This window comes from Nostoc sp. 'Peltigera membranacea cyanobiont' 210A (genome assembly GCF_002246015.1).
GTDB lineage: Bacteria > Cyanobacteriota > Cyanobacteriia > Cyanobacteriales > Nostocaceae > Nostoc.
Genome location: NZ_NOLJ01000004.1, coordinates 269,010 through 499,695 on the forward strand (window position 1 = coordinate 269,010; position 230,686 = coordinate 499,695).

Consider the following 230,686-nt stretch of genomic DNA (forward strand, 5'->3'; position numbering starts at 1 on the left):
GGACTGGGGATTGGGGACTGGGGAGTTAGAAGTTATAAGAATTCTTCCCATTCTCTTTCAACCAGCACTAATACCTTTGAGCAAAAGATTCATAGTGCGCCGCATGTATGCTTCTACTGGCTCGGTTGTGGGTTTGAAGATCAGTGCATAATATAGTGAACCGCTTACAAGGTCGATAATTAAGTCTACGTCTGCATCCTTGTGAATTTCGCCTCTAGACTTGGCACGCTCAAGTATTTTAGAAAAGGCTTCACGTCTGAGTTTCGTATATTTTGTCCAATAAACCTCGGCAAATTGAGGATTGCTAGACGCTGTACTAACAATCAGCGCAAGTGTCTGACGACCAAGGGGACTATCTATTTTTTTGGCGGCATTCTTAATCAGGATATCCATGTCTCCCCAAAAGCTATCGGTATCGGGGATCGCTAAATCATCTCTGAGACTTTCTATCGCGTCTGCAACTAGTTCTTCTTTGGAAGTGTAACGCCGATAGATGGTTGTTTTACCAACTCCAGCACGAGAAGCGATCGCTTCTATACTCATGCTTTCATATCCTACCTCTGCAAGCAGATCCAAAGTTGCTTGCAGAATAGCTTGGTCGGCGTGGATGCTGCGTGGGCGTCCAGAGGTGCTGTTGATTTGCTTACTCATAAAAATATCATCCCCAAGCAATATCTTCTTGGCCATTTGCTTCTACTTTTGGGCATAGAACATAGCTTCTGGAAAAGGAAATAAGCCTCATAACCCAATTCTCATGCCCTAAAACAGCAGCAATGACCATCCATCTTTAGCATAGGTATTTCTGCCACTTTTCAGGAAAAACTCTCTTGACCGTTTTTATATGATACGCTACCGTAGCGTATATATACAATACTTAATTTTAGCTTTGGCGTTGCTTGACATCTCCCAAATATTATTTGTGCTAAATAATGGCTACCAACATTAAAAGTTCTAGTTTTGACGAATTTGGTTATGTCCACGGCCCATTGAAGTGGGCGATCGCTTTTACGGCTTCTCTGGGTGCGATACTAGAAGTAATTGATACTAGTATTGTTAACGTTGCCCTGACAGATATACAGGCTAGTTTGGGTGCAACTGTTAGTGAAGTCGGCTGGGTGGTAACTGGATATGCGATCGCAAATGTCGTCTTAATTCCCTTATCTGCATGGCTGGGAGATTACTTTGGACGCAAAACCTACTTTATTTTCTCGCTGATTGGCTTCACCCTGGCCTCGGTTTTATGCGGTTTGGCATTTAATCTGCCGATGCTAGTTTTTTCTCGAATTCTTCAAGGTTTATGTGGTGGCGGGTTGCTAGCTAAAGCCCAAGCGATTTTGTTCGAGACTTTTCCACCTGCTGAACAGGGTTTAGCACAAGCAGTTTTTGGGGTAGGTGTAATTGCTGGCCCAGCCATCGGCCCGACTTTAGGAGGATTTTTGGTAGATGGTTTAGGCTGGCGGTGGATTTTCTTTGTTAATATTCCCTTCGGGATCGTTGCAGTGGCGATGTCAGTGGTATTTTTGCCCAAAGACAAAGACAAAAGTGAGACACAAAGCCAAGCCGTCGATTGGTTCGGGATTGGGTTTTTAATTATCGCTATTGGCTGTATGCAAACTTTGTTAGAGGAAGGGGAGAAAGAGGACTGGTTTTCCTCCAGTTTCATTACCACGTTAGCGATCGCCAGTATTATCGGTTTGGGATTGTTTATTTGGTACGAGTTGAAAATAGCCCATCCTGCCGTTGACTTGAGAGTTTTACGTCACCGCTCTTTAGCTGCTGGAAGTGTGTTATCAGCCGTGGTAGGAATGGGGCTTTATGGCACACTCTTTGCTGTGCCGATATTTGCTCAGAGTGTCCTGCACTTTACGGCGACGCAGACAGGACTATTGTTAGCGCCTGGTGCTTTAGCGTCTGCGATCGTGATGGTTTTATTAGGCAAACTGTCTAGTAAAATTGATGCCCGATTTTTAATTGCAATGGGCGCTGTCGGGTCGTCTGGAGTCATGTTTCAACTAGCAGCAATTACCCCACAAACTGGCATAGATGATTTATTTTGGCCATTGGTATGGCGTGGGGCTTTTACTGTGTTGATGTTTCTGCCTTTGAGTTTGGCAGTTTTAGGCCCGCTACCTAAGCAAGATATTTCTGCCGGTTCTGGTTTCTACAATCTCACCCGACAACTGGGTGGTAGCATTGGCATTGCTCTACTCACCACTTTGCTTGACCGACGAGAAGCTTTTCATCGAGCCATCTTATTAGCAAAACTTAGTCCTTATGACCCAGAAACCAGTCAGCGCCTCGATTTACTCAACGGGGCACTCCAAGGTCAAGGCATGGATGCGACAACAGCTCAACAACAAGCACTAGCTTTATTAAGTCAAACAGTAGATATTCAAGCTGCGGTTTTGTCTTACGCAGATTGCTTTCGAGTGGTAGGGGTAGGGTTCCTTTGCTCGTTACCTCTGTTGCTATTTCTGGGTAAAGGCGGTGCAGGAGCGAAAGCACCAGTCGGTCACTAGGAGTAAGGTAAATAGCGATCGCATCCCTATTCTAAATTCTCTGAGTGCAAAACTACGTAATAACACGGCTTCAGGATTATTATCTGCTGAAAGTGATAGCAGAAAATTAATACACACTGATTGATCTAGATGAAAAAAGTAAAAGTCCCACTCAGTTTTGAGCGGGACTATATAAAGTCTTATTGCTAAAATGAGAAATCTTATTCTTAGAAAAAGTTCATTATTGTAATAACCCCAACGCTGGTTAACATCATTAAAGCGCCCATAATTATAGACTGGCCTAATGGATTGCTGAATTTTGCGTTGTTCATTTAAGTAAAATCCCTTTTATTAATAGTTTCTTAACCATATCAAAATCAGTATAATTATCTATAAAAATAATGTAAAACTTAAATTACCTTAAATTTTCTTAATAAATACTTCATTTATGCTCATGTAAGGATTTTTACTGGGTGTTAGGAGTGCTGAGTGGTGAGTGCTGAGTTAGGAGTTAGGAGTTAAGAGTTAGGAGTTTTGTTTACCCCCTTTTCCCCTTGTCTCCCCCATTCCCCATTCTCAAAATGTAGTAATTTCCACACAAAATAATTACCTTATCTCCGAGCGGAATACGTGTCTTGATGGGGTAAGATCGATCTTAATCAAGGTAAAAATATTTGAATAGAAGATTATCATGACAGTCTCCACGGCATCTAGAAACCAAGCGATCGCTTTTGACTTAGACAAATTAAATGAGCAATTTGAAACTGCCACTCCCAAAGACATACTGGCATGGTCTATAGAAAATATCCCAACGGGACTGGTGCAAACAAGCGCCTTTAACGTGGATGACATGATAATTACTCATATTCTTTACACCGAACTGAAGCATCCCGTTCCTGTAATTTTTCTTGACACCTTGCACCACTTCCCTGAAAGCCTAGAATTGGTAGCCAAAGCCATACAAATCTATAACCTTGATCTGCAAACTTTCAAAACTCCAGATGTAGACACCCGCGAAGCCTTTGAAGCCAAGTACGGCGCCAAACTCTGGGACAAGGATATTGCCAAATTCCACCACATTACAAAAATTGAACCACTGCTACGGGGTCTAGACGAACTTAACAGCGTCGCTTGGATTACCGGACGCCGCCGGGACCAAGCAGTAACCCGTGCGAATATGCCCATATTTGAATTTGATGGTAAAGGTCGGCTGAAAGTAAATCCCATAGCTACTTGGACACGTCAAGACAGCTGGGTTTACGTAGCTGAACATGGAGTGATCTACAACCCCCTCCACGACCAAGGTTATCCCAGCATCGGCGACCAACCCATCACCACCAAAGTAGGTGAAGGTGAAGACGAACGCGCCGGACGTTGGCGGGGAAGTGATAAAACAGAATGCGGAATTCATATTTAGTCATTGGTCATTGGTCATTTGTCATTTGTCATTAGTATTAGACAAAGGACAAATGACTAAGAACAAAGGACAAATATGATTAAAATCCTCCATCTCTCCGATATCCACATGGGAAGCGGTTTTTCCCACGGACGAATTAATCCGACGACGGGAGTAAATACACGATTGGAGGATTTTGTCAATACTCTCTCTATATGTATCGACCGAGCGCTGACAGATGCCGTCGATATGGTGATATTTGGTGGTGACGCTTTCCCGGATGCTACACCACCGCCTTATGTGCAACAAGCTTTTGCCAGCCAGTTTCGCCGTCTCATGGATGCCAATATTCCAACAGTGCTGTTGGTAGGCAACCACGACCAACATTCCCAAGGACAGGGAGGGGCGAGTTTAAATATTTACCGCACTTTGGGAGTGCCAGGATTTGTTGTTGGTGATACATTAACTACGCACTGTATTGAAACCCGTAATGGCAAAGTGCAAGTAATTACTCTGCCTTGGCTGACTCGTTCCACCCTGATGACTCGCCAAGATACTGAAGGTTTGTCTTTGGCGGAAGTTAACCAACTATTAACGGAACGTCTGCGAGTTGTGCTAGAAGGGGAAGTTCGCCGTCTTGACCCCAATGTGCCAACTATTCTTTTAGCTCACTTGATGGCTGACAATGCAACCTTGGGTGCAGAACGCTTTTTGGCAGTAGGTAAAGGCTTTACTCTACCCCTATCTTTGCTGACGCGACCTTGTTTTGATTATGTAGCGTTGGGACACGTCCACCGCCATCAAAATCTGAATAAATCCAACAATCCGCCGGTGATTTATCCAGGGAGTATTGAGCGGGTAGATTTTAGCGAAGAAAAAGAAGACAAAGGCTATGTAATGCTGGAACTGGAGCGGGGAAGCGCTGAGTGGGAATTTTGTCCCTTAACAGTTCGGACTTTCCAAACCATTGAGGTGGATATCTCGAAAGCAGATGAGCCGCAAGCGTTGTTAATGAAAGCGATCGCTAAATATAATATTGAAGATGCTGTAGTGCGGCTAATTTACAAACTCCGCTCTGAACAGATGGATTTAATTGACAGTTCCTCTCTACATACTGCTTTAAGTCCCGCTCATACCTACACCATTCAAGCAGAATTAGTGAGTCAATTAGCCAGACCCCGGATTCCTGAATTGAGCGCAAGTAGCAGCATCGACCCAATGGAAGCGTTAAAAACTTACTTAAATAATCGCGAAGACCTGAAAGACATCGCAACCTCAATGATGGATGCAGCGCAGAAGTTGCTAGCAGATGAAGTGGAAGTTTGGCTGGAAGCAGCAACTAATGAGTAGAATCTGACAAAGGTATTCAGGGTTAGCGCATCTCAAACCCTATTTACAGGTGGATTGTAAGCGGGTAAGTAATCTAAAATAACATTGGGTGAAAAAGTACTTAAGTTCTGTGCTAAATCTATCTTTGTCTGTAGAGGAATTTGGGTATGCCAAGACGCAAGCGCGGAGTTATACTCACTTCTGTTGGTTTACAGAAGTTTGAGGAAGCAAGGCACAAGTTTGAGTTTCGAGATAATTTTGGCAAGAGATTCACTCTTGAAGAGTTAAGCTACCGCACTAACCTAGACCCTCTAACAATTAGAAAAGTTTTGAACCGTAGAAAGGGAGTTGACAAGCGAACACTTGAGGCTCTCTTTCTTGGTTTTGATAGCCGCCTATGCGAAGGCTACTATTCGACCTCAGACCCCAACTGCCGTCAAGATTGGGGGGAAGCTGTTTCTGTCTTAGCATTTTACGGACGTACAGAAGAACTCAGTACTCTGGATGAGTGGTTGCTGAAGGATAGCTGTCGATTAGTGACCATTCTCGGAATGGGTGGAGTCGGGAAAACTAGTCTGTCGATCAAATTGGCAGAACTAATGCAGGACAAATTTGATTGTATTGTCTGGCGATCGCTCTATGATGCTCCACCCATTGATACATTCTTGGGTAGCATCATTCAGTTTCTGTCTGACGAGCAAGAAACTGAGGCAGAATTGCCGGAAAGCCTTAATGATAAGATTTCCCTGCTGCTTAACTACTTTAAGGAGATGCGCTGCTTGGTCGTATTCGATAATGTAGATGCTGTGTTACGTGGTGGAAGTCGAGCAGGACAATATAACCTTGGATATGAGCAGTATGGCGAACTCCTCAAACGAGTAGGTAAATCAGACCACCAGAGTTGCTTGCTACTCACAACGCGAGAAAAACCTAAAGAGGTTGCCTCTCTAGAAGGAGAAGCCTTGCCAGTGCGAACTTTGAGATTGGGTGGACTTAAAGAAGGAGAGGGAGAGGAAATTCTTAAGAGTAAGAGGCTCAAGGGTTCAGAAACTCAATTTAACGCACTGGTCAAACGCTATGGAGGCAATGCCTTAGCCTTAAAAATTGTGGCAACTACGATTCAAGATTTATTTGATGGTTATATTTCTGAGTTTTTAAAGGAGGAAACCACCGTATTTGGCGATCTTCGTGACCTATTAGAGCAGCAATTTGAGCGTTTATCTGATGAGGGAAAAGATGTAATGTACTGGCTAGCGATTAATCGGGAGCCAGTAACCCTCTCCAAGTTACGAGAAGATTTAGTATCGCCTTTTCCCCAACTCAATTTAGTTGAAACCCTGGAATCTTTGGGACGGCGATCGCTCATCGAACGAGATACAGCCTACTTCACCCTACAGCCAGTCGTGATGGAGTATGTGACAAGTCGCTTGATTGAGCAAGTTTGTGAGGAAATTGTTAAGCAGGAGTTTTCGCTTTTTAGAAGCCATGCTCTGATCAAAGCTACTGCAAAAGACTATATCAGAGAGACTCAAATTCGTCTCATTCTCTATCCCGTGATTAACCGATTAATTCCACTGTTGCAAGGCAAAAAAAACTTGGAATATGAACTGACTCAAATCTTACTCAAACAACGGGAGAAATCCCCCTTGGAGCCGGGATATGTAGCAGGTAATATTCTTAACTTACTCAATCAGCTAGGAACTAATTTAACGGGCTATGATTTCTCTGGTCTAAGCATTTGGCAGGCTGACCTACGAGATGTAAATTTGCAAAATACGAATTTTGCTTACGCCAATCTCGCGAAGTGTACGTTTACTGAAACCTTTGGTGCTATTCATGCGGTAGCCTTTAGTCCTGATGGAGAACTTCTGGCGGTAGGTGACAGTAATGGAGAAATTCATCTGTACCAAGTTAGCGATGTGCAACCAGTCTTCATCTGCACGCGACACAAGAGTTGGGTAACATCACTGACATTCAGCCCTGATGGTAAGATTCTCGCTAGCGGTAGCACCGATTACACAATAAAGCTATGGGATGTTAGTACTGGTCAGTGCCTTCGCACTCTAGAAGGGCATACAAATGAGGTTTGGTCGGTTGCATTTAGCCAAGATAATTGCACATTAGCAAGTGGCAGCGATGACTGCACCGTGAAGCTATGGAATAGCAGCACTGGAGAATGCTTCAAAACACTCCAGGGACATCTTAGTTGGGTACTCTCTGTTGTCTTTAAGGGAGATACTCAACTGTTGAGTGGTAGTGACGATCGCACTGTTAAATTGTGGGATATCAACACTGGAAAGTGTATGCAAACGTTTGAAAAACATCATAATAGTGGAATACGGTCAATAATCCTCAGTCCAGATGGTCAGATACTGGCAAGTGGCAGCGAGGATCAAACTATTAGGCTATGGAAAACTCAAACAGGTGAATGTCTCAAAACACTTCTAGGGCATTCAAATCGAGTTTTTTCAGTGGACTTCAGCCCGCAAGGCGACCTTTTGGCTAGCGGTGGGCACGATCATAGCGTGAAGTTATGGGGTGTCGATACGGGTGAATGTTTCAAAACGCTTCAAGGACATTTCAGTTGGGTCTTTGCAGTTGCCTTCAGTCCCCAAGGCAAGCTTTTGGCTAGCGGTGGACACGATCAAACCGTGAAGCTATGGAGTGTCGATACAGGTGAATGCCTCAAGACCCTACAAGGATATACCAATCAAATACTCTCTGTTACCTTTAGTCCTCTTAGTGCTAGCTTGCCAAGCATTGGTCAAATTTTTGCTAGTAGCAGCCGCGATCGCACTGTGAGGTTATGGGATGCCGCAACTGGTGAATGCCTCAAAGTGTTAAAAGGACATTCCAACTCGGTTCATTCAGTTATCTTTAATCATGAAGGAAATATCCTAGTCAGCAGTAGTGTAGATAAAACACTAAAAATATGGGATGTTCGTTCAGGTAAAACCTTAAGAACCTTACAAGGACATCGCGCAGCAGTTTTGTCGATTGCCTTTAGTCCAGATAGCCAGACGATCGCAAGTGGCAGTGAGGACTGTACTATAAAATTATGGGACGTTCGTTCAGGTCAAATCTTAAAAACCTTACAGGGACATCACGCTGCGGTTTGGTCAGTTGCCTTCATCTCTCAAGGAGAAATATTGGCAAGTGGCTCCTGGGATCAAACGATCAAGTTATGGGATATTACCACGGGTGACTGCCTCAGAACGTTGGCAGGACACACGAGTTGGATTTGGGCAATTGCGATCGCCCCTGATGGTAATACCCTGGCAAGTGCTAGTCCAGATCGAACAATCAGGCTGTGGAATCCGCACACGGGTGACTGCCTCAACGTTTTGCAAGCAGACACAAACTGGTTGCAATCGATCGCCTTTAGCCCTGATGGCAGGATACTGGCTAGCACGAGTCACGATCTGACAATCAAGTTGTGGGACGTTTGCACGGGTGAGTGTCTGAAAGTTTTGCACGGACATACAGGCTTGGTTTGGTCAGTTGCCTTTAGTTCAGATAACCAAACCTTGGTTAGTGGCGGTGACGATGAAACAATTAAACTTTGGGATATCGTAGCAGGCAAATGCTTAAAAACCATGAGAGCGAGTAAGCCCTATGAGCAAATGAATATTGTCGGAGTTAAAGGTTTAACTGAGGCGGCAACTGCCACATTAACCTCTTTAGGAGCAGTTATCTAAGCTCAAACCATTAGCCTAGTAGTCTGTCCCATTAATTTTGCGGGGCTGCGAGATCCCCGACTTCTTCAAGAAGTCGGGGATCTGAACACCACGAACCTCTGAAAACTTTTGGGACAGAACACTAGCTCACTGAGACATGACTCTTCGGGCTGCTTCGAGGGTGCGATCGATGTCTGCTTCGGTATGAGCTAAAGAAGTAAATCCGGCTTCAAATTGAGATGGAGCTAAATAAACTCCATGTTCTAACATACCGCGATGGAAGCGAGCAAATTTACTTAAGTCAGACTTCTTAGCATCCTCATAATTGCGAACCGGGCCTTCGTTAAAGAAGAAACCAAACATCCCGCTAATCTGACCACCGCAGGCAGCATGACCTGTTTCTCTAGCAATCTCCAGCATTCCCTCTGTGAGTCGCTTCGTAATGCGATCGAGATACTCGTAAGTTCCAGGTTGTTGCAACAACTCTAGCGTCTTAATCCCTGCCGTCATTGCCAGTGGATTGCCCGAAAGCGTTCCGGCTTGATACACGCTTCCGGCTGGAGCAACCATCGACATAATTTCTTGGCGACCACCATAAGCGCCTACGGGCAGACCACCGCCGATGACCTTACCTAAGGTAGTTAAGTCAGGAATAACACCAAATTTCTCCTGCGCTCCACCGTAAGCGATCCGAAAGCCTGTCATCACTTCATCAAATACCAGCAGCGCTCTATGCTCTTGCGTGAGTTTTCGCAAACCTTCAAGAAAACCCGCATCAGGTGGAATAAAACCTGCATTTCCAACCACTGGTTCAAGAATTACACCAGCAATTTCATCGGGATTTTGCTCGAACAATACTTTTACTGCTTCTAAATCGTTGAAAGGAGCGGTCAGCGTATTTCTAGTAACGGATTTGGGCACACCAGGAGAATCGGGCAAGCCGAGAGTGGCAATACCAGAGCCAGCCTTAACGAGAAACATATCGGCGTGTCCGTGGTAGCAGCCTTCAAACTTAATTGCTTTCTCCCGCCCCGTAAAAGCTCGCATTAGACGAAGAACAGCCATACAAGCTTCCGTGCCGGAGTTGACAAAACGCACCATCTCGATACTGGGAACAGCATCGATTACCATCTGTGCCAGTACATTTTCTAAATAGCAGGGCGCACCGAAGCTAGTTCCTTTATGCAGGGCATCGTGCAGAGCAGCAATGACTTCAGGATGAGTGTGACCGCAGATAGCTGGCCCCCAACTGCCGACATAATCGATATATTGATTGCCATCCACATCCCAGATGTAAGCGCCAAGGACGCGATCGAATACGATTGGCTGTCCGCCAACAGATTTGAAAGCCCGCACGGGGGAACTAACTCCTCCTGGCATTAATTTTTGGGCAGCAGCAAAGATTTCTTCCGATTGGGTGGTTTTTAAGCGAGTCGTTGCAATCATGATTTTTTCTCCTGAGATATTTTGATCTGATGCGATCGCAAAGAGCGAGAATCTAGTTATTAAGAGTGACAAGCAAAACGTGCAAATATTATTTCAATTCGAGCATGACTTCATTGTGTCTAAATGCGGGCAAAATGAATGGAGAGTCATAAAAAGCATAAATCGCTTTACCTTTTGTCTCGATACCTTGCCGAGCCAGAAAAGCAGATAATTTGGCTTCGTTTTCCTGCAATTGTTCATCCTCAGCTAGACCGGAGAAACGGATTGCCGCTACTTTGTTGCTGGGAATTTCTTTGATAGTAATGCGAGAGTCTTTTGGTTTTGGCAGCGTTGCTAGCGTATATTGTGAGGGCATCACAAACTGTACCGCCCAAGCGCTTGTGGTGATATTTTCTCCCGCTTCTTGTTGAATGACAGGCGCAGTCATGGCGATTTTTTCACTTGGCTGGGATTGCGTGACAGGCGCAGTCATGGCAATTTTGGTTACAGAGGTGTTTTCACCAAATATGTAAGCGGCAAGAATAGAAAATGCAGCCTTGTTTGCTCGATCTCTTTCAGTTTGAATGACTGTTTCAGCAACAATTTTTGGCTCGTATTGCCGGATTTCAATATCATCATAAGATTGCAATACGGAATATTTTGGTTCTTCGGTTTGACTCATAAGACTTTCACAAATAGCTAAAATTAATGCCATTAAAAGAATCAAAAATCACGATCTCACTAGCACAATCAGATAGTTTCTTACTTTCCCACTTCTTGTACTAACCGTCCATCTTCCATGTGGATAATGCGATCGGCAATATCGAGAATTCGATTATCGTGAGTGACGAGTAAAATAGTGCAACCCTGCTCTTTAGCTAGACGCTGCATGATATCTACAACATCGCGACCTGACTTTTTATCGAGAGCAGCCGTCGGTTCGTCGGCAAGAACAATTTTAGGACGACTGACTAGGGCACGAGCGATCGCAACTCGCTGCTTTTGCCCTCCAGAAAGACTGTCTGGATAATAATCGATGCGATCGCCCAAACCAACACTTTTCAGAGTATCCGTTGCCAGCCGATCTATATCTTGCTTTAGGTACTCATCGTGTAATTCCAAAGACATTCGGACATTCTGCTTTGCAGTTAAGAAAGTTAACAAATTGTGTGCTTGAAAAATATAACCAATCTGCCGCCGCACTTGCATCAGTTGCCGCTTACTAGCCCCAGACATTTCCTGTCCTAAAACTTTCAGGTTGCCTTCCCTAGCGGATCTCAATCCACCTATTAGTGTTAGTAAGGTGGTTTTACCAGAACCGGATGGCCCAGTCATAATCACAATCTCTCCAGAATAAATGTCGAGATTAATATCAAACAAGACTTGCTTGCAAAGTTCTCCCCGACCGAAGTAGTAATCGAGATGGCAAACTGAAATAACGGGTTGTTGGGAAGTGTTTTGAACTTTGAGTTTTGAACTTTGATCGAGACTAATTTCTTGCAACATGAGAGTTAAACCGTAAGTTTGGGCTTGGTTCTAGAAAACTATGAGTTTTGAAATGCGATATTTTTCTAAACTTCAACTCAAAATTCATCACTCGAACGCTCAAAACTTAGAAGATATCAGCCGGATCGGCTGCTCGTAACTTTTGTATAGCGATCGCTCCGGCTCCAATACACATGACGAAAGTCAAAACTAGCACAGTTACCGCACGAGCTAGTTTCATCGCAGTCGGTAAAAACGTTACCGACTGAAAAAAGATGTAAAATCCACTTGAGAGCAAAAAACCTGGAAGAAAGCCCAAAACCGCTAAAATAAAAGCTTCTTGAGCGATAACTCCAATCAGATATATATCGCTGTAACCCATTGCTTTTAACGTTGCGTATTCTGGCAAATGATCGGAGACATCAGTATAGAGAATTTGATAAACGATAACTGCTCCGACTAAAAAACCAATTGCAACACCGAGGTTAAAAGTCGGGCCAATGGAGGAGCCTGTAGACCAATATGCACTTTCACGAGCAGTGAATTCAGCAAGGTTTAGTACCAGTAAATCATCCGGTAGCTTGGCTCGCAAATCAGCCTGGATCTGCTCGATCGAGGCATTTGGTTCTACCTCAACAATACCCAGATCGATTTCGCTTGCTTGGCGTTGGGGAAAAAGCCGTAAAAAGGTAGAATCGCTGACGATTAGATTGCCGTCAGCAGAAAAAGAAGAACCGAGCTTAAATAATCCAACTATTTGAATTTGATAATCGTTAGCTTGAACAGAAAGCGGGTTCTGTTTTTTCAGTAAACTAGGAACGTCCCCAAGCTGAGGAACCAATCCAGCTCTGTCAAACAGCGCTCGATTCAATAACTTCAGTTTATTCAATTGTTGATCGAGTTCTGGTAAGTCAAATGCTGGCTGATTCGGATCGATTCCGTAAACGAAAATTTTACGGCTAGCTCGATTTTCAGGATTTCGCCACGATGCTTGACCCACATATAGCGTCGCCAGGGATTTTACACCGTTAACACCTGCTATTTTATAGAGCTTATTTCTGGAAAAACTTTTGATAGATTGCAAGTTATCAGACAGTTTATTGACTAAAAATAAATCTCCTTTAAGGGTGGTATAGGGGGTAACTTGCGAATCAAAGAGTGCATCCCTAACTCCTAGTTGAAAAAACATCAGAAAATCAGCAAAGGCAATTCCTGCTATGGCAACGAACAAACGAGTCTTTTGACGGCTCATTTGCCGCCAAGCAAGTGGGGTTTTGCGGAATAATTTACCGTATATAAATGCTTTGATAGTCAAATTGCTTCGCTCCAATTCAAAATTCAAGTTGAACCTGCCACGCGATTCAAAATTCAAGAAACAAATCTTAATTTTCCTTATTCCCCAGTCCCCAGTCCCCTCTTAATTGTTATTCGGCTGAATGGCAACCTGTACTTGCAAGTTAGTTAAGTTCGCAACTCGTTTGCTATCTTGGGGATCGAGTGCAATTCTCACTTCAATGACTTTGCGATCGAGGTTTTCTCCAGGTTCGCCGCTAGTTACTTCTTGTTGGATCACCTGTAGTCCAATCAGCCGAACGGTTCCGCGCAACTCTGGGGAGAACGACTCACTCGAAATCGTTACCTGTTGACCTTCACGAACTTTGCCAATATCAGTTTGATATACCTCTGCGATCGCTTCCATCGAGCTGGTTTGTCCGAGTTCGGCAATGCCTTTCTCACCAACAACTTCTCCGGGTTTGGCCTTAATATCGAGAATGCGACCTGCTATGGGGGCGCGAATATAAACTTCAGCGAGATCGGCTTCAGCTTTTTTGACTGCGGCGATCGCTTTGTTAACCTCGGCATCAGCTGCTTGCACGTCTACCGGACGTACCTCAGCAATCTTATTTAGGGTTGCCTTAGCTTGCTCGATCTGCTGCCGTAGAGTATCTACACTCTTATTTTGGTTAGCTCTCGCTTCGGTAAGCTGTGCTTGCGCTGTTTCCAGAGCAAGTTGTTTTCGATCTACTTCCACAGCAGAAATCGCGCCGTTTTGGTAAAGCGAGGAATAGCGATTGTACTCACTATTGGCAGTTTTGACTTCGGCTTGCCAGCGAGAGATGGTGGCCTCTCTAGTAGCTATTTCGCCCTTTAACTCTTCTTCAAGGCGATCGATTTCAGCTTTTTGGGCGGCAATCTCTCCAGATTTTGCGCCGGCTTGCACCTTGGCTAACTCTGCCTGGGATACTTTGACTTGTGCTTGTGCTTCCAGTAGAGCATTTTGCAAACGATCGCGTGAATCCATAATGGCGATCGTCTGATTTGCTTTAACGCTACCGCCCCGCTGTACGAGTAGTTGGGCGACGCGATCGTTGCTTAAGGTAGCAGGTACGGATACTTTGATGACTTCCGTTGCTGGTTCTATCCGTCCTAAAGCGGTAATTTCCTCAATCTTTGGTCTGGTTTGCACGACTTCAACAGGTTTGCTGGTTGATTTTGATTGAGAAATACCGTAGAAAGCGATAATTCCTGTAAGGGCGGTACCACCGACAACTACAGCCAGTGTCCATTGCTTTGAAGGTTTCGAGAGCAATTGTAAATTCATGTCAATCCTTCAAATTTCAGTGAGGACTTTAGTAACGCAAAGCAGGCAAGCAACGGTTTGACGGCAAAAGTTAAACCAGAAGCGATGTCAGGCTTGCCCAATCTTGAGGCTTTAAGAATACTTGGTATAACTCGGCTTCTGGGGTATTTGGTTCGGGTTGATAGCCGTACTCCCAACGCACTAATGGAGGTAAAGACATCAAAATTGACTCCGTGCGCCCGTTAGTTTGCAGTCCGAAAATTGTGCCGCGATCGTAAACTAAATTAAATTCAACGTAGCGTCCGCGCCGATATAATTGAAAATTACGTTCGCGATCGCCATACTCTATTAACTGCCGCCGCTTGACAATTGGCGCGTAAGCAGGTAAAAAAGCTTTACCGCAATCCTGTACGAATGCAAATAATTCTTCCCAATTGCGGGATGCTGGTATGCCAACGCGATCGCTGGTAATTGCTGCTGCTCCTTTGGGATCGGGGCCTCGATAAAGCTGACCTTGACCATCTTGATAGTCAAAAAAGATCCCGCCAATGCCCCGCATTTCTTGACGATGTTTGAGATAAAAATACTCGTCGCACCAAGGTTTAAACACTGAATAATATTCGGGATCGTGCGCGTCACAAGCCTGCTTTAATGTGTAATGAAAATGGGCTGCATCTTCAGCAAACGGATAGTAAGGCGTTAGATCGATGCCGCCGCCAAACCACCAAACCGGGCCAGCTTCAAAGTAGCGGTAGTTGAGATGAACAGTTGGCACGTAAGGATTGCGCGGATGCAATACCATTGAAGTTCCGGTGGCATAAAACTGATGTCCCTCCGCCTCAGGACGTTGTGCCAAGATTGAAGGCGGCAGGTGAGAACCCCAGACTTCAGAGAAATTAACTCCACCTTGCTCGAATACTGCACCGTCGCGGATGACGCGGGATCTGCCGCCGCCCCCTTCAGGTCGTTCCCATGTATCTTCTTGAAACGTGCCTCCGCCATCTAGCTGTTGCAAACCCTGACAGATTTCGTCTTGCAACTGTCGCATCAATTGACTGACTCTAGTCTTGGCATCAACTGGGGGTAGAGATTTGGATTGAGTTGCTTGAGGAGTTAAAGTAGTCTTCATGAGATCAACCTATTTTTCCTAATAACGAACATTTGAAGAAATTCCATAAATTTTGAAAGTTTGTAGGTGTACACACAAGTCTTTTAGAGTTGTTGCGCAACATAGGGAAGGTTAATTTTTGCAGGTCGATGCATTAAAGGTGCAGGTCGATGCATTAAAGGTACAGGTCAAGAAACTTGTGTGTACACCGTAGCCTTATAAAGGGGGGAACTTCTAAAGCCAGGTCATTTGCTACAAGTCTCTTAATCCGCCCGACGCAGTGACTCCCCTTTTTAAGAGGATTCGGGGATCTGAGTGCGTAAGTCTTACAGTTGAAGCACGTTGATACAATTAATATACGCAGCCTTTAAAAACAGTGAAGTTTCTCAAAAACTTACTGCGCTAACACAGGCAAATACTTCCGAATTAATCCGATTATTACTTCCGGCACTTCCAGTTCTGGATTCAACCCTACATCTTCTAGTTCTATAAATGCTTGGATTGCTTGTGGATTTAGATTGGCAAGGCGACGCCCTACTTCCGGCCCTGTAAACTTCGCTTGGCTTCCCCAAATAAAGATGGTAGGCGTTGTCAATTTTGGAATGTATTCTGATAGATCGAAGGATGAGCTACCTTGTAAAAATGACAGGGCAGCATATTCGGCATTTGGCTGCTGTGCCGATTGCACAAAAGCTTCTACAATTTCGGGAGAAAGACGATTGGGTTGAGCAAACACTCGCTCAAAAAAGTCACGAATGCCAAAGCTGCTGACTTGTCCTGCGTAAAGAACGCGATCGAGAATGGGAATACTAGCAATTTGAGCGAAAAAGCTATTGCTGTAGTATTGTCTGAAGTCTTTGATACCTGAGGGAAGCGTGAGAATAAGTGACTTAAACAGGTCGGGACGTTCGATTGCCGCTCGGATTGCAAATGCTCCAGTTAGGGAAGAAGCAATTATTGTTACAGGGCCTTGGCACGTCTTCTCGATGAACTCAATTAGCATCGCGATGTAGTCCTTCGGGAGATAATTTTGTTCGGGATGATCCGATCGGCCCCAGCCAATTAAGTCGGGTGCTAACACTCTATACTCCGCTGCAAATGCTGGATACACTTTCGACCACCCGTAGGCAGATGCTCCACCTCCAATACCGTGGAAGAATATTAAAGTTTCGCGTTCAGGCAGCGTGTCCGATGGCGTATCGCCCATTCCATCGGTTGCCCAAAGTTCACCTTGGTTAGTGTAATAGGCTATTTTTCCCAAGCTGATTAAAACGGAGCGTTGAACAAAACCGAGTGGAATGAACATGAGAAATTCCTCCTCTACATCGACAAGATGAAATCAAAACTAGAAAGTTTAATTGCCAAGTTTTGCTAACCAACGAGCAGCATCTTTGGCATGATAAGTCAAAATCAAGTCAGCGCCAGCCCGTTTAAAGCCAGTCAATGTTTCTATTACTACCCGTTCTTCGTCAATCCAACCGTTGAGGGCAGCGGCTTTAACCATCGAGTATTCGCCAGAAACGTTGTAAGCAGCAACGGGTAAGTTGCTTGCTTCCTTAACGCGCCAGATAATATCCATGTAGGCCAAGGCTGGCTTGACCATTAACATATCTGCACCTTCGGTAATGTCTAGTTCGATTTCTTTTAAGGCTTCACGACCGTTACCGGAGTCCATTTGGTAGGTTCTGCGATCGCCAAATTGCGGTGTTGAGTCGGCGGCATCGCGGAAAGGCCCGTAATAAGCCGAGGCATACTTGGCGGCGTAAGATAATATCGGCGTATCTTGGTAGCCTGCTTCATCTAAACCCGAACGAATGGCTTGCACGAAACCATCCATCATTCCAGATGGCGCGATGATATCTGCACCCGCTTTGACTTGTGAAACTGCCGTTTTTTTCAGCAATTCCAGCGTTGGGTCGTTGAGAACTCGATCCGTTAAATCTCCTACTTCTAAATAGCCGCAGTGACCGTGACTAGTGTATTCGCACAAGCAAGTATCGACGATCACGATTAAGTCAGGTACGGCTTCTTTAACGGCAGTAGCAGCTTTTTGAACGATCCCGCAATCGTGCCAAGCGCCCGTTGCATCTGAATCCTTATCTTCAGGAATGCCAAATAAAATAATAGCTGGAATGCCGAGGTCGTAGACTTCCTTCGCTTCTTCCACGATTTTGTCTACAGAAAGCTGGTAAACTCCAGGCATGGATTTGACTTCGTTGGCGATCGCCTCACCCGGTACGGCAAAAAGAGGGTAGATTAAATCGCTGGTTGTCAGGACGTTTTCGCGCACCATCCGCCGCAATTGGGGATGGCTTCTCAGCCGACGCGGGCGATGAATTGGAAACATAGTATTAAAATGAACGATGAAAGGCTTTACTTAGCCAATAGACTTCTTGCAGAAATGGGTAAAGGGTAAGGGGTAAAGGGGAAACTTTCCCTTTAATCGTATTTTTCTGTCTCCCCCTGCTCCCTGCCCCCTGCCCCCTGCCTACACAGCGACAGGATATTTTTTGAGTTGCAACTCCCTAGCTACGCTGGACTGTCTGGAAAATTTCAGCCAAAATCTCTGTAGCTCCCTGTTGCCGCAATTTATGAGCTAATTGAATACCTAAATTTTCTGCCGAGCTAGGAGTGCCCGTAACAGAATCTTTGACTAGACGTTTGCCATCGACGCTGGCGACTAATCCTGTTAATGTCAGTGTATTTTCGTCTAGCTGCGTATCAACACCGATTGGTACTTGGCAGCCACCTTCTAGTTCTCGCAAGAAGGCACGTTCGGCTAAAACGCGATCGCGGGTAGGGACGTGTTCGATTGCTTTGAGTAATGACAGCACTTGCAAATCGTCAGCGCGGCATTCAATCCCTAACGCTCCCTGTCCGACGGCATAGAGAGAGAGTTCGGTTGGCAGAATTTGATGAATGCGATCGCTCATTCCCAATCGCTGCAACCCTGCTGCTGCCAAAATCAGCACATCGTACTCTCCATCATCTAACTTTGCCAAGCGCGTATTTAAGTTGCCGCGCACATCCTTAAAAGCAAAGTGGGGGAAGTGATAACGCAATTGTGCAAGGCGGCGCAGGGAAGAAGTACCGATAACTGTGCCTTCTGGCAGCGTATCGATTTGCTTATCTTTGTGCTTTTGATGCACAACTAAAGCATCTGCTGGGTTTTCCCGTTCTGTTACGGCTGCTAGCGCTAACCCCTCTGGTAAGCAAGTTGGCAGATCCTTGAGAGAGTGAACCGCAAAGTCAATCTCCTGATTGAGCATTCCCAATTCGAGTTCTTTGGTGAATAATCCCTTATCGCCAATCTTGGCTAACGCCACATCCAAGATGTTGTCGCCTTGGGTGGACATGGTGTGGACTTCAAAGGAAATATCGGGAAAATGCTTTTGGAGTTGTTCTCGAACCCAGTAAGTTTGCACGAGTGCGAGTTGGCTTTTACGAGAACCGATGCGGATGGTGCGAACGGGGCTGGAAATCTTAGATGAAGCGGGTTGCACTGAAGTCATAGCTTTTAGTTGAGATTGTTTGACGAGTAGTTGAGCTGTTTGACTGTCTCGAAAAAGAAAGCAACATTCTCTTCTGGAGTGTTCGGTAAAATCCCGTGACCGAGATTGAGGATGTGCTTCTGATTCCCCGCTTTGCGGATCGTGTCCAGAATGCGATCGCGGATTAGTTCTTTAGTACCGAACAACACGCACGGATCGATATTTCCTTGCACTCCAATATTTGCGCCGAGTCGCTGCCGCGCTACTGCCATATCTACAGTCCAGTCTACGCTAATGATATCGACACCCGATTGCGCCATTAACTCTAGGATTCCAGCACTGTTGTTGATATACAAAATCAGTGGCGTGTCCGGGTGCGTTGCTTTCACCTGTTGCACGACTCGTTGCAGGTAAGGTAGAGAAAACGTTTGGAAATCTTCAGGGCTGAGTTGTCCCGCCCAAGAGTCAAACAGTTGCACGATTTGCGCACCGGCATCAATTTGGTAACGAGCGTAAACTGCGATCGCATCTGCCAGTTTCCCTAAAAATTGATGCAGCATGGCAGGTTGGCAGAAAGCCATCCTTTTGATAATGGCGTAGTCTTTCGAGCTTTTACCTTCAATTGCATAGGCAGCTAGCGTCCAAGGAGCGCCCACAAAGCCCAAGACGGTAGCTTGACCGTTAACTTCTTGGCGTAGCGTCTTCAGAATTTGCTGCACGAAGGGTAAAGAAGCTTCGGGATCGAGGTCAGTCAGCGCTTCAATTTGTGCTTGTGTGCGGATTGGCTGCTCGAATATTGGCCCTTTACTTTCGATAATGTCAAACGAGATACCCATACCAGGCAACGGCGTGAGGATATCTGAGAACATGATCACCCCATCGGGTTGGAAGGCACGGAAAGGTTGCAGCGAGATTTCCACGGCTAGATCGGGGTTCTCGGAGCGATCGCGGAACGAAGGATACTTCTGACGCAAATCTCGATAAACTTTCATGTAGCGACCTGCTTGGCGCATCACCCATACCGGAGGGCGATCGAGTACCTCACCTCGCGCCGCTTGCAGTAACGTATAATTCCCCATACATTTCTCCCTGGATTTAATAATTGTCATTTCAAGAATTTGGGATTTGCAACAATCCAATCTTGTGGGGTGGGCATCTTGCTCATTGGTGTCAAGTTAAGCCGAAAACTATATCGGACAGGCGTTTTGCAAATCCCTCACGCCCTCATCCCCTAACCCCTTCTCCCTTGGGAGAAGGGGAACTTGAATGTCTAGTGTCTAGCTCCCCTCTCCCCAAGGGAGAGGGGCTGGGGGTGAGGGCAAAACATTTTCACCAAGCGGGTTTAGCGTTAAGTTGACACCTATGGCATCTTGCCCGCCCTAGTTATGCGAACTCTAAATTTAGTTCTTCAATAAGACAGAAGCTGTTCATGAGCGATCGCCCACTATGGCTGAAACAAACCATTCTGTTTTCTCAGGAGAAGGTGGCATTAAATTTCCGTTCGAGTTGTCTGATTGATTCTGATAAGGTTTCATACCCCATCCCATAGCCAAACATTTTTGCCGAAGTTTGCGATAAGCAACAGATAAGTTATCGCAAGGAACGTGAACTTCGTCTGACAACTTATCCGGGACTGCCATCGGATATTCGGACTCAACCACTCCCTTATCTTCCATCACAACTTTGTAAGCTGCCCGCTGAAATATGCCATCGGCCCAAGGGAAAGTTAAAAAACTGCGAAACTGAATTCGCTTGGTAATAGTGGTGCGATCGTCAACAGGAACATGGACAGTAAAATTAACCAGCTTGCCACGACCGAAGTCAACCACTAACCGAGTGATATTGGGCATATAAAAGCCTAGAGTCACCTTCACATTGGCTTTCAATGGGCGAAACACAAAGGCGAAAAGGTCTTTTGCTTTGGTGTAATCTCTGACATTAACTTTGGCGTGGCCCTCCCACTCCCCTACATTCAGCTCGTAATCTTCCATTTTTTGCTCTAATGCAAACCCATTGCCGAAGGACTTGGAATGAATAATAGATACGTGAGACATATCCATATCATTCTCTAGGGTGCGGGTGTAGTGAGCATTCAGTTCGTATTCAAAGAAAATTTTCTGTAGGCTTGGGTCTTCAAATTCTGGTAAGGGTGGGATTGGCGGACGCTCTTCTTCTGGTAAGTCTCCATAAAATAGCCAGATAAAACCGTATTTTTCCTGTATTGGATAGCTATCTACGCGAGCATTCTTGGGAATAGGAATTCCGGGTTGATTAGCAGGAATATTAATACATTTTCCATCTGCTTGAAACTTCCAGGCATGATAGGGGCAATGGATACAATCATCTTTTACCCAACCGAGAGATAAGGCAGCACCACGATGGGGACACCGATCTTGGAGAGCTATCAGTTGTCCTTTAGCGTTACGGTAGAAGACAAATTTCTGATTTAATATCCGAACTTGCTTGGGCTTTGTAGTAACGGCGGTGCTGAACTCACAAGCGTACCAGAAGTTTTTTAACATACTTACTTCCTGCTATTGCTATTAAGAATCATGGATTTTCTTAAGTTACGCTTTGAGCAATAACTTCTTCAACTTTTGCATGGACTTCAATACTTTCAATTCTCATTTGAGCAACTTTGAAATGTTCCCGGTTCACTTGAGCAACATTGATGTTTTTTGCTGCTATCTCTACGGTGCTTATTGATAGGGAGGATGTTTGGGCAACAAAACTAGATTGCACCTCTGGCGTATCTAGATTAAACAACTCTTGCAGAACTTGGAGGACAAGGCGTTGAGCTTCTACATCTCGCTGTGTCCGCAGTTGCACCATCGGTTCGTGGAGAATTTTGTTGATAATCCTTTGAGTTAAGGCTTCGACGGCTTCTTGATGTTTTTTAGCAAAATCAGATCCCATACGGGACAAAGCTTTTTCTAACTCTTGTTCGCGAATTTTTTCGAGTTTGTCCCGTAAACAGCTAATAATGGAAACGGTTTCTCGCGATCGCAACCAAGTTTGAAATGCGTCTAAATCCTCTTGGATTAATGCTTGCGCTTCTATTGCCATTTGCCGACGACTTTCTTGATTCTGGGCAACGACGGTTTTTAAATCATCAACATTAAACACTCGCACGTGAGGTAACTCATTAACGTCCGCATCAACGTTACGAGGCACTGAAATATCGACCAGCATCAAAGGCTGTTCGGGTTGCAATGCAGCTTTGAGTTTGGCTTTATCGAGTAAGGGTTCAACTGAAGCAGTGCTAGTAAAGACCAAATCCGCAGCTGCCACTAATGACATCAATTCAGCGAGGGGATAATATTGTACTCCAGCATCACTAAATTGATTCGCCAATTCCTCAGCTCGTTCGATGGAACGATTGACAATTGAAATTTGAGTTGCGCCTTTAGAGATTAGATGTTGCACCAGTCGCCGAGCCATGTTGCCAGCGCCGACAATTGTCACTCGGCAAGCCGATAACTTCTCTACTTTGATTTGGGCTAATTCGACTGCCGCAGAGCTAACCGAAACTGCACCCGTACCGATTGATGTCTGCGTTCTCACCCGCTTTGCAGTGGTAACGGCTTGCTTGAACAACTGATTGAGGATGCGTTCGCCCTGATTGTATTGCTGAACCAGTTGGAAGGCGTGTTTGACTTGAGCCAGAATTTGTCCTTCTCCCAACACCAAGCTATCCAAACCGGAAGCAACTTGCATCAAATGTTTAACAGCATCTTGCTGTAACAGAGTAAACAAGTATTGATGCAAGTCTGAAAAAGGCAGTTTACTGTACTCGCAAAGAAACTCTGTCACCTCTTGAGCTGCCCGATCTATCTTGTTTACAACTACGTAAATTTCTAAACGATTACAAGTGCTAAGAATGGCAGCTTCTTCAATGTGAGAGTATTTACACAGCTGGGCGATCGCGTTTTCAATTCGTTCTTCTGGAATACTCAGTTTTTCCCGAATTTCAACCGGAGCTGTTTTGTGACTAAGACCTACAAGTGCGATATTCATGTTTCCTCCTCTGAAGTTTGTCTTCTTCTAGAGCCTCGGTCAAGTAATATGGATGGTTCTAAACAAGATAATTGAGAAGTCACTTATACTGCGATCGCAGACTTAGTAGCAACATTCTCAACGAGCTGGTTTTCCTGTGGTGCGATCTGTTCGTAATCAAAAAAGCCAGAGTTAAATATTCCTTTGGGATCGTACTTCCTTTTCATTTGATTAACTTTTGGCCAGTAATCCCCAAATTGGCTTTGCCACTGTTGAATAGTAAAATCTATCCAGCAAGTTAGATATCTTTTTCCGCCCATCTCTAAACTCAGGTTACTGAGCTTTTTCAATTCAGCTAAGATGGGTTGAACTTGCGATTTCGGAATGCTGGGATAAATTCCAAACCCAATAATCAGTTCTTCCTCTTGCGGTAAACGAAACATCGGCATCGTGTTATTCCGGTTTACCAAGCAAAAGCAGCCCATTTGCGCTTTACTAATATCGAGAAAAGCAGGCAACTGTTTGAGAGCCGTTTCAATGTAATTTTTAGCCGATGAAGCAGGAAGAAAAACATCCATCCAAGGGTGAGCGATATCCTTGCTATCTACTTGAATCATCGGTTCGATGAATTGTGCAAATCCCAAGTCTTCAGTATGGATATGACGGTAAAAATTTAAGCCAGTAAGGATTTCTTTGTCATCAATAGCCTCAAGAGAATTTGCTTCAACAGTAATCCGCAACGTGTAAAACCATTGAATCAAAGGTTGCATTATTCCTGTTGCTCTGGATACTCCTTGCAAACAGGGAACTGGGAAAGATACGAGATGATCGACCCTTTGTTCGGTTACTAAAACCCGTTTGTCATCCAAAAGAGCATCTAGGTTGTCATAGAACAGCAAATACGTGCGGGTTTGGGAAGGGTAAACTTTGAGTTTGTGCTGAACTTGGGTAATAATTCCAAACTGACCGTAACCGCAAAGTACGTGATTAAAAAGTTCGCTGTTTTCTTCAGGCGAACACCAGAGAATATCACCTTCTGCGGTTACGACTTCTACACCAAGACAATTATCAGCTTGATTTCCGTAACGAAAAGAGGCTGCACCTATACCACCCGCAGAATGAGTTCCTCCTACAGAAACACCAAAATAATTGGTTAATACGGGAGGAACTAAACCATCAGGAATACAAGCATCGATTACTTGATTCCAAGAAGTCCCCGTATCAGCTTTAAACCAGAGTTGGTCTTTTTGGATATCTCGAATTTTATCGAGATTCCTCATATTTAAAACGATTCCATCTTGGTTTAAAGATTGACCGCCTAACGAATGTCCCGCAGCGCGTGAAGAAACTACTAATTCTTTTTGAGCGGCATATTTGACAGTTTGGGCAATATCGTTAGCGTTTTGAGGAGTGACAACAACTTGAGGAGACTTTTGAAATATACCACCAAAATCTTGGGAAACTTCTGTCAAAATTTCTGAAGCGTTGCTGACTTCACCTGCAATCAAATGCTTGAGGTCTTGAACAATGCCATTCATAAAAGTTACGATCCTTTAGAAAGAGACGTTTTTAAAAGATTCATCCCAATCTGCAAGATTTTAGGAGTCAAGCGAATCAAATCGAGAATATGAGAGAACAAGCTCGGTGTTTTTTGTGGCTTTACTTCTACCCCTTTGGCAGGTCTTTCATACTTAAACATACAAACGCAGTCACCATCTGCCTGCTTGCTAATAATTGCGGCTTTCATCCCAGGAAATGCTCTCCTGGTTGCTTCTTGTTCCATCTCGCAAATAACTCGGCAAGGGCTTTCAAGTCCATATTCTTTAGCAATTGAAAGAACCGGGCAAACTCGTTGAATTTCTAGTGCAGCATCTTTTCCTTCTTGGGAAATATCTACGACTTGCATTTTGAAGCCCATGATCCGAAAGATCGGAATTGCATCGGTAAAGCCTTTGGCTATGGTGGTATTGTCAATGAAAGCACCCATGAACGCTTTTTGATGACCAGGGTAGGCTAACATCATTTGTTCAAAAGCTGCATCTTCTCCAATTTCATCTGACAGTTTCTTGTAGGCTGCAAATCGATTCCTAAACATACTCACTGCTTTGGAGGAATCCATTTGCATCACATCGTTCATGGTAATGTCGCCAATACCTATAACGTTATCCATTGCCAGTTCTCCGTGTTTGTTATTCATTTAAATGACCTAAAAAAACGAGCTAATCAATGGCTGATTACTGCTAAATTTCAGACAGTGATCGCCATAAACTTTTTTGCTACTAGAATCCTACGATTGACAATATAAACAGCAATTTGTCAATCAATTCTTTGGTATCCTGCTCAATCACTTTCTCTTATCCCTACTAATTCAGGGATAGCATGTCCTTGGTGATTCAGGACTAGTATGAATTGAACTCCATAAGTATAGTAAAATGATCGTCAACGTTAGGTATCTGCTAGCAAACATACACAGGAATACAATGTCAACTTCTTGCATCTGCTTGATGGAGAGATGACTCAACCATTTAACTTGGAAAAACTTGCTAATTTCAGTTTTGAAGTTGGCGAATTCAGTTGAGTTAGACCAGCGAAATAATTGGTTAATTTTTAGCAAAATACTTGTCGGCAATTTTTCCATAAACACCTTGTTACTTCCTATTTAGAGGCTATCTCTAAAGAAATGTAAAGAGTAAAAATTAGGCGATTATTATACCATTTCACTCAATTCTTGATACAAATTACTTTTCTTACTTTCCCTAGCTCAAGAGCCTGCCCTGCTCAAGAACAGGCTGCCATCTGTATCAATCTTCAGGTGAAACGGTATTAGCCCTCTTTTTATCACTTTGGGAGAACCCAATCAATGAAAGCCTTTCAGAGCTTTAATCTCCAGGTTTTGGTTACAAATTTTAGTTCCTGTTAGAAAATAAACACTCAAAGCTTGACTCGATGAAAGTTTCGGAATCTTGCTTCGATTATTGTTTTCCGAGAGTAACAAAACAGGGTTAGGATTTGGGTAGCCAACATTTTTGATCGGCTGCTGTTTTCAAATCTGTTCTTGACCGTCTTTACACCCATTCCTGGGGATTTCTCAGTACCTCTAGAAGCTTTGCTTCTTGGCTATCAGCCGTGGGTTGATCATTATAGTTCCAAAAAGCTTCTCCAGGCATACAATTAAGAACACTTTGTGTACTCACGATGCCGCTTTCCAATCCGAATCGAACACCTCTGTCATGCAGTAGAATAAATTCGGCATAACGTCCGCGTCTGATGCGCTGCCAATATTTCTCCTGTTCCGTAAACTCCATATCCTTACGTTGTTTGACAATCGGAAAATAAGCAGGGATGAAAGCTTCAGAACAAGTTTTTACGAAGGAAAGTAGAGTTTCGACATCGGAATGTTGTAAATTGTCAAAGAAGATTCCACCTACACCTCTACACTCACTGCGATGAGGAAGATAAAAGTATTCATCACACCACTTTTTCAAGCGTGGATAGAGTTCTAAATCGTGCCGATCGCAAGCTGCTTTATGTACTTGATGAAAATGAACTGCATCTTCTTCAAATAAGTAAATTGGTGTTAAATCACCTCCACCGCCAAACCACCAAGAACCAGGTTCAGTGCCATCACCCAATTGGAAGTAGCGATAGTTAACGTGTGCTGTCGGTATCATTGGATTAGATCCATTAATGACAACACTGGTACTCGTAGCGAAAAAAGAAGTACCTTTTTGATCTGGCGTTATAGTTGTTGGGTCTGCCATCACAACATCCGATCCTCGGAAAGTCACACCAGGAGGTAACTCACCCTGCATCGATACGTAGTTGATACCTACTTTTTCAAATACATTGCCGTTCCGCAGCGACTTGTCGATATATATAGCACCATTACTGTTTTCACCTTGTACCCATTGGCCTCTTTCATCTCTTGTCCAGCGTTGTTCGTCAAGTTTACTTCCATCTATTTCCTCAATAGTTTGGCAAACATTATCGAACATATCTAGCAAAAAACTTTCAACTCTATTACTAATTGGTGGTTGCTTGACTGCTGGGTTTTCAAGAATTTGAACCATGACAACTGACCTCGTTGTGACTAAATAGTTATTTGCAAAAAAGGAATTTTGGAATCTAGAAAAATTGGAAGTTGCTTCTCAACCTTTCATCTTGAGGTTTCATTGATTAAGTATGTTTGCTTTGTAGCAAAAGTCTGGGAAGGAAAGAGCTAGCATTTCGCGTTAATTACTTTTGGTTTTCGCGTTACCTAAGTCCTTTCGCTATCTATCTTTTTACTTTAGTCAGGTTTTTACTAGTGAAGATATAGAATTTTAGGAAAATTATAAATAAAATATTAAAAACGTCACTGCCTAGTTAAGAGAAGAAAAATAGGATCACTTCAATAACTACAGCAGTTTGCAGCTAAATGAGGTACAGAACCAAGGAAGGATTCACAAATCAAATTATTCTTCTCCCTCCTGCCTCCTGCCTCCTGCCTCAAAACCAGTGACTTTGTACCTCATGCAAAAGAAAACTGCTGTATAACCAGTCACACTTCAAATCAGTGTTTGATATTATTTTGACTTAACTAAAAAATAAGTTATTTTTAGCTAATATTTAACTTAAGCATAATCAATATCTCAGTCTTTAGATAGAAGACAGACTATTCTTGTAAATTATTGGTGTTTGTACTATTTTTTTAGCTTTTTCAAGATTCGAGACTTCCAGAAAATAAAATATACAATTTATTGAAATTATAATCATTTTAACAAGCGAAAAATATGCAAGATAAATATCTGCACTCAAGAGCAACCGCACAGGTAGCGCACCACCCGCTACGAATGAAATAAACACTTTCTTTCCCTACTCCCCATATTTCTTGAAAGTGCAGTAGGACATTGTTTTTTTAGTTAAATGTATCCATAAAGTAAGTTTGACTGACTAACTTAACAACTGGATGCTTATCATTACCAGTCATAGTTTTAGCAAAATATAATGCTGTTTAAACCCCATCAAAAATATTTTTATTCTAAGAATTCTCTAAAATTCAGTTTCGGGTATTTTTTTGAGGTTTAATCTTGGCAATTGGCTTGAGGCAATACCCTAAATCATTTAACTTGACACGAATTGTTTCCGAAGTTGGTAATTCTTCATTATTATAACCAAATTTATCAATTAATTGCTGTCTCACTTCAGCAGCAGAAAGACGTGTATACAGTCTTTGGCTTTTACAACTTGGGTCTATTTGGCTTTGTAGATCGACAATTTTTTTGATATCTTCTAAAAGATTTGGCAGTTTTACTTCTGCTTTATAACGCCCTCTACTTCGATAATTATCCACGCAAGTGATATTAGTAGTTAGTTCTTTAATTCCTTTACTAATAGTTACACGATTCCATCCTAACTCTCGCTCCGCTAGAGACTGTCCCCCATGTCCTAATGCCACAACTGTTTGTGCTATAAATTTACGTTTGTCCGCACCTTTTAATTGCTGTGCGGTTTCCTTCAACAACTTTTTCAATGAATCCGTTAATTGTATTGACACCTCTATCTACCCAAAAATCAAATCATCATTAAATTTACTACAAAAAGGCGAGTATCAACGGCAATCTCTCCCACCTTAGTATAATGATTATCATTATTGTATTGGTATATTTTATTTTCTGGAAATTTCTTAAAATGCGTGCAGTGTTGTCACTACTAAATAACTTTTTTCTTAACTTCACTAGTCTTTACTGGTGAAAATTTTTAGAAAACTTACCCTAGATCACAAAGGACTTTTGAACTTTCGTTTTTGTAACCTGGATGTATAAGGAGGAGCAAGAGGCATATACGGTGATTAAAGGTAGTATGCCGAAAGCGCTTAAGTTTCGGTTTAAAGCGCTCTGTGCACAATATGGATTAAAGATGAGTGAAGTCTTGGAAGTATTAATCAGCGAATGGGTAAAGGCTGATGGCCCAACTTCTTCTTTCATGACTAACACCTTAGATGAAGACCGAGACAATATCACGCATATCAAGGCATACATTCCCTCCTCCCTGAAGATACAATTTAAAGTTCTTTGTGCCCAAAGAGAGGTTATGCAACGCTTTATCCTCCACAACCTTATTCGTGAATGGGTAGAAAGAACCCATGAAAGAAACTTGCCATGAATCTATTATTCCGTTCAACTAACATCGACAAACCTAACAAAAGTAGCCAATTAAGTCTAAAGAGTAGTAATCCCTTTATCCAACTGATATTTAACAGGGACACTATATCTGAGACTCGCAAGCTTCTGGATAGAGCTATAGTATCTGCTGCCAAAGATACATTACCAAACTGCAAGCCACCTGCCTTAACTCCCTCCCATTGGATCTGGCAACTTGCCGCTTCCTACCATTTAACTCACCATACTGCGCTATTAATGGAAGAAGCATCTGGGCGCTTTGCTGGATTGGGACGCTGGAGTTTAGCACAGTGGGCAGCACAGAAAGCTCGTGAAGAACAAGGTCACGATCGCCTCGCTTTGCTTGATATTCAGTCGATGGGATATGAGGCGGAAGCTGTAGTCAAAGCACTCCTCCCTCCGACTGCTATGGCTTTGCTGAGTTACTTCACTCAGAGCGTACAAGCAGCAGATCCAATTGGTTGCGTTGGGTATTGCTATACAATGGAACGTCTAGCAATGAATATCAAAGCAGAGCATATCCAACAGGTGGAAGCGATACTACCACCTAATACCTATGCTACTCGCTGCCTGCGAATGCACAGTTGTTTAGGTAGTGACGTAAAGCATGTGGATGAGACAGTTAAAATAGTGGCAGCACTAAGTTCAGAGGAGCGCACTAACATAACTGTCGCCTGCTATGAAACTGCACTGTTGTACTTCAGCTCGCTTAAGGAGAAGTATATATCAGAAGTGGAATTACAGCAGGTCTTGAATCAGTTGAAGTTAGATCCTTGTAGTACGAATAATTCTCTTCCTCAATACATTTGCTAGTGCAGAGAGCGCTGAACAATGATTAATTTGTTGGCGTTGCAGAGAAAGCGGGATGGTTTAGCAAATTATAAAATCTCTCCGTCTGCTTCCCCTGTACAAGAACTGCCTAAGAACAGCTTGCTACAATTCATCCACTTGTTGTGGAACGCCAATTTGTTTAACCAATTCTTAATCACATACTTGAAACAACCTGAGGAAAATACAATGAACGTCGCAATCACAAACATTGGGCAGCAACTTTTTGGTTGGAAATCTTTTAGATACTTCTTGAAGCACAACTTCGAGACTTGGTTTCAAGTTTTTAATGACGACGAAATTGAACTAGAAGACTTTTTGAAAGATCAATTCGACCAAGGACTATTTTTTAATATTCCTTCCTCTTTCTAAGCTCTCGTGAGAGGTTAAGATAAAGCGCATTTTGTCAATCAGTCAAAATACTCTCTAAGCCTCAGTAGCGCGAAAATAGCGATCGCTTTGGCGCGGGCACTCCGCGCCATCACTCAATTATTGAAGCAAATAATATATAAGTTTTTCATCTTATTTGGGACTTTATCTAATTTAAGATAATCACCTAAATAATTACTAGATGTTAACGTAATATTTACAGCTTTTTAACCTCTCTTTATACAACCATAGCTATATTGCGATTGGTAAGTTTTACTGAATTTCTGTAACTTTAACAGAAACAATTGTAGTTTGTTTAAACAAATAAATAGTAACAAATGAAGAAGTCTGATTTTCTCAGGGCTATTCTAACTATTGCTGTACCAACAGCAATATCTTTCACTCTGCTTAATTATCTACAAAAGCCACTAACAGCCCAAACCTCAAGCGTTCATCTAAGAATGGGCAATCCTAGTAATGCTGACAGTAGTTACAGTAATCTTTTGTTGAGCAAATCTCAATACGCAGTTTCTTACAATTGCTATAGAGGGACACCAAATTGGGTAAGTTGGCAGCTAAACACATCATGGCTAGGAAGCGCACCTCGCCAAGATGATTTTCGTGCAGATACTACATTACCTTCAAGCTGCTACCGAGTCACTTCTTCCGATTACACTGGTAGCGGTTTTGATAGGGGACACATGACTGCTTCAGCAGATAGGACAAATACAGTTACCAATAACTCTGCTACTTTTTTAATGACGAATATAATTCCTCAATCACCTGATAATAATCAGGGGCCTTGGGCTGCACTAGAAAACTATTCTAGAGACTTAGTAAACCAGGGGAAAGAACTCTATATTATTTCGGGTTCCTATGGCACTGGTGGAACTGGGTCGAATGGAACAAAAAACACAATTGCTAATGGTAACGTTACAGTTCCGACCAGAACATGGAAGGTTATTGTAGTATTAAATTCACCAAATTCTGATGCTAGCAGCGTTACTACTAACACAAGAGTAATTGCAGTGAATATGCCTAATTCGCAGGGAATTAGAAATAATAGCTGGACAAACTACAGAGTTAGTGTTGATTCCATTGAAACAAACACTGGTTACAATTTGCTCTCTAATGTTTCTTCGTCTGTTCAAAGTGTAATTGAGTCTAGAGTTGACAATTTGTAAGGATACTTACTTCACTTAAAACTTAAAGCCTGTCTGTAAATTATAGACAGGCTGGTGTTTGATTACTTAGAGGATGTTTGAAAAGTCATGATTGATGTGCCAAATATTTTTTACCCCACCCTAACCCTCCCCTTATAAAGGGGAGGGAACCGGATTTTTCTTGTTTCCCCCCTTTATAAGGGGGGACTAAGGGGGGTAACAACGTAATTAAAATCACAGCCAACCACTTTTCAAACATCCTCTTAGGTTTCTACAACTTTTGTCGAAATTCCGCCTAAATCTTTATCTGGAGTCTGACCAACAATATAGACATCAATACTTATCGTACCTATGCGATAAACCTTGATATTAGTGAGGCGATCTCTTAGTGTTTTGACAAGTGATTTAAACTTTAGCACGTTTTGTTGTTGTATTTCATCGTGCCATTCTTTTTCTTGGGCACAGTTCCGAAAAAAATAATCTAGTTCTACTTCTTCAACTGATGTTTCTTGAGGATGTCCTGTTAACTGGAGAAGTTTTTGAGCGGTCATTGGTTCTTGCGCTTGATTAGACCACAAAAAAGCTTCAAAAGGATATTCTGATTCACTTATCATTAACAAACCATCGGAGGCTTGTTTAAGTTTTTCCGTAATCTCGTTAGTCATAAAATTTATTTATGGTTATGAGCATTGATTTTTGAGTTTGCCAATCAGAGAATTAAGATTAATTTGGGTAGGCCAACCTTGAGGAAGATTTGCAGAATTATATCCTCTGTCTTTCAATCCTTATTTGCAATTAGATAACTGGTTAAAGTAGCAAAATAAAAGCATACCTTGATTTAGTAATGAGTGCGATCGCTAGATATGATTTTCAAAATGCTTTAATGCGACTACTTTGTTTTACAAACAGCTTGACGGCTAAAAAAAGTCGAGTTTTCACTCCTGTTTTGTATTACTAATCACATATTTTTTAGCAAATATTATGTATGCAATCGGATTGTTTCGCTTGCCAGCAGAAAAACCCGTCTTCTGAAATGCCTTGGTAAATCAGATTTATTTGCTACTTTTGATGATACATTGCTCACTTAGTCAAAAAAAATTAATCCAGATGATAAATATTATTCTATATACCCTATAATTCTCATAATCACGGTATCCATGTAGAAATACCGTAGATTTAGGGGTGATTCTGATGAGCAAGTCGCAACAACTGACACAATTAAGTAAATTCCTGAGTGAGGAGATGCAGGCTTATGCCATGAAAGCCTTGCGGACTATACAACTATCGTATCAACACGCAATTAGAAGTTGGTTGAATGGCCGCAGTATCCAAAGCTTTGTAAGTCTGTTTTTAATAAGTATTTTTTTGAGTATAGCAGTTGCCTCCTGTTCTGGAAGCAGTTCAGCTAGCAAAAATGATGTTAAGTTAAAACTCGTTTCATTCTCTGTCACCAAAGCTGCACATGATCAGATAATTCCCAAATTTATCGAAAAGTGGAAGCAAGAACACAACCAAAATGTCACATTTGAGCAAAGTTATGGTGGTTCTGGCGCTCAAGCAGCTGCTGTGATTGACGGTTCGCAAGAAGCAGATATAGTACACTTGGCGCTTCCCCTTGATGTCAGCAAAATTCAGCAAGCAGGTTTGATCAAATCAGGTTGGGAAACCAAAGCACCGAGAAGTGGTATCGTTAGTAGATCGGTTGCTGCGATCGTTACTCGCGAAGGCAACCCGAAAGGCATTCAGACTTGGGCAGACTTGGCAAAAGATGGCGTGAAAGTGATTGCCGCTAACCCAAAAACTTCTGGTATTGCTATCTGGGAATTCTTGGCTTTCTGGGGTTCGGTAACTCTAACAGGTGGTGATGAAGCAACAGCGCTAGATTATGTCACCAAAGTTTATAAGAATACCCCGACTCTAACGAAAGATGCCCGTGAGGCTAGCGATTTATTCTTCCAAAAAGGTGAGGGAGATGTCTTAATCAACTACGAAAATGAGGTGATTTTGGCGGGGAAAAATGGGACTAAGTTACCTTATGTTGTCCCCCAAGTCAATATTTCTATTGACAATCCTGTAGCGATAGTTGATAAAAACGTCGATAAACACGCTACAAGAGAAGTTGCACAAGCATTTGTTGATTTTCTTTACTCCACAGAAGCTCAACGGGAATTTGCTAAATTACAATATCGTCCTGTTAACCCCAGCGTTACCCAAGAAGTAGCATCACAACATCCGCCAATTAAAACTTTATTCACATCTCAAGATTTAGGTGGTTGGGATATTATTCAGAGCAAGTTTTTTGGAGATGGGGCAATCTTTGACAAAATTCAAGCTGCGAACAAAGCATGATAAAAGAGATATCATGCTGGATTCTCTACATTTTGCCGCTAGCCAAGCATAAGTAATTCTCAGCCACTTTATCTCAATGGATAATTTATGAGCTTTTGTAACCGATTTCAAAATAGCTTTTTCTTAACATCTTTAATGCTTCTTGCAAGCAGTATCACTGCTTGTAACAGCGGACAAGAATTGAAAAGTCAAGTAAGTATTGATGGTGCTGCTGTAGGTTTTCCTGTTTCTTTAGCAGTTGCAGAAGAATACGGTAGAGGAAAACCTGAAGCTAAAGTTAGTGTTGCCTCAAGCGGTACTGGTGGTGGTTTCAGTAAATTTTGTAATGGCGATATTGATATAGCTGGTGCTTCTCGTACCATTAGAGATGAAGAAATCAAAAAATGTAAAAGTAAGAATATTGAATTTATCGAGTTACCTGTAGCTTTAGATGGTATAGCTGTAATTGCTAACCGTAAAAATAACTTTGCCAAATGTCTAACTATTAAGGAACTGGGCAAAATTTGGGGCGCGAAATCAGACGGCAAAATCCTGACTTGGAATCAAGTTAATCCCAAATTCCCTAACGAAAAACTGAAGCTGTATGCTCCAGCTTCTGATACTGGAACCTTTGATTATATGACTCAAGCTGTTACTGGTAAAGCCAAGAATGGCCGTACAGATTACACCCCTAGTCACAATCAAAATCTCCTAGTACAAGGTGTGTCAGGTGATGTATCAGCCTTGGGTTATGTTGGGATATCTTACTACATTCAAAATCAAGATAAACTCAATCTAGTTGCTGTAGAAAGTCCTACAGGAAAGTGTGAAAAGCCAGTTCCTGTAGATAATGTCATCAAAAATATCTACACACCTTTGTCTCGTCCTCTGTTCCTCTATGTCAGTAAAAAATCCTTAGATACCAAGCCAGCAGTTAAAGAATTTGTAGATTTTTATCTAGAAAATTCTTGGAAGTGGGTAGATAGCGTTGGTTATGTGGCACTACCTGATAAAGCTTATGTCAAAGTCAAGCAAAAATTTGCTACTGGTGAAACGGGGACAAAATTCAAAAAAGCAAAACCAGGTGAACCAATCACTAACTTTATTTAAATAAAGTTTCGGCTCTTGTAGTCTGGATGTAGTTAAAAAATTAACTGTTTATGCAAAATCTCAATTCTCAAGACGATCCTTATCTACTATCCAGACAGTCACTGGATAAAAATCCATCGGAAGATATATCTGAAAAGATTGTTGCAGTAATTTTATTCGCTTGTGCTTTAGTTTCGGTTTTAACTACTTTTGGGATTGTCGTAATTATCTTTCAAGAGACATTTGGTTTTTTCCAAGAAGTTTCCTTTGCTCAATTCTTTCTTGATACTAAATGGACTCCTTTATTTGCAGATAGACATTTTGGCGTTTGGCCCTTGATCAATGGCACTTTTTTAACAACAGCTATTGCGATGGCAGTTGCTATTCCTTTGGGGTTATCTTCTGCTATTTATTTAAGTGAGTATGCTCAACCCAAAGTAGCAGCAGTTTTACGTCCAGCAGTGGAACTTTTAGCGGGAATACCAACAGTAGTATATGGTTACTTTGCGCTATTGTTTGTCACACCGTTGCTACGAAATTTTATCCCTCTGGAAATATTCAACGCTTTGAGTGCAGGATTAATGATGGGAGTAATGATTACTCCTACTGTTGGTTCTATCAGCTTAGATGCTATTAAAGCAGTTCCCCGCTCTTTACGAGAAGGATCTTATGCTTTAGGTATCACGAAACTGGAAACCATTTTTAAAGTAGTTCTACCAGCCGCGCTTTCAGGAATCATCGCCTCAATTATATTGGGTATTTCTCGCGCTGTGGGTGAAACAATGACTGTTCTAATCGCCGCCGGACTACAGCCAAAGCTGACTGTTAATTTTGCGGAATCAATAGAAACAATGACAGCTTACATGGCACAAATTTCTGGAGGAGATAGTCCACGTGGTAGTCTCAATTTCAAAACCTTATATGCTGTAGGTGCTGTTCTGTTTATCATCACCCTAGCTTTGAATATTGTGAGTTACTGGATTGCAAATCGCTTTAAAGAAAAATACGATTAATAAGTATGGCTACAAGTTATCAACCAGATAGTTCTCTAGATTCTACGGTAGAATTTACCGATAATGTTGAAAGTAGAGAGACATTAGGAAAAGTATTTGAAGTAATTTTTTTGTTAGGATTACTGATTGGTTTATTTATCCTAGCATTGCTACTTTTTGATATTTTTAAAGACGGATTAGGTAGATTTTTATCACCTGGCTTTTTGACCGAAACTCCTTCTCGTTTTGCTGACCAAGGTGGGATTCGACCTGCAATTATCAGCAGCGTTCTTTTGGGAACTGTTGTGATTTTGGTTACTGTTCCTATTGGTGTCGGAGCAGCTTTATATCTAGAAGAGTATGCACCGAAAGCTTGGTGGACAGCTATTATTGAGATTAATATCAGTAATCTCGCGGGTGTACCTTCTATTGTTTATGGATTGCTGGGTTTAGGAGTTTTCAATTATCTGCTTGGGTTTGGCCCCGCTTTGATTTCTGGTGCATTGACTTTATCTTTGTTGTCTTTGCCAGTGATTATTGTCACCTCTAGAGAAGCAATTCGCGCCGTCCCAGATTCCCTGAGAAATGCCTCTTATGGATTAGGTGTAACCAAATGGCGAACTATCAGTAGTCATGTCATACCTTATGCTATTCCTGGTATTTTGACAGGAGTGATTATCTCTGTATCCCGTGCCATTGGTGATGCAGCCTCTCTAATTGTTGTCGGTGCTGTGGGTTTTCTCACCTTTGACCCTGGTTTGTTCCAGAGATTTATGGCATTACCCATTCAAATTTACAGTTACATCACTCGTCCTGAACCGGGTTTTGCTGGTGCAGCAGCAGCGACAATTATTGCGTTGTTGCTCTTGATTTTAGCTTTAAATGGTGTTGCAATTTATATCCGACAACGCTTCTCAATACGTTAGGTAATTAAATATCTAATTAGATACATTCACAGATATTTGGAGATACGCTTTCATGACTTATAGCAATAGTAGAAGACAATCAGATAGTGCCACAATCGACCAAGGTAGTAGCGTTTTCAATGTTGAAGGTGTGAAGGTTTTTTATGGAGGATCTCTAGCACTTTTAGATGTTTATCTAAAGATTCCTGATAAACAAATTATTGCTTTTATTGGGCCTTCAGGATGCGGTAAAAGTACCTTACTACGTTGCTTCAACCGGATGAATGATTTAATTCCTGGTGCTAAGGTTGAGGGGAGACTGAATTATCGCGATCGCAATATTTACGATCCTAAGATAAATTCTGTCAAATTACGCCGCCAAGTCGGAATGGTTTTTCAAAGACCGAATCCTTTCCCCAAGTCAATATACGAAAATATTTCCTTTGGGCCCCGTGCTAACGGTTATAAAGGTAACATCGACGAATTGGTGGAAGATTCCCTCAGACGCGCTGCTATTTGGGATGAAGTCAAAGACAAACTCAAAGAGAAGGGAACTGCATTATCTGGCGGACAACAGCAACGACTTTGCATTGCGCGTGCGATCGCAATGAAGCCAGATGTATTATTGATGGATGAACCATGTTCTGCTCTCGACCCAATTTCTAGCCGCCAAGTAGAAGAACTCTGCTTACAACTCAAGGAGCAATACACCATCATTATGGTGACACACAATATGCAGCAAGCTTCGAGAGTGGCAGATTTCACGGCTTTCTTCAATACAGAAACTGACGAGTATGGTAAACGTCGTGGAAAATTAGTTGAGTTTAATCCGACAGCCCAGATGTTCAGTTCTCCTCAAACTAAAGAAGCTGAGGATTATATCAGCGGACGCTTCGGTTAAAGAGCTTGTCCTAAGTATTTAGGATAATAGACAACCTTGTACAATAAGGTCTTTGTACAGGGTTTTGTTTTGTGATACCAGACTCACTAAAATAGCGGCACTACAGACTCAATCTATAATGCGTAGGAGAGTCACCCTATGCTGCATAACACTCAAAAAATTTTGTTTGAGTTTTATCTGAATCTTCGACTAGTCTATTTCTCCGACATCCCGTAGCACTGCATCAATGAGGCTAGGTCGGATATAAATTCCATTGGTGCGTAACTGCTCAATATATACTTTAAGCTCAACAATCAAGCCTGCTTTTTTCGCCTTACGCAAAATGCCAAGAGTACCTATCCGGCGAATTCCTAAGCGTTCTGCAACCCTTCGTGCTTGAGCATCATCCAAAAGTACCGTACTATCTGGAGTGGACTGAGCCAAGGCAATAGCTTCAGCTTCTCCACGATCAACTAAGATTGATAATGGTTCTAATATCAGGGCTTCAGGGGCTTGAATTTCCAACCAAGTTAACTGACTGACGGCTTGTGCGCCAGGTAAACCTACACCTTGGATTGTTACTTCATCCCATACGGCTGTGGGAAGTAATATTCGCTGATAAAGTTGGGGTAAAAGTTCCAGTTGCGCGATAATTGCCAAGGAAATGAGGGGGCTGCTATCGGCAACGATGACAGAGTTAATCATCGCGCAATTCGTCGGCGATTTGGTCATCATCTAAGTTGATAACAGGGATTTGCAAACGTCCTAGTTCGTACATGAACTGCGGTTTATTCATGCTGCAAAAGGCGGCGGCTTTACCAAGCGATAGTCGGCGTAGCTCAAATAGTTTGACTGCGAGCAAAAATGTGAGTTCTGCTTCTAACGCTTGGGGTGATTTACCGGAGGTAATAAGTAAGTCATCGGGATAATGAAGGGATAGGATGTGCATGATTCACTTCTGTGTTTCTGATTCCTAATTCTGTCTTGATTATGGCTTACACTAGTCCAACTAGCATAGCGAAGCGATCGCACCCAGTAGTGACTCAACAACAACTCGACGACTGGCTAAATCATGATTAAATCGCTTATCGAAGAATGATGATCTGATGTTGCTTTGCATTAGCTTAATTCTGGAAAATATGCTGAGGCTTAATAGTCCGAAATTGAAGTACTATTTTAGATTAGTACTTATACTGTGTATTATGTTTAAGCCTTTGTCATTTGCTTTAGTTGCAGCAACCATTGTAGTTGCATCAATCAATAATCCCAGTAATACTTTAGCTCGAACTTGTGCATCTAAGTGTGGGTCGCACCCAATTCAGTTTACACCTGGGCAACATATCCGGGTTGAAGTTATAAATAGCACACCTAATCTAATCAAAATCCAAAAACCCTCTGGGACTGATGCAATATCCTTGAGTCCAGGGCAGAAATTAAATTTAGGACAAATAGAGGGTACTGAGCCAAATACATCTCTGATATTTTGGAGTGAAACAGGTTTATCACTACAAGCAATTGTCTCTAAACTTAACTTTGGCACATTGCGGCTAGAACTCCGTCCGACTTGGCGCTCTCCGGGCGATCGCTCGTTATATATTATGGATGATGGTAGGATCAACGTGTTTTAGATAGCAAATAATGTTATTAGTTATGAGTTAAGAAATAACTTTCAATTCAACACTCATAACTGAAAACTCCTAACTTTTATTGTGTTAGACCGACCTGTAGCTGAACTATCAAAGCCTCGCAGGCGCTTACCTGATCAGCGCTGGCAGATTTATCCACAAAAACCAGAATTTGCCCAAAATCTGGCGGTTTTGGCAAATATTTCACCGATTGTCAGCCAGTTGTTGATTAATCGGGGTATGGAAACACCAGAACAGGTACAAGCATTTTTAAATCCAGAGTCTTTAGTCTTACCTTCGCCGTTGGAAGATTTCCCCGATTTGGCGATTAGTTTGGAGTTGTTGCAAAATGCGATCGCTTCTCAAACCAAAATTGCTATCTGTGGCGATTATGATGCTGATGGGATGACCAGCACTGCTCTACTTTTACGTAGTCTCCGCACTTTAGGCGCACAAGTAGATTATGCTATTCCCAGCCGGATGCATGAAGGCTACGGTATTAATAAACGCATAGTTGAAGAATTTCACAGTGAAGGTGTAGGGCTAGTTCTGACTGTAGATAATGGCATCTCTGCGTTTGAACCAGTTGCTAGAGCTAGAGAACTTGGTCTTGCAGTTATTATCACCGATCACCACGACATCCCCCAAAAATTACCACCAGCTAACGCTATCCTCAACCCTAAACTAATTGCAGAATCTTCACCTTATCGGGGTGTTGCTGGTGTTGGTGTTGCCTACATTTTGGCAGTGTCTCTAGCACAACAGCTAGGGGAGACTAAGGGCTTGATCCAGCCGATGCTAGCACTGTTTACGCTGGGAACGATCGCAGATTTAGCCCCCTTAACTGGTGTAAATCGCCGTTGGGTGAAACGTGGTTTACAACATTTACCCAAATCCAACTTACCTGGTATACAGGCGTTAATTCAGGTAGGTGGCGTGCAGGCGAGGGGAGATGAGAAAGCAGGGGGAGCAGGGGGAGCAGGGGGAGCAGGGGGAGCAGGGGGAGTAGGGGGAGTAGAGGAGAAAATTCCTAATACTTCGACTTCGCTCAGTACAAGTCCAAAATCCAAAATCCAAAATCCAAAATCGCTCAAGCCTGAAGATATTGGTTTTCGCCTGGGGCCACGGATTAATGCTATTGGTCGGATTGGTAATCCCCAGACTGTGATTGAATTGCTGACTACAGATGATATGGGGGTGGCGCTGGAAAGAGCAATGCAGTGCGAACAAGTCAACGCTTCTCGCCAGGAGATGTGTCAGCAAATTGAACAAGAAGCGATCGCTTATGTAGAGACAGAATTTGTTGGATCTCTACAGCAAGATCGTGTATTAATTGTTGTTCAACCTAATTGGCATCACGGCGTTATTGGCATCGTCGCCTCCCGCTTGGTGGAACGCTACGGAGTCCCTGTGTTTATCGGGACTTATGAGGATGAGGAACATATACGCGGTTCAGCACGCTCAATTCCAGAGTTTCATGTATTTGAAGCTTTGGAATACTGTCATGATTTACTAGGCAAATTTGGCGGACACAAAGCAGCCGGGGGATTCTCTCTACCAGCAGAAAATTTACAGGCGTTGCGATCGCGTTTGATTAAGTTTGCTAACCAGTGTCTTGAACCCCAGCATCTCAAGCCTCTGCTGAAAATTGATGCTGAAGTCAACCTCAATCATCTCAATCAGCAGCTTTATCAACAGCTTAATGCTCTACATCCCTGCGGTATGGACAACCCCGATCCAGTTTTCTGGACACCTAATGTCCAAGTGGTTGAGCAAAAAATCGTTGGGAAGGGTCACATCAAACTGACAATTGCCCAAACTATCGATAATCAGGAATACAAAATTAAAGCGATCGCTTGGCGTTGGGGCGACTATTTCCGTTTACCACCGCGAGTAGATGTTGCTTACAAACTGCGAGAAAATTACTTTAACGGTAACACTAGTATCGAACTAGAGTTAATCGGTGTCAGGTTGCCAATTAAGCTTCAACAATTTTTTGCTTCGTCACCTATCCAGTCAAGCACAACCTTTGAGTACAACCAGCGACAATATACTTGTGGTTTCTATAAAAATGGTATTGAAGCAGAATTAAGAATTAAAAACTCTGAAGGCAAAGTCTTAGCCATGCAGCCAGGACATATAATTGGTTTGCTGGGTACTAATCGTCAAAACGCCAAAGAAGTCGATCTCTCTCAACCACAGTATGACAATATTATCCAAGCTGCCCTTCAGGCGTTATCAGTATTGAGTGCTGAGTTATGAGTTTTAAATTCCAAAATTTTCTTCTACTCAACACTCAGCACTCAGCACTGTTAAAGGTTGCCGTTGCGAAATGCCAGCACAAAGATTACAGCTGGACCAGCAATCACAATTAGCGCCACGGACAGCAATTGGAAAATAACTTCCCAATTGATACTGGTAAAAGCGTTAAACAATCCAGATAAAGCGTCAAACATTTTTCTTTTTCTCCTCTCAATTGTCTTAAAAAATTCAATAACTTAATTAGAAAACCCGAAATCGATCATATCTGGCTATGGGTTGTTAGATTTAATTTACTTAACAAAATTATAAGAAAAGACATAAAAACGTAAAATAGGGGCATTGGGTATTGGGCATTGTTTATTCTCCCCATCCCCCAATCCCCAATCCCCAATCCCCAATCCCCAATCCCCAATCCCCAATCCAAAATGTCAACTTGGCAATGTGTAAAGCAATGTGGAGCCTGCTGTAATCTCGATCCAGCAGAGCGTCCAGATTTAGATGAGTATCTCTCACCACCCGAACTAGAACTCTACCTCAGCATGGTAGGCGAAGGGGGATGGTGCGTTAATTTCGACCACACCACGCGAGAATGTCGCATCTACGCCAATCGTCCTCGCTTCTGTCGTGTGGAATCAGAAGTGTTTCAAGATATGTATGGGGTTGAACCAGAAGAAGTCAACGATTTTGCTATTGACTGCTGTCGCCAGCAAATAGAAGGAGTTTATGGCGATCGCAGTTTAGAAATACTACGCTTCGACAAAGCTGTTGGCCTTTGACACTTCCACCCTCCTTTTTTGTATGTAGTTGCAATTTATGACAAAAATATGAGAAAATGATAGAAATATGAAAAGACTCTAGCAACCAAAACTACTGCCTAATGAAACTTGACTCTGTACCTTTGGAGATTTCTGGCATATCTCAGACTGAGGTTGAGCTAGAACTGGAAGACAGCAATGATTTTAACTTAACTCCTGCGATCGCTCTGTCAGTTCAGCCTGTAATTGCCGATAGTCCTCAAAAGCAGCAATCAGTGTTGGTAGTTTTTGGTACGACTTTTGTAACCATTTTCCTAGCAGAAATTGGAGATAAGACTCAGCTATCGACTCTGTTAATGAGCGCACAATCTCATTCGCCGTGGGTGGTATTTATCGGCTCGGCGGCGGCGCTAATAACTACCAGCCTATTAGGCGTACTTTTAGGTAGTTGGATAGCCAATCGACTCAGCCCGAAAACTGTAGAAAAATCAGCCGGCGTGATGTTGTTAGTAATTTCTATAATGCTGTTTTGGGATGTATTCCAAGGTTAGTTAAAAGTTAGGAGTTAGGAGGTAGAAGTTACTAGTTAAGAATTAGGAATTAAAAGTTAGTAGTTATTCTCCCTCATCTCCCCCTGCTCCCCATTCCCCATTCCCCCTAAATATATGGATTGGCATTTATTAGGACTGAGCTTTATTACAGTTTTTTTATCAGAATTGGGTGACAAAAGTCAGCTAGCAGCGATCGCACTTTCAGGACGTTCTAATTCTCCACGTGCAGTATTTTTCGGTGCAGCAGGCGCATTGCTGTTGACAAGCCTATTGGGATCGTTAGCAGGGGGTGCAGTAGCCGAATTACTACCTACACGCGTTTTAAAAGCGATCGCGGCTGTAGGATTTGCCATTCTTGCTGTACGCCTGCTGTTATTTAACAATGAACCATCAGCAGATTCTGAACAAACACCTTAGAGAAGAATTCAGAATTCAGAATCCAGAAATCAGAATTACTCTTCGTGGAGGATTAGAATTATCTAATGACTCGAATTAATACTGAATTCTGACCGGAGGCGGAGCGTCTCCGGCTCCGCTCCTGAGTTCTGAATTCTCATTTACAAAAGTTCCCAAGCAGTTCCTTTGTAGCCGTATTGAAAAATTTCTGGATGCAAAATTTCTGCCAAAATTTCTAGAGAATCTACCAGTCGCGGCCCTGGACGATTGAAGTAAGAATTGCCATCAGTAATGTAGACTCTACCAGCTGCGGTAGCGTGTAGTTTTTCCCACTCTGGACGTTGAGTTAATAAATTGGCTTCTTTGCGAGTGCGGTTTAAATCAAAGCCACAAGGCATAAAAACAATTACATCGGGATTAGTTGTTACTAGTGTTTCCCACGGCAGGATCGGAGAAGGCTGACCTGTAGCGCAAAATAGAGACTGTCCTCCTGCTAAGTTAACTAATTCAGGAATCCAATTCGCAGCGATCATCAAAGGATCAGTCCACTCGATACAGGCGACAGTAGGTAGTTCATCTAAAGAAAGTCCTTGGATTTTTTGCTGGCAGATTTTGACGCGAGCTTCTAAATTTTCTAAGACTTTTACCGAGTCTACGCCAAAGATGTTGCCGACTCGCTCAATGTCTGCCCAAACATCCCGGAGAATATTGGGTTGTAAAGAAATAATCTGAGGTTTACTATCAACGAGTGTAGCAACTGCCTTTTCAACATCATGTAAGCTAACAGCACAAACATCGCACTGGTCTTGAGTGAGAATGTGGGTAGGCTGCAACTGCTCTAAAACATCTATTTTGATTTCATAGATACTAAGAGCAGATTGCAATAATTTGTTCACTTCATCGTTAATCTGGCTGCTGGAGGCATCACTGTTTAAACGTGCTTGGGTACAAATGGGGCGATTGAGGATTTCTGGAGGGTAATCACATTCGTGCGATCGCCCCACAATAGCATTAACCAACCCTAGTGTCGCTAAAATCTCCGTTCCACCGGGAATCAGGGAAACAATTCTTACATCACTATCTGTCATCGCTCCACCTCCGCAAAAGCTTGCCGTTACCTTAAGTTTGGCAGAATTTGAGCCATTAGGTATCTTTCTCTAGGAGAATCAAGGGTATTTTGCTAGTCATTACTAAGCAAGAAATTGTACTAGGGATTGGCTATTGAGAAGAATCTTTACCACTCCCCAGTTCCAAATTAAAAATACTATACTACTTGTACTACTTGATAGTAGAATTACTTAATAGTGAAATTACTTTAAATGCTAATTATCCCCTGGCAAAAATTAATCGTATGAAGTAACAGAAGTAATCAGCAAAATCTAGCTTATAACTAATTAGCCAGAATCATAAAATTTAATTAGAAAAATTATACTTTCCGGTTATGAAAAACCATCTCAAGTAATTGTAGTTATACAAAGACAGTTCTACTTTTTCCGTAGAACTGCAAGTCCAAATTATTTCTTCTTGAGGGCAACTAATGCAAGTGGTGTCAGCTAGAGATATTACAGAGCAGAACCAGGCCCAAGAGGCTTTACGAATCAGAGAAAATAGTCGGCGAAAACAAAGCCAAACGCTGGTGCAACTGGCAAGAAGCAAAACGTTTCAGCAAGGTAATCTCAATGCCGTGTTGAGGGAAATCACAGAAACTGCTGCTCAGACGCTGTTAGTAGAGCGAGTTGGGGTATGGTTATATAATGAAGAACGTTCAAAAATTGAATGCATTAATTTGTATGATATCAGGACTAAGGAGCATACCCTTGGTAACTCTCTTTTAAAAACAAATTTTCCTGCTTATTTCCAGGCTTTAGAAGAGGAGCGTACTATTGCTGCGGAGAATGCCAGAAACGATCCCAGAACCCAAGAATTATCCGAGTCTTATTTTTCAGTTTTGGGCATCACATCTATACTAGACGCACCAATTTGGCTAGAGGGTCATTTGGTGGGCGTAGTATGCCACGAACACATAGGTGAAGGTCGCCAATGGACTTTAGAAGAAGAGAGTTTTGCTGGCTCAATTGCAGATTTTGTGACGCTGGCTATAGAAGCGAATGAGCGAAACGTCGTAGAGGAAGCACTGCGACAGAGTGAGGCACAATTTCGGGCGATTTTTGAGCGTTCCTCTATCGGCATTGGCCTGATAGATATGAAAGGGCAGATAGTCGATACTAATCTGGCACTGTGCGAGATTTTAGGATACAGCCGAGAAGATTTATACGGCAAGCGCTTTACAGATTACATTTCCATAGAAAGGGAGGATTTAAAACTTTACAAACGACTGATGTCAGGAATTCGCACAGACTTAAAGAGAACTTCGAGAGACGGTTTACAACCCTCCAACCATCAGAAACAGCTTGTCGAAAGACATCGTATTGAGATAGAAAGACGCTGCCAGCATCAAAATGGTAGCTTAGTTTGGACTCATATCTCTGTTTCTGTTATACCAGGCACCAATGGTGAACCTGAGTTTTTTCTAGCGATGATTGAGGATATTACTGAACGTAAGCAAACAGAGTTGAAACTACGCGCTTCTCAAGAAGCAGCAGAAGCTGCCAGTCGAGCAAAAACTGAATTTTTAGCAACCATGAGCCATGAGTTGCGGACACCTCTCAATGCGATTATGGGTTTGTCACAGTTATTGCAACAAGAAATAGTTGGCTCTCTGAATGAAAAGCAGAACGAATATGTAAGTTGTATATATAGTAGTGGTGAACACCTGCTGGCAGTGATTAACGATATCCTTGACTTATCTAAGGTAGAAGCAGGTAAAGAAGAACTGTTACTATCATCGTTGTCAGTGGCAGATATATGTAATTATGCCATCTGGACAGTGCGCGATCGCGCCTCAGAGAAGGGATTGCAACTCACACATGAAATTGACCTAGAAGCGGATATTTGTATTGCTGATGAGCGGCGCATCAAGCAAATGCTACTCAACTTGCTGACCAACGCCATTAAATTCACCCCAGCAGGTATTGTATCGCTGGTAGTCAAAAAAGTGCCACAAGGGATAACGTTTACAGTTTCAGATACTGGCATTGGTATAGATTCAAGTCAGTTTCAATTTCTATTTGAACCGTTTAAACAGCTTGACAGTCGGTTAAATCGGCAGTATGAAGGCACTGGTTTGGGTTTAGCATTGACGCGGAAATTAGCGCGTTTACATGGTGGAGATGTTACTGTGACATCAACTTTAGGAAAGGGCAGTCAGTTCAATCTGTTTCTACCAAATTCAGAGCATCCGGGAAATGGGGAAAATGAGACAAATGACATACATAAGATAGATGAGATAGAAGAGGAAGCAAATTTTACCTCGTCCTCCTCTTCTTCAGTCATCCCCACAAATAAAACTATTTTGCTTGTAGAAGAAGAGGAAAATACAGCAACAGTGTTGCAAGATTATCTCCACACAATTGGCTACCAAGTCAAGTGGATAGATAATAGTAACGACTTTTTGAAACAGGTACAAAGCTTCCAACCAGATTTAGTTTTTTTTGATTTGCAGTTAGTAAAGGATGTTCATATCTTGAATTTGTTGAATATCCTTAGAAAAGAGCCTTATCGGGAACATTTACCGATTGTGATGATGACCTTTAGCGAACCTTTAGAGGAGGAAATTGTCATGCCGCTAGGTAGTGTTAATGATTACCTTGTCAAGCCAATTCGCATAGTCCAGCTAGAGTCAGTTCTAATGAAATATTTTAGTTAATTGCTTATAAAAATACATTTTTATCTGAAGACTTAGTAAGAAAATACTAAATATTTTTACTTGGATGTGAAAATATTTTTCTCATTTTCACATGGAGAGTACTAGCTTCTTCAAATATTTCTCCTTCTTCTATAAAATCCAGCTTTTTGTATAAATCTTTCACATATTCTTGAGCATGAATCACTACTTCTGGAATATTTTTGTTAGCTATCACCTGTAGGGCATTTTCCATAATTTTCTTACCAATACCTTGCCCTCTAACTGTCGATAAAACAGCTAACCTTTCTATTTTGGCAGTTTTATCATCTAAATATCTGATTCTAGCAGTACCCACAACTTCCATATTTAAATAAGCAATTAGATGATCGGATATTTCATCTTTGCCATCAAATTCTAAAGCGGGATCTACCCCTTGTTCTTCTTGAAAAATTGATTTTCTAATTGCTTGAATTGCTGGAAAATCTTTAGGTAATTCAGCAACTTTTATAACTAAATTACTCATTAAACTCTCTTGGATGTTACTACATAATTGTAGTTTAACGTGAGTTTGATGCACCTCTCCCTGCTTTGAACGAAAGTGCAAGCCTGTCCCTCTACGCCTGGATTTCTCACTTGTGAGAAATCCAAGGGGTGTGGGAGGTGTGGGAGGTGTGGGAGGTGTGGGAGGATGGGGAAGAAGTCTTACCCCCCACACTCCCCACACTCCCCACACTCCTCTTCCCCTGAAGCCTACACTATGCGTGACAAATCCGGGTACGGTGTACACACAAGTCCTTCTGACCCCCCCTCTAACTCCCCCGATGCCTTGGGGGAGAACCGGATATTTCCCCCCTTTACAAGGGGGGATTAAAGGGGGTAAATCCAGGATTGGGGCTTCATTACCAAGATGTGTGTACACTGTAGGACTCGGAGAGGGAGGGTTTTACGCAGTAAAATCAGGGAGAGGTGTTTTTGATTGTGCAAATTAGACGGATACTATATGAGCCGTGGAATTCACGTTAGTTTAATCTGCTCCTTCAATTGGTGCAAAACCTTGACGCTGAATATTTTCTGTAACCGCGCGTGGTTCCAAAAATTGCAGTAAGTAATCAGGGCCGCCTGCTTTAGAACCAACTCCAGAAAGTTTGAATCCACCAAAGGGTTGCCGTCCAACGATCGCTCCGGTAATATTGCGGTTGATATACAAATTACCGACTTCAAACTCTGTCTGCGCCTGCTGAATGTGAGAAGGCGTTCTAGAATAAAGGCCGCCAGTTAAAGCGAAGTTTGTACCGTTGGCGACTGCTAACGCTTCCTGGAAATCTTTCACCCGAATTACCGCCAGCACAGGGCCAAAAATCTCTTCCTGGGAAATTACCGCATTTGGCGATACTTCACTAAAGATGACTGGCCCGATAAAATATCCTTGCTCGGGTGCTGGTAATTCCAAAGCTAATTGTGATTCTGCCTTACCCTTCTCAATATACTCGCGGATGCGATCGCGGGCATTAGCATCAATTACTGGCCCAACTTGGGTACTTGGTAACTCTGCTTCCCCAATATTTAAGGATTTTGTCGCTTCCACCAACCGCTGCACAAAGGCATCATAAATCGGTTGCAATACAATCACCCTGGAAGCAGCAGAACATTTTTGACCACTGTAACCAAATGCCGACTGTACTACCCCCACAACAGCCTGGTCTAAATCAGCACTTTCATCGACAATAATGGCATTCTTGCCGCCCATTTCCGCAATCACCCGTTTCATGTGCTTTTGTCCGGGTTTCAATGTTGCCGCTTCTGCGTAAATTCTACAGCCTACCTCTTGGGAACCTGTAAAAGCAATTACATGAGTATCTGGATGATTTACCAAATAAGCACCAACTTGCGAACCCTTACCAGGTACGTATTGAAATACACCTTTAGGAAAACCAGCGTCTACCAAGATTTCTGTAAATTTCGCTGCAATTACAGAAGATGTTTCCGCAGGTTTGAGGAGAGTGCAATTGCCTGAAACTAAAGCTGCGACTGTCATTCCACAAGCGATCGCTAGCGGAAAATTCCAAGGAGAAATCACGACAGCAATACCGCGTGGTTGGTAAATATAATGATTAGTTTCGCCAGGTATGTCGTAATTCACACCTTTATCTAACCGTTCAATCTCATCAGCGTAGTAACGACAAAAGTCTATCGCTTCCGAAACCTCTCCATCAGCTTCCTTAACTGGTTTCCCAACTTCCAAAACTATCCAAACTGAAAGTTCAGCGCGGCGGAGTTCCATCAAATCACCCGCTTTCCGCAAAATATCAGCGCGTTGTTTGGCTGGTGTTTTCTTCCATTCAGGAAACGCCGCTTTCGCAGCTTGCATCGCCTGTTCCGCTTGTTCAACGCTAATCAACCCAACTTTACCAATTACCTCACTGAACTTAGAAGGATTGAGAGAATCAACAAATTCCGGCGGATTAACATATTCGCCATTAATCAGTGGTAAATAAGTTTTACCCAACTGTTGACGAACGCTTTGGAAAGCTTGCGCCGCCTTCGTTCTCACCTCTTCCTCAGCGTAATCGGTATCAGCAGCACCGAGGAAATGAGAGTTAGAAATTAAAGATTTCTTCTCATCTTTGACAATCGGCGGCGCTAATAACTCTTCAATCGGTCGATTTTCGAGATTTTGCCGTAAAAAAGAACTATTAGCTGTATTTTCCAACAACCGGCGAATTAAATACGCCATCCCAGGTAATAATTCACCGTAGGGACAGTAAACTCTGACTCGATAACCTTTATCAACCAGCGCCTTGGCAACTTTATCACCCATACCGTAGAGGACTTGCAACTCAAAGCGACGGCGGGGGACATTTAAACTTTCAGCTATGGCAATGGCGCGAGAATGCGATCGCACATTATGGCTACCAATGGCAGAATAGACATATTGATGATTTTCTAACAACAGCTGAGTGATGGTTTCAAAGTTAGCATCAGTTGCGGCTTTGTCGTTGTAAACTGGCTGTTTCCAATGCTTTTGGGCTGCTTTGATAGTTTCTTGATCCCAATATGCACCTTTCACCAAGCGAATTGTCAGAGGATAACCACGTTCTTTCAACCAGGAAATTACGTCTTCGGTATCTTGTTCGCTATCACGCAGATATGCTTGAATTGTCATGCCAATATCTGTGCGTTCCCGAAACTCTTCTTCTAGTAACAGTTTTTTCAGAATGCTGAGAGTTATGTCCTTATAGGCATACTGTTCCATATCAAAATGCACAGCTGCACCTAATTCTTTAGCACGACGTAAGAGAATCCGAATGCGATCGCTAACTCTCTCTTCACTACCTTTAGCATCTAATGGGTCAAATTGAGAATAAAACGCTGTTAATTTAACAGAAACCTGAACTTTTGGTATGGGTTCGCCATCAGCCTCATCAATCGCCGGAATAGCTGACCAATTCTTCGATGCTTCCACCAATTGTTGCATTAATTCTAGATAGCGTTCTAGATAAGACTGCGCTTCCGCTTCGGTAATTACGGCTTCACCAAGTAAGTCGATGGTGAAAGCCATTTTTTCTTTTCGCAGTCGTTCAACTGTTTTGATGACTTGTTTAATATTTTCCCCAGAAATATATTTATGGGCAAGAGTCTCAACCGCTGTACCAACAGTTGTAGCAGCAACTTGTCCTGGCATGGAGTCGGGGTTAGCAAAGTTTAGCATTCCCTTCAAAGCTGCCGGTAATTCTACAGATTCATCGCCTAAATATTCTTGTAAATGTGAGGCAATTTCTGATTTACTGTGTAAAGCAGGTAACGTATCTATAAAGCGAAATAGTTGCACCCGCAGGCCAGGATTACTCATCGCCCAAGCTAGTAATTTATCATCCCAGCGCATTTGATCCCGTAGGGAAGAAAAAAACGAACGATTTTCCTGCGTTGCGGCTAGAAGTTGTTTAGCAATTTCTTGGGTTTTAGCTTCGTAGGTGCTTGTTTGTACTTGTAATACCACTGATAATAACTCCTTAATTAAGGCAAGGCTTTTTGTACAAAGCCTGTGTCTTCTATTTTGACGCTTTCATTTAGCTGTCACCATTATGCGGAATTCGTAATCGACGACAGATGTGGATTAAATAGATAAAAACTGCTATAAACTCTACCATGACAACGCACTTAACAATGCCCGCTTAAATTCAGCTGCACTTTTAAAGTGAATTTCTGGCTTATCAACCAACGCCAAATCAATCACCTGCGCTAGGGGTTGCATAATTGTTGCATCTCGTTGGCGAATTGGTATGGGATTATTCTGTAAAACTGCCAGAAAGGGATCGCCTGTGAAGTTGCGGGGGAAACAACCTGTTAGCATATTGTAGAGACAAGCCGCAACTGCCCAAATATCTACCTCCGGTTGGGCATATTTAAAGTTAAGCACTTGTTGTCGTGGCATGAAAACAGGAGTACCCGCTTGAGTACCAGTCAAAGTTTGACCACTTAAACCAGCTAAGTCAAAGGCCTTAGATAAGCCGTAATCACCGATTTTAGCCACCAGTTTTCCATCAATATTAGTCAAGAAAATGTTACTCGGTTTGAGGTCGCGGTGAACTATACCTTTACCTTTGCCAAACTTCCCATCAGCCAGTTTGACATAAGGCAGTTCAACATTGTGGGCATATTCTAAAGCGTCTAAAATTTGCAGAATAATCGGTACAGCAATATCAACAGACAAGCGCCCACCCAGTTGTTGCATGAAATCCCATACAGTACCGCCCTCACAATATTCCATTGTAAAAAAGAAGATAATTTCCGAGAAGCCACAATCCATCAGTTGCACTACATGAGGATGTTGCAAAGCCTTAGTGTTTTCCGTCTCCCGGAGAAACATCTGCACAGCGAAGTCATTCGCCGCCACTGCTGGTAACATGACCTTTAAGGCTATGAACTTGCCAGACTGATTATGCTGTGCTAAATAAACTTCCCCGAATTCACTAGTGCTGAGAAGTTTGACAAGATTATAACCGCTAATTGCTTTGAGGTTGCGATCGCCACTCTCAGCCAAATTCAGAAAGTATTTGATGATGTCTAAGAAATAAGCCTGTTGTACTGGGTTATTTTTGACAGTAACATCATCAGGGATGAAGGTTGGTAGATTTACTTGATATTGATGTATTTCTATACTAACTTTAAAGACAGTGTGACCTAAGTTGATTTCGTCGCCTGTTCGTAAGTCATACTCTGGAAACTGTAATTTTACAGCTTCTTCAGCCGTTTGATTTCGTTGGCGTTGTCCGATGTTTTTACCGTTAATGTAAGTGCCATTTTTACTACCAAAGTCCCGCACCCGAATATCAGGAGGATTAATATCCAGTAGACAGTGATAGCGGGAGATGCCCCGATGATTGTCATCATCTGGTAACTGGGGATTACAATCTGGACTTCTACCGATTATGCAGCTAGTGCGGCAATCAAAAATATATTGCTGTCCTAATAATTGTCCTTGGATAACGGTAAGGATGATTTTAGCTGGCATCTTAACAATAAAAAATTAATGACCACGATCATAACTTACCTGTATCAGATATCACAGTGGTTAACCACTCATATCCCGCAAAGTTTCTGAGATTAAATCCGGTTGAATACTGATTACAAATCTTGATGGGAAACAAAACACATTGATTTATAACTAGATTTATAACTTGTAAATATATTCGCGTGAACTCACTCCTAACCCTTTGCTGCAAGTAAGGGGAGGAAAATTTTTCCCTCTTTCTCCTGGCGGAGTTAGAAGGTGAGGTTCTACTTGAAGTCTTCTACTGCTGTTTTAACAGTATGTACTTGTTTTTTCCAATACTCAGAATGGGTATACTGCCTCTATGCCTACAGAAAACTTTATGGATATTTTATTTTATAACTGGCAACACACACTCCAACCCTTTGGTGTTGACCAGGTAGCGGCTGAGAAAGCCTTTAATCTCTTGGTTGAAGCTTATTCTACCCCTGGTCGCTACTACCATACACTGAAACATATCGATCGCGTCCTCAGCACAATTGAGATTTTGCAAGGCTACACCAACAACCTAGCTGCTGTTCAACTAGCTGCTTGGTTTCACGACGTAGTGTATGACACTGAAGCTAAAGATAACGAAGAACGAAGTGCAGACTATGCTTTTGAGTTGCTGAGTAATTTGGGTATTCCAGAAAGTATCATAACTACTGTCACCCGTCTGATTCTGAATACTAAAGATCACCAAGCTGCGGTAAATGACTATGATAGCCAAGTCCTACTTGATGCAGATTTAGCGATTTTGGCTAATAACTCAGTTGATTATCAAGAATACGCCTATGCTATTCGTCAGGAATATGGCTGGGTGGCAGAGGCAGATTATATCACAGGTCGTCAGAAAATTTTAGAAAGATTTTTACAGCGATCGCGTATTTATTTTACGCCTTTAATGTCAGAGTTTGCCGAACCATCCGCTCGTGGCAATATCCAGGCAGAAATTCAGTCTTTGTTGTCTCGTTAGCTTTATCACTGTTAGTAGCATAAAATTTTTTCTATATGAATTAGGGGAGAGCGATTTCCCTCCAATTCCGGGAACTATAAAAATGGCGGTTACTGACAAATATTACTACAATTTTGATGAGAACTCTTCAACAATCACCCTCACTTAGGGCAGTATTCCAACAAAAAATCGACACCAAAAAATCTACCAAACACCAAGAAATTCATGAAAGATTAGGTGATGGCTTTTTAGGTGGGTTGGGTTCATTCATGTTTGAATTTAACCAAGCAACAAATAAATTCAAAGGCAATATGGGGGAATGGGGAGTATCACTACTTTTGCAATCTTTCCCCGATACATGGGTGATATTTAATAATGCTTTAATCCCTACTAACTCAGGCTCTCTAACGGAAATAGACCATTTAATTATCGGTGAGAGTGGTGTTTTTTTAGTAGAGGTCAAAACCTGGAAAGGCTCATTTAGCGCTTATAAAGATAAATGGAAACGGCGTGAAGGTAACAATTGGGTAGCAGTTGACAATAGTCCGACTTCTCAAAGTATTTACCATCAAAAAATGTTTAGTCAGTGGATTACTTCATTAATGCCTAACCTTCCTAATGGGTTTGTTGCAGCTCCAGTAGTCTTCCCAATTGCTAAATGGATAGGAGCAAATGATTGCTCAGTTCCAGTTTTACAAGGTATCCCTGCACTGCTACAGATGATAAATAGTTCTCCTGATTGTTTAGCACCAATACAAGTACAGGCAATTGCCCAAGCCGTTGAAAACTTGATACTTCCTACAAACACTAAACCGATTCCTAAGCCCAAACCTGTTAAGCGCCAGAATCCTATAATTTGAGTTTATTAAATGCGCCAGGGTTAGGCAGAAGGCTTGACCATTGATGTGTACGGTGGCAATATGCCAATAGTCGCTGCCTTCTCCCTCTGGTATCACTTATAAATTTGTTGGAAATCCCTTAGTTAACGTCTGCCACCACCACGATGAGGTATTTCAGACACGTCAGCATCTTCTAGCTTTCTTTTCGGTGCAAACATTTCTTGATGTTGTTGCTGTTGAATTTTTTGCTGTGCAAATTTTACGCGGGTGTGAACTCCCACATCGGCATCAGTATCAAGTATTTGCTGAAGTTGATTTGTAATCCGCGATGCTTGCTCTGGTAAAGTGACTGCTATAGCGATCGCTAGTGTTTCTAAACTCGTCACTGCTGCATAGCGCACTATCCATTCTGGATCTTGAGAAATTAGTAATAGCGCCTCTAATACTTGAGTCTGAACAGATTCCACTTTCTCAGCAGGTAGTTGATGCAAGCGCAAAGTGCCTAATCCTCTAGCAGCTGCCCGCCGCACACTTAAGGAAAAATCAGTTTTTGCTGCCTCTAACAAGGTATCTAGCGCCCGAACATCGCCAATTCCCGCTAAGGCACGGATAGCCCAAGCTCTAGCACTGTAGTTGTAGTCATCAATTAGTTCCAATAGTGACGGTACTGCGGCTTCTCCGATCGCAATTAGTCCATCTACTGCCGCCACTGCTGCCCCTGGATTGTTGTAGCCCAAAGCTGCAATCAGAGTGGGAACAGATTCCTCAATACCAGCTGCCGCTAACTCCTGAACTGCGTCTAATAAGCGATCCGAGGAGTCTGCTTCTTCCACAGCACGAATTAATATTTGGGCAAGGTCACTGTTATTCATAATAATTTGCCATCAGTCATTAGGGATCTGCCAATTGTAGCTTAAGTTCTCCGTAGTTGACATCAGACATAAACCCCCTAGCCCTTATCTCGCAGTTGGGTTGGAGGTTTATGTGTGGTAAACATTTGTTTTAAACGTATTAATAACAACTAATGCCTGGGAAATTATGACTACAAAAGCGAGTCCATCAAATTTATTACTTTAATCGCACCATCAGACAAAGTGTTTGTTGCTGTGTGGTTAACTTGATGTTCTAGTAATCCTTTAAGGGAAATTAACTTCAGGCTATTTTCGGCAAGAGTTTCGGCGATCGCATCTGCTGCGGGTAGATAGCCAATTGCTCCCAAGTCTGCTAACACTGCTCGACGCAATTGCAATTTTTCTCCTGCCAGAGCTTTTATTAACCGTTCTCCATAAACTGGTTCTTGGGTTAATTGATACATGGCTCGTGCGGCAGCATATTGCACTAATTCTATTGGATGCTCTAAAAATGGTTTTACCAAAGGGACGCACTCAGTCGCCCTCAAGGCTCCCAAGGCTTCTAAAATGGCTTCGTAGGGTTGAGATAAATCAGGCTGTGATATCAGCTGCTCTCCTTGCAAACCTACTTGTAATAACTCAATCAGGGCGGGAATGCAAACCGGATCGCCCAGCATTTCTAAGGATTGTGCCGCTGCTTCCCGGACATAAAAATCTGAGCAGTCTAAACACGCAATTAAAGGTGAGAGTGCTTGGCGATCGCCTAGTTTCCCTAAAGCCCTAGCTGCGTTCCGTCGTAGAGGATATCCGCCTTCTGGTGTTCTGTCGGCTTCATCCTCTAACGCTTTAATCAATCCTGTAACCGCAGCTGCTTCACAGATCCGAAACCTACCCAACCACCAAGCAGCATAAAAGCGCAGACCTAAATCTGCACTTTCAAGATTAGCGATCGCCTGCTCTACAGTTAAAGATCCACCGTCGGCATTGTTACCTGTCGGTGATAAATCTTCAATTTTCTCCGGACTGGGATTCATGGCTGTGTTCGCTATGTGTTGTCTCACCATTCAATGGCTGAATGCTGACTATTTTGCCACCCAAGCGAGTAATCCGCTGCATTTCCTGATTCATCCGGTTCTCAGGCACTGTGATAAACACACTGGCACTAGAACGAATGGGATAGCCGACTTTTTCTGTTTCTTCGCTTTGGCGCAGACCGACTACTTCATAGCGGAAGGAGCGGTTACTATTTCTACCATTAATTTGTCCAAGCATAAATCAATTCCAAATTTATAAATCGAAGTTCTCATTAGTCCTTGGTCTGAAACTAATGACCAATGACTAATGACCAATGACACTAAAGTGGCTTCACACTAGCGATTTTACCACCTTGTTTTACCACTCTCTGGAAGTAAGCAGATAGTCCTTCATATGGTATAATCACAGCTTGATTGACCCGGCGTGTGCTAGGATACCCGGCTCCAAAAACGCCTGCCACTTCAATGCGGTAAAGTCTGCCTTCTTGGCCGAAAGTTCCTGCACCACCGAAAGTACTGTTGGGGGTAACGCCTTTTTCAGGAGCGACGTAGGAAAAGCCGGAAGGACCACCAGATGGAGGAACAACAACAGATGCACTGTTGCGACCTAGTTCACCGGCAAGGCGGGAGGAATTACCTCTAAGCTGAGAGGTATCGCTATTGGCATAGCCACGATAAAGTTGGAATATCCGGCTAAATCCGACAGTTTTCTGACCTGTTTGAGTTTTGAAACCGCGATAGAAAGGCACAATATTGTCACCAAAGCTACTTTGATACTCTGGCGAATCAATATAGGAATCAATGTCGGCTTCATATCCCTTGGTTTGATATAAGTCTAAGTGATAAATCACCTCAGACTCATCATAGGGAGCACGACCCAACAAATGTTTATAGTTCAGTTCAATGACGCGAGTTTGAAAACTGTTGTAGAAAAACTTGGATTTGTACAGTTCTGATTTGGCTACTTGACGCACAAATTCTTGTACTGTGCTTTTCCCATCGCGCAGAATAGATTCAGCACTTGTGAGACGCTCAGATTTCATTAAGTAATCGTTGCCCAACAGCTGACGATAGACGGCAGAAATTACCTGCTCTATGTCTTCTTTAGTTGCATTTGGGCGCAATTCTAGAGGAGCGTTATCACTAAAAGCTTCTGTTCCCAGACGGGACGCTGCTGTTGTAATAGCCATTGGTAATTTTCCTTATGTAATTGGTAATTGGGAAAAGTTAGAAGTTAAGAGTAGGGGTAGAGTTAAGAATTCCAAACTCCTCATTCCTCACTTAATTCCCGATTTCCTATTTATACAGATGTGATGCTAATAACCTTGCTGCCCTTACGATTAAGCTGCTGCAATTTACTAGACAGTTGCTCGTAGGGTACGAGCAATTCCGCAGTACCCCGTCGCACTACAGTTGAGTTTGGAGAAGCTGCTTGTAGTACCCTAATCCGGTATGTTTCTCCTCGACCACCTGTTGAGAGACCTGTTAAGGCTCCTGTAGAGACTGGGTAGATGGGTGAAGCGAGATTCTTAGCTATTTCCCAAGTTAGGCGTCCTTGTTTTTGCCCTTGAGCGCGATCGCTATTGGCATAACCCCGATACAGTTGGAACAGTCGGCTATAGCCAACGTTTTTCAGCCCTACTGGGCTATTAAAGCCACGATAGTATGGTACAATATTTTCGCCAAAGCTTTCTTGATATTCTTGCGAGTCAATGTATGAGTTAATCTCAGCTTCGTAACCTTGTGAGTTGTAAAGCTCAACGTGGTATGAAATCTCTGACTCATCTTCTGGGGCGCGACCCAATAAATGCTTATAATTCAACTCGATAAAGCGAATTTGCGAGTTTGAATAGAAAAACTTCTCCCGATAGAGTTCCGACTGAGCAATGGCTAGAACAAAACCCCTAACTGAAATCGCACCTTGCTGCAACAGTGATTCAGCACTGACAAGACGCTCTCCTTCCATTAGGTATTCATTACCCAAAACCTGACGGTAAGCTGCCCGGATGATCACTTGCACATCCGTTTCTGTTCTATCGAGACGTAGTTCTGCCAGTCCTGAGTTTTCAAAGGCTCCAATACCTAGCCTTGCTGCTTGCCCCAAAGCTGCCATCTTTAAACCTCCTCAGTTTTTAATGGAAACCTGAAAATTTTTTAGAAAATTTTTTTCTAGTTTTTAAACAGTCTTTTGAAAATAAAACTGCCCAGAAAGGTAAACCAACTCCTAGCTATTTGCCAACAGAGCTTGTTTTCCTTTCCGGGCTAAATACACTCTATTAGCTTAGAGCGTTAATTGCGTAGTCGATGTAGGAATTAGCTTCTACAGCAGGGTCGCCACTTAGACCGTGATTAGCCTTGATGTACTTGAGAGCTTCAACGTACCAGCTAGGAGATAGATCAAAGGTGCGGTTGATTTCAGCCAAGCCAGAAATCAAGAAGTCATCCAATGGTCCTGTACCACCTACAACTAAGGAATAGGTAACAATCCGCAGGTAGTAGCCGATGTCACGCGCACACTTTTCTTTACCAGTGTTGGTAGAAGCAAAGTTAGGACCTTGTTGTTGAGTGGTGTAAGGGAACTTGTTGTATACAGCTTGAGCTGCGCCTTCTGTCAAACGTTGGGCATTGGCGCTCAAAGCTTTTGCTGCTTCTAAGCTAGCTGGAGCTTGACGGAAACGACCAAAAGCGGTTTGAATTTCGGTGCTGGAGAGAAAGCGACCTTGAGAATCTGCGGCTGCAACTGCTTCGGTAAGAGGTGTCTTCATCGGTTTAGTATCTCCCTATTTACAATCTTGTTGAAATTTGTTTTGTCTAACTGACAGTTGTCAGTCAATAGTCTTGAGCGGGTTTAGCTTACTGCTGCGGCTGCACGATCAAAGTAGCTAGCAACTTCAGATGATATAGCGCTGCAATCGCCTCTAGTGATACCATTGGTGTCGTTAACAAGAGCCAAAGCTGCGTCCTTCATTTTTTGTACGCCAACTGCTACAGAAGCACCAGGAGTTCCTAGAGCCAAGTAGGTTTCGCGCAGACCGTTCAAACAACGGTCATCTAATACACTTGCATCACCAGCAAAGATTGCATAGGTGACATAGCGTAAGATGATTTCCATGTCACGCAAGCAAGCAGCATTTCTACGGTTGGTGTAAGCATTACCACCAGGAGCAATCAACTGAGGTTGTTCTGCGAACAGAGCGCGAGCTGCGTTGGCAACAATTGCTGAGGAGTTGCTGGTAATCCGGTTTACGGTATCTGCACGCTTGTTGCCATCTTTAACTAGGGCAGCTAGAGCGTCCAACTGAGCAGCGCTGAGATATTCACCGCGGGCATCAGCTTGGGTGATTACTTTTGCAAATGCATCTAAAACCATTGCCTTAAATCTCCTAATTTGCTTGCTTAAGAATAATTGGACTCAAAACTGAATGGTCCAGCTTTTTTGATGTCAGCACTGCCTGACGAGTTACGAAAGGTTTAAAACAGACATCCACCGAAATAAGTTTACGATCTCCAGGCTTTCAGATTAAAACTTTTGTTAAAAAACTTCAAACTTCTATGAACGACTGGAAAACCTGATTAAGATGTTGTTTTTTACTTCCAAGTTCTCTTTATACAATGCTGCCGCATCATAATTTATTACAAATTATTATTATGTTTGTGAAAAATAGTTACATAACTTCATATTTTTGTCTCTGTTTAGTTTATGAGCCGAGCGCTGCTCTCGTGGGAGGACAATAGGTATCGCAGTTACTGTCACTTTGTAGTTATGTCTTATATGTCTTATGTAGAATTACTCGAATTTATTTTGGAGAAAGGTAATAACGCGCTTGAATGCTTGGGGGTCTTGGTAGAGAAAGCCATGACCGCCCTTAAAGAACTCTAAATACGAACCTGGTATCTGTTTGTGCATTGCCTCAAGATTGGCAGGAGGAGATATGCCATCGTGATGACCGCCGCAGATATAGACAGGAATATACAGTTGAGAAAGTCGATTATATGTATCGTGAGCAGCACGAGCCTCAAGCTGGCGACGACGCCCAACTTCACGACTTGGTTCGTCTATACCCGCTTGAGAAACTGCTAGTGTCAGCTTCACTAATTCCTGAAATTGTGTAGTTCGGCTAGAGAGCCAAGCTTCCTCTTGCCAACGAGTATCAGCAATTGTGATTTGCCGATGAGCTAGTTCTTCAGCAGCAAGGTTCGCGAGTTCATGTAGTGGATATGACGATCCACCAGCACCGCCACTACTAGTACAGGCCAAAACAAGACGTTTAACGCGGTGCGGATAGCGCAGTGCCAACTCTTGGGCTACCATACCCCCAAAGGAAATTCCGATGACATGAGCGTTCTCCCACCCGACTGCATTTAACAAAGAGTCTGCATCAGCGGCGTAATCTGCTATGGTGTAAGGAATATCAGGTTTTGAGGTTTGACCCAGACCGCGCTGATCGTAGCCTAGTATTTGAAATTGTGGGGCTAGCGGTGAGTCAAAAATAGTCGGCGATCGCTGCAAATCTCCTCCAGTAACACTGATACTAAGTAGGCGTTGACCAGTGCCACGAATCTCATAATACATTTGCAGGTCACGAAGAGATACAAATGGCATGAGTATTTTCCCTGATGAATTTCGTAGAAGTTTATCCCAATATCTCTAAAAAAGCATCCTCTTTTTATTCTCACTGGATGTTGTTGCATTGAGGGGCTGCTAGATCCCCTACTTCTTAAACAAGTCGGGGATCTGAACACCACTAACCTCTCAAAACTTTTGGGACAGACTACTAGTTCCTACCAAACACACTGCCAAGGGCACGCGCCATATTTTGCGGCTGCATTGCATCCATTGCGGCGGTTGGTTCGTAGCCACAATGAACCATACAATCAGCACACTTAGGATTACCACTCTTCTGGCCGTATTGACTCCAGTCAGTTTGTGCGAGTAATTCCTTAAAGGTAGAGTAATAGCCTTCGTTCAGCAGATAGCAAGGTTTTTGCCAACCGAGAACGCTATAACTAGGGCTACCCCAAGGTGTGCATTCGTAGTCCTTCTCACCCGTGAGAAAATCTAGGAATAAGGGATTGTGATTAAAATTCCAGTTTTTTTCACCACTTTTGTATGGAGCTAGAATTTCTCGGAAGAGGGCGCGGGTTTGTTCGCGATGGAGAAAATGATCTTGATCTGGTGCCCACTCGTAACTGTAGCCGGGAGAAATCATCATCCCGTCAGTATTTAGTGTTTCCAGAAAGTTGAAGAACTCTTGCATATCTTTAGGTTCAGTACCTTCAAAGATAGTGGTGTTAGTGGTGACACGAAAGCCTTTAGCTTTAGCGGCGCGAATGGCTTTGACAGCAATATCAAAAACACCTTTACGATCTACGCATTGATCGTGTAATTCCCGCATTCCATCTAAATGCACGCTGAAAGTTAGATAAGGGGAAGGTTGAAACTTATCCAGGCTCTTTTCTAACAACAAACCATTGGTACACAAGTAAATATATTTCTTGCGCTCAATTAATCCCTGGACAATCTCATCAATCTGGGGGTGTAGAAGAGGTTCTCCCCCAGGAATGGAGACAACTGGTGCGCCGCACTCTTCCACAGCGGCAAAACACTGTTCTGGGGTGAGATTTTGCTTTAATATTTCCTTTGGATGTTGGATTTTACCACAACCAGTACAAGCGAGATTACACCGAAAAAGAGGTTCCAACATCAACACTAAGGGGAAGCGTTTGCGTCCTTTCAAACGCTGAGTAACAAGATACTTCCCAATATCCATAGCTTGTTGTAGATTAACTGCCATTGTTGCGATCGCTCCTCTTTTAAAGATAAATGCACCACTTTCTCAACCCCAAGATTTATCTATGGGGTCTTAAATTTTGAATTTTGAATTTTGAATTTCCCAGAGGGGTTGACATATCCCTGAGCAACAAACCAATCCACAGCATCTTTGAGTGCGGCGTTCAGAGAAGATTGGGGTAGACCCAATTCTTGTACAGCCTTTGAAGCATTGTAATACATCGGTTGTTTCGCCATCCGAACGCCATCCAATGGCACTGAGGGCGATTTTCCTAATGGTGCGAGAATCTTTTCATCAACCCAGGCAACACTCAGGGGCAACCAAGCGGGTACAGTTTGTTGAGGTGCGCTAAGACCTGTGATATCGGCAAGTTGTTCGAGTAGTTGCTTGAGACTAAGGTTTTGATGACCTAAGATATAGCGATCGCCAGATTTACCCCGTTGCAAAGCCAGTAAATGCCCCCATGCCACATCCCGCACGTCGATAAAATTTAGACCAGTATTCAAGTAAAAGGGCATTTGCCGTCGCAAAAACCGCAAGATTATATCACCCGTCGGGGTAGGTTTGATATCCAACGAGCCAATGGGGCTGCTGGGATTGACAATAACTACCTCCTGACCTGTAGCAACGGCTTGCATAGCTTCTTGTTCAGCCAGAAACTTAGACTTTTTGTAGTCACCCACCAACTTTTCTAAGGGACTCTGATGTGTTTCATCCACAACTTCTCCTGACGATCCTACCCCAATCGCTGCCACTGAACTCGTGTAGACGGTGCGCTCAATGTTAGCTTTGCGAGCTGCTGCCAACACATTGCGCGTACCCAGGACATTGTGACGGTGCAGTAATTCCCGGTCTGTTTGCCAGAGGGAATAATGGGCTGCCACATGAAATAGGTATTGACAACCAAGCATCTGTTGCCAGAGATTTGGATCGTTCAAATCGCCTTTGACAATTTCCACATCCAGACCGCGTAGATTCTCCAAATTGCTGGTTGAGCGTACCAGCGCTTTGACTGTGTAACCCTCTTGCTGCAACAACCGTACCAAGTGGGCACCAATAAAGCCCGTACCCCCCGTGACAAAAACCTGCATTAAGTTGCCCCCCTCTTCTTAAATCGAGGAAACCAATCATCCAAAATGGTGTAGACTACTGGCACAACAATCAAACTGAGAATAGTTGAAGTTACCAGTCCACCTGCGATCGCTACAGCCATAGGCGATCGCAATTCCGAACCAGCACCCAAACCTAATGCGATCGGTAACATCCCTAAAATAGTGGAGGCCGTGGTCATCATAATTGGTCTGAGGCGCACTAGTCCGGTATTGAGGATCGCCTCGGTACGGTCTAAGCCAGCATTGCGTAACTGGTTGATATAATCTACAAGCAAAATGGCATTTTTATTTGCTAGCCCTAGCAAAAAGACGAAACCGATCAATGAGATCATACCAAAATCGCTCTTAGTAATCAGTAGCGCCAACATCGCTCCCACTAGTGCTAAAGGTAAAGATACACCAATCACCAGAGGGTCTACCCAACTTTTGAATAGTAAAATTAGTACTATGACAATGCATAAGGCAGATAAAGCCAGAGTAGTGCCGAAACTGCTAAACACTTCACCTTGACGGGCAGAGTCTCCCCCTAAATTTAAAGAAACATTAGAGGGTAACACCGCGTTTGCTTCAGCTACCACTTTGTCAGTGGCATCACCCAAAGACAGATTTTTGCCAAGATTAGCACTGATGTAGGCCACCCGCTGATTGTTCAGACGCTCGATCTGAAAAACCGTCCCCTGTGGATTCGTTTCACCTGTAACTGTAACATCAGCGAATCCCGGTAGCCTTTGAATCCTTTCTTTAATGGCTTTGACTGCTTTGCTCAAAGCTTGGAGATTATCACCTTGTAATGCTATCTGGAGGGGTTTTTGACCGCCAGAATCGACAAATTGAATATCTTCAACACTAGTAGTTACCCCAGAAAGAACAGGTAAGGAGGAGCGCAACTGATCCTGTAGTTCGGCAGTTGTGATTGTGCGGTTTTCCTTTAACTTTACATATAGTGTCCCTTTATTTGGTTCACCCTCACGAGAACCAACAGTGGTAAATACCGTTTCAACTGCCGGTGATTTTCTGACTACATTTTCTAATTTCTTCGCAATCTCAAGAGAATCGTTCAAGGGGTTAGGAATTGGGGACTGGAGACTAGCATTTCTCCCCTGCTCCCCTGCCCCCCCGGTTACTGAGCGCAGTCGAAGTATGCTCCCCTGCCCCTCTCCTCCACTCGGAATACTCGGCAAAGGAGCCGTATAAGCAATATTAAATTCGCCGCGATCGAGTTTGGGAATAAATCCTTTAGGAATTAGTGGAATCAGCACTATACCTGCGATGAAGCTGAGGACAGCTAACCCGATAACTATCTTCCGGTGATTTAAAGACCAACTCAATAAATTTCCGTAATATTGAGTAAAAGCTACCCAGATTTTTGCTTCTCGACGCGGGGAAAGCGAGGATTTAGGTTTCAGCCAGTAGATAGCCAAAACTGGAGATAAAGTCCGAGCAACTAGCATAGAAGCAAGCATCGCCGCTGAAACAGTGATACCAAAAGGCTTGAAGAACTGACCGATTACCCCACCCATTAAACCTATGGGTAGAAAAACTGCTACTGCTGTTAAAGTGGCGGCGGTAACTGTCAACCCAATCTCATTTGTCGCTAAAAGCGCTGCTTGGCGAGGAGTTTCTCCATCTTCAACGTGTCGCATGATGTTTTCCACATCCACGATCGCATCATCAACAATACTACCAATCACCAAAGCTAAAGCCAGCAGGGTGATTGTTTCCAGGTTGAAGCCAAAAATCGCCATGACGATAAATGTCGCCAGCAAAGATGTGGGAATCGCCAAGGCAGAGATCAGAGTTGCCCGCCAATTCCATAAGAAAGGAAAAATCACTACGATAGACAACAACACTGCCTCCAGCAAAGCATCAATTGTTGACTGGGTGGCTTGGCGGATATATTCTGCTTGGGTGGCAGCTAAGGTGAGTTTGACATCTTTAAGGGTTGAGCGTAGCCTTTGAACTTCTTTCTCAACATGACTCACGACTTCCAAAGTATTAGCACTACCGCGTTTGATTACCTGAAATGCGAGTGCATCTTCACCGTTAAACCGGACTAATGTCGCCCCACCTTGGGGGACCGTGGCACTCGCATTCGCTGGATTTAACGGAGCAGTTGCAGTCGCAGTGCCTAGTAGTGAGACTTTTAATACTCCTGGTAATTTAGCGATCGCACTGACAATCTCATCTTGCGCCAACTTCGTCAAATCTTTGAGATTCCGTGTAGAACTCTCTATGGCATAGCTAATGGCGGCTGACTCGTTTAAATTCAGAGGAATAATCTTAGAAGTTCCTCCTTCAGGTAGAGTCAACTGCTTGAGAGCAGTTTCAACCTTTTTGGTCGATGTTTCTAAATTTGTCCCAACGGCAAAAGAAAGGGCAACAGCTGTTTGACTAGGATAGGTGGATGAGCGAATATTCTCCAGTCCTTCTAGAGAGCGGAGGCGTTCTTCTAGGGGTTTAGTGAGCTTCGCCTCAGTATCCAGGGCAGTTGTCAGGGGAGCTGTAGCATTCACAACCACCACTGGAAAGGTAATATCTGGAAACAAAGCATACTTAAGGGAACTGAAAGCCAGAACACCAGCTACCGTTACGGCAATCCAAAAACTCACCGTCAGCCACGAAAATTGAATCGCCAATTTGGAAATATTGAAGAGTTCTCGTGCGGATTTGGAGTTATGAAGCTTTACCATCTTGGAAATTTATCGTGTGGATAACACAATTATTTAGTCATGCTACAGCAATCATCTTCGGTTTGCTAATTTTGGTTACTACTAAACGGCAATATAGCAGTCCTAAATCATTGGTGAAAATTATATATCTCTTTCTTCTTTCTTCCCTTTGCGCCCAAAGCCAATACTTTGCGGTTCGTTTTCTTATAATATTGACCGTTAAAACTTAAAATTATCGAGACAGCTAGTGCCTAATTTTTTGCCCATCAACACAATTCTGGTGCCTCAAGGAGCAGAATATAAAGCTGTGTGTCGCGGATTAAGCGGCATTACTGCCTCCATCCCAAAAGTAGTAGCCATACCTGTTGGGATGAAGCCTTTACTCAAATACCTGCAACAAGGACAATTTCTGACTCCAAAATCCAGGGTGCTGATTATGGGTATATGTGGCAGCTTGAGCGATCGTTACACAGTCGGCGATATTGTGCTGTATCAAGATTGTGTTTATCAGGGGAAACAGCAAGAATGCGATCGCACTTTTACAGCACAATTGCACTCTTCATTATCAGAAAAAGTATCCTTAGTCAAGTCACTGACAAGCGATCGCCTAATTTGGTCTGCATCCGAAAAACGTCATTTAGGTGAGACTTTGGCGGCTGATGTTGTTGATATGGAAGGATTTACCGCTTTAGAATTTTTCAATGCGGCTGGAGTGTCCGTGGCAATGCTGCGAGTAGTCAGCGACGATTGTCAGCATAATATCCCCGATCTCACACCAGCAATTAACTCTGATGGCTCTCTAAACCCTTTTCCGTTAGCGATCGCCATGCTTCGACAACCCTTTGCCGCTACTCGGTTGATTCGAGGTTCATTAACAGCATTAAAGGTGTTAGAGCAAGTTACAAATCTGCTTTTTTCAGGCTCTAGAAATAAATAATCTGTTACGTCTTTACAGCAATTTTTAGGTAAATAACCATGCGATAGGGACACAGTTTTGCTATACCCTGACAAGATATAGCAATCCTAAATTATTTGTGAAAATATCTCTTTACTCTCTTTGCATTCTCTGCGTCTCTGCCGTTAGTTAGAAAAATAATATTTCACTAATAAAATCGAATTTATATATTTTTTTACTTTGACATCATCTAAAGACAAACTAATAAAAATCAACACGATCTAGGTATTTATTGTGAGATTGTTTATGGATAAGTTTTACATAAACTTTATAGTCAAACATATCAAATAAAAACCTAGATTGGGAACGATAATATATAACCTTATCAGGGTTGGGTTCCATGAGAGCTAACTGCACTGAATTGTAAATCAAAAATACCCTTTTGCCAGAATATCTCGGAACTAATTTACCAACTATCGAACAGAATTTATGAAGCTCAATCTATACTCGTTCCTAGCTAGTTTTCCATTACTCAAAAAAAGTTATACCGCTAAGATCATGTTGGTGGCATTTTTGGGTACTCACATACCACTTCTAAGCTTACTCTTGAGTTTCGTTATCTCAAACTCCTATTCCTTAGAGATGACGATCCGAGTTATGCTTATTGCTCTGTTGGCTACTTTAGCGGGTACAGCCGTTACCCTCTACGCAATACACCACCTCCTCAAACCGGTTATTTTGACATCTGCGGCATTGCAAAATTATCTAAACACCAAAACCTTGCCTGAATTGCCCACAGAATTTGCTGATGAAGTCGGTACATTGATGGCAGATACCTCACAAACTCTTCACAAATTAGATGAGTTAATTCACTACATCAGTAATTATGACGATCTAACTGGATTACCCAATCGTGATTTATTTCGCGATCGCCTCCATCAGACTCTATCTCAACCTGAAAATAACCAGCGCTTTGTAGCCGTCTTTTTACTGGGTATTGATGATTTCACTGCTATGAGTCATGGTTTGGAGCATGAAACAACAAATTTGTTGTTAAGAGCAGTTGCTCAGAGGTTATCACTCTGTATGACACAAACAGATATTCTTGCCCATTTGAGTGGAGATGAATTTACCATTGCCCGCATAGATATTGTTTCTTTTGAAAGTGTGATTAAGCTATCTCAGATGGTGTTAAATACCCTGAGCAAACCCTTTTCCATAGAGGGTAATTTGATTCATATCACCGCCAGCATCGGTATCACAATTAATGGAATAAATGAGCCTAATAGCGTAGATCAACTTTTGCAGCAGGCTCATATAGCACTGTACCAAGCAAAGCAACAAGGGCGTAGCAAATACCAATTCTATTCACCGGAAATTAATGCTCAGTTGCAGGAGCGAATAACTTTAGAAAATGAATTACATAGAGCGCTTGATCGCAACGAAATGCTGGTTTATTATCAACCTCTGATTGATTTACACAGCGGACAAATTACAGCTATGGAAGCGTTGGTTCGCTGGCAGCATCCGACATTAGGTTTGGTTTCTCCAGCCAAGTTTATTCCCATTGCAGAAGCCAATGGTCTGATCCTACCAATTGGTGAATGGGTCTTGCGAACTGCTTGTGCCCAAAACCGTGCTTGGCAGCTTGCTGGATTTAACCCAATTCGGATATCTGTAAATCTATCAGCTCGACAGTTTGAACAACCGTATCTGGTTGAGGTCATCAGCCAAATTCTTGAGGAGACTGGACTCCAAGTATCTTACCTGGAATTGGAAGTGACAGAAAGCTTCTTGATGGCTGATATGGAGCGATCGGTTAAAATCTTAAAACAATTACGAGAATTGGGTATATGGTTGGCTCTAGATGACTTCGGTACTGGTTATTCCTCCCTCAACTATTTGAAGCGCTTTCCCGTGAACATGCTCAAGATCGATCGCTCATTTGTACAGGATGTCACATCTAATCCTGATAGTGCCGCCGTCACTAATGCGATTATTGCCCTGGCAAAAAGCCTGCGGTTGAACATCACGGCAGAGGGTGTGGAAACCCAAGAACAGCTTGACTACCTGAAAATGCAAGGATGTGATGAAGGTCAGGGTTACTACTTCAGTTGTCCTGTGCCTGCCGATGTAATTACCCCGATGTTGCAGAAAACTTCTCAGCAGATGGAGAAAATTCCAGCACAAGTGGATGTCTAAGCCAGAAGATCCCCCCTGATCGCGTTTCACTTTATATTTTCATAGAAATGCTTATCAGGGGGAGATAAGCAGAGAAATCCAGGATTAATCAGGCAATAAAAGGTCATTTGTTTTGAAACTGTGGAAAGCTTTGCAACCATGTGAGCGCGAGATGAAACCTCAAGCTTGCGAAACATCCTTTTTAAGGCTTGCTTGACAGAGTTTTCAGTAATCCAAAGTTCAGCACTAATTTCTGCATTGGTTTGTCCTTGAGCCACCAAGGAAGCAATTTGCATTTCACGAGGCGTTAAACGCTTTGTCTGTAATAGTGGTTGTTGCAATTGCGCCATTGCCACCCAAGTAGAAATATGCAGACAAAGCGCACTCAAATCTGTAAGATTTTGTGAATCAAATGCAGGCATTCCTTGCTGACGCGTCAAACCTACCACACACACTAACTCACCATTGCTGACAATTGGCCCTGCCATGACGTGCCAGTGATCGGCACGAGGACAAATCAATTTCCATGTTTTAGGTTCTACTACCAAAGCTTCATGAACAGGGGCATGGCGTTCTGGATATACCTGGTTTGTCTTAAAGTATTTATTGGGCTATCCAAATGTTCGGAATTACGATGGCTCTTGGAATGAGTGGAGTCGCTTGCCTGATGTAGCGATCGAGAGGTAAAGAAAGGCAGGAGGCAGGAGGCAGGAGGAAAAAAGTAAAAAACTTTCCTTCTCTACAAGAGGCTGCGCAACGACAAGTCTCACAGGTAGCTCTGTCGAAGTTCTTGTGGGTTCCTCCTGGCTCCTGAATTAGGATGCTGACAATATTACCAATAACCGCACCTTTACAGACGGACACCACTACTGCCATCAAGATTAAAATCTCTTAACCTTTCGTTACACTAGAGACATCGAGAAGGACGAAAACAAACCTCTCGAAGCTGAAATCAAAGGTGAACGACATGAATGGCACAATTCGCGTTGGTAATCTCTTCGGAATTCCCTTCTATATCCATCCGTCATGGTTTTTAGTTCTGGGTTTGGTAACTTGGAGCTATAGCAGTGGACTGGCGGCGCAATTTCCCCAATTGTCTGCGGGATTAGCTTTGCTACTAGGATTGATGACAGCGCTGATGTTATTTGCCTCTGTCGTCGCCCATGAATTAGGCCACAGTTTTGTTGCGATTGGTCAGGGAATTGATGTCAAATCCATCACACTGTTTATATTTGGCGGTTTGGCTAGCTTAGAAAAAGAATCGAAAACCCCAGGTGAAGCTTTCTGGGTAGCGATCGCCGGGCCAATGGTAAGCTTACTACTATGCGGTATCGTTACAGCAATTGGTGTTACTACTGCTGCATCAGGGCCGTTAGCTGCAATTCTTGGTGTTCTAGCTTCTGTTAACTTGGCATTAGCCCTGTTTAACCTGATTCCTGGCTTGCCCTTAGATGGCGGAAATATACTGAAAGCTATCGTTTGGAAAATTACAGGTAATCCTTATAAAGGTGTAACCTTTGCGAGTCGAGTTGGACAAATATTTGGTTGGGTAGCAATTCTTTCCGGTGTACTTCCCCTAGTATTATTTGGCAGCGCCGGTAACTTCTGGAATTTGTTAGTTGGCTTCTTCTTATTGCAAAATGCTGGTAATTCGGCTCAATTTGCCAGAGTGCAAGAGAAACTCACAGGTTTGACAGCAGAGGATGCTGTAACTCATGACAGCCCGATTGTCTCTGCTAATCTTACCTTGAGAGAGTTTGCCGATGAGCGAGTCATAAGTGGACAAAACTGGCATCGGTTTTTAGTGACTGATGATGATGGACAATTAGTAGGTGCGATCGCAGTTGATAATTTAAGAACCATCCCCACAGCACTGTGGTCAGAAACTCAAGTTAAAGAAGTGATGCGACCAATTACCGAATCTACCACAGTCCAATCAGATCAACCTCTACTGGAAGTCATGCAGTTACTCGAACAACAAAAGCTATCTGTGCTTCCCGTGATTCGTGAGAATGGCGTCCTAGTTGGAATCTTAGAAAAAGCTGCAATTATCCAGCTACTTCAAAGCCGAACCCAACCTAACCCTGCATAAAGACGCAATTCATCGCGTCTATCAAAAAAAACGGTAAACCTTTGTAGAGACGTGACAAATCACGTCTCTACATTTTTTTATCACCCAAATTTTTGATTGCATGAAAAACTCCGTACAATTGAAAGAGCCTTCTTGACCTTTGCCTCTAATCTGTCCCCGTAAATAAGTTCAAAAATCAAATCGGATTGTTATGTAGCACTCCTATTTAATTTTTGAACAAAACTCAGTATATATCTATTCCCTATTCCCTGTATTTATTTTCCAAGGATTTTTACGAGATATCAGGTATATCCCTAGCAAGGATAGACCCAACACTGACGCAGGTTCAGGTATAGTTTTGATTTTGGCATAAATAGCTGTTGTAGTTGTAGCTTCTTCAAGAGCCTTAATACTTATCTGGCGGCCGTCTAGATTAAAACCGATTAACTCAAGGGTATATTTATTACTTCCAAAGGTGAAACTGCGATTACTCAAATTTGTGTCTAAAAATACTAAGTCTGCACTCTTTTCAGGATCTTTTGGGTCGTTAAGTGTATTTACTAAACGCAAATTGAAGTCAAAAACTTGGCTGGTTCCCATAGATGGGTTGAAAGATACATTAAGATTTAAAGGTACAAATCCAACGCCTGAATCAGTGCGTATCTTTCCATTAAAGTAAGTTAAATCAGCTATTTGGAATACAGAGTTAATGTCCGCAGAAAATGAAGTTCCATTAGAGGTTAGTTTATTTGGAAGTCCTGGCGGCAAATTAGCTTTACCCCAAGTAAATGTGTTACTTCCCACACCTGTATATATGGGATTAGTATCGCTGATTCCTGGCGTAGGATTTCCCCATGTCGCACTAGAGATGCCAGAAAAAGTTAGAGCTTGTGCTTGACCAGAGAAACTAAATCCTGTAGTCAAACTCACAAAAAAACTAGATATAGCAGTAGCCAAAACAAAACTTAGTTTCATAATTCTAGGTTTTAACGTTCATTCTGGAGCTTCTTTCAAGTAGGTATTCAGTCTACCTTAGTAAATTTACGGAAAATACGCCAATGTCTTCTTGTATTTTTTGTAAAATCTTTATGTTTCTTTCAAAATAATTTAATGAATAATTTATATTTATTAAGTTACAATTATGGATTGTGAAAATATATTTCACTACTTTGTAATTAGTAAAACAGTAAACCTCTTGCAAGATTTCCCTAACACGCTACCTCTCGGCAAGAGTGGAGACTTTGACGTAAGTCAAAGGCGGAGTAGGGTTATTTTTTTGATTTATGCAAGAAGTCTAGTAATTACGTAGGTGTAGCCCGTCGTAAACATCGCTACCTTACTTGACTTACCTATAAATTGTCAAGCTGATATGAAGTTACAGTTTTTTGACATTCTCCACATTAGGGACTTCCAGAGAATAAATTACCCAATTTATTTAGATGATATTTTTCTTTTCCCCCTGCCTCCTGCCTCCTGCCCCCTGCCCCCTGCTCCCCTGCCTACACAGCGATTGATTATTTTTTTAATTGGAAGTCCCTTATGGGGAGGAATGGGATTCACAATTTTGACAAAATCTCTGGCAATAACTGGCTAGGAACTTTAGATAAAGCCAGGTTTTGTCCCTGTATCCCTAACTCATTATGAAAAGCACGAATAGTTTTCACCACATAAGCGAAGGTTGTTTGATAAGCCTCTGGTTGTTTACTTAATCCCTTTAAGGCTTGCAAATGGTTATCTAATGCTACTTCTAAGTGTTGAGAGCATGTCGCTTTGTCACCATTAAAAGACTTGTCTATTACTAGCTGATAATGTGCTAGTCCCAGGTTATTGTGAGAGGCAAGCAAATCAAAACTTAAAGAAGTACCGCTAAGTGAGTTAGCCAAAGCTATACCTTCTTCGTAAGCGCTGATACATAGTTGCAGATACTTTTGCCGTGCCTCTTTAGTAGTCTCAGATAGGTTTGCTAGATGCCAGTAAGCAGTACCCAGATTATTTTGTGTAGCGGCGCAGGCACTGGGAACATTAGCTGGAGTGCGATACTTGAGAGCTTCGCTATAAACATCTATGGCTAACTGGAGATTTTTGGCAGGTTGTTCGTATTGTGCCAGATTCCAACACGCAGTACCGATATTGTTTTGAATCATCCCATACTTCAGCGGTTCCTCTTCAGGGTTGTAGTGTGCAAGTGCTTCATTGTAAGCTGCGATCGCTTTCTTTAAATGTACAATCGGTTGATTATATTGCCCTAAATGCCAGTAGGCAGTACCCAAATTATTTTGGCAAGCCGCATACTTTAATGAATCCATATCCGCTGTACGGTAGCTGAGTGCTGCACTGTAAGCGAAAATTGCTTGCTGCCAATTTTCCGATGGGTGAGAGAAACGAGCTAAATCACCATAGGCTGTCCCCAAATTATTTTGTACACGAGCGTAAGTTTCCGAATGTGTCTGGGGCGAAATTATTTTTAACGCCAACTGATAAAATTCTATTGCCTGCTCTATATAAGTTTGTCCCTCTTCAGAATTGGGTGGTGTGCGGTATAGCATCCAGTAAAGTGTACCCAAATCATTCAAGATATCTGGGAGTTGCGGTGAGCTTTCGTCATAGCTAATTGCCTCCTGATAGGCAATAATTGCCACCATCAGGTTTTCTAGAGTTGCCTCTCCTTGCTCAATGCGAAGACGGTATAAAGTACCCAAGCGATGATAAGCCTCTGCCAGTATCTCTTCTGAAACAAGATTTTCGTGTAATTCTTCAATCTCCAATAAAATCTGCTGTGGTTGTAAGGAATCCTCTGTATTTTGAGCAATACTTGTATTTATTGTTGCTATTACTAGCTCCGTTAACTCACTGCTAATATAAGATAAAGATGACAGCGATTGATTATTACTCCCACTACCAGACCGATTTGTAGATTCCTGTTGTTGTGGCGTAGCCTTCAATAAATCCGCTGTTGATGGTGAAACTTCCTCAGTTTTGTGTACGCGCTTCCCTTGTATCTCTACTGGGAAATCAGAATTATTCTCAAACTTGAACTCAGTGGTTGCGGTTCTGAGGTCTGCTTGGTTAGCTGATTCATCTAGAATCGACTGCTCAATATTCCCTAAATCCAAGCTTCTGGAAGTAGAAAAACGTTCTGGATAGGCCAAATTCTGAGTTGCTGGTGTGGGTTCTCCAGCAAACACAAATACGCCAGTACGACAACGCCAAAACTGTGGCGCTGATTGCTTGATAGCCGATAACCAAGGACGCGGTATCCACAACAGTAAGTTAGATTCTAGGAATCGGCTGGATTCTTGTGTAGAGAAATATTGTTCGCTTAAGCGGAGATAGTGCAAAAATAACCGCTGTGTCGCCACTGGTTGCTTAGTGAGATGCTCCACCCCGACAATCTGAAATGCTGGTACTGGAAAAGGTCTTCCAGGAGTATCTTTTGATGCCCCAACACTTGGCGGTGGGTAATTAGTCAACCATTGATTAATCTGGATTATGGGATTCGGATCGTTTAAATTCAAACGCAACGTGACTAATCGCGGATAAGCTGGAGTGCTATTTTCCTGAGCGTTTGATGATTGATATAGCACCTGTCCAACAGGATAAGCTAATGTAGAATGCAAACGGGCTGCTACCTGATTGCGTAAGTATAAATCGTCACATACTGCTAAAAGAATTTGTCGTCGTAAGCCAAGACTTAAGGCAAGTTTCAGGCGGTGGTATACTTGCCGATTCCAAGTAGAATTATTGTTGTGTGCAGTATCATTCACGCTCATAGCGGCTAAAGAGCCAAAACACAGGACATATCACCTTTCTGGGTGCATTCAAGTGGGCTAAAGTCATAATAAAAATGATTTTTAATAATGTAGATGTTGTGCTGCTCAGGATATATTGAGCCTTCAATTATAGTAGGAACAATAAAGTATAATTATATACTTTCATTCCTAGTTCAATTTTAACAAAAAATAAAAAAGCAGGCCCCTCTTAAAATCGGAACCTGAAAAACTATAAAGAAAATGAAGTTTTCTTAAAATGTTTTACGATCAACTGCTCTTAGAAACAAAGAAGGCGACTACAATCAAGCCGACAACCAAAGCTGTAGCGACAATTCCTAGTAGGAGATAAGTTCGCTTTTGCCCTTCTGTGGGAGGTTCTGCTTGATAAATCTTTGGTTCCCGGGCAAAATTATTCAGAAGACCGCCTTCTTCATTGGTATAGGGCATGAATGAATTCCTTTATCTTTATCGTTAATTTAATGTTACATAAATGCTAAATCTGGTCTTAAACTGCTAGATAAATCGTTACATTGGGGATTGGGGATTGGGTATCAATACTGTTCGGTTAAGGCAAGAGACGCGATGAATCGCCGTCTCTACAAAAGGAATGATTATTGTAGAGACGGCGATTTATCGCGTCTTTGTGATGATTTATCGCATCTTTAAGCGATCTAGAATTTTCATCAAAAAACCTTAACCGAACCCTATTGGATTGGGCATTGGTTATTCCCCATGCCCCATGCCCCATGCCCTACTCCCCATTTCCTAACTAGTAATCGTCCCAGTTAGAGGTGAACTAGGACTGGCGTAATCTTTAATAGGCATTCTGCCAGCAATGTATGCTAGACGACCGGCAACTGCTGCTAAATTCATCGCACGAGCCATTGCTGCTGGGTTTGGAGAAAGAGCGATCGCACTATTAATCAACAAAGCATCTGCTCCCAATTCCATTGCCTGGGCGGCTTCTGAGGGTGAACCAATACCAGCATCTACCACCACTGGCACACCCGCATTTTCGATGATTATTTGGATATTGGCAGTTGTTTTCAGTCCTTGTCCAGAACCAATTGGTGATGCCAAAGGCATGACTGTAGCACAGCCTACTTCTTCTAAACGCTTGGCTAACATCGGGTCAGCATTGATATAGGGCAATACTGCAAAGCCTTCTTTAACTAGTTGTTCTGCTGCTTGCAATGTCCCAATCGGGTCTGGGAGTAAATACTTAAGGTCTGGTATTACTTCTAACTTTATAAAGTTATTATCTTCTTGCCCCAACAATTTCGCCATTTCTCGCCCCAAACGCGCCACTCGAATCGCCTCTTCGGCAGTTTGACAACCTGCGGTATTGGGTAACATCCAGATTTTCGTCCAATCCAAGGCTTCCGCTAAACCTTCATGTCCCGGAGCCTTGGTTTGTACCCGTCGTACTGCTACGGTGACAATCTGGCAATCGCTGGCGGCGACGCTTTGCTGCATTTCCTCAATGCTGCGATACTTACCAGTTCCCGTCATCAATCGGGATTGGAAGGTTTTGCCAGCGATAATCAGTGGGGAATCGGTAGAGACGCGATTAATCGCGTCTGTGGGGAGTGGGGATATAGCAGAGTGATGTCCGTTAGAGAAATTGGCAGAGTGAGTCAGCATTGGGGTGGAGGTAGATGACTGGGACTGGAAGCGCGAATAGTGAAAATCAGCAAGTAGGGGGTCAGATTTTTGTTCTAAGATTAAATCGGCAATCAAAGCGGCTGTTACGGGCGCAAGTAGAATTCCGTTGCGGTAATGACCCGTAGCAAAGGTTAAATTTTGACAGTGGCTAGTGCCAAGAATGGGTAATTCATCAGGGGTGGTTGGGCGAAATCCCCACCAAAATTCCTGGATGGGATAATGCTTTAATTGCGGATACAGCCGGATAGCAGCTTGTAGTAATTTTTGAATACCTTCTGGGGTGTTGTTGGGGATAAAGCCAACATCTTCACTTGTTGCGCCAATAACTAGGCGATCGCGTCTTGGTACGATGTAAATATCCTGCCCAAACAAAACCCGCTTTAAGGGCAATTCCGGCGAAACTTCTGGTATCCGCACACTCAGCATTTGTCCTTTTCTGGGTAGCACAGGTAGCGGTAACAATTCATTTGACCAAGCACCTGAAGCTAAAACATAGTGCGCGGCGCGAATTATTCCAGCATTGGTTTGCACGCCAACTACTTGTCCCTGCTGCTGTAAAAATCCTTCTACTGTAATGCCGTCTCTGAGTTCAACACCAACAGACTCAGCTGCCGTCCGCAATACGTGAGCTAGAGCCTTATTATCAACTTGTGCATCTTCAGGATACCACCAGCCACCAACTACCTCGGCTCCCAATCCTGGCTGATATTGATGAATTGCCTCTTTGTTTAACCAGTAAGCCGGAGAAGAGGCAGGGGGGCAGGGGGAAGGGTGCAGAGGAGAAGAATTTTCCCCCTGCTCCCTGCTCCCTGCTCCCTGCTCCCCTGCTCTCTCCCCCCCTGCCTCTTCAAAGACGGGTGCAAGGATACCACAGGCACGGTAGCCAGTATTTAAACCGGTCAGTTCTTCTAATTTGCGCGTCCAATCGGGATATAAAGCACGCGATCGCCAACACAAGGAACGCATTGCCTCATTAGCAATGTTTTCCGCATCTGGTGCCAACATCCCGGCGGCGGCGTGGGTAGCGGCAGCCTGGAAGTCACGACAAAGCACGGTGACGTTTGTCCCGCGCAATTTTAGTTCAATGGCGATCGCTAAACCAATAACGCCGCCACCAATAATCACAGTCTCACTAATCATTAGTCATTAGTCATTAGTCATCTGTCATTAGCCATTTATCATTAGTACATAACTAATAACTCATAACTCATAACTCATAACTTATAACTTATAACTTGTAACTAAAGACGGGTCTGAAGACGGATCTGATCGTTACCACAAGGCGCGAATTGGTTCGTTGCTTTGATTTGTATCGCTAGATGGTGTGCTTGTTTCTGAAGAATCTGTATTGCCGTCTGTTGTACTGTCAGTTGAGTCATCGCCAGAATTCTGGGCAACGTTACTCCTGTTGTCAGGTCTTGGGGCTACAATACCGCGTCTATTTTCGTTGGTTTCAGTTGTTTCGTTTCCTTCTGTTGCAGTTTCTTCATTCTTGCTGCCAGCACTGCTATTAACATTGATATTAGCTGGCAGGACTTCTGATTTCTTGTCACTGGGAGCGTTAGCAGTTTGTACGCCCATCGGAAAGTTGATGCCTAGTAATGTACCAAGCAGAATGGCTAAACCGCCAGCCATTAAAATTAAGGGTGTCCATCTACCCATGTTGTCTTAACTCCTTTTTAACCTTTTGGTGTCCACACTATTCGAGAACCTTGTCCCCAAAATCCATCAAACTTTGTCACTTTCACATCGCCTAAAACCTGAGTTTGACAGGCTAAACGCAAGTCTGTTGTAGGAGAATGGGGAGGAAGCGAACGCCGCGCTCGATCGCGCCAGTTCGCTGCCGATACTTTGCCCTCTACCTTAACCGTACAGGTACCGCAACTGCCAATGCCCCGACAGTTTATGACCTTAGCACCGTCATTGTAGAGGTTAATACCATTTTGCAGCAAAATCTTGCGGAGATTACTACCATGCTCGCAATCAATTGTTTTACCTTCAGCTATTACTTTAGGCATTTTTAAATTGCCAAACTGGCTTTTTGTTGTATATTGACACATTGCCTCGAAAGTTGTCTCCTCGGTCCCAGTTTTATGACCACAAATTCTTCACCTCAACTTTGGCTCTATGACACTACATTACGGGATGGCACTCAGCGCGAGGGGCTATCTGTATCGATAGAAGATAAGTTACGCATTGCCCGTAGACTCGATCAACTGGGAATTCCCTTCATTGAAGGTGGTTGGCCTGGTGCCAATCCCAAGGATGTACAATTTTTCTGGCAACTCCAAGAAGATCCGCTCAAACAAGCTGAAATTGTCGCTTTTTGTTCGACTCGACGCCCCAACTCTACTGCCGCCACCGAACCGATGCTACAGGATATTTTGGCGGCGGGAACTCGCTGGGTAACGATTTTTGGCAAGTCTTGGGATTTACACGTGACAACAGGACTCAAGACGACATTAGAAGAAAATTTGGCGATGATTCGCGACACAATTGAGTACCTCCGTTCTCAAGGTCGTCGCATTATCTACGATGCCGAACATTGGTTTGATGGCTATAAGCACAATCGAGATTATGCTTTACAGACATTAGAGGCTGCGATCGCATCTGGTGCGGAATGGCTAGTCCTCTGTGATACCAATGGTGGCACTTTACCCCACGAAATTAGCCAAATTGTTCAAGATGTGGTGCAGGTGACTGGGGACTGGGGACTAGGGGCTAGGAAAGAATCTTCCCAATCCCCAATCCCTCAAATTGGAATTCATACTCATAACGATTCGGAAATGGCGGTTGCTAACGCAATAGCCGCCGTGATGGCAGGGGCAAAGATGGTACAGGGCACAATTAATGGTTACGGTGAACGTTGCGGTAATGCTAACCTCTGTTCGTTAATTCCCAATTTACAACTGAAGGCGGGTTACAGTTGTATCACAGAAGACCAGCTCACACAACTTACAGAAGCTAGTCGTTTTGTGAGTGAGGTCGTCAACCTTGCGCCAGATGAACACGCTCCCTTTGTGGGACGTTCGGCTTTTGCCCATAAGGGCGGTATTCATGTATCAGCAGTGGAACGTAATCCCCTGACTTACGAACACATTCAGCCGGAACAAGTCGGGAATCGTCGGCGCATTGTGATTTCGGAACAGTCTGGACTGAGCAATGTTTTAGCCAAAGCCCGCAGTTTTGGCATTGAATTGGATCAACAAAAAGCAGAGGCTAGGGAAATTCTCCAGCGCCTCAAAGATTTGGAGAGTGAAGGATTTCAATTTGAAGCAGCAGAGGCCAGTTTTGTGCTGTTGATGCACGAAGCTTTAGGAGACCGCCAGAAGTTTTTTGAAGTCAAAGGTTTTCAAGTCCACTGCGACTTGATTGAGGGGAAAGAAGCTAGCAATGCCCTAGCTACAGTCAAAGTCGCTGTTGACGGGAAAAATATTTTGGAGGCGGCGGAAGGTAACGGGCCAGTTGCAGCTTTGGATGCAGCTTTACGCAAGGCTTTGGTGAACTTTTATCCCCAAATTGCAACTTTTGATTTGACAGATTACAAAGTGCGAATTCTCAACGGACATACGGGCACTGCGGCGAAAACCCGTGTGTTGGTTGAATCAGGCAATGGTCGTCAACGCTGGACGACGGTAGGGGTTTCCACCAATATTTTGGCGGCTTCCTATCAAGCGGTGGTAGAGGGCTTGGAATACGGTTTGTTGTTACATTCCCAAGCAGAAGCAGCTGTGAAAGCTTCTAGTTGACAAAAGGGATATGTAGTGTAATGAAAGTTTGCATTTTTGGATGAAAAGGGGAAGCGATCGCCAAAGTGCGATCGCTTCTTACCATCTATTCAAAATTTTTCTGCTTAATATAGCGAAAAAACGTTTGTAAATAGAAGCTCTACCAATTGCGCCATCCACCTTTGGGTGCAACTTCATTATTAGTAGACTTCAGTCCGTGACTGTGCAACAGAGTTTGATATTCTGTGCTGCTGGCCCAACGGTCAATTTCTCGCGCCCGCAGTACTGGCACTGGATGGGTTAATTGGGCTGTACGGGCAGCTTTGACCATTTCACCCAATTCTGTCTTGCTTATATCATCGTAAGCGCGGGCTTGGGCAACAAAGGCATCGAGATTCAGTTGGGGCGCTAAGGTGGGAGAACCACCTGCTAACTTCATCAACACGGACATGACCACTTTCGGGTCTTGGGTTGCTAGTAATGCGGCGCGATCGCAGGTAAACTCAGCACAACGTACCCATTCCAAAAGTTGCGCCTGTATGGCTTGGGCAACGAAGGTGCCAACATTGGGCACAATCGCCGCAGCTAATATTAGTAAATTTACAGGAGTCAAGTAAACGCTATGGTCACACTTGAGATGCCCCAACTCATGAGCGATTACTGCCTGTATTTCCTCTGGTGTGAGCATATCAATCAGGGAAGTGTGTAACACAACAAAAGGCTGCTTACCCCGCACAGCAAAAGTATAGGCATTGGGAGCGGGATGTTGCCGGACATACAACTGGGGAGGATCTATATCCAGGATTTTACAGGCGTCTAACAACAGCTTGTATAAATCGGGTAGTTGCTTTTCACCCACCAAAATACTAGAGGCAATATTTTCCACATAGAAAACCTGCTCTGCCATTGGCCCAAGCCAATTTCGCACCAACATATCTATGCCTGGTATCTGCTTGAGCGCTCTGGTAGCTTCCAGGTCTAATGGATGACGAAATGAGTCAGCTTTTAAACCAATCAGCGGGGTTTTGAAGAAGGACATAGTGCAACAAGCTATAAAAAACACAACTATGGAATCTGGCTGGATAGATAAACAGCCTCCCACAGTTAGTATAACGATTTCAGTTGGGGGTTTCCTTTCTTGCATACTCGTAACTTTCAGTATCACTGCTCATTTCACCCCTTCGCTGCATACGCCTACTGGGCAAACTCTGTCCTTTAATGCCCGTTGCAGTTAATCTTGATTGGACACACCAATTCATGCTCGGAATATTCAATGCGCTTTGGTTTTTTTACTTTATGTGTTCTCGCACTAGCAACAACAAGTGGGCACGCCGCTCAGTCTCCCAAGATTCCAGCACTGGTGATGACCAGCCCGGATTCAGCTTTTGCCAACTACGAAGATAAATGCAGCAACGGCGGCAACCTTGACAACGTAAATCGCGATAAGTTTCTTAAACTTATGCTTGCTAATAAAAAATCAAAGCTATCTCAACTCAAAGTAGCTCTCCTCAATGAAATTAAACAAAGTGGTGATGAGCCACGAGGCGAGGGTGTCCATATTGGTGAATGGAATCAAACCTTCCATGACCGAAGTGGTTGTGGCACAAACACTAACAGTTACTCAGCATTTGTTGTCACCGTGACTGGTGGAAATGCAAACCATACGGTAGTGAAATACTTAGTAACAATTGATGACGACGATAACGCAGGCAAAAGAACCCTCAAGATCCGCGACATCCGCCCAATCAAACTACGAAATGATAACTGACCAAGCCACTTCTCCTCGCTTCCTAGTTCACCTGTATCTTCAAACTGTGTACCGTATCCCCGAACAGTAGAAGGAGGGGTGAAATGAGCAGATGTGCAGAAAGTTACGCGCTTTGACTTGATGAGCCACTTTGTCCGCCTTGTTAATGCGTCAGCTTGCATTGTTAATGCAATGGCCGCCTTGTTAATGCGTCAGTTTGTATTGTTAATGCAATGGCCGCCTTGTTAATGCGTCAGCTGGCATTAAAAACGCTACGCTTTTACGCAAAACTGTACTAAGCATGAAGCTAGAATTAGTGACACGATCAAAGGAGATCGTTTTTTTCTGTTGTCACTATGAAGATATTAGTACTGAATGCTGGATCGAGCAGCCAAAAGAGTTGTCTGTATGAAATTTCAGATGAAGCTTTACCCACCCAAGCACCCCAACCCCTTTGGGAAGGTAAAATCACCTGGACTCAAGATCGAGGTGTGGCCGAAATTGAGGTGAAAACTGCTACAGGTGGAACGCTGCAAAAATCAATTTCTGGTGATTCTCCACAGGCGCACCTCACCTATATGCTCAATACACTTAATCGTGATGCTACCAAGGTAATCGATCACTTGTCAGAAATTGATGTGGTGGGGCATCGGATAGTACATGGTGGAGAAGATTATCGAGATAGTGTGGTAATTACGGAGGATGTCAAAAAGGCGATCGCAAATCTGTCTAACCTTGCTCCAGAACATAATCCAGTGGGTTTGGAAGGCATAGAAGCAATTGAACAAATCTTAGGAGATGTCACCCAAGTAGCAGCCTTTGATACCGGATTTCATGGTACTTTACCCGATGCAGCAGCAATATATCCCGGCCCATATCAGTGGGTAGAGCAAGGTATTCGTCGCTATGGGTTTCATGGTATCAGTCACCAATACTGTTCTCAACGTGCTGTTCAAATTCTCGGTCGAGATGTTGCATCTGAGCGGTTAATTATCTGCCATTTGGGTAATGGTTGCTCTTTAGCGGCGATTAAAAACGGTTGCAGTATTGATACCACTATGGGATTCACGCCCGTAGAAGGATTGATGATGGGTAGTCGTTCTGGTTCAGTCGATCCGGGGATTCTGATTTACCTGTTGCGGCACTGCAATTACTCTGTAGAAAAGTTGGATGAGTTATTAAATAAAGCTTCTGGGTTAAAGGGAATTTCGGGTGTCTCTAGCGATATGCGTGAAGTGAGAGAAGCGATTGCTCAAGGTAATTCCCGCGCTCAACTGGCATGGGATATCTATGTGCATCGCTTGCGTTCTGGTATTGGCGCAATGCTCACTAGTTTGGGGGGATTAGATGCTTTGGTATTCACAGCAGGTGTGGGCGAACACTCTCCACAAATTCGCCAAGCCACCTGTGAAGCCTTTGGATTTATCGGACTAAAACTTGACCTTGAGAAAAATCAACAGCAGCCTGTGGATGAGGATATTGCTACACCCGATTCGGTAGTACGGGTATTAGTTATTCATACTCAAGAAGATTGGGCGATCGCCGGGCAGTGTTGGCAGTTGTTGAAACGTAATTAGAAAGTCTGATTTAATTTAGGTAACATTGTTTGAATATTTCAGCTACCCTAATCTTTTTCTGAAAATAGTCTTGCACGAAAAAACATCTTTTTCAATGCCTCACACCGATTTTCAAGCTAATAACCAACGCATAAAGCCTTTACCAATTTGCCCTACTATAAAACTCAAAACCCATTGTAATAATGGCCCAATTATTGACAAAAATAGCAAAAAAAAGAAATCATTGGGAGTAAAAATAAAAATACTAGAAGTGACACAAGTTAGTCCCCATGCCAGCCAATTTCGATATTGAGAACTAATATAAGTCCATCTTGGAAGCTGATTAACCAGCCAATAGCGAATAGTAGCAAATACAAAAGATGTTACTAACCCAGCAAGTATTGATAATGAAAATGCTAAGTTTAATCTCCATACAAAAAAAGTAGCAGGGAATAACGAAGCTAGTTCCCAAGAGAATAAATTTAATTTAGTCCGAAGACAGCTTAGTATTTGTTCAATAAGCCAATAATGCAAATAAACAATATTTAAGCACTCAGGATTTTTGACAAAATCACTCTTGATTTTGTGAATTATGTCACCATAAAATAAAACATTACTTTGTAAAACAATATCTTGTTCTTTCCAAAGATATAAATCTGATGTATCTTCTCTATAATAAGAATTAAAAGTAAGTCCATACTGTAACGTTGACTTTTTTTGTAATGATTTACTCCAGAATAATTTGATAAAACTTACTATAAAAGTATTGTTAAATATTTTAAACTTTTTTTTAGTAATTACTAATTTCTGGTATGGCGTAGTGTTCTTATTAAAGCAAATCTGCTCGCTAAAACAGCTGTAGTACCAAATATAAGCTAGTAATTTTGGCGGAATGTATAAAGAGCAGCCTATTTCTCGCGCTTCCTCAATTTCTTTTAAAACGGTCTTATTTAGATAAAAAGTATACTGTCCTGATTCAACCTTAATTTGAAGCTCAATAGGAGTGCCTTGAGGTATTTGTACAAAGAAAGAGAGTTGAACATCAGCTTCATTATCTGTGTGTGTTTTCTCAGCGTTCATTGTCGGGATAATTTTGCGATATTTTGTACAATACCAATCAGAAAATTTAGCGTTCCACGCCACTGTTTCTCCCCCGCAACTACCCCTTCATGATGTATTTTGAGGATTAAATCTCTATCCACTTCAGGTAATTGAAATAGGTTTTTATGGTAACGACTAATAATATCTCCATCTAGCTGCATAACAGTTTGAGCATAAATAATATCGATATCTACGCTGGTAATATTCCCACTATTAAGTGCAGCTTTAAGCTCAGACATTTTCCGCAGTGTACGAATAAATTTGTCATTATTCAAAAGTTCTTCAATCTCTTTCCACCTTTGCTGCAAACTTTTTATACTATTTTCTTCTCGAGCTGCAACAGGAGTTGGAGCCGGTAATATTGGTTGAGCTAACTTTATGTATATCTCGTCAGTTGGAACAATATTTGCTTTATGTTCCACCTGATATTTAAGACGCTCTTGATAGTGTATTATTCTGGAATCTGGCTCACTAGTCTCATTACTTTGTTCAAGAAGAATGTAAAAATATTCTCTTTCAAGTTGTGAAAATAGACTTGTATAACGCTTACGTAGCTCTTGAGCTTGAGTTTTTTCTGGTTCTGGTAAATCGTCTGGATTTGGAATTCCTTTGACATCAAAGTAGTCTTTGTCATTTATTGAATAAATCTCTTCATACGCTTGCCAAGCATTAAACTTTGCGCCAGTAATTTGATCCACAACCATTGTATTGACTTCTAAAGCTGTAATATCATCAACTAATTCATGTACAGATGAGACTACTTTCTCAAGCAAATCTTTGGCTTGTTCTTGAATTTTATTAGGCATAGTCATAATTTCCTTGATTTCTCTAAATCAAATTAACCTACAGGTTTGAATAAGCTCATATCCTGTAGGTATTTTTGGGTTAATATCAATTAATAAATATCAATTACTGGGGACGGGATAGCGATTGTTGTGAAGTTTTACGAGATTTCATAATTTCTATAAAAAATCCATACAACTTCTGCAAACTTTCTATGTTTTTTTGCATAATCTCCCGACTTTCTTTGATTTGAGTTAGATGAAATTCGCGAAGTTCTGTATATGGGCCACTACCAACAAATTGACTACCAACTTCATTAGTTATATCACCATCAATTAAATTGATTATGGTGTGCATTCGATTACCTGTTTGAGCAATTTGCTGCCCTTGTGGTTGTTCTAACTGAGTAGATGAGTCTGGAACCCAAGTAGTAATTTCTAGCTCGACAACTTCCACTATTGCTGTTTGAATAGCATCAATAATTCCATCAATATTGAATCCTTCTCCCTGACTATTCAGCTTCTTAACTTTTCTTTTAAATTCACTACTTGGTTTGCTAAATTGACTATTGTTTTCCATGTTTTCGATGGCTTGATCGTGAATGTTTGTGTTTTCGTTAAGAGTATTATTCACCATGAAATTTTAGAGGTTACAGACATATTCAAATATAAACAAAATACAATTTTATGTTATGTCAAATTTTGGAAGGCTTTTACTACAAAAAAGTAACTAAAGTCAAAATAACTTAATATTTTAAGAAATTTTTACTAAAAAAAAGTTATGATTTCCAAGAGCCAAATTTATCTTAGAAAAAGAATAATATCATTTTAGATTTTTGAGATACTGTATTGCAGTGAATCCAGCACTGTGATAGCGGTTTCGCCGTTGTCCTAAGTGACGTGATTCTGAAAGAATTATTTAATTAATTAGCTTTTGGGTATTTCGTTCCAGTCGCTATAAATCCTGACTTTTCACGGGATGTGGAAAAGAGGAATTGGTTCGCGAATGATATACGCGAACTAACTTTTATGGTTGGCGATATTTAGAAGTTTCTTCGATTAAATCTTTCAGTCCAAGGTTTAGGGACTCAATGGATCGATCTAAAGCTTCAATTTTGGCACGGCGGGTAATTTGTTCCAGAGCATGTATGTAAGGTTGACTACCAGCTTTACCTAAATGCTGATATCGGGGTGTGAGTAGCAACGGAACAGAAAACCGGGATAAGAAAATAAAATCAAAAATATTGGCAAAATTCAAATCACACTTCAATTGGTACAGGTTTCTCCGTGGCGATAGCGTTCGCGTAAGCGTCCGCTCTGCGGAAGCGCTGCCGCCTACGGCAGATCGCTTGGGTTACAAGCGGCTCATCAAATCCAAGCGCGTAACTTTCTGTACGGATGCTTACTTCACCCCGGATACAGAAGAAGTCCGCCCGCCGATGCCTGTTCGATAGGAGCGCGTGGTTAGGCCTTTGGGGTGGACGATGGAAGTGGACAGACTTCCATAGCTTGAATCAAGCCGTGTTCAAGGGTGAATCGATGTCCCACGTGCTCATCGGCAAGAACTGCGTAAGCCTTGTCACGCACGACCTGATGCACATCGACCAAAATGCGCCCGTCCTCCTCCGAGTAAAAGGAAATCGGCTCGACGTGCGGATTGATCTCGCTCCATTGCTCCGTCCAGTAAGCGCGAACTTCTTCAGACCCACGGACAAAACCGCCTTTGAACGCTTTCGGCCAAGCCACGTCTGGAGTCATGAGGGCAAGGGCAGCGTCAATGTCTCGCGCGTTGAAGGCTGCGTATGCCGCACGGAGCAGGTCGATTTCTGGTGCAGGTTGATCTGACATTTATTGGTATGGTGAACCAGATGCAGTAAGGACTAATAATTTATTGTACAGAGTTTAGCTGAAGCTTTTTTTATCGACACTATCATGCTTGATGGAAGGTTTATTTCGAGGATTTCCCGTTTTTAATTCTTCTATTGTAAGGAAGGTTGTTTTATATTATAGTCTCCACCTTTGTATCTTTGAAGCGGTAGGTGTTCGATACCGATACGAACAAATATACTAATGGCGTGGATTTCAGCTATTTAGTTTGTTTGGATCAACTGTTTTATCTTACTTAGCAAAGCATAAGACCTCTTGCAAAAGTCCCTAACACCCCATCCGCAACCCCTCCCCGCTCTTCGGGAGGGGAGACAAAGCGTAGCTTTGGCGGGGTGGGGTTCTTTCTTATTTTTGATTTATGCAAGAGGTCTATAGACTCACAAATAGCCTGACTTTTCTTATACCATGATGTATACAATGATATGGCTATGAGAATAAAGCCAAGGAAAATATGTTGTTATCTCGTCAAGCTTTTGCTACACCTTTTGTAATTTCTATGTGTATTTTAGGAGTTGGCTTGATTCAATTCCCCCAATTGCAAAAACTAATAAATAGAAAACAATCTGCTTCTTTAGAAACTTTAAAAAAAGAAATAAAATCTGAAAATGTTCGTCTGAATTTTCTCGAAAAAACGCCTACTTTTGGTTATGATAACTTTATTGCAGATTTGGTATATCTCAATTTTCTCCAATATTTTGGAGATGATGAAATTCGGGATAAAACAGGCTACAGTTTAAGTCCAGAATATTTTGAAGTTATTCTAGAACGCGATCCGCGATTTTTAGCAGCATATCGCAGTCTTTCGATCAGTACTTCATTATATGCTGGTATGCCGGAACGTGCGATCGCACTATCAGAGAAAGGCTTAAAATCACTATCTCCCTCAGTTCCCGAAAAGTCTTATTATATATGGCGTTTTAAAGGAGTTGATGAGTTATTATTTTTAGGCAACGCTCAAGCTGCCCAACAGTCTTTTGCAACGGCGGCAAACTGGGCTAGTAAATTTTCAGATCGAGAAAGTCAACTTGTAGCTAATACTTCCCAAAGAACTGCTGAATTTCTGAGTCGAAATCCTAATAGTAAGTACGCCCAAATTTCTACATGGTCAATGGTTTTAAATAATCATGCTGATGAAAGAACTCAGAAACGCGCAATTAAGGAAATCGAAGCTTTGGGGGGAAAAATAGTTACAACTCCTGAAGGGACTAATAAAATTATATTTCCAACCAAAGATTAAATTATTATTCATAATAAGTTGATGAAAGTGTAGTGGGAAATTCTCTTTATACAATAAGTTACAAATTTCTCCCGCATGATTGAGTAGGGCAATACTAATGTCAATACAGTTGGCAGAATCTGACTTTCAAATATTAGGGTGTTTTCCTGTTATTTCTCAGCTGCGCCCTCACCTTGAGCAAGCTAAATTTGTAGAACAAGTTCGATATCAAATGAAAGAAGGATATCAACTTGCATTCTTGGAGGTAGAGGAGCAAGCTGTAGCGATCGCTGGATTTCGCATTTCTAATTGTTTAGCGTTGGGAAAGTTTTTATACATTGATGATTTAGTTGTTGATGAGTCGAAGCGATCGCATAGCTATGGTAAACAGTTATTTCAGTGGCTAATTGAATATGCCAGAAATCATGACTGTAAACATCTGAGTCTGGATTCTGGCGTTCAGCGATTTGCAGCCCACAGATTTTATCTCATGCAGCGTATGAAGATTACAAGTCATCACTTTTCAATGGAGTTGTAACGATAAGCAATTTGGTTGTGACAAATAATATTTTTTGGTATGACGGTAAATTAATTCACTCTCAAACCCTAGAATTAAACATTAACGATCCGGGTTTACTTTATGGGGCAACTGTTTTTACAACATTGCGGGTTTATGAGAACTCGCTAGATAGTAATTTAACTAATTGGCAAGCACACTGCGATCGCTTACTCTTCTCACTACAAACTTTTGGCTGGCAGCAACCCGATTGGAACCGTCTGCGTCAAGGCGCTAAAATTCTTCTCCCACACTTCCCCGTTCTCAGAATTACCCTTTTTCCCGATGGACGGGAATGGATAACTGGTAGATCATTACCACAAAAATTGACAGAAAAACAAAAGAATGGTATTTTGTGCGCTATTGCCAGTTCAGAATTTTCTCGCTCTCTCCCTTCTCATAAAACTGGAAACTATTTGAGTGCTTGGTTGGCAAAAACTAGCTCAGATGCTCAAGAAGCAATATTAGTCGACACTCAAGGAAATTGGCTAGAAACCAGTACAGGCAACCTTTGGGGATGGTGCGATCGCAGTTGGTATACGCCACCAATAAAGGCCGGAATTTTGCCGGGAATTGTGCGATCGCAACTTGTAAACTGGTTGCAAAGCCACCAACAGCCAGTGCGAGAAGAAACTTGGAGCGTCGAGTTAGTCCAGAGATTTGAAGCGATCGCCTACACTAATAGTGTGGTAGAAGTTATTCCCATTCATACAGTTCATCTGCCTTCAGGATCGCTACAATGTAATCCCTACCATCAAAGTTTTCAGCTAATAAGGGAGCTTTTTTTAGTATGACAGCCACACCAAATTTGTTATATCTTAAGATAAGTTAACATAAATCTTAATAATCACCTTTCCGAGCAGAGAAGCTAGGCGATTGCGCGAAAAATACCGGAGGATAGACCTTAGTGAATAAAAGATGGAGAAATGCAGGGCTGTACGCGCTGCTGTTTATTGTCGTCATTGCGCTGGGAACAGCATTTTTTGACAAACAACCCCAAAGCAGAGAGACATGGCGATATAGCCAGTTTATTCAAGAAGTTCAGCAGGGCAGAGTAGAAAAAGTCAGTTTGAGTGCAGATCGCTCTACAGCACTGGTTACAGCCAAATATGACGGAAATAAACGGATTGTGACCTTAGTCAACGATCCAGACTTAATCAATACTCTGACTTCTAAAGGCGTTGATATTTCTGTTTTGCCCCAAACCGACGAAGGATTTTGGTTTAAGGCACTAAGCAGCTTATTTTTCCCTGTATTGCTTTTGGTTGGCTTATTCTTCTTGCTACGTCGCGCTCAAAGTGGCCCAGGCAGCCAAGCGATGAACTTTGGCAAATCCAAAGCCAGAGTGCAAATGGAACCACAAACTCAGGTGACATTTGGCGATGTCGCTGGTATTGACCAAGCCAAGTTGGAATTAAACGAAGTCGTAGACTTCCTGAAAAACGCCGATCGCTTTACTGCCGTTGGTGCAAAAATTCCTAAAGGTGTACTGTTAGTTGGTCCTCCTGGTACAGGTAAAACCCTCCTAGCTCGTGCTGTAGCTGGTGAAGCAGGTGTACCCTTCTTCTCAATCTCCGGTTCGGAATTTGTGGAAATGTTCGTAGGTGTGGGTGCATCCCGCGTCCGCGATTTGTTTGAACAAGCTAAGACCAATGCTCCTTGTATCGTCTTCATCGATGAAATTGACGCCGTAGGTCGTCAACGGGGTGCAGGTTTAGGTGGTGGTAACGATGAGCGGGAACAAACCCTCAACCAGTTGCTCACAGAAATGGACGGCTTTGAAGGCAACACTGGCATCATCATTATTGCTGCTACCAACCGTCCCGATGTCCTAGATGCAGCACTGTTGCGTCCTGGTCGCTTTGACCGTCAAGTTGTGGTAGACCGTCCCGACTATGCCGGACGCAGCGAAATCCTCAAGGTACACGCCCGTGGCAAAACCTTGGCGAAAGATGTGGATTTGGATAAAATTGCCCGTCGTACCCCTGGATTTACTGGCGCAGATTTATCCAACCTGTTGAATGAAGCTGCAATTCTGGCAGCACGCCGGAATTTGACTGAAATTTCGATGGATGAAATCAACGACGCGATTGATCGCGTATTAGCTGGCCCAGAGAAGAAAGACCGGGTAATGAGCGAAAAGCGCAAAACCTTGGTAGCTTATCACGAAGCTGGTCACGCTTTAGTTGGTGCTTTAATGCCAGACTATGACCCAGTACAAAAGATTAGCATCATTCCTCGCGGTCGCGCAGGTGGTTTAACTTGGTTTACCCCCAGCGAAGACCGGATGGACACTGGTTTGTACAGCCGCGCTTATCTGGAAAATCAGATGGCTGTGGCTTTGGGTGGTCGAATTGCTGAAGAATTAATCTTTGGTGAAGAAGAAGTTACCACTGGTGCTTCTAATGACTTGCAGCAAGTAGCACGTGTTGCTCGTCAGATGATTACCCGATTTGGGATGAGCGATCGCTTAGGCCCTGTTGCCCTTGGTCGTCAACAAGGTAACATGTTCCTCGGACGCGATATCATGTCAGAGCGTGATTTTTCTGAAGAAACCGCCGCTGCCATTGATGAAGAAGTCCGTAAACTTGTAGATGTAGCCTACACACGCGCTAAAGAAGTATTGGTGCGTAACCGCCACATTCTAGATGAGATAGCGCAAATGCTGGTTGATAAAGAAACAGTAGACGCTGAAGAGTTGCAAGAAATTCTATCGAACAACGATGTGACAACCGCTGCGTTTGCCTAATTTAATGAGGAGTTAGGAGTAGAGACGCGATTAATCGCGTCTTTACAAGAGTTAGAAGTTAAGAACAATCCGTAACTTTTAAAAATTGGGGTAATTCTGGGATTTTTCAGAGTTACCCCAATTCTTTTATTTCTTGGCAAAAGCCCGGCCATGAAGACCGGGCTTTTAATCCGTAATGGGGTTATATTCCCCGGAGGTTCGTTATAGAGTTTCAGTATAAATCGCTAATCTGATGATAATGACTACCACTTGAGCATAATTAGTTCCGGAAAATTAGAAAAATTTTTTAGATACACCAAAATCAAATTACTAACGTCCGCAGAACTTGCCCAAATGCTGGCACAGTGGTTGTGCGAACTTGGTATATATGCTGATTCTTTCCCATAAGAACTCGAAATCAGGGTAACTCGGAGATTTCACGAATTACCTTGATTGCAATCAATGCAAAATAATTTATGCATTCTGTCGCGCACCCCTCATGGCATCAAATAGATAACTTTCTAAATCTCGATCGGACTAGCGCCAAAAGTGACTGGATACTAATCAGTTGGTTAACTTACACTCTGGATGTGGGTTTCAAAAATAGCCATGCCACAAAGAATGTAGCCGCCGTAAATAGTTGCGTCAAATCCAAAGCAGATAGATAGCCATCTGCAAATGAAGCAATACTGCGATCGGTAATCCCAAATACCCAGGATGACAGGCCAAACAGCCAAATCCCATTCTTGAGATTTCCGACGAATTCTTTAGAGTCCGATCGTTTTTGATCTTTCATAATCTTCTGTTCCGTTAGTGAACAATCTGATGATTGATGCTCAATACCTGCCATTAGGAATTTTTTCGGATTCCTGACGCTGAATTTACATTTACTATCTATTAACAATATTAATAAATATTTCACCTACTTGACATCCCTACCTAAAGGTACATCTCCTAATGATGACATTCCTCTTTTGGTTCTGTTACCTCCGATAGACGGCAATACGTTGAGTTCTCAGCTTTACAGCGTCAGGTTGGAATACTGAAATCACATGATTTTTAAATAACCATATAAATATTTATTTATGCTTTGTATGAAATACTCCATAGGATAGATGCGTTTCCAAAATATCTTTATACTTCAATTGTGTAGAGACTTCGTAGAGGCGCACAGCTAGCTATCATTAGTGTCAACTTAAGCTGAAAACTATATCGGACAGGCGTTTTGCAAATCCCTCACGCCCTCATCCCCTAACCCCTTCTCCCAAGGGAGAAGGGGAATGAATGTTTAGCTCCCCTCTCCTATCCGGGCTATCCATTACCCGCATCTTTCTCAACAAAAATACAACTTACTTAAAATATGCCAAAAGCATTGATAGGTATAGTTTTTGAGAGAAGAGAATATTTGAGGGTAATGGTGCATCATGGAAAAATGGGCAGCATCCGAATTAAAACAGGCAGATTTAGGAGACGCAAGACGAAACAAGCGTCTGGTAAGGATCGTAGAAGACTTGGCAGCACAACCAAGCAGCAGCGTACCTCAAGCCTGTGGAAACATACAAGCAAAACCCAGAGCGTGATGCAAGGACAGCAAAACTAACACTCTTTCAAGCCACTTTTGAGATACAAGTACCCTTACACCATATCCGACGTTTACAGTTGAAGCCTGTAAAATTGCAGGTAATTCTGGCACTTGAAGAAAACCCGCCAGATGGAATCAAACCGATTAGCTGGTTGTTGCTTACTACCCTTAAAGCTAACAGTTTTGAAGAGGCTGCCCGTTGCGTTCGCTGGTACACATATCGTTGGTTGATAGAACGTTACCACTACACATTAAAAAGTGGTTGTGGAATTGAAAAATTACAGCTTGAAACCGCAAGGCGAATCGATATGGCACTGGCAACATATTCAATTGTGGCGTGGCGTTTGTTATGGCTAACTTATGAAGCCAGATTTAACCCTGATATGCCATGTGATTCTGTTCTAGAAATCGATGAATGGCAGTCTTTGTGTGCCACTATCAACAAAAATCCAATCCCACCCAAAAAGCCGCCTTCTTTACGCGAAGCAGTACGAATGATTGCAATATTAGGTGGCTTTTTAGGTCGAAAGGGTGATGGAGAACCTGGTGTTAAGACTATTTGGCGGGGATTACAGCGATTACACGATATCGCTGCAACCTGGAAACTACTCTACCAGAATTGTCAAATATGTATTTAGCGATCGCCGATCAAATTAACCTTATTCACATTCTCCTCCTTTTGTCAACTATCTACATGTTGCATTGTTCCATAATCCTTTTCCTGACTTACTTACAGCAATGTTAAGAAACATGTGACTAATGCATAGCCTATCCGGGAGAGGGGCTGGGGGTGAGGGCAAAACGTTGTCACCAATGAGCTAGCTATACGCCGCTACAAGGAAATGAAATACTTATTTTGGAGTAAATTAATCCCTTCACCCTACTCAGCACGGGCTAAACCTTAGCTATCCGCTAACAGCACTCTTCATTTCACCAACTGCGCGGCAGAATTAAAAAATTGACGACACAACCCCTTCGTGACTAAAACTGTTGTCAACAAGTTAGCAAAAGCAACCATGAACATAATCAAAATTTCGTAGGATACAGCATCTAGAGGTTTGACACCAGCTAATAACTGTCCGGTGGTAATTCCTGGTATTGCGACCATACCTATGAGTATCATTTGATTGAGAGTAGGAATCAATCCGGCTTTAATGGCATCTTTGCGATACTGGCTAACAGCTTGCTCTGGAGTTGCACCTAAGCTTAAATGGGTTTCTATTTCGAGATGGCTGGAATTAATGGTGCTGACAAGGCGATCGCCTGCGATCGCAGCTGCATTGGTAGCATTACCTAAGACTATCCCTGCTAGGGGAATTATATATTGTGGTTCGTACCATCTCTCTGGTTGAACGATTAAGAAGTTGATGTAAAACACTGTCACGGCGGTACTAATTAAAATTGCACCCCACACCAAAGGCAACACATGAGGAATTTTTTGGCTGATGCGATTTCGTGCGACAATCGCCGTAATTGTCAGCATTATTGCTAATAGCGCCAAAACTGCCCAAGCATTGTCTAAAGCCAAGATGAAATCTAAAATGTATCCCAATACAAGAAGTTGTAAGATGGTTCTCCCAGTAGCAAGGGCTAAGTTCAACTCTAATCCTAATTTTTCCCAGGCAGATAAACCAATGGCGATCGCCATCAATCCCACACCAATAGCTAAATCCACAAAATCCAGCTCGATCAGATCCTGCATGGGTTCTCTATCTCCTGGTATTTTCTTCTCAAAGCAGCACACACACCTGGAACTTTGACCAGATGTGTTGGATCTTGGTTGATATATATCACTTTCATCAATTCAAAATGGTACGACCTTAACATGGCAAACACCTAGTATGCCTACTATCTGTAAATTAAATGTGCGGTGATTTGCCGCACCACAATTTAAGTAAAAACCCTAATAGATGCGTATCTTGGGCGATAGTCTTTTCATAGCTCCTCTTTGATTCACAATTCAATCAGCAAAAATTGACTGTCGAAGTGCATCCTTTGTATCTCCCGATAAAATGAGAACTCATGATCCAAAGTGTAAATCCCATCCCTGTCTTTGATATCAAGCAACAATACACCACCATCGAAGCAGAAGTAAGTGCAGCGGTCTTAGAGGTTTTAGCTTCTGGCCGCTATATTGGCGGCCCCTTAGTCGAAGGCTTTGAACAACAATTTGCCGCTTATAATACTGTTACTGAATGTGTGGCTTGTAATTCTGGTACTGATGCGCTCTACTTAGCGTTACGAGTCTTGGACATTGGTGCAGGCGATGAAGTGATTACAACGCCTTTCACCTTTATTGCGACATCTGAAGTGATTAGCGCCGTCGGTGCAAAGCCTGTTTTTGTTGATATTGACGCGACTACGTTTAATTTAGATGTGGAGCAAGTTGCAGCGGCGATTACACCTAAAACTAAAGCGATTATCCCGGTTCACCTCTTTGGACAACCTGTGGATATGACATCATTAATGGCGATCGCTCAGTCTCACAATTTGTCAATAATTGAAGATTGCGCTCAGTCTACAGGCGCAATTTGGGCGGGTGAAAAAGTCGGAAGTATTGGACATATTGGTTGCTTTAGTTTCTACCCCACCAAAAATCTTGGTGGTTGCGGCGATGGCGGAGCAATAACGACTAACGATCCAGCGATCGCTACTAAACTGCGAATACTAAGAGATCATGGTAGTAAGATTCGATATTTACACGAGGAAATCGGTGTAAATAGCCGCTTGGATGCTCTCCAAGCCGCTATTTTGCAGATTAAGCTACGTTATTTAGATATTTGGAACGATCGCCGCCGAGATATTGCCAACTATTACTACCAGTACCTTAGCCAAGTTCCGGGGATTATCCCGCCCCAAGAATTACCTGAGGGTATTGGGGTATGGAATCAATACACTATTCGCATATCCGGCGAAGGGCGCAATGGTTCTAGCGCCAAATACCGAGATTGGGTGCGTAGTCAATTGCAAGAACAGGGTGTGAGTTCAATGATTTACTACCCCCACCCTTTACATTTGCAGCCAGTTTATCAAAGTCTGGGCTATGAAATTGGGGACTTACCAATAGCAGAGCAAGCTTGCCATGAGGTTATATCCTTGCCTATGTTCCCAGAACTGACACAACAGCAGCAAGATCAGGTGATTTATGCATTGAAGGAAGTTAGGAGTTAGAAGTTAGGAGTTAGGAGTTAGAAGTTAAAAGTTTTGAATAAATAAGTTTCTTCAACTCATAACTCTTAACTCATCACTCATCACTCCTAACTCATAACTCTTAACTCCTTACTGCATTTGCAGTCGCTAAGGCTTCTACTAGTCCACGCACTGCGGCAATCATTGCGACTTCGCTATTGAGTTGGTTGATGGCGGAACCAACACCAACACCAGCAGCACCAGCCGCGATCGCTAATGGTGCGGTAACGTTAGAAATGCCGGAAGCACACAATACTGGCACTGACACTACACGGGAAATTTCAAAAGCTGCTGCCAAGGTGGGAGCAGCTTTTTCAATTAATCCTAGAGTTCCGGGGTGAACTGGGTTACTGCTAGTACCGCCTTCGGTTTGGATAATGTCTGCTCCAGCTTTCACCAGTTCTTCTGCTAGCTGTACTTGTTGATCTAGTTCCAGGATGTGGGGAACGGTGACAGATAGGGTGATTTCCGGCAGGAGAGCGCGGGTTTGCTTAGTCAGCGCTAGCACTTCTAGAGCTTCAAAGCGGCGTCCTTGAGCATAGAAGGAATCGAAATTCCCGATTTCAATTAAATCAGCACCAGCTGCGACAGCTTGCACAAATTTCTCTGGCTCTACTGCTGAAACACAAATAGATAAATTTGTCAAACTTTTAGCTAGCTGGACTAAAGCTGGATCGGCGGCAATATCGACAAAAGTAGCACCGCCAAATTCAGCAGCTTTGACAGTAGCAGCGACACTAGCAGCGTCGAAGTTATTCAAACCGCTAATCACTTTGAGAACGCGGCGGTTAGTAAATGCACGTTGGAGTGTGGAATGCATCGTCATAGTTTGGCTTTTGAAGCTACGAAAATTAGGTATATTCTACCGTCCCTCAGTTGATCGGGGACTAAATCACTATGGTAGTTGCCAAATATTGATAGTTTTTTGATAATTTTATCCTTATTGCCACTAATCAAAGTTTTGCCATCTGTACTGAAAGCGATCGCATAAACTTCTAATCTGATCTATCTACGTCTGTAGGGTTTTAACCACTATTCTAGTCAAACTCTAGAGGCCATAAATCTGCGATTTGTACTTCCCATCCTGGGAGCAGTTCGGGAACTGTTAAAATATCGCCATCACGAAGTATTATTGGCTCTTGTCCAAAGTTGTAAACTTCAACAATCCGCTCATCTGGATTGAGCAAAATTCCTACCTTAGTTCCTAAACTCAGAAATTCTTGAATTTTGGCTCTCAGATCCTCTAAATTATCGCTAGGGGACTTCACCTCTACAGTCAAATCGGGAGCCAATTGAGCAAAAGACTTCGGACTGCGACGCAAACGTTCGGCTAAAACAAATGAGGCATCTGGTGCGCGCAAATCGGAATTAGGCAACCTGAAACCGGCGCTAGAAGCTGCTGTTCGTCCAAGTTTGCGTGGTCTAACCCAGTTATGTAACTGGGCAATCATCGCGGCTGCGACTTCCGCTGATTCGTATCCTGATGGACTCGAAACAATAATATTACCCTTGACTAGTTCCATGCGGAAGTCGGGATGCTGTTGCTGCATTTGTTCCAAGTCTTCAAGCGTTAGGGACATAAAACCTCTAGTTACACGCCTTGTATTTATATTATGGAGACAACAGAACTCTCCAGGTGCGATCGCCCCATGAATTCTCATGAATTTTCAAGGGATGTGGAAAGGGAAAATTGGTTTTGCTAAATGAATTTTCCTAATTATTTTCCGCGTTTATGATTAAACTTTATTTCCTACGACTATGACTTCAGATACCAAACCCATTTTTGCTATCCTGATTGATGAAGGGTCTGCCATAGACTGGAACCGACTGCTGACCGAAATCCTGGCCGCTTTCGACTGCTCTACAGGTAGCATCCATACCCTAGATAAAGACAGCCAGTTATTGCACCTAAAGGCTTATCAGGGCATTCCAGAATTGCTTTTGCCTAAAATGACGATAATTCCCATTGGTAAAGGAATGGCTGGTGTCGCCGCCGAACGCAAGCGACCCGTACAGATTTGCAACCTGCAAACCGACGAATCAGGAGTGGCGAGACCCTCAGCAAAAGAAACGAAGGTAGAAGGTTCCATCGCAGTGCCGCTGATGCTGAATGGTCGATTGCATGGTATCTTGGGCATTGCCAAGCCAGTTCCCTACGAATTTACTCCTCAAGAGGAAGAGACACTGATGAAGATTGGAGAGGCCATTAGCCGGAAAATCGTCAGTTAATATCAAATAGTATTGCTTATTTCTCAAAATGCTCCATTGCTGTTTGTACTTTCTCAACTTGCCTGGGTGCTTGCATTTCGTTAAAGAGTGCGATACCTTGGACAAAACTTTCCCTACTCTTAGCAATTTCACCCATTTTTTTATGAGTCAATGCCAACTGATAATAAGCCTCAGCTAAGTCTGATTTCGCACCGATTTTATCAAGAATTTCTATTGCTTCTGAATGATGAAAAATTGCTTTGTTAAATTCTCCCTGTTCTCGAAAAAGTTCAGCTAGAGAACTTATAGCTTTAGCTTTGATTTGGGTAAAATTGTTTTCTTCAGCATGAAATATAGCTCGTTGGCACAACTCAAAGGATTTTTTAAGATTACCTAAATTCTTATAAGTTAAGCAGAGACTTACTAAACTATGCCCAATTCCCCATAAAGTTACTCTAGCTGATGATGACATAGCCAAAAATGCTTGTTCAGCAAGATGAAAGGCATCTTCTTTACTACCAGCAAATGATTTTATCAAAGCCAAACAGCATTGAGAGTATGCCATGTAATCATCAAGATTGCTATTTTGTTCAGCAAGGTTGCAAACAGCATTAAAACAATCTTCGGCAGCTTCTATTTCCCATAATTCCTGCTTGCAAAGTCCTGTATTGAACAAAATAGAGATTTTCGTTAGCTTTTCATCTAACTCTTCTAATATTTCTCCTGATTTCTCATAGCACTCTATAGCTTCTCTAACGCAACCGATAATTCGATATGTATACCCAAGGATAATATAAAGTTTAATCAGTCTTTTTTGGGATTTGACATCATCTATTATCCTTTTGATTACAGAAAAATTTTTTTGGAGCAGCCCCAGTTGGTAAAAGCAAGAACCCAAAGGCAGTCCTGTACCCCACTTGTTACCTCTTCCTTGTAAAATGACATCACCTGCTTGCTCAAAATCACTAATTTCTACATAGTGATAGTAAGCTTCTAAAGCGGTCAAAGCATCTGTAATATTTTTAACTACTTCAACCTTTTGCGTCCAAAATTCTGCGGCTTTGCGGTTGACTAATTCCCATTCTTCACTGACTAACCTTAACCTGCTAATCGCTTCGTCACGAATTACCGGATGCAGCCAATATTGTCCTTTTTTTGCTTCTATTAAAGACAAATCTTGCAGAGCTTTAATTACTCCTCTACGTTTTTGTTCGGGGACATCCCAAAGTAAACATAAAACTCCTTCAATAGGTACTGAAGTAATATCTTGATAACGATAGCATCCTAAGCGACACAAGAGGCGATAGGCTTCTAAGTCATTTTCTTGGAGACGGGTAAATTGACTGGCGACTAAATCTTTTAACTCTCTTTCTATTAATAAATATGTACAGTTTTCCTGCCAATAGGCGTGTATGTCACCAGAAAAATCTGTCAATATTGCTCCTCGGAGAATTTGCATGGCTTTGGCGTTACCTCCATAAGCACTGCACATTTCACCGAGAATAGTAGAATCACAATTGATGTGGCGACGGCTAAAAAACTGTCGCCATGCTTCATCATCTAAACCTTCGAGTGGATAGAGATGAACCTCTACGCTAGACTCTCGTAAACGCTCACGACTTGTTACTAAAGTAATTGTATGTACATCCGAATCTGCTAATACTCTCAATAGCTCAACATAAGGGCGACGATCTTCTAGAAACTTGCCATTTTTATCGAGAGCAGTTTCTAGATTATCAATAAACACCCCAATTTTAGAAGTTTGCTCTCGGAGTTTGCGCCGTAGTCGTTCTAAGCTGATACCAAAGTCACATCCTGGTTCTTCGTTAAAGTATCGTCGTAGCCATTCCTCAACCACACTTTCCACTGGTGTGAGGTTTTGGATTTCTGTGGCCATCCACAGTTCTAGGACAAAATTAAACTTTTGAGTTTTAAAATATTTGCGTGCTAAGGTTGTTTTACCAACACCACCTTCACCCTGGATGAGGATAACTTTTGCTCCCCGACTAACAAGGGTGTGGAGTTCGGCTATTTGGCGATCGCGCCCTACAAAGTTAGAATCTAAATCTTGGGGTTTAGTGCCATTGCCCTCTAAATTGGGAATATGGCTGATTTTTAGCGACTGTTGAGTTGTTCTAAATCCCTGAACCACGCCTTGGAAGGTAGATTTGGAGACTTTCACTCCCAGCACTTTTGATAGTAAATGCCAAAGTTCTGCGCCAACTGATTTTAAATGCGCTTCTGTATAACGAAGACTGTTGGCAATATCCTGGTAAGTCCGCCTTTCATCCTCCCACAAATGACGCAAGATAATCCTTTGAGTTTTATCTAAGTGTTCTCCCGTCTTGAGAAAAACCAAGTTATCTACAAACTCTAAGGCCTCTTCTACACCCATTTGCTAACTTGATGTATCATTTGTAATTCATTATAACGATATTTTTACTACTTCTTCCTACTTGGCATACTACAAAATACTTTTTCCTACTCGGTAGGGAATTTACTTTATCCGACTGCAAAGCGTTTGGGGTTGTATTACTCTTGTAAGTAATACAGGCAAAGTTAAGTTAAGCGCCAATAAAAGGTGGTTGAGGAGAGATTTAGAGAGCGCTACTACTGCAAGCTTAGTAAATCACAGCTGTTACTGTGCCATATTAATTACTCATGAAAGTGGTGTCTACTAAACAGGCAGTGGGTATTAACTAACTAGATTCTGTAGAGCGTATTTACAACTAAGTATGTAAGTCTTTACTTTACAGGAGGTTCAATGATGTTAGACAAAGATTGTCATCATGATTGCAATCAGAATCAGTGCCCTTTTGCCCAAGATACGCGTAATCCCAATAGATATGTTTGCCTCAAATGTGGTGTTGAGCGCGAAATAAATAAGTATTCCTCTGGGTTTGGCTCGTTTTTGCTCCTGTTGTTGGGCTTGTTTATTTCATTCCAATTATTAGTTAATTACGAAAAGCAAAACAATCCGCAAAGGCAGCAAGAATCTTTGAATAATTCAACTAACAAGGCAATTATCCAATCATAAAACTAATACTGTTGATTCCCCAAAGCCTATTTTTTAAGGAGGAGTGGGGGAATCAAAAAGAATATTCATTGCTCAAAAATCAGCTACTTTCGTGAGTAAAACTATGGACGCAAATCAGGATACGCTTTTATTTCGCTTTGCCTCGAAATCCTTAAAATATTTTTTGTTGGTGCTATTCGGCATTGCGATCGCTTACGTTTTATCTAGTGGTTTGGGTATCTTACAAATCATACCCATATTGCTGTACCTTTTACAACAGTTGTTGCTTCCACTGGGAATTATCCTGTTGTGTTTAATGACAATAGCAGTCATTTTTGAATCCCTGCGTTAAAAATTGGGGGAGTTAGGAGTTAGGAGTAAAGAATTGCCTCTCTTGTCTCCCCCATCTCCCTCACTTTTCCCTGGCATCTAAAAACTTCAACTGGTGGTATAAACAGCTAATCTGCACTAAATGCACACCTACTGCTTGGGCTTTTCGTAATGGGTTGCCGAAAATTGCTTCTACCTCCAAGGGACGATGTTCGTCGTAGTCAATTTTCATGCTGGGGCGGTAAGGTGTCATTTTGACAGTATAATCGAGCATTGTTTGAATGAAGCGATCGCTAATAATCCGCCCATAACTTTTCGCCCCCGCCGCTACTTCATACATCAACTGTTCAACTAACTTGCTAGTGTACTCATACGCCATTAATTCATCAGTTCTAGCGTTGAGAATCACAGAAAGCCCATTGTACGGGATATTCCACACCAACTTTTTCCAACGTGCTAGTAGTAAATCTTCAGCTAATTCAATTGAGATACCAGCGCTTTCAAAGTCATCAGCAATTTGCTGCATCCTCTCAGTTATCCCACTAGGCTGATAATTAGGGGTATATTCACTGAAGTTAATTTGCCCATAGTCTAGATGGTGTATATGCCCTGGCCCCACTTTGTTAGAACACAAAAAGCACAATCCACCGATAACAGTTACATTACCAACAATTTCAGCGACTTCCTCTTCTACACCAAGTCCATTCTGTAATACCAACACCACCCCATTATCTTTAACTACAGGTGGCAACATCTTTGGTAGTAAATGGTTTTGCGTCGTCTTCAGTGCCACCACTACCACATCGCATTGTGGCATCTTTTCTACGTCGTTGTAGGCGTGGACTTCAGGAAGGGTAAAGTCAGCGTCTTTGGACTCTACCACTAAACCATATTTCTTTACCTGTTCGTAATCACTCTTGAGCAAAAAGTGGACATCCAACCCAGCTTTTTGCAGTCTGGCGCCATAGAATCCACCTAATGCTCCAGTTCCCAGAATGGCATACGTGCGATCGGACATTTCTTTATATAACGGAATTTTCCTAGAAACATCATAAGGCGATGTCTGACGGGAGTAAGCATCTAGGTGTAGTTTATTCAACGCCTGATTTTAAATTTATTTTGTTTAATAAAACTTAAAAGAGGTTTATTATCCTTTAAAATCTTTTGCAGAGATTTAGGTAAGATATATGGCTGATATTGTTGATATTGCAGTTACGGCTGAGTCGTTTAAAACACTTGTGGCGGCTGTACAAGCTGCTGGTTTAGTAGAAACATTAAAAAGTCCTGGCCCGTTCACTGTCTTTGCACCAAATGACGATGCTTTTGCCAAGTTACCAGCGGGAACTATCCAAACTCTGTTACAAAACATTCCCCAGTTGACGCGGATTCTAAAGTATCATGTCGTTCCCGGAAAGCTGCTACAGGCTGATTTGGCACAACTCGGTACGGTTAATTCTGTGGAAGGTTCACCCATTAAAATTCATTCTTCTGATGGTTTTGAAGTTAAAAATGCCACAGTTTTAGCAGCAGATATCGAAGCTGATAATGGTGTGGTACACGTTATCGATACGGTAATTTTACCGGGTTAATTCAGCTAGGGTGGGTGTTTTCCACCCTACTTATCCAAAATCTTTATAATTAACTAACTATTGGTAGTATCAAAAGGCAACTCAATAGTTTAAATTATGTTATATTTGCAATGTGATTACTCACTCATACCTTAATATATATTTCGTTATTTTAAATACAATAAACTAAATTCTTAAAAAGCTAACATCTATCCCAATAAATTAATGCTCGATTTTAACACCCTAGCTGAGTTCTCTCGTGGCAACTGCATAAGTATTTGTGCATTTCTGGTACCAGCGAACTTACTTGTCACAATTTTAACGATGAGCCTGGTGGCGTTACGCCGCCCATCGCATCAAGTGTGGCAATCTGCTGGAATTGCCAGCTTTTTCGCTTCTGTAATGATATTGCACGTATATACTTGGTTCCAGATTGGCGTGGTAATGGCTCCTACTTATATATTGCTGTGGCTAGCAATCACCTGTTTAGTGACTAATTTGGCAGCAATTCTTTTTCAAAGACGCTACAGTAACAGTCCTAGTCTTTTCAACTGAAGTCTATAGGTGATTCACACCTCTCCATTCATGCTCAAGGATGGCATATAGCCAAGAGTCTCGCCATTCTCCCTTAATCCAATGGTGTTCTCGCAAATATCCTTCTTGTTGCATTCCGATTTTTTGCATAACTCGTGCTGAGGCAATGTTTTCTGGGTGACAAGTGGCAAAGATGCGATGTAAGCCTAACTCCTGAAAACCAAATGATACAACTGCTTTTACAGCTTTAGTTGCATATCCTTGTCCCCAAAATTCCTTAGTAAAAGAGTATCCAATAGAGCCTATTTTCTTATTAGTATCCTGAACGGATATGCGACAGATACCAATTAATTGCTTTTGGGGTTTCAAGGTCACTGCTAAGGCAAAATGCTGACGGGGTTCTTTACTTTGCAATGAAATCTCTCTTTGCAAAAAGTTTTTGGTATCTTCTTCACTATTCGGGCCAAAAGTCAAGTAACGCACAACTTCAGCATCAGCAGCGTATTTATGAACCTCTGACCAATCTGATTCTACAAAATCTCGTAGTATGAGACGTTGAGTTTCTAGTGGTATCATTTGGGAAATTCTGCACGTAATTGATTGACAACCCGATCTAGTCCTACAGAATGGGCGGCTTTGAATAATAAACGATCGCCTCCTTGCACAAATGTCTTCAACCTAGCCACCAATTCGGCATGAGTTGCAAAGCATTCCGATGGAATACCCTCGGCACTAAGAGCGATCGCTTCGGCATCTTGTCCATCTACCAAAACCAACAAGCCATCTAAATTCAACTTTCGCACTGTTTCTCCCACTCGCTGGTGCAACTGCTGCGATCGCTCTCCCAATTCTTTCATTGCACCCAACACGGCTATCTTCCGCTTTCCGGGTGTATCTGCCAATAATTGCAATGCTGCAATCATAGCTTCTGGTGCAGCATTATAAGTTTCATCTAAGATTACCACATCGTTGGGTAAGGTAAATCGCTGCGATCGCCCTGTGGGCATATCCACATTCACACCTGCTTTGAGGCTTGCCCAATCGATCCCTAAAACCTTTGCCACCGCTAAAGCTGCCAAGAAATTGGTCGCATTATGACGCCCAGGTAAAGGTAGAGGTAGTTGGATTCCTGCGACTTCCACAGTTTCGTTATCAATTAACTGCCCTTGAATATCCCCGCCAGAAAAGCCGTAAGTCAAAACTTTTCCATGCCAAACTTTCGCTGCTGTAGCCATTAATAGGGGATTGTCGTGGTTGAGAATTGCCACACTATCAGCAGCCATTTCGACTAACAACTCACATTTTGCCTCAGCGATCGCTTCTTCGGAACCTAGTAACTCAATATGCGCCGTTCCCACATTGGTAATTACTCCAATTGTTGGACGCGCTATTTGTGTCAGTTCGGCAATTTGTCCCCTACCGCGCATCGCCATTTCAATCACGGCGTAGTCATGTTCTGCACCAAGTTCTAGCAGAGTTTTCGGAACACCGATTTCGTTGTTGTAATTTCCATAAGTTTTGTGAACTCGTCCCTTTGTTCCTAAAACTGCGGCGATCAATTCTTTGGTTGTAGTTTTACCCACGGAACCCGTTACACCAATTACAGGAATATTAAAGCGATCGCGCCACCATCGGCCAAGTTTTTGATATGCCTTGAGGGTGTCTTTTACTTTTAGTACAGGAAATCCCGGATTTTCGTATTCAAAATCTACAATTGCAGCTATTGCCCCTTTTGCGATCGCAGTTGGCACAAATTCATGTCCATCAAACTTATCGCCTCGGAAAGCGACAAATACTTCACCTGGTTTCAAGCTACGGCTATCTGTTTGGATACCGCTAGTGACTTGTGTTAAAGCAGTTTCAGATAAGTTTACAGAATGGGCCAAAATAACTTCAGCCAGTTGGTTTAGGGTGGCAGAACAACGCATAAGCAATTTACAATTTAAAGTTCAAAATCATAAAATCGAATTATGACATAATATTGTTGAGATGAGATAATTTATACGATCGATGTAGAGACGTTGTAATGCAATATCTCTAATGGATATTGAACGAGCGCAAATAAATAATCAAAGAACAGCAAAAAATAGTGGCAAAGAAGCTCAACTTCCTTGCCACACTTTGTTTATAAGCTACTTATACAGTTTAATCAAGTCAGGACAATGGGCATAACAAGTTATGTTCAATCGCCCTATGCGCGATTTTTAATTAAGATTACTTCCACAATTTGTATTGCTATCTCACTAGAAACCCCTAAAGCTTGATATAAATCATTTAAGAAGTTTTTTTCTTCTTCAGGTATAATACCTTCAGTTAGGACTAAATCGGTGGCTACTGCAAAAGCTGCTTCCCGCAACTCTTGAGATAGAGAATCTTTGGCTGCATTAAACAAAGCATTAAAGCCATCACCCTGGAGAATGCCCAAGATTTTGTCAAACAGCCTGTTCATCATTTCATTGGGATAACTTTTAAAAAGTTTCATCCGAGACAGCACAGAAATGGTAGAATTTGCTTGCTCAACAGAAAGATAACCGTCTGAAGCCGTTGCCGTCAATATAATGACAGCAAAAGCTTCCGCTGGATTGAGTGCTGCTTGGGTTTGGCTTTCTGTACCCAACACAGCGTCGAATAGACCCATTGTAGTAGCTCCTTGGTTAGAGTCCCAATAGCGTTACTTTTACCTGTATGTTTGGTAGATTTACAGGTAAGACTATAACGCTATAAGACTTTCATCCTTTAGTGTTCCCAGGATTTATTCACGGCGAACACTTGTATCCAAAGGTTTTTGGCAGGAACTACATTGCCATCCGTAAACTTAGCGTTCTCCTGTCTTTTCTATTGTCTCAATCACCGCCAAACCTATACCAGAAGCTGCCATTAACAGTACTACTGATATCAAATAGGCGTTGGTCAGCATTCGTAGGGCTTCATCGAAAAAAATATAGGTGGTCATTGCTTCACCTTTCGGAATTTGTGCTGATTGTGCTTTTTATTTCTCCACACCCCGATAGGTGAATTTCGCTGAGAAACTGCTAGCAATTGCATCTTAACAAAACTTTAGCTCTTTCAGAACCCCGCTGAAAATTTTTCTTTCTGAAGATTCTATGAAGTTTATAAAAAAGGGAATGGAGAATGGGGCAAAACAGTTGCGTTAGCAGATAGCTAAGGTTTAGCCCGTGCTGAGTAAAGAAGTGAGATTCCCCACTCAGCACTCACCACTCCTGAAAGGCATTGGGCACGATCGCACTGTTTCAGGTATCGCACAACCATTGTCGGCGATCGCAACCGTACCAACTACACTCCTTAATAAGGAAACACCAACAAAGCTTGCAACCAGTTTGTGAGAAATTTTCATAACTGTATGTCAGCTATAACCGCGTCAGTATTCAGTGTTCCCAAATCTTCGCAGAGAATTTAGGCTATTACCCTTGGTAACTGCGATCGTCAGTATATATATCAGGTATGTCGTGAAATAGGATAAACAAGACAAGCTTAAAGTAAACAGCGTTCAATCGTCGCTACAACTGATTGAGAAAGACTATCAAAGTCGTAACCACCTTCTAAGCCAAATAGAATTTTACGAGTTATCCCCAAACAATAATCAGTAAATAAAGCATAGTCTTCTGGTTGCAAATTGATACTTGCCAAAGGATCTTCCGCATTGGCATCGTAACCAGCACTCACAATTAGTAAATCTGGCTGGAAGTTGGCTAAAAACGGTACTACCTTGTTTTCAAACAGCGGCTGATATACTGTAATATCGCTACCTGGGGGTATAGGCAAATTGAGGATATTATTGTGAAAACCCCGTTCTGTAGCTCTCCCAGTACCGGGATAACACGGGTATTGATGTAACGAGCAATAAGCAATTTGGGGATAAGTTTCTACAATAGACTGAGTACCATTACCATGATGTACATCCCAATCAAGGATGGCGACGCGGTTAATTCCAGGTTGTTCTAAAGCAAATAAAGCGGCGATCGCGGCATTAGAAAATAGACAAAAGCCCATCCCTGCATCACTTTCAGCATGATGTCCTGGGGGACGCGCAAGTACAAAAGCTGGATTAGCCGACCCTAACACAACCTCAACTCCATCCAACCATGCACTGACTGCCAACAATGCCACATCATAACTGCGCGGAGAAACTGGAGTATCTCCATCCAAAGGGCCGCCACCACTAGAAGCGATTTGCCACAGTTTTTTGATGTAGGCTGGGCTATGTGCTCTAACCAACGAAGACATCAGCGATGGCTGTTCTGATGCTGGTGTAGGGAAGTGCCAAGTGATTTGATCTGCAAATGTAGCTGCTTTTAGGGCATTTGCGATCGCACTTAAACGTTCTGGTTTTTCGGGATGGTATTTTCCAGTCTTGTGATCTAAAAATTCGTCGGAATATATGACTGGTAGCATAGGACGAAAAAGGTCGGCAGCAGGACAATGAATGTTATTGTATCCTCACTGGTACAAAGAGTTTTCACTGTACTAGAGCGTTGGTCTGTTTGCTTTCGAGGACTTCTGTTGCTTTCTGTGCAGAAAGTGGGCGGTAGAATAAAAAGCCCTGTACCTCCTCGCAGTTGATAGATTTCAAGAATTCCAATTCCTCTTCTTTTTCCACCCCTTCGGCTGTTAACTTTAATCCCAAGCTGTGTCCCAAGGTAACTATGGCCTGGATAATATGAGCTACTTTGGCATCCTGTGTCAAATATTGAATGAAAGATTTATCTATTTTCAGATTGTGGAGTGGCAAAAGCTGTAGGCGCGAGAGCGAAGAATGACCCGTACCAAAGTCATCAATGGAGATGTAAATACCCATTTGTTTTAGCTCCTCTAACACCCTTCTGGTAAAATCTAAGTCTTCAATCGCTGTGGTTTCCATAATTTCTAATTCTAAAAAGCAGGCTTCCAGACCTGTTTGTTGTAAAATCCTAGCTATAGTTTCTACCAATTTGGGTTGGCGGAACTGCTTCAGAGAAAGATTGACAGCGATCTTAATCGGTGCCAATCCAGCATCTTGCCATGCTTTATTTTGGCTACAGGCCGTCTGTAGAGTCCATTCACCGATGGGGACAATTAATCCACTTTCTTCGACCAGGGGAATGAATACACTGGGGGCGACCAATCCCATCTCTGGGTGCTGCCAACGCAACAGAGCCTCCATACTAGTAATTTCTCCTGTGGCAATGTTCACACGAGGCTGATAGTAAAGCGTAAATTCATTGCGTTCTAGGGCATAGCGCAAGCTCTTTTCTAAAGTCAGGAGTTCAGGATTTTTAGCACTCAGGGAGACACTGTAAAATTGGTAGTTATTCCGCCCTTTGTCTTTGGCGTAGTACAGAGCAGCATCTGCGTGCTGGATTAGTGTTTCGGTGTCAGGGCTGTTGCTATCAAGTAAGGCAATACCGAGGCTAGCAGTTACATAAAGTTCATGCTCTTGGAGATGAAAAGCATCCTCTAAGGCTTGTAAGATTCTCTCTGCCACCAAAGTTACCTCTTCAATATCATTGACTCGTGGGAGTAAAATAGTAAATTCATCGCCTCCCCAACGGGCTACAGTGTCTCCACCTCTGAGTGAGTCTTTTAATCTTTGAGAGACGCTTTGTAACAATTGGTCTCCGAGAGTATGCCCCAGAGTATCATTAATGACCTTGAAGCGATCCAAATCGAGAAAAATCACAGCTAAACTTTCGCCATTGCGAGTGGCGTTGGGCAGAGTTTTACTGAGCAGCTCATTAAATAGTAGACGATTGGGCAACCCTGTCAGCATGTCATGGAGGGCTTGATAACGAATCTTTTCTTCCACTTGCTGACGCTGCCGCGCACCCATAATACTGGCGGCCATGGTCAAAAGAGTAGATTCTTCATGCTTTGACCAATGACGCTCAAAGGTGCAGTCTGCCAAGCCAAGATACCCCCAGAAATCATTATCCAAGCGAAGAGGCACCAAGAGAAGAGATTTAATGCCATCTCGAATCAGGAATTCTTGTTCGGCGACAGGAAATTTTTGAGTGATGCCGTTAATTGACTGGCCGCTAGAGAGAACTGTATACCAACGGGCTAATCCAGAAGCTTGATAAGGCTGATTCTGCCAATGGTGGTGGGTAGATTTAATAGAAGATTGTGTCCATTCAAACCTTAGGCTGACTGCCATTTCCTCTGTAATAGGGTGAAGATGGTTCTGAAAGAGATAGGCACGATCTGCCTTGGCAGCTTCACCCAGTACAGCTAGAGCTAGATCGATACCAGTTTCGTAATTCATTTCTCCCAGCAAATAATTGGCAGCTTCTGCAACTGCTTGTAGCAAGCGATCGCGCTGGCGCAGTTCGGCTGTAGCTTGCTTTTGCTCTGTAATATCTCTAATAATAAAAGTTCTAATTAAATCACTTTCAGGAAGATAGAGTACGGATTGTTCAAAAACTTCTGTGCCTACTTCCACCTCCCGCACAAAAGAATTTTTTTCTAGATTGTTAACTCCAATCAAGAGTCCCGTTAAGATCGGGTGTTCTGTCCCAACTTTCCTAAGATTAGGAAACTTGATAGCTGCGGCTGGATTGAGATATGTAATTCTTCCCTCGAAATCCATCTCAATAATTGGATTGGGGATGAGTTCAGGAAAAGATGCTAGGCGAGCTAGAGCAGACTCACTAGCTGCTTCAAAGCTGGGATCGATGGCTAAGGTTTGAAACGGATTGGCAGGACTGGCTTGCTCTGATAAAAAACCCGATAAGTCTTCAACATCAAAAGATTCAGAAAATGCTTGTTCGGAAATATTGGAAATAGCATAATATTTAGCCTGAGCTTTATTACTGCCAAAAGCAATGATATCTCCATGCCTAAGATTATGAGAAAAGCATTTAGTGCCATTTACAAATAAGCCATTAGTACTTCCTTTCCCCTTATAGTTACCATCAATAATTTGGAAGCCATATTGGTCAGTTTCTGGAACAGTTACTCGCAATAAAATTGCATGTTGCATTGATACCGATCGGGAAGCCAAGACAATAGTGTTTGCAGGATGCCGCCCCAGAGAATAAGTAGTCTCTCGCAAGGGGACAGTTCGCCGCCCTTCCAGGTCTTGGATGACCAACAGATGGCGTATTTTTTCCCGCTCATTTCCTTGCATGGCTGTTCCTCAAATTCTTATATAATTAGTATTTATGTCTTAATCTGAAAAAGACTGCTCCTATAAGTCCAAAATTTCAGGCTGCACTTATGGGAAAATTTGCTCAATCAAGGTTCTCACGAACTGCGTAGGCGAGCATTTACCGCAGGCATCGCAAAATTGGGATGAGGGTGTAGACCAGCCTTTCTCTTCATTGATTGACCGCACTCAGCGCTAACGGAACTCAGCACTCTTCTTTTTATGGAATGAGATGGCTAATTGTTCAATCAGTTTTTGTGGTAGAAATTATAGCTTTTTTCTCTACTCATACATAAGTTATAAAGTTTTTTCCTTCGCCTATATTATCTAACCTTGTCTTTCTTAGGATACCCAGATTGATAATTCAAAATTAAAATTTCAAAATTGTACCCTTACAGGGAAGCAAGCTACGCGTAACGTGATGTTGGGGCAGCCTCTTGTAGAGAAGAGAGTCACATAAGAGGATTTCAAAGCCGACTAAAACTGAACAAAGCCGGGAGCCAATCCGCCTCCGATCTAAGTGTAGATTTTGGCGTTAGTCTCTCTTTGGAGCTATCCATTAGTTACATCTTTCTTAAGATTTATAAAACACCTAATCTCTGACCTCATAAAGTTAGAGACTTTTTATGTCCTATATATAGATTATTAGTCCAATAACTTAGGGATATAAGATATTATGTCGGTTTATCGTAATCTGCAAGAAACTCACTTAAATCGTGCCCGCGCCAGTCTCAGACAAGCGCTTTCTTGGTATGGATATCTTCGTAAGTCAGGACAGCTTTCATCTAACCCAGAATTGGTAGGTTTGATGAAACCAGAATTGGAAGCTTTGAATGCCACACTCAACAAGCTGGATTCAAACGTCATTAGAATTGCTGTCTTTGGTTTGGTGAGTCGGGGAAAGTCAGCAGTTTTAAATGCCTTGTTGGGAGACAAGATTTTGCAAACTGGGCCCCTGAATGGTGTCACTCAATGGCCCCGTTCCGTGCGGTGGCAGCCTAGTGATAAGGTACTAGTAGAGTTAATTGATACCCCTGGATTAGATGAAATTGAGGGGGAGTCACGGGCGGATATGGCACGAGAAGTAGTACATCAGGCAGATTTGATTTTGTTTGTCGTGTCTGGTGATATCACTCGTACTGAGTATCAAGCGCTGCTGCAATTAAGGCGATCGCAAAAACCCCTGATTTTAGTGTTTAACAAAATAGACCTTTACCCAGATACAGACCAAGGAGCAATTTACCAAAATTTACAACAACTGGGTGCCGGACATCCTGAAGCGAAGCCCCTACTACCTGATGAAATTGTGATGGTGGCAGCGGAACCAGCAGCAATGGAAGTCCGGGTTGAATGGCCTGATGGGCGTGTAACTTATGAATGGGAAACACCAGCACCGCAAGTAGACGAACTCAAAGAGATAATTCTGAATATTCTCAATCGGGAAGGGCGATCGCTTCTGGCTTTAAATGCACTCATCCAAGCACGGGATGCAGAAGCCGCGATCGCTCAAAAAACCATCGATTTACGCGAAAAGGAAGCCGAAGAAATTATTTGGCAATTTACCAAATACAAAGCCTTGGCAGTAATGCTCAATCCCATCGCCTTTTTAGATATCCTTGGCGGAACTGTTGCCGATTTAGCTTTAATTCGCGCCCTCGCTAGATTATATGGTTTGCCGATGACTGGCTATGAAGCCGGAAAAATTTTAAAAACGATTTTATTTAGTTCTGGTGGTTTATTACTGGGAGAACTAGGTAGTAGTTTTATTTTGGGTTTAAGTAAAAGTACGGCAGCAATAACCAGTGGTGATAATCCCAGTAATATTACTGCTTTTGCTGGCAGTGCGATCGCTCAAGCTGGTATCGCCGGCTATGGTGCGTACTCTGTTGGCAAAGCCGCTCAAGTGTATCTCGAAAAAGGCTGCACTTGGGGACAATTAGGCGCTAGCAGTGTCATTCAAGAAATTTTATCTCAAGTTGACCAAAATACAATTCTGTATCGTCTGCGACAAGAGTTAGGCATAAAATATTGAGAATAAATAAGATTTATTAAGCCTTTGTTACCGTTTATAAGTGTTTATCAACTTCTATCAAACTCCTCTGACAATTGACTGACATTCCGAATTTGGGATGCAAGATTGAGGGAACAGGTTATAGGAAATAAAACGATTCCCTATTTCCTAATATCTATCTGCGTAAATTAAAGGTGAAACGATCGTGACAACTACCCTAAAATTTGAAACTGCTAAGGCAGCAAATCTTGAAGAAGCCATTACTGAAGCCATTACTGAAGCCCGGACAACTTGTGAGCTTGATGGGAGCGATTCTGCTGGTTGTGCTGTAGCTTGGGACATTGTGGAAGAATTACAAGCTGAGAAAGCTCATCAACAACAAGCAAAACCAAACAAAACCTCTTTGGAAAATTATTGCGATCGCCATCCAGCTTCCGTAGAATGTTTGATCTACGACGTTTAATTTTTCCGTAAATCAGTTGTTGCTGATTGCGTTATTAGCTTAATTGCTTCTAAATTAAGTGGTGGTATTTCACTGTCCATTCCCAACCACAGCAGATATTCGATATTCCCAGCTGGGCCAGTGATCGGCGACCAAGTTAAGCCTTTGTATTTCCATCCTAATTCGTGGGCAGCTTGCAAAACCTGGAAAATGGCATCAGCTTGGTCGTTTGGATCGCGCACAACACCTTTTTTACCCACACGGGATCTGCCGACTTCAAACTGTGGCTTGACTAACAATACAGCTTCTCGGTTAGCTTGAGTTAGTTGCCACAAAGCAGGCAGAATCTTATTTAAAGAAATAAACGATACATCAACCACCGCCAAATCAGGAATCGGGTCATTTGCACCATATAACTCATCTGGTCGCAGTTGCCGTAAATTGGTGCGTTCCCGCAAAATCACCCGCGGATCGTTTCGCAACCGCCAGTCAACTTGTCCGTAACCGACATCAATACCGTAAACTTTTGTTGCTCCAGCTTGCAAGAGACAATCAGTAAAACCACCAGTAGAAATCCCACCATCTAAACAAATTCGCTCTGCTACAGGAATGGCAAATACTGACAAAGCTTTGGAGAGTTTTTCACCGCCTCTAGAAACAAAAGGCGATCGCTCTTTAATATTTATTTGAGCTGCAATATCAACTTCAGTACCAGGTTTATCAACTAATTGCTGATTAACAGTAACTTCTCCCGCCTGAATTAGCCGTTGTGCTAAGGCGCGAGAAGAACATAAATTTAATTCTACTAATAGTGTGTCGAGTCGCTGTTTCGCCAATTAACTAGACTCTCCTGGTAAGATTAAAGCCAAAGCACGATAACTTGAGTAGTTAAAAATAATTAATATACAGCAAAATCCGTGTATTGCCATAGTTCAGCAGGATGGAAACTTAATACAATATCTTCGCGCAAAATACCCGCTTCTAATAATGCCTCTGCAACTGGCTGGGAAGTACCATCATATTGAATCCACACTTTATTATTAATAATATCTATATGTACCACCGAACCGTGTACGCGGCGCACGCCATCCCAACCGATATGTAACACTTCGTAGTGGTCTCGCTCCGAGTCAATGACTGCTTCTGTCTCTATCTGACCGTTAGCAGGCTTGTGACTAGCATAGTCAAATATCAACTGACGAATAATTTCACGATACCGAGCTAGCTTATCCATCTGATAATCCTTTCTAGTTGCGGGCAAAAGCTTGAATAAAGCCCTTCTCAACGTCTAGAGTTCACAAAAAAGCGATCGCTCTTTCCCAATACAGACAAAAGTGCGATCGCTATTTAAGTTTATGTCGGGGCAGACACCTTGCCTGCTTAAAATCTAAATATCTATCTCGCTCAACTCGCGTGTGATGTGATCAAATGGTTCATCCACAAAAGCAGTATTAACCACACCTGCGGCTGCTACTTGTTCCTTAATCAGATCCTTGAGAATTTGGATACCGCGAACTGTAGGCCCAATAGGCACTCCTAGAGAATTGTAAGTTTCCCGTAGCCCTTGTAGCACTCGTTCATCCAATACATTTGTGTTCCCCGCAACTAGCGCATAGGTGGCGTAGCGCAGGTAGTAGTCCATATCCCGTAAACAAGCCGCATAACGACGAGTTGTATAAGAATTTCCACCAGGACGAATCAATTCTGGCAGTTCTTCAAATAACTTTAAACCAGCTTGCTTGACAAGTGCAGCCGCATTAGAATTGATTGCCGCTGCCGCTTGTACTCTTGCTGTACCACTATCAAAGTAAGACTTCAGGCTATCGATCGCATTCCGGTCAAAATACCGACCAGCTAAGTCATAATTCTTAATTAAACTTGTTACCGCATCGCGCATTCCTTCTTCTCCCAATCATTGCTATTTATGGTTTGATATTTATTTGGCTGCACTTATGCACCAGTAAATTTTTGTGCTATTAAAAATAGATTCGGCACAAAAACAATCTATCCACTACATAAGGATTTTATGTCAAAGTTGACCCCTATATGATGAACTTTCCAGTTTTGTACACATGATCGCCGAAAGGTTAATATAACCTGATAATCCAGATATCTGTAGTACAAGCTACAAAATCCGCTAATGTCTAGTATTTAAGATATTTCTGGTGTGTCACGGCCTGATTGAGATCAGCAGGGTTAGGATGCAATGTAAGATTCTGGTTTACTTTAGGAAATTGGTAGAGAAGGAGTAAGAATGACAACACCACAAGAACTCTTGAAGAGAATTCAAGATGAAAAAATTCAGCTAATTGATCTCAAATTCATCGATACAGTAGGGACTTGGCAGCACCTCACACTGTACCAAAACCAAATCGATGAGACTGCATTCACTGATGGCGTGCCTTTTGATGGTTCCAGCATCCGGGGTTGGAAAGCGATCAACGAATCGGACATGACGATGGTACTCGACCCCAACACTGCTTGGTTCGACCCATTCATGAAAGAGCCAACGCTAAGTATAATTTGTAGTATTAAAGACCCCCGCACGGGTGAACCCTACAACCGTTGCCCACGCGTTATTGCCCAAAAAGCAATAGATTACTTGGTTTCCAGTGGCATTGGTGATACAGCCTTCTTTGGCCCTGAAGCTGAGTTCTTTATCTTTGATAATGCTAGGTTTGCCCAAACTGCTAACGAAGGCTACTACTTCTTAGACTCCGAAGAAGGTGCTTGGAATTCCGGTAAAGCCGGTACAGATGAAAAACCCAACTTGGGTTACAAACCACGCTTCAAAGAAGGTTACTTCCCAGTCGCACCAACGGATTCTTTCCAAGATATCCGTACAGAGATGCTGTTGACAATGGCAGAATTAGGTGTGCCCATTGAAAAGCATCACCATGAAGTTGCTACTGGTGGTCAGTGCGAACTAGGTTTCCGTTTTGGTAAGTTGATCGAAGCGGCTGACTGGTTGATGATTTACAAATATGTCATCAAGAATGTTGCCAAGAAATACGGCAAAACCGTCACCTTCATGCCAAAACCGATTTTTGGCGATAACGGTTCGGGAATGCACTGTCACCAGTCCATCTGGAGAGACGGCCAACCTCTGTTTGCAGGTGATAAGTATGCCGGTTTGAGCGATATGGCATTGTACTATATTGGTGGTCTTCTCAAACACGCACCAGCGCTGTTGGCAATTACCAACCCTAGCACCAACTCATACAAGCGCTTAGTGCCTGGTTATGAAGCTCCTGTTAACTTGGCTTACTCCGAAGGAAACCGTTCTGCTTCTATCCGTATTCCTCTATCTGGTAAGAACCCCAAAGCAAAACGTTTGGAATTCCGTTGTCCAGATGCTACATCTAACCCCTACTTGGCATTTGCTGCAATGCTTTGTGCTGGTATCGATGGCATCAAGAACAAAATCCATCCTGGTGAACCTTTAGATAAGAATATCTATGAACTCTCTCCAGAGGAGCTTGCAAAGGTTCCCTCAACTCCAAGTTCTTTAGAACTGGCATTGCAAGCACTAGAAAACGATCACGCTTTCTTGACAGAATCAGGCGTATTCACGGAAGACTTTATCGAAAATTGGATTGACTACAAGCTTAACGAAGCCAAGCAGTTGCAACTGCGTCCTCATCCCTACGAGTTTTACCTCTACTACGATGCTTAATTAAGAGTCGTATCTAACTAAAAAGTAATAGGTTTTGCCACCCTAAAGTAGAGGGTGGCTTTTTTTTTTCAGATTTATCAGTTCAGACATTCACTCAAAAAATCCAACTTATGACTCCTGAAACTTAGCTCATAGAAGCATGGCTGGGGCCATAAATCATCCGACTGCTAGCATCTACCTTCCCTTGAATTGGGTTCCAGTAGTGAGATACTTCTTCCGGAAGACCTAGTTCTTGTGCCGCACGCATCAGCATTGATTGTTGGCGATTCTTGACTTGTTGATGTTCACGCACCATTAATGCACGAGATTTATCTGCAATAGACATAACCATAGTCCTCTCTATTTCGTGAATATATAATTTTTCTTTTCTTACAAAACTAATATAACAAAAATTCTGTAACATAAGCTACTTTTTACAAAAATTTATATTTTATTTGCCTACAATTTTCCGGCTTTGGGGGAAAATCTCTCCAATCCACTTTTGATAGCTAAAATCATCTAGCTTCAGATTGGTCTGACCTCAAAAACACACTTTACCCAAGACTGAACATTTATTCGTTACTTTTATTTACACTTAAGTTCAACTCAAGTGATTAATTCTTGTAACTTTTACTCTTTTTTTCGCTGGAGCGGCACAAATACAGCACTCGCAAAAATTAAGTTACTATCAAATAAAGATTTACAAAAATTTACATAATTTATGACAGTTACTTACCCGCGTAAATTTCAGAATGTTTTGAGTGCCAGAGATGTATTAAAACGGGTGGTATGCGATCGCGAAATCCATCTGATTACTCTCAATCGCTATCGTTACAGCGAACAACGCAGTTGCAAAGACCTCACAGAGCTAATTGAACAACTAAATGGACAGCCGCGAGAACTAGTGCGGGATTTGTCTCATCACATCTCAGATGAAGCTCGTCATGCCATGTGGCTAACTGACTTGTTGATTGATTTGGGAGCAGATATTAGTAAGCCGCCCGGTTCTTCATATATCAATGAATTTGAACGCCTACTCGATAGCGAACAACAAGATCCAGTCCAATACCTCGAAAATTTTGTGATTTCTTCCCTTGCCGCAATTAACGTCACCGAAAAGCGGGGTTGTGAGTATTTCTCTGCCCACATTCACGCGCTTAAACAAGCACCGCAGACAGAAGAAAACATCAAGATTCGGGAAACGATTGAAAAAATTCTCCCAGAGGAAGCAGGACACGTCCGCTGGGGTAATCGCTGGCTAGGAGAGATTGCGCGTAAAAGTCCAGAACATCAGCAAAAGGTAGAGCAAGCCAAGCGAAAATATACCGCAATCGAACAAGCCGCGTTTGAATCGGGAATGGATATCACCTTGGGTGCAGAACTACGACGAGTTGCCAACCTGATGGAAGTGGCAAATACCATGCCGCTTTGGCAACGTCCTCAATACCTGATGGAACGCTTACCCCAGACTTTGCTAGCACCTGAATTGCAATTTACTAGGATTCAGGCTGCACAAAAGGCTTGGCAGCGAGATCCACAGACGTTTATCGAGAAGTTTGTGCCAATGTTCCTCAACGGCATCCAGGGAAGAGAAAATAACCGCAAGAAAACAACGGTGTAAAAGGGCATTGGGCACAAGAGGCAGAGGTGCCAAGGGGCAGAGGGGATAAAACTTACTGAAACTTCTACTTGGTCACTGAGCGCAGCCTCTCGTAGAGAAGTGCTGCTCCCCACTCCCTTTTCTTTAAGTAAAATTCATCTAAAAAGACCAAATGCAAAACTTTGCATCTGGCCTTGGGTGTAAAATAGTTAAAAAGACTAAGATGATCTGGCAGATCCTTCTTAACACTTATTTTGTTGGGAGCCATCTACGAGGAGAACGAACCAAGGAGCAAAAGTAGGTAAAGAATAGTAGATTTGTTAGCAAGTGCAATAAACCTATACTACTTATGTGAATCCATACGCTAGATAAGCAAGAAATGAAACGAAAGGGATTTTATGCTTCGGCAAAGGACGCTAAACAGATGTCAGAGCGAAGATCGGTTACTTGCTTATGTAGATAATCAGCTACTGAATGTATGAGAAGAAAATCTATTGGGGAATAAAGTGATGGGGAATAAAGTGAAGTTGCCTTAAGACTATTTCCTCAAAAAGCAAAATGTCTGAATTAGATAGATGTACTTTAGATTAACTGATAGCCTAAGTAACATCTATTTCTAGAGCCGTTGAGGATTGAGATGCAAAGCTTTCCACCGAATATGAGCAACAGTTGTAGAGCTTTTGAGGAGTTGGGAATGCTATCGATCAAAGCACTTAATTTGATTTGCGTTTTGATCGGCAGGATTGAGACCAACTATTATATATACAAAGTTTGCAGTTGAAATACTAAGCGATCGCTGAAGACTTTCGTGTGTCAACTGTATATATCTCTGCCAGAAAAGGTGTGTAAGAGATGTTAGCACAACATCCTGTTTTCTGGTAATTCTGTTCCTTTGGGAAAAGATGTATTACCCTACAGTAGTTAAACCACAGCATAGATATTTCGGACTTTTTGTGTCACTTCTCTGCGCCCACTACCGCGATGACGTGGCGCATCATCTGAAGCTTGTTCAGATGCCGCCGAGAGCCACTGTTCCGAAGTAGGCGTGGAAGGCAGCTCTGTTGATAAGTGATTGACCATTGCTTGGCAGTTAAAAGCTAAGGGGCCGAACACCAGACTCGATACTAAAAGTGAAATGGCAGCACGCATAGCAAATGTCTATTTGGGAACTCTCCACTTCACTGATACTTAGCTTTTTGATTAATATCCGGACAATTCATCAAAAAGTATTCTGTTTTACTGAAAATAAACTCTTCTTACCCTCCGTTTAAATGTTCGACTAATAACCAATTGCCAGAGTGATTGTAACGGCCCCACAATGTAACTAATTGTTCGTGGGGATAAGCGCGTAATTGCTCGTCGATATGCGATCGCAAAGTCACAAGCTGCCAGCTTTGCCCTTGATATGTGGCTGGTGCTGTGACAGTGAATCTATATTCCTGCTGTTCCAAGCGGTAAAAGATGCCTTTGAAACAGTTACTTTCCTGAATTAATGCCTTGTCAAAAGTAGAGTCAGGGCAATCGCCACTAACTGGATAGGCTTGTGGGTTATCTAAGTAATACAGTTGCCAGTGCCGCCAATCCGAACGATTGGCGGGAAGATTAAACAAAGGAATAATTAGCGCTTTTGAGCGATTATCTTCTAATAAAGCCGTTTGCAGCTTTCTAATAGGTAAATCCCTCGGCTGGCAGTTTAATTCAACACATATCGCCGCCGCCATCCCTGCTGCTTGGCCAATTCCCATAACCACAGGTTGTAATCTGGTAGCGCCATTAGCAATGTGGGAGACAGAAATATTCTTCTCACAGACCAAGAAACCATCTGTTGTAGCTGGAATTAGACTACTGTAGGGAATTGTAAAAGGAGTTCCAGTCCAACGTCCTCCCCAGCGGATAGATTTAGGTTGCAGTGAGAATTGAACACCAGGATAATGATGGTCATTGGCGTAGTTACCAACTGCGATTGCATCATTAAATATAGATGCAACTCTACCTTTTGCGATCGGCAAAATATCCTGTTCTCGAACAGTAGTTAGCCCCACCAAGCGGCGGCTTTCCCGATAATAAGGATGCAGTGCAAAAGCTGTAGAGGCGTGAGGAAATACTTTTTCTGCTAAACCATAGCGACGACCAAGCTGTTTTTGGATGAAATGGGCAAAATTGTGGCTATGCCAGCGAGATTCTTGGATGAATTCCCCCCTGGATACATCTGACTCTATCAACCGCCCTACCCCTTCGCCGTAGTCATTGCCACAGATTGGCCAATTCATCATAAACAGGCCACCGGGCAAACGTCCATAATTTAAAAATGTCTCGGCTCCATAGCCATCCCAAGCACCTGTAAACTGCGATGGATTATAGTTAGGCGCAGCCAGAATCTCTGGTGCGTAGGCGTAGCCCGTCGTAGACATCGCTTCACCAAAGTCCTGCATAATCACTACATAAGTGGGCGCTTGCACAGGATATGTTTGGGTTAAAGAGTTAAAAGCCACTGGGGCGCTGGGTTCTCCCCACTCAGATTGCAATTCCCAACCCCAACGGTAAGGGATGTCAGCTAAAGCTAATAAATCTCCTAACTCTGTACCGTCAAGAATAATCTTGGCTGTGACAGCAAAATCAGCAAAGCGCACACCAGTAATCGAATCACCTTGTCGGAAGACTTCTAAAGGTACTTGTCCCGAAATCCAGTGCAAATTGGGCAATTCCTGCACCCAATCGGCAAAAATCTCTGCCCCAATCCGGGGATCGTAACTAAAAAAGCTTACCCAACTGTTATCTAATCCTCCAGGCTGTCGTTGTCGCAATTCCTGCAAGAACGCACCCCATAACCCCGTTTGAAAGGATTCTAATTCATTGCCATCGGGTACAGACACTCCAGCCGAAGTTAGCATTCCTCCCAACCAAGGAAATTCACTCACCAAAATGGTTTTGGCTCCCCGTCGCGCCGCTTGGATAGCAGCCGCAGTCGCTCCAGTTCCTCCACCAACAACTAAGACATCAGCTGTATATGTCTGATGAACCATGACCAAATCCTCTACCAGGGTTAGCTATCTAGCTGATTTCGGTTGATCCTTGGCTCTACTTTTATCAGCTGAGTTTATAATTCACCTCTAGAAATCAGCTTTTGTCAAGTTTAAGAAGACTTTTCTAAGCACTAAAGTCCTGACTACAAACCCTGAAAATGTACTACCGCAATTACGTATGAAATATTACATATTTGTCTTGGTGAGGTACAGGGTCTTGCATTTTACACATCTGTATGCAAAGATAATTTCACATAAAATACTGTAAATCCATCGATTTAGCGTACTAACAATTATTAATGCTTTTAAATCTAACTGATTGCAAATGAAGGCATTCAGCAAATATTCATTTGGCAATTAGCAATGAATAACTAAAATTTAAATAATAATTTCCTTTAGTGTAAATCGCCCTGATTGAAGAAGAAAGAATAATTTAAACTAAAAAATAATGTGGATTGTTAAACTTGCTCTTCGTCGTCCCTACACCTTTGTAATTACTTCCATACTTATTTTTGTCTTAGGAGTAGTTACTATTACACGCATGGCAACGGACATTTTTCCAGAAATTAATATTCCCGTTGTCAGTGTAATTTGGTCTTATAGTGGTGTCTCACCAGAAGAAATGGAACAGCGTATCGTTACAGCAAGTGAACGCTCTTTTACAACCACTGTTAATGATATTGAACACATCGAATCGCAATCACTCAATGGTGTTAGCGTCATTAAAGTTTTCTTCCAGCCAGGAGCAAAAATTGAAGCAGCAGTAGCTCAACTTACCTCTAATACTCAAACAATTCTCCGAGGTTTACCTCCAGGAATTACACCGCCTTTAATTATTCGTTACAATGCCTCTAATGTGCCCATTCTTCAGCTAAGTGTTAGCAGCACATCCCTATCAGAGCAAGAACTTTACGATAACGGCAATAATTTTCTGCGGACTCAGCTAGCGACTGTTCAAGGTGCATCTGTACCATTACCTTATGGAGGTAAACCTCGGCAAATTATGGTAGATATTGACCCGCAGGCACTATTTGCCAAAGGTCTTTCAGCTACAGATGTCACAACCGCAATCAGCGCCCAAAATCTTATCTTACCTGGGGGGAATGCTAAATTAGGCGATCGCGAGTATAGTGTTCGGCTTAATAGCAGTCCCCAAGTCTTAGACGCGTTAAATAATTTACCTATTAAACAAATTAACGGCACTGTAATTTATATACGTGATGTTGCCCAAGTTCATGATGGTTTTGCAGTGCAGAATAATATTGTTCGTCGAGATGGGCGACGTTCTAGTTTATTAACTATTCTCAAAAGTGGTAGTGCTTCAACTTTAGATGTTGTAGCTAGAGTCAAAGAAAGACTACCAAAAATTCAAGCTACATTACCCAAAGAATTAAATTTAGAAATCTTATTTGATCAATCTATATTTGTTAAAGCTTCCATCCACGGAGTATTAATCGAAGGATTGATTGCAGCTTGTTTAACTGCGGCGATGATTTTATTATTCTTAGGCAGTTGGCGTAGCACTTTAATTGTGGCAATCTCCATACCTTTATCAATTCTTTGTTCTATCATTGCTCTGCGATTGATAGGACAGACTCTAAATATTATGACCTTGGGAGGTCTATCTCTAGCAGTTGGAATTTTAGTTGATGATGCCACAGTAGAAATTGAAAATATCCATCGGAATTTGGGACAAGGAAAACCTCTGCAACAAGCTATTTTAGATGGCGCACAACAAATAGCTGTTCCGGCTTTCGTTTCAACATTGGCAATCTGTATTGTTTTTATCCCAATTGTCTTTTTAACAGGAGTAGCACAATCGCTATTTATGCCTTTAGGAATGGCGGTTGTTTTTGCGATGCTTGCCTCCTATCTACTGTCGCGGACAGTAGTACCAATGTTGGCAAAATTTTTGCTTGCGAAGGAACTACATCTTTATACTGAACATGAAAATTTAGGGAATAACGGTAATGGTCATGTAATTCCTAAAAAAGATATTTTCTGGCGAATTCATGAGCAGTTTAACCGCCAATTTGAGAAATTTCGCCAAAACTATCGAAATACTTTAGCCAAAGCTCTAAATTATCGCGGTGTAGTTTTTGCGATGTTTGGTGCTTTTTGGGTAAGCGCTTTAGTTTTACTACCTTTTGTCGGTCAAGACTTTTTCCCGCAAGTAGATGCAGGTCAGTTTCGGTTGCATGTCCGCGCTCCTGCGGGAACACGACTTGAAAAGACAGAACAGATGTTTACTCAAGTTGAAAATCAGATTCGTCGGGTTATTCCTGAGGAAGAATTAGAAATTATTCTTGACAATATTGGTTTACCTGTAGGTGGAGTCAACCTGGCTTTTAGTGATACAGCAACCATCGGCGCAGGTGATGGAGAAATTCTTGTCGGTCTTAAAGAAGGTAAACATCATTCAACTTGGCAATATGTTAGACAACTACGCCAAAAATTAACTGCCCATTTTCCTGAATTAACCTTCTTTTTCCAACCTGCGGATATAGTAACTCAAATTCTAAATTTCGGTTTACCAGCCCCTATTGATATTCAGGTCATAGGCCCAGCTAAGAATCGTCGAGATAATTACAAGATTGCCAAACAAATCAAAACCCAAATAGCTCAAATTTCGGGAGCAGTTGATGTTCATTTACATCAAGTCGTTGATGCCCCAGACTTACGTATTAATGTAGATCGTTCTCAAGCACAACGTAATGGTTTAACTCAACGAGATGTTGCCAATAACCTACTCACATCATTAAGTTCTAGTGGTCAAACATCACCCAATTTTTGGCTTGATCCTATCAAAGGAGTCAGTTATCCAATAGCAGTACAAGTTCCCCAGTATAAACTTAACTCACTAGAAAAAATTCAGAATACTCCTATTGCTAACGGTTCTAACTCATCACAACTTTTAAGCAATCTTGCTATTGTACAACGTGGGAAAGCTCCTGCTGTTGTTAATCATTACAACGTACAGCCTGTATTTAATATTTATGCCAATGTTCAAGGTCGTGATTTAGGTGGTGTAGCCAGCGATATTTATAAAATAGTTGGGCAATTTCAGCAGAAGTTACCACGGGGAAGTTCAATTATGGTAAAAGGCCAAGTAGAAACGATGAATTCATCTTTTCTAGGATTAGAAGTAGGATTGATATTTGCTATTGGATTAGTTTATTGCTTAATAGTAGTCAATTTTCAATCTTGGATTGATCCATTCATTATTATGATGGCACTACCAAATGCTTTAGCAGGTATTGTCTGGATACTATTTGTAACTAATACAACTTTTAGCGTACCTTCTTTGATGGGTGCAATTATGAGTATTGGGGTTGCTACTGCCAATAGTATTTTGCTCGTCACCTTTGCTAATGAGCAACGTCTAATAGGAGAAAAAGCAGTTTCTGCGGCTTTATCTGCTGGTTATACCCGTTTGCGCCCAGTATTAATGACTGCTGGGGCCATGATTATGGGGATGTTACCAATGTCTCTTGGTTTAGGAGAAGGTGGTGAACAAAATGCTCCTTTAGGACGTGCTGTAATTGGTGGATTATTAGCAGCAACAGTGGCAACTTTAATTTTTGTACCCGTAATTTACAGTATTTTGCGCCGAAAACAACCCCAAAATTTAGAGTTAGAGGAAGAACTATCCTCTACTATCAAATTAACTGTAGCTAATCGATAACTTATTCGTGAATAATCAGATCCCCGACTTCTCTAAGAAGTCGGGGAGATTAAAGAATTTCGATAAATCAATAAATCAAATAGAATTCTATAGTATGGATACTCAAGAAAATACTCAAGTTGATAATTCCGATCTCACATCGATTGCGGCAACTAATAAAAAAAGTCGCTTCAATTTTATCACCATTATTGCTACGACTACTTTTGTTGTAACTGGGCTTTTAGCACTTGGTATTATACCTCGCTTACAACAGCGATCAGAATTAAATGCATTCGCTAAATCTACAACAAAAAAAGTTTCTTCAGTTAATGTAGTTAAACCAAAACTTGCTGCTAATTTCACCGAATTAGTTCTACCTAGCAGTATTCAAGCAAGCCAAGAAACAACAATTTATGCCCGTACCAGTGGCTATTTACAAAAAAAATTAGTGGATATTGGCGAACGTGTAAATAAGGGGCAGCTACTAGCTATAATTGATGCACCGGAAACTGACCAAGATGTACAGCAAGCTCGTGCAGAATTGGCAAAATCTGAGGCAAATCTGGCTCAAGTTCAGGCAGATTTAGCACAAAAGCAAAGTAATCTTTCTCAAACAAAAGCCAATTTAAAAGCTAGACAGGCGGAATTATCTGAAGCACGCACTAACCTGGAATTAGCACGTCAAACTTGGCAACGTTGGCAATTACTTCAAAAGCAAGGAGCCGTGACTACACAAGCTGCTGATGAACGTCAAACTGCTTTTAATGCAAGTCGAGCTAATGTAGATACTTTACTTGCTCGCGTTAATTCAGATCAAGAAAGTGTAAATACTGCTCTTGCAGCTATTAATTCCCAAAAGGCTAACATTAATGCGTTTATTGCAAGTAAAAGTGTTAGTAAATCAGATTTACAACGAATAACTGCTTTACAAACATTCAAACAAATTGTTGCCCCTTTTGCGGGTGTAATTACTGCTCGGAACATAGACACTGGAGCTTTAATTTCTGCGGAAAGTAATAATAATAGTGGAAATTCCTGGTTATTTAAGATTGCTCAGACAAATAATTTACGTATCCGAATTAATGTTCCCCAGGCTTTTGTTCAATCAATTCACACTGGACAAACTGCGCTTGTTCGTGTTCGTGAGCTACCGAAAAAATCTTTTTCTGGTAAAGTTATTCGGACTGCTGATGTTTTAGATGCTACTTCTAATACCCTTTTGACTGAAATTGAAGTACAGAATTCAGACAATCTGTTGCGTCCTGGGATGTATGCTGAAGTCACTTTTAAGACTGAACGTGCTAATCCACCTTTATTAGTACCAGCTAATACCTTAGTGATTAATGCAGATGGTATACAAGTAGCCACTGTAACAAAGGAAAAGAAAGTTAAATACCAGAACGTAGAGCTTGGACGAGATTATGGTACTGAAGTTGAAGTCGTTTCTGGTTTAAGCCCTAATGTTAGGTTAATTACTAATCCTACGGATGCTCTCCAAGATGGGAAATCGGTTCAGGTACTTGCATCCAAGCCTAAGACTAAGAATTGAATTTTGAATTCGGAGCGTACCCTATCTCTACGGGACGCTCTGCGAATGGGGAAGCAAGCAACGTGATTTGGGTTACAACAAAGTAAAGTTAACCGATAATAAATAGCTTAACGTTGACCACTAATGCTACATCTAGTATCGTTGAGCGGGGAAAAACCAACGTGAAAGCACAGGTATTTAGAGGCGTTAATCAACTTTCTTACGAAGATATCCCAGTTCCAACTCTGGAACCAGATGAAGTGCTGGTACAGGTGCAGGTTGTGGGATTGTGTCAGTCAGATATTAAGAAAATTCGTTATCCACTGTATGAACCGCCGCGCATTTTTGGACATGAAACTGCCGGCACGATCGCAGCATTAGGCAATAATGTCAAAGGTTGGCAAGTTGGACAACGGGTAGCGGTGATGCACCACATCCCTTGTATGCGTTGCGCCTACTGTCTAAATGATAATTTCTCAATGTGCGATGTTTACAAAAATATCTCCACTACCGCAGGTTTTAACGCCAGTGGCGGCGGTTTTGCCGATTATGTCAAGGTTCCTGGACATATTGTGGAAAATGGTGGGTTAATTCCCATCCCGGATAACATCAGTTTTGAAGAAGCGAGTTTTGTCGAACCGACTAATTGCTGCTTGAAAGCTGTGAAAAAAGCTCAAATAGCCCCAGGACAAACTGTGTTAGTTACTGGTGCTGGGCCAATTGGGTTAATGTTTATCATGTTGGTAAAGTATTTCGGAGCAAAAGCGATCGCTACTGATTTACTACCTTCTAGAATTGATAAAGCCTTAAGTGTCGGTGCAGAGGCGGCTTTTGATGCTCGCGATCCCGATTTACCCGCCAAAATATCTGCCTTAACTGGTGGAATAGGTGTTGATGTAACTTTGCTGGCTGTACCTAGTGAGAAAGCCTTTTTTCAAGCGCTTGATAGTACCCGCAAAGGTGGCAAAATCCTATTTTTCGCCGAATTCCCTGATGAAGTGGAAATTCCCATCAACCCGAATATCCTCTACCGTCGAGAAATTGACTTGATAGGTAGTTACAGTTCATCTTATCGGCTTCAGAATTTATCAGCCGATATTGTATTTAATCAGCGAATTGATGTAAATGCATTGATTAGCGATCGCTATCCATTAAAAGATTTATCAGCAGCTGTGGAAGTTGCGATCGCACCCACACCGGATACTTATAAAATCTTAATTTACCCGTAAAAGGAAATTTCTCATCTCCCGATACGGTTCGGTTAAGGCAAGAGACGCGATAAATCGCCGTCTCTACAATCTAGGGCGTGTCATCAAAAAACCTTATCCAAACCGTATTGCCCATTTCTCTCATCTCCCTAAAATGCTTATTACCCTACTTTTCGTAGCTCTACTAGCTTTCTACGTTGCTTGGAATCTCGGAGCAAACGATGTTGCTAATGCGATGGGAACCTCTGTAGGTTCCAAGGCTGTCACCCTCAAACAGGCACTAATAATTGCTGGAGTATTAGAGTTTACGGGTGCTGTGTTGTTTGGACATGAGGTAACGGAAACTCTCGCAACGAAAATTGCTAATCCCGCCTTATTCGCAGCTACACCCCAAATATTCGTAACTGGGATGGTAACAGTACTAATTTCTTGTGGTGTGTGGTTGCAAATTGCCACATCACGCGGTTTACCAGTGTCATCTTCTCATGCGGTTGTTGGTGCGATCGCTGGATTTAGTTGGGTAGCTTTGGGAGTAAATGCAATTGATTGGTCATCAATTGGCTCGATCACCATTGGCTGGATTTTGACACCGTTAATTAGTGGTGCGATCGCTGCTTTATTTTATAGTCAAATCAAGCACTGGATTTTAGATCAACCAAATCAAGTAGTCCAGTTACAAGAATGGATTCCCTGGTTGAGTACTCTGCTGCTAGGTGTCTTCGGCGTGATTGTATTACCATCGCTAACTGAACCGCTAACCAATTTTGTAATTGAGCAAACTGGTTTCAATATCCCTACTTACGACATCCCCCTGTTAACCGGTGCAGTAGCAGCAGTTGGACTCACAATCATTAGTTGGCGACAGTTACAAAAAACTGAAGAAGTGTTTCCCAGTCCCCAGTCCCCAGTCCCCAATCCCCAATCCCGTAGAAAGATTATTCGCCCGATTCCAACTACTAAGCGCTTGCTTTGTAGCCTTTGCTCATGGTTCTAATGATGTGGGAAATGCGATCGCTCCTTTAGCTGCGATCGTTTACATCAATCGCACTGGTAGCGTACCTACCGATGGTATAACTATCCCGCTTTGGATTTTAATTCTTGGTGGTGCTGGTATTGTTGGTGGTTTAGCTGTCTGGGGAAAAAAAGTCATTGCTACCATTGGCGAAAACATTATTGCCTTGCAACCTAGTAGTGGATTTTGTGCCGAACTGGCAACTGCTACCACCATCCTCATCGCTTCTCGGCTAGGTTTACCAGTCTCCACCTCCCACGCTCTCGTCGGTGGTGTAGTTGGTATTGGACTAGTGCAAAATATTAAGTCGATTAAGTTTCAAACACTAAAAGGTATTGCTGCTGCATGGCTAATTACAATCCCCGTAAGTGCTGCCCTTAGCGCTGCCATTTTCAGCATCGCCAAGATTTTATTCTTCTAAGAATTATTAATATATATTTTCCAAACTTTTCCTCTATTGGAATTTACTCAAAGCAAAACCCAGACTGCAACAACGCCAAAAAAAGCGTGCTTTTGCAGAATTGCTGCTGATTCATTAGAATGTTGTGCAGGGGATAGCGTAACTTAGAATTTCCACAGAAAGATACTTTAATCTCCCTTTAGAGATATAAACTGTCACACCAGTTACATTCCACACAAATTTACAGCTAGTTTCGCAAGTCAGACAATTTGGTGGGGATGTCTAGCGACGAGTCGCCTACGCACAAGCATCTGTGAATCTTTGACAATTATTATTGGCAGCAAAACAATAAATAATTTATTTGGAGTGAGATTTCTTTAAAAGTAAAAATTTCATTGGCAAATAATTTATGAAAATTAAACTGACCAAAAATAAAAAAGTCTCTATTTAATGGACTTCTAAGCGTGGCGATCAATCCAAAATCCCTTCGGGTTGGGCAATCCCTTAAACGCTCTAGCGTTGCTAACTATGGGAATCGCCCTTCGGGTTCGCCACTTTGCCATCGACGCAAAGCGCCAAGACGGCAAGTGGACTCACCAAGACGGGTGCTACCTCACCAAAATTCCAAATCTAATGGTTAAATACTTATCAATACTGAAGAGAACACGGTGTAGTAAGCTGTGTGGCAAACTTAGATGCTTTGCTAACTTGTGTCTAGTATGACAGAATTACGTTGAAATGCGGAAGTGCTGTTAAAATTTTTAATTTATCTGACAAAATACAGGAAATTAGGATGACCGCCAATAAAGTGTACGGGAAGCAGCTTTATCGTCAAAGTGTTAGAGGTTAGAAGCTAATGGGGCGATTCGAGAAGCAACCAGAAAACCCAAGAGTCAGAGGGGAGCTATCTAGAGCAGCAGAAAATGCTCTTTGGGCTGTAGTTGAAGACTTAGAAAATCTTCAGCAGAATGTCCTCAGAGCCTTGCAAGAAGACGTAAAGCGGCTTCAGTCAGAAAAAAATCGGTTATCTGATGAGATTCAAAGCTTGGTAGAGGAAAAAGAGCATTTACAACAAGTGCGCCAAATTACTGAGCAGCAAGTGTTAATTCGGCAACTGGCAGAAGTTCTGGCAAAGCATATATCTTCACAACTGCAATCCTCTCTGGCAACTTTAGCTAATCAAAACATAGAGGGCAATTCTTACGAACAAGCGGCGCTGAAGTCTGCTGAAGTCAGCAGCAATGTAGTAGGTGAAATTAATGAAAAAGTCGAACATATGTTTGACAGTCTGGATGACACCGTTACTGTTACCTTTAATTCCTTACAACAGGAGCTGAAGAACTATCAAAGTAATCTTTCCCAACAGTTGTCACGGATGTATAGCCAGCAGCAGCAAGGGGAAACGATTTTGGCGGAGTTTGTTAACCGCCTGCATGGAGAACTAGAAAAAACTATAGAAGAAACTTCACGCAAATCAGCAACAGCAGGTATACCTACTGTTTTGCAGTTTACGGAGCCAGAAAAAAACAGTTCTGTTGATACATCCCTGCCAGAGTTTGAGGAAATAGTAAGAAATTCCCTTGAGCCAATTTCCCCGATCTCCAATCAATTTTCACCAAGGGAAACGACATCAGAGCCGCCGATTGTTAAAGAAAACACCGCGAATCCAATTTCTTCTCCCAGCAAGGATTTGTCGTCAAGGGAAACGACATCAGAGCCGCCGATTGTTAAAGAAAACACCGCAAATCCAATTTCTTCTCCCAGCAAGGATTTGTCGTCAAGGGAAACGCCATCAGAACCTACTGCGGCTGTAGTTCCCCCATCAAAAGACAATGCCACCGAGCCAATTTCTGTACTCAATCAGGAATCGCCAGAAAACGAAACGAAATCAGAGCCTGTGATCCCAGCTGTACTACAGCCGAGAACAATCCGACCTTCTCTAAAGATTCCTACTGAACCACTTTCTGTCCGCCGTAAGAACGTATCGCAAAGCAAAGCAGAATCCTCATCGACCACTGCGCCAGAACCGCAGGCGGAAGCAAAACCCCCACAATCGCGATCGCCTAATTCTTCTGGCTTATCGACACTCCAAATCGGTTTATTCTTGATTGTCTTATCGGCAGTGGTATCGTCGCTTTACAACGTAGCCATCAAGGTGATTTTCCATGAAGGTTCCCAGATTTTTGGAGTATTAGAGGTAGAGCAATTGCTACCGCCGACTTTGGGCAATACTCTGTTAATTTTGACGCTACGGTTTATGGTAGTCGTACCGCTGATGGTACTTTTGTCTCCGATATTGCATCCCAGACTGTGGCAAGACTTGGAAACCTTGTCTGCTTCAGTCCGAGGAAATTCCACGCCTGCTAATGCAGCTACCAAGCAGATTTTGGTGTTGTCAATTGTGAGTGGATGCTTTTTGTTTTTATCTCAGGTACTAATCTACATTGCGATCGCTCAAGTCCCAACCGGAATGGCGATCGCACTGTTCTTTATCTATCCAATGGTTAGCGGTCTATTTTCGTGGTTTCTGTTTCGCGATCGCCCTACTCTATTCCGCATCGCGGCGATCGCCGCGATTTGCTGCGGTGAATTGTTGGTTTTAGGGGGTTCTCCCAGCATCGGTATCGGTAATACTTCAATGGGAAGCAGCACCGCCATTCTTTCGGGTGTGGCTTTTGCTGCCTATATAATTCTGACGCGAGTCTGTGCTAGCAAACTGCATCCTGTGACTTTTACTTTGATTAACTTCACTACCATGCTGTTGTTGAGCTTTATCTGTTTGATGCTACCTTTGCCAAGCAGCTGGAACTTGGTAGTAATTGACCCCTCTAAAATGCTGGAATTGGTTTTAAGCGCATTTATTTTGGGTGTGCTGACCCTTGCAGGTTATTTGCTCAATAATGTTGGTATTAGTAAACTAGGTGCCTCGCGATCGGCGCTCATCGGTGGTAGCATCCCAGTTCTAACTGTGATTTTCGCTGGGTTAATCATTCAAGAAAATTTGGATATTGTGCAAATTCTGGGAGTGTTATTTGTAACCTTTGGCGCGGCTGCTTTCAGCTTTGAAACAATGCGAAATCAGGTTAAACCCTCTAGTCCCACGAATTAAATGGCGAGTTCAATCAGCTTAAGGGTGATGGGAGCTACTTTACTCCCCATTACTCTCTGCATCAATCCTGACGCTAATGCACCCACTTGTAACTTCTCTAAATCATCTGTGACAAACAATATCCCCGACTTTTCCAAGAAGTCGGGGATTTAAGTTTTTACAAATGATTTCAGAATGCTGTATGGGTGCAGATAACACTTTATAGATCGGCAAGCAGTATTCAGAATAAATCGACTTGTAATATATTTTTAGGGATTTAGCCTGATACAGCTAGGGAAAACACGTATATGTAAGCAATATGAGTAGTACTGACTCCAGCAATTGAGCACGAGTACTTGCTCACAGAGAAGATTCGCAAGGAGTTAAGACCATTGCATCACATTTTGGAACTAAGAGATGGAGAAGTCGCAGAAATGTTTGGAGTAACTCGTTTTTTCAAGCCAAACGCACTTTGTTGATATTAGGCGGTCGGACTACCTGTTTTTTCAACGTGGGAGGCAAAGTAGGCGGGCAAGAATAAACTAACTTATGTTAAGTAATGTAAATTACATGAAATGTCTTGTAGTGAGGCTAAAGTCCTTATCTTTCTCCTAACGGAGACGCTGCGCGAACGGTTTTATTTGTCGCTAATGGGGAAGTCTATCAGACCGCACTAAGTCACTACAAATCTCACACCCACTTACTAATTGTGTTTCGTAAGATGGTATCTTTATTTCTGCCGTTTTATACTAGTCAACTTAATCTGCGATCGCCAAGACACCCATAAAAAGAAGCTTTTATCGTAGCCTACTACGGATTGTACTGCTTTAATAGCAACAAAGTATCTACGTAATTTAAGTCTCTCAAATATATAAAATAGCGAGGTAAAAACATACTTGAAAGTAGCCAATAAATTAGTTAAATCATGAAAATTTAAAATTATTTCATGAAAGAAATATAAATTTATGCCAAAACCACCTCTAAATAATTATCAGATTTAACCCAAGATGTTTTATTATATATATAGCTAATAACTAGTCTTTCGGTTATTAGCACGAGCGACAAAGCCTTATACATACGCGATTTAGTCGGAAGTAATCGCGGCTTTTTGTGTCTAACAATCAATATAAAAGAATAAATAAAACTTGGATTTAAAAGTAGATATAAAAATATCATCAAATCTTGATTTAAGGAAAATATAAAATATTTAAATAGCCATAATTTATAAACTTTAAAATGCATAATTTTATTTCAAAACCAAAAAAAAGTGATATGATAAGGAACAATATTTGAAAAAACAACAGGTATTTTGAAATTGGAATTGTTTGCTCTACTTGATGTCTATTATTTTCCCTCAAACCGACGGCTGATAATGCCGAGACATCACTGGAGGTTGTGAACGGGATGATAGTTCACAAAGAGCTGTATAGCTCAACCTCTAAATGTGGCTACACCTGGTAAGCGATTTGTTTTGAGACTATTCCCAATTATTTCTAGTCATTTGTGTACTAAAAATAATTCGCCAAAGCTGCAAAAAAGCATCTTTTTCTAGTAACAAATATCCAAGATTAACCGCGCAAACTAGTTTTTACTCTGAGTCGGCATAGTGCCATAATTAGGTGTAAGTAGCTTGACGTTGTTGCTCTTGAAATATGAAAAAGACCAGAAATCTGAAAGGCTTTGGAGATTAATTGCAGCATATTTGACTGTTGGGAGATAAACCGCCGTTAAGCTAGATTTGGTGGTGTCTCTAATTTTCCGGTTAGATGCAAAGACAGTTATAGTCACAACTAGCGACTCTGCTTTTCTACCAGGAAATATGCGAAAATGGTAGTTTGCGCTACCACCGATATCATCGTTATCGCATACTAATATAGTTTGAAGTAAAGACAGCCTTCAGCCAGGTGTATACTACCTATTTTCATTCGATTAAAAATTGTGTAAACGTGCTATTCAATTGTCTGTAATATGAGTAACGACATAGATCTGATCAAACGTCTTGACCCCAGTGCGATGGATCAGATCATGCTTTATCTGGCTTTTAGTGCCATGCGGACGAGTGGGCACAGGCATGGGGCATTCTTAGACGCAGCCGCAACAGCAGCAAAGTGTGCAATTTACATGACCTATCTAGAGCAGGGACAAAACCTGCGAATGACAGGGCACTTGCATCACTTAGAGCCGAAACGAGTAAAAATTATTGTAGAAGAAGTCAGACAGGCACTAACAGAAGGCAAACTGTTAAAAATGCTGGGTTCTCAGGAACCTCGCTATTTAATTCAATTGCCTTATGTCTGGCTAGAAAAATATCCTTGGCAACCGGGGCGATCGCGCGTTCCTGGTACTAATCTGACAAGTGAAGAAAAAAGACAAATTGAGCAGAAACTGCCTAGTAATTTACCTGATGCTCAGTTAGTTAGCTCCTTTGAATTTCTGGATTTGATCGAGTTTTTACACAAGCGATCGCAAGAAGACTTGCCACCCGAACACCAAATGCCTTTGAGTGAAGCTTTGGGTGAGCATATTAAGCGCCGTCTGCTTTACTCAGGAACGGTAACACGGATTGATTCTCCTTGGGGAATGCCTTTCTACGCGCTTACCCGTCTTTCTTATACCCCAACAGACGATGAAGAACGTACACACATCACCGTGGAAGATACCGCTCGGTATTTCCGCATGATGAAAAATTGGGCAGAACGGCGACGAAACGCCATGCGCTTGCTGGAAGAACTTGATATTCTACCAGAAAAAATGGATCAGGCTATGGAAGAATTAGATGAAGTTATCCGTGCCTGGGCAGACAAATATCACCAAGACGGTGGTATTGCAGTGGTTTTACAGACGGCTTTTGGTGAAAGAGAAGACTAGCAAAATTGTGCAAAATCCCAAATTCCCAAAGGCGATCCAGTAACGTGAGTTCAATAAACATCTTCTAACTCCTCTCCGACACGGAGAGGAGTATTGTCATGTTTTTCATTTATTTGAATCATAATCATCAGCAGAGTAGCACATCTGTGTTACCCCAAAATATTATTTATTGCTATTTATTCAACAGAATTTAGAATGAATTCTGAATTCTTCTTCAATCAAATTCTGACCAAATTTATCTCAAGTATATATACTGGTTTTCTTTATTGGATAAGTGATTATTATAACGATAGTCACTCACATAAGGACTACGAGTGGGAGATTCTAAAATAACTAAGTTAAAAATGTCTGCAAAGCCAGATACGGTTCAGCTTTGCTTTATAGCTGTGTGACCTGTTATTACGGGGTGATTCCTTTGGGTGCTATTCCTGGTACAGGTTTGTTTATTGGCAACTAATTTGACTTGTAGAAAAGTGATTGTTGCTACCTCTGAATTTAGTTTTGTGTAAGCGCTTTTGTAATCAATCAAGTCAAAAGCATAACATTATTTATCTTCCCAACAAAATTTGAAATTTAATTCAACTTATTTATGTTAGTCACCTCTACCAGCACTATCCCAGAAGAGAATAACCAGGAATTTAGGGCAGCAGGTGGGGATGTTGAAGTTCACCACCCATTGTCAAGAACTTTATGATGTGCAGTTTCTCTCTGGTGTGCAACGTCCGATGGTTTTGAATCAAGAATGAAAAGAAATCCGCCAAGCATTTACAGCACCAGAGTTGAAATACTGGTTGCGACCTAGTGCGGTGATTCCTAATGACTAAGGAATCTGTCTAATCACAGCGTAATTTTTGAAATCAAATTTTTAGTTTTTAAGAGAGGTTTTTTCATGGCTGAATTCAAAATCAATACTTACACCAACAGCAATCAAAGTAACCCCACAGTAGCGATGGATGCCGATGGGGACTTTGTTATTTCCTGGAGTAGCTATACTCAGGACGGGTCTAGCAACGGGATATATGCCCAACGCTACAACAGTGCTGGGGTCGCTGTTGGGGGCGAATTCAAAGTCAATACTTACACCAACAGCACTCAATATAACCCCACAGTAGCGATGGATGCCGATGGGGACTTTGTTATTTCCTGGAATAGCTATGGTCAAGACGGGTCTAGCTGGGGGATATATGCCCAACGCTACAACAGTGCTGGGGTCGCTGTTGGGGGCGAATTCAAAGTCAATACTTATACCAACAGCGATCAATATAACCCCACAGTAGCGATGGATGCCGATGGGGACTTTGTTATTTCCTGGAATAGCTATGGTCAAGACGGGTCTAGCAATGGGATATATGCCCAACGCTACAACGGTGCTGGGGTCGCTGTTGGGGGCGAATTCAAAATCAATACTTACACCAACAGCAATCAAAATACACCCACAGTAGCGATGGATGCCGATGGGGACTTTGTTATTTCCTGGACTAGCCTTGGTCAGGACGGGTCTGGCTATGGAATATATGCCCAACGCTACAACAACCCAGTAATCACCTCTGGTTCTATCTCTGCCTTGGCCTACACCGAGAACGCCACAACAGCCATCGACTCAGGCATCACCGTTAGTGATGTAGACTCCGCTAACCTAGTTAGTGCCACCGTCAGCATTACCAGTAGTTTCGTCTCTGGTCAAGACATTCTCGCCTTCACCAACCAAAATGGGATTATCGGCAGCTACAACAGCAGCACAGGCGTTTTAACCTTAACTGGCAGTGCTACCATTGCTAACTATCAAACTGCACTGCGTTCCATTACTTATACCAACAGCAGTGACAACCCCACTACTACACCTCGTAACGTCAGCTTTGTCGTCAATGATGGCACTGCTGATAGTATCGCCCTTACCCGAAATATTAATATTACGGCAGTCAATGATGCACCCGTTACTACTGCCACCAACCCTGCTTTGGCATATACCGAGAACGCCACAACAGCCATCGACTCAGGCATCATTATTAGTGATGTAGACTCACCCATCCTGGCTAATGCCATCATCAGCATTACCAGTAGTTTCATCTCCGGTCAAGACATTCTCGCCTTCACCAACCAAAATGGGATTACCGGCAGCTACAACAGCAGCACAGGCGTTTTAACCTTAACTGGCAGTGCTACCGTTGCTAATTATCAAACTGCACTGCGTTCCATTACTTATACCAACAGCAGCGACAACCCCAATACTACACCTCGTACCATCAGCTTTCTAGTTAATGATGGCACTGCTAATAGTACTGCCGTTACCCGCAATATTAATATTACGGCGGTGAATGATGCGCCCGTTGCTATTGCCACCAACTCTGCTTTGGCATACACCGAGAACGCCACAACAGCCATCGACTCAGGCATCATTATTAGCGATGTAGACTCCCTCAACCTAGTTAGTGCCACCGTCAGCATTACCAATGGTTTCCTATCTAGTGAAGATACCATCGCCTTCACCAACCAAAATGGGATTACCGACAGCTACAACAGCAGCACAGGTGTCTTAACCTTAACTGGCAGTGCCACCGTTGCTAACTATCAAACTGCACTGCGTTCCATTACTTATACCAACAGCAGTGACAACCCCACTACTACACCTCGTACCATCAGCTTTCTAGTTAATGATGGCACTGCTAATAGTACTGCCGTTACCCGCAATATTAATATTACGGCGGTGAATGATGTTGCCGTTGCTACTGCCACCAACTCTGCCCTAATATACACCGAGAACGCCATTACAGCGATCGACTCAGGCATCACCCTCAGCGATGCAGACTCCCTCAACCTAGTTAGTGCCACCGTCAGCATTACCAGTGGTTTCCTATCTAGTGAAGATACCATCGCCTTCACCAACCAAAATGGGATTACCGGCAGCTACAACAGCAGCACAGGTGTCTTAACCTTAACTGGCAGTGCCACCGTTGCTAACTATCAAACTGCACTGCGTTCCATTACTTATACCAACAGCAGCGACAACCCCACTACTACACCTCGTACCATCAGCTTTCTAGTTAATGATGGGACTGCTAATAGTACTGCCGTTACCCGCAATATTAATATTACGGCGGTGAATGATGCGCCCGTTGCTATTGCCACCAACTCTGCCCTAATATACACTGAGAACGCCATTACAGCGATCGACTCAGGCATCACCGTTAGTGATGTAGACTCCGCTAACCTAGTTAGTGCCACCGTCAGCATTACCAGTGGTTTCGTGTTTGGTGAAGATACCCTCGCCTTCACCGACCAAAATGGGATTACCGGCAGCTACAACAGCAGCACAGGTGTCTTAACCTTAACTGGCAATTCCAGCGTTGCGAATTATCAAAACGTGCTGCGTTCTCTTACTTATACCAACAGCAGCGACAACCCCAATACTACACCTCGTACCGTCAGTTTTGTAGTTAGTGATGGGATTGCTAATAGTACCGTCGTTAACCGCAATATTAATATTACGGCTGTGAATGATGCGCCCGTCGCTGTTAACGACAGCATCACCACAAACAAAAACACACCTATTGTCATTAACGCTACTACTCTGTTGAGCAACGATACAGATGTGGATGTCATTGACGTATTGAGTATTACTAGCTTCACTCAAACTAGCCAAGGAACTTTAGTTGACAACGGTAATGCTACTTACACTTATACTCCTTCTCAAAACTATTCTGGCTCAGACAGCTTCACTTACACCATAAGTGATGGACATGGAGGCACTAGCACTGCTACCGTCAACTTGACCATTAATCAAATCACCACCAATGTGATTAATGGCACTCCAAATGCAGATAACCTGACTGGTACGGTGAATATGGATATCATCTCAGGATTGCAGGGCAATGACACACTCCTTGGACTAGGTGATAATGACACCCTTGATGGCAGCGATGGAAATGATTTATTGGATGGTGGTACAGGAGATGATAGTCTCATCGGTGGCAAAGGCAATGACACTTATGTTGTGGACAGCCTTGGTGACACTATTGTTGAATCCGCCAATGCAGGCACAGATTTAGTCAAGTCTTCAGTGAGTTGGGTATTGGGAAATAACCTGGAGAACTTGACCCTGATTGGAAGTGGGGCAATCAATGGTACTGGTAACAGCCTTAATAATATCCTGATTGGAAATACTGGCGCTAACAGCTTGAGCGGAGAAGCTGGCAACGATAACCTCTTTGGTGATTCCGGCAATGACACATTGTTGGGTGGTGCAGGTAATGACACCTTAGATGGAGGGTCGGGAGCTGATAGTCTGATTGGTGGAATCGGTAATGACACTTACATCGTAGACAACCTCAACGATACTATTACAGAAGGCTTAAATGCAGGCACAGATTTAGTTAAGTCTTCGGTAACTTGGGTGTTAGCAGATAACCTAGAGAACTTGACCCTGACTGGAAGCGGGGCAATCAATGGTACTGGTAACAGCCTTAAGAACATCCTGACGGGAAATACTGGCGCTAACAGCTTGAGCGGAGAAGATGCCAATGACACCTTATTGGGCGGTGCAGGCAATGACACCTTGTTGGGGGGTTCCGGTGATGACAGCTTGGATGGAGGTGCAGGGATTGACAGTCTGATTGGTGGAATCGGTAATGACACTTACATCGTAGATAACCTGAACGATATTATTATTGAATCCGCCAATGCAGGCACAGATTTAGTTAAGTCTTCGGTAACTTGGGTATTAGCAGATAACCTAGAGAACTTGACCCTGACTGGAAGCGGGGCAATCAATGGTACTGGTAATAACCTCAATAATATCTTGGCGGGAAATACTGGTGCTAACATCTTGAGCGGAGGAGATGGCAATGATAGTCTCTTTGGTAACTCAGGTAATGACACCTTATTAGGCGGTGCAGGCGATGACACCTTGAATGGAGGTGCAGGAATTGACAGTCTTGTTGGTGGAGTCGGCAATGATATTTATATCGTAGACAACGTGAACGATAGTGTTATTGAAGTCTTAGATGCAGGCATAGATTTAGTCAATTCTTCGGTTACTTGGGTGTTGGGAAATAACCTGGAGAACTTGACTCTGACTGGAAGCGGGGCAATCAATGGTACTGGTAACAGCCTCGATAATATCCTGACGGGAAATACTGGTGCTAACATCTTGAGCGGAGGAGATGGCAACGATAACCTCTTTGGTAACTCAGGTAATGACACCTTGTTAGGTGGTGCAGGTGACGATCTACTCACTGGTGGAATTGGTCGAGATGTATTGACTGGTGGAACTGGGCGAGATGGCTTCAACCTGGCTACTAGCCGTACTGGAGGCTATGATACGATCGCTGATTTTACTGTTGGAGAAGATACTATCTTCATTTACAGTACAGAATTCGCACTGGGTCAATCTCAAAATACTACGCTCAATCCTAGCTTGTTCCGACTTGGTACCAGTGCCACAACAACAGGCGATCGCTTTATCTACGATCAATCTACGGGGAACCTATTCTTTGATAAAGATGGGATTGGTAGCGCTGCACAAGTTCAGATAGCCCTGTTCTCGAATCAGGTAGCGCTTACTAGTGCAAATATTACTGTGATTGCCTAACGCCATCTGACTATTTTTAATATACAAGCTTGGGTTTAGCAACAGCGAAACCCAAGCTATAAATTTAAAATCGAATGATTTATTTTTTGGTAGTCCCTGAATCAGGTTGGCAAATAGCCACTCTATATTCAACCTGTATTTTCAATCAATTACACAAAGCACTGTAATCTAATTAGTGCCCGGTTGGGTTGGAACAACTGGTTGAGTTGGAACAACTGGTTGGTTTGGAAATGGGGTAGTCTCTAAACTTGGACTTGAACCCGCAGGAATTATCGTTGGCGGTGTAGACGAAGATGAAGCACCGATAACACTATCATCAGCACTAATACAAGTATCTAGCGCTTGAGTAGCGGGAAAGTCGATTTGACTACGCAAGCCAACCACACACTGACCAAAGCGCACGGGTAACAAACTGCGTCCACAATAATCTAAAACTGTCGGATTAGCTTCTTCCTTAGTACTTAAGCTGACACCAACTACACAGGTTGCTAACTCTTCAGGACGCCGGGCCTTCCCACAAGAAGAAAGCGCATCTGTCGCAGCAATTTGGGTTTCCTTATCAATTTTCACCACACAAGCAGCCAAATCTTTTGGACGCAATGCTGCTGCACAACCTTCTGATGCCGCTTCTGCGTTTACACCCACACTCAAAAGGCGACCCGCACAGACACTATAATCATTCCTGTAGGAGGCAGCAACAGCCACATTAGGCAAGATTGTTAAACATCCAGCTATAGCCAAAACTGGTAATGTTAAAATCCTGGAGGTGGAACTGCCTTGTTTGTTCTTAACTCTGCTAACCACTTTTTTGCTCATTGACATTGACATTGCCATTCTCCAAACACCCAAAGTTATGCTAACTCAAATATCTTAAAAATCCTCTGTAATTCAAGAATTTCAGAGGTAGTAAAGTATAGACATAATTAATTATGTCGAAAATTGTGTTAATATAGCTGTTTGAAAGATAAGTAGGCAACGTAAAAGGTATTTCAGAGTAAGAATACTGCGTAAACCAATCTGATGATTGAGTAGCCTACAAAACTAAATAAACACAAAAAAGTTATTGGCAGAAGTACGGCGTGACAGGCCGGAATTCAGGCTTGGAAGCTAGTATGTCGGTACCGACTTAAAGCAACTGGCGTAAAAGTTGATGCCTCTACTTTGGTAGGATACGTCATACCAAGGCAAGCAGCCTCACAAAACCAAGAATCCTCTGATTTTTAATCGGGGGAATGTCAAAATGGAATGTTTGGGTAAAGTTTAAACAGGATTAGATTAAGGAAACTCATGTCCCGATATAGAGGGCCCCGCCTCAGAATTGTCCGCCGCTTGGGCGACTTACCAGGATTAACTCGTAAAAGTGCCAGACGCGCTTACCCACCTGGTATGCATGGCCAGAACCGCAAGAAGCGCTCTGAATATGCTATCCGTCTAGAGGAAAAGCAAAAGCTCCGCTTCAACTACGGTTTGACTGAAAAGCAATTGCTACGTTATGTGCGGAAAGCCAGACGTGTTACTGGTTCTACCGGACAAGTGCTGCTGCAATTGCTAGAGATGCGCTTGGATAATACCGTTTTCCGCTTGGGTATAGCCCCGACTATCCCAGCAGCTCGTCAACTGGTAAATCACGGTCACGTAACTGTTAACGGTCGTGTGGTGAATATTGCCAGCTACCAATGCCGTCCTGGCGAAGTAATTGCCGTCAGAGATCGGGCACAATCCCGGAAGTTGGTGGAAGCTAACTTGCAATATCCCGGTTTGGCCAACCTCCCCAGTCATTTGGAATTTGACAAAAATAAGTTGGTTGGTAAAGTCAACAGCGTTATTGAGCGCGAATGGGTGGCACTACAAGTTAATGAACTACTTGTGGTGGAATACTACTCACGACAAGCGTAATAGTCATTTGTCCTTAGTCATTTGTCCTTAGTTATTTGCAAAGGGCAAATGACCAATTACTATCCGCCAATTTGCGACATGGTGCGGGTGTATGTACCTAAATTACCAGAATCGCGTTGTTTAAAGTTAATTTCTGGCTTATTTGCGAGTAAATGTCTAACCTGCTCTTGTAATTGAGCGGTGCTGACACCAGAACGCAAAGCCGTTTTTAAATCTATTTGACCAGTTTCATTTAATAAACAGGGACGCAGCCAGCCATCAGCACTTAGGCGCATCCGATTACAACGATCGCAAAAACATTCTGACATCTGACTAATAAATCCCAGTGTCCCCTTCGCACCAGGAATTTGAAAGACATCAGCAGGGCCAGCACCACGAACTTGTGATTCTGTCAAGCCCCAGCGATCGCGAATACGTTCTCGTAAATCGGCTGAAGATACCCAACCGCGATCGCCAAATAAATGCACATTACCAATGGGCATAAATTCAATAAATCGAACGTGCCACTGTTTATCAATTGTCAGGGCGGCTAAATCGAGTACTTCGTGGTCATTAACGCCGGGAATCACCACCACATTCAGCTTCAGGGGGTCGAATCCGGCTTGATGGGCTGCTTGAATCCCCTGCCAAACTTGTTGCCAACGAGAACGCCCCTGATTACCGATAATTTGGTCAAAAATATCAGGATCGAGAGAGTCAAGACTAATATTAATTCGTCGCAAACCAGCATTGTAAAGGTTTTGTGCCATCGGAGCCAGCAAAAAACCGTTGGTCGTCATTGAGAGGTCTTGAGTTTGGGGTAAAGTTGCGATCGCACCGACTAAATCCACCACACGCGGACGCAATAAGGGTTCTCCACCAGTCAAACGAAATCGGGTAAAGCCTACTGGAATAAATACCTCTTGAATTAAGGTGAGTAGTTCTTCATCAGTCAATAACTGTTGCTTGAGAATATAGTCCAGTTCTACTCCCTCTGGCATACAGTACTGACAACGAAAATTGCAGCGATCGATTAAGCTAATGCGGAGGTAGTCTACCTGGTTCATCGTTTTATTTTTATTGTCTCTGATTAATTAAAGACTTCACAAAGGTGGTTTACCCCTTCCTACTATCTTTGTTGTAACTCAAAATACCGTACTCCCCCTTAAGTATGAGTCCACAGATTGTGGCATAATAAGCCGATCGCATCCACTAGTTAGTCATCAATCGTGCAAGATACCGACACCATCAACGACCTTGCTGCTGCTTTACTACAGCCAGCCGATATCAGCTTTGAACTGCCCGATCCAGAAGATGAGCAGATTCTAGAGTCAGATTTTCAACAGCAGCTAGAAATAGCTTGGCAGGTATGCGATCGCTTTGATTTGCAAACTGAAATCTGGCGGGGGCGAATTTTACGGGCGATCCGCGACAGAGAAAAAGTGGGTGGTGACGGACGCGGTACTGGCTTTCTCCGATGGCTAAAAGAGCGGGAAATCAGTAAAAGTCAAGCATACTCCTGGATTCAACTGGCGAATAGTGCCGATACTCTAATTGAAGATGGTAAACTTGACCCCGGATCTGTGAATAACTTCAGTAAACGGGCATTTGTCGAAACCTCCAAAGCATCCCCAGAAGTGCAACAGATGGTGAGTGAAGCCGCCCAAAAAGGCGATCGCATCACTAGGCGAGAAGTGCGTCAACTCAGCGATGAATGGACAGCCATGTCCTCAGATTTATTACCCGAATCAGTCAAAGAAAAAGCAGCAGATAACACCCTTCCCCCACGCTACATTGCCCCTCTGGTGAAGGAAATGGAAAAACTGCCAGAATCCCATCAAAAGTTTATCCAAAAGGAAATAGCTGCCAATCCTGATGTGGATACCCTGAAACAGGTAACTACCGAAGCGCGTAACTTGGCGAAATATCTGAAAGGGGCGGCTCAAGTTCAGGCGCTGACACAGGAGAATATTGACATTGAAACAGCCTTAGAAGAAGCGCAAAGAGTCGGCTGTTTGAGCATTGCTGCTGATTTGGTAAATCAAGCATCGCAAATTGAACAAACGATCGCTAAATTGTACATGACTTGGAAACGGATCGGTAATTTAGCAGATCGATTATATGTAGATACTGGCGCAAGTACACCCAACTTGCGATCGCTCCTCACTTGCTTAGAACCTCTGGGTGGTGAAATCATGGAATTGCAACTTAGTGGTGCGACTGAACACACTGTTCGTTTGCAAATTCAGGAGACGAGTTAGGGGGTAGGTATTGCGCTTGACCGTAAAGTTACAAAATATCGCTATATCTCAGATTTTAATGAGCAGCGCAAGATGTAGCGGTGAGCGAGGAGTTATGGGGCGATTCTGTGGGTACTTGAGCAACCAGAACCACGTTCCCATTGGCATCGATTACCCATCCTTGGGCTTCTACAATTTGAGTAGGTTCATTGACAGGATTAACCTTCTGTGATTTTTCTTCTGTGTTTCGCTGCGCCTGAACAACGGCTCTTTTCTGAATACCGCCAGCACCATTCTGGCTCTCTGGAGAGAGGGCGATCCAATCTGCCAATACTGCATCATCAGCTATCAATGGCTCCGTGGGATCGGCTACTAGTCCTCCACGTCCAGTCGTAATAAATGAATTTCTTGCTATTTTTCCACCAGAACTACAACTAGCAGCAATTTGCTGAGAAGCATCAACCAGATTTACGGGTAGTTCTACTAATCCTTTACTGGGGTCAGCATCCGGTGAGTTAATTTGTACAGTGCCATTTAATGAAGGGTTTTGCTGAGAAAACGCGGTGATGTCACTTGTTTCCAGGTTCTTCGGGTTTGTTTCGCCTGTTGGATCGAGCCTCTCTACGTCTGCACCTGTGCGAGGCACAAAACCAAAAAGGTTCTTAGCGGTGATTGTGATTTTACCACCAGGGCCAGAGAAGCCGTTGGCGGTGATATCGTTATTTCCGAAGGGAGTGGCGACGAGGAAGCCATTAGGTGCTTTGATGCTGATATTACCGCCAGTTTTATCACCCTCTGCATTAGTGGATATTTGACTCTTGCGGCGCATCAGTAATAAGTCCCGCACCTGTAGCAAAATATCACCGCCCTGACTCGACTTACTAGTAGATGTGAGTGTTCCTTCGTCGAGCAGGATGGAGTGAGCAGTTATATTAAGTTCACCTGCGGAACCTAACTTACTTGCATCCCCCGGGTTAGTGACATTTTTTGGAATTTCACTGCTCAGATTGATTGCAGCTCCATCTCGAATAATCAATTTTCCCGTATCGATTGTCACTTTCCCTGCATTTCCGGAACCTTGAGTTCTAGCCCATAAACTGCTGGGAAACTTTGTTGGTGACATTCCAACTAGCTCGACTTCAGAGGCTGTGATAGTTAAATCACCTGCGTTTCCTGTTGCTGGTTGAAGTTCATTATATTGAGGGGGTAAACGTTCTCCAGTAGATGCTACTGATAGCTGCGCCCCAGCTTGAATACTCAACCTCTTAGTGTTAATCGTGATGTCACCTGCATTTGCGGTAGCAAAAGTTTCGCTAAACAAACCACTGGACACAAAATTATTTGGTATAGAATAGCCACCAATCAGTTCCACAGATTCGGAAGCGTTCACAATCAAATTTCCCCCCACGCCCTTGCCGCGTGTAGAAGTGCCTAATTGTGCGCCATCCTGAACAATTAATTTATCAGTACTAATGGTTATATCTTTACCACCTCTGTCACCTGTAGTTTGACTTATCAAGCGTATACGATGACCTCTCAGTTCTACGGACTTTGCTTGTACCTGGATACTACCACCACTCTCACCGCTAGCATCTACCTGAGATGGAATTCCAGAACCGTCAGTTCGCGGAATAAGTCGAATATTTTGGAAATTTTGCACATCTTCATATCCCAAACTCCAGCCTTGGCTTATTGGTTCCAGACTGACTAGACTATTGTTAGCGACACTTCCTAGCTCAATTCGTCCCGATGCAGCTGTTAAATTTCCGCCATCCAGCGTTATTTCACCGCCTATCAATGCTAAGGTTTTGCCTGGCTCGACTTGTAGACCAACAGGTCGCTCAAAGATATTAGTTGTTTTACCATTGCCATCTGGATTCTTTGCTTGGGATTGATTTCGGATTGGAGCCGCAGTTGCTCCGAATTGTAAACCAGTGGGAAGACTTACTGTCAACAGGGGTGCGGTTTGGGTATCGCTGGCACTAAACTTTGTCCCATCAGCAAAGTTCAGACTACTCGCCGTACTCGCTACAAATGAACCTCTAATTTGTAAAGAAGCATTGGGGCCAAAAATAATTCCGTTGGGATTAATTAAAAAGAGGTTAGCTGTGCCGTTAACTTTAAGGATGCCATCAATACTAGAGATAGACTTACTAGTTACCCGACTAATAATGTTTTGAACATTGCCAAAATATTGAAAGTCAGCCGTACTATCCTTAATTAAGGAAAACTCCTTAAAACTGTGGAACAAATTGTGTCCATCTTGGGATAGGGTTCCACCTTCAATAATTGTGACGTTGCCTTGTGGTATAATGCGAGAATTCTCAGGTAGAGTTCCATCCGGGGTAATTTGGGCAATAGCAGAGTTGGCAAAAAAAGTCATTAAACTAACTATTGCAACTCCTAGCCCTTGACACCAATCCCAAAGATTGCTCATATCAGATGTTGATCCCTTTAAAAACTACCAGATACTTAACATTATTTGCAAACAACATTTCGATAGAGACATAAGATTTTTGTGCCTCTACAAATAGCTCGTATTCAAGGGGACAAAGAAAGCAATAACTAACTGAAAATATTCTGATCAATTTAACTGCTGATAATACATATTAGAGATAATGAAATTGTAATTTTATACAATTAATTACGAAAAAAATGTAATTTCCATTATCATCGTATTATTTAGTTTTTTCATAATTTGATACGACAACAGTTAAGTTGATAATACTATTACGGTGAACTACAGAAACCTTCTGGGGGACACCAATCTAATTCCACTATCTTATTAGGTCTCTGGAACAGAGCTTTTTCTGTAAAGTCTTTAGTTTTATGCTTCTCAGAAATATTACTGTTATCTTGAATTTTATTTAGGTCAATAATGCACTGAAACTTTAGTATTTTTTCTTCTGAAATACCATACTTTTCTAATATTTCCCCAAAATTAGCTTTCTTCAAGTTTTTAATAAATTCTTGCTGGATTTCCTTTTGTAAGTTTTGCAATGATTCAGAATCAATGGCTGTTTGCTGTGAAGTTTGAGGTTCCATGACTTTTACTTTCCTTGCAGACTGGTAAATGTGTAAAATTATTTTGCGGTGTACTAAATAAGGCGTATTTGATTAGTACAGTTTGATAACGAAGGAATTAAGAATACAGAATCTAGAGTGGCATGAAAGCATTAGGTTTCTAAAGCTCTTGTGAACTCCCATAATTATGACTTCAGTTTGACTAGTTATAATTACGCACCGTGTAACAAAACTTCATATATTTCTGCCGGATTTCTTTAAAGGATTGATGAATCTGGCTACTGAGCGTTTATCATTCAGAGAGAATCGAGTAATTGATATGTTCTCAAGTCTCACACTCTGCTTACAGTTTGAATAACCTCACAGGCTTTATTAAGCCGATCGCTTATATAAAGTTCATTGCGAATTAGCGATATCTACGACGATCTACGCCAACGCACTGATTTAATGGAAAGAGCGATCGCTTGTATAAAGTTCATTGCAAAGAGGCGATATCTACGATGGGCTACGCCAACGCACCAACAAAAGTTTGAGAATCTCAAATTTTAATTAGCACCGCAAGATGTAGCGACAAGCGAAGAGTTATGGGGCGTTGCAGTGGGTACTTGAGCAACCAGAACCACGTTCCCATTGGCATCTAGAATCCACCCTTGGGCTTCTACAATTGGAGTAGGTTCATTAACAGAATTAACCTTCTGTGATTTTTCTTCTGTGTTTCCCTGCGCCTGAATAACCACTCTTTTCTGAATACCCTCAGCACGATTATGACTCTCTGGAGGGAGTGCGATCCAATCTGCTAGCACCGCATCATCAGCTATCAATGGCTCTGTAGGATCGGCTTGTATTCCTCCACGCCCAGTAGTAACAAATGAACTTCTTCCTATTTCTCCACCAGAACTACAACCAGCAGCAATTTGCTGCGAAGCATCAACCAGATTTACAGGTAGTTCCACTAATCCTTTACTAGGGTCAGCATCTGGTGAGTTGATTTGTACAGTGCCACTTAATGAAGGGTTTTGCTGAGAAAATGCAGTTATGTCACTTGTTGGTATGTTATTCGGGTTTATACTTTTTGGATCGAGCCTCTCCACCTCTGCACGAGTGCGTGACACAAACCCAAAGGTATTCTTAGCGGCGATCGCAATTTTACCACCAGAACCAAAGTTGGCGTTGGCGGTAATATCGCTATTTCCGAAGGGAGCGGCGACGAGAAAGCCATTAGGTGCATTGATGGCAATATTACCGCCAGTTTTATCACCTCCAGCATTAGTAGAGATTTGACTGTTGCGACGCATCAGTAATGAGTCCCGCACCTGTACCCCAATGTCACCGCCCTTACCTGACTCACTATTAGATGTGAGTTTTCCTTTATCCAGCAGGATAGAACGAGCGCTTATATTGAGTTCGCCTGCTAGACCGAAGTTGGGTACACCCCCTTGATAGTTAACACCCTTTCGAGCTTCACTGCTCACAGTTATTGCCGCCCCATCTTTGATAATCAATCGCCCTGTAGTTAAGGTCAAGTTACCGCCATTTCCAGGCCCTTGAGTGCCAGCAAACAAGCTACTGAGCCTAGAACCATTTGCTGAGGTTCCAATTAATTCTACGGACTCAGAGGCGTTCACTATCAAATCTCCTCCATTTCCTGTAGCTGGTATCAATTGATTAGAAAACCGCCCAAGTATACCCTCAGAACTTGTTGATATTGCTGCCCCTCCCTCAATACGTAACTTTCCAGTATTAATTATTATGCTGCCAGCATTTTGAGCGCCAAAAGTTGCACTAAATAATCCACTGGATATTAGATCACTACCATCTGGCAAAGGAGAAATGGGGATGCCTGCGATTAGTTCTACGGAATCTGAGGCGTTGATGGTCAATTGCCCCGCCAATCCCGAACCAACATTGAACATTAAGACTTGCGCTCCATCTTTGACAATCAACTTTCTGGTAGTGATATTTATATTTGCAGAGTTTCCAGTGTCGAAAGTTCCAGTAGACAAGAACGCATTTAGTCCAAGTTCTACAGACTCGGAAGCGTTCACTGTTAAATTTCCTCCCGGTTGCGCTCCCAGAGTCAGAGCCAAAATTTGTGAACCGTCACTTACTAGTACGCGCTGTCCTTGTAGGTGGATATTACCGCCACCTTTGCCACTGGTATCTAGAGTAGATGGAATCTGACTTTGCTGGGTTAGTTGAATGTTCTGAAAATTTTGAACACCTTCATATCCTAATGCCCAACTTTGATTCGTTGAATTCAGACTGACCAAACTATTGCCAGCAACGCTTCCTAACTCAATTCTTCCCCCACTTGCCGTTAAATTTCCGCCCTCTAGCGTTATATCACCGCCTATAAGTGCTATGGTTTTACCTTGCTGCACCTGTAGACCAACACCTTGTGCGAAGGTATTAATTGCATTATTTGGACTTGCTTGGGATTGATTGCGGATAGGTTGAGCATTTGTTCCGAATTGTAAACCTATAGGAACACTTTCTGTAAGTAGAGGTGCAGTTTGACCAGATGTAGCACTAAAGTTTGTACCATCAGCAAAGTTCAAACTACTCGCCGTACTCGCCACAAATGAACCGCCAATATTTAAAGAAGCATTGAGTCCAAAAACAATGCCGTTAGGATTAATCAGAAATACGTTGGCTGTACCGTTAGCTTTGAGAATGCCATCTATATTAGAAACAGAATTGCCTGTCACCCGACTGATAATGTTCTGAATATTGATTGCATTGTTGAAATGGGCTGTCCTTCCCGCAGAGACAGAAAATTTTTCAAAGCTGTGGAGCAAGGTTGTACCACGAACTGCTCCACCATCAATCTGGTCTATAGGCTGACCATCGATGAGCTTTGGTGTAATGATTGAACTTTCAGATCCAAGTGTGGCATCTTTTTGAATTTGAGCTAGAGCAAAACTCTCAGCAAAAATGAGCACTCTAGCAATTACTAAAGTACTCACTATTCCTAACTTCCAGTGGCAACTGCTTTTAGTTTGAGACATGAAATAACTGGCGCTCAAAAAATCAGAGTTTACTAAAATACTGCTTTTTGCTAATTAGTTATGTTAGAACGTTGATGTGATCTCTGTATATTAACTACTACAAAAAAGCAAAGTTTAGTATTTTTACATTCATTAGAATAAACTCTTTGCAGTCCAAAGATAAAATTATTTAGCAGTTACACCATCCTTTGCCAGTTGATGGGCAAGGTATACACAATGCATTCAAACTTCGAGATAGTTTAGTTTCATATTGGGCGCTAGCGGGAATTATTTTGATATTGTCTTGTACTGTAACGCCATAATTATTAGGTAAATTGCCGTTCTGCTCAATTTGAGCAATAGCAGAGTTCGTGGACAAAACTACCGCACCACCTATTGCAATTCCTAGAACTTTAACGCAGAACGAAAGATTATTCATACTTAATATTGCACCTCTTTCAAGAAAAAAATAACAATTGCTACACAGTAGACAAGCTTTAGTAAACTTCAGTATTATACATTTGAATCAGTAATCTAGGTTTATTTAGTTATCAAAAATTTAAGAGGCTGTTTGTAAAGGATTATAAAGGTCTGGGTTGAGGGATTCTGAGGTGTTTTAACATCACATGAAACATTCTTCCTAACGATCCAATTACCGCATTCATACCCTTTACATTTCTTTAGAAAAAGAGACACGATAAATTGCCGTCTCTACAATAATCAATCTTTCGTAGAGACGGCGATTTATCGCGTCTTTAGGATACCCAACATTTCTGCTGGATTTGTTGGGTTGAGCGAAGCAAAACCCAACCTACAAAAAATAGCGAAGGTATTGATATAGAAACTAAATTATTTAGCAGTAGCAGCCCAAGGGGCTGCCAGTTGATGGACAAGGGATACACAATGCTTTTTTGACTAACACAATTTCTGGTATTGAAGCTGTTGGAGTTTGTGCCAATAATGCATTGGGTTCCTGTTCATCAACTGCATCATCAGATTTGAGTTGATTGGGATCGAGATTACACTGCCAATGAATTCTCAAGACTCTGTATTCTAATAAGCCGTATTTTTCAAGCACTGAGTGTAAGTCAGCGTTTTCTAGGCTTTGATCCATTTTCTGCTGAATCTCTTCTTGTAACTGCTGTAATACTTGAGGATCTATGACTTGTTGAGAACTCATGAGTGTTTTCTGTTCCTGACGGGATGTGTATAATTATTGCTTCAGTTTAGTTCGCAATGATTACGCTCAGTGTCATAAAAGTTCATAATTTTCCTGCGGTATTTTCTTTACAGCTATTTTTTAAGTAATACCAATTCAAATTATTTATTGTCGAGTTGGCGTCTCGTCTAGTAACTAAAATCGGGCTTCCACTTACCGCCTTCCCCACTAATTCTTAATCCCCGTTGCAGCAATACCCTGAAGAAATTGACGCTGACCGATGAGAAATAATACCATCACTGGCACTGTCGCTATTGTCACTGCTGCCATCATCAAGGGCCAATTATTCGTAAACTGCTCCTGAAACTCAGCCAACGCTAGTTGTACTGTCCTTAATTCTGGTCGTGTCGTAAATACTAGAGGCTTAAACAAGTCATTCCACTCACCGATGAAGGTGAACAAAAACAGCGTCACCAACGCCGGACGGGCTAAAGGTAACATCACCCGCCACAAAATTTGCAGTCGGTTCGCCCCATCTATCGCTGCTGCTTCCTCTAACTCTACGGGAATTGTCTGGAAATACTGACGTAATAAGAAAATCCCAAATCCGCTAACCGCAGTGGGTAAAATCAGCGCCCAGTATGTATTTATCAGGTGTCCCCACTTCAATACCAAAAAGATGGGAATCACCAATAACTGAAAGGGAATCACTAAAGTTGCTAAAACGACTAATAGCAGTGCTTGGCGTCCCCGAAACTTCAATCGTGCTAGGGCGTAACCAGCTAAAGCAGAAGTGACAATCTGAAACGCCGTCACAGCGATCGCTACCAAGGTAGAATTAGCAAACGCCAGCAAAAATTTTCCTTGTTGCCACGCAACGCGGTAATTTGCTAAAGACCAGTTATTTTTGAACAAATTTTCTGGGCTGGCGGACGTTGGTGCAAAGGAGGTGAGAAAGACCACAAACAGCGGTATTAGAACAATAAATGCCCCTAGCAGTAAGATTACTAGGCTCAAAAAATCACCGGATTTCACATTCGGGTTTGGTTTAGACATAACTTGAGCCGCAAAGCATTTATTTCGCTAGTACTAGAGCATTGCCCCCAGCAACTATTAATCTATAAACATAGTCTACTTGTTAAGTTAAATTAAACCACAGAGATTGTTACCCTCAGTTCATAGGGTAAATTGAATCCTGGTTTCAAATAATTCAAGTTTACAGGAGTAAACATAACCATGCAGCAGCTTGCAGACCAATTTAAAGAATTAGATTTCAAGAGCGAAACATACAAAGATGCTTATAGCCGGATTAATGCGATCGTGATTGAAGGGGAACAAGAAGCCCATGAAAATTACATCACATTAGCCGAACTGCTGCCAGAATCTCATGATGAATTGATTCGCCTCTCCAAGATGGAAAGCCGACACAAGAAAGGATTTGAAGCTTGTGGACGCAATTTGGATGTTACCCCAGATTTGCAATTTGCTAAGGAATTTTTCTCTGGATTACACCAGAATTTCCAAACAGCAGCAGCGGAAGGCAAGGTCGTCACTTGTCTGTTAATTCAGTCTTTGATTATCGAATGTTTTGCGATCGCAGCATATAACATTTACATCCCCGTCGCCGACGCTTTTGCCCGCAAAATCACGGAAGGAGTAGTAAAAGAAGAATATAGCCATCTCAACTTTGGAGAAGTATGGTTGAAAGAGCATTTCACAGAATCCAAAGCTGAACTTGAACTTGCAAATCGCCAGAACTTACCTATAGTCTGGAGAATGCTTAACCAAGTAGAGGGTGATGCCCACACAATGGCAATGGAGAAAGATGCTTTAGTAGAAGACTTTATGATTCAATACGGTGAAGCATTAAGTAACATAGGCTTCACGACTCGCGATATCATGCGCTTGTCAGCCTACGGACTCATAGCCGCTTAAATAGATAGAGTGCTGAGTAGAGACGCGATTAATCGCGTCTGTACAAGAGTGCTGAGTGCTGAGTAGTTCAAATTTATCAGAACTTCAGAACTCAGGACTTAGGACTCAGGACTGCTGAACCACTTAACATATTCCACGCCTCAAGACAGCACAAGCCTAATAATCACTACATGTTTGGTCTAATTGGACATCTGACTAGTTTAGAACACGCTCAATCGGTAGCTAAAGAATTGGGATATCCAGAATATGCCGATCAAGGGCTAGACTTTTGGTGTAGCGCCCCACCGCAAATTGTCGATACCATTATTGTCACCAGTGTAACTGGGCAAAAAATTGAAGGACGGTATGTAGAATCTTGCTTTTTGCCGGAGATGCTGGCCAGTAGGCGCATCAAAGCCGCGACGCGCAAAATCCTCAACGCGATGGCTCATGCACAAAAGCATGGCATTAACATTACAGCTTTAGGCGGATTTTCCTCGATTATTTTTGAAAACTTTAAGTTAGACCAGTTTAGCCAAGTCCGCAACATTAAACTAGAGTTTGAACGCTTCACTACAGGAAACACACATACTGCCTACATTATTTGTAAGCAGGTGGAAGAAGCGTCAAAACAACTGGGAATTGATCTATCAAAAGCTACTGTTGCTATATGTGGGGCAACTGGGGATATTGGTAGTGCAGTTACCCGCTGGCTAGATGCGAAAACAGATGTCAAAGAACTTTTGTTAATCGCCCGCGATCAAGAACGCCTCAAAGAACTGCAAGGCGAACTGGGGCGAGGAAAAATCATGGGTTTGACAGAAGCACTGCCTGAAGCTGACGTTGTAGTTTGGGTTGCTAGTATGCCCAGAGGCGTAGAAATTGACCCGACCACTTTGAAACAACCCTGTTTATTGATTGATGGCGGCTACCCTAAAAACTTAGCAACAAAAGTTCAGCATCCTGGTGTATTTGTGTTAAATGGTGGGATTGTCGAGCATTCCCTGGATATTGACTGGAAAATTATGAAAATCGTCAATATGGACGTGCCAGCCCGCCAGTTGTTTGCTTGTTTTGCCGAATCAATGCTGCTGGAATTTGAGAAGTTATACACGAACTTTTCGTGGGGACGGAATCAGATTACCGTAGACAAAATGGAGCAGATTGGTAAGGTATCAGTGAAACATGGATTTAGACCGCTGCTGGTTTAGTCATTGGTCATTGGTCATTAGTCATTAGTCATTTGTTATTTGCAAAGGACAAAGGACAAAGGACAACTGACAAAGGATAGATAACTTATAACTCGTACTTATAACCCCTACGATGGCAACTACCGAGCGTAAACCGCTACTGTTAGATTTTGAAAAGCCCCTAGCAGAACTCGCAACCCGAATCGATCAAATTCGGCAACTTGCAGAAGAAAATGGCGTCGATGTTTCTGGTCAAATTCGTCAACTAGAAGCACGCGCCATGCAACTACGTGAGGAAATTTTCACTAGTCTATCCCCGTCCCAGCGATTGCAAGTCGCTCGTCATCCGCGTCGCCCTAGTACTCTCGATTACATTCAGGCAATTAGTGATGAATGGATGGAATTGCATGGCGATCGCTGTGGTGGTGACGATCCGGCTTTAGTTGGTGGTGTTGGTCGTCTGAGTGGGCAACCTGTGGTGATGTTGGGTCATCAAAAAGGACGCGATACTAAAGACAATATTGCCCGCAACTTTGGAATGCCTTACCCTGGCGGCTATCGCAAAGCCATGCGGTTAATGGAACACGCCAACAAGTTTAGTATGCCGATACTAACCTTTATCGACACACCAGGAGCTTGGTCTGGGGTAGAAGCAGAACACCAAGGTCAAGGAGAAGCGATCGCTTACAACTTACGGGAAATGTTTTGCTTAGATGTGCCAATTATCTGCACAGTTATCGGTGAAGGTGGTTCTGGTGGCGCCCTTGGTATTGGTGTAGGCGATCGCCTACTCATGTTTGAACACTCCGTTTATACCGTCGCCACTCCCGAAGCCTGCGCTGCAATTTTGTGGAAAGATGCTGGTAAAGCTCCTCAAGCCGCTGTGGCGCTAAAAATTATTTCCCATGACCTGAAAAAGTTGGGAATTATCGACCAAATACTGCCTGAACCCACTGGTGGCGCTCATTCCGACCCCTTAAAAGCCGCTACCACTCTCAAGCAAGTACTGATGGAAAATTTAGACGAACTCAATCGTTTAACCGCTCCAGAACGCCGTCAACTGCGCTATGAAAAATTCCGCAAAATTGGTGTTTTTACAGAAGTTGCCCACTAACGGCACTGCATAATGATTTATTAGTAAAGCAGCAATGCTATAATTGCCTATGTGCTTAAAGATTTTTAACAATCTAGCCATAGGCATTTGCATGTTTGGGAAATCTACTCAATTTGATTGAGTGGGTTTTGTATTATGTAAATAATCTAATTTGAATGTACGGCGTGGTTTTCCAGGCAACAACTTGTTGTCTTCACTCCTAAAACCCAGAAGGTGGGGACTATTGTGCTGCATCATAGCATTTGCCTAATGGAAATCATCATATTTTTAGATTCCTTTAATCTATCCAAACCAAGAAGTGTGAATAATGGGGTGGTAATAGGTTTTGGGAACTGCCAAAAAATTGGGAGACACCATGAGTGTTGAGCAAAAACGACGCGCCCTGATTACTGGGGCAAGTAGTGGAATTGGGAAAGCAACGGCTTTAGCCTTTGCCAAAGCGGGAATAGATGTCGCCTTAGTCAGCCGTTCTTTGGATAAGTTGGAGGCGGTAAGAGAAGCCGTAGAGCATACTGGGGTGGAAGCGAAAGCTTACGCTGTAGATTTAGCGCGACTCTCCGAAGTCAAAGAAAAGATCCAAGCGATCGCTCTTGACTTTGGTGATATAGACATTCTGGTAAACAATGCTGGCATAGCTTATACAGCTACTTTGAGTGAAACTCCCCTAGAGGACTGGCAGCAGGTAATTAACTTGAATCTCACCAGCGTGTTTCAGTGCATTGTGGGGATTTTACCTTCAATGCGCGATCGGGGCACAGGCACAATTATCAACGTCGCCTCAATTGCTGCCAAGCAACCCTTTCCCGGTTGGGGAGCATACAGCGTCAGCAAGGCTGGTTTGATAGCCCTCTCTCAAACCCTGGCACAAGAAGAACGCACTCACGGCATTCGTGTCACAGCTATCTGTCCCGGCGCAGTCAATACCGAACTTTGGGATACAGAAACAGTCCATGTCAACTTAGACCGTTCCAAAATGTTAACCCCAGAAATTGTAGCTCAGTCAATTCTCTACACAGTTCTGTTACCACAACAGGCAGTTATTGATGAATTGACCCTGATGCCTAGTGCTGGCGCACTCTAATTGCGAAGTTAGAAGTTAGGAGTTAGGAGTTAGAATTTTTAACTCATAACTCCTAACTCATAACTCATAACTAAATTAAAACCATAACCAAGACTGAATCATGACTATTGCTAGTTCCAACGGTTCCAATTGCTCTCAATCGCCTCTGATTCCCGACTTGGCAGAAGCCATAATTCCTAGACCCGATCGCAATACTCATAACGGGCGACAACCAGATGTGTTCCCGCCAAAAGAGGAACAGATGGAGGAAATGAAGGATGCGGTGCGAACACTAATATTGGGCGTTGGCGAAGATCCTGAACGCGAAGGACTCCTAAAAACACCCAAACGAGTAGCCGAGGCAATGCGGTTTCTTACCAGTGGCTACAACCAATCCCTTGAAGAACTCGTTAACGATGCCATCTTTGATGAAGGGCATAGCGAGATGGTACTAGTTAGAGATATTAACTTCTTTAGTTTGTGCGAACACCACATGCTGCCATTTATGGGTAGAGCGCACGTTGCTTATATTCCCAACCAAAAAGTTGTCGGACTGAGTAAGCTGGCCCGGATTGTTGAGATGTATTCCCGTCGCTTGCAAGTGCAGGAGAGATTAACTCGTCAAATTGCCGAAGCAATCCAGACCATTCTAGAACCTCAAGGCGTTGCTGTAGTGATGGAAGCTAGCCACATGTGCATGGTAATGCGTGGCGTTCAGAAACCAGGTTCTTGGACTGTCACTAGCGCAATGGTTGGTGTGTTCCAAGAGGAGCACAAAACCCGCGAAGAATTTTTTAACTTAATTCGCCACCAACCAGCATTTTTTTAAGTGCTGAGTGCTGAGTTAGAAGTTAGGAGTTAATTCACAACTGATGACTCCTAACTTCTAAGTAACTCAATGTTCTTGAGACTGTGAAATAGGAGTGCTACTTTATCTAAATCCTTATCTCCTGGTGTCCGTTCCACACCACTAGATAAATCAACGCCGCTAGGATTAACCTGATTTAGGGCTTGCACAATATTATCCGCTGTTAATCCTCCTGCTAAAAACCAAGGACAACTAGGACTAAATTGTTCTAGCATCGTCCAATCTAAAGTTTTGCCTGTACCACCCAGTTGTTGCGGATGGTAGGCGTCAAGTAGCAAAGTATCCACGTATTTTATGTAATCATCTGCTGTGTCAAGATGCTCAAGACTACGAATTCTGAGTGCTTTAAGAATTTCAACATTGGGTAAAGCTTGACGTAGTTGGTAGCAAAAATTTGGTAATTCATCTCCGTGTAACTGCACACCAGTCAACCCAGAATCAGCAACTATCTGACTGATTTCAGGGATACTAGCGTTGGCAAAAACCCCAATTGTGTCAATATTTGCGGGGAGTTCTGCCACTGCTGCCCGAATTTGGGATGTAGTTACGTAACGAGGTGAGTTTGGCACACAAATAAATCCTAGTGCCGTTGCGCCTAGAGAGGCGATCGCTATAGACTGCTGTGGTTGAGTAATGCCGCAAATCTTAATGCGCATGAATATTTAACAAATTTAAACTAATCATCAGAAAAGTCTAAACTATCTAAAAAATTTTTGGGCCTTGTAATTTTATAATTTTGTAGGTCTACATTAACTTTTCCATTCAGGAGACAAAAGCTTGATTTCCTCTATTTTACTAGCAGCAGCTGAAACTGTTCCCGCAACACCTGCGTGGAATCCCACAGTAGGCATCATCATTAGCATCAGCAGCTTAGTAATGGTTTTACTAAGTACTAGGATTGAAAAACCTCTAGTTGGCCCCAAGTTCCCTATTCTGCCGATTAGTATTCCAACATTCGTTGCAGCGATGGCTTTTGGTCATATTATTGGCGTTGGCATCGTTTTAGGACTGACTAACATCGGTCGTCTGTAGTTTTAGGATGACAGAGGCGTTGCTTATAACGTCTCCATAAATCTAAAACTCTCAAAAACGATTTGGTTCTTTCTCCCGCAAGATAACTTGTGAGCATTAGACCTTCAGCTTTTGTGTAGTGACTCTAACTCACAGAAGAAGGCATTAACCTTCCCTTGAGAGAGGATTAATCCCCTTCCTGGGACTCAATAAGTTAATTCATGCAGGAGAAAGAACAATGATGCTAATCAAAATCACAGGTTAACTTTTGTGTTTTTTGGCATAATTTCATCGATTAAGAACTGAGAGGTAATAGAACAAAGACTTCAAAATTCTAATTGGTGGGAAAATTTGCTAAATGAGTATTTTAAACATTAATGATTTAGCCTTAAAACTTGTTGCTAAAGATTTTAGTGGCGACCACAAACCAAATAATGCTGGACCAACCAAGACCTCTCGCGCTCTAGCCATTATTCACCTCGCTGCTCACGATACTTACGCAAAAGTTACAGGGAAGCTTAATCCGCAACTTGAAACCTTACCAAATCTACCTAAAGGAATCGGCAATGACGAAGCAACAGGCACTGCTGCATTAGTGAGTGCTGGTATCTATGCGGCAGAGCAGCTTTATCCCGACTTCGTTGAATTTATATCCACTGAAACTGCGGAGCTTAACGTAGGTGTTGACTCTGAAGCACTGAACTATGGCAAGCAAGTTGCATTGGCTTGGTTGAATGCTCGTAAAAATGATAATTCAGGCTTGCCAGATATGGATAGTAACTATAGTCTAGAGCCTGGTCGCCACCGCCCCGATCCTCTCAACCCTAAACAAATGACTCTTGGCCGTACATGGGGGCTAGTTAATCCCTTTGTGCTTAAGGATGTAGTAACTGATGCACCCCTATGTAAACAGCCACATTTAGATAGCGAGGAATATGCTGTTGCTTTTGACCAAGTAATTGAATGTGGGAAAAGTGACATTACTCAGCGCAATGATGATTTTCGCCGTAAAGCTATTATTGGTATTTTTTGGGGTTACGACGGCGCTAACCTCCTTGGAACTCCACCACGTCTTTACAATCAGGTTGTACTTGAAATTCCAGAATTTAAAGCACTTCCCCATTCCGGCAAAATCAAACTATTGACTGCAATTAATGTTGCGATGGCTGATGCTGGAATTGCAGCATGGCACTGGAAATATGCTTATGACTTCTGGCGACCTGTTGTAGGCATTCGTGAGGCAGAAGCGGGTTGGGGGCCTTCACCTGGTGACGATTGCGATGGCAATGCCTTACCTGCTCAGGGAGACGGAAATATTCTTCGTAGTAAAAAAGGCGATCCCTTCTGGCTCCCATTGGGTGCGCCCAGGAGTAACCCTTTTCCAGCACCTAAATTCGGTGCGCCTGGAAGCAATGGTACGCCAAACTTCCCAGCCTATCCATCAGGACATGCTACTTTCGGTTCAGCTTGTTTTGAGGTTGCTGCCGCTCTTCTTTCCAAGACACCTGAAGAAATTGTTGTCAAGTTTGTTTCTGATGAGTTTAATGGCAAGACAACAGATAATACTGGTGCTGTCCGTCCGCGATATGAAGCAACTTTTACGCTTCGAGAAGCCATCGAAGAAAATAAGATCAGTCGTATTTATCTGGGTGTGCATTGGTGCTTTGATGCTACTGGCGGTGAAATTGTTGGTAAAGCCGTAGCCCATAAAGTCGTCGCTGCTTTTAAGTAAATTATTGAACAGCAGATTTTGTCAATTTGTAAGTCCGATAAATTTTATTTTTTCAATCTGACAAACTCAAGATGATGGGAATAAGGGGGTGAGAAAGTTGATTTCTCCCCCTGCTTCCCACTCCAGAATTTTGCTTACAAGCATTAATTGTCTATTCTAGAAATAAGAGCATTTCCTAAATCGGCACTACCGAATTGATGCTCAGAAGTATATGTATAAGTATATACGCAAATATTCCAGTATAGGAACTACTGGCGATATCTAGTTTTAGGGCAGTGTAATGCAAACAAATTGGAGAATTGGGTCATTATTTGGAATTCCCCTATTTTTAGACCCGTTATGGTTTGTGATTTTAGGGTTGGCAACCCTGAATTTTGGGGTAGCTTATCAGGAATGGGGGCCTGTTATAGCTTGGAGTGCTGGAATAGTTATGGCACTGTTGCTATTTGGTTCGGTGTTGTTACATGAGTTGGGTCATAGCTTGGTCGCCCGATCGCAAGGGATTAGAGTTAATTCAATTACCCTATTTATGTTTGGCGGGATTGCTGCCATTGAAGAAGAATCTAAAACTCCTTTCAAAGCCTTTCAAGTTGCGATCGCTGGCCCTTTGGTGAGTATCATCCTATTTTTCCTGCTCCGTGTGGCAGCTTTTGTGATTCCTGATACTAATCCTCTCAGTGTCATGGTCGGAGATTTGGCGAGAATTAACTTAGTGGTAGCTCTATTTAACCTGATTCCCGGCTTGCCTCTAGATGGAGGGCAAGTATTAAAAGCAGCACTATGGCAAATCACAGGTAATCGTTTTCAAGCCGTACACTGGGCTGCAAAGGCTGGGCAAATATTGGGTTATAGTGCGATCGCTTTCGGATTTGTTGTAGATTTCGTCACCAGGGAGTTAGTACTTGGTTTGTGGATTGCGCTGTTAGGTTGGTTTGCTGTCCGCAACGCTAACACCTATGACAACATGACTACATTGCAAGAAAGCCTACTCAAAGTGGTGGCGGCCGATGCGATGACTCGTGACTTTCGCGTAATTGATGCTGACCAGACATTGCGTTCCTTTGCCGATTTATACCTCTTAGAAACCACTCCCTCACAGGTTTATTTTGCTGCTTCTGATGGACGTTACCGGGGTCTAGTTTCCATTGACGATTTCCGTTTAACCCAAAGGGGTGAATGGGAAACCGAAACTTTACATAGCATAGTGCATCCCCTGACAGAAATACCTACCGTTACAGAATCAACATTGATCGCTGAGGTAATTAATAAGCTAGAAAATGAGCAGTTACCTAGAATTACCGTCCTTTCTCCCGCGGGTGCCGTAGCTGGTGTCATTGACCGGGGAGATATTGTGCGATCGCTAGCACAAAAGTTAAATTTGCAGATAACTGATGCTGAAATTAAACGCATCAAGGAAGAAGGTAGCTATCCATCTGGGTTGCAACTGGGAGTAATCGCGAAATCAGCTACAAATTAAACGTCACATCCTCGTCATAGGTTTGCAATAGATACGTCAAAAGCGTGTGTGATATTGAATTTGGTATTTGGTTACAAAATGCTTTTTTTGGGTAAAAGGTAGGACTTCCTACCTTTTTTATTTTTCAAAGTATGGCATCACTGAATAAATGGGGATTGAGCATTGAGCATTGGGCATTGGAACCCAACCAGATATTACTCATCCTTTCTTTCCTAGTCCCCAGTCCCCAATCCCCAGTACCCAGTCCCCAATCCCCAAAAATTAAATTAAAACTTCCAGTTTAAAGTGAGTAAAATGTAGGAACGTGATATACTACACCTCTCACTTACCCTGGTTTTATGGCACTGCCAATTGTTGCAATTATCGGACGCCCAAATGTGGGCAAATCCACCCTGGTTAATCGACTCGCCGGGGAACAAACGGCGATTGTCCATGATGAACCGGGAGTGACACGCGATCGCACTTATCTTCCAGCTTTCTGGAATGGTCGTGAATTTTTAGTGGTAGACACTGGTGGTTTAGTTTTTAATGATGATACCGAATTTTTACCACTGATTCGCCAACAGGCAATGACAGCCCTTGCAGAAGCTTGTGGCGCTATTTTTGTTGTCGATGGTCAAACAGGCCCCACATCGGCAGATTTAGAAATCGCCGAATGGATGCGCCAACAACCCGTCCCTGTACTACTAGCTGTAAATAAATGTGAATCGCCAGAACAAGGCTTGATGCAAGCTGCCGAATTTTGGGAATTGGGATTGGGCGAACCTTACCCCATCTCCGCGATTCATGGCAGTGGTACAGGAGAGTTACTCGACGAGTTAGTTAATCACATCCCTGCGATTGAAGACATCCCAGACACGAATGAAATCAAAGTAGCAATTGTGGGACGCCCGAATGTCGGCAAATCGAGCTTACTCAATTCTTTTGTCGGCGAAGAAAGGGCAATTGTTAGCCCCATTTCTGGCACTACCCGCGATGCTATTGATACTGTCATTGAACGGGAAGGACAAACCTACCGCTTGATTGACACTGCCGGGATTCGCAAAAAGAAACACATCGAATACGGCACAGAATTCTTTAGTATTAACCGGGCTTTCAAAGCGATTCGCCGCGCTGACGTGGTTTTATTAGTAATAGATGCTGTAGATGGAGTTACTGAGCAAGACCAAAAATTAGCTGGGCGGATTATCGAAGAAGGTCGAGCTTGCATCATCGTCGTTAATAAGTGGGATGCTGTCGAAAAAGACTCTTACACAATCTACGACTACGAAAAAACTCTGCAATCACGGTTACATTTTACCGAATGGGCAGAAACAATCTTTGTGAGTGCCTTGTCAGGGCAACGGGTAGAAAAGATTTTAGAATTGGTGAAAACGGCAGCAGAATCACACAAACGCCGTGTCAGCACATCAGTAATTAACGAAGTTTTAACAGATGCCGTCAGTTGGCATTCACCCCCAGCATCTCGTGGTGGGCGTCAGGGTAAGATTTATTATGGTACACAAGTTAGTAGCCAACCACCAACGATCGCACTATTTGTCAACGACTCGAAACGCTTCAATGACAACTACCGTCGCTACATTGAACGGCAATTTCGTCAACAGCTAGGATTTAAAGGCACGCCAATAATTTTGCTGTGGCGGAGCAAGAAAGTACGTGATGCCGAAAGTGGTAATGTTAATAGAGCCACTCGCGTCAAAATAAGTTAGGAGACGCGATGAATCGCGTCTGTACAAGAGAGATGCAATTAATCGCGTCTGTACAAGAGAGATGCAATTAATCGCGTTTGTACAAGAGTTATGAGTTAAAGCCAAACTTGCTAATTATAGAACCCTATCAAACTCAAGTTGATAGCGGCATAAGGTAAAAGTTATGAGTTAAAGTCAAAACTCCTAACTCTTCATTTCTCACTCGTAACTCTAAAATGGATTTATTGCGATCGCTGCCACTTGGACTTTATTTAGAACAACCCCAAACTTGGCTGCATAAAATCGATCCGCGAGTCAAGTTCGCCTGGTTGATGAGCTTTTTAACAAGCTATGTTTTAGCCAACAACTTTTGGCGGGTGCTGCTGGTGGTAATATTAATCGTTGCCACCTTGATTGCGAGAATTCCTCGACGCGTATGGCAGCAGCAAATGGGTTGGCTATTAATGTTATCGTTTTTTGTGCTAGCGATCGCAGCCATCAGTCCTGATGGACTGGGTGTAGATTATCAGTCACGTCTGCCAGCTAATGAACAAATCTTAACCCAGCCAGCAAACTCCAATAATATTAAAGAGCCAGCAGCTGAGAAAAAAGCATACAGTTACGTGCTATTTCACAAAGGCCCGGTTAAAGTGACTCGCTACTCCTTGAGTTTGGCAGTACGTCTGAGTACACTTATATTTACCGTAATTTACAGTACCAACCTCTATCTGCTGACAACTGCACCAGAAGAAATCACATCTGGCATAGAAAGCCTAATGCAACCCTTGCGACGCTTCAAGTTGCCTGTCACAGAAATTGCTTTAACTTTAACTTTGTCTTTGCGCTTTATTCCCTTGGTTTTAGAAGAAGTGCAAAACTTATTTCGCTCCGTGATGACAAGGGCAATTAATTGGAAAAAGCTGGGATTAAAAGGAGCATTCAAGGTTTGGATGACAGTTGCAGAGAGACTTTTAGAAAATCTCCTCTTACGAGCCGATCAAATGGCAAATGCCATGATGGTAAGGGGTTTTACCAGTCCGAATGAGCATCGAGTGCAGTGGCACGACTTACGATTAAAAGGGCGTGACTGGCTGGCGATCGCAACTTTAATCTTATTCTGGGGAATACGGCTAGCTATAGGAACTCAGGCGTAATTTTGCGCCGATAAAATGGTAAGAGGTAATACAGCAGAATTCAAGAGTCAGAAGTAAAACATTAAATCGCCGTCTCTACCAAAGACTGATTATTGTAGAGACGGCGATTCATCGCGTCTGCCTTAACCGAACCGGATTGAGCTATAGGTAACGATATGGTAGGGTAAATTGAACAGCTACTCACCCATAAAATTGATCCCCTACCATTTCCTGTAGATTTTAGCTATTAACCAGCGTTACGCGAACACTACAAACTAATCTCAAGATTTTGACCGAGTACCCTTATGAATCTCTGCACAATGCTCAGGCACCAATTACACCACTGAAAATACTAGATAATCGATAGACCTTTTGCATAAATGATATAGGACTACTATTTGATTTTTGAAATGCACGTAGACGTAGGTTGGGTGGAGCAGAGCGCAACCCAACATATATCAGGATGTTGGGTTACGCAAAGCCTCCACCCAACCTACAATTTTTTTGCTAGATAATCGATAGACCTTTTGCATAAATGATAGTTTTCTTTCCAGTACCCAATTTTGTGCCATTGGGCGACAGTTGTGGCAGTATGGAAAGAAGTTGAAAAATTCGCCGTTGCCGTTGGGAATTTCAAAGGGTGTTTTTCCTTCCCACGTCGAACTTTCAACCAGAGGATCGGGAATATTTTGTGCCTTGTCCCTACAGATTAGTAAAATGAAGTCACCAAAGCAGATGGTGATATTTCTCCACCAGCCTCTACTCTTTGAATCTACGCTTCGCGGCTTTTGTTGTACCATTACGCTTCACTACCACTAGCTTCATCTGCCCATTAGGAACTAGATCAAGGTCTTCGTAACCGCAGCTTCGCATTTTAACCAAATATTCTGACGAATGTTGGTATTATCGTCTGAATGTTTGGAATTCACTGCGAAAAGATATATATACTTCCACCTTGACTACACCTTGACTCTTAAATGAATCCAGAAAACGCAGAAACTTACATAAACCATCCAACTTGGGGTTTACTTTACAAAATCTGTATGGTTGATGAGAACCAGGATTTGTTCACCACACTTTATGCCCAGCGCTTATTTTTTTTGGTGGCAAATGACGTTAAAGGTGTGAAATTCCAGTCTCTAGGACGTACTGAGGCAAGAATGATGTTGGAAAATCGCTTACGTACCCTGCGGCGCAGTGGGCATTCTCAGGAGTACGATCAGCTTCAGAGTGTTTTCCAGCGCACCTTCCAATGAACAGTTCGATTTCCGAACGTATTCTTTCCATTCGCTCCTCACTACCAACATCAGTCAAATTGATTGCTGTTAGCAAGCAAGTTTCTGCCCAGGCCATTCGGTCTGCATACAACGCCGGAATTCGTGATTTCGGGGAAAGTCGTATCCAAGAAGCTGCCAGCAAACAAGCCGAGTTGCAAGATTTACCGGATATTACCTGGCACTTTATTGGACATTTGCAAAGCAATAAAGCCAAAAAAGCCATCGAGCATTTCCCTTGGATTCACTCCGTGGATAATTTGAAGCTGGCACAGCGCTTAGACCAATTGGCGCAACAGCTAGGAGTGAGTCCCCAGGTTTGCCTGCAAGTGAAAATTCTCCCCGACCTCAACAAGTCTGGTTGGAGTGTGCCAGAACTTTTGGCTGATTTACCCACACTCAATCAATACAAAAGTTTACAAATTCAAGGTTTGATGACAATTCCGCCATCAGGATTAAAAGATTCCGAAATTCTCAATGTGTTTAATCTCAATCGTGAGCTAGCCAAAGAAATCCAGGAGCAAAATTGGTCGCATATTAAAATGCAGCACCTATCTATGGGTATGTCAGGCGACTACGAACTGGCAGTGCAAGCAGGCGCAACGATGGTACGATTAGGAACAATCTTGTTTGGCGATCGCTCTTAGCCAATTAATCATCAGCCTTACTCTTCAGTATTAATAGAAGCTAAGGATTTGATGACAAGAATTTTGTAACAGACTGGTGCAATCCGAAACAAAGGATATAGTATTGACAAGAGCAATCGCCAAAGGAAAATGGGGTATAAAGAAGTTTCCTTCGGATAAACCTTAGGATATAATTTTGACTCATTATTATGTTTAGGCGATGCACAGACCTTTCCAATAAGTGTCAGTTCATCGCCAAAACCCGTAGTATGAGCTACAAATAGCAATACACTTGCTGAAGTATCCACCGATGTAGCGGTCGCTCCTATCTCAACTAATCCTCAGCCAAGTCAATACAGGCTATTCGCACCAGGAGAGTACACACACAATGAACAACATTTTTTCCAAACTCAGAGACTTTGTGGGTCTAAATGAGCAAGTGGAATACGAGTATTACGAAGAAGAACCAGAAACAGATAATAGTAATTATCAAAATCTGTATCAGCAAGAAAATCCCCAGCCAGCACCACAAGAGAGTCCAGCCGCTCAAAATCGACGCTGGCGGGAACCAGTGCCTACAATGGGAGATGATATGACAGCAGGTTCAAAGCCAATGGGGAATGTGATTGGTATGCCAGGAGCAATTAACGGAATTTCGGAAGTTTTAGTACTCGAACCACGCACCTTTGAAGAAATGCCCCAGGCAATTCAAGCGTTGCGCGAACGCAAGTCAGTGGTATTAAATCTGACAATCATGGACCCCGATCAAGCTCAACGAGCAGTAGATTTTGTTGCAGGTGGTACTTACGCACTAGATGGACATCAAGAGCGCATCGGTGAGAGCATCTTTTTGTTTACACCAAGTTGTGTCCAAGTTAGTACCCAAGGTGGCGTCCTTCATGAAGTACCACAACCACCAGTACGTCCTTCTCGCCCGACAACAGGTACTCCAAATCAAACCTGGGGCAACGAAACTAACCGGATGGCACAATAAAGTTAAATTAGTATTTAGTCCTTTGTCCTTTGTCCTTTGTCCTACCCTGCGGGAAGCCCTTCTCTACGAGAGGCTGCGCCAACGGGTTCAGCAGTCGCTCATGGGGGAAACCCCCAGACGCTCTCTACGAGACGCTACGCGAACGCGGACTCGCTTGCCGCCGGCGCTATCGCCCTTGGGAGAAGACAGCGCTGCTTCACCGCTGACGCGTCTATGTCATTTGTCCTGGGTTTTGCTCATGGTGACAAATGACAAACGACAAATGACTAATGACCAATGACTAATGACTAATGACTAATGACTATAAAATTTGGCTTAATTGGTGGTGGGGTAATGGGAGAAGCGCTCTTATCCCGCCTTATTGCGCGTGGAATTTATCAATCATCAGAAGTTATAGTTAGCGAACCGCTATCTTCACGCTTAGATTTTTTAAAGCAGCAATACGGTGTTGCTGTGACGACAGATAATAGTCAGGTTTTCACGGAAGCAAAAGAAGTTCTATTTTTGGCAGTGAAACCGCAGGTATTTAGTGCGATCGCTCAAGAATTAGCAGATATTGATATTCTTAATAGAGAACATTCACCTCTCATCATTTCTATTTTGGCGGGTGTGCCCTTAAGTCAGCTAGAAGCTGCATTTGTGCAATTGCCAGTGATTAGAGCAATGCCCAACACCCCGGCAACGGTGGGAGCAGGAGTTACCGCAATTTGTTTAGGTGCATATACCAATGCCAAGCATCACCAAATAGCACAGCAAGTTTTTTCTGCTGTAGGTGAAGTCGTAGAAGTTTCAGAAGGGCTGATGGATGCAGTTACAGGACTATCTGGTAGCGGCCCCGCTTACGTGGCGTTGTTAGTAGAAGCACTTGCAGATGGCGGAGTAGCCGCAGGTTTACCTAGAGTAATTGCCAATCAACTAGCCTTGCAAACCGTACTGGGAACAGCGAAACTGTTACATGAAACCAAAATGCACCCAGCAGAACTCAAAGATCGCGTTACCAGTCCGGGCGGTACAACCATTGCCGGAATTGCCAAGCTAGAACAGGCAGGATTTCGTTCCGCTTTAATTGAAGCAGTCAAAGCTGCCACAGAGCGATCGCAAGAGCTGGGAAAATGAGAGACTGGGGATTGGGGACTAGGGATTGGGGACTAGGCGCTGAAATTCTTCTTAAATACCTAATACCTAATACCTAATACCCAATCCCCAATCCCCAATCCCCAATACCCTAACGAAGTTGACAAAAGACTCGTTAGTATAGTAAACAATCTGGTTGCAAATGTGATTGAGTGAATTATCCTGCACCGTCTCCAGAACTTGACTTAGGGTCTATATTTCCCTTTGATCTGGATCAGTTTCAAAAAGAAGCGATCGCGTCCCTGAACGCTGGACGCTCCGTTGTTGTGTGTGCCCCCACAGGTTCGGGCAAAACATTAGTCGGGGAATACGCCATTTATCGCGCCCTAGCGCGAGGAAAACGCGTGTTTTATACTACTCCCCTGAAGGCGCTGTCGAATCAAAAATTACGTGACTTTCGAGAAAAATTCGGGTTCGATCGAGTCGGGCTATTAACTGGAGATGCTTCCATTCACAGGGATGCGCCGATTTTGGTAATGACCACAGAAATTTTCCGAAATATGCTCTATGGTACACCCATTGGGCAAATCGGCATCTCATTAGTAGACGTTGAAGCGGTAATACTTGATGAATGCCACTACATGAACGATCGCCAGCGCGGTACTGTTTGGGAAGAATCAATCATCTATTGTCCCCGTGAAGTGCAACTGGCAGCCCTCTCAGCAACGGTTGCCAATAGCGATCAACTCACCGATTGGCTAAATCGCGTTCACGGGCCAACAGACCTGATTTACTCCGATTTTCGCCCAGTACCCTTGGAATTTCACTTTTGCAATCCTAAAGGGTTATTCCCCCTGCTAAATGATAGCAAAACCAAAATTAACCCCAGACTTCAGAAGAAGAAGGGGAAAGGGGGAGAAAGGGATAGGGGAAGAAATGGCAGACCTGAAGCTCCTGGCATAATTTATACCTTGAGCCAGTTAGAACAACGGGATATGCTCCCAGCAATTTACTTTATCTTCAGCCGCCGGGGATGTGATAAAGCAGTGGCGGAAGTGGGTGATTTATGGCTGGTAAATAGTGAAGAGTCGCAAATTTTACGGGAACAGATTGATGACTTTTTAGCCCGTAATCCCGAAGCTGGGCGTTCTGGACAAATTGCACCCCTGTACCGAGGAATTGCTGCCCACCACGCTGGAATTTTACCTGCTTGGAAAGCACTGGTAGAAGAACTATTTCAGCAAGGGCTGATTAAAGTAGTATTTGCCACTGAGACACTCGCAGCGGGAATTAATATGCCCGCCCGGACAACGGTAATTTCTACCCTTTCCAAGCGTACCGACACCGGACACCGCCTGTTGAACGCTTCCGAATTCTTGCAAATGGCGGGACGGGCAGGCCGTCGAGGGATGGATAAACAAGGTCATGTGGTGACAGTCCAAACTCCCTTTGAAGGAGCCAAAGAAGCCGCGTATTTGGGAACATCCAAGCCAGACCCCCTTGTAAGCCAGTTTACGCCCAGTTATGGCATGGTACTAAACTTGCTGCAAACACACACCCTAGAGCAAACTAGGGAACTAATAGAGCGTAGCTTTGGGCAGTACATGGCCACCTTGCATTTACGGCCAGAATACGATGAGATTGCTGAACTGCAAAAACAATTAGCTCAACTTCATGAGCAAATCGCCGCAGTCGATGAAAATGAACTGGCTATTTATGAGAAATTGCGGCAACGCCTGAAAGTGGAACGCCAGATATTGAAAACCTTGCAAGAGCAAGCGCAGGAAGATAGACAAGAAGAATTGGGGATGATGTTGGGATTTGCAGTGTCAGGAACTCTGTTGAGTCTCAAAGGTAAAAACATCACAGTGTCTACACCCGTAACCGCAGTGTTAGTGGGCAAATCGCCTGGTTCTGGTCAAGCTCCTTACTTGGTATGCTTGGGACACGATAACCGTTGGTATGTGGCAACCACAGGGGATGTAGTCGATTTGTATGCCGAACTGCCGCGAATTGAAGTGCCACCTGATATCCTGCCACCGCCAGAGATGCCATTGAAACCAGGGCAGTCGCGCCGGGGTAATCAAGAAACCTTTGCGATCGCTGCCCATATTCCCGATCCGATAGAATCATTGCATCTGGCACCAGAAGTAGCAGAACAACTCAGTCGCACTACCGCCGTCCAAGAGCAATTAGAAGCTCATCCCCTACATCAATCAGGCAATGCTGCCACGCTTTTCAAGCGCCGCGCCCGCTATGTGGAACTAGAAGCCGAACTTGAACAGTTGCAAGGGCAAGTAGAGCAGCAGTCACAACGTCATTGGGAAGAGTTTCTGAATTTAATTGCAATTCTGCAACACTTTGGCGCTTTGGATAACCTAGTGCCCACAGTATTAGGGCGAATTGCTGCCGCCATTCGAGGCGAGAATGAATTGTGGCTGGGTTTAGTATTCGCTAGTGGTGAATTAGACAACTTAGATCCGCATCATTTAGCCGCCGCCGCCGCCGGTTTGGTGATGGAAACGCCCCGTCCAGATAGCAAGGTTAACTTTGAGCTTAGTAATGAAGTTGCAGAAGCCTTAGCAAAATTGCGGGGAATTCGTCGCCAAATGTTCCAACTACAACGGCGGTATAACGTAGCGCTGCCAATATGGTTGGAATTTGAGTTAATTGCCATAGTGGAACAATGGGCGCTAGGAATCGAGTGGACAGAACTCTGTGAGAACACCACTTTAGATGAAGGCGATGTGGTGAGAATTTTACGCCGGACGTTGGATTTATTGTCGCAGATACCCCACGTCCCCCATTTGCCAGACTCTTTCCAACGCAATGCCTATCGGGCGATGCAGCTGATTGATCGATTCCCGGTGAATGAAGTGGTTGAATAAACAAGACGCTCTTAAGCACACAGACTACTTGAGAATTTTTATGCGTCTTTATCTCTCAGGACTTAAGCAAAATTAAACGCTGTAGAGGCAATTCATGAATTGCCTCTACAATGAATTTACATTTAACCAAATAATAGTACTGGTACTTCGTTAAAAATGCTTTTTCGGTTTTGTATATCTTCTATACGTGATTAATCACGTGTATCTAACAAAAGTTATAGTCGCTATCAACGCTATTCAATCTTAGTACACCAAGTTTCCAGTACCGCGCAACTGACGCAAAGAATTTACACACAATGGACAGTCGCAACCAAAGACCTTAATTGCAGCATCGCTTTCCTCTTCAGTAAAGTTCAACATGGCAACATTCCGATTTGATACTGATGTGGCAATAGTTGAGGAACGTGTAGAGGTATAAGGTTGCTTTCTCTCTGAATCTCGAATGCACACAAAATCTTTTCCACCATGTGGGTTCGTGATACAGGTACGGCCGTCTTGTGTGTGCATTAATCGCTGAGTCATACTAGCATGGGCAGGATTAAATACCGCCAGCGTAGACATCATCGACACAAAAATTGAGGAAGTGGAAAGCAAATTCAGAAGAATTTTTTTGTTCATAGATTTCCTTGAAAAATTTGTCTACTAGTTTAGGGTATTCGATTCACTTTCAAACTTCAAGTGAATTTTCCCTGAGAATAGCTAGATAGACACTTGTTACCCAAGAAAGTTCCATCTCTACACTAGTTGGATCGTAAATTATCTACTACATGATAATTCAGCAATCAAACAGGCTTGATATCTAGCTTTTAGACGTAATGTTATGTAATTCAGCAAATTTCAATCTGTTGTATATTCCTACGATGGTGATTATTTGCTTGATGCAAGTATAAGAGCTTAATTAAATTAGAGCTAGTCCCGCAAGGCGGAATTAAAAATTAAAAATTAAAAATGAATACAGCGTAAGCATTTCATTGATTTGGAATGGGTGGTTTATTTCCGCCGTGTTGTACTAGTAATCTGCGCCTTTAGCCCTTGAAATTTTTAAATTCTTATACAGAGCGATAAATCGCTCACTACGAACAAAAGTTATATTTTACATAATTCTATCCAATTGAAAGCCGCTATAGCTATTTTTTGATTAAAAATCTTAATTTTAATCAAAAGATAGTTGATGTATTTAGCAATAAATTCGAGATAGATTCTAATACTTACTGTTCGGTTAAGACAAGAGACGCGATGAATCGCCGTCTCTACAATCAATAATCAGTCTTTCGTGTTGATGGCAATTTATGGCATCTTTAGCGATCTTGAGTTTTCATCAAAAACCTTAACCGAAACAGATTGAGATAGATTCTCGTTCTTAAAATATCAACTTGTAAAAACTTCTTTTTTTCATTACATTAAAAAAAAGGCTCATATCTCAATTAATTTACTAGCCTACATCAAAAAAATGAAGCAGAAAGTACATTCGGAATCTTCAGATTGTTGCAGTTGTGAACATGAGCATCACGAGAATCATAACCATGTTCATAATTACAATCATGATGAGAATCATAACCATGACCACAATCACGAACACGGTGGAGAATTCAATCTCAAAAATGAGATATTGCCTTTGGTAGCAATTTTAAGTTTATATGCACCTGGTGTAATTTTTGAAAATCAATTACACAATACATTCTACTCAATAGGAGAATATCTGCTTTTCATTCCTGCTTATTTATTAAGTGGATGGAGTGTTTTAAAAACTGCTGGACGCAATATAGTTAGAGGTAGAATATTTGATGAAACGTTTTTAATGACAGTAGCGACATTAGGGGCGATCGCAATTCATAAATTACCCGAAGCTGTCGGAGTTATGTTATTTTATAAAATTGGAGAATTGTTCCAAGATATTGCGATCAGTCGCTCCCGTAATTCCATCAAATCATTATTGGAAATCCGCCCGGACTATGCAAATATCCAAATAGAGGGAGAACTGAAAAAAGTATCGTCAGAAACAGTAAAAATTGGCGATATTATCGTTGTCAAGCCTGGAGAAAAGATTCCCTTAGATGGCGAAATTATAGATGGTAATTCGCAAGTTGATACATCTGCATTAACTGGAGAATCTGTACCACGCACGGTAAGAATTGGAGAAACAGTTTTCGCTGGGACGATCAATAAAATAGGTGCGCTAGTCATTAGAGTCACAAAACTATTTGATGAATCTTCCATTGCCAAGATTTTAGACTTGGTGCAAAATGCCAAAAGTAAAAAAGCAGCAACAGAAAAATTTATTACTAAATTTGCCCGATATTATACACCAATCGTAGTTTTTACATCTCTTGCAGTTGCAATATTACCTCCTTTATTCATTTCGGGTGCAACTTCTTCTGAATGGATTTATCGCGCCCTAATTTTACTAGTTATCTCCTGTCCGTGTGGACTCGTTATTAGTATTCCATTAGGTTACTTTGGAGGTGTGGGAGGTGCAGCTAAACGTGGTATTTTGGTTAAAGGCTCTACTTTTTTAGATACTTTAAATGCAGTTAATACAGTTGTTTTTGATAAAACTGGAACGTTAACGAAAGGGGTATTCAAAGTAGTAGAAATAGTCCCATTGAATGGCTGGGATGAACAAGAACTGCTGCTATTAGCTGCCAAAGTAGAATCGCACTCAAATCATCCCATCGCTCAATCTATCTGCAAGGCTTATGGTGGAAAAATCGATGAATTTGAGATCAGAGATTATGAAGAAATAGCAGGCTATGGAATTCGAGCCAAGATTGAAAATAGGGTAGTAATAGCGGGAAGCGATCGCCTATTGCATAGAGAGAAGATTTCTCACGATAATTGCCAGTTAGAAGGAACAGTGATTCATCTCGCAGTGGATGATATTTACGCTGGATATATTGTGATTGCCGATGAACTCAAAGAAGATGCAAGACTTGCTATTCAAGCACTCAAACGAATGGGTGTAGAGAGAACAGTAATGTTGACAGGAGATAATCAAGCGATCGCTTCGCGAATTGCTGAACAGCTTGGCATAGATACCTACGAAGCAGAGTTATTACCTGAAGAAAAAGTTAATGCCATTGAGAAGTTACTCAGCACCGCCGGTAAGCATGGTAAAGTTGCCTTTGTTGGGGATGGAATTAATGATGCACCAGTGATTGCTAGAGCAGATGTTGGTATGGCAATGGGTGGATTAGGCTCAGATGCAGCGATAGAAACTGCCGATATTGTGATCGTGACAGATGCACCATCCAAAGTTGCAGAAGCAATCCAAATCGCCAGAAAAACTCGCACAATTGTTTGGCAAAATATTGGGTTTGCTTTAGCAATTAAAGGTTTATTTATTGGATTGGGTATTTTCGGGATAGCGACAATGTGGGAAGCTGTCTTTGCTGATGTTGGAGTAGCAATGCTGGCAATTCTAAATGCAACTAGAGCGATGAAATAAAATTTTGGGAAAATTGGGAATCTGTAATTGGAAAATTGTAGTAGTTAAACTATGAGTACTTCTCACTCATATTCTGCTACCCAATAATAGAACCTATGAATTCATCAATCAAAGGGATTGCTACAGCTACTTTAGCTTTACTGCTAAACTATTCAGCAAACCCAGCCTTTGCACTACCCCAGAAAATCAATCATCCAGTTACTATTGCTAAATCGCAACCCTTAAAAGATGCCTTAATTGTTCCTGGGGAAAGAGTCGGCCCGATAACACGCACAACCACCAAGCAGGATTTAGTCAAACTGTTTGGTGCATCCCGCCTCGTTGATAAAACTATCTCTGGTGCTGAAGGAATAGGTAGTTTTGCAGCTACTCAGTTAAATCTAAATCAGGGGCGATCGCTGCTAGTAGTTTGGAGTGATAATACTCGTACCAAACCTCTAGATGTGCGTAATCTGGGTTCAGCTTGGAAAACCCGCGAAGGTATTGGTGTTGGAACCCCATTAAGCGAATTACGTAAGAAGTTAGGTAACTTTAAACTCTATGGATTGGGGTGGGATTACGGCGGTACTATCTTGTTGGATAGTAGTAAATTATCCCGTTATCAAGGCAAACTCATTTTACGAGTAGATACGGCTCCCAATGCTTCTGAAAAGTTCCCCAATGACTACCAATCAGTGTCTGGGGATGCTACTTTTTCTTCCAGCAATGCCCACTGGAAACCTTTGGGAATTAGCGCTCTTCCATCACTCTCATCAAGCAATAATCGAAGCAGAAAACTGAAACTATCACCCAATCAAGGTTTGAGGCTTTATTTTCTAATATAAATTCAAAAATCTAGCTAAAACCTGAAAACCGAAGTCTCGTAAGCCTTGCAGCGATTGCTTTTCACAAGACTGATGGAAGAGCGTTAGGCTTGCAGAAATTATCGTTGTATTGAATTCAAGTGAGTAGTGGTATGTTAAACATCAGTTTGCTTGCTAGTGCTTATAGTAACTATGAAGACAACGTTCTCATACTGAGTCTTTGAGGCTGATAAAGCAGTCAAGTTTCAATTAGAACAGCAACTTCTTGATGAAAAGACAAAACTGGCACATCTTAACGATGAACTGGAGAAACTTGAGTCTGCATTACAATCATGAGACTTATGTAAATATACAGTTATTTCGTCCATATAAATCAGGATTTACTCACCTAGAAACAAGGAAAATAGAGATATTCATTTAATTGGTGTTTGTTTATACTATTTCAATTTTTTGTAATCGTTATACTCATAACTTAGGTTCTACCTGGGAATTAGGAAGTGGCTTTGCCACTTCTTTTTATTTATCTATTAGTCCAGTAAAAAATCGATTAAAAGTTAAAAGTAACTTTGTTGAACTTTTAACCTTTATTAATTGTTATACTATTTCACAAAATATCTGCTAGACATACATTGGTAGAGGCGTACATCTATACACCTCTACAAACGATTCATTTCTTGCAAAGATTGTTGACAATAGTTATGATGATATCGTGTGTGTTTAATTGGCCAAGCAGTCTGAGAGAATTTTGGTCATACAGACATGATGTTAGTCATTACTCATTGTATCTTCCCATCTCTCACGTCTGGGCTTGCTCTCCACATCGCGCGATCGCATTTCTTTCCAAGTCCCCCACATTAGGGATTGCTGTTTTTCAACATGGTTAATAAACTGCATAATTGAGTGATCTGCTTTGATGGGAGTTTTCAAATCAAACTGAATTGTTTGAAGAATCTTGATGTCACCCATGAGAAAGTACTTAGCTGTAATCTTAGTCAGCCATAGCACAACTCGATTACATAGCCAACCAAAAATTCCTTTACGTTTTTTAGTCATCAACAGAACTTGGCCTTCAGTTTTTCCCCCTTCGTGGAGGCGAACTGCAACCATCATGTGGACATGGAAGAAATCAGGGCCAATTGTCACAATGCCAATGCTACCGTACCAATAGCAAATGCTGTAAGTTATGACATTTTTGTAGAAAATACGGATGAGCTTAATCAAAAAGAAATTGTCTTTGATGGGTGTAGTATTACTGAAGATAATCGCATTCTCGTTAAGTTCGTGTCTTTCAAAAATAATTTCTAGTGGCAATTTGTGAACTGTATTGAGGTGTTGAGCATCAATCGCATTAATCATCACCACATTGGGATGACAGTTCAGCAAGAAGTGGGAATGGATGGCGACATCACACTCTTTTTGTTCTAACTCTGGAACAAAAGGTAGAGGTTGCTGTGGTATTTCTCCAGTCCAAACCCAAATCATCCCATATTTTTCAGCAGTGGGCCAAGTTTGTAACTTTAAGGAAGGTGGTACATCTAAACATGGGATATCAATACACATCCCCTCAGCATCAAACTTCCAGTGGTGGAAAAAACAACGTAGTGCATTACCCTCAACTTTGCCTTCAGCAAGATGAGCGCCCATGTGTGGACAGTAGGCATCAAAGGTAACTACTCTTTTGTCTTTACCACGGTAAATTACTAATTCTCTACCCAAAATCGTGACAGGCTTTACTTCACCCACCCGCAGATTTTGAGAAGGTATTACCCAATACCATCCCTCAATAAAACGCTCTGGATTATTGAAAATTTTAGGTTTACGGATTGAGCTAGAAGTCTGCGAGTTGAGATTCATTTTTATGGTTTCACTTGAAGTGAAGCAGTTGATCTAGAAGTAACATGGAAACTTCAAAAAAACAGTTACTTTCAGTACCATGAGAAACAGCTACCAAATAAATGGATAAAAATCATCATGTAAAATATTGATCAAATATTATTAAAATTGTCAAAATTATGCCAATATAATATCAGCTAAATTCTAAATATCCATTTACAATAGATATTTGAAAATTTGAAACTTAGTAAAATCTCTACTTAGATAAAAATTGCTAATACGGATGCCAATATTTGGCTTAACTCGAAAACCACTTAATATTTAAGAAAATATGTAATAATAATTACAAGAGTTGGGAAAAACTATCATGTTAACTCAAGAGAAAAAACTACTTTTAATTGGTCAGGTAACAGATTTAACTGGAATACCCATCAGGACAATTCGTTATTACGAGAGTTTAGGTTTAATCAATTCATTGAGACGAACAGAGGGAGGCTTTCGCCAGTTTTCATTGGATGTGCTAACTCGTCTAGCATTCATTAAAAGGGCGCAAAATCTTGGTCTTAGTCTAGAAGAGATTGGCAATATTCTTCAGGTTTATGACCAAGGGCTAACTCCTTGTGGTGAAATCAAAGAAAAACTTGAAGAGAAGGTATTGCAGATCGATCGCCAAATCGATCAACTGTTAACTTTACGCTCTGAAATCAAGGGATTACTTTCAGGCTGGAAGAATATCAGCGACCATCATGAGAAGACAATTTGTCCGATTATTCAAAACACCTCTCAGGATTGACACTAATCAGGAATCAGGACTTTTATAGAGAAGAAACCACCACAACTCTAGTCCAATTAAGGCTAAACCTGCGATCGCAACACCAACTTTCAAGCCCAAAGGTTGCTCAATGCGTTGAAATTGACTGCTTTGCTCTGATGAATGGGCTGGCATTTCTGCTAATGCTACGCCTGATGTACCAGTGAGCAGCACTAAAGCTGTAAGGCTTCCCCAAAGCGTTTTTTGACTGAACATTTCCTAATTTATCCTGAAATTATGAGATAGTTTTTGGTTGAAAGTTACGCAATCTCAGGGCATTGCTAACAACAGAAAGTGAAGAAAGAGCCATCGCTGCTCCGGCAATAATTGGATTGAGCAACCAACCAAAGATGGGGAACAAAATTCCCGCCGCAATGGGAATACCAATGACATTGTAAATAAAGGCAAAGAAGAGATTTTGCTTGATATTGTTGATGGTGGCGCGGCTAAGTTGAATTGCTGTAACAATTCCTTGCAAATCTCCAGAAATTAAGGTGATATCGCTAGCTGCGATCGCTACATCTGTTCCCGTACCAATAGCAATTCCGACATCAGCCTGTGCTAGCGCTGGCGCATCATTTATCCCATCACCTACCATTGCAACAATTGAGTGTTGAGTTTTGAGTGAAAATTTACGAGAATTCTCTCCCCTTACTCCTCTGCTCCTCTGCTCCTCTGCTCCTCTGCCCCTCTGCCCCTCTGCTCCCCTTGCAAAGATAGGATAATCGCCGCCTTCTGATCTGGACGCACTTCGGCAAAGATTTGCTGGATGCCAACTTGTCTTGCGATCGCATCAGCAGTTTTACGATTATCTCCGGTAAGCATTACTACTTCTAAACCTAACTTTTGTAAGGCTTTCACCACTGCTGCTGACGAAGGTTTTAGGGCATCGGCAATACCCATAATTCCTTGTAGTTCGCCATCTACAGCAATCAAAATGACTGTTTTACCAGCCGCTTCCCAGGTATCTTTATATTGCTGGAGACTCATGGTGTTAATCCCAAGTTCTGTTAACCAGCGTTGTGTACCAATTTGCACAAGCTGATTTGAAACAATTGCTTGGACACCACTACCTGCGATCGCCTGAAAGTTCTTTGCCTCTGTTAAACTCACTTCTTGAGACTGGGCGTATTTCACCACCGCTTCAGCTAAAGGATGCTCAGAATTGCGTTCTACCGTTGCTGCTAATTGCAAAAGCTGGATTTCATTACCATTAGCTGTGCCGTTGACAGTTACAAAGTCTGTAACCGTAGGTTTACCCTGAGTTAAAGTGCCAGTTTTATCTAAAACGATGGTTTGAATTTTGTGCGCTAGTTCTAAGCTATCAGCGCCTTTAATCAAGATGCCATTTTCCGCACCTTTGCCCGTCCCCACCATTACAGAAGTGGGAGTAGCTAAACCCAAAGCACAAGGACAAGCGATAATCAGTACACCTACCGTTGTCATTGTGGCTAGGGTCAGGTTGCCAGTGAAGCTAAACCATATTACGAAAGTGGCGATCGCAACGCCAATCACAGCTGGTACAAACCATCCTGTGACTCGATCTGCCAAGCGCTGAATTGGTGCTTTAGAACCTTGGGCTTGTTGCACTAGTTTGACAATTTGAGCCAAAAATGTATCATTTCCGACTCGTGTCACCCGAAACTGAAATGCACCCGCACCGTTAATCGTCGCCCCAATTACCTCATCTCCTGACTGCTTTTTGACTGGCAAACTTTCACCAGTCACCATCGCTTCATCTACTGTCGAAGCGCCTGCAATCACTTCGCCATCTACCGGAATCTTTTCACCAGGACGCACTAAAATCACATCGTTGATTCTGACTTCGGCGATGGGAACATCAATTTCTCTACCATCACGGATAACTCTGGCATCTCTAGCTTGCAATCCGATGAGTTTGCGGATGGCTTCAGAAGTTTGTCCCCTAGCGCGATTTTCTAACAACCGCCCCAGCAAAATTAAGGTAATCACAATGGCGGCAACTTCATAATAAATATGAGGTATCAAGCCTTGAGCAATAAAAAATTTTGGGAAAATGGTGACAAATAAAGAATATAGATACGCTGCACTTGTACCCAAAGCAATCAGCGTGTCCATCGTCGCCGTATGGCGCTTGAGGGATTTCCAACCATTCCGGTAAAAAGATCCACCACACCAGAACACGACAGGTGTTGTCAGCACTAACTGCATCCAAGAATTTTGCAGGAAGCTTGGAATTAAGGGTAAGTTCAGCCCAGTCATCATGGGCAACGACCCCAAAAGTAGGAAAATGCTGATTACACCTCCCACCAATACCTTGAGAGATAGTTGGCGTTGTAATGCTTGCCTGCTCGCTTTCTCTGCATCATCTTCTTCAGAGAGCAATTCTTCCTGGAGTGAGTCAGAAGAGTATCCCGCAGATGCGATCGCACTTTGAATTTTCTCTAAACTTGCTAGAGAGCGATCGTATTTGATGGTAGCTTGCTCTGCTCCAAAATTAACGTTGCAGTCAATTACCCCAGAAACAGAGCGAATTGCCTTTTCGATGTTGTTGGCGCAAGCGGCACAACTCATGCCTCGAAGTTTGAGTGTGAGAGTATCCATGTTGGGGATTGGGGATTAGGGATTAGGGATTGGGGATTGGGGATTAGGGATTGGGGATTGGGGATTGGCAATTGGTCATTCTCCCAATACCCAGTCCCCAGTCCCCAGTACCCAGTCCCCAATCCCCTTAAGCAACTGGATAACCCGCAGCAGCCAACGCTTCCTTAATAGCTGTTTCTGATGCTTGAGTTTCAACACTGACAAGCTTGGTTGTTGGATCGGCCTGAACGCTAGCATTGGCATCGACTGCTTGAAGTGTTTTGGTAATGGTGCTTGCACAAGCAGAACAAGCCATGTTGGGAACTGTGAGTTGGAGAGTCATAGATTTACGGGATAAAATGAACAACTTAGCCAGATCGAGCTGGATGACTGAGACGTATCCTTCACACATCAGAAATAACTGGAAAGAGAGTCGCCTTGAATTCATCCTAGACTCTCTAGCCGGCCGGAGAGTCTAGAGATTTTTAAAAGTTTTTCGCTAAACTTCAAATTTCTTTACAACTTTGGTTTGACTGAGTAACCATTGCCCATCAAAAATACAACGTACTACAAAATACTTGTCATCCAAAGTTTCTTAGTTATATGAGCTAAAAGTAGCAATATGGCAACGGCTGATAGCAAATTCGTCAGTTTTATCGCTGGTTGCTTCCCTTTTATACCCTAATACGGTTCAGTTAAGGCTAAAAACTAAAATTGGCGTAGGTTGGGTTAAGGAACGAAACCCAACATTATCAAGGCTTTGTTAGGTTTCGCTGTTGCTCAACCCAACCTACTATTCTTCTTACTGAACCGTATTGTTCTATACCCCTGGTTGATAAATTGTTGCTATCAGTGAGTGATATCAGCAGCTAGTACCGCAAGGCGGAATTAAAAATTAAAAATTAAAAATGAATAGAGCCTAAGCGTCTCATTGATTTGGAATGTGTGCTTTATTTACGCCGTGTTGTAATAGTTACTTAAAGACGAATAAATACTTATGGAAGATGTCGGAATTATTGACGGGAATGTTAAAGAATGCGGATGAATAAAATTTCTAATTTTTGAATTGACTCAATCGCTTTCTGATGGTCTTTGTGCTTGTCCTGTTTCTAAAAGGATGAAGTTAGTTGTTGACAGTTGAAAAATCTCACTGGAGTTGTTTGAATTTATTATTTGCCGATAGCAATAACTCTTGAGCTTTTAAATAAACAGTTGTACCTTTTTCTACCTTTTCTAATTGGTTAATAATGCTGTGTAACTGACTAATTACACGATTTCGATCCAAATTTTTGGGGTCAGTGGGAATTGAAGCCATTAAGCTTTCTATTTCTTGTTGTACTGTTGCCAAAGCCTGTACAGAATCTACCTCAGCTTGTCGTCTTACTTTGACTTGACCCAAATTAGTCTCATAAGTTGCTAATAACTTTTGTGCTTCTGCATAGCCTACCAAATCTTCAGAAGAAATCTGTTTTAACCGATTAATCGCTTCTGACCATAAATTTTCTATTTGTTCCCATTGGGTGACTGTGTGTGGTGGATTTTGACCAGCTTTAGCAGCTTGCCAAGAAAATTGCTGCGCTGCGGTAATTAAAGCACTGACGCGTTCATTTCCCGCTGCTAATCCCACAACTTCTTTAAAATCACGCTTGTAGGCATCTAGTTGATTTTGAGCAGTTCTTCCGGCTAAGGTTTGTCCGGGAATTTCTTCTAACTTATCCAGTGCTGAACGCCAAGCTGCGATCGCCGACTTTTTATCGGTTACTGTTGTAGCAATTTGATACTGCTGTTTTGCGTTCAATAATGCTTGACTATTATCAGTGAGCAAGGTTTGAGCGTTTTTTTCCTGAAAAACCTTGGCTTCTAGTTGTCCTACTTGACGACGCGCTGCATTCAGACCGTAAACGCTAAACCGCCAGTCGTACCACCAATATTTGTATTCCGGCCAATCGTTAACTAACCCAATTGGCAAGTTATCCAAATGTGTTTTTGTATGTTGCAGTTGCTGTTCACCCAACGCCAAATCTGCCGCACTAGTGGGTTTTTCAATCAAGTATTCAGCTTGCTCAATTGATGCCAACGCCTTCCCATAGTGCTGTTCCATGCTTATGTAACTGGGTAGCAATAATAAAGGCGCATTTTGCACCACAGTCCGGCGAATTATTGGGTAAGGCAGATTCGCCAGCCAAACCACACCTGCGGGAATACCGATAAGTATTGCTATCCATATCAACTTAGTACCTATACCTCGGTTGGCTTTGCTAGGTCTTTTTTGATGGGATATACTGCTAACCTGCCCCTGCGCTGCTATTTCCTGTTCTAATTCAGCTAGAGTTTTTGGTTGTGATGGTTTTGCTGGTTGCTTCAGTCCTATAGGTTGTTGGCTGATTACAGATGGATTTATCCCAGAAACATTTTGAGAGTTATTACGGGAAAATTTTTTAGTAATTTTGTGTAAAAAGGTCATATATAGATTCAGTGCTTAGTTTAGTATTCCCCAACTAAGCTCGAAATAAAGACAAGACGTGGTTTTTTACAAAAGCTCCAAGGGTGCGATCGCTATTTTATAGTATTTTTGTACTATAGAATAGGGGTATCCACAGGTCATATTGATGTGCAGGTTAAGGCAGAAATGGTAGACGTTGTGGCGCGATTGAGTCCGGTGTTTACGTTTAAGGCGTAGCTGCCAAATAAAAAGCCCCTGGTCAACGCCAGGGGTATCCATCTTTATTCCCTCATTTAGAATGGCATCTGTGAAGCTATAGTAAATCCGTATTAATGCGATAAACGCATATTACTGATGATTATTTTGCAATTAGCTAGATAGGAAGTTACTCAGTGGCATGGATGAGAGCGATGTCTACGATGGTCACTGAGCGGCTGGTGAGCGGAGTCGAACCATGCCGTTCGCGCAGCGTCTCGTAGAGAAGTGCGGGCTGCGCCTACGCTTTTTTGCAATCTCCATTCAAAACATGGGATTGTGTTCATTATCCCAACACTTGCGATCGCTCCAATTTCTGCCAGTATGTTCGCATTCAGATGCATTATCTATCCAAGGAATCGATGTAGAGTGGTACGAGTTTCCAATGGAAGCAAATAAGCTAGCACTGAATAAGGGTAATAATAAGGATAAAATTATTAATGTACAAATCGGTAGAGTGATTAAATATCCAGTAAGCAGTAGAATGTTGCTATGAGTCAAAATAAATGTACCTATTTTCTTGTTTTTTTGACGAGTTTTTAAGCTAGTTCTTGAATTCGATAAATGCATAATGCAACCCTATTAATACCAGTTTATATAACAATCAAATTTAATTTTTAAAAGCCAAGCTAACTAAGAGCAAGCCCGATTTGGTTTAGCTCTCAGTCTATTTAGCAAAAATCAAATATGAGTCTTATATAAGTATGGATTTTTACGTAAGAACATTATTCAGGCTATACACTCTGATGTCAAAGGTATAAGTAATGACTTATTAGAAATTTTAATCTTTGGGCGCAAAAAAATATTTTACATGAAAATATCTTGAAGTTTTGGCACTCGCTTTTGTGTAAATACTGACAAATTTCACTCACAGCCTTCTTTCGCAGATACAGCAAAAATACTGATATATTGCTGGATATTTATATATAGCAGTTTTCAAGTTGGTGAGGTACATAAGCTAAGTCTATTACCCAGACAGAAAGAGTGTTTTACTTATGAATTCTGCTGTATCTGTATCTGATACCAAAATTTGGTGTAATCCTGGCAGAATAGAAGTAGCACTAATTCTTTTTTATGCCTAGAGACGATAAATCTGAAACTTCACAAAAGAGTGCATCTGCGATCGTTGGTTATGAAGATTTTTTAACTGAACTAAAAACACGAATTTCTAGCGCTCAGTTACGGGCCGCAGTTGCAGTCAATAAAGAATTACTATTACTCTACTGGCAAATTGGGCGAGATATTCTGAATCGCCAACAGCAGCAGGGTTGGGGCGCAAAAGTTATCAATCGTCTGGCGGCTGACTTGCAGAAAGCTTTTCCAGAAATGAAAGGCTTTTCGCTTCGCAACCTCAAGTATATGCGGGCATTTGCCGAAGCTTATCCAGATGAGCAATTAGTGCAGCAAGCTGCTGCACTAATTCCTTGGTTTCATAACTGCGTCCTTTTGGATAAAGTCAAGGATAGTAGTGAACGAGAATGGTACATACAGCAAACTATTCAGCATGGATGGAGTCGGAATATTTTAGTTCACCAGATAGAAAGCAAGTTGTATCACCGTCAGGGTAAAGCAACCACCAACTTTAACCACACTTTACCTCAAGCACAATCAGAATTAGCACAGCAATTGTTAAAAGACCCCTACACTTTTGATTTTCTCAATTTAGGGGAAGATTTTCTGGAACGTGATTTGGAACGTGCTTTAATCAATCACATCCGCGATTTTTTACTAGAGTTAGGGGTTGGTTTTGGTTATTTAGGTAGTCAATACCATCTTGAAGTTGGTGGTGAAGACTTTTATATTGATTTGTTATTTTACCACGCACGTTTACACTGCTATATAGTGATTGACCTAAAAATTGAAGAGTTCAAACCAGAGTATTCCGGTAAGATGAATTTCTATGTTAGTGCGGTGGATGATTTATTGAGGCAACCAGACGATCAGCCTACAATTGGAATGATTTTGTGCAAAAGCAAAAATAAGGTAATTGCTGAATATTCTCTCCGCGATATGCATAAGCCGATTGGTGTTTCCGTGTATCAGCTAAAAAATACTTTACCGGAAGCGTTGCAAGGAAATTTGCCAACGATTGAGCAGTTAGAAGCTGAGTTGGAAACAGTGTCAATTATTGAGAAAATTAATGGACTAAGTGGTTCAGAAGGAAAAATGGAAGTAACCCATTATCCATTAGATGAAGCATATAAAAGGCTTAGACTACAGACAAAAAGAATTGAGTTCACACCAGAAGAAATAGGAAACGAAGTTGCAAAGATTCGGAGCGAAATAAATGCTAATACAACTAAAGATTCTGATTTAATTTAGAGTGTATTCCGATGCAGAGAAAAATATCTTCAATCTGCTGTCAGCGCGAGACGCAAAGAAGCAGAGAGTATTTGATAACTTCTCTGTATCCCTGCGTCTTCCATAAACAACTACTACCAAATTCGATTTCCATTCTCATCAAGTCGTGCCTGCCGAATTACGTCAGAGATTTCTTCAGCATCTTTAACGTGATGGAGTGCCTTTTTTTCGCCGTTGGGTTCATCCACAACGAAGTAAGTCGGGACTGTGATTGTGTCGCCTGTAATATCTGGTACATGATCAACAGCTGCCTGTTTAGCCTTCTCTTCAACTGATTGAGGCTTATCAGAAATTCTATCTCCCGGATTCGCGGTTAGGTTTCTTTCGTTCACATCTGGCTTTTCACGAGAATCCCGATCTTCGCTTACTGGTTGATTAATTTGATTTTCTTGATTTTTATCACTCATGGCGCTTTCAGTTATTAAAATATGGAACTCGACTAACAACAGCTTAAAAAATCCAAGGCATAAAGAGTTCTTTCTCTGGGGAGAGTTTGAGAATATATTTTGAAGAGATTTTGTCAGGAACATATCTTAGGTTATAGCCTAGCTCTGAGGTTTATAAATAACCTCATACTCCAGAAATAAATAATAATTAAAAATTACAGTTTAGGCAGAACTATTAAAAAAGCCAATTTTATGAAAACCAACCCACAGTAAACACAAATGTACATTAATCCTAATGCGATCGCACCGTAGTATATTAGTAGACCTTTGTAAGTAAATCGAATCATCATGGAACATTCTTCTACTAATGGCAAAATTCCAGCGAGCATAAAAACGCGTCGGGATTTTTTAACCTATATGCTAGGTACTACAGTTGCATCAGTAGCTATCGGATATCTATTTCCCAAAGTCAGCCAAAGTCGTGAGATAGACCTAGAAACCCTTTGCTCGCTTTATCCAAAGAATTCACGCTGTCAAAATTATCTTCCAGGATCGGCTGCACTGGCTGAAGACGGCAAGCAAATTGAAGCTAATGCACTATTAGCAAACACAAAACCAGGAATTCCGATTCTCGTAAAAGGCTTGCCAGATCGTAGCGTTGATTATCTGATTATTCAAGACGGGCCACAGATTGCTGAGTACGCTATCAGTCCAATCTGCACCCATTTAGGATGTACAGTCAAGTGGGATCTTGAGAAAAATCACTTTATTTGTCCTTGTCATGGATCTCAATATGATTCGCAGGGTCGAGTTGTTCGTGGCCCAGCTAAACGTCCTCTACCACTAATCACCGTAGTAGTCAAGCAAAACCAAATTCGTTTAGTCGATCGCAAACCTGCTGTAGATCCTCGTTAACCTACCATTAACAAATCAAATTTAACAATGCCACCATACTTTTTCAGCAAATTTATAAATTATAAAAGACTAACAAAAATTACTGCATGATTTAAATTTGTCGGGTAAGCTGACAACAGCAGTTTCATTCTCAAACCAATGACCACAAGTAGTCCCAAAATTTTAGCTCTGGACTTTGATGGAGTGATTTGCGACGGATTAATTGAGTATTTTGAGGTAGCATGGCGTACCTACTGTGAAATTTGGTCTTCTGCTAACGACACACCGCCAGATGATTTAGCTTTGAGATTCTATCGCCTAAGACCTGTTATTGAAACAGGTTGGGAAATGCCCATTTTAATTAAAGCCTTGATAGATGGAATTCCTGATGAAAAGATTCTGCATGAATGGGTAAGTATTGCTCCACAAATTTTGTTAAATGACAAGCTACAAGCAAGAGAAATAGGTGCGAAACTAGATAACCAGCGAGATGAATGGATTACCACAGATTTAGGTGGTTGGCTGAGTCTGCATAAATTTTATCCGGGTGTAGTAGAAAAAATCAAATTAACTGTTGACAGTGGAGTTAAGCTATACATTGTGACAACTAAAGAAGGGCGTTTTGTGCAGCAGTTGTTGCAACAAGAAGGGGTGAATTTACCACCAGAAGCAATTATTGGTAAAGAAGTCAAGCGTCCCAAATATGAGATTTTGCGAGAATTAATCCAGTCAGCAGAAGACAAGCCAGTTAGTCTCTGGTTTGTAGAAGATAGACTCAAGGCATTACAGTTAGTCCAACAGCAAGCAGACCTTGAGGATGTGAAACTTTTCCTGGCAGACTGGGGCTATAATACCCAAGCCGAAAGGGAAACTGCCCAAAATGATCCGCGAATTCAGTTGTTATCACTTTCTCAGTTTGCCAAAGATTTCTCAGCTTGGCTTTAATATATTAAATATCTAGCGAAAAAGAGATGTAGCACTGCTACGTCTCTACAAAGATTCTGAATAATACATATTTCATTTCTGGACGTATTTATATAAATCAAACTATGTGTTTTATAAATTTAGGTGAAATAATAACTTACAAGTATTCACTCCTCACTTCGCACTTACTTTTATGCTTGACCTAACAAAACTGGCGCGACAAATGCAGGGTTTAAGCCAGCATCTTACCTTAGAAGCTGCTGCCAGCCGTCAGCGTTTAGAACTGGCACAACAACATTTAAAAAATGCTTACGAGTCTCAACAAGATTTAATCGATCGCCAGGAAAAATGGCGCGATCGCATTCTCTTTGCTAATGCTACCCCAATTGAACCGCTAGAAACCTGCATCGATATTTCAGTTCCCCCAAAAATTCATACTGTCATCGCTACCGATGGTTCCCAAATTGCCCCCAACCATCATGAAATTGCTTACTGTTATCTGCTAAATATTGGCAGAGTCGTCTTGCACTACGGACAAAATCGCCATCCGCTACTCGATAGTTTACCAGAGGTATTTTACCGCCCAGAAGATTTATATATGTCTCGGCAGTGGGGAATTAGAACTGAGGAATGGATGAGTTTTCGACGCACTGCTTCAGAAACAACTGTGTTAGCAGAACTGGCGTGTGATGCAGCGCAAAAGGAAACGCCAGCGCTAGCGATGGTAGATGGTTCGCTAATTTACTGGTTTTTAGAACAATTGCCGATGGATGCACGCGATCGCATTTTACCCCCCATCCTAGAAGCTTGGCAGCAGATGCGTGATGCTCGAATTCCTTTAATGGGCTATCTTAGCGCCTCTCGCAGCATCGAAACAATGAACTTTTTACGGTTATTAGCTTGTCCCCATCCAGCGCCAGACTGTAAAAGTCATTGCCCAAATCAGCTAGAAAAAGTACCTTGTAAAATTTTTGAACAGTTGCGAGATACTTCTGTTTGGGCAACTCGACTCAAACCAGGACAACGCAGTACCTTATGGCGCAGTAATTCTCCTATTCTCGAACTTTATGGCGATCAAACAATTTACTTTTGCTACGTCCACGTTGGCACCGAAATCGCCCGAATCGAAGTTCCGGCATGGGTAGCGGAGAATGCAATCATGTTAGACCAAGCATTGGGACTGATGTTAGCACAAGTTCAAAAAGGGTATGGTTATCCTGTAGCGATCGCTGAAGCCCATAATCAAGCAGTGGTAAAAGGTGGCGATCGGGCGCGTTTCTTTGCCCTTCTCGAACAACAAATGATTAAAGCTGGTTTGAAAAATGTGGGAACTTCCTACAAAGAAGCCAGAAAGCGCGGGAGTATTGCTTAAAATAATTTGTAATGAAGTTCCTATGGACGCTCGAGTACTCGCTACCGCTTCGCTAACGCGAACGCTATGCTAACGTAATTCGTAATTCAATTCTTAACTACGAATTACGCTTTGTGATACTAATACCTTAGCTACTTAAGGACAATTACAGATAAAAATTCTGATTAATTAAGTTTGCGTAACACTTCTTATCTTAATTTTTAAATATAAATGTTTACTTTACAGCTTTTTAGGGAAACCTTTATTTAGTAGAGAATTAACTCAATAGCTAGCTAGTTTACTCAGTAGAAACTACTAGATACTTATTGGCTCTACATCAATTTAATTACGTTTTTCTTGGTAAGCTTAACAGTCTTGGTTAGAACTGACATTAGGTGAGTCTCTAGGTTGATATATTACATTAAAATGGTAATTCAACTTCAATAAAAAAACGTATTAACTTATTTATTTAACCTTTATCAAAAAAGATTCATACCTAAAAAGCTGATGAAACTAATTAAATATGAGTTCAAAAAATCTGAAGAAAAATACTCCCGCTTTTTCTCCCTTTCTCTAGATTTATTGTGTATTGCTAACTTTGATGGTTATTTTAAGTATTTAAATCCGGTATGGACAAAAATACTAGGTTGGTCAATTCAGGAACTTGTTGCTCAACCCTTTATCGAATTTGTTCATCCTGAAGACCGTGAATCCACTATTGTTGCAGCTCAAAAAATCGCACAATCTGTAGATGCAGTCAGCTTTGAAAACCGCTATCTTTGTCAGGATGGTTCTTACAAATGGTTGTCATGGAATGCGACTGGTTTCAGTGAAGAAAATTTGATTTATGCAGTAGCTCGTGATATAACTCTTAATAAAGAAAATGAGATAGCGCTACAAAAATCTATCAAAGAATTAGAAGCTTTTAGATTTGCTTTAAATGCCCATTCACTGGTAGCTATTACTGATAGAACTGGAAGAATCACCTATGTCAATGAACAATTTTGTGAAGTTTCTAAATATTCTTCAGAAGAACTTCTAGGGCAAGATCATCGGATTATAAATTCTGGATACCACACAAAAGAATTTTTTGCAAACTTATGGAAAACTATTGCCCAAGGGAAAATCTGGAAAGGAGAAATTCAAAATAAAGCTAAGGATGGCACTTTTTATTGGGTGGATACTTTGATCGCTCCAATGTTGGGACAAGATGGAAAGCCTTATCAATATGTATCGATTCGCACAGATATTACACAGCGTAAGCTTTCAGAGTTAGCTTTATTGGAGCGATCGCGCTTGTCAGTTTTGAGTGCAGAAGTCAGTTTAGCCTTATCTCAAAGTGGCACACTTCCAGAAATTTTGCAAAATTGTACAAATACTATTTCCCAATACCTTGATATAGGCTTTGTTTGTATCTGGACTTTTGAACGGCAGACAAACCAGCTACAATTGCAAGCTGGCGTTCATTGCACAGATATTACTTGTAGTGCTTTGAGTGATACCCAAGATTTCCCAGAACATATCGCTTTAGTCAATAATATTATTGGCTTAATGATTCAAAACCATCAAGCTATTTTTAACCAAGAACTATCAATTAATCATTCAGAAAAACTTGTAAATTCTACATTTTCAATTTCTCGATTTTCTGCTTATCCCCTAATAGTAGAGCAACAAATAATCGGTATAATGGCTTTATTTAGCAAGCAATTATTTACCGAACCAACTCATAACCTATTAAATTGGATTGCTAATAATATTGCTGTAGCTATTGACCGAATCTGGGCGCGAGAAGAACTCCTCAGTCGTCGGGAAGCCTTGTTACTGCGTCTAGCTAGTCAAATCCGCAGTTCTCTTGACCTAGATATGATCCTAGAAACTGCTGTGAACGAAATTCGCAGCTTATTACAAATTGACCGTTGCTACTTTCTTTCTTATTTACCGCACCCATCCCAACCAAGCCTGACTATTACCTATGAAGCGCGAAACCCTAACTTGGCAAGTATGTTAGGCAGTATTCCACTGCAAAAAAGCACTTTTTTGACTCAAAACCTTCTCTCTCAAGAGCTAATTTGTATAGAAAATATTAATAATAAATCACAACTTGATTATGATATGCAAGAACTTTTAACTGAGTTTGGGATCACATCTCAACTAATGCTACCAGTTAAAAGCAATTCTGGAGAGATTGGAGCAATTGTGTGCAGTCATTGTAGTGGCGATCGCATTTGGACTAACAGTGAAATTAACCTGTTACAAGCTGTTTGCGATCAACTAGCGATCGCTATCGACCATGCACAACTTTATATCCAAAGTCGCACTGCTACTTTAGAAGCTCAAACTCAAGCTGAAAAACTCACCGAAACCTTGCATAAATTGCAACAAACTCAATCTCAATTGATCCAAAATGAAAAAATGTCTAGCTTAGGACAATTAGTTGCTGGTGTTGCCCATGAAATAAACAATCCAGTTAGTTTTATTCATGGTAACTTAACCTATGCTAACGAATACTTTCAAGAGATGTTAACTCTCTTGCACCTTTATCAGCAACATTATCCCCAACCGGAAGTAGAAATTGAAAATTTTGCTGCAACAATTGATTTAGAATTCATTACTAATGATCTTTCTAAGCTCCTATCCTCGATGAATATGGGTACTAATCGTATTCGGGAAATTGTTTTGGGATTGCGAAATTTTTCTCGTCATGATGAAGCAGAAAAAAAACCAGTTGACATTCATGAAGGAATTGAAAATACGTTATTAATTTTGCATCATCGCTGGAAAAATAATGGAATTGGCTTAAATATATCTATAGTTAAACAATATGGTAATTTGCCTTTAATCGATTGCTATCCTGGGCAGCTTAATCAAGTATTTATGAATATTTTAACTAATGCTATCGATGCTTTAGAAGAGTCAATGGTCAGCATAAAGACAAATCATAAACCGCAAATTACAATTTTTACTGAAATTTTAGACAGTAAATTTGTTGTTATTAGAATTACCGACAACGGATTAGGAATGGCAGAAGACGTTAGAAAGCGGTTATTCGATCCATTTTTCACCACGAAACAGGTCGGTAAGGGAACAGGTCTAGGACTGTCAATTAGCTACCAAATTATAGTAGAAAAACATGGTGGAATTTTGAATTGTCTATCAGAACCAGGGAAAGGTACAGAATTCTGGATTCAAATTCCAATTTAAAAATACTCTACGTTTAAAATGAGTTTAGAACTTTTTCATGTCCAAACCAACACTGCTTTTGAGTTACTACCAAATACTGCGGTGTTTCATATCGGTAAACCCAATGACCAAATTCCGCCGGATATTGATGTTTCCAACTTGCCAGATGCAGATGTAGTGTCTCGCATCCATGCACAGATTAAAATCTACAAAAATAATTACTTTATTGAAGATTTAGAAAGTTCTAATGGGATATTTGTCAACAACATTAAATTAGAACCTAGAACACCCTACCAAATCAATTTAGGAGATAAAATAGACCTTGGTCAAGGAGAAAAAGTCACGTTTATATTTCAAGATCAGATACAACATCAACAAAATCTTCTTCCTTTTGCAAGTTCTACAAAAATGCAGGCTCAAATTGCTGTTAACAATAGACAACCTCCAGTGAAGAAGACAAGCAAGTATATAGGCTTGGCTTTGATGATTGCAGGGATCATCATTTTAACTGCAAATATTCGTGTTGGTATATTTTTTGGTATTCCTGGTTTATTACTATGTATTTCCGGTATTTTCATCCTTTGCCAGCAGCGAATCAACCCTAACTTCGGATGGATTTTGATAGCGCTAGGAATTGTAGTCATAGCTTTTACTGGTAATGTATTTGCGTCAGTTAATCTTTTAGTTGTTGTGGCATCATCTGTGTTATTTTTCGCAGGATATCAACTTTTGAATACTGGAAAAATCTTAAATTATGATTTGCGATCGCTCCAGGAATTCATTAAAAAATAGCTTATTTTAAATAATTCCAAATTATCTTTTTATTCTCTCCACATTGCCACTTTCTGTTTCAGTTCCGTCATATCCAAATAATCGTTAGCAAAAGCTTTCCATAAAAGTGGATGAGGAATAAAACCATCATATTTTTGAAGTTCTGGTGCTTCTGAAGCACTGACTAAATCTTCTGAAGTAATTCTTTGTTCACATAATGAAGTAATTTCACGATAAAGATATTTAAATTTTTCCTTGCCTAATTTAATTGTCAAATAATAGGGATTTACTCCACCAATACTTGTAATTTCCAACGATTCCCGACAGTATGAGTTGAGTAATCTTTCTAAGGTGCGATAAGCAACCGTACCCATCCAAGGAAAAATACAGCATTTACCTTTTTCTAATTGCAAAATATTCTGCTTATCTAATCCAACTTGCTGCGCCAATTGCCGAACTTGACGTAACCGTTGCAAAGCATTTTTTTGTAAGAAACTATACTCGATATTATCAAATAAGATTTGCTGCATTCGTTGTAAAACTTTGGTATGAATAGTTCCACCACCACCACGCCAATAAATACTAGATTTACCCTCAGCTTGTTTAACAAAAATAACCTTCTTTTTAAAGTCAACTTCTACGACTTCCCAACTTCTGCCAGCTAAAGCAAATTGATTACCAACAGGAAGTGGCGTGACAATACTGCCAATTTCTGTTGTACCTTGCTTAACAATATATTCTTGCTGTTCGGCAAAGACAGCATAAAACTGAAATTTTCTCACTATCTTTTCTCCTGCCAACCCCAGGATTAATTTACCTTGTTCAGTATGCTGAATATGACCAATATCAATTAAATAGTGTAGTAATAGTTGTAAATCCTCTTTGGAAATCGCAGCAAAGGGCGGCAGGCTAAAAATTTGTTTAGCTAGGGCATTAGCTGAAATTTCTCCTCCTGCTGTTAAAATACTCATTGTTTGGTGATAAAGCAAACTCAAAGGATATTTAATTGCTCTAATTGGTTCAATCCATTGTTCCTCTAAATAAAGTTGAATTATTGCAATACACTGTAAAAGTTGCCAGGGGATTTGTTCTGGCAGAGAAGCTTCTAATAATGGCTTATCTTCAGCGCATACAAAGCGCATATCAGCAGCTTCACCTCTTCTACCACTGCGTCCCAAACGCTGTAAAAAGCTAGCTACAGACAAGGGCGATTCTAACTGAATCACTCGCTCTAAATGACCGATATCTATTCCTAATTCTAGAGTCAAAGTAGCGGCAGTAACAGCTGGATTGTTAGGTTCACGCATCGCATTTTCAGCAGCTTGCCGCAAACTAGCAGATATACTCCCATGATGCACATGATATATATCTGGTAGTCCTTGTTTTGTCGCAATTTGCCGCAAAGATGCAATTACAGATTCGGTACGAGTGCGATTATTAGCAAATATCAGGCATTTGCGAGACTTGCTGAGGTTGAAAATATATTGTTCATCAGCTGTCGCCTGTGATTCATCTACTTCATCAGTAATATAAAAATGTTCTACAGCTAGTTTTATTTGGCGTTTTATACCATCAATTTTTGGTGTAATTACTGGCTTATCTGTTCCCGATCGCAGCCAATTTTCAGCTATTGAGTAATCACCAAGAGTTGCTGATAAACCAATACGACGCGGTTGTTTTTGTGTCAACTTTGCTAAACGTTGTAATTGGCAAATAATTTGGCAACCGCGTTCTGAACCCATAAAGGCGTGAATTTCATCAATGATGACAAACCTTAAATCACCAAATAAGCGAGGTAGGTCTTGATTTTTATTAATTAACAAACTTTCTAGAGATTCTGGGGTAATTTGGAGAATGCCTTGCGGATTCTTTAAAAGCTTGTTTTTTCTAGTTTGCGAAACATCGCCGTGCCAGTGCCAAACTGGAATATCTGCTTCTTTGAGTAAGTCGTTGAGACGCTCAAATTGATCGTTAATTAAAGCTTTGATTGGACTAATGTATAATGCGCCAATTGTGGCAGCAGGGTTTTCATGTAATAGAGTCAAAACTGGTAAAAAAGCTGCTTCTGTTTTACCCGCAGCAGTTGCAGCAGTAACTAGCAAGTGAGCATCAGTGTCAAATATAACTTGACAAGCGGCAATTTGAACTGGTCGTAATTCAGTCCACTGGTGATGATAAATATATTCTTGGATGAAGGGTGCAAGTCGGTTAAAGGCATCGCTCATATTTTTTATGGATAAAAGTGTTAGTAAAACTACTCCTTGGTATTTCAGAACCCTCGAATCATGGATCAACCACTTCCATGCTTGGAATTACCGATCGCTTTTAGCGATCGCTACCCTTAAATTTCTGCTATAGAGATTCAACGATAAGAGCATTGGTGGCAGAAATTCCACCTACTATGTCATATATGGAGATTGTTGCTTAATTATTTTATGTCTATTCAAGTCTACGGAATTCCTAATTGCAGCACTTGCAAAAAAGCTTTGATGTGGCTCCAACACAACAACATTGACTATGAATTTATCAACATCAAAGATACTCCGCCGACTCGTAAGATGATTCAAAACTGGGTAAAGTCTTTGGGTTTTGCTCCCATGCGAAACACCTCCGGTCAATCCTACCGCGCTTTAGGAGATGAAAAGAAGATTTGGGCTGATGAACAGTGGGTTGATGCATTTACTCACGACGCGATGCTGCTCAAACGTCCACTTTTCGTCAAAGATGGAACAGCGGTGCTGGTTGGCTTTAGAAATGAGGGAATAGTTCGAGAAAAATTAGATAGTGTTAGCAACAGGTAATTAAGGATAGCTAGTATGACAGCAGAATAACACCCCTCAGTCAAACTGAAGTAGTAGGGGCAAGTATATAATGAGGCAAAAACCATGAAGAAGTATAAGGAAATATTACGTGTCGTCCTTGCTATATCGATCATTGTGGTTGGAGTGACACACTTTGTTATTCCACTACCGTTTGTCAAAATTATGCCGCCGCAACTTCCTTATCCTTTAGGATTAGTTTATCTCAGTGGCTTTTATGAAATTTTGGGTGGTATTGGGTTATTAGTTCCGCCTGTAAGTCAAGCTGCTGCTTGGGGACTTATTGCTCTTTTTATTGCGGTTTTCCCAGCCAATATCAATATGGCAGTTAATCACATTCAGCTAGAACATATACCAAACTCACCTTGGGTACACGTAGTTAGACTTCCCTTTCAAGCTGTTCTAATTGCTTGGGCTTGGTGGTACACGAAATCTTCAGTTGGGCAAAAACAAGCTTCTATCATTCCCAAGTCACTGATTCCTAAAGAACTAGAATCAAAATAAGTGCGTTTTTTTATATCTGAATCATGCGCGTTGCAACTTTGTTTGGAATAACACTCTCATTAGCAATAGGCATTGGAGGAGTTACTGTGCCGGTGACTCAAGCTGTGCAGCTTAGAGATGGCCTAGTCTATTTTGTCCAACCGCCGAAACTTGTTGAAGCGACAACTACTTACAAAGATGTGAATGTTTGGGGCGGAACTTACTATTTCACCATCAATGTGCCGGAGAATGCTGGAGAATCCCTTCAGAAGGTAACGATCGCACAAAAAGAGGGAGCAGAAAATATCCGCTACAATCTTGATGATACCCGTGCATTTGTCGGAACACGCGATGCCTGCGGCGGGCTATGCCTACGCAAAGAAACGCAACTGAAGCTAGGCTCAGTCACAAACGACCGCAAGACACGCACGGTTATCGTAAACTTTGACCCACCTGTGACTCCAGGACAGACAATTACCATCGCCCTGCGCCCTGTAAGTAATCCAAGCTTTTCTGGTGTTTACTTATTGGGTGTTACAGCATTCCCTGTGGGTGAGAAATCTCACGGTCAATTTCTTGGCTTTGGACGGTTTCAGTTTTACAGCAATAGAGGAAGTTGGTGGTTTCGATAGAGGGAATGGGGAACTTGTACTGAGCGCAGTCGAAGTATGGGGAATGGGGAATATTTTCTACAAGTACGGCGTTGGGAATGGGTGTGGAAATATTTGTGAGATGTGTGGAGAAATTGAGTAGATGTAAATTAGCTGTTTTTTTACCCTGTTTAATTTACACCCAACTTTATCAAGAAATTTCTCTTACTTGTCGCATTCGCTCAAAGTCGCTATCAGATGAAACAAGAGTCAATGAATGACGTAAAACTGTAGCAGCTATCCAGAGGTCATTTTCACTAATGCCTATGGTATTTAGTTTGGTTGTTTTACGTTTATTTTTTTCTTTTGGGCCGAATTGTTTGATAATTTCTGATTTAAAATCACCGTAGATTTCTGTTGTTTCTTTGTCTATCCCGTATAGGTTAATTCGTTTGAGAAATGCATTAATTTTTATTAAATTAGCAGCTTTTTGATGTGAGTTTTGTGCCATAAAGTGCAACTCACCAGCAACAATAACACTGGTTGCTAATTGTACCTGATCAAGCGATCGCAAGTGATTTACAACGCTAGGCACACCTTCCATCAAGAAGGAACAGTGATTAGTATCTAACAGATACATAATTAAAATTCTAGAGGCATCCGACTGTCATGAACTAGTTGCAAGCATTCTCTAATATCTGAACCTTCCCAACTGCCCACAAATTCTAACAAATCTTCAGCAGTAGAACCTGTTAAGGTATGCTCTGTTGCAAGCATCTGAGCAGATTGGCTATCTGAAGATATGCTGTGTGTTTGATGTTTAGCTTGCAAAAATTGCACAAAATCTAAAATTTCCTGTAATAAGGGTTCAGGTAATTTTTCTAGTTCTTGATTAATTTGTTCCTTAGTAGTCATTATTGGCCCTGTGTTTACAAGGTTGAAAAACTGGGTATTGATTTATATATTATCTAATGTTGAAATATTGATTTCGGCTTTTTGTGTTTGCCAAGCGTGCGCCTTAGTGCGTCGCCTATCTAAACAGTGCCAGGTAACGAAAAGCTAGAACCCGCAAGGCTTCGTGGAATATATCTTGTTCACAAAGTTTTACAAATCTCGAAAGCCTTTATAGATTACAATTTACAAGTCTGGACGCGAGAGAAGAACAATTGGTAATTTCGTCTGTCGTAAATCCCGTAATCGTGAAATTCCGAATCATGTGGATGGAAGGTGCGTTTTCGTGTAGGTAGATGCCCCTCTGGGTAGTCTTGAAAGGAGAAGTATTCCTGTAAGCCCCGATCACGTTCCTCTAGCCACATTCCGTTTTTGCGCCAGCCTAAGCGATCGCCCAAAAGACACTCCGTTTCATAATCATACTTTAAAATATTGCCACCGCATTTTAGCCAAATGCGTTTTTGTACGCTAAAGCCAAAATGACCTTTGCTGTATTTTACCCACAATTGGTCAATTGTGCGTAAGTCTGTGCAGGGAAAATTTTCAATGGATTCATAATTAAGCCAGCCTTGCTGTTCTCTTTTGGCTACCTTCAGCATGACTTTGGTGGTTTCTTGGTCTGCTGCTTTCCATTGACCCGCTTTGAGCAAATTTTCTAGATTTTGGTAATCTACCCCCACATCTGAAGCTAATATCACTTCTGTTAAATTAGCTTGCGATAAGGAGAGTAAATTCAACCACTCTTCCATTGTCTGGGGCCGATCTTTTGCCTCTAATGCCATGCCTTGCAGAATCGCTTCATTCACAGCATCACTCAGACTAGGGACAAGTTGCTTTGGTGGTACTAATTCCTCTTGTTCATACTTACGGTTAAAAGAATTGGTGGGGCGTTGTCCAGTAATGGCATAGTACAACGATCCAGCTAAACAGTAGATATCAACTGTTGGGTGACGGATTCCTTTGTGTATTAACTCATAAGGTGCGAATGCTTTGTTACCAAAAGACCTAGACAGGGTACTCGGTGAGGACATATCGCCGGCAATACCAAAATCTATCAACACGGCTTTGCCAGAGTTAGGAATCCCTGAATTAAAGTTGAGCATAATATTGTGAGGAGTGACATCAAGATGTAAAACTCCTTTTTTATGTACATCTACCAAGGCTAAACCCATTTGGCGGATGTATTTTATAGCTTCAGTTTCGGGTAATTTCCCTTGGCGTTGCACGTATTCCCATAAACTCTCGCCTGCTATATATTGCATTTCTAAGCAGTAGCGACCATCTTCTTGAAAAAAGTCAAATACTTGCACAATATGAGGATGTGACTCTGTACAACACATTGCCAGCATCTGTGCTTCTTTTTTGAAGCGTTCTACATACTTGGGATAGTCTGGATCTCGTTGAACGCTGATGTTAGGGGTTTTGATCGCGACTCGGCGGTTTAGCTTGGTATGCATTGCTTGGTAGGTAAGCGCAAAACCACCACCACCCAAGTATTTTTCTATTTTGTATTTGCCGTTGTATATTAGCTGTCCGTCTTGCCAGAACATACGCCCAGATTTATTAATGGCTAATGTTGATTGTGACACGCTTTTTGTGAGTTATCGTGGTTGGCGTTGCTGAATAAGCTCACGCAGAGGCGCAGCACTTCGACTACGCTCAGTGACCGGCGCAGAGAGAAAGGTTGAGGTCTTCTGGCTACTGCTGAACCAACTATTGGAGTCGCAAAAGCAACTAATGTGACTTGAAAACTAACTTTTGGAGTCGCAAAAGCAACTAATGCGGCTTGAAAACCAACTATTGGAGTCGCAAAAGCAACTAATGCGGCTTGAAAACCAACTATTAGAGTCGCAAAAGCTACTAATGCGACTTGAAAATCAACTATTGGAGTCGCAAAAGCTACTAATGCGACTCTAAAACTAACTTTTGCGTAAGTCTAGCCTATTACCTATTTTGTGGTTTAGCGGAAGATGATGGCGTTTGTTGTGTTGGGGGATTGGTAGGTGCTGATTTGTCTGGGAACCAATCTTTGAATAAATCTGTGCCGTCTTTGACTCCTGATATCAAGGCTGCAAATAATGCTATTACACCCATAATCTCTAATATGCGTGCCCACAGAGGTTGTGCCCAAAGAAGTTTGGGAAGAGAAAGACTTGCTGTGTTTAAACCCAATTCCTTTAACCAGTCTTCTACTGTTTCGGGACGCTTGTCAGGTTGTAGTTCCGTTGCGTGGAGAATGGCTTGATTGACGCGATCGCTAATCTTATCATTCAATTCTTTAGGTGGAATTAAACGCTTATTGTTATCTTGGCGCTCAATAGCACTTTCTGGCAGTTTTCCTGTTAATAAATAATATAAAGTTGCCGCAAGAGAATAAATATCAGTATCAGTCGAAAGTTTACGCCGCGCCTGTTGTCTAGGAGACTTGGAATACAGTTCAATTGGTGTAAATTTGTCAACCAAGTTACCGCGACTTGACACTGGGTTATCAACAAATCTTCGTGCTAAGTCGAAGTTTATCAAAACAACCTGATGCGTACCCGCCCGCAAAATGATATTTGCTGGTTTCACATTTCGATGTAAAAATTCTTGTTCATGCACTACGATGAGTGCTTTCCCAATTTGTTGAATGTAATCTAAAGCCTCTTTTTCAGGGAGAAATCCTCGTGGTTGGACAATTTTGGCTAAATTATCTCCTTGAATATACTCCATGACCATGCATTTTAAATTACCTTCCTCGAAGGTATCAATGACTTGGACAATATTCGGATGTTTGCATTTTTCTAGTTTGCGGGATTCATCTACAAAACCTGATTTTAAGCGCTCGCGGTCTTTGTTAGTTAATTGATTCAGCGAATTATAATCCAATATTTTAATTACAACATTCTTGCCATCCCGATCCTCAGCAAGATAAGTAATAGCGAAGTTCCCCTGTCCTAACTGTTGCTTAATTTCATACCGATCTCGGTGTAACTTTTGTCCAAGTGCCCAACTCATTGATTGATTATCTCAGAGACTTTTATTAATTTTTGCATATAGCCATTCTCCTGTAGATGTAATACAGATTCTCTCAACAAATGTTCTGTAGCTTGCACCCTGACATCTAATAGTAAAGCTGTTATGCTTCAAAAAATGTAATATGACGCGATCGCAGAAGTTGTGTTATAAAAACGGGCAAAGTCTTACAAAATACGAAAATCTTTACTGTGAAGCTTTTTCGGTAAATGCGTAATTTCTACATCAATGGCATCAAATGCTACTGTAACCAATCGAGCTTTAGCGTTTAATCATCAGTAATCTTTAAAAAATTGAAAAAATAATGTTAAGTATACCTATTAACTTAAATTTACCTCGTACACCCCATTTAATAACTTCCTTACCTGGGCCTCGCGCTCAAGCAATTGTACAACGCGATCGCGCCGTAACTTCTCCTTCTTATACCCGTGATTACCCGTTAGTTGTATCTCGCGGTCAGGGCTGTATGGTGGAAGATGTGGATGGCAATGTATTTTTGGATATGACCGCAGGTATTGCCGTTACCGCCACCGGACACGCTCACCCAGAAGTGGTCAAGGCAATTCAAGAACAGTCGGCGCGTCTGTTGCACATGTCAGGGACGGATTTTTATTATGAGCCGATGGTGGAACTAGCGGAACAATTAGCAATTCGCGCCCCCTTTCCCCAGCCACATAGTAATACTGCGTTTCCTGCAAAGATATTTTTCACTAATTCCGGGGCAGAATCTAACGAAGGAGCAATCAAACTAGCTCGATATTACACCAAGCGATCGCTAATCGTAGCCTTCTTAGGTGCATTTCACGGACGCACTTATGGGGCAATGTCTCTGACTGGTTCCAAAGCAGTGCAACGAGCTAACTTTGGGCCTTTAGTTCCTGGCGTTACTCATATCCCCTATGGCACTCACGCCAGCTTAGATTATCTGGAACAACAGTTATTTTGCACAATTTTACCACCGCAAGAAGTAGCGGCGATCGTCGTCGAAGCGATTCAAGGAGAGGGTGGGTATATCGTCCCTGAAGATGGTTTTTTGGAACGGATTCGGGAGATATGCGATCGCCACGGTATTCTGATGGTAGTGGATGAAGTGCAAGCGGGGATGGGGCGGACTGGTCGCTTATTTGCGATCGAGCATTGGGGTGTGATGCCTGATATCATTACCACTGCTAAAGGTATCGCCAGTGGTATGCCGTTAGGAGCGATACTAGCTAGACCAGAGTTAATGACTTGGCCTCCCGGTTCTCACGCTACTACATTTGGCGGTAATCCCGTAGCTTGTGCTGCTGGTATTGCCACACTGCGATTGCTGGAAAGTGGTTTGATGAGCAACGCTACCCAGATGGGCGAATTATTACAAACTAGTCTTACACAGTTGCATCAAAGATTTCCGAGAGTATCGCCGCCACGAGGTAAGGGTTTGATGGTAGCGGTAGATTTATTAGATGAACAGGGTAATCTCGATCATAAATTGCGCGATCGCATTATTCAAGAAGCTTTTTTACGCGGTTTATTATTGCTAGGTTGCGGTAAAGCAGCAATTCGTTTCTGTCCCCCTCTAGTTATCGACAGCGACCAAATTCAAATTGCCCTTCAGATTATCAGCGAAATTCTAAGTTCTTAAAATATTAGGGGGAACAGGGAGAAATAACCAGTGCTTAATGTCCAATGACAAATGACAAATGACAAATGACAAATGACAAATGACAAATAAAATAGCCCTTAATTTATGGAAATTACTTTGGCAAGAATATAGCGCCAGGGTCAATCATGCTCGTACCTACCAGCAAATGATTACTGCTGCGGGTGGCACTGTCGCCAACGACCACATCGCCTTTCGGTCTTTGCGTTTATTAGTAGATACTCCACAAGGTCAAGTTAACTTAGGAATTGACTATCTCGCACAACTTGCAGAAGCTTTAGGTTATGTGGCGGCTGGAGAGTATACCTTTGCTCAAACTCATTTGTACGCCCGTCATTATCGTCATCCGCAGCAAGAGGAATTTAACTTACCCAAGCTGTTTATCAGTGAGTTGATTGTCGATGAATTGCCTAGCAATATTGCTCAACTCATCTCTAAAACAGTATCTTCAATCCCAAAGGAACTGACCTCACCCCTTACTCTGCTACAAAAAGACACGAATATTGAAACCATCGTCAAACAACTCCAGCAAGTCTTTACCCGCCCTTGGCTACCTCCCCAACGTTCTGTTGTCGAAGAGGTGAATCAAGTTACTCAGTATGGGGCTTGGGTGTTGCTGCACGGATATGCTGTCAACCACTTTACAGGCTACGTCAACGGCCAGAATACTCCAGAATATCCAGACATTGATACTACCGCCAGCGCTTTGACTAACCTGGGTGTACCAATGAAAGCGGAGATAGAGGGAAATGTTGCTTGTGGTTTGCGGCAAACTGCAACTCAAGCAGTAACAGAAATGGTGACAGTGTTAGATGATAACAGTGGCGCAGAAATTCAAATCCCTTGGACTTATGCCTATTATGAAATTGCCCAGCGCTATCTAATAGATGTGGAACCTGGAAAGGAGATACTTTTCGATGCTTTTTTAGGAAGTAATGCCCAGCAATTGTTTGAAATGACTCGTCTATACTAAATAGCCCAGAGTTGTTAGTAAAAGATTCAGTTCCGTGTTCCAAGCTTGAAACATGAAACTTTAAGCTTGGAACAGCGTGTTTTGGACAAACTATGCCTGCAAAACAAAATCTGATGCCGTGAGAGTTGGCGCACCAGTTAGAGTTGCAAATAGACCACCACTGCCAAAACCAGCCGCGCTGCCATTTTGGTTGTAGAACAACTGCCCACTCACAGCGTCATAGACTATTTTTGCCGTGCTAGTTTCACCGGAAGTTGTGATTTTAAAATCACTGGCGTTACTAAAACTTGTTCCGGCAGTAGAAGCGATGCCTACGGCAACCCGTTCGCGTAGCGTCTCAGACAGGAGAAGCGGGAACGCATTAAAGGTAGTCTTATCTAAGATTATCTTGTCACCTTGGGAACTGTTAAAGTCACTAATGGCATCTACACCAACAGCAGTCAGGGTAAAGGCAGCATTGGTATTGTAAAGAAATCTGTCAGCACCCGCACCACCGGCAAGGGTATCATTACCAGCACCACCGATGAGAATATCATTGCCAGTGCCACCACGTAGCAGGTCATTGCCACTCAAACCATTGATGGTATCGTTACCCCCTTGACCATTAATCACATCATTGGAGTTATCAAAACCCGTGATGTTATTGTTTAAGTCATTGAGGAAGGTGACAGTATTTCTGTTGAAAATGCTAGTTTGAGTGGAGTTGGCATTAATCACATCAAAGCTATCAGCGATACTGTTTTGTCCATCAAACAGAATATTACCGAGTGCAGGTCTTGAAGAAGTTGCTGGCAGGTTATCCAGGTTTTCTAAGAGGAAGTTTTGCAATTGGACTTTGGTGTTAGCCACATTTTCAAAGGTGACTTCTAAGTTGTTGCCTTTTTGAGTTAATTGCAGATTTCGGGCAGTTAAGCCCGAACCGATAAATTTCAGTGTATCAACATTGGCAGTTATTGCTGCTGATGGGATTGAGCCTTTACCTAAGCCACCAAAATCGGTGATAATGTCATTGCGATCGCCAGAATGAAATACAAACTTATCTTGACCACCGTTGCCTGTCAGGGTATCGTTAGCAGTTAACCCATTGATGTTGTTGCTAGGTCTGCCAAAGAAGCTATCTGCACCAGGAGTTCCAGTCAGCTTACCAGGGGTGCCGCCACTGCCGATGTTCTTCCCCCCAAACACTACATAGCTTTGTCCAGCACTACGGGTGTTGCCGTTGGGGGAGGCATAAGGTGCCCCAATAATCAGGTCGTCAATGCCATCACCGTTGATGTCCCCCCCATTACTGACTGAGAAGCCCGATCGGTCATATCCTGCAATGCCGTTAATTAAAAAGCCATTAGTGCCATTCAAATCAGAGATGTTGAGGCTGCCGCCACTGCCCAGATTTCTCCCCCCAAACACTACATAGCTTTGCCCAGCATTATAGTTGCCGTTGGGGTTGGCATTAGATGCCCCAATAATCAGGTCGTCAATACCATCACCGTTGATGTCCCCCTCATTGCTGACTGAGAAGCCTGAGTAGCCACCAATGCCGTTAATTAAAAAGCCATTAGTGCCATTCAAATCAGAGGGTTTGAGGCTGCCGCCACTGCCCAGATTCCTCCCCCCAAACACTACATAGCTTTGTCCAGCCCCAACGATGCCGTTGGGGGAGACACCTTGTGCCCCAATAATCAGGTCGTCAATGCCATCACCGTTGATGTCCCCCCCATTGCTGACTGAGATGCCTGAGTAGTCACGTTCTGCAATGCCGTTAATAAAAAAGCCATTAGTGCCATTCAAATCAGAGAGGTTGAGGGTGCCGCCAGTGCCCAGATTCCTCCCCCCAAACACTACATAGCTTTGCCCAACAAATGTGATGCCGTTGCGGGAGGCATTTACTGCCCCAATAATCAGGTCGTCAATGCCATCACCGTTGATGTCCCCCCCATTGCTGACTGAGAAGCCTGAAGAGTCACCTGCTGCAATGCCGTTAATTAAAAAGCCATTAGTGCCATTCAAATCAGAGAGGTTGAGGGTGCCGCCAGTGCCCAGATTCCTCCCCCCAAACACTACATAGCTTTGCCCAGCACTTAGGGTGCCGTTGGGGGAGGCACTTGGTGCCCCAATAATCAGGTCGTCAATGCCATCACCGTTGATGTCCCCCCCATTGCTGACTGAGATGCCTGAGCCATCATTTTGTGCAATGCCGTTAATTATAAAGCCATTAGTATCATTCAAATCAGAGAGGTTAAGGAAATTGAATAATGAATTAGCCATAATCACCTCTCCCAAATATAGTTATTAAATAGTTATTGATTAGTTATTGACTGCGTAGTTAATATATCAACTTGGAAAAAGATAAATCAATGGTTTATACAAAACATCCCACTTTTTTACAAAGCATTCCAAAATAGGTACGCCCTAAACCTCTCTCCCGATCTCATCCATCCCTAGTGAAGAACTCGATTAACGACCCAATACCAATACTCCATAATTCCCGTAGCACCTCGTAGCGCAGAGTTGATCTTTGGTGGTTTGATCGGTTGGTGCGATCGCTAAAGTTGTTTGAGAAATCTCGTTTCCAGGTAAAACCCGGAAAAACACAACTTAGATCGCAGCTTTAGTAACAAAAATAACGACTTTAGTCACCAAAATGATTATTTTGTAACGAAAATTATGATGTTTGTAACGAAAATAATGATTTAAATAACCACAATGGTTATTTAATAACCAAAATTATAATGTTTGTAACAAAAAGAATTATTTGAGTAACCAAAATGATTATTTTGTAACAAAAATAACGATTTAAGTTACAAAAATGGTATGTTGTAAGCTGTTACGCAAATAAGATTGCACATCAACTGGTGAGGTTGTCATTTGTCCTTTGTCCTTGGTAAACACAAATGACTAATGACGGTCTACACGGAGTTTGTGCAATATGTAGGCGCGTTAGCTTAACAAAAATTGCGACTTGATATTATGTCCGCTTGATTGCTTATTAAAGCCGAAGAACCCCACCCTGCAAGCGGGTTGGGGGTGGGGTTGTTTTATTATGGGTAACTTGGCGGACATGATATGGGTTACTCAAGTCGCAATGTTCATAACTAAAATCAGGGCTAATGTTCAGACACTATCGCGCTTTGCCAGATATTGGTACATCTGCCAACGTGCATTTACCTCAGCTTGGGCTTGTTCTAACAAGTGCTTGGCAACATCGGGTTTGCTCTTGGTGAGCATCTTGAAGCGATTTTCTTGATACATCGAATGTTCTACAGATTGCGTAGGCGATCGCATATCTAATTGCAATGGATTCTTACCCTGGTTAAGCAACTCTGGATTATGCCGATACAGCAACCAACGACCTGATTCTACCAGAGTTTTCTGATGATTCATCCCTGTGGTCATGTTGATGCCGTGGGCGATGCAATGGCTGTAAGCAATAATCAGTGATGGGCCATCATAAGCTTCTGCTTCCAAAAATGCTTTCAGGGTATGTTCATCTCTAGCACCAAGGGCTACACTCGCTACGTAGACATTTCCGTAAGTCATGGCAATCATCCCTAAGTCTTTCTTTGGTGCGGGCTTACCACTGGCGGCATATTTTGCAACTGCGGCTCGTGGCGTGGCTTTGGAAGATTGACCGCCTGTATTAGAATACACTTCTGTATCCATCACCAAGATGTTGACATTCCGACCACTAGCAATTACATGATCGATACCGCCAAAGTCAATATCATAAGCCCAACCGTCACCCCCAACAATCCAGACGCTTTTTCTCACCAAGTAATCGGCAAGGGATTTGAGATTTTGGATTTTAGATTTTAGACTGGGGTCGAAAGTGACAATTTCATCTAACTTCTGCTGCAACAGTTCTATCCTTTCGCGCTGTTCCCAAATGTCAGCTTCGGATTTTTGTTCAGCTTTCAGGATGGAGTAGACAAGGTTTTCATCTATTTCACTCCCCAATTGTTGCAACAATTCTGCTGCAAACTCAGCTTGTTTGTCAAGGGAGAGGCGGAAGCCAAAACCAAATTCGGCGTTATCTTCAAATAGATTATTAGACCATGCGGGGCCGCGTCCTTGGGCGTTGGTTGTCCAAGGAGTTGTGGGGAGATTACCACCATATATTGAAGAACAACCTGTAGCATTGGCGATGACGGCGCGATCGCCAAACAATTGTGTTAATAATTTCAAGTAAGGTGTTTCACCACAACCTGCACAAGCACCAGAGAATTCAAATAAAGGTTCTTGCAGTTGTTGTTGGCGAATCTGATTTAATTTTAGCGATCGCCTGTCAGGATTAGGTAAACTCAAAAAGAAATCCCAGTTTTTCCGCTCTTGCTCTTGCAAAGGGGGTTGCTGTGCCATATTAATTGCTTTCAGCGATGGCTCAGATTTATCTTTAGCAGGGCAAATATTTACACAAATCGTGCATCCCGTGCAATCTTCTGGGGCGACTTGAATGGTAAATTTTTGATTGGCAAAGTCTTTATCTTTTGCACCCGTTGACTTAAAGGTTGCTGGTGCATTAACTAACTCATCGGCTTGATAAGCCTTAGCACGGATGGCACTGTGGGGACAAACCATGACGCACTTACCACATTGAACGCAGACATCCGGTTCCCACACAGGTATCTCTTCGGCAACGTTTCGTTTTTCCCATTTGGCAGTACCTACAGGAAAGGTGCCATCAACTGGTAGTCTGCTAACAGGTAAGTCATCACCTTCCCATACCATGATTTTACCCAGAACTTCCCGCACAAATTCGGGAGCGGAGTTAAGAGGAGAGTAGGGAGTTAGGAGTGAGGAGTTAGGAATGGGGATTGTTCGTGGGACATCTACTTTATGCAAGTTGTCTAAGGTGTTGTCTACAGCTTGCAAGTTCATGCGGACAATTTCTACACCTTTTTTACCATAAGTCTTGTCAATCGCTTGTTTGATTTTAGCGATCGCTTCTTCTTGCGGCAAGACTCCCGCTAAGGCAAAAAAGCATACTTGCATAATGGTGTTAATTCTGCCACCCATACCACTTTCACGGGCAACCTGGCTAGCATTGATTACGTATAACTTCAAATGCTTGTCGATAATTTGCTGTTGCACCTTCAACGGCAGATATTCCCAAACCGTATCTGCATTGTATGGACTGTTAAGCAGCAAAGTCGCCCCAGGAATAGCAGCCTTCAAAACATCTATGCGTTCTAGAAATCCCCAGTGATGACAACCAATAAAGTTAGCTTGGTCAATTAGGTAGGTAGAGCGAATTGGCTTTTTACCGAAGCGGAGATGAGAGACAGTCATTGAACCAGATTTTTTGGAGTCAAAGACAAAGTAGCCTTGGGCGTAATTGTCAGTTTCCTCACCAATAATCTTGATGGAGTTTTTGTTAGCGCCAACAGTGCCATCAGCGCCTAATCCATAGAACATTGCCCTGACAACATTATCCGATTCTGTAGAGAAATTAGGGTCAAAGCTCAAAGAAGTATGACTAACGTCGTCATTAATCCCAATTGTAAAGTGATTTTTTGGTTTAGCTTGGGCAAGATTGTCAAAAACGCCCTTCACCATTGCCGGGGTAAATTCTTTGGACGAAAGACCGTAACGACCACCGATGATTTTAGGCAGAGGGGCGGGGGGCAGAATTAACACCATTATGCAAGTATGNGGGGAGAAGATCCTCCCCTCTAGTCCCTGCTCCCTGCTCCCCTACCTCTTCTCCCCACGCTTCATGAATAGCAGCCACAACATCTAAATACAAAGGCTCACCGGCGCTACCTGCTTCTTTGGTGCGATCGAGAACTGCGATCGCTTTTACACTAGTGGGTAATACTGCAACAAACCTTTGGACATCAAAGGGGCGGTAAAGTCGCACTTTCACTACACCAAGTTTTTCACCACGGGCGTTCAGGTAATCGACTGTTTCATGGACGGTTTCACAACCTGAACCCATAAGAACAATAACGCGATCGGCATCGTTAGCGCCGTAATATTCATAGATTTTATAATGCCTTCCCGTGCGTTCTCCAAATTCATCCATGATCCGCTGGACAATTTCTGGACAAGCGTTGTAATAAGGGTTAGCGCCTTCACGTCCTTGGAAGTAGACATCGGGGTTTTGAGCAGTCCCCCGCAATACGGGACGATCTGGGGTGAGGGCGCGGCTGCGATGGGCGAGTATTAGGTTATCGTGGATTAGCGATCGCAAATCGTCATCTGACAGCAATTTGACTTTCTGCACTTCATGGGAGGTGCGGAAGCCATCAAAGAAATGCATAAACGAGACTCGCGTCTCTAGGGTAGCAGCATGGGCAATGAGAGCAAAATCTTGACTTTCCTGCACCGAAGCCGAACACAGCAGGGCGAAACCAGTTGCACGAGCTGCCATCACATCGCTATGGTCGCCAAAAATTGATAAGGCATGGGTAGCCAAGGAACGGGCGGCAACGTGAACCACAGCGCTAGTCAACTCACCAGCAATTTTGTAGAAATTGGGTATCATCAACAATAATCCCTGAGATGCCGTGAAGGTTGTACTCAGAGAACCTGTTTGCAATGCCCCATGCACAGCACCAGCAGCTCCCCCTTCGCTCTGCATCTGCACGACGCTAGGAATAGTACCCCAGAGATTAGGACGACCTTCTGCCGACCAAGCATCTGCCCATTCACCCATTGCTGAAGAGGGGGTGATCGGATAAATGGCAATCACTTCATTTAATTTGTAAGCAACACGGGCGACAGCTTCATTCCCATCGATAGTTGCAAAGGTTTTGTTCATAACTTGATTTTTGTCCCCGCCTCTAAACTGCATTATCAGAACACGTGAATGTAAGAATCAGAAATAGCCAGAATTAGAAAGTGATAATTAAAGTTTGTAGTAAGGACTTTAGTCCTGATAACCTTTGCTCTGAGCGATAAATCGCTCACTACAAACTAAGAGTTTTTTTATATTTAATTATGTCTACCTACTTATTCTCTGCATTGAATATTTAACGGTAGGATTTGCTCCGCATTTAAAGAATAGTTATTGATGGACTTGTAGCTCTTAAGTTAACTTTCAACCAATACTGCATCTATTAATATCTCATCTGTAATGCTGGATCTATTAATATGTATTAATAATGTACTCAACAATCAAAATCTCTATTTGATAAGACTTTAAGGCAATTTATTATTTTTTGTGGGGTGTAGGGTCGGGAATCTCTGATATATTTTATTTAACCGTCAAAGGTCATTTCTAAAGTAAAAATAAAATTATTGTAGGACAAACAGAATGAGAGGTAGCTTATTCTGCCTCTCCTACTTAAGATTGACTAACAAAACTCAAAACCAATTTGCTATTCAAGTATGACCTCTTTTTTACTTTCTCTGGCAGCAATCTCAGTATTTGGTAGTATTAATCCTAATGGCTTTGCAGTACAAATTTATCTACTGAGTACGCCGAAGCCTGTTATCCGTGTATTAGCTTTTACCCTTGGGGAATATGTTGGACTTTTGATTTCAGGACTGTTAATTGCTTGGGGTCTGAGACAAGTAATTCAAGAAGTTTTAAATTATGTTGGTGAGAGTATTTATGTATTGCAATTCATTACCGGAATAGGACTATTGATTGTCGGATATAACGCACCAAAAATTTTTAAGCCTTCTACAAAAGCTGTACAGCCTCATTCACTCAAGCCACTGCAAACTTTTCTCTTAGGTTTTACCATTGTCGCCGTAGAAACTCCAACTGCATTGCCTCATATTGCTGCCCTTAAGCAAATGAATGATGCCCATCTTTCAATCCCAGTATTTATATTAATTTGGACATTATACGATTTAATTTTTATCTTGCCATTATTGATAATGGTTGCTATCTATCTAGTGTTAAATGACAAGGCTATTAGTTATTTAGAAAAATTTTATTATAGAATAAATAGTTTGGTAAGCAAAATCTTACCCTTTCTTGTGAGTGGGATTGGGGTTTTCTTTATTGTCAACAGTCTCATTCAGTTTTTTGTCAGAGCATAGTTTATCTCATCTCAGTTTTTTGCATTGCTGCCATAAAGTTTAACCAAAGATAAACCTCTATTGGGAATACTACTAAGAAAAAGACGAATTACGAATTGGTAGCTTGTAGTGTAGATTCTGTGCTATCAGTCTTCAACTGACCATCTTCCATATAAATGATGCGATCGGCAATATCGAGGATGCGGTTATCGTGGGTAACTAGCAAAATCGTGCAACCTTGTTCTTTAGCTAGCTTCTGCATTATTTCCACAACATCGCGCCCAGATTTTTTGTCGAGTGCAGCAGTGGGTTCATCTGCTAAGACAATCTTAGGATGGCTAACTAAAGCACGAGCGATCGCAACCCGTTGTTTTTGTCCTCCAGATAGTTTCTCTGGGTAATAATTTACACGATCTCCTAAACCGACAGTTTCCAAAATAGCGATCGCTTTGGCGTTAATATCCTGATTGAGAAAATCGTCGTGCAACTCTAAAGACATCCGCACGTTTTCTCTCGCTGTCAAAAAAGTCATCAAGTTATGCGCTTGAAAAATATAGCCAATCTGACGGCGTAGCTTAGTTAACTGCTGCTTTTTCGCACCACAAATTTCCTCCCCTAAGATTTTGAGACTACCTTCTTGAGCAGAACGTAATCCACCCATTAAGGTTAACAAGGTGGTTTTCCCCGATCCAGAGGGGCCAGTCATGATAACGATTTCACCAGCGTTAATCTCTAAATTAATATCGAATAATACTTGTTTGCGAAGCCCACCTTCACCAAAGTAATGGTTAAGGTTGCTAACAGAAATCACTGGTTCTGAATCAGAAAGTGTTGAATTGGAATTTACTGGTAGAGATTTTTGCAACATAGGATTTTATAGGGCATTGGGGAGATGAGGGAGATAATTCTTAACTCCTGAAAACTAAAAAACATCGGCAGGGTCAGCAGCTCGTAACTTCCGCATTGCGATCGCACCAGAAACGCTACACATGATCACAGTCAAAATCCAAACCTGTATTGCCCGTTCCATTTTCATAAAAATAGGAAGCATCGTCGCAGCGTAGGTGACTTGATACAACCCAAAAGAAAGGAAGAATCCAGGCAGAAAACCTAAAACAGCTAATAACAATGCTTCTTGAATTAAAACTCCCAAGAGATAGTTATCGGTATATCCCATTGCTTTCAGGGTGGCGTATTCTGGCAAGTGGTCAGAAACATCAGAGTAAAGGATTTGGTAGACAATCACGATGCCAACAATAAAGCCAACTCCAGTACCTAAACCGAAAATGAAACCAATGCCAGTACCTTCTTCCCAGTAAGTTCTCTCCACTTTGGCAAATTCCTCTGGAGTCAGGACTCTGACATCTTGAGGTAATCCGTTAACAAGTTGCGATCGCACTTTTTCAGGATCGGCATCTGGTTTAAGCGTAATTAACCCAACTTCGATGCGATCGGGTTTACGTTCTGGAAATAGCTGGAGAAAAGTAGAGTCACTGGTGATCACATTTCCATCGGCAGCAAAGGAAGCACCATCAGTAAACAAGCCCTTAACAAAGACGGCTTTACTATTCAGTTCCGTGTCAAATTTACCTGTTTTCTTAAAGATATCGGCAACTGTGCCGTATTCTGGACGACCTGCTTGGTCAAACAGAACTTGATACAACTGTTTAAGGTGATCCTGATTTTGGTTAATTTCGGGCGATTTGAATGCGGGTTGTACCGGATCAACACCCCAAACTAAAATGGCCCGTTCAAGACGAGTTTCAGGATTTCGCCACTGTCCGGTGCTAATGTAGACAGAATTAACTGACTGCACACCTTCATAACCTAATGTTTGATATAGTCGCTCTCTGGAAAAGTTTTTTACAGAAAATAAAGTTTGAAATTGGGGATTAATTAAAACCAAATCTGCCTGTAAATTACGATGAGGTTTCACAGCAGCATCAAAAAGCGCACTTTCAAATCCCAACTGGATAAACATCAGCATATCGGCAAAGGTAATACCTGCGACTGCAACAGCCAGACGGGTTTTTTCTTTCATTAACTGCCGCCATGCCAGCGGTGTTTTGCGAAATAGTTTAGAAAACATATTAAAAGACCTTAATAACCCAGTGTTTCAGCTTGCTGTTCTAGCTTGCGCTCTCGCATGAAAAGAAATAACGGAAGACCTAAAGACACACCAACCAAAAGATTACAAACAATGTAAACCCAGATATTTTGCATTTTCAGACGTGTCCCTTCCCAAAATACAAATGTCCACAAGACTAGCGATGAAACAATAACATCCATACCAAAAAAACCAGAAATTTTGTTGGCAAAGAGTTGTTCAAAAAACAGCTTTATATCAAGACCATGCCCTAAGATAAATGGAACAAACTGGAAGTAAGGTAGAACGAAGCCAAGTACACAAAGCAGAAGGTATACGATTTTAATCATGATTTAACTCACCTTATATAAAATGCTGTAATACACGAGACAACAAACAACAACTCTATATTTCAATCGCTGTCTGTACCTGTAAGTTAGTGAAACCTGCAACTCGCTTGCTGTCTTGAGGATTGAGACGAATTTTCACCTCAACTACTCGGCTATCAAGGTTTTCCCCTGGCTGGTTGCTGAAAACGTTTTGTCTATTAACCTGCAAGCCAATTTGGGCAACGGTTCCTCGCAGTTCACCAGCAAATGCCTGACTGCTAATCACTGCCTGTTGTCCTAATTTCACTTTACCGATGTCAGTTTGATAAACTTCTGCTACTGCCATCATCTGATCTGTTTGAGCTAAGTCTGCAATGCCAGAAGCACTAATTTTTTCTCCCACTCGCGTATGAATTTTGATGATCTGTCCCGCCATCGGTGCTTTGATGTAAGCACCCGCCAACTCGGTTTGGGCGTGTTTGAGTGTGGCGATCGCATTTTCAACTTCTGTCTGGGCTGCGGCTACATCTACAGGTCGGACTTCTGCAATACTGGTAAGCGTGGCTTTGGCTTCACTGACTTGCTTGCTACCAGTGGCATTAGTACGGGCGAGTGCTGCTTTGGCTTCAGATAATTGTTTGCTAGCAGTGGTGTTAATCCGGTTGAGAACTGCTTTGGCTTCGTCTACTTGCTGTTTGGCAGTTTCTACAGTCAAACCTTTGCTATCGTACAAAGAATTAGAAACTGCGCCTTGAGAATAGAGCTGCTGATAACGTTGATATTCGGCTTCGGCATTTTTGAGTTCTGCCTCTAGCTTCTTAATGGTTGCCTCTTGCGCGATTCTGTCTCCTGACCACTGTGCCTCTATGCGAAATATCGCTTCCTGTTGCGCTGTTTTGTCTCCTTGGGATTGAGCCTGGAGGCGTTCAACGCTTGCCTGCTGGGCGTTAATTTCTCCTACTTTTGCTCCAGCTTCAACTTGAGCGAGTTTAGCTTGAGCAACTCTAACTTGTTGTTGGGCTTGTAGTACAGCAGTTTGTAAGCGATCGCGGGCGTCTAAAATTGCCACCATCTGTCCGGCTTGAACGCGATCGCCCTCTTTGACTAGGATTTTGGCAATGCGATCGCCATCCAATGCTAAGGGCGCAAACAAGCTAATTACCTCAGCTTCCGGTTCTAGTCGTCCTAATGCAGCCACTTTTTGAATGTTGGGCGTGCTTTCAACTGGCTCAGATGTTACAGTCTGGTTTATTTTGCCAAACTGAGAAATCCCATAAACAACAATTCCACCTGTAATAGCAGTAACTGCAATTACTAATGCAATTAACCCTTTATTGGAAGCTTTCTCTGACAGCTTTTGAACCATCTATTTTGCTCTCCTAAAAAATTATTTTCTCTAGATTAAATGAGTTAGATTTAGTAAAAATTGGATACCATTTTTACTAAAATATAAATAATTAATGTTTGTTATACGTACAGTATTTGGCAACAAGCATGAGGTAAATAATCTAGCTCTCTAAACCTGATATAAAGCCCGTTGTAGTTTTTGTTTCCGATTGATGTTGCGGCAAGTATACCGTCAGTATTTTGCCTAACAACGCACATTGTTCAATAAAATCAATTGTTTCATCACCCCATAACTTCTCCAAAATTAAACCGTTTACAAAGCTCAAGACAAAGGAAGCCAATACCGGATCTTGAATACCCAAAAAATCGCAGGCTGCCTCCTGATAACGCTGATTAGTCCGCTTAAAAATGCTATTTTTCAACATTTCTTTAGAGTCTTTGTGTTGGCAAAAATCAATCCAAATATAAGTCCATTTAATGAAATAATCTTCGTTTTTCACTAGATATCTTCCTAATGCTTCCATTGATTCTTGTAGCGTCTGCGCTCCTTCTAGTTCAGCTAATGCTGTACTTAAATCTTGCTCACATATTTCTTGGGCCAATTGCTCAAATAGAGCTTGTTTGCTAGAAAAATAGTGGTACAACGTACCAGTAGAAACTCTTAGTTCTTCAGCGATTTGGCGCATAGTGATGGAAGCATAGCCTTTTTGGGCAAATAAATCAAAGCACTTGTCGAGCAGTTCTTTACGGTATTGCTCATGGTCAACAATCTTTGGCATGATTTGGCTTATCTATATCGAACAATCGTTATATATTAATTTAGCATCTTTATTATTGAGATGTAAAAACATAGTTGATTGATTTAAATCGAACATGCGTTATAGTTTAACCTAGTTTTGCGCTAGATGTAATAACCCATAAATCTTTATCCTTGCCACTTAGTATAAAGCTATGATTTAGTTTGAGAAAAACTACGTAAATACTGGGTGAATAACAGTAAAATAATAATCAATATGTTTTTTATTTAAGTGTAATTTATGCCTTATCGGAGAAAATTTTTAACAAGAGCAGGATATACCACCCTTTCTGCCTTACTGACTATGGGGTTTTTACAAAAGGATAACCAAAAAGAACACCATAGCAGGAATTCTCTTGCAGCAAATTATACAAATGCAAATTCTCCCCTTCGGCAATTAGCTGCCGCCAAAGGAAAGCGTTATGGCGCAGCAATTGCTAGTGATATTCTGCTAAAAGAAAAGGATTACGCTAACCTAATGGCTCGTGAATGTTCCATTGTGACACCGAATGGTGAATTAAAATGGAACGCTACTGAACCACAGCCAGGATTATTTACCTTTGAGTCAGCAGATGCGATCGCTGATTTCTGCGAAAAACATAAGATAGAATTGCACGGGCATACCCTTTTCTGGCACATGGGAAACCCAGACTGGGTTCCTTACCCACCTACACCTACGATGATCGAACGCCATGTTAAAGGAGTCATGGGGCATTATCGCAATAGTCCCGTTTTAAAGTCTTGGGATATTGCCAATGAAATCATCGCTGATAGTGAAAATGAAACTGATAACGCAACAACCGGTTTGCGTAAAGGGGTAAAACCAGAATTGATTCGAGATTTGTTTTTAATTGCCGCTTCAGTTGATAGCAGCAAGAAATTTTACCTAAACGATTTTGGCATAGAAGGCACCACATGGAAATCAGAACGTTTCTTAAGAATGGTCGAATATCTGAAGAATAGTGGTGTAAAAATTGACGGGGCAGGTATCCAATCGCATCTATGGTTTTCTACTGCCTATGGTTTTGACGAGAAAGGATTTAATTCGGTCTTAAAACGGCTTAACGATCTTGAAGTGAAACCAATAATTACGGAATTAGATATTATCATTGATTCCCCACTACCCAATAGTATCAAAAGCCTAGACCAAATGGTAGCCGATAGTTACAAGCGATATCTTGATCTGTGCTTTGCAGCTAAAGTTGATACTGTGATTACATGGGGACTTACCGATCGCCATACCTGGATACGTCATCCCGAATGGATGCCAAGAAAAACCTTTAGAAACAATCCAAGTCTCTGGAAATTTCTACGTCCGCTTCCCTTCGATGAGAACCTACAATCTAAACCAGCCCGTAATGCTATAGCCCAGGCTTTTCAGGAATCAACCTAATACTCCAACCAGGCATAAATATAGCGTTTCCTTAGCAACTGAGGTACACCCAAATCTTGTTTGCCAAGCTTAACAGTTTTGAAAATGTATCTCACTATGCCGGGAATTGCTATAGCATTTTTAAGTATTATTCTAAGCAAAATAGATGGAGATATTTTTAGTTATTCACGATTATGAAAGTTGAATAAGACTTACTGACTAATTAATCATTAAATCTTAGTACAACATTTCATAAATTCGTGACGAATTGAGCGACCTACTGGTAAGAGTCTGATAGACTCGATCAAGCTACGAACTTTTGAAATTTCGTACTTAGAAATACCAGCAGGTTATTTTTTTTTCGTTTACTTGAAATACTCCAAATTTCTCGCAAAAATAAGGTGCCAACAAACCAAGGCTCAACTAAGTAACGTCTCCAAAGTCTTTTTGGTTCAGAGAACAAGCGATACAACCATTCCAACCCCACCTTTCCCATCCAGCGAGGAGGAGTAGGTATTGCTCCTGCTATATAGTCCATACAGGCTCCACTAGTCAAAATAGTGTTGGCATGAATATGTTCAAGATTTTCGTAAATCCAATACTCTTGGCGTGGCATACCCATCCCTACCATTAATATATGGGGTTTGTAAGCATTAATTGCAGCCACAGTGGCAAGATTTTCTTGACTATCTTTATTTATATCAATATAGCCATGAGCGCAAGCAATCTGTAAACTAGGAAATTTCTGGCATAAAATATTTGCTGCATTTTCAGCAACTCCTGGCTTTGAACCTAAATAGAATACACGCCAGCCTTTACTAGCAGCTTCTGCCATCAGAGGCCATACCCAATCAGCATAGGTTACTCTTTGTTCCCGTTTAATTGGAAAACCCAACAGCTTTCCAAGAAACACTAGAGGCATACTATCAATATGGGTATATTCTGCCTTCGCATAAAAAGCTTGCATTTTTGGATCGTTATGGAAGAGATAAAGACTATGTAAGTTGTGATTAGCAATAATCCATTTTTCATCTCGATCAATAGATTCTTCAATCAATAAATTTAAGTCAAGGATAGAGAGTGCATCCACTTTAGCACCAATAATTTTATAAGAAAATCGCTTTTTCATATCTTATTTTTCTTTTGATAAATATGAGATTTTATCTCAAGGTCAAGGTGAATATTGTAAAATTAATTAGCAACATTTCAATACTGAAGTACCTAAATATTTAAATACCTAATTTTTTAGTTAAAAATTATTATCTAATCTATAACTAAAAAGCACTTATTTTCATGAGGATATCTGCGATATTTTGTGCTCTTGCATTCCAGGAATACTTTTCTGTAATTAAAGTATATGCTGTATCTACAATTGACTGATATTTATCAATATTTGAAGCAGCATCCAGTATTGTCTTAGCGATTTCTTCGCTAGAGTATCCTGTTACTAACAGATGTTCTAAATTGCGAAATTCTTCTAAACCTCGCAAGCCTTCTGGTGTTGATACAACTAATTTTCTACTAGCAAAATAATCTAATGCTTTATTGCGAGCACCACCTGCTACTGCTTGTTTTGAAAATGGCAACAAAGCAATATCTGCATATTTCAGATGGGCTACAAAATCTTCTCTTTTAGGTAAAAAGCCTAAAAAAGAAATATTAGAGGGTATTGGTTCTGAAATATCACTACTATCCCTACCAATAACAACAAAATGCACTTTTTCTTGATGACTTTCAAGGGATTTGGCGACCTCGATAGCCATTGATACAGACATATCATTAGTTGGAAATTGAAATGTTTTGGGAGCAATAATAACCACTATTTTAGCTGGTCTAAATGCTTGATAGGGATCTTTATCTGGAAAAACTTCAGTATTGAGTAAGTCTTGAGTCACTCCATTCCCGATAGAATAAATTTGCTGTGGAGTTTTTCCATACCATTGGGAAATTAGTTTAGGAATTGATTCACCTGCTGCAATAATTGGACTACCAGAGAATATTAAAATTCCCTGAGCAATATATGTCTTAATACATTGTGCAAACTCTTTGAAGGGATTGGCAACTGAAAACAAGCGCATCCAGTATTCATAAGGCGAAAATGTATGAAAATCTAAGACAAGAGAGGAACTACTGTGTTTTCTAAGCTTTAGTGAAACTAAAGCAGCCAATCCAGGTAGTGTTTCTTGAGCATACACAATGTCTGGACAAAACTCGTCGATGCACTTTTCTATGGATTGAATATATGACCTCAAGCTTCTTGATCCAATAGAAAAAGAAGGTGCATAATTAACAGATGAACAATCTAAACCTAGCTGAAAAACATCAAAATGTTTAGTAAGATATTGTCCTAGATAAAAAGGTCTAGTAAATGCACCAAATGGCTGACTAGAATCGAGGGTTGAGACAATCAGTAAGCGTTTACCCATAAAATGATTGCTGATTATTATTTTATAATTTGAAACTACATTTGTCAAATTCTTAAGATATTTATAACTTATCAAAATATCATCCAATAATGACTATCATGCAAGTATTAAACTCCTGAGCTAGTTTGATTAATATCCTCAGAAAATGTAGGAGAGGTTGCCAAATCTTTGTAGCCAATAATTGCTCTAATATAGGGTAAGAACCAGTACAATATCCAGAATGGCCCAGAGTGTCTGCTACAAAATATAGTCCATGATTTCAATGGAAATCCTTTAATTTGTAGTACTTTTTTCAAGCGTTCTAATAGATTTAAATTGGTATCTGCCCAACTATTGTGGATAGAGTTTTTAGTACAAGTCCCAATATACCCAGGAGCTACCCATATTTTACAACCCAATTTACGCGCTCTCAGGGCATAATCTAAATCTCCTAAACTATGAACAAATGCTGTATCAATATTGCCAACTTTGGCTGCAACACTTTTAGGAATTAGCACGCAGTTACCATACATGGCATCGCATTTTTGGATAACGGAACTTGGTTCTAAAAATTCAAATTTATTAGAATACCACTTTTTAGATTTTACCGCTCCTCCATAGGTTGCTTTTCCTGTAATTAAGTCTTTAGTTGAACCAACTACAATTGAATCTGGATAACCAAGTTCCGTCAAATTTTGATGAACCTGCAATAGTTTACTCACAGCATTGGCTTCTAAAAAGGTGTCATCATTCAACCACAGATAATAATCATATTGATATTTTATCGCCTCACCAAAGGCGAGATGCATTCCTCCCACCCAAAATAAATTGCCATTACCCTGAAGTATTTGTACTTCTGGATATTCTGCTTTAACAGCCTCTGTAGTCCCATCAGAACTCCCATCATCAGTTAAATAAACATCACAATTATTTTGCTGCTGATATAAAGCATTTAGACATGCAAGAGTTGTATTGTGTCTGTTATAACATGTCATAATTACAGCTATATTCGCTTTCTTCATCTCATTTACCTCATATAATATGTACAAAAATAATGAATCAAAATAATAAAATTACACGGATTTTATTCATCATATGAATCGTCAATTTTTTACCTTTCATATATTGTTATATCAGTTTAAAACTTCACCCTATTTTCTATCCAACCACTGAAATTAATATCTAAATTAAAGCTTTTTAGTTTTTGTTCCATTCTTCTGACTTCCAACAAATATCGATGCCAAACTGATACACGAGGCATATTAAGTCTGACAATCTCTTCACATAACCATTGATATTTCTCTGAATCGACATTAAATTTTTTCAATTTTTTTATTTGTCCGTGCCAATCGTTATAAAAAAATAAGTTGAAATAATGAATGGATATAATATCATCCAAATGTTTAATTTGTATTTCTTTTGATAAACGGTTATGTAAAGGTAATGGATAACTATAATTAGGAGGAAGATGTTCAACGTTTTCTTCCAAGGCACATAAAGTTACAGACAAAACAGACTGCTCAACAAAATAAATACCCTGGGGAGGAGTAATATCCAAGCGCATTACTTTTTCAAAGTTCTCTTTCCAAGTTGTAAATATACCCGCACTCCTTCTTACAGCAATCAAACCAGAATTCCAGTAAGCCCTGATTCTCTTATTCCCAATTGGTGTGTCAACAAATACCTCACGCTTTACTCCTAGTACTTCATATAGTTTTTGCCAATACCATTCTTGAGGGTCTTGCAGTCCTGTAGAACCAATTCCTTGACCATACTCAGGACGCATCCGTACATTACAATTTACTGGCAATAAAAATCCTTTTGGCTCAGAAAAAAAGCATTTGTCACTGTCTAAAAAAACCAATATTTCTGCATCAACATTTTGTTCTGCATAGGCACAAACCAAGGGTTTATTGGCTAAATAATATTCATGAAATTCTCGATTTATTGGAATTTGTTGATGAGTCACCTGCAATGCTTCAAAGGCTTGTTGGGTTTGCTTTAATATCGGTTCACCTACTCTAGGATGGAAACTATATATAGGTGTATTTTTCAATTCGCCGCAGAACTTACGAATACTTTCTGCAAGCATCAAAGATTGACCTTCTAAACGGCCAGGTTCTGTACAAATTATAAAAGCTATAGGTATTGACATATTATGAAGTATTGATTTACTAAGTTAATTACTCAATGAAGATTTCTTGGCTATCATCAATATTTCCTGAAACAAGGCTGAATAACGACGTGCTTGAAGTTCTAGAGTGAATTCTTGCTCTGCTTTATCACGAGCATAAAATGACAGTTTTTGCAACCTCTGTTCATTTTCAAGTACCCAGGTGATTCCTTTGGCAAAATCCTCAACTTCATAAGGTTTAGCCAAATAGCCATTCTGCTGATGATCGACAATATCTTTTAAGCCAGTAGCATTAAACGCCACAACTGGAGTACCACAAGCGAATGATTCCGAAGCTGTCTGTCCAAAAGATTCTTGAAGAGATGGTACAAGCATTACATCAGCAGCTGAGTAAACAGTCGCTAAAGATATAGCATCATGTAAGTGTCCCAAATAGTGGGTTTGGAAGCCTAAATCAGGTGGATTTTCGGGTTGAGATGCTCCAAAAATCACAACTTCCAAGTCATCCTTCCAGCCAGATTTACTCAATTCTTGTAAAGCTGGTTGCAATAAATGAAATCCTTTATTTCTATCGCTTGTTGCTTCTATCGCTCCAAAAAGTATCAGCTTCTTATCTTGGGGTAGATTGAGTGCTTCGCGGGCAAAATGTTGATTAATCGGTCGATATTTTTGAGTATCCAGTCCGTGGGGAATTACCTCGATTTGCAAATTCTGGAACAAAGAACTGGAACGAGCGCACTGCGCTAACCAAGAACTTGGTGAAACCAGAGTTAAATTTAAATTTTTCCAGGCTTTTACTTTGCGCTGCCATACCCAACGAGATAGATCCCACTCATTACCACTGCTGAGTTGAGGACAAGCCCCACAGGATACTTTGTAGCGATCGCATTCTCCAGTTACGTGACAACCTCCAGTAAACCCCCACATATCATGGAGAGTCCAAACTAGAGGACGCTTCAGTTTAGCAAATGTTTCTATTTGCATAAAACCTCCGCTAATCCAATGCAGATTGATTATATCTGGATTAATCTGAGCAACTTTCGGAATAACTCTATCTGGCAACCATTGAGTAAAAAATGGAGTATTTTTCTTTTGGCGATAAAGCTTTAATGGTAAACTTTCAACTGTCAACTTTGCCTTAGCGATGCCTTGAAATAGTCTAATTTTAGGTGCAATTACTGTTTTATCATTGCTATATTTTTCCTGAACTAACATTTGTGACTGTAGTCCTATATCCTGTAAACCTGTGTGTAAACGATATGCAGCCCTCGCCGCACCGCCATTAATATCATGGGTACTAATATGTAAAATTTTCATTTTTATTAACTTAATAATCACTAAAACTATTTCTGACTTCTATAAAAACTAATTGACTAAAATCTTTTTATGATTTCGTTGATATTCAACAGTTAAAGATAATGAAGTGGTGACATACATTAACCAATTCCAGCTAGGAGTTAATAATCTTGCTTCTGAAAAATTAACTATGACTATGATAATTAGCATCTGCATTGGCCAATAATCTTCCGGTTTTTTAGCGACAGAAATAATTCGAGTCAATGCCATTGCAAAAAAACGGACGAACCCTGCTGCAAAAGTCAAAAAACCTAAAAATCCCAACTCTAACAATAATTCTAAAAAACCATTATGGGCATTACTTGCCCAATCATAAGTAGCTCTTAATTTAGATGCAGCATTACTAGTCCAAAATCCCGAAAATCCATAACCTAACCAAGGTCTTTCCAAAATCTTGGAAATTACTAGATCCCAGAGGTCAGAGCGTCCATTGAAGGTAAGGTCTTTACCAGAAGTACCAACTACAGTGTCGGCATTATTGAGAAGTAATATTGAAGAAATCATCAGGAACATCAAAGTTGAAGTAATCAGAATAACTTGTAATTTATAATTAGTTTTCTTCAAGGATCTGTAGAAAGGTAAAAGTAATATCATTGTCAACAAAATCGTTAAAGATGTTGTTGAACGTGAGAGGATAATTAGACATATAGAGATCCCACATAATGCCCACATCAACCAGCGATATCGATGACCACTAAGAGCAAGGTGCAAAAAAACTCCTGCACTCCAAGCCATCATGTAACCTAATTCATTTTTATGACCATAAATTCCACTCCACATACCTAGTAATTCAGATGACTCGTGAATATAACCTGGTACGAATGCAGAAAATATTATAGATAATGATGCAGCTATGCCAAGTGCCCAAGCTATCAGTCTCATTTGTTCCCTAAGGGAATAACGCATTGCTAAATAGATTGCAAGAAAATATATGCGGATTAGACCTCTTAGATAAGTAAGACTAGAACTTAGGTCTTCTGACCATAAAAGAGAAAATATAACTATTGCTAGTAGAAAAAACTGTAATGGACTTCTAGTAATTACATAAAGAAAACCTTTCCAGTATAAAATTAGGAAATAAAATAGGATTAAATATGAAACTATATTGAACAAAGTATCTAGCTTATCACCTCCAAGGGTAGACATGGAAACTTCTTGTGCAGGGTGTATTGTTAATGCCCCTACAGCAATGAGTAATAGCAAGATAGTTAATATTTTTTCTGTTAACTTTACTTTCATTTGGGATATTTAATTAATTTATTTTTTTATCGCTGAGTAATTCAATCTTTTCTTCACTTCCTCTTTAAAAATGTCCAATGCAGTTGCTTTATAGACTGTTTTCTGTGTAAAATTATCTGCTTCTACATTCCTGACAATAAATGGTGGATGCTGTAAGGGAAATTCCATTGCTTGCATCGGCATATTAATGAACGAAAATTCTTGATTGGAAGTGAAGTGAGTTGCGTCTGCACCAACACCAACATTAGAGATTAAATTGACATTGGGAATAATACTTAAGCTTCCCTGCATCCAACAAGCAAATGTCCATTGGTAATCCCAGGTTATACTCGTAGGATTGTCATAAACAGATTGAAATATTCGTTGCCAAGAATTTACCGCTTTTTGGTCTAGAAGAATGTCATATAAAAGGTTTTCTGCTTGCACCTCTTTCCAGAGTTTGATGGTCAAATCATAATGTTGCCAAGCACGTCTCCAACTTGCCCAACCCCAGCAGTGGTTGTAACGAGAAAAGTAGTAACTATAATTTGTACGTTTTCGTCCAAGTTGAAGATTTTGAGCAGAAATTGTGGCGATTCTGGTATCATTTCTATATTTTTCCAGCAGTTCTTCGCTAAACCTGAAAAAAGTTGGATGAGGAATACAATCATCTTCTAAAATAATTGTCTCCTCAACATTATTAAATACCCAATCTAAACCACTTGATACCCGTTTTGCACAACCTAAGTTGATATCAGAATAATTCTTGATTACTTCACATTCCCAATCAACTCTCTCAATAATTGCCCTAGCTGCTTCACATTTTTCTACCTCGTCTTCTCGCTCAGTACGGGGGCCGTCTGCAATTACAAAAAGTTTTGTTGGCTTGGCTTTGCGAATAGCTTCAAAAACTTTCTCTGTTGTTTGTGGACGTTTAAAAATAATAAAAGTTATGGGTGTTTGCATAATAATAAAATTTAAATAACAACGATTAGAATTTGTAAAAAGGAATAAGCGATCGCACCTGAATTTTAAAGAGCTTTTGTGTTCTTGAATCAAATGCGTTACATATAAAAGCAGCAGCAGCTTGAGATATTATTGTTGCGATCGCAGCCCCAAGTCCTGCATATTTAGGAATAAGTAATAAATTGAGAATAATGTTTAGTATCGCTCCAAATAAAGTCTTACCTAAAGAAACGTTGTTCAAACCTTCAGCAATAAACCAAGGTGATGTTGCAAGACCCATAAATACAAACAAAGAAGTCCAAATATGAACTGCTAATATTGGTCCTGCTTCTGCATATCCACTTCCAAACATCACCATAATTATCTTGTCAGATAAAAAGGACATAGGAAGAGCAATTGCTAAAGATATACATGTCATTAGACTGAGTAATTGTCCTATTCGCTGATAGTAAAGGCTTTCTGATTTTTCCTTAGCTGCATAAATTGCAGGAGCGACAGAAGAAACAATCGCCCCTGGAATAAAATACCAAATTTCAGAAATACGCACAGCAGCAGAATAAACTCCTACCTCACTATCTCCGATCATTTGACCTAACATCACCTGATCTATTCTCATAAAAATCATGATGGCGAACCCCGAAAAAATTAGAGGTAAACTCTCTTTCAAAAGAGTTTTAGCAGCCGCCATGCTCCAACGCCATAACCATAATGAAGACCCTTTGACTTGGTAAACAATCAGTAAGCCAATTGCACTCATTGCAAATTCTGCTAATGTCACCAAAGCAAAAGCTAGCAATGGTGCTTTTGTTAAAATCAGTGCGATTTTGATGAGAGTATTTAGCAGAAATGCCGTATTTTTAGCGATTACAGTATATTTTGACTGTACCTGTGATTGAAACCACAGTTCAATAGTATCAGATGCCCTAAAAACCCCTGCTATTCCTAAAATTGCAACTAACCATATCTTTAGTGTTTCATGCTCACCTAAGAAAAACATCGTGCCAACTGCCAATAAAACAGAAGCAATTCCACCCAAAAATTTTAGCCAAAAAGTAGTTCCTAAAATTTCCTCTTTGTTTGATGATTGACGAACAAGATGGCGAACTACTACATCATCTAGTCCGAGAGTAAAAATTGGGCTGAATAAGGCAACAAAAGCTAAAGCATAGTTAAATAGACCATACTGTTTTACTCCTAAATAACGTGCTACCCATACTCCTACAACCAAGCTTGCACCCATACGTAGAATGCGATCGGCAAATAACCAACCTGTATTAGCAACAATTGCACGCAGCCCAGAACGAGATTTAAATTTCGATAAGTTTTTAATTTTTAATTTGCTTAACATTATTTTTGTGAATTAATCACATACAAGTATTTATATTTATCAATCTCGCTCATGTAACTTTTTCATTTTCTCAAATACAAAATAAAGTGTATTTATTCAGTAACTCACATTAGTGAGCGCTTATAAGGTTTTTAATTTACCACTAATCAAAATTTTCAAAAAATAGCTAAATAAGAAAATGATACCCTTGATTTTCCAATACAAACTATGCTCAAATAAAAATATTATTTTCAAATAAGTAACAAAATCCTCATATTTTGGGCATGGTATTGTTTGTAACTCCCTGATAGATGTAAAAGCTAAGAGTAATGGGTAGCTAAAATTGTTTTTTTGCAGAATGTAATTAAACAGGGAATTGCGTTTCCAGAATCTTTTGTATTCATAGTTTTTGTCTACATCTAGAAAGCTCTTATTATGATACTGATTATTTTCATGTATTCTATACATCACTAAAGGTTTAGACATATAAAACTTTTTAGCCCCCACCAAAGAAGCTCCCCATACCAAACAGTCATCAGCCCTTACACGCCAATCTTCTAAATTTGGAATAGGTAAAAATTTTCTGACTATTTCTCTACGTATTGATAATGTTGAAGTTATGGAACCAATCCATTCACCATTATATAAAGTTCTAATTACTGAATAACCCAAATCTAAATCAACTGCATCGTCTTGAAATGTGCCTTCTACTGCTCCAAATTTTTTATACGCACAAAATACAAAATCACATTCACTGCGTCTATTGTAAAAGTTTAGAGCGTTTTCTAAATACTCAGGTTCATAAATATCATCGGCATCTAAAAAAAATATAATGTCACCAGTAGCAGCTAACAAACCTTCATTGAAAGATGATAATTGCCCTTGATTTTGTTCTTTCAAGATAGATTTAACATTAGCTGCTTGAGTAAATTTATTGATAATTTCCGCCGAATTATCTGTGGAGGCGTCATCAACAACGATAATTTCATCAAACTTAACTGTCTGATTTAAAGCGCTATCAATTGCTTCAAAGAGAAATGGAGCATAGTTGTAATTATTAATTAAACAAGAAGTTTTGATTTTAGTTTTATCCATTATTCCTACAGTCACAAAATTGGGTTTAGATGGTTGTAATGATGGTAAATTTTACATTTTCTAAGAGAACTTAACGCTCTTTGCGAAATTTAGTTAAACTGCTAGAAGATACTAAATCTTGTTCAATTTGTCGTTTTTTATTGTCATAAAAATAATTATTAGGTTCATTTTTAGTATTTACACCATTGATGACTATCCCTAATACCTTCTGACCTGACTGAGTTAAAAACTCTTTAGCTGCATTTGCACTGTTCAAGTCAACCACTCCAGGACGAACGACTAATAAGATACCGTCAGTCAAAGTGCTTAAAACAGCAGCATCTGCTATTCCTGACAGTGGAGGAGTATCAAAAATTACAAGATCGTAATCTCTCCCAAAGCTACTAATTAATGTCGCCATACGTTGGGAATCTAGCATGGCCACTGGATTTGGAGGCAAAACTCCAGAAGTAAGAACTTCCAAATTAGGCATTACTTCCTGAACAACTGTATCTAAAGGAGCTTGACTTCCTATGATATTACTTAGTCCGCTTGTATTTGTTAGTCCCCAGATATGATGCTGTATGGGATGACGCATATCTGCATCCACCAAGAGCACCCTACGCCCCGCCTGAGCCATAGTCACAGCTAAATTTGCAGATACGTCAGACTTTCCTTCTTTGGCAACGGAACTTGTAATTACAATGCTTTTAAGCGGTTTATCAGAACAGAGAAACTTCAAGTTCACTTGAAGTATTTGATATGCATTACCAACAGGGAAGTAAGGAATATCTCTGCCAATAATTTTGGGAATAGCTCTATCAAGTCCTGGTATAGAAGAATGATCTTTACCATTTCTACCTTGTGTAGGAATCACTCCCAAAACACTGTATCTCAAGACTTCTTTGGCTTCTTTGACGGTCTTCACCGAGCGGTCTATCAAGTCTAAAGTAAAGGCGACAATGATACCTAAGAAAAAACCAACTCCTGCTCCACCAATAATAAACAGCATTTTCCGAGGACCTTCTGCTTTATCAGGGATTAAAGCATAGGAAATGACACGAGCATTAGGAATTTTTTGGTTCTGTGCAATATCAATCTCTTGGCGTTTCTTTAAGAGTGTTTCGTAAG

The 230,686-nt window shown here is 41.8% G+C and carries 194 protein-coding genes and 8 pseudogenes (1 of these 202 running past the window's edge); 91 read left to right on the forward strand and 111 right to left on the reverse strand.

Annotation, left to right across the window (positions count from 1 at the left end; all coding sequences use genetic code 11):
* Positions 1–57: 57 nt before the first annotated feature.
* A complete protein-coding gene (locus CDG76_RS14150; RefSeq protein WP_094349631.1) occupies positions 58–651 on the reverse strand; it encodes a TetR/AcrR family transcriptional regulator in 594 nt (197 codons plus the stop codon).
* Between the two features lie 278 nt (positions 652–929).
* Between CDG76_RS14150 and CDG76_RS14155 the strand changes: the two genes are divergently transcribed.
* The 4 genes from CDG76_RS14155 (at position 930) to CDG76_RS14170 (ending at position 8,921) form a co-directional block, all read left to right on the forward strand.
* Positions 930–2,519: a DHA2 family efflux MFS transporter permease subunit gene (locus tag CDG76_RS14155; RefSeq protein ID WP_094349632.1), complete on the forward strand. Its 1,590-nt coding sequence runs from the start codon at positions 930–932 to the stop codon at positions 2,517–2,519.
* 670 nt (positions 2,520–3,189) lie between these two features.
* Positions 3,190–3,915, forward strand: a complete 726-nt coding sequence (gene cysH, locus CDG76_RS14160; RefSeq protein ID WP_094349633.1) for a phosphoadenosine phosphosulfate reductase — start codon at positions 3,190–3,192, stop codon at positions 3,913–3,915.
* Between the two features lie 75 nt (positions 3,916–3,990).
* Entirely contained in the window at positions 3,991–5,244 is a 1,254-nt protein-coding gene (sbcD, locus tag CDG76_RS14165; protein WP_094349634.1) for an exonuclease subunit SbcD, read from the forward strand.
* 146 nt (positions 5,245–5,390) lie between these two features.
* Positions 5,391–8,921, forward strand: coding sequence for an NB-ARC domain-containing protein (locus CDG76_RS14170; RefSeq protein ID WP_094349635.1), 3,531 nt, complete (start codon positions 5,391–5,393; stop codon positions 8,919–8,921).
* Positions 8,922–9,047: 126 nt separating this feature from the next.
* Here CDG76_RS14170 and hemL read toward each other — a convergent pair whose 3' ends face one another.
* The 16 genes and pseudogenes from hemL to CDG76_RS14250 all read right to left on the reverse strand — a co-directional run.
* Complete coding sequence (hemL, locus tag CDG76_RS14175) at positions 9,048–10,346, reverse strand: glutamate-1-semialdehyde 2,1-aminomutase (protein WP_442946373.1); 1,299 nt, start codon at positions 10,344–10,346, stop codon at positions 9,048–9,050.
* A gap of 88 nt (positions 10,347–10,434) precedes the next feature.
* Positions 10,435–11,007, reverse strand: coding sequence for an SOUL family heme-binding protein (locus CDG76_RS14180; RefSeq protein WP_190240850.1), 573 nt, complete (start codon positions 11,005–11,007; stop codon positions 10,435–10,437).
* Positions 11,008–11,087: 80 nt separating this feature from the next.
* On the reverse strand, positions 11,088–11,831 hold the full coding sequence (locus tag CDG76_RS14185) for a DevA family ABC transporter ATP-binding protein (protein ID WP_094349637.1): 744 nt from the start codon (positions 11,829–11,831) through the stop codon (positions 11,088–11,090).
* Positions 11,832–11,937: 106 nt separating this feature from the next.
* Positions 11,938–13,125, reverse strand: a complete 1,188-nt coding sequence (gene devC / locus CDG76_RS14190) for an ABC transporter permease DevC (RefSeq protein ID WP_262984328.1) — start codon at positions 13,123–13,125, stop codon at positions 11,938–11,940.
* A gap of 102 nt (positions 13,126–13,227) precedes the next feature.
* Positions 13,228–14,412, reverse strand: a complete 1,185-nt coding sequence (locus CDG76_RS14195) for an ABC exporter membrane fusion protein (RefSeq protein WP_094349638.1) — start codon at positions 14,410–14,412, stop codon at positions 13,228–13,230.
* A 70-nt stretch (positions 14,413–14,482) separates the two neighbouring features.
* Positions 14,483–15,520, reverse strand: coding sequence for an oxygen-dependent coproporphyrinogen oxidase (hemF, locus tag CDG76_RS14200; RefSeq protein WP_094349639.1), 1,038 nt, complete (start codon positions 15,518–15,520; stop codon positions 14,483–14,485).
* A 373-nt stretch (positions 15,521–15,893) separates the two neighbouring features.
* Positions 15,894–16,805 (reverse strand): alpha/beta fold hydrolase, encoded by a 912-nt coding sequence (locus tag CDG76_RS14205; protein WP_094349640.1) that lies wholly within the window; start codon positions 16,803–16,805, stop codon positions 15,894–15,896.
* A 48-nt stretch (positions 16,806–16,853) separates the two neighbouring features.
* Complete coding sequence (hemB, locus tag CDG76_RS14210) at positions 16,854–17,846, reverse strand: porphobilinogen synthase (RefSeq protein WP_094349641.1); 993 nt, start codon at positions 17,844–17,846, stop codon at positions 16,854–16,856.
* Positions 17,847–18,024: 178 nt separating this feature from the next.
* Positions 18,025–19,011: a hydroxymethylbilane synthase gene (gene hemC, locus CDG76_RS14215; protein ID WP_094349642.1), complete on the reverse strand. Its 987-nt coding sequence runs from the start codon at positions 19,009–19,011 to the stop codon at positions 18,025–18,027.
* A gap of 5 nt (positions 19,012–19,016) precedes the next feature.
* Positions 19,017–20,069 carry a uroporphyrinogen decarboxylase gene (gene hemE / locus CDG76_RS14220; protein WP_094349643.1) on the reverse strand — a complete coding sequence of 351 codons (1,053 nt, stop codon included), beginning with the start codon at positions 20,067–20,069 and terminating at the stop codon, positions 19,017–19,019.
* A 348-nt stretch (positions 20,070–20,417) separates the two neighbouring features.
* A complete protein-coding gene (locus tag CDG76_RS14225) occupies positions 20,418–21,512 on the reverse strand; it encodes an aromatic ring-hydroxylating dioxygenase subunit alpha (protein WP_094349644.1) in 1,095 nt (364 codons plus the stop codon).
* Between the two features lie 40 nt (positions 21,513–21,552).
* Positions 21,553–23,007: a glutamyl-tRNA reductase gene (locus tag CDG76_RS14230; protein WP_094349645.1), complete on the reverse strand. Its 1,455-nt coding sequence runs from the start codon at positions 23,005–23,007 to the stop codon at positions 21,553–21,555.
* An 83-nt stretch (positions 23,008–23,090) separates the two neighbouring features.
* Positions 23,091–24,524 carry an FAD-binding protein gene (locus CDG76_RS14235; RefSeq protein WP_094349646.1) on the reverse strand — a complete coding sequence of 478 codons (1,434 nt, stop codon included), beginning with the start codon at positions 24,522–24,524 and terminating at the stop codon, positions 23,091–23,093.
* Between the two features lie 5 nt (positions 24,525–24,529).
* Positions 24,530–25,183: an L-2-amino-thiazoline-4-carboxylic acid hydrolase gene (locus tag CDG76_RS14240; protein WP_223265236.1), complete on the reverse strand. Its 654-nt coding sequence runs from the start codon at positions 25,181–25,183 to the stop codon at positions 24,530–24,532.
* 868 nt (positions 25,184–26,051) lie between these two features.
* Entirely contained in the window at positions 26,052–27,056 is a 1,005-nt protein-coding gene (gene hemF / locus CDG76_RS14245; protein ID WP_094349648.1) for an oxygen-dependent coproporphyrinogen oxidase, read from the reverse strand.
* Positions 27,057–28,023: 967 nt separating this feature from the next.
* Positions 28,024–28,516, reverse strand: a pseudogene (locus CDG76_RS14250) (ISAzo13-like element transposase-related protein); the annotation flags it as partial.
* A gap of 368 nt (positions 28,517–28,884) precedes the next feature.
* Between CDG76_RS14250 and CDG76_RS14255 the strand changes: the two are divergent.
* The 4 genes from CDG76_RS14255 to CDG76_RS14270 all read left to right on the forward strand — a co-directional run bounded on the left by CDG76_RS14255 (position 28,885) and on the right by CDG76_RS14270 (position 31,528).
* Complete coding sequence (locus CDG76_RS14255; protein ID WP_190240851.1) at positions 28,885–29,130, forward strand: hypothetical protein; 246 nt, start codon at positions 28,885–28,887, stop codon at positions 29,128–29,130.
* Complete coding sequence (locus CDG76_RS14260) at positions 29,127–29,960, forward strand: hypothetical protein (RefSeq protein ID WP_094349650.1); 834 nt, start codon at positions 29,127–29,129, stop codon at positions 29,958–29,960. Before CDG76_RS14255 ends, CDG76_RS14260 begins: the two co-directional genes overlap by 4 nt.
* 18 nt (positions 29,961–29,978) lie before the next feature.
* A complete protein-coding gene (locus CDG76_RS14265) occupies positions 29,979–30,347 on the forward strand; it encodes a hypothetical protein (RefSeq protein WP_094349651.1) in 369 nt (122 codons plus the stop codon).
* A gap of 335 nt (positions 30,348–30,682) precedes the next feature.
* Positions 30,683–31,528, forward strand: coding sequence for a DNA/RNA non-specific endonuclease (locus CDG76_RS14270; RefSeq protein WP_094349652.1), 846 nt, complete (start codon positions 30,683–30,685; stop codon positions 31,526–31,528).
* A 242-nt stretch (positions 31,529–31,770) separates the two neighbouring features.
* Here the strand turns inward: CDG76_RS14270 and CDG76_RS14275 are convergent, their stop codons facing one another.
* Positions 31,771–32,172 (reverse strand): nuclease A inhibitor family protein, encoded by a 402-nt coding sequence (locus CDG76_RS14275; RefSeq protein ID WP_094349653.1) that lies wholly within the window; start codon positions 32,170–32,172, stop codon positions 31,771–31,773.
* A gap of 526 nt (positions 32,173–32,698) precedes the next feature.
* Here CDG76_RS14275 and CDG76_RS14280 point away from each other — a divergent pair.
* From CDG76_RS14280 to pstB, 5 genes are all read left to right on the forward strand, one after another.
* Positions 32,699–33,856, forward strand: a complete 1,158-nt coding sequence (locus CDG76_RS14280) for a sulfate ABC transporter substrate-binding protein (protein ID WP_094349654.1) — start codon at positions 32,699–32,701, stop codon at positions 33,854–33,856.
* Positions 33,857–33,943: 87 nt separating this feature from the next.
* On the forward strand, positions 33,944–34,945 hold the full coding sequence (locus CDG76_RS14285) for a PstS family phosphate ABC transporter substrate-binding protein (protein WP_094349655.1): 1,002 nt from the start codon (positions 33,944–33,946) through the stop codon (positions 34,943–34,945).
* Between the two features lie 50 nt (positions 34,946–34,995).
* Positions 34,996–35,937, forward strand: coding sequence for a phosphate ABC transporter permease subunit PstC (pstC, locus tag CDG76_RS14290; RefSeq protein ID WP_094349656.1), 942 nt, complete (start codon positions 34,996–34,998; stop codon positions 35,935–35,937).
* A gap of 5 nt (positions 35,938–35,942) precedes the next feature.
* Positions 35,943–36,842, forward strand: a complete 900-nt coding sequence (gene pstA, locus CDG76_RS14295; protein WP_094349657.1) for a phosphate ABC transporter permease PstA — start codon at positions 35,943–35,945, stop codon at positions 36,840–36,842.
* A gap of 52 nt (positions 36,843–36,894) precedes the next feature.
* Positions 36,895–37,722 (forward strand): phosphate ABC transporter ATP-binding protein PstB, encoded by an 828-nt coding sequence (gene pstB / locus CDG76_RS14300; protein ID WP_094349658.1) that lies wholly within the window; start codon positions 36,895–36,897, stop codon positions 37,720–37,722.
* A gap of 189 nt (positions 37,723–37,911) precedes the next feature.
* Here pstB and CDG76_RS14305 read toward each other — a convergent pair whose 3' ends face one another.
* Both CDG76_RS14305 and CDG76_RS14310 read right to left on the reverse strand, forming a co-directional pair.
* Positions 37,912–38,406, reverse strand: coding sequence for a DUF3368 domain-containing protein (locus CDG76_RS14305; protein WP_094349659.1), 495 nt, complete (start codon positions 38,404–38,406; stop codon positions 37,912–37,914).
* On the reverse strand, positions 38,399–38,650 hold the full coding sequence (locus CDG76_RS14310; RefSeq protein ID WP_073645131.1) for a UPF0175 family protein: 252 nt from the start codon (positions 38,648–38,650) through the stop codon (positions 38,399–38,401). Before CDG76_RS14310 ends, CDG76_RS14305 begins: the two co-directional genes overlap by 8 nt.
* A 253-nt stretch (positions 38,651–38,903) precedes the next feature.
* On the opposite strand from CDG76_RS14310, the gene CDG76_RS14315 reads away from it, so the two are divergent.
* Both CDG76_RS14315 and CDG76_RS14320 read left to right on the forward strand, forming a co-directional pair.
* Entirely contained in the window at positions 38,904–39,329 is a 426-nt protein-coding gene (locus CDG76_RS14315; protein WP_094349660.1) for a hypothetical protein, read from the forward strand.
* A gap of 81 nt (positions 39,330–39,410) precedes the next feature.
* Positions 39,411–41,588, forward strand: coding sequence for a single-stranded-DNA-specific exonuclease RecJ (locus CDG76_RS14320; protein WP_094349661.1), 2,178 nt, complete (start codon positions 39,411–39,413; stop codon positions 41,586–41,588).
* 50 nt (positions 41,589–41,638) lie between these two features.
* Here CDG76_RS14320 and psb30 read toward each other — a convergent pair whose 3' ends face one another.
* Complete coding sequence (gene psb30 / locus CDG76_RS14325; protein WP_190240852.1) at positions 41,639–41,782, reverse strand: photosystem II reaction center protein Ycf12/Psb30; 144 nt, start codon at positions 41,780–41,782, stop codon at positions 41,639–41,641.
* Positions 41,783–42,013: 231 nt separating this feature from the next.
* Here psb30 and CDG76_RS14330 point away from each other — a divergent pair, with 231 nt between their 5' ends.
* From CDG76_RS14330 to CDG76_RS14340, 3 genes are all read left to right on the forward strand, one after another.
* Positions 42,014–42,364: a YkgJ family cysteine cluster protein gene (locus CDG76_RS14330; RefSeq protein ID WP_094349662.1), complete on the forward strand. Its 351-nt coding sequence runs from the start codon at positions 42,014–42,016 to the stop codon at positions 42,362–42,364.
* Positions 42,365–42,465: 101 nt separating this feature from the next.
* On the forward strand, positions 42,466–42,894 hold the full coding sequence (locus tag CDG76_RS14335) for a TMEM165/GDT1 family protein (RefSeq protein WP_094349663.1): 429 nt from the start codon (positions 42,466–42,468) through the stop codon (positions 42,892–42,894).
* Positions 42,895–43,008: 114 nt separating this feature from the next.
* A complete protein-coding gene (locus tag CDG76_RS14340; RefSeq protein ID WP_094349664.1) occupies positions 43,009–43,311 on the forward strand; it encodes a TMEM165/GDT1 family protein in 303 nt (100 codons plus the stop codon).
* A 140-nt stretch (positions 43,312–43,451) separates the two neighbouring features.
* Here the strand turns inward: CDG76_RS14340 and CDG76_RS14345 are convergent, their stop codons facing one another.
* A complete protein-coding gene (locus CDG76_RS14345) occupies positions 43,452–44,378 on the reverse strand; it encodes a cobalamin-binding protein (RefSeq protein ID WP_094349665.1) in 927 nt (308 codons plus the stop codon).
* 449 nt (positions 44,379–44,827) lie between these two features.
* Between CDG76_RS14345 and CDG76_RS14350 the strand changes: the two genes are divergently transcribed.
* The gene (locus CDG76_RS14350; RefSeq protein WP_094349666.1) at positions 44,828–47,056 is read left to right on the forward strand and encodes a hybrid sensor histidine kinase/response regulator; all 2,229 of its coding nucleotides are present in this window, start codon (positions 44,828–44,830) and stop codon (positions 47,054–47,056) included.
* 46 nt (positions 47,057–47,102) lie between these two features.
* Here CDG76_RS14350 and CDG76_RS14355 read toward each other — a convergent pair whose 3' ends face one another.
* Positions 47,103–47,558 (reverse strand): GNAT family N-acetyltransferase, encoded by a 456-nt coding sequence (locus CDG76_RS14355; protein WP_094349667.1) that lies wholly within the window; start codon positions 47,556–47,558, stop codon positions 47,103–47,105.
* A gap of 112 nt (positions 47,559–47,670) precedes the next feature.
* Here CDG76_RS14355 and CDG76_RS36145 point away from each other — a divergent pair, with 112 nt between their 5' ends.
* Entirely contained in the window at positions 47,671–48,024 is a 354-nt protein-coding gene (locus CDG76_RS36145; RefSeq protein ID WP_143854087.1) for a hypothetical protein, read from the forward strand.
* 35 nt (positions 48,025–48,059) lie between these two features.
* Here the strand turns inward: CDG76_RS36145 and pruA are convergent, their stop codons facing one another.
* Together pruA and CDG76_RS14365 are read right to left on the reverse strand one after the other, a co-directional pair.
* Positions 48,060–51,032, reverse strand: coding sequence for an L-glutamate gamma-semialdehyde dehydrogenase (pruA, locus tag CDG76_RS14360; protein ID WP_094349668.1), 2,973 nt, complete (start codon positions 51,030–51,032; stop codon positions 48,060–48,062).
* Between the two features lie 144 nt (positions 51,033–51,176).
* Positions 51,177–52,547 (reverse strand): protein kinase domain-containing protein, encoded by a 1,371-nt coding sequence (locus CDG76_RS14365; protein WP_094349669.1) that lies wholly within the window; start codon positions 52,545–52,547, stop codon positions 51,177–51,179.
* 343 nt (positions 52,548–52,890) lie between these two features.
* Here CDG76_RS14365 and CDG76_RS14370 point away from each other — a divergent pair, with 343 nt between their 5' ends.
* A complete protein-coding gene (locus CDG76_RS14370) occupies positions 52,891–53,541 on the forward strand; it encodes an HD domain-containing protein (protein WP_094349670.1) in 651 nt (216 codons plus the stop codon).
* Between the two features lie 116 nt (positions 53,542–53,657).
* Positions 53,658–54,380 (forward strand): nuclease-related domain-containing protein, encoded by a 723-nt coding sequence (locus CDG76_RS14375; RefSeq protein ID WP_094349671.1) that lies wholly within the window; start codon positions 53,658–53,660, stop codon positions 54,378–54,380.
* Between the two features lie 122 nt (positions 54,381–54,502).
* Here CDG76_RS14375 and CDG76_RS14380 read toward each other — a convergent pair whose 3' ends face one another.
* The 11 genes and pseudogenes from CDG76_RS14380 to CDG76_RS14430 form a co-directional block, all read right to left on the reverse strand.
* Positions 54,503–55,231 (reverse strand): HEAT repeat domain-containing protein, encoded by a 729-nt coding sequence (locus tag CDG76_RS14380; RefSeq protein ID WP_094349672.1) that lies wholly within the window; start codon positions 55,229–55,231, stop codon positions 54,503–54,505.
* A 170-nt stretch (positions 55,232–55,401) separates the two neighbouring features.
* Complete coding sequence (locus CDG76_RS14385) at positions 55,402–56,244, reverse strand: HEAT repeat domain-containing protein (protein ID WP_094349673.1); 843 nt, start codon at positions 56,242–56,244, stop codon at positions 55,402–55,404.
* Between the two features lie 16 nt (positions 56,245–56,260).
* Positions 56,261–56,482: pseudogene (locus tag CDG76_RS14390) on the reverse strand (phycobilisome linker polypeptide); the annotation flags it as partial.
* A gap of 82 nt (positions 56,483–56,564) precedes the next feature.
* Positions 56,565–57,434, reverse strand: coding sequence for a phycobilisome linker polypeptide (locus CDG76_RS14395; RefSeq protein ID WP_094349675.1), 870 nt, complete (start codon positions 57,432–57,434; stop codon positions 56,565–56,567).
* Positions 57,435–57,544: 110 nt separating this feature from the next.
* The gene (locus tag CDG76_RS14400; protein WP_094349676.1) at positions 57,545–58,357 is read right to left on the reverse strand and encodes a phycobilisome linker polypeptide; all 813 of its coding nucleotides are present in this window, start codon (positions 58,355–58,357) and stop codon (positions 57,545–57,547) included.
* A gap of 163 nt (positions 58,358–58,520) precedes the next feature.
* Positions 58,521–59,009: a phycocyanin subunit alpha gene (cpcA, locus tag CDG76_RS14405; protein ID WP_094349677.1), complete on the reverse strand. Its 489-nt coding sequence runs from the start codon at positions 59,007–59,009 to the stop codon at positions 58,521–58,523.
* An 83-nt stretch (positions 59,010–59,092) separates the two neighbouring features.
* On the reverse strand, positions 59,093–59,614 hold the full coding sequence (locus tag CDG76_RS14410) for a phycocyanin subunit beta (protein ID WP_094349678.1): 522 nt from the start codon (positions 59,612–59,614) through the stop codon (positions 59,093–59,095).
* A 417-nt stretch (positions 59,615–60,031) separates the two neighbouring features.
* Positions 60,032–60,847, reverse strand: coding sequence for an alpha/beta fold hydrolase (locus tag CDG76_RS14415; RefSeq protein WP_094349679.1), 816 nt, complete (start codon positions 60,845–60,847; stop codon positions 60,032–60,034).
* A gap of 172 nt (positions 60,848–61,019) precedes the next feature.
* A complete protein-coding gene (gene hpnH / locus CDG76_RS14420; RefSeq protein WP_094349680.1) occupies positions 61,020–62,039 on the reverse strand; it encodes an adenosyl-hopene transferase HpnH in 1,020 nt (339 codons plus the stop codon).
* A 59-nt stretch (positions 62,040–62,098) separates the two neighbouring features.
* A complete protein-coding gene (gene hpnA / locus CDG76_RS14425) occupies positions 62,099–63,127 on the reverse strand; it encodes a hopanoid-associated sugar epimerase (RefSeq protein WP_094349681.1) in 1,029 nt (342 codons plus the stop codon).
* Positions 63,127–65,838, reverse strand: coding sequence for an efflux RND transporter permease subunit (locus tag CDG76_RS14430; RefSeq protein WP_094349682.1), 2,712 nt, complete (start codon positions 65,836–65,838; stop codon positions 63,127–63,129). The genes hpnA and CDG76_RS14430 overlap by 1 nt, the downstream gene beginning before the upstream one ends.
* Positions 65,839–66,064: 226 nt before the next feature.
* Between CDG76_RS14430 and CDG76_RS14435 the strand changes: the two genes are divergently transcribed.
* Positions 66,065–66,754: a 5'-methylthioadenosine/S-adenosylhomocysteine nucleosidase family protein gene (locus CDG76_RS14435; RefSeq protein ID WP_094349683.1), complete on the forward strand. Its 690-nt coding sequence runs from the start codon at positions 66,065–66,067 to the stop codon at positions 66,752–66,754.
* Positions 66,755–67,201: 447 nt separating this feature from the next.
* Complete coding sequence (locus CDG76_RS14440; RefSeq protein ID WP_094349684.1) at positions 67,202–68,914, forward strand: putative bifunctional diguanylate cyclase/phosphodiesterase; 1,713 nt, start codon at positions 67,202–67,204, stop codon at positions 68,912–68,914.
* Positions 68,915–68,940: 26 nt separating this feature from the next.
* Here the strand turns inward: CDG76_RS14440 and CDG76_RS14445 are convergent.
* Positions 68,941–69,468 (reverse strand): annotated as a pseudogene (locus CDG76_RS14445) (helix-turn-helix transcriptional regulator); the annotation flags it as partial.
* Here CDG76_RS14445 and CDG76_RS36150 point away from each other — a divergent pair.
* A pseudogene (locus CDG76_RS36150) lies at positions 69,464–69,580 on the forward strand (rhodanese-like domain-containing protein); the annotation flags it as partial. The pseudogenes CDG76_RS14445 and CDG76_RS36150 sit on opposite strands and share 5 nt — an antisense overlap.
* Positions 69,581–69,860: 280 nt before the next feature.
* Positions 69,861–70,985, forward strand: a complete 1,125-nt coding sequence (locus CDG76_RS14450; RefSeq protein ID WP_094349685.1) for a site-2 protease family protein — start codon at positions 69,861–69,863, stop codon at positions 70,983–70,985.
* A 234-nt stretch (positions 70,986–71,219) separates the two neighbouring features.
* Here the strand turns inward: CDG76_RS14450 and CDG76_RS14455 are convergent, their stop codons facing one another.
* The 6 genes from CDG76_RS14455 to CDG76_RS14480 form a co-directional block, all read right to left on the reverse strand.
* A complete protein-coding gene (locus CDG76_RS14455; protein ID WP_094349686.1) occupies positions 71,220–71,939 on the reverse strand; it encodes a choice-of-anchor K domain-containing protein in 720 nt (239 codons plus the stop codon).
* A 581-nt stretch (positions 71,940–72,520) separates the two neighbouring features.
* Complete coding sequence (locus CDG76_RS14460) at positions 72,521–74,734, reverse strand: tetratricopeptide repeat protein (RefSeq protein WP_094349687.1); 2,214 nt, start codon at positions 74,732–74,734, stop codon at positions 72,521–72,523.
* Between the two features lie 267 nt (positions 74,735–75,001).
* On the reverse strand, positions 75,002–75,181 hold the full coding sequence (gene psb34, locus CDG76_RS14465) for a photosystem II assembly protein Psb34 (protein WP_094349688.1): 180 nt from the start codon (positions 75,179–75,181) through the stop codon (positions 75,002–75,004).
* A gap of 318 nt (positions 75,182–75,499) precedes the next feature.
* A complete protein-coding gene (gene thiO, locus CDG76_RS14470) occupies positions 75,500–77,539 on the reverse strand; it encodes a glycine oxidase ThiO (protein WP_094349689.1) in 2,040 nt (679 codons plus the stop codon).
* Between the two features lie 132 nt (positions 77,540–77,671).
* Positions 77,672–78,061, reverse strand: a complete 390-nt coding sequence (locus CDG76_RS14475) for a hypothetical protein (RefSeq protein WP_094349690.1) — start codon at positions 78,059–78,061, stop codon at positions 77,672–77,674.
* 17 nt (positions 78,062–78,078) lie between these two features.
* A complete protein-coding gene (locus CDG76_RS14480; RefSeq protein WP_094350005.1) occupies positions 78,079–78,417 on the reverse strand; it encodes a 2Fe-2S iron-sulfur cluster-binding protein in 339 nt (112 codons plus the stop codon).
* 75 nt (positions 78,418–78,492) lie between these two features.
* On the opposite strand from CDG76_RS14480, the gene cimA reads away from it, so the two are divergent.
* Positions 78,493–80,148, forward strand: coding sequence for a citramalate synthase (gene cimA, locus CDG76_RS14485; protein ID WP_094349691.1), 1,656 nt, complete (start codon positions 78,493–78,495; stop codon positions 80,146–80,148).
* Positions 80,149–80,287: 139 nt separating this feature from the next.
* Here cimA and CDG76_RS14490 read toward each other — a convergent pair whose 3' ends face one another.
* A complete protein-coding gene (locus CDG76_RS14490) occupies positions 80,288–81,166 on the reverse strand; it encodes a M48 family metallopeptidase (protein ID WP_094350006.1) in 879 nt (292 codons plus the stop codon).
* 234 nt (positions 81,167–81,400) lie between these two features.
* Between CDG76_RS14490 and CDG76_RS14495 the strand changes: the two genes are divergently transcribed.
* Both CDG76_RS14495 and CDG76_RS14500 read left to right on the forward strand, forming a co-directional pair.
* Complete coding sequence (locus CDG76_RS14495) at positions 81,401–81,895, forward strand: hypothetical protein (RefSeq protein ID WP_094349692.1); 495 nt, start codon at positions 81,401–81,403, stop codon at positions 81,893–81,895.
* 335 nt (positions 81,896–82,230) lie between these two features.
* Positions 82,231–83,451 carry an acetate kinase gene (locus tag CDG76_RS14500; RefSeq protein WP_094349693.1) on the forward strand — a complete coding sequence of 407 codons (1,221 nt, stop codon included), beginning with the start codon at positions 82,231–82,233 and terminating at the stop codon, positions 83,449–83,451.
* Between the two features lie 111 nt (positions 83,452–83,562).
* Here the strand turns inward: CDG76_RS14500 and CDG76_RS14505 are convergent, their stop codons facing one another.
* From CDG76_RS14505 to CDG76_RS14525, 5 genes are all read right to left on the reverse strand, one after another.
* Positions 83,563–84,510 carry a hypothetical protein gene (locus CDG76_RS14505; protein ID WP_094349694.1) on the reverse strand — a complete coding sequence of 316 codons (948 nt, stop codon included), beginning with the start codon at positions 84,508–84,510 and terminating at the stop codon, positions 83,563–83,565.
* Complete coding sequence (locus CDG76_RS14510) at positions 84,507–85,337, reverse strand: hypothetical protein (RefSeq protein WP_223265237.1); 831 nt, start codon at positions 85,335–85,337, stop codon at positions 84,507–84,509. The genes CDG76_RS14505 and CDG76_RS14510 overlap by 4 nt, the downstream gene beginning before the upstream one ends.
* 103 nt (positions 85,338–85,440) lie before the next feature.
* Positions 85,441–85,950, reverse strand: a complete 510-nt coding sequence (locus CDG76_RS14515) for a hypothetical protein (RefSeq protein WP_094349696.1) — start codon at positions 85,948–85,950, stop codon at positions 85,441–85,443.
* A gap of 390 nt (positions 85,951–86,340) precedes the next feature.
* On the reverse strand, positions 86,341–86,571 hold the full coding sequence (locus CDG76_RS14520; RefSeq protein ID WP_094349697.1) for a hypothetical protein: 231 nt from the start codon (positions 86,569–86,571) through the stop codon (positions 86,341–86,343).
* Positions 86,572–86,777: 206 nt separating this feature from the next.
* Positions 86,778–87,161, reverse strand: coding sequence for a nuclear transport factor 2 family protein (locus CDG76_RS14525; RefSeq protein WP_094349698.1), 384 nt, complete (start codon positions 87,159–87,161; stop codon positions 86,778–86,780).
* Positions 87,162–87,651: 490 nt separating this feature from the next.
* On the opposite strand from CDG76_RS14525, the gene CDG76_RS14530 reads away from it, so the two are divergent.
* From CDG76_RS14530 to ftsH3, 4 genes are all read left to right on the forward strand, one after another.
* Positions 87,652–88,437 (forward strand): hypothetical protein, encoded by a 786-nt coding sequence (locus CDG76_RS14530; RefSeq protein WP_094349699.1) that lies wholly within the window; start codon positions 87,652–87,654, stop codon positions 88,435–88,437.
* Positions 88,438–88,534: 97 nt separating this feature from the next.
* Complete coding sequence (locus CDG76_RS14535; RefSeq protein ID WP_094349700.1) at positions 88,535–88,954, forward strand: GNAT family N-acetyltransferase; 420 nt, start codon at positions 88,535–88,537, stop codon at positions 88,952–88,954.
* 17 nt (positions 88,955–88,971) lie between these two features.
* Entirely contained in the window at positions 88,972–89,766 is a 795-nt protein-coding gene (locus CDG76_RS14540; protein WP_223265238.1) for an aminotransferase class IV, read from the forward strand.
* 113 nt (positions 89,767–89,879) lie between these two features.
* Positions 89,880–91,721: an ATP-dependent zinc metalloprotease FtsH3 gene (gene ftsH3 / locus CDG76_RS14545; RefSeq protein WP_094349701.1), complete on the forward strand. Its 1,842-nt coding sequence runs from the start codon at positions 89,880–89,882 to the stop codon at positions 91,719–91,721.
* Positions 91,722–92,277: 556 nt separating this feature from the next.
* On the opposite strand, the gene CDG76_RS14550 is transcribed toward ftsH3, so the two are convergent.
* Entirely contained in the window at positions 92,278–92,496 is a 219-nt protein-coding gene (locus CDG76_RS14550) for a hypothetical protein (RefSeq protein WP_094350008.1), read from the reverse strand.
* 628 nt (positions 92,497–93,124) lie between these two features.
* Here CDG76_RS14550 and CDG76_RS14555 point away from each other — a divergent pair.
* Together CDG76_RS14555 and CDG76_RS14560 are read left to right on the forward strand one after the other, a co-directional pair.
* On the forward strand, positions 93,125–93,280 hold the full coding sequence (locus CDG76_RS14555; RefSeq protein ID WP_094348690.1) for an IS4/Tn5 family transposase DNA-binding protein: 156 nt from the start codon (positions 93,125–93,127) through the stop codon (positions 93,278–93,280).
* Positions 93,261–93,920: pseudogene (locus tag CDG76_RS14560) on the forward strand (IS4 family transposase); the annotation flags it as partial. The gene CDG76_RS14555 and the pseudogene CDG76_RS14560, both read left to right, overlap by 20 nt.
* A gap of 287 nt (positions 93,921–94,207) precedes the next feature.
* Here the strand turns inward: CDG76_RS14560 and CDG76_RS14565 are convergent.
* A complete protein-coding gene (locus CDG76_RS14565; protein ID WP_094349702.1) occupies positions 94,208–94,984 on the reverse strand; it encodes an ABC transporter permease in 777 nt (258 codons plus the stop codon).
* A gap of 320 nt (positions 94,985–95,304) precedes the next feature.
* Between CDG76_RS14565 and CDG76_RS14570 the strand changes: the two genes are divergently transcribed.
* Positions 95,305–96,453, forward strand: coding sequence for a DegT/DnrJ/EryC1/StrS family aminotransferase (locus CDG76_RS14570; RefSeq protein ID WP_094349703.1), 1,149 nt, complete (start codon positions 95,305–95,307; stop codon positions 96,451–96,453).
* A gap of 100 nt (positions 96,454–96,553) precedes the next feature.
* Here CDG76_RS14570 and CDG76_RS14575 read toward each other — a convergent pair whose 3' ends face one another.
* Both CDG76_RS14575 and CDG76_RS14580 read right to left on the reverse strand, forming a co-directional pair.
* Entirely contained in the window at positions 96,554–97,297 is a 744-nt protein-coding gene (locus tag CDG76_RS14575) for a DUF561 domain-containing protein (protein ID WP_094349704.1), read from the reverse strand.
* 211 nt (positions 97,298–97,508) lie between these two features.
* A complete protein-coding gene (locus CDG76_RS14580) occupies positions 97,509–98,051 on the reverse strand; it encodes a Uma2 family endonuclease (protein WP_094349705.1) in 543 nt (180 codons plus the stop codon).
* A 178-nt stretch (positions 98,052–98,229) separates the two neighbouring features.
* Here CDG76_RS14580 and CDG76_RS14585 point away from each other — a divergent pair, with 178 nt between their 5' ends.
* Positions 98,230–98,700, forward strand: a complete 471-nt coding sequence (locus CDG76_RS14585; RefSeq protein ID WP_094349706.1) for a GAF domain-containing protein — start codon at positions 98,230–98,232, stop codon at positions 98,698–98,700.
* 16 nt (positions 98,701–98,716) lie between these two features.
* Here the strand turns inward: CDG76_RS14585 and CDG76_RS14590 are convergent, their stop codons facing one another.
* A complete protein-coding gene (locus CDG76_RS14590) occupies positions 98,717–101,074 on the reverse strand; it encodes an AAA family ATPase (RefSeq protein ID WP_094349707.1) in 2,358 nt (785 codons plus the stop codon).
* 369 nt (positions 101,075–101,443) lie between these two features.
* On the opposite strand from CDG76_RS14590, the gene CDG76_RS14595 reads away from it, so the two are divergent.
* On the forward strand, positions 101,444–101,716 hold the full coding sequence (locus CDG76_RS14595; protein ID WP_143854088.1) for a hypothetical protein: 273 nt from the start codon (positions 101,444–101,446) through the stop codon (positions 101,714–101,716).
* A 103-nt stretch (positions 101,717–101,819) separates the two neighbouring features.
* Positions 101,820–102,047, forward strand: a complete 228-nt coding sequence (locus CDG76_RS14600) for a hypothetical protein (protein ID WP_094349709.1) — start codon at positions 101,820–101,822, stop codon at positions 102,045–102,047.
* Between the two features lie 60 nt (positions 102,048–102,107).
* On the opposite strand, the gene CDG76_RS14605 is transcribed toward CDG76_RS14600, so the two are convergent.
* The gene (locus CDG76_RS14605; protein WP_094349710.1) at positions 102,108–103,043 is read right to left on the reverse strand and encodes a putative 2-dehydropantoate 2-reductase; all 936 of its coding nucleotides are present in this window, start codon (positions 103,041–103,043) and stop codon (positions 102,108–102,110) included.
* A gap of 169 nt (positions 103,044–103,212) precedes the next feature.
* On the opposite strand from CDG76_RS14605, the gene CDG76_RS14610 reads away from it, so the two are divergent.
* Both CDG76_RS14610 and CDG76_RS14615 read left to right on the forward strand, forming a co-directional pair.
* On the forward strand, positions 103,213–103,614 hold the full coding sequence (locus CDG76_RS14610) for a fasciclin domain-containing protein (RefSeq protein ID WP_094349711.1): 402 nt from the start codon (positions 103,213–103,215) through the stop codon (positions 103,612–103,614).
* A gap of 204 nt (positions 103,615–103,818) precedes the next feature.
* A complete protein-coding gene (locus CDG76_RS14615; RefSeq protein WP_094349712.1) occupies positions 103,819–104,148 on the forward strand; it encodes a hypothetical protein in 330 nt (109 codons plus the stop codon).
* A 3-nt stretch (positions 104,149–104,151) separates the two neighbouring features.
* Here the strand turns inward: CDG76_RS14615 and CDG76_RS14620 are convergent, their stop codons facing one another.
* The 4 genes from CDG76_RS14620 to CDG76_RS37305 form a co-directional block, all read right to left on the reverse strand.
* Complete coding sequence (locus tag CDG76_RS14620; RefSeq protein WP_094349713.1) at positions 104,152–104,703, reverse strand: GNAT family N-acetyltransferase; 552 nt, start codon at positions 104,701–104,703, stop codon at positions 104,152–104,154.
* Positions 104,700–106,055: a UDP-N-acetylmuramoyl-tripeptide--D-alanyl-D-alanine ligase gene (locus tag CDG76_RS14625; protein WP_094349714.1), complete on the reverse strand. Its 1,356-nt coding sequence runs from the start codon at positions 106,053–106,055 to the stop codon at positions 104,700–104,702. The genes CDG76_RS14620 and CDG76_RS14625 overlap by 4 nt, the downstream gene beginning before the upstream one ends.
* Before the next feature lie 263 nt (positions 106,056–106,318).
* Entirely contained in the window at positions 106,319–106,765 is a 447-nt protein-coding gene (locus CDG76_RS14630; RefSeq protein WP_094349715.1) for a tellurite resistance TerB family protein, read from the reverse strand.
* A 177-nt stretch (positions 106,766–106,942) separates the two neighbouring features.
* A complete protein-coding gene (locus tag CDG76_RS37305; protein WP_190240853.1) occupies positions 106,943–107,080 on the reverse strand; it encodes a hypothetical protein in 138 nt (45 codons plus the stop codon).
* Positions 107,081–107,303: 223 nt separating this feature from the next.
* Between CDG76_RS37305 and CDG76_RS37310 the strand changes: the two genes are divergently transcribed.
* Positions 107,304–107,471, forward strand: a complete 168-nt coding sequence (locus CDG76_RS37310) for a hypothetical protein (protein WP_190240854.1) — start codon at positions 107,304–107,306, stop codon at positions 107,469–107,471.
* A gap of 148 nt (positions 107,472–107,619) precedes the next feature.
* Here CDG76_RS37310 and CDG76_RS14635 read toward each other — a convergent pair whose 3' ends face one another.
* Positions 107,620–108,540: a histone deacetylase family protein gene (locus tag CDG76_RS14635; RefSeq protein WP_094349716.1), complete on the reverse strand. Its 921-nt coding sequence runs from the start codon at positions 108,538–108,540 to the stop codon at positions 107,620–107,622.
* A 64-nt stretch (positions 108,541–108,604) separates the two neighbouring features.
* Positions 108,605–111,250, reverse strand: coding sequence for an EAL domain-containing protein (locus tag CDG76_RS14640; protein ID WP_094349717.1), 2,646 nt, complete (start codon positions 111,248–111,250; stop codon positions 108,605–108,607).
* Positions 111,251–111,944: 694 nt separating this feature from the next.
* Between CDG76_RS14640 and CDG76_RS14645 the strand changes: the two genes are divergently transcribed.
* Positions 111,945–113,300, forward strand: coding sequence for a GTP-binding protein (locus CDG76_RS14645; protein ID WP_094349718.1), 1,356 nt, complete (start codon positions 111,945–111,947; stop codon positions 113,298–113,300).
* A 184-nt stretch (positions 113,301–113,484) separates the two neighbouring features.
* On the forward strand, positions 113,485–113,742 hold the full coding sequence (locus tag CDG76_RS14650) for a Calvin cycle protein CP12 (RefSeq protein WP_094349719.1): 258 nt from the start codon (positions 113,485–113,487) through the stop codon (positions 113,740–113,742).
* On the opposite strand, the gene CDG76_RS14655 is transcribed toward CDG76_RS14650, so the two are convergent.
* The 3 genes from CDG76_RS14655 to apcB all read right to left on the reverse strand — a co-directional run bounded on the left by CDG76_RS14655 (position 113,739) and on the right by apcB (position 115,618).
* Complete coding sequence (locus CDG76_RS14655) at positions 113,739–114,557, reverse strand: TlyA family RNA methyltransferase (protein ID WP_094349720.1); 819 nt, start codon at positions 114,555–114,557, stop codon at positions 113,739–113,741. The genes CDG76_RS14650 and CDG76_RS14655 overlap by 4 nt on opposite strands.
* Before the next feature lie 62 nt (positions 114,558–114,619).
* Complete coding sequence (locus CDG76_RS14660; protein WP_094349721.1) at positions 114,620–114,955, reverse strand: XisI protein; 336 nt, start codon at positions 114,953–114,955, stop codon at positions 114,620–114,622.
* Between the two features lie 153 nt (positions 114,956–115,108).
* The gene (gene apcB / locus CDG76_RS14665; protein ID WP_094349722.1) at positions 115,109–115,618 is read right to left on the reverse strand and encodes an allophycocyanin subunit beta; all 510 of its coding nucleotides are present in this window, start codon (positions 115,616–115,618) and stop codon (positions 115,109–115,111) included.
* Between the two features lie 357 nt (positions 115,619–115,975).
* On the opposite strand from apcB, the gene glnA reads away from it, so the two are divergent.
* Positions 115,976–117,397: a type I glutamate--ammonia ligase gene (glnA, locus tag CDG76_RS14670; protein ID WP_094349723.1), complete on the forward strand. Its 1,422-nt coding sequence runs from the start codon at positions 115,976–115,978 to the stop codon at positions 117,395–117,397.
* Between the two features lie 124 nt (positions 117,398–117,521).
* Here glnA and CDG76_RS14675 read toward each other — a convergent pair whose 3' ends face one another.
* A complete protein-coding gene (locus CDG76_RS14675) occupies positions 117,522–117,722 on the reverse strand; it encodes a hypothetical protein (protein WP_012411649.1) in 201 nt (66 codons plus the stop codon).
* A gap of 375 nt (positions 117,723–118,097) precedes the next feature.
* Here CDG76_RS14675 and CDG76_RS14680 point away from each other — a divergent pair, with 375 nt between their 5' ends.
* Positions 118,098–118,997, forward strand: coding sequence for a ferritin-like domain-containing protein (locus CDG76_RS14680; protein WP_094349724.1), 900 nt, complete (start codon positions 118,098–118,100; stop codon positions 118,995–118,997).
* A 900-nt stretch (positions 118,998–119,897) separates the two neighbouring features.
* On the opposite strand, the gene patX is transcribed toward CDG76_RS14680, so the two are convergent.
* Complete coding sequence (gene patX / locus CDG76_RS14685) at positions 119,898–120,125, reverse strand: heterocyst-inhibiting protein PatX (protein WP_094349725.1); 228 nt, start codon at positions 120,123–120,125, stop codon at positions 119,898–119,900.
* 107 nt (positions 120,126–120,232) lie between these two features.
* A complete protein-coding gene (locus CDG76_RS14690; RefSeq protein WP_094349726.1) occupies positions 120,233–121,999 on the reverse strand; it encodes an FAD-dependent oxidoreductase in 1,767 nt (588 codons plus the stop codon).
* Between the two features lie 448 nt (positions 122,000–122,447).
* On the opposite strand from CDG76_RS14690, the gene CDG76_RS14695 reads away from it, so the two are divergent.
* The 6 genes and pseudogenes from CDG76_RS14695 to CDG76_RS14715 all read left to right on the forward strand — a co-directional run bounded on the left by CDG76_RS14695 (position 122,448) and on the right by CDG76_RS14715 (position 132,920).
* Positions 122,448–125,684: an efflux RND transporter permease subunit gene (locus tag CDG76_RS14695; RefSeq protein ID WP_094349727.1), complete on the forward strand. Its 3,237-nt coding sequence runs from the start codon at positions 122,448–122,450 to the stop codon at positions 125,682–125,684.
* 94 nt (positions 125,685–125,778) lie between these two features.
* Entirely contained in the window at positions 125,779–127,212 is a 1,434-nt protein-coding gene (locus CDG76_RS14700; RefSeq protein ID WP_094349728.1) for an efflux RND transporter periplasmic adaptor subunit, read from the forward strand.
* A gap of 161 nt (positions 127,213–127,373) precedes the next feature.
* Entirely contained in the window at positions 127,374–128,420 is a 1,047-nt protein-coding gene (locus CDG76_RS14705) for a zinc-dependent dehydrogenase (RefSeq protein WP_094349729.1), read from the forward strand.
* Positions 128,421–128,553: 133 nt separating this feature from the next.
* Positions 128,554–129,832: pseudogene (locus CDG76_RS14710) on the forward strand (inorganic phosphate transporter).
* A 443-nt stretch (positions 129,833–130,275) separates the two neighbouring features.
* On the forward strand, positions 130,276–130,452 hold the full coding sequence (locus CDG76_RS37315; RefSeq protein WP_190240855.1) for a hypothetical protein: 177 nt from the start codon (positions 130,276–130,278) through the stop codon (positions 130,450–130,452).
* 215 nt (positions 130,453–130,667) lie between these two features.
* On the forward strand, positions 130,668–132,920 hold the full coding sequence (locus CDG76_RS14715; protein WP_094349730.1) for a DMT family transporter: 2,253 nt from the start codon (positions 130,668–130,670) through the stop codon (positions 132,918–132,920).
* On the opposite strand, the gene CDG76_RS38300 is transcribed toward CDG76_RS14715, so the two are convergent.
* Both CDG76_RS38300 and CDG76_RS36155 read right to left on the reverse strand, forming a co-directional pair.
* The gene (locus CDG76_RS38300) at positions 132,917–133,057 is read right to left on the reverse strand and encodes a hypothetical protein (RefSeq protein ID WP_223265239.1); all 141 of its coding nucleotides are present in this window, start codon (positions 133,055–133,057) and stop codon (positions 132,917–132,919) included. The genes CDG76_RS14715 and CDG76_RS38300 overlap by 4 nt on opposite strands.
* Positions 133,058–134,480: 1,423 nt before the next feature.
* A complete protein-coding gene (locus tag CDG76_RS36155; RefSeq protein WP_143854089.1) occupies positions 134,481–134,687 on the reverse strand; it encodes a hypothetical protein in 207 nt (68 codons plus the stop codon).
* Between the two features lie 180 nt (positions 134,688–134,867).
* Here CDG76_RS36155 and hetR point away from each other — a divergent pair, with 180 nt between their 5' ends.
* From hetR to CDG76_RS36160, 3 genes are all read left to right on the forward strand, one after another.
* Complete coding sequence (gene hetR, locus CDG76_RS14720) at positions 134,868–135,767, forward strand: heterocyst differentiation master regulator HetR (protein ID WP_094349731.1); 900 nt, start codon at positions 134,868–134,870, stop codon at positions 135,765–135,767.
* 656 nt (positions 135,768–136,423) lie between these two features.
* Positions 136,424–136,513 (forward strand): TIGR03032 family protein, encoded by a 90-nt coding sequence (locus CDG76_RS38305; RefSeq protein WP_223265240.1) that lies wholly within the window; start codon positions 136,424–136,426, stop codon positions 136,511–136,513.
* A gap of 143 nt (positions 136,514–136,656) precedes the next feature.
* Positions 136,657–141,354 (forward strand): beta strand repeat-containing protein, encoded by a 4,698-nt coding sequence (locus tag CDG76_RS36160; protein ID WP_143854090.1) that lies wholly within the window; start codon positions 136,657–136,659, stop codon positions 141,352–141,354.
* Between the two features lie 168 nt (positions 141,355–141,522).
* Here the strand turns inward: CDG76_RS36160 and CDG76_RS14740 are convergent, their stop codons facing one another.
* Positions 141,523–142,182 carry a hypothetical protein gene (locus CDG76_RS14740; RefSeq protein ID WP_094349732.1) on the reverse strand — a complete coding sequence of 220 codons (660 nt, stop codon included), beginning with the start codon at positions 142,180–142,182 and terminating at the stop codon, positions 141,523–141,525.
* A 459-nt stretch (positions 142,183–142,641) separates the two neighbouring features.
* On the opposite strand from CDG76_RS14740, the gene rpsD reads away from it, so the two are divergent.
* Positions 142,642–143,250 carry a 30S ribosomal protein S4 gene (gene rpsD, locus CDG76_RS14745; protein WP_094349733.1) on the forward strand — a complete coding sequence of 203 codons (609 nt, stop codon included), beginning with the start codon at positions 142,642–142,644 and terminating at the stop codon, positions 143,248–143,250.
* Positions 143,251–143,309: 59 nt separating this feature from the next.
* On the opposite strand, the gene moaA is transcribed toward rpsD, so the two are convergent.
* On the reverse strand, positions 143,310–144,296 hold the full coding sequence (gene moaA / locus CDG76_RS14750; protein ID WP_094349734.1) for a GTP 3',8-cyclase MoaA: 987 nt from the start codon (positions 144,294–144,296) through the stop codon (positions 143,310–143,312).
* Between the two features lie 162 nt (positions 144,297–144,458).
* Between moaA and CDG76_RS14755 the strand changes: the two genes are divergently transcribed.
* Entirely contained in the window at positions 144,459–145,490 is a 1,032-nt protein-coding gene (locus tag CDG76_RS14755) for a hypothetical protein (protein WP_094349735.1), read from the forward strand.
* A gap of 55 nt (positions 145,491–145,545) precedes the next feature.
* On the opposite strand, the gene CDG76_RS14760 is transcribed toward CDG76_RS14755, so the two are convergent.
* The 6 genes from CDG76_RS14760 to CDG76_RS14785 all read right to left on the reverse strand — a co-directional run bounded on the left by CDG76_RS14760 (position 145,546) and on the right by CDG76_RS14785 (position 153,695).
* Positions 145,546–147,906 (reverse strand): filamentous hemagglutinin N-terminal domain-containing protein, encoded by a 2,361-nt coding sequence (locus CDG76_RS14760; protein ID WP_094349736.1) that lies wholly within the window; start codon positions 147,904–147,906, stop codon positions 145,546–145,548.
* A gap of 293 nt (positions 147,907–148,199) precedes the next feature.
* On the reverse strand, positions 148,200–148,514 hold the full coding sequence (locus CDG76_RS14765; RefSeq protein ID WP_094349737.1) for a hypothetical protein: 315 nt from the start codon (positions 148,512–148,514) through the stop codon (positions 148,200–148,202).
* A 524-nt stretch (positions 148,515–149,038) separates the two neighbouring features.
* Entirely contained in the window at positions 149,039–151,501 is a 2,463-nt protein-coding gene (locus tag CDG76_RS14770) for a two-partner secretion domain-containing protein (protein WP_094349738.1), read from the reverse strand.
* A gap of 169 nt (positions 151,502–151,670) precedes the next feature.
* On the reverse strand, positions 151,671–151,919 hold the full coding sequence (locus CDG76_RS14775; RefSeq protein ID WP_094349739.1) for a hypothetical protein: 249 nt from the start codon (positions 151,917–151,919) through the stop codon (positions 151,671–151,673).
* Between the two features lie 414 nt (positions 151,920–152,333).
* Positions 152,334–152,660, reverse strand: coding sequence for a hypothetical protein (locus CDG76_RS14780; protein WP_094349740.1), 327 nt, complete (start codon positions 152,658–152,660; stop codon positions 152,334–152,336).
* 207 nt (positions 152,661–152,867) lie between these two features.
* Positions 152,868–153,695, reverse strand: a complete 828-nt coding sequence (locus CDG76_RS14785; protein WP_094349741.1) for a carbohydrate ABC transporter permease — start codon at positions 153,693–153,695, stop codon at positions 152,868–152,870.
* Positions 153,696–153,875: 180 nt separating this feature from the next.
* Between CDG76_RS14785 and CDG76_RS14790 the strand changes: the two genes are divergently transcribed.
* The 5 genes from CDG76_RS14790 (at position 153,876) to folE (ending at position 158,746) form a co-directional block, all read left to right on the forward strand.
* Positions 153,876–154,574 (forward strand): aldehyde oxygenase (deformylating), encoded by a 699-nt coding sequence (locus CDG76_RS14790; protein WP_094349742.1) that lies wholly within the window; start codon positions 153,876–153,878, stop codon positions 154,572–154,574.
* Positions 154,575–154,744: 170 nt separating this feature from the next.
* Complete coding sequence (locus tag CDG76_RS14795) at positions 154,745–155,764, forward strand: long-chain acyl-[acyl-carrier-protein] reductase (RefSeq protein WP_094349743.1); 1,020 nt, start codon at positions 154,745–154,747, stop codon at positions 155,762–155,764.
* Positions 155,765–155,876: 112 nt separating this feature from the next.
* Entirely contained in the window at positions 155,877–156,857 is a 981-nt protein-coding gene (locus tag CDG76_RS14800) for an acetyl-CoA carboxylase carboxyltransferase subunit alpha (protein WP_094349744.1), read from the forward strand.
* A 355-nt stretch (positions 156,858–157,212) separates the two neighbouring features.
* Positions 157,213–157,938, forward strand: coding sequence for an SDR family oxidoreductase (locus CDG76_RS14805; protein WP_094349745.1), 726 nt, complete (start codon positions 157,213–157,215; stop codon positions 157,936–157,938).
* A gap of 100 nt (positions 157,939–158,038) precedes the next feature.
* A complete protein-coding gene (gene folE / locus CDG76_RS14810; protein ID WP_094349746.1) occupies positions 158,039–158,746 on the forward strand; it encodes a GTP cyclohydrolase I FolE in 708 nt (235 codons plus the stop codon).
* A 50-nt stretch (positions 158,747–158,796) separates the two neighbouring features.
* Here the strand turns inward: folE and CDG76_RS14815 are convergent, their stop codons facing one another.
* Positions 158,797–159,441 (reverse strand): phosphoribosylanthranilate isomerase, encoded by a 645-nt coding sequence (locus tag CDG76_RS14815; protein ID WP_094349747.1) that lies wholly within the window; start codon positions 159,439–159,441, stop codon positions 158,797–158,799.
* Between the two features lie 121 nt (positions 159,442–159,562).
* Here CDG76_RS14815 and psaK point away from each other — a divergent pair, with 121 nt between their 5' ends.
* From psaK to CDG76_RS14840, 5 genes are all read left to right on the forward strand, one after another.
* Complete coding sequence (gene psaK / locus CDG76_RS14820; protein WP_094349748.1) at positions 159,563–159,817, forward strand: photosystem I reaction center subunit PsaK; 255 nt, start codon at positions 159,563–159,565, stop codon at positions 159,815–159,817.
* A 337-nt stretch (positions 159,818–160,154) separates the two neighbouring features.
* Positions 160,155–161,528 carry a vanadium-dependent haloperoxidase gene (locus CDG76_RS14825; protein WP_094349749.1) on the forward strand — a complete coding sequence of 458 codons (1,374 nt, stop codon included), beginning with the start codon at positions 160,155–160,157 and terminating at the stop codon, positions 161,526–161,528.
* A 280-nt stretch (positions 161,529–161,808) separates the two neighbouring features.
* Positions 161,809–163,005, forward strand: coding sequence for a site-2 protease family protein (locus CDG76_RS14830; RefSeq protein WP_094349750.1), 1,197 nt, complete (start codon positions 161,809–161,811; stop codon positions 163,003–163,005).
* Between the two features lie 338 nt (positions 163,006–163,343).
* Positions 163,344–164,714 (forward strand): ribosome biogenesis GTPase Der, encoded by a 1,371-nt coding sequence (gene der, locus CDG76_RS14835; RefSeq protein WP_094349751.1) that lies wholly within the window; start codon positions 163,344–163,346, stop codon positions 164,712–164,714.
* 215 nt (positions 164,715–164,929) lie between these two features.
* A complete protein-coding gene (locus tag CDG76_RS14840; protein WP_094349752.1) occupies positions 164,930–165,847 on the forward strand; it encodes an energy-coupling factor transporter transmembrane component T family protein in 918 nt (305 codons plus the stop codon).
* A 61-nt stretch (positions 165,848–165,908) separates the two neighbouring features.
* Here the strand turns inward: CDG76_RS14840 and CDG76_RS39080 are convergent, their stop codons facing one another.
* Complete coding sequence (locus tag CDG76_RS39080; RefSeq protein WP_262984329.1) at positions 165,909–166,031, reverse strand: hypothetical protein; 123 nt, start codon at positions 166,029–166,031, stop codon at positions 165,909–165,911.
* 253 nt (positions 166,032–166,284) lie between these two features.
* The gene (locus tag CDG76_RS14845) at positions 166,285–166,626 is read right to left on the reverse strand and encodes a hypothetical protein (protein ID WP_094349753.1); all 342 of its coding nucleotides are present in this window, start codon (positions 166,624–166,626) and stop codon (positions 166,285–166,287) included.
* A gap of 177 nt (positions 166,627–166,803) precedes the next feature.
* Between CDG76_RS14845 and pipX the strand changes: the two genes are divergently transcribed.
* From pipX to CDG76_RS14870, 6 genes are all read left to right on the forward strand, one after another.
* A complete protein-coding gene (gene pipX / locus CDG76_RS14850) occupies positions 166,804–167,082 on the forward strand; it encodes a transcriptional coactivator PipX (protein WP_069068710.1) in 279 nt (92 codons plus the stop codon).
* A complete protein-coding gene (locus CDG76_RS14855; RefSeq protein ID WP_094349754.1) occupies positions 167,079–167,747 on the forward strand; it encodes a YggS family pyridoxal phosphate-dependent enzyme in 669 nt (222 codons plus the stop codon). Before pipX ends, CDG76_RS14855 begins: the two co-directional genes overlap by 4 nt.
* A gap of 367 nt (positions 167,748–168,114) precedes the next feature.
* Positions 168,115–168,720: a cell division protein SepF gene (locus CDG76_RS14860; protein ID WP_094349755.1), complete on the forward strand. Its 606-nt coding sequence runs from the start codon at positions 168,115–168,117 to the stop codon at positions 168,718–168,720.
* A gap of 22 nt (positions 168,721–168,742) precedes the next feature.
* On the forward strand, positions 168,743–169,000 hold the full coding sequence (locus tag CDG76_RS36165) for a hypothetical protein (RefSeq protein ID WP_143854091.1): 258 nt from the start codon (positions 168,743–168,745) through the stop codon (positions 168,998–169,000).
* A 17-nt stretch (positions 169,001–169,017) separates the two neighbouring features.
* Positions 169,018–169,836: a pyrroline-5-carboxylate reductase gene (proC, locus tag CDG76_RS14865; RefSeq protein WP_094349756.1), complete on the forward strand. Its 819-nt coding sequence runs from the start codon at positions 169,018–169,020 to the stop codon at positions 169,834–169,836.
* Positions 169,837–170,006: 170 nt separating this feature from the next.
* Positions 170,007–172,682 carry a DEAD/DEAH box helicase gene (locus CDG76_RS14870; protein ID WP_094349757.1) on the forward strand — a complete coding sequence of 892 codons (2,676 nt, stop codon included), beginning with the start codon at positions 170,007–170,009 and terminating at the stop codon, positions 172,680–172,682.
* Between the two features lie 243 nt (positions 172,683–172,925).
* Here CDG76_RS14870 and CDG76_RS14875 read toward each other — a convergent pair whose 3' ends face one another.
* Positions 172,926–173,300 (reverse strand): hypothetical protein, encoded by a 375-nt coding sequence (locus tag CDG76_RS14875; protein ID WP_094349758.1) that lies wholly within the window; start codon positions 173,298–173,300, stop codon positions 172,926–172,928.
* Positions 173,301–174,132: 832 nt separating this feature from the next.
* Between CDG76_RS14875 and CDG76_RS14880 the strand changes: the two genes are divergently transcribed.
* Positions 174,133–176,127: a heavy metal translocating P-type ATPase gene (locus CDG76_RS14880; RefSeq protein WP_094349759.1), complete on the forward strand. Its 1,995-nt coding sequence runs from the start codon at positions 174,133–174,135 to the stop codon at positions 176,125–176,127.
* Positions 176,128–176,222: 95 nt separating this feature from the next.
* Positions 176,223–176,951 carry a hypothetical protein gene (locus CDG76_RS14885; protein WP_223265241.1) on the forward strand — a complete coding sequence of 243 codons (729 nt, stop codon included), beginning with the start codon at positions 176,223–176,225 and terminating at the stop codon, positions 176,949–176,951.
* A 744-nt stretch (positions 176,952–177,695) separates the two neighbouring features.
* Here the strand turns inward: CDG76_RS14885 and CDG76_RS14895 are convergent.
* The gene (locus tag CDG76_RS14895) at positions 177,696–178,784 is read right to left on the reverse strand and encodes an aromatic ring-hydroxylating dioxygenase subunit alpha (protein WP_094349761.1); all 1,089 of its coding nucleotides are present in this window, start codon (positions 178,782–178,784) and stop codon (positions 177,696–177,698) included.
* Between the two features lie 346 nt (positions 178,785–179,130).
* On the opposite strand from CDG76_RS14895, the gene CDG76_RS14900 reads away from it, so the two are divergent.
* A complete protein-coding gene (locus CDG76_RS14900) occupies positions 179,131–179,556 on the forward strand; it encodes a heavy metal-responsive transcriptional regulator (protein ID WP_094349762.1) in 426 nt (141 codons plus the stop codon).
* Positions 179,557–179,562: 6 nt separating this feature from the next.
* On the opposite strand, the gene CDG76_RS14905 is transcribed toward CDG76_RS14900, so the two are convergent.
* The 5 genes and pseudogenes from CDG76_RS14905 to CDG76_RS37320 all read right to left on the reverse strand — a co-directional run bounded on the left by CDG76_RS14905 (position 179,563) and on the right by CDG76_RS37320 (position 184,858).
* On the reverse strand, positions 179,563–179,790 hold the full coding sequence (locus tag CDG76_RS14905) for a hypothetical protein (RefSeq protein WP_094349763.1): 228 nt from the start codon (positions 179,788–179,790) through the stop codon (positions 179,563–179,565).
* Between the two features lie 19 nt (positions 179,791–179,809).
* Positions 179,810–182,157, reverse strand: a pseudogene (locus CDG76_RS14910) (heavy metal translocating P-type ATPase).
* A gap of 127 nt (positions 182,158–182,284) precedes the next feature.
* On the reverse strand, positions 182,285–182,479 hold the full coding sequence (locus CDG76_RS14915) for a heavy-metal-associated domain-containing protein (RefSeq protein ID WP_094350009.1): 195 nt from the start codon (positions 182,477–182,479) through the stop codon (positions 182,285–182,287).
* Between the two features lie 804 nt (positions 182,480–183,283).
* Positions 183,284–184,600 (reverse strand): hypothetical protein, encoded by a 1,317-nt coding sequence (locus CDG76_RS14920; RefSeq protein ID WP_094349764.1) that lies wholly within the window; start codon positions 184,598–184,600, stop codon positions 183,284–183,286.
* 66 nt (positions 184,601–184,666) lie between these two features.
* A complete protein-coding gene (locus CDG76_RS37320; RefSeq protein ID WP_190240856.1) occupies positions 184,667–184,858 on the reverse strand; it encodes a hypothetical protein in 192 nt (63 codons plus the stop codon).
* Between the two features lie 175 nt (positions 184,859–185,033).
* On the opposite strand from CDG76_RS37320, the gene CDG76_RS14925 reads away from it, so the two are divergent.
* Positions 185,034–185,330 (forward strand): hypothetical protein, encoded by a 297-nt coding sequence (locus tag CDG76_RS14925; RefSeq protein WP_143854092.1) that lies wholly within the window; start codon positions 185,034–185,036, stop codon positions 185,328–185,330.
* Positions 185,331–185,908: 578 nt separating this feature from the next.
* Positions 185,909–187,156, forward strand: a complete 1,248-nt coding sequence (locus tag CDG76_RS14930; RefSeq protein WP_094349766.1) for a PDDEXK nuclease domain-containing protein — start codon at positions 185,909–185,911, stop codon at positions 187,154–187,156.
* Between the two features lie 113 nt (positions 187,157–187,269).
* Here the strand turns inward: CDG76_RS14930 and CDG76_RS14935 are convergent, their stop codons facing one another.
* On the reverse strand, positions 187,270–187,602 hold the full coding sequence (locus CDG76_RS14935; protein ID WP_094349767.1) for a hypothetical protein: 333 nt from the start codon (positions 187,600–187,602) through the stop codon (positions 187,270–187,272).
* Between the two features lie 327 nt (positions 187,603–187,929).
* Here CDG76_RS14935 and CDG76_RS14940 point away from each other — a divergent pair, with 327 nt between their 5' ends.
* The 5 genes from CDG76_RS14940 to CDG76_RS14960 all read left to right on the forward strand — a co-directional run bounded on the left by CDG76_RS14940 (position 187,930) and on the right by CDG76_RS14960 (position 194,722).
* Positions 187,930–188,496: a Rieske 2Fe-2S domain-containing protein gene (locus CDG76_RS14940; RefSeq protein WP_190240857.1), complete on the forward strand. Its 567-nt coding sequence runs from the start codon at positions 187,930–187,932 to the stop codon at positions 188,494–188,496.
* A 138-nt stretch (positions 188,497–188,634) separates the two neighbouring features.
* On the forward strand, positions 188,635–189,420 hold the full coding sequence (locus tag CDG76_RS14945; RefSeq protein ID WP_094349769.1) for an HAD family hydrolase: 786 nt from the start codon (positions 188,635–188,637) through the stop codon (positions 189,418–189,420).
* A gap of 172 nt (positions 189,421–189,592) precedes the next feature.
* Positions 189,593–190,771: a DNA double-strand break repair nuclease NurA gene (locus CDG76_RS14950; RefSeq protein ID WP_094349770.1), complete on the forward strand. Its 1,179-nt coding sequence runs from the start codon at positions 189,593–189,595 to the stop codon at positions 190,769–190,771.
* Positions 190,772–191,257: 486 nt separating this feature from the next.
* Entirely contained in the window at positions 191,258–193,951 is a 2,694-nt protein-coding gene (locus CDG76_RS14955; RefSeq protein WP_094349771.1) for a PAS domain S-box protein, read from the forward strand.
* 18 nt (positions 193,952–193,969) lie between these two features.
* Complete coding sequence (locus CDG76_RS14960) at positions 193,970–194,722, forward strand: FHA domain-containing protein (RefSeq protein ID WP_094349772.1); 753 nt, start codon at positions 193,970–193,972, stop codon at positions 194,720–194,722.
* Between the two features lie 29 nt (positions 194,723–194,751).
* Here CDG76_RS14960 and CDG76_RS14965 read toward each other — a convergent pair whose 3' ends face one another.
* On the reverse strand, positions 194,752–196,926 hold the full coding sequence (locus tag CDG76_RS14965) for a DEAD/DEAH box helicase (protein ID WP_094349773.1): 2,175 nt from the start codon (positions 196,924–196,926) through the stop codon (positions 194,752–194,754).
* A 7-nt stretch (positions 196,927–196,933) separates the two neighbouring features.
* On the opposite strand from CDG76_RS14965, the gene CDG76_RS39085 reads away from it, so the two are divergent.
* From CDG76_RS39085 to CDG76_RS14980, 4 genes are all read left to right on the forward strand, one after another.
* Positions 196,934–197,059 carry a hypothetical protein gene (locus tag CDG76_RS39085; RefSeq protein WP_262984330.1) on the forward strand — a complete coding sequence of 42 codons (126 nt, stop codon included), beginning with the start codon at positions 196,934–196,936 and terminating at the stop codon, positions 197,057–197,059.
* 77 nt (positions 197,060–197,136) lie between these two features.
* On the forward strand, positions 197,137–197,502 hold the full coding sequence (locus CDG76_RS14970) for a Spx/MgsR family RNA polymerase-binding regulatory protein (protein ID WP_094349774.1): 366 nt from the start codon (positions 197,137–197,139) through the stop codon (positions 197,500–197,502).
* An 84-nt stretch (positions 197,503–197,586) separates the two neighbouring features.
* Positions 197,587–198,024, forward strand: coding sequence for a DoxX family protein (locus CDG76_RS14975; protein ID WP_094349775.1), 438 nt, complete (start codon positions 197,587–197,589; stop codon positions 198,022–198,024).
* A 23-nt stretch (positions 198,025–198,047) separates the two neighbouring features.
* Positions 198,048–198,635, forward strand: a complete 588-nt coding sequence (locus CDG76_RS14980; RefSeq protein WP_094349776.1) for a DUF2808 domain-containing protein — start codon at positions 198,048–198,050, stop codon at positions 198,633–198,635.
* 169 nt (positions 198,636–198,804) lie between these two features.
* Here CDG76_RS14980 and CDG76_RS14985 read toward each other — a convergent pair whose 3' ends face one another.
* The 4 genes from CDG76_RS14985 to CDG76_RS15000 form a co-directional block, all read right to left on the reverse strand.
* On the reverse strand, positions 198,805–199,233 hold the full coding sequence (locus CDG76_RS14985) for a type II toxin-antitoxin system VapC family toxin (protein WP_094349777.1): 429 nt from the start codon (positions 199,231–199,233) through the stop codon (positions 198,805–198,807).
* A gap of 2 nt (positions 199,234–199,235) precedes the next feature.
* On the reverse strand, positions 199,236–199,508 hold the full coding sequence (locus CDG76_RS14990) for a DUF2281 domain-containing protein (protein WP_094349778.1): 273 nt from the start codon (positions 199,506–199,508) through the stop codon (positions 199,236–199,238).
* 215 nt (positions 199,509–199,723) lie between these two features.
* Positions 199,724–201,133, reverse strand: coding sequence for a serine/threonine-protein kinase (locus CDG76_RS14995; RefSeq protein ID WP_143854093.1), 1,410 nt, complete (start codon positions 201,131–201,133; stop codon positions 199,724–199,726).
* 355 nt (positions 201,134–201,488) lie between these two features.
* The gene (locus CDG76_RS15000; RefSeq protein WP_094349780.1) at positions 201,489–202,541 is read right to left on the reverse strand and encodes a serine/threonine protein kinase; all 1,053 of its coding nucleotides are present in this window, start codon (positions 202,539–202,541) and stop codon (positions 201,489–201,491) included.
* Between the two features lie 322 nt (positions 202,542–202,863).
* Between CDG76_RS15000 and CDG76_RS15005 the strand changes: the two genes are divergently transcribed.
* Together CDG76_RS15005 and CDG76_RS15010 are read left to right on the forward strand one after the other, a co-directional pair.
* Entirely contained in the window at positions 202,864–204,183 is a 1,320-nt protein-coding gene (locus CDG76_RS15005; protein WP_094349781.1) for an acetyl ornithine aminotransferase family protein, read from the forward strand.
* A gap of 79 nt (positions 204,184–204,262) precedes the next feature.
* The gene (locus CDG76_RS15010) at positions 204,263–205,174 is read left to right on the forward strand and encodes a VOC family protein (RefSeq protein ID WP_094349782.1); all 912 of its coding nucleotides are present in this window, start codon (positions 204,263–204,265) and stop codon (positions 205,172–205,174) included.
* A 90-nt stretch (positions 205,175–205,264) separates the two neighbouring features.
* Here CDG76_RS15010 and CDG76_RS15015 read toward each other — a convergent pair whose 3' ends face one another.
* The 3 genes and pseudogenes from CDG76_RS15015 to nifJ form a co-directional block, all read right to left on the reverse strand.
* On the reverse strand, positions 205,265–207,439 hold the full coding sequence (locus tag CDG76_RS15015; protein ID WP_094349783.1) for a beta strand repeat-containing protein: 2,175 nt from the start codon (positions 207,437–207,439) through the stop codon (positions 205,265–205,267).
* A 189-nt stretch (positions 207,440–207,628) separates the two neighbouring features.
* A complete protein-coding gene (locus CDG76_RS37325; protein ID WP_190240858.1) occupies positions 207,629–207,766 on the reverse strand; it encodes a hypothetical protein in 138 nt (45 codons plus the stop codon).
* 519 nt (positions 207,767–208,285) lie between these two features.
* Positions 208,286–211,934: pseudogene (gene nifJ, locus CDG76_RS15020) on the reverse strand (pyruvate:ferredoxin (flavodoxin) oxidoreductase).
* A gap of 569 nt (positions 211,935–212,503) precedes the next feature.
* Between nifJ and CDG76_RS15025 the strand changes: the two are divergent.
* Entirely contained in the window at positions 212,504–213,166 is a 663-nt protein-coding gene (locus CDG76_RS15025) for a GAP family protein (protein ID WP_094349784.1), read from the forward strand.
* An 88-nt stretch (positions 213,167–213,254) separates the two neighbouring features.
* On the opposite strand, the gene CDG76_RS15030 is transcribed toward CDG76_RS15025, so the two are convergent.
* The 5 genes from CDG76_RS15030 to CDG76_RS15050 form a co-directional block, all read right to left on the reverse strand.
* Positions 213,255–214,013: a DevA family ABC transporter ATP-binding protein gene (locus CDG76_RS15030; RefSeq protein ID WP_094349785.1), complete on the reverse strand. Its 759-nt coding sequence runs from the start codon at positions 214,011–214,013 to the stop codon at positions 213,255–213,257.
* Between the two features lie 54 nt (positions 214,014–214,067).
* Entirely contained in the window at positions 214,068–215,234 is a 1,167-nt protein-coding gene (gene devC, locus CDG76_RS15035; protein WP_094349786.1) for an ABC transporter permease DevC, read from the reverse strand.
* 11 nt (positions 215,235–215,245) lie between these two features.
* On the reverse strand, positions 215,246–215,581 hold the full coding sequence (locus CDG76_RS15040) for a DUF2834 domain-containing protein (protein ID WP_094349787.1): 336 nt from the start codon (positions 215,579–215,581) through the stop codon (positions 215,246–215,248).
* A gap of 55 nt (positions 215,582–215,636) precedes the next feature.
* Positions 215,637–216,926 carry an ABC exporter membrane fusion protein gene (locus CDG76_RS15045; protein WP_094349788.1) on the reverse strand — a complete coding sequence of 430 codons (1,290 nt, stop codon included), beginning with the start codon at positions 216,924–216,926 and terminating at the stop codon, positions 215,637–215,639.
* A gap of 142 nt (positions 216,927–217,068) precedes the next feature.
* Positions 217,069–217,686 carry a TetR/AcrR family transcriptional regulator gene (locus CDG76_RS15050; RefSeq protein ID WP_094349789.1) on the reverse strand — a complete coding sequence of 206 codons (618 nt, stop codon included), beginning with the start codon at positions 217,684–217,686 and terminating at the stop codon, positions 217,069–217,071.
* 258 nt (positions 217,687–217,944) lie between these two features.
* On the opposite strand from CDG76_RS15050, the gene CDG76_RS15055 reads away from it, so the two are divergent.
* Positions 217,945–219,096: an endo-1,4-beta-xylanase gene (locus CDG76_RS15055; protein WP_094349790.1), complete on the forward strand. Its 1,152-nt coding sequence runs from the start codon at positions 217,945–217,947 to the stop codon at positions 219,094–219,096.
* 283 nt (positions 219,097–219,379) lie between these two features.
* On the opposite strand, the gene CDG76_RS15060 is transcribed toward CDG76_RS15055, so the two are convergent.
* The 10 genes from CDG76_RS15060 to CDG76_RS15105 all read right to left on the reverse strand — a co-directional run.
* Positions 219,380–220,204: a WecB/TagA/CpsF family glycosyltransferase gene (locus CDG76_RS15060; RefSeq protein ID WP_094349791.1), complete on the reverse strand. Its 825-nt coding sequence runs from the start codon at positions 220,202–220,204 to the stop codon at positions 219,380–219,382.
* Positions 220,205–220,349: 145 nt separating this feature from the next.
* Positions 220,350–221,501, reverse strand: a complete 1,152-nt coding sequence (locus CDG76_RS15065) for a glycosyltransferase family 4 protein (RefSeq protein ID WP_094349792.1) — start codon at positions 221,499–221,501, stop codon at positions 220,350–220,352.
* A 107-nt stretch (positions 221,502–221,608) separates the two neighbouring features.
* Complete coding sequence (locus tag CDG76_RS15070) at positions 221,609–222,502, reverse strand: glycosyltransferase family 2 protein (protein ID WP_094349793.1); 894 nt, start codon at positions 222,500–222,502, stop codon at positions 221,609–221,611.
* A 116-nt stretch (positions 222,503–222,618) separates the two neighbouring features.
* Entirely contained in the window at positions 222,619–223,635 is a 1,017-nt protein-coding gene (locus CDG76_RS15075) for a hypothetical protein (protein ID WP_094349794.1), read from the reverse strand.
* Between the two features lie 24 nt (positions 223,636–223,659).
* Positions 223,660–224,931, reverse strand: a complete 1,272-nt coding sequence (locus CDG76_RS15080; RefSeq protein ID WP_094349795.1) for a glycosyltransferase family 4 protein — start codon at positions 224,929–224,931, stop codon at positions 223,660–223,662.
* Positions 224,932–224,979: 48 nt separating this feature from the next.
* Positions 224,980–225,852, reverse strand: coding sequence for an O-antigen ligase family protein (locus CDG76_RS15085; RefSeq protein WP_223265242.1), 873 nt, complete (start codon positions 225,850–225,852; stop codon positions 224,980–224,982).
* Between the two features lie 375 nt (positions 225,853–226,227).
* Entirely contained in the window at positions 226,228–227,154 is a 927-nt protein-coding gene (locus tag CDG76_RS15090) for a hemolytic protein HlpA-like protein (RefSeq protein ID WP_094349797.1), read from the reverse strand.
* Positions 227,155–227,179: 25 nt separating this feature from the next.
* Positions 227,180–228,502, reverse strand: a complete 1,323-nt coding sequence (locus CDG76_RS15095; protein WP_094349798.1) for a flippase — start codon at positions 228,500–228,502, stop codon at positions 227,180–227,182.
* 120 nt (positions 228,503–228,622) lie between these two features.
* Complete coding sequence (locus tag CDG76_RS15100) at positions 228,623–229,576, reverse strand: glycosyltransferase family 2 protein (RefSeq protein ID WP_094349799.1); 954 nt, start codon at positions 229,574–229,576, stop codon at positions 228,623–228,625.
* A gap of 70 nt (positions 229,577–229,646) precedes the next feature.
* Positions 229,647–230,686, reverse strand: partial view of a GumC family protein gene (locus CDG76_RS15105; RefSeq protein WP_094349800.1) — the 3' portion only. The gene runs 1,168 nt beyond the window's last position; only the last 1,040 of its 2,208 coding nucleotides appear in the window; its start codon lies off the right edge, out of view; it ends in the stop codon at positions 229,647–229,649.

Bases quoted from the DNA above. Each gene is read 5' to 3' on its own strand.
- CDG76_RS14980 (WP_094349776.1), top strand. From the start codon at position 198,048: ATGCGCGTTGCAACTTTGTTTGGAATAACACTCTCATTAGCAATAGGC.
- CDG76_RS14255 (WP_190240851.1), top strand. From the start codon at position 28,885: ATGAGTGAAGTCTTGGAAGTATTAATCAGCGAATGGGTAAAGGCTGAT.
- CDG76_RS14970 (WP_094349774.1), top strand. From the start codon at position 197,137: ATGTCTATTCAAGTCTACGGAATTCCTAATTGCAGCACTTGCAAAAAA.
- CDG76_RS14790 (WP_094349742.1), top strand. From the start codon at position 153,876: ATGCAGCAGCTTGCAGACCAATTTAAAGAATTAGATTTCAAGAGCGAA.
- cysH (WP_094349633.1), top strand. From the start codon at position 3,190: ATGACAGTCTCCACGGCATCTAGAAACCAAGCGATCGCTTTTGACTTA.
- CDG76_RS14285 (WP_094349655.1), top strand. From the start codon at position 33,944: ATGAGCTTTTGTAACCGATTTCAAAATAGCTTTTTCTTAACATCTTTA.
- proC (WP_094349756.1), top strand. From the start codon at position 169,018: ATGACTATAAAATTTGGCTTAATTGGTGGTGGGGTAATGGGAGAAGCG.
- CDG76_RS14680 (WP_094349724.1), top strand. From the start codon at position 118,098: ATGACAGTTACTTACCCGCGTAAATTTCAGAATGTTTTGAGTGCCAGA.
- CDG76_RS14640 (WP_094349717.1), bottom strand. From the start codon at position 111,250: ATGCAAGGAAATGAGCGGGAAAAAATACGCCATCTGTTGGTCATCCAA.
- CDG76_RS15090 (WP_094349797.1), bottom strand. From the start codon at position 227,154: ATGCAAACACCCATAACTTTTATTATTTTTAAACGTCCACAAACAACA.
- CDG76_RS14770 (WP_094349738.1), bottom strand. From the start codon at position 151,501: ATGTCTCAAACTAAAAGCAGTTGCCACTGGAAGTTAGGAATAGTGAGT.
- CDG76_RS39085 (WP_262984330.1), top strand. From the start codon at position 196,934: ATGGATAAAAGTGTTAGTAAAACTACTCCTTGGTATTTCAGAACCCTC.
- CDG76_RS14500 (WP_094349693.1), top strand. From the start codon at position 82,231: ATGAAGATATTAGTACTGAATGCTGGATCGAGCAGCCAAAAGAGTTGT.
- CDG76_RS14180 (WP_190240850.1), bottom strand. From the start codon at position 11,007: ATGAGTCAAACCGAAGAACCAAAATATTCCGTATTGCAATCTTATGAT.
- CDG76_RS14695 (WP_094349727.1), top strand. From the start codon at position 122,448: ATGTGGATTGTTAAACTTGCTCTTCGTCGTCCCTACACCTTTGTAATT.
- CDG76_RS14580 (WP_094349705.1), bottom strand. From the start codon at position 98,051: ATGTCCCTAACGCTTGAAGACTTGGAACAAATGCAGCAACAGCATCCC.
- CDG76_RS15055 (WP_094349790.1), top strand. From the start codon at position 217,945: ATGCCTTATCGGAGAAAATTTTTAACAAGAGCAGGATATACCACCCTT.
- CDG76_RS14585 (WP_094349706.1), top strand. From the start codon at position 98,230: ATGACTTCAGATACCAAACCCATTTTTGCTATCCTGATTGATGAAGGG.
- cpcA (WP_094349677.1), bottom strand. From the start codon at position 59,009: ATGAAGACACCTCTTACCGAAGCAGTTGCAGCCGCAGATTCTCAAGGT.
- CDG76_RS14925 (WP_143854092.1), top strand. From the start codon at position 185,034: ATGCCGTTCGCGCAGCGTCTCGTAGAGAAGTGCGGGCTGCGCCTACGC.
- CDG76_RS14280 (WP_094349654.1), top strand. From the start codon at position 32,699: ATGAGCAAGTCGCAACAACTGACACAATTAAGTAAATTCCTGAGTGAG.
- CDG76_RS14780 (WP_094349740.1), bottom strand. From the start codon at position 152,660: ATGAGTTCTCAACAAGTCATAGATCCTCAAGTATTACAGCAGTTACAA.
- CDG76_RS14155 (WP_094349632.1), top strand. From the start codon at position 930: ATGGCTACCAACATTAAAAGTTCTAGTTTTGACGAATTTGGTTATGTC.
- CDG76_RS14990 (WP_094349778.1), bottom strand. From the start codon at position 199,508: ATGACTACTAAGGAACAAATTAATCAAGAACTAGAAAAATTACCTGAA.
- CDG76_RS15075 (WP_094349794.1), bottom strand. From the start codon at position 223,635: ATGTCAATACCTATAGCTTTTATAATTTGTACAGAACCTGGCCGTTTA.
- CDG76_RS14415 (WP_094349679.1), bottom strand. From the start codon at position 60,847: ATGCCATTTGTATCTCTTCGTGACCTGCAAATGTATTATGAGATTCGT.
- CDG76_RS14635 (WP_094349716.1), bottom strand. From the start codon at position 108,540: ATGCTACCAGTCATATATTCCGACGAATTTTTAGATCACAAGACTGGA.
- CDG76_RS14490 (WP_094350006.1), bottom strand. From the start codon at position 81,166: ATGTCCTTCTTCAAAACCCCGCTGATTGGTTTAAAAGCTGACTCATTT.
- CDG76_RS14625 (WP_094349714.1), bottom strand. From the start codon at position 106,055: ATGCGTTGTTCTGCCACCCTAAACCAACTGGCTGAAGTTATTTTGGCC.
- CDG76_RS14930 (WP_094349766.1), top strand. From the start codon at position 185,909: ATGCCTAGAGACGATAAATCTGAAACTTCACAAAAGAGTGCATCTGCG.
- CDG76_RS14315 (WP_094349660.1), top strand. From the start codon at position 38,904: ATGTTTAAGCCTTTGTCATTTGCTTTAGTTGCAGCAACCATTGTAGTT.
- pipX (WP_069068710.1), top strand. From the start codon at position 166,804: ATGAATCCAGAAAACGCAGAAACTTACATAAACCATCCAACTTGGGGT.
- CDG76_RS15015 (WP_094349783.1), bottom strand. From the start codon at position 207,439: ATGGCTAATTCATTATTCAATTTCCTTAACCTCTCTGATTTGAATGAT.
- CDG76_RS14945 (WP_094349769.1), top strand. From the start codon at position 188,635: ATGACCACAAGTAGTCCCAAAATTTTAGCTCTGGACTTTGATGGAGTG.
- hemB (WP_094349641.1), bottom strand. From the start codon at position 17,846: ATGTTTCCAATTCATCGCCCGCGTCGGCTGAGAAGCCATCCCCAATTG.
- sbcD (WP_094349634.1), top strand. From the start codon at position 3,991: ATGATTAAAATCCTCCATCTCTCCGATATCCACATGGGAAGCGGTTTT.
- hpnA (WP_094349681.1), bottom strand. From the start codon at position 63,127: ATGCAGGTTTTTGTCACGGGGGGTACGGGCTTTATTGGTGCCCACTTG.
- CDG76_RS14900 (WP_094349762.1), top strand. From the start codon at position 179,131: ATGTTAACTCAAGAGAAAAAACTACTTTTAATTGGTCAGGTAACAGAT.
- CDG76_RS14920 (WP_094349764.1), bottom strand. From the start codon at position 184,600: ATGACCTTTTTACACAAAATTACTAAAAAATTTTCCCGTAATAACTCT.
- CDG76_RS14575 (WP_094349704.1), bottom strand. From the start codon at position 97,297: ATGACGATGCATTCCACACTCCAACGTGCATTTACTAACCGCCGCGTT.
- CDG76_RS14310 (WP_073645131.1), bottom strand. From the start codon at position 38,650: ATGCACATCCTATCCCTTCATTATCCCGATGACTTACTTATTACCTCC.
- CDG76_RS14440 (WP_094349684.1), top strand. From the start codon at position 67,202: ATGAAGCTCAATCTATACTCGTTCCTAGCTAGTTTTCCATTACTCAAA.
- CDG76_RS15085 (WP_223265242.1), bottom strand. From the start codon at position 225,852: ATGAGACTGATAGCTTGGGCACTTGGCATAGCTGCATCATTATCTATA.
- CDG76_RS14955 (WP_094349771.1), top strand. From the start codon at position 191,258: ATGAAACTAATTAAATATGAGTTCAAAAAATCTGAAGAAAAATACTCC.
- CDG76_RS14630 (WP_094349715.1), bottom strand. From the start codon at position 106,765: ATGGGTCTATTCGACGCTGTGTTGGGTACAGAAAGCCAAACCCAAGCA.
- hpnH (WP_094349680.1), bottom strand. From the start codon at position 62,039: ATGGCAGTTAATCTACAACAAGCTATGGATATTGGGAAGTATCTTGTT.
- CDG76_RS14345 (WP_094349665.1), bottom strand. From the start codon at position 44,378: ATGACAGATAGTGATGTAAGAATTGTTTCCCTGATTCCCGGTGGAACG.
- CDG76_RS14700 (WP_094349728.1), top strand. From the start codon at position 125,779: ATGGATACTCAAGAAAATACTCAAGTTGATAATTCCGATCTCACATCG.
- CDG76_RS37320 (WP_190240856.1), bottom strand. From the start codon at position 184,858: ATGGATACCCCTGGCGTTGACCAGGGGCTTTTTATTTGGCAGCTACGC.
- CDG76_RS15040 (WP_094349787.1), bottom strand. From the start codon at position 215,581: ATGATTAAAATCGTATACCTTCTGCTTTGTGTACTTGGCTTCGTTCTA.
- CDG76_RS14195 (WP_094349638.1), bottom strand. From the start codon at position 14,412: ATGAATTTACAATTGCTCTCGAAACCTTCAAAGCAATGGACACTGGCT.
- CDG76_RS14740 (WP_094349732.1), bottom strand. From the start codon at position 142,182: ATGTCAATGTCAATGAGCAAAAAAGTGGTTAGCAGAGTTAAGAACAAA.
- CDG76_RS15100 (WP_094349799.1), bottom strand. From the start codon at position 229,576: ATGGATAAAACTAAAATCAAAACTTCTTGTTTAATTAATAATTACAAC.
- hetR (WP_094349731.1), top strand. From the start codon at position 134,868: ATGAGTAACGACATAGATCTGATCAAACGTCTTGACCCCAGTGCGATG.
- CDG76_RS15045 (WP_094349788.1), bottom strand. From the start codon at position 216,926: ATGGTTCAAAAGCTGTCAGAGAAAGCTTCCAATAAAGGGTTAATTGCA.
- hemL (WP_442946373.1), bottom strand. From the start codon at position 10,346: ATGATTGCAACGACTCGCTTAAAAACCACCCAATCGGAAGAAATCTTT.
- hemC (WP_094349642.1), bottom strand. From the start codon at position 19,011: ATGACTTCAGTGCAACCCGCTTCATCTAAGATTTCCAGCCCCGTTCGC.
- CDG76_RS14675 (WP_012411649.1), bottom strand. From the start codon at position 117,722: ATGTCTATTGCAGATAAATCTCGTGCATTAATGGTGCGTGAACATCAA.
- CDG76_RS14840 (WP_094349752.1), top strand. From the start codon at position 164,930: ATGGATTTATTGCGATCGCTGCCACTTGGACTTTATTTAGAACAACCC.
- CDG76_RS14385 (WP_094349673.1), bottom strand. From the start codon at position 56,244: ATGAATCCCAGTCCGGAGAAAATTGAAGATTTATCACCGACAGGTAAC.
- CDG76_RS14605 (WP_094349710.1), bottom strand. From the start codon at position 103,043: ATGTCCGATCGCACGTATGCCATTCTGGGAACTGGAGCATTAGGTGGA.
- thiO (WP_094349689.1), bottom strand. From the start codon at position 77,539: ATGATTAGTGAGACTGTGATTATTGGTGGCGGCGTTATTGGTTTAGCG.
- CDG76_RS14225 (WP_094349644.1), bottom strand. From the start codon at position 21,512: ATGTTAAAAAACTTCTGGTACGCTTGTGAGTTCAGCACCGCCGTTACT.
- moaA (WP_094349734.1), bottom strand. From the start codon at position 144,296: ATGAACCAGGTAGACTACCTCCGCATTAGCTTAATCGATCGCTGCAAT.
- CDG76_RS15095 (WP_094349798.1), bottom strand. From the start codon at position 228,502: ATGTTAAGCAAATTAAAAATTAAAAACTTATCGAAATTTAAATCTCGT.
- CDG76_RS14260 (WP_094349650.1), top strand. From the start codon at position 29,127: ATGAATCTATTATTCCGTTCAACTAACATCGACAAACCTAACAAAAGT.
- CDG76_RS14950 (WP_094349770.1), top strand. From the start codon at position 189,593: ATGCTTGACCTAACAAAACTGGCGCGACAAATGCAGGGTTTAAGCCAG.
- hemF (WP_094349648.1), bottom strand. From the start codon at position 27,056: ATGGTTCAAATTCTTGAAAACCCAGCAGTCAAGCAACCACCAATTAGT.
- pstC (WP_094349656.1), top strand. From the start codon at position 34,996: ATGCAAAATCTCAATTCTCAAGACGATCCTTATCTACTATCCAGACAG.
- CDG76_RS14410 (WP_094349678.1), bottom strand. From the start codon at position 59,614: ATGGTTTTAGATGCATTTGCAAAAGTAATCACCCAAGCTGATGCCCGC.
- CDG76_RS14620 (WP_094349713.1), bottom strand. From the start codon at position 104,703: ATGATACCACTAGAAACTCAACGTCTCATACTACGAGATTTTGTAGAA.
- psb30 (WP_190240852.1), bottom strand. From the start codon at position 41,782: ATGTTTGACGCTTTATCTGGATTGTTTAACGCTTTTACCAGTATCAAT.
- CDG76_RS14880 (WP_094349759.1), top strand. From the start codon at position 174,133: ATGAAGCAGAAAGTACATTCGGAATCTTCAGATTGTTGCAGTTGTGAA.
- CDG76_RS14370 (WP_094349670.1), top strand. From the start codon at position 52,891: ATGCCTACAGAAAACTTTATGGATATTTTATTTTATAACTGGCAACAC.
- CDG76_RS14450 (WP_094349685.1), top strand. From the start codon at position 69,861: ATGAATGGCACAATTCGCGTTGGTAATCTCTTCGGAATTCCCTTCTAT.
- CDG76_RS14975 (WP_094349775.1), top strand. From the start codon at position 197,587: ATGAAGAAGTATAAGGAAATATTACGTGTCGTCCTTGCTATATCGATC.
- CDG76_RS14275 (WP_094349653.1), bottom strand. From the start codon at position 32,172: ATGACTAACGAGATTACGGAAAAACTTAAACAAGCCTCCGATGGTTTG.
- CDG76_RS14565 (WP_094349702.1), bottom strand. From the start codon at position 94,984: ATGCAGGATCTGATCGAGCTGGATTTTGTGGATTTAGCTATTGGTGTG.
- CDG76_RS14860 (WP_094349755.1), top strand. From the start codon at position 168,115: ATGAACAACATTTTTTCCAAACTCAGAGACTTTGTGGGTCTAAATGAG.
- cimA (WP_094349691.1), top strand. From the start codon at position 78,493: ATGACCACAAATTCTTCACCTCAACTTTGGCTCTATGACACTACATTA.
- CDG76_RS15030 (WP_094349785.1), bottom strand. From the start codon at position 214,013: ATGTTGCAAAAATCTCTACCAGTAAATTCCAATTCAACACTTTCTGAT.
- CDG76_RS14715 (WP_094349730.1), top strand. From the start codon at position 130,668: ATGGGGCGATTCGAGAAGCAACCAGAAAACCCAAGAGTCAGAGGGGAG.
- der (WP_094349751.1), top strand. From the start codon at position 163,344: ATGGCACTGCCAATTGTTGCAATTATCGGACGCCCAAATGTGGGCAAA.
- folE (WP_094349746.1), top strand. From the start codon at position 158,039: ATGACTATTGCTAGTTCCAACGGTTCCAATTGCTCTCAATCGCCTCTG.
- CDG76_RS14765 (WP_094349737.1), bottom strand. From the start codon at position 148,514: ATGGAACCTCAAACTTCACAGCAAACAGCCATTGATTCTGAATCATTG.
- CDG76_RS14525 (WP_094349698.1), bottom strand. From the start codon at position 87,161: ATGTCAGATCAACCTGCACCAGAAATCGACCTGCTCCGTGCGGCATAC.
- CDG76_RS14550 (WP_094350008.1), bottom strand. From the start codon at position 92,496: ATGAAAGATCAAAAACGATCGGACTCTAAAGAATTCGTCGGAAATCTC.
- CDG76_RS14795 (WP_094349743.1), top strand. From the start codon at position 154,745: ATGTTTGGTCTAATTGGACATCTGACTAGTTTAGAACACGCTCAATCG.
- CDG76_RS14615 (WP_094349712.1), top strand. From the start codon at position 103,819: ATGCTCGATTTTAACACCCTAGCTGAGTTCTCTCGTGGCAACTGCATA.
- CDG76_RS15010 (WP_094349782.1), top strand. From the start codon at position 204,263: ATGACAAATAAAATAGCCCTTAATTTATGGAAATTACTTTGGCAAGAA.
- CDG76_RS38305 (WP_223265240.1), top strand. From the start codon at position 136,424: ATGTTGAAGTTCACCACCCATTGTCAAGAACTTTATGATGTGCAGTTT.
- CDG76_RS14940 (WP_190240857.1), top strand. From the start codon at position 187,930: ATGGAACATTCTTCTACTAATGGCAAAATTCCAGCGAGCATAAAAACG.
- devC (WP_094349786.1), bottom strand. From the start codon at position 215,234: ATGTTTTCTAAACTATTTCGCAAAACACCGCTGGCATGGCGGCAGTTA.
- CDG76_RS14430 (WP_094349682.1), bottom strand. From the start codon at position 65,838: ATGGTAAAGCTTCATAACTCCAAATCCGCACGAGAACTCTTCAATATT.
- CDG76_RS14230 (WP_094349645.1), bottom strand. From the start codon at position 23,007: ATGAATATCGCACTTGTAGGTCTTAGTCACAAAACAGCTCCGGTTGAA.
- CDG76_RS15080 (WP_094349795.1), bottom strand. From the start codon at position 224,931: ATGAAAATTTTACATATTAGTACCCATGATATTAATGGCGGTGCGGCG.
- CDG76_RS15005 (WP_094349781.1), top strand. From the start codon at position 202,864: ATGTTAAGTATACCTATTAACTTAAATTTACCTCGTACACCCCATTTA.
- CDG76_RS15050 (WP_094349789.1), bottom strand. From the start codon at position 217,686: ATGCCAAAGATTGTTGACCATGAGCAATACCGTAAAGAACTGCTCGAC.
- CDG76_RS14600 (WP_094349709.1), top strand. From the start codon at position 101,820: ATGGACGCAAATCAGGATACGCTTTTATTTCGCTTTGCCTCGAAATCC.
- CDG76_RS14805 (WP_094349745.1), top strand. From the start codon at position 157,213: ATGAGTGTTGAGCAAAAACGACGCGCCCTGATTACTGGGGCAAGTAGT.
- CDG76_RS15065 (WP_094349792.1), bottom strand. From the start codon at position 221,501: ATGGGTAAACGCTTACTGATTGTCTCAACCCTCGATTCTAGTCAGCCA.
- psb34 (WP_094349688.1), bottom strand. From the start codon at position 75,181: ATGCCCTATACCAATGAAGAAGGCGGTCTTCTGAATAATTTTGCCCGG.
- CDG76_RS14460 (WP_094349687.1), bottom strand. From the start codon at position 74,734: ATGAGCGTGAATGATACTGCACACAACAATAATTCTACTTGGAATCGG.
- CDG76_RS14785 (WP_094349741.1), bottom strand. From the start codon at position 153,695: ATGTCTAAACCAAACCCGAATGTGAAATCCGGTGATTTTTTGAGCCTA.
- CDG76_RS14510 (WP_223265237.1), bottom strand. From the start codon at position 85,337: ATGCCTAATAAAATTCAAGAACAAGCCAAAGATTTGCTTGAGAAAGTA.
- CDG76_RS14480 (WP_094350005.1), bottom strand. From the start codon at position 78,417: ATGCCTAAAGTAATAGCTGAAGGTAAAACAATTGATTGCGAGCATGGT.
- CDG76_RS14760 (WP_094349736.1), bottom strand. From the start codon at position 147,906: ATGAGCAATCTTTGGGATTGGTGTCAAGGGCTAGGAGTTGCAATAGTT.
- CDG76_RS14340 (WP_094349664.1), top strand. From the start codon at position 43,009: ATGGATTGGCATTTATTAGGACTGAGCTTTATTACAGTTTTTTTATCA.
- CDG76_RS14330 (WP_094349662.1), top strand. From the start codon at position 42,014: ATGTCAACTTGGCAATGTGTAAAGCAATGTGGAGCCTGCTGTAATCTC.
- CDG76_RS14905 (WP_094349763.1), bottom strand. From the start codon at position 179,790: ATGTTCAGTCAAAAAACGCTTTGGGGAAGCCTTACAGCTTTAGTGCTG.
- CDG76_RS14475 (WP_094349690.1), bottom strand. From the start codon at position 78,061: ATGGGTAGATGGACACCCTTAATTTTAATGGCTGGCGGTTTAGCCATT.
- CDG76_RS15000 (WP_094349780.1), bottom strand. From the start codon at position 202,541: ATGAGTTGGGCACTTGGACAAAAGTTACACCGAGATCGGTATGAAATT.
- CDG76_RS14815 (WP_094349747.1), bottom strand. From the start codon at position 159,441: ATGCGCATTAAGATTTGCGGCATTACTCAACCACAGCAGTCTATAGCG.
- CDG76_RS14875 (WP_094349758.1), bottom strand. From the start codon at position 173,300: ATGAACAAAAAAATTCTTCTGAATTTGCTTTCCACTTCCTCAATTTTT.
- CDG76_RS14505 (WP_094349694.1), bottom strand. From the start codon at position 84,510: ATGAACGCTGAGAAAACACACACAGATAATGAAGCTGATGTTCAACTC.
- CDG76_RS14570 (WP_094349703.1), top strand. From the start codon at position 95,305: ATGATCCAAAGTGTAAATCCCATCCCTGTCTTTGATATCAAGCAACAA.
- CDG76_RS14895 (WP_094349761.1), bottom strand. From the start codon at position 178,784: ATGAATCTCAACTCGCAGACTTCTAGCTCAATCCGTAAACCTAAAATT.
- hemE (WP_094349643.1), bottom strand. From the start codon at position 20,069: ATGGGGAATTATACGTTACTGCAAGCGGCGCGAGGTGAGGTACTCGAT.
- CDG76_RS15025 (WP_094349784.1), top strand. From the start codon at position 212,504: ATGACCTCTTTTTTACTTTCTCTGGCAGCAATCTCAGTATTTGGTAGT.
- CDG76_RS14555 (WP_094348690.1), top strand. From the start codon at position 93,125: ATGGAAAAATGGGCAGCATCCGAATTAAAACAGGCAGATTTAGGAGAC.
- CDG76_RS14380 (WP_094349672.1), bottom strand. From the start codon at position 55,231: ATGAATAACAGTGACCTTGCCCAAATATTAATTCGTGCTGTGGAAGAA.
- CDG76_RS14590 (WP_094349707.1), bottom strand. From the start codon at position 101,074: ATGGGTGTAGAAGAGGCCTTAGAGTTTGTAGATAACTTGGTTTTTCTC.
- CDG76_RS14375 (WP_094349671.1), top strand. From the start codon at position 53,658: ATGAGAACTCTTCAACAATCACCCTCACTTAGGGCAGTATTCCAACAA.
- CDG76_RS14350 (WP_094349666.1), top strand. From the start codon at position 44,828: ATGCAAGTGGTGTCAGCTAGAGATATTACAGAGCAGAACCAGGCCCAA.
- CDG76_RS14885 (WP_223265241.1), top strand. From the start codon at position 176,223: ATGAATTCATCAATCAAAGGGATTGCTACAGCTACTTTAGCTTTACTG.
- CDG76_RS14355 (WP_094349667.1), bottom strand. From the start codon at position 47,558: ATGAGTAATTTAGTTATAAAAGTTGCTGAATTACCTAAAGATTTTCCA.
- CDG76_RS14305 (WP_094349659.1), bottom strand. From the start codon at position 38,406: ATGATTAACTCTGTCATCGTTGCCGATAGCAGCCCCCTCATTTCCTTG.
- CDG76_RS14960 (WP_094349772.1), top strand. From the start codon at position 193,970: ATGAGTTTAGAACTTTTTCATGTCCAAACCAACACTGCTTTTGAGTTA.
- patX (WP_094349725.1), bottom strand. From the start codon at position 120,125: ATGCGTGCTGCCATTTCACTTTTAGTATCGAGTCTGGTGTTCGGCCCC.
- CDG76_RS14965 (WP_094349773.1), bottom strand. From the start codon at position 196,926: ATGAGCGATGCCTTTAACCGACTTGCACCCTTCATCCAAGAATATATT.
- apcB (WP_094349722.1), bottom strand. From the start codon at position 115,618: ATGCGCGATGCGGTAACAAGTTTAATTAAGAATTATGACTTAGCTGGT.
- CDG76_RS14205 (WP_094349640.1), bottom strand. From the start codon at position 16,805: ATGTTCATTCCACTCGGTTTTGTTCAACGCTCCGTTTTAATCAGCTTG.
- CDG76_RS14150 (WP_094349631.1), bottom strand. From the start codon at position 651: ATGAGTAAGCAAATCAACAGCACCTCTGGACGCCCACGCAGCATCCAC.
- hemF (WP_094349639.1), bottom strand. From the start codon at position 15,520: ATGAAGACTACTTTAACTCCTCAAGCAACTCAATCCAAATCTCTACCC.
- CDG76_RS14515 (WP_094349696.1), bottom strand. From the start codon at position 85,950: ATGGTGAATAATACTCTTAACGAAAACACAAACATTCACGATCAAGCC.
- CDG76_RS14610 (WP_094349711.1), top strand. From the start codon at position 103,213: ATGGCTGATATTGTTGATATTGCAGTTACGGCTGAGTCGTTTAAAACA.
- CDG76_RS14595 (WP_143854088.1), top strand. From the start codon at position 101,444: ATGATGTTAGACAAAGATTGTCATCATGATTGCAATCAGAATCAGTGC.
- CDG76_RS14985 (WP_094349777.1), bottom strand. From the start codon at position 199,233: ATGTATCTGTTAGATACTAATCACTGTTCCTTCTTGATGGAAGGTGTG.
- CDG76_RS14170 (WP_094349635.1), top strand. From the start codon at position 5,391: ATGCCAAGACGCAAGCGCGGAGTTATACTCACTTCTGTTGGTTTACAG.
- CDG76_RS14365 (WP_094349669.1), bottom strand. From the start codon at position 52,547: ATGCCAGCTAAAATCATCCTTACCGTTATCCAAGGACAATTATTAGGA.
- pstA (WP_094349657.1), top strand. From the start codon at position 35,943: ATGGCTACAAGTTATCAACCAGATAGTTCTCTAGATTCTACGGTAGAA.
- CDG76_RS14690 (WP_094349726.1), bottom strand. From the start codon at position 121,999: ATGGTTCATCAGACATATACAGCTGATGTCTTAGTTGTTGGTGGAGGA.
- CDG76_RS36160 (WP_143854090.1), top strand. From the start codon at position 136,657: ATGGCTGAATTCAAAATCAATACTTACACCAACAGCAATCAAAGTAAC.
- CDG76_RS14845 (WP_094349753.1), bottom strand. From the start codon at position 166,626: ATGGTACAACAAAAGCCGCGAAGCGTAGATTCAAAGAGTAGAGGCTGG.
- CDG76_RS15060 (WP_094349791.1), bottom strand. From the start codon at position 220,204: ATGAAAAAGCGATTTTCTTATAAAATTATTGGTGCTAAAGTGGATGCA.
- CDG76_RS14915 (WP_094350009.1), bottom strand. From the start codon at position 182,479: ATGACTCTCCAACTCACAGTTCCCAACATGGCTTGTTCTGCTTGTGCA.
- CDG76_RS37305 (WP_190240853.1), bottom strand. From the start codon at position 107,080: ATGACCACCTATATTTTTTTCGATGAAGCCCTACGAATGCTGACCAAC.
- CDG76_RS14395 (WP_094349675.1), bottom strand. From the start codon at position 57,434: ATGGCTATTACAACAGCAGCGTCCCGTCTGGGAACAGAAGCTTTTAGT.
- CDG76_RS14270 (WP_094349652.1), top strand. From the start codon at position 30,683: ATGAAGAAGTCTGATTTTCTCAGGGCTATTCTAACTATTGCTGTACCA.
- CDG76_RS14660 (WP_094349721.1), bottom strand. From the start codon at position 114,955: ATGGATAAGCTAGCTCGGTATCGTGAAATTATTCGTCAGTTGATATTT.
- CDG76_RS14935 (WP_094349767.1), bottom strand. From the start codon at position 187,602: ATGAGTGATAAAAATCAAGAAAATCAAATTAATCAACCAGTAAGCGAA.
- pstB (WP_094349658.1), top strand. From the start codon at position 36,895: ATGACTTATAGCAATAGTAGAAGACAATCAGATAGTGCCACAATCGAC.
- CDG76_RS14800 (WP_094349744.1), top strand. From the start codon at position 155,877: ATGGCAACTACCGAGCGTAAACCGCTACTGTTAGATTTTGAAAAGCCC.
- glnA (WP_094349723.1), top strand. From the start codon at position 115,976: ATGACAACACCACAAGAACTCTTGAAGAGAATTCAAGATGAAAAAATT.
- CDG76_RS14335 (WP_094349663.1), top strand. From the start codon at position 42,466: ATGAAACTTGACTCTGTACCTTTGGAGATTTCTGGCATATCTCAGACT.
- rpsD (WP_094349733.1), top strand. From the start codon at position 142,642: ATGTCCCGATATAGAGGGCCCCGCCTCAGAATTGTCCGCCGCTTGGGC.
- CDG76_RS14240 (WP_223265236.1), bottom strand. From the start codon at position 25,183: ATGAATAACAAACACGGAGAACTGGCAATGGATAACGTTATAGGTATT.
- CDG76_RS14535 (WP_094349700.1), top strand. From the start codon at position 88,535: ATGTCAATACAGTTGGCAGAATCTGACTTTCAAATATTAGGGTGTTTT.
- CDG76_RS14530 (WP_094349699.1), top strand. From the start codon at position 87,652: ATGTTGTTATCTCGTCAAGCTTTTGCTACACCTTTTGTAATTTCTATG.
- CDG76_RS14455 (WP_094349686.1), bottom strand. From the start codon at position 71,939: ATGAAACTAAGTTTTGTTTTGGCTACTGCTATATCTAGTTTTTTTGTG.
- CDG76_RS14825 (WP_094349749.1), top strand. From the start codon at position 160,155: ATGAGTATTTTAAACATTAATGATTTAGCCTTAAAACTTGTTGCTAAA.
- CDG76_RS14855 (WP_094349754.1), top strand. From the start codon at position 167,079: ATGAACAGTTCGATTTCCGAACGTATTCTTTCCATTCGCTCCTCACTA.
- CDG76_RS14400 (WP_094349676.1), bottom strand. From the start codon at position 58,357: ATGGCAGCTTTGGGGCAAGCAGCAAGGCTAGGTATTGGAGCCTTTGAA.
- CDG76_RS15070 (WP_094349793.1), bottom strand. From the start codon at position 222,502: ATGAAGAAAGCGAATATAGCTGTAATTATGACATGTTATAACAGACAC.
- CDG76_RS14265 (WP_094349651.1), top strand. From the start codon at position 29,979: ATGATTAATTTGTTGGCGTTGCAGAGAAAGCGGGATGGTTTAGCAAAT.
- CDG76_RS14235 (WP_094349646.1), bottom strand. From the start codon at position 24,524: ATGAATGGCATTGTTCAAGACCTCAAGCATTTGATTGCAGGTGAAGTC.
- CDG76_RS14830 (WP_094349750.1), top strand. From the start codon at position 161,809: ATGCAAACAAATTGGAGAATTGGGTCATTATTTGGAATTCCCCTATTT.
- CDG76_RS14645 (WP_094349718.1), top strand. From the start codon at position 111,945: ATGTCGGTTTATCGTAATCTGCAAGAAACTCACTTAAATCGTGCCCGC.
- CDG76_RS14185 (WP_094349637.1), bottom strand. From the start codon at position 11,831: ATGTTGCAAGAAATTAGTCTCGATCAAAGTTCAAAACTCAAAGTTCAA.
- CDG76_RS14775 (WP_094349739.1), bottom strand. From the start codon at position 151,919: ATGAATAATCTTTCGTTCTGCGTTAAAGTTCTAGGAATTGCAATAGGT.
- CDG76_RS14495 (WP_094349692.1), top strand. From the start codon at position 81,401: ATGCGCTTTGGTTTTTTTACTTTATGTGTTCTCGCACTAGCAACAACA.